This is a genomic window from Arcobacter ellisii (genome assembly GCF_003544915.1).
GTDB lineage: Bacteria > Campylobacterota > Campylobacteria > Campylobacterales > Arcobacteraceae > Aliarcobacter > Aliarcobacter ellisii.
In genome coordinates this window covers 346,027-576,712 of record NZ_CP032097.1, presented here as the reverse complement: position 1 = coordinate 576,712, position 230,686 = coordinate 346,027, and the positions used below count along the sequence as shown (strand labels likewise).

228 protein-coding genes (2 of these 228 running past the window's edge) are annotated in these 230,686 nt (G+C 27.2%); 102 read left to right on the top strand and 126 right to left on the bottom strand.

What is annotated here, in order from left to right:
• Positions 1-92, top strand: the 3' portion of a protein-coding gene (locus tag AELL_RS02905; protein WP_118916505.1) for a hypothetical protein. 130 nt of this gene lie to the left of the window's left edge; the window shows 92 of its 222 coding nt (coding positions 131-222); its start codon lies off the left edge, out of view; it ends in the stop codon at positions 90-92.
• Between the two features lie 29 nt (positions 93-121).
• Here the strand turns inward: AELL_RS02905 and AELL_RS02900 are convergent, their stop codons facing one another.
• Entirely contained in the window at positions 122-2,029 is a 1,908-nt protein-coding gene (locus AELL_RS02900; protein WP_118916504.1) for a sensor domain-containing diguanylate cyclase, read from the bottom strand.
• 460 nt (positions 2,030-2,489) lie between these two features.
• Between AELL_RS02900 and AELL_RS02895 the strand changes: the two genes are divergently transcribed.
• Entirely contained in the window at positions 2,490-2,915 is a 426-nt protein-coding gene (locus tag AELL_RS02895; protein ID WP_118916503.1) for a recombinase family protein, read from the top strand.
• Between the two features lie 69 nt (positions 2,916-2,984).
• Here AELL_RS02895 and istB read toward each other — a convergent pair whose 3' ends face one another.
• From istB to AELL_RS02850, 9 genes are all read right to left on the bottom strand, one after another.
• On the bottom strand, positions 2,985-3,824 hold the full coding sequence (istB, locus tag AELL_RS02890; RefSeq protein ID WP_080950537.1) for an IS21-like element helper ATPase IstB: 840 nt from the start codon (positions 3,822-3,824) through the stop codon (positions 2,985-2,987).
• Complete coding sequence (gene istA / locus AELL_RS02885) at positions 3,821-5,323, bottom strand: IS21 family transposase (RefSeq protein WP_192941207.1); 1,503 nt, start codon at positions 5,321-5,323, stop codon at positions 3,821-3,823. Before istA ends, istB begins: the two co-directional genes overlap by 4 nt.
• An 896-nt stretch (positions 5,324-6,219) precedes the next feature.
• The gene (locus tag AELL_RS02880; protein WP_118916502.1) at positions 6,220-7,311 is read right to left on the bottom strand and encodes a tyrosine-type recombinase/integrase; all 1,092 of its coding nucleotides are present in this window, start codon (positions 7,309-7,311) and stop codon (positions 6,220-6,222) included.
• A 345-nt stretch (positions 7,312-7,656) separates the two neighbouring features.
• Positions 7,657-9,291 (bottom strand): chaperonin GroEL, encoded by a 1,635-nt coding sequence (groL, locus tag AELL_RS02875; protein ID WP_118916501.1) that lies wholly within the window; start codon positions 9,289-9,291, stop codon positions 7,657-7,659.
• Complete coding sequence (groES, locus tag AELL_RS02870; RefSeq protein WP_118916500.1) at positions 9,291-9,548, bottom strand: co-chaperone GroES; 258 nt, start codon at positions 9,546-9,548, stop codon at positions 9,291-9,293. Before groES ends, groL begins: the two co-directional genes overlap by 1 nt.
• Positions 9,549-9,680: 132 nt before the next feature.
• Positions 9,681-10,541, bottom strand: a complete 861-nt coding sequence (locus tag AELL_RS02865; RefSeq protein ID WP_118916499.1) for a polyprenyl synthetase family protein — start codon at positions 10,539-10,541, stop codon at positions 9,681-9,683.
• A 3-nt stretch (positions 10,542-10,544) separates the two neighbouring features.
• Positions 10,545-10,865 carry a YbaB/EbfC family nucleoid-associated protein gene (locus AELL_RS02860; protein WP_118916498.1) on the bottom strand — a complete coding sequence of 107 codons (321 nt, stop codon included), beginning with the start codon at positions 10,863-10,865 and terminating at the stop codon, positions 10,545-10,547.
• Positions 10,858-11,241, bottom strand: coding sequence for an aspartate 1-decarboxylase (gene panD, locus AELL_RS02855; protein WP_118916497.1), 384 nt, complete (start codon positions 11,239-11,241; stop codon positions 10,858-10,860). The genes AELL_RS02860 and panD overlap by 8 nt, the downstream gene beginning before the upstream one ends.
• A gap of 12 nt (positions 11,242-11,253) precedes the next feature.
• On the bottom strand, positions 11,254-11,616 hold the full coding sequence (locus AELL_RS02850) for a (2Fe-2S) ferredoxin domain-containing protein (protein WP_118916496.1): 363 nt from the start codon (positions 11,614-11,616) through the stop codon (positions 11,254-11,256).
• A gap of 150 nt (positions 11,617-11,766) precedes the next feature.
• Here AELL_RS02850 and AELL_RS02845 point away from each other — a divergent pair, with 150 nt between their 5' ends.
• Positions 11,767-12,297 (top strand): peptidylprolyl isomerase, encoded by a 531-nt coding sequence (locus AELL_RS02845; RefSeq protein WP_118916495.1) that lies wholly within the window; start codon positions 11,767-11,769, stop codon positions 12,295-12,297.
• Positions 12,298-12,318: 21 nt separating this feature from the next.
• Here AELL_RS02845 and AELL_RS02840 read toward each other — a convergent pair whose 3' ends face one another.
• The 15 genes from AELL_RS02840 to AELL_RS02770 all read right to left on the bottom strand — a co-directional run bounded on the left by AELL_RS02840 (position 12,319) and on the right by AELL_RS02770 (position 28,207).
• The gene (locus AELL_RS02840; protein WP_118916494.1) at positions 12,319-13,671 is read right to left on the bottom strand and encodes a response regulator; all 1,353 of its coding nucleotides are present in this window, start codon (positions 13,669-13,671) and stop codon (positions 12,319-12,321) included.
• Positions 13,672-13,684: 13 nt separating this feature from the next.
• On the bottom strand, positions 13,685-14,164 hold the full coding sequence (locus AELL_RS02835) for a chemotaxis protein CheW (RefSeq protein ID WP_118916493.1): 480 nt from the start codon (positions 14,162-14,164) through the stop codon (positions 13,685-13,687).
• Between the two features lie 73 nt (positions 14,165-14,237).
• Positions 14,238-15,491, bottom strand: coding sequence for an exodeoxyribonuclease VII large subunit (xseA, locus tag AELL_RS02830; protein ID WP_118916492.1), 1,254 nt, complete (start codon positions 15,489-15,491; stop codon positions 14,238-14,240).
• Positions 15,492-15,510: 19 nt separating this feature from the next.
• Positions 15,511-16,221 carry a bifunctional demethylmenaquinone methyltransferase/2-methoxy-6-polyprenyl-1,4-benzoquinol methylase UbiE gene (gene ubiE / locus AELL_RS02825; protein ID WP_118916491.1) on the bottom strand — a complete coding sequence of 237 codons (711 nt, stop codon included), beginning with the start codon at positions 16,219-16,221 and terminating at the stop codon, positions 15,511-15,513.
• 27 nt (positions 16,222-16,248) lie between these two features.
• Positions 16,249-16,488 (bottom strand): hypothetical protein, encoded by a 240-nt coding sequence (locus AELL_RS02820; RefSeq protein WP_226806010.1) that lies wholly within the window; start codon positions 16,486-16,488, stop codon positions 16,249-16,251.
• Between the two features lie 5 nt (positions 16,489-16,493).
• Positions 16,494-17,285 carry a nucleotide-binding protein gene (locus tag AELL_RS02815; RefSeq protein WP_118916489.1) on the bottom strand — a complete coding sequence of 264 codons (792 nt, stop codon included), beginning with the start codon at positions 17,283-17,285 and terminating at the stop codon, positions 16,494-16,496.
• Between the two features lie 78 nt (positions 17,286-17,363).
• On the bottom strand, positions 17,364-18,188 hold the full coding sequence (locus tag AELL_RS02810) for a TIGR00282 family metallophosphoesterase (RefSeq protein WP_118916488.1): 825 nt from the start codon (positions 18,186-18,188) through the stop codon (positions 17,364-17,366).
• Positions 18,189-18,233: 45 nt separating this feature from the next.
• Positions 18,234-20,654: a PAS domain-containing sensor histidine kinase gene (locus AELL_RS02805; RefSeq protein WP_118916487.1), complete on the bottom strand. Its 2,421-nt coding sequence runs from the start codon at positions 20,652-20,654 to the stop codon at positions 18,234-18,236.
• A gap of 1 nt (position 20,655) precedes the next feature.
• On the bottom strand, positions 20,656-22,692 hold the full coding sequence (locus AELL_RS02800; protein WP_118916486.1) for a PAS domain S-box protein: 2,037 nt from the start codon (positions 22,690-22,692) through the stop codon (positions 20,656-20,658).
• 3 nt (positions 22,693-22,695) lie between these two features.
• Positions 22,696-23,070, bottom strand: coding sequence for a response regulator (locus AELL_RS02795; protein WP_118916485.1), 375 nt, complete (start codon positions 23,068-23,070; stop codon positions 22,696-22,698).
• A 1-nt stretch (position 23,071) separates the two neighbouring features.
• On the bottom strand, positions 23,072-24,481 hold the full coding sequence (locus tag AELL_RS02790) for a methyl-accepting chemotaxis protein (protein WP_118916484.1): 1,410 nt from the start codon (positions 24,479-24,481) through the stop codon (positions 23,072-23,074).
• An 84-nt stretch (positions 24,482-24,565) separates the two neighbouring features.
• A complete protein-coding gene (locus tag AELL_RS02785) occupies positions 24,566-25,672 on the bottom strand; it encodes an aminoacetone oxidase family FAD-binding enzyme (protein ID WP_235659942.1) in 1,107 nt (368 codons plus the stop codon).
• Between the two features lie 29 nt (positions 25,673-25,701).
• Positions 25,702-26,952: an ArsS family sensor histidine kinase gene (locus AELL_RS02780; protein ID WP_118916482.1), complete on the bottom strand. Its 1,251-nt coding sequence runs from the start codon at positions 26,950-26,952 to the stop codon at positions 25,702-25,704.
• Positions 26,949-27,626, bottom strand: a complete 678-nt coding sequence (locus tag AELL_RS02775) for a response regulator transcription factor (protein ID WP_118916481.1) — start codon at positions 27,624-27,626, stop codon at positions 26,949-26,951. The genes AELL_RS02780 and AELL_RS02775 overlap by 4 nt, the downstream gene beginning before the upstream one ends.
• 119 nt (positions 27,627-27,745) lie before the next feature.
• Positions 27,746-28,207, bottom strand: a complete 462-nt coding sequence (locus tag AELL_RS02770; RefSeq protein ID WP_118916480.1) for a Spy/CpxP family protein refolding chaperone — start codon at positions 28,205-28,207, stop codon at positions 27,746-27,748.
• A 147-nt stretch (positions 28,208-28,354) separates the two neighbouring features.
• Between AELL_RS02770 and AELL_RS02765 the strand changes: the two genes are divergently transcribed.
• Together AELL_RS02765 and AELL_RS02760 are read left to right on the top strand one after the other, a co-directional pair.
• Entirely contained in the window at positions 28,355-30,472 is a 2,118-nt protein-coding gene (locus AELL_RS02765; protein ID WP_118916479.1) for a cache domain-containing protein, read from the top strand.
• Positions 30,469-31,470, top strand: a complete 1,002-nt coding sequence (locus tag AELL_RS02760; protein ID WP_118916478.1) for an endonuclease/exonuclease/phosphatase family protein — start codon at positions 30,469-30,471, stop codon at positions 31,468-31,470. Before AELL_RS02765 ends, AELL_RS02760 begins: the two co-directional genes overlap by 4 nt.
• A gap of 162 nt (positions 31,471-31,632) precedes the next feature.
• Here AELL_RS02760 and AELL_RS02755 read toward each other — a convergent pair whose 3' ends face one another.
• The gene (locus AELL_RS02755; protein WP_118916477.1) at positions 31,633-32,625 is read right to left on the bottom strand and encodes an AraC family transcriptional regulator; all 993 of its coding nucleotides are present in this window, start codon (positions 32,623-32,625) and stop codon (positions 31,633-31,635) included.
• A 106-nt stretch (positions 32,626-32,731) separates the two neighbouring features.
• Between AELL_RS02755 and cowN the strand changes: the two genes are divergently transcribed.
• Positions 32,732-33,046 (top strand): N(2)-fixation sustaining protein CowN, encoded by a 315-nt coding sequence (gene cowN / locus AELL_RS02750; protein WP_118916476.1) that lies wholly within the window; start codon positions 32,732-32,734, stop codon positions 33,044-33,046.
• Between the two features lie 15 nt (positions 33,047-33,061).
• Here cowN and mfd read toward each other — a convergent pair whose 3' ends face one another.
• Together mfd and AELL_RS02740 are read right to left on the bottom strand one after the other, a co-directional pair.
• Positions 33,062-36,049, bottom strand: coding sequence for a transcription-repair coupling factor (gene mfd, locus AELL_RS02745; RefSeq protein ID WP_118916475.1), 2,988 nt, complete (start codon positions 36,047-36,049; stop codon positions 33,062-33,064).
• On the bottom strand, positions 36,049-36,354 hold the full coding sequence (locus AELL_RS02740) for a hypothetical protein (protein WP_118916474.1): 306 nt from the start codon (positions 36,352-36,354) through the stop codon (positions 36,049-36,051). Before AELL_RS02740 ends, mfd begins: the two co-directional genes overlap by 1 nt.
• A gap of 161 nt (positions 36,355-36,515) precedes the next feature.
• Between AELL_RS02740 and AELL_RS02735 the strand changes: the two genes are divergently transcribed.
• Positions 36,516-36,752 (top strand): hypothetical protein, encoded by a 237-nt coding sequence (locus AELL_RS02735; protein WP_118916473.1) that lies wholly within the window; start codon positions 36,516-36,518, stop codon positions 36,750-36,752.
• Positions 36,753-36,773: 21 nt separating this feature from the next.
• Here the strand turns inward: AELL_RS02735 and AELL_RS02730 are convergent, their stop codons facing one another.
• Complete coding sequence (locus tag AELL_RS02730) at positions 36,774-37,481, bottom strand: DUF445 domain-containing protein (RefSeq protein WP_118916472.1); 708 nt, start codon at positions 37,479-37,481, stop codon at positions 36,774-36,776.
• A gap of 128 nt (positions 37,482-37,609) precedes the next feature.
• Between AELL_RS02730 and olsF the strand changes: the two genes are divergently transcribed.
• The gene (gene olsF / locus AELL_RS02725) at positions 37,610-39,322 is read left to right on the top strand and encodes a bifunctional ornithine lipid synthase OlsF (RefSeq protein ID WP_118916471.1); all 1,713 of its coding nucleotides are present in this window, start codon (positions 37,610-37,612) and stop codon (positions 39,320-39,322) included.
• A 14-nt stretch (positions 39,323-39,336) separates the two neighbouring features.
• On the opposite strand, the gene AELL_RS02720 is transcribed toward olsF, so the two are convergent.
• The 12 genes from AELL_RS02720 to yajC all read right to left on the bottom strand — a co-directional run bounded on the left by AELL_RS02720 (position 39,337) and on the right by yajC (position 54,360).
• A complete protein-coding gene (locus AELL_RS02720; protein WP_118916470.1) occupies positions 39,337-39,852 on the bottom strand; it encodes a rhodanese-like domain-containing protein in 516 nt (171 codons plus the stop codon).
• 138 nt (positions 39,853-39,990) lie between these two features.
• Positions 39,991-41,622, bottom strand: coding sequence for a cation:proton antiporter (locus tag AELL_RS02715; RefSeq protein WP_118916469.1), 1,632 nt, complete (start codon positions 41,620-41,622; stop codon positions 39,991-39,993).
• Positions 41,623-41,634: 12 nt separating this feature from the next.
• The gene (locus tag AELL_RS02710; RefSeq protein WP_226806009.1) at positions 41,635-43,758 is read right to left on the bottom strand and encodes a DEAD/DEAH box helicase; all 2,124 of its coding nucleotides are present in this window, start codon (positions 43,756-43,758) and stop codon (positions 41,635-41,637) included.
• Positions 43,742-44,914, bottom strand: coding sequence for a Mur ligase family protein (locus tag AELL_RS02705; RefSeq protein WP_118916467.1), 1,173 nt, complete (start codon positions 44,912-44,914; stop codon positions 43,742-43,744). Before AELL_RS02705 ends, AELL_RS02710 begins: the two co-directional genes overlap by 17 nt.
• Positions 44,914-45,438: an LPS assembly lipoprotein LptE gene (lptE, locus tag AELL_RS02700; RefSeq protein ID WP_118916466.1), complete on the bottom strand. Its 525-nt coding sequence runs from the start codon at positions 45,436-45,438 to the stop codon at positions 44,914-44,916. Before lptE ends, AELL_RS02705 begins: the two co-directional genes overlap by 1 nt.
• Before the next feature lie 8 nt (positions 45,439-45,446).
• A complete protein-coding gene (gene leuS, locus AELL_RS02695) occupies positions 45,447-47,912 on the bottom strand; it encodes a leucine--tRNA ligase (RefSeq protein WP_118916465.1) in 2,466 nt (821 codons plus the stop codon).
• On the bottom strand, positions 47,912-48,256 hold the full coding sequence (locus AELL_RS02690; RefSeq protein WP_118916464.1) for a DUF6394 family protein: 345 nt from the start codon (positions 48,254-48,256) through the stop codon (positions 47,912-47,914). Before AELL_RS02690 ends, leuS begins: the two co-directional genes overlap by 1 nt.
• A gap of 85 nt (positions 48,257-48,341) precedes the next feature.
• Entirely contained in the window at positions 48,342-48,809 is a 468-nt protein-coding gene (locus AELL_RS02685; protein ID WP_118916463.1) for a hypothetical protein, read from the bottom strand.
• 24 nt (positions 48,810-48,833) lie between these two features.
• A complete protein-coding gene (locus tag AELL_RS02680) occupies positions 48,834-51,203 on the bottom strand; it encodes a methyl-accepting chemotaxis protein (protein WP_118916462.1) in 2,370 nt (789 codons plus the stop codon).
• 267 nt (positions 51,204-51,470) lie between these two features.
• A complete protein-coding gene (gene secF, locus AELL_RS02675) occupies positions 51,471-52,439 on the bottom strand; it encodes a protein translocase subunit SecF (RefSeq protein WP_118918603.1) in 969 nt (322 codons plus the stop codon).
• Complete coding sequence (gene secD, locus AELL_RS02670; protein WP_118916461.1) at positions 52,439-54,004, bottom strand: protein translocase subunit SecD; 1,566 nt, start codon at positions 54,002-54,004, stop codon at positions 52,439-52,441. The genes secF and secD overlap by 1 nt, the downstream gene beginning before the upstream one ends.
• A gap of 80 nt (positions 54,005-54,084) precedes the next feature.
• Positions 54,085-54,360 (bottom strand): preprotein translocase subunit YajC, encoded by a 276-nt coding sequence (yajC, locus tag AELL_RS02665; RefSeq protein ID WP_118916460.1) that lies wholly within the window; start codon positions 54,358-54,360, stop codon positions 54,085-54,087.
• Positions 54,361-54,388: 28 nt separating this feature from the next.
• Between yajC and AELL_RS02660 the strand changes: the two genes are divergently transcribed.
• On the top strand, positions 54,389-55,621 hold the full coding sequence (locus AELL_RS02660; protein WP_118916459.1) for an apolipoprotein N-acyltransferase: 1,233 nt from the start codon (positions 54,389-54,391) through the stop codon (positions 55,619-55,621).
• Here AELL_RS02660 and AELL_RS02655 read toward each other — a convergent pair.
• The 10 genes from AELL_RS02655 to AELL_RS02610 all read right to left on the bottom strand — a co-directional run bounded on the left by AELL_RS02655 (position 55,618) and on the right by AELL_RS02610 (position 66,204).
• Positions 55,618-57,417 carry an Lnb N-terminal periplasmic domain-containing protein gene (locus AELL_RS02655; protein ID WP_226806008.1) on the bottom strand — a complete coding sequence of 600 codons (1,800 nt, stop codon included), beginning with the start codon at positions 57,415-57,417 and terminating at the stop codon, positions 55,618-55,620. The genes AELL_RS02660 and AELL_RS02655 overlap by 4 nt on opposite strands.
• Positions 57,392-57,829, bottom strand: coding sequence for a DUF3015 family protein (locus AELL_RS02650; protein ID WP_118916457.1), 438 nt, complete (start codon positions 57,827-57,829; stop codon positions 57,392-57,394). Before AELL_RS02650 ends, AELL_RS02655 begins: the two co-directional genes overlap by 26 nt.
• A 68-nt stretch (positions 57,830-57,897) precedes the next feature.
• Positions 57,898-59,295 carry a CCA tRNA nucleotidyltransferase gene (locus AELL_RS02645; RefSeq protein ID WP_192941209.1) on the bottom strand — a complete coding sequence of 466 codons (1,398 nt, stop codon included), beginning with the start codon at positions 59,293-59,295 and terminating at the stop codon, positions 57,898-57,900.
• Positions 59,270-60,130 carry a mechanosensitive ion channel family protein gene (locus AELL_RS02640; RefSeq protein WP_118916456.1) on the bottom strand — a complete coding sequence of 287 codons (861 nt, stop codon included), beginning with the start codon at positions 60,128-60,130 and terminating at the stop codon, positions 59,270-59,272. The genes AELL_RS02645 and AELL_RS02640 overlap by 26 nt, the downstream gene beginning before the upstream one ends.
• A 10-nt stretch (positions 60,131-60,140) precedes the next feature.
• A complete protein-coding gene (locus AELL_RS02635; protein ID WP_118916455.1) occupies positions 60,141-61,862 on the bottom strand; it encodes a proline--tRNA ligase in 1,722 nt (573 codons plus the stop codon).
• Between the two features lie 17 nt (positions 61,863-61,879).
• The gene (gene hemA / locus AELL_RS02630; RefSeq protein ID WP_118916454.1) at positions 61,880-63,178 is read right to left on the bottom strand and encodes a glutamyl-tRNA reductase; all 1,299 of its coding nucleotides are present in this window, start codon (positions 63,176-63,178) and stop codon (positions 61,880-61,882) included.
• A complete protein-coding gene (locus tag AELL_RS02625; RefSeq protein WP_118916453.1) occupies positions 63,178-64,077 on the bottom strand; it encodes a polyprenyl synthetase family protein in 900 nt (299 codons plus the stop codon). Before AELL_RS02625 ends, hemA begins: the two co-directional genes overlap by 1 nt.
• 9 nt (positions 64,078-64,086) lie before the next feature.
• Positions 64,087-64,389: a DUF2018 family protein gene (locus tag AELL_RS02620; protein ID WP_118916452.1), complete on the bottom strand. Its 303-nt coding sequence runs from the start codon at positions 64,387-64,389 to the stop codon at positions 64,087-64,089.
• 9 nt (positions 64,390-64,398) lie between these two features.
• The gene (hisD, locus tag AELL_RS02615; protein ID WP_118916451.1) at positions 64,399-65,694 is read right to left on the bottom strand and encodes a histidinol dehydrogenase; all 1,296 of its coding nucleotides are present in this window, start codon (positions 65,692-65,694) and stop codon (positions 64,399-64,401) included.
• Positions 65,695-66,204 carry a shikimate kinase gene (locus AELL_RS02610; RefSeq protein WP_118916450.1) on the bottom strand — a complete coding sequence of 170 codons (510 nt, stop codon included), beginning with the start codon at positions 66,202-66,204 and terminating at the stop codon, positions 65,695-65,697.
• 117 nt (positions 66,205-66,321) lie between these two features.
• Between AELL_RS02610 and AELL_RS02605 the strand changes: the two genes are divergently transcribed.
• Positions 66,322-69,462 carry an EAL domain-containing protein gene (locus tag AELL_RS02605; RefSeq protein WP_118916449.1) on the top strand — a complete coding sequence of 1,047 codons (3,141 nt, stop codon included), beginning with the start codon at positions 66,322-66,324 and terminating at the stop codon, positions 69,460-69,462.
• Here AELL_RS02605 and AELL_RS02600 read toward each other — a convergent pair.
• Positions 69,455-71,386, bottom strand: a complete 1,932-nt coding sequence (locus AELL_RS02600; protein WP_118916448.1) for a sensor histidine kinase — start codon at positions 71,384-71,386, stop codon at positions 69,455-69,457. The genes AELL_RS02605 and AELL_RS02600 overlap by 8 nt on opposite strands.
• 42 nt (positions 71,387-71,428) lie before the next feature.
• Entirely contained in the window at positions 71,429-72,289 is an 861-nt protein-coding gene (locus tag AELL_RS02595; protein ID WP_118916447.1) for a 1-aminocyclopropane-1-carboxylate deaminase, read from the bottom strand.
• Between the two features lie 37 nt (positions 72,290-72,326).
• Here AELL_RS02595 and AELL_RS02590 point away from each other — a divergent pair, with 37 nt between their 5' ends.
• On the top strand, positions 72,327-72,821 hold the full coding sequence (locus tag AELL_RS02590) for a MotA/TolQ/ExbB proton channel family protein (protein WP_226806007.1): 495 nt from the start codon (positions 72,327-72,329) through the stop codon (positions 72,819-72,821).
• A complete protein-coding gene (locus AELL_RS02585) occupies positions 72,821-73,213 on the top strand; it encodes an ExbD/TolR family protein (protein WP_118916445.1) in 393 nt (130 codons plus the stop codon). The genes AELL_RS02590 and AELL_RS02585 overlap by 1 nt, the downstream gene beginning before the upstream one ends.
• A gap of 10 nt (positions 73,214-73,223) precedes the next feature.
• On the opposite strand, the gene AELL_RS02580 is transcribed toward AELL_RS02585, so the two are convergent.
• The 3 genes from AELL_RS02580 to AELL_RS02570 all read right to left on the bottom strand — a co-directional run bounded on the left by AELL_RS02580 (position 73,224) and on the right by AELL_RS02570 (position 76,031).
• Complete coding sequence (locus AELL_RS02580; protein WP_118916444.1) at positions 73,224-74,027, bottom strand: HDOD domain-containing protein; 804 nt, start codon at positions 74,025-74,027, stop codon at positions 73,224-73,226.
• Between the two features lie 61 nt (positions 74,028-74,088).
• Complete coding sequence (locus AELL_RS02575) at positions 74,089-74,460, bottom strand: DUF779 domain-containing protein (RefSeq protein WP_118916443.1); 372 nt, start codon at positions 74,458-74,460, stop codon at positions 74,089-74,091.
• A gap of 74 nt (positions 74,461-74,534) precedes the next feature.
• The gene (locus AELL_RS02570) at positions 74,535-76,031 is read right to left on the bottom strand and encodes an aldehyde dehydrogenase family protein (protein WP_118918601.1); all 1,497 of its coding nucleotides are present in this window, start codon (positions 76,029-76,031) and stop codon (positions 74,535-74,537) included.
• A gap of 221 nt (positions 76,032-76,252) precedes the next feature.
• Here AELL_RS02570 and AELL_RS02565 point away from each other — a divergent pair, with 221 nt between their 5' ends.
• A complete protein-coding gene (locus tag AELL_RS02565) occupies positions 76,253-78,160 on the top strand; it encodes an FIST N-terminal domain-containing protein (RefSeq protein ID WP_226806006.1) in 1,908 nt (635 codons plus the stop codon).
• The gene (locus AELL_RS02560; protein WP_118916442.1) at positions 78,157-78,816 is read left to right on the top strand and encodes a response regulator transcription factor; all 660 of its coding nucleotides are present in this window, start codon (positions 78,157-78,159) and stop codon (positions 78,814-78,816) included. The genes AELL_RS02565 and AELL_RS02560 overlap by 4 nt, the downstream gene beginning before the upstream one ends.
• A 30-nt stretch (positions 78,817-78,846) precedes the next feature.
• Here the strand turns inward: AELL_RS02560 and fbaA are convergent, their stop codons facing one another.
• Together fbaA and AELL_RS02550 are read right to left on the bottom strand one after the other, a co-directional pair.
• Entirely contained in the window at positions 78,847-79,914 is a 1,068-nt protein-coding gene (fbaA, locus tag AELL_RS02555) for a class II fructose-bisphosphate aldolase (RefSeq protein WP_118916441.1), read from the bottom strand.
• Positions 79,915-79,924: 10 nt separating this feature from the next.
• Positions 79,925-80,734 (bottom strand): peptidylprolyl isomerase, encoded by an 810-nt coding sequence (locus AELL_RS02550; RefSeq protein ID WP_118916440.1) that lies wholly within the window; start codon positions 80,732-80,734, stop codon positions 79,925-79,927.
• 216 nt (positions 80,735-80,950) lie between these two features.
• Between AELL_RS02550 and hsrA the strand changes: the two genes are divergently transcribed.
• Positions 80,951-81,640 carry a homeostatic response regulator transcription factor HsrA gene (gene hsrA / locus AELL_RS02545; RefSeq protein ID WP_118916439.1) on the top strand — a complete coding sequence of 230 codons (690 nt, stop codon included), beginning with the start codon at positions 80,951-80,953 and terminating at the stop codon, positions 81,638-81,640.
• 22 nt (positions 81,641-81,662) lie between these two features.
• Positions 81,663-82,940 (top strand): HAMP domain-containing sensor histidine kinase, encoded by a 1,278-nt coding sequence (locus tag AELL_RS02540; protein ID WP_118916438.1) that lies wholly within the window; start codon positions 81,663-81,665, stop codon positions 82,938-82,940.
• On the opposite strand, the gene AELL_RS02535 is transcribed toward AELL_RS02540, so the two are convergent.
• The 10 genes from AELL_RS02535 to AELL_RS02490 form a co-directional block, all read right to left on the bottom strand.
• Complete coding sequence (locus AELL_RS02535) at positions 82,941-83,369, bottom strand: CoA-binding protein (protein WP_118916437.1); 429 nt, start codon at positions 83,367-83,369, stop codon at positions 82,941-82,943.
• 71 nt (positions 83,370-83,440) lie between these two features.
• Entirely contained in the window at positions 83,441-84,487 is a 1,047-nt protein-coding gene (locus AELL_RS02530; protein ID WP_118916436.1) for a DHH family phosphoesterase, read from the bottom strand.
• Positions 84,487-84,885, bottom strand: a complete 399-nt coding sequence (locus tag AELL_RS02525; protein ID WP_118916435.1) for an RrF2 family transcriptional regulator — start codon at positions 84,883-84,885, stop codon at positions 84,487-84,489. Before AELL_RS02525 ends, AELL_RS02530 begins: the two co-directional genes overlap by 1 nt.
• A gap of 155 nt (positions 84,886-85,040) precedes the next feature.
• Complete coding sequence (rpsO, locus tag AELL_RS02520; RefSeq protein WP_118916434.1) at positions 85,041-85,313, bottom strand: 30S ribosomal protein S15; 273 nt, start codon at positions 85,311-85,313, stop codon at positions 85,041-85,043.
• A gap of 88 nt (positions 85,314-85,401) precedes the next feature.
• The gene (gene purE, locus AELL_RS02515) at positions 85,402-85,926 is read right to left on the bottom strand and encodes a 5-(carboxyamino)imidazole ribonucleotide mutase (RefSeq protein ID WP_118916433.1); all 525 of its coding nucleotides are present in this window, start codon (positions 85,924-85,926) and stop codon (positions 85,402-85,404) included.
• Positions 85,923-87,074 carry a 5-(carboxyamino)imidazole ribonucleotide synthase gene (locus tag AELL_RS02510; protein WP_118916432.1) on the bottom strand — a complete coding sequence of 384 codons (1,152 nt, stop codon included), beginning with the start codon at positions 87,072-87,074 and terminating at the stop codon, positions 85,923-85,925. The genes purE and AELL_RS02510 overlap by 4 nt, the downstream gene beginning before the upstream one ends.
• Before the next feature lie 21 nt (positions 87,075-87,095).
• Positions 87,096-87,386, bottom strand: a complete 291-nt coding sequence (locus AELL_RS02505) for a P-II family nitrogen regulator (RefSeq protein ID WP_118916431.1) — start codon at positions 87,384-87,386, stop codon at positions 87,096-87,098.
• A gap of 3 nt (positions 87,387-87,389) precedes the next feature.
• Positions 87,390-88,364 carry a sodium-dependent bicarbonate transport family permease gene (locus AELL_RS02500; protein WP_118916430.1) on the bottom strand — a complete coding sequence of 325 codons (975 nt, stop codon included), beginning with the start codon at positions 88,362-88,364 and terminating at the stop codon, positions 87,390-87,392.
• Positions 88,365-88,421: 57 nt separating this feature from the next.
• Complete coding sequence (gene moaA / locus AELL_RS02495; protein WP_118916429.1) at positions 88,422-89,393, bottom strand: GTP 3',8-cyclase MoaA; 972 nt, start codon at positions 89,391-89,393, stop codon at positions 88,422-88,424.
• Positions 89,394-89,413: 20 nt separating this feature from the next.
• Positions 89,414-90,331, bottom strand: coding sequence for a glycosyl transferase (locus AELL_RS02490; protein ID WP_118916428.1), 918 nt, complete (start codon positions 90,329-90,331; stop codon positions 89,414-89,416).
• Positions 90,332-90,418: 87 nt separating this feature from the next.
• On the opposite strand from AELL_RS02490, the gene AELL_RS02485 reads away from it, so the two are divergent.
• From AELL_RS02485 to AELL_RS02430, 12 genes are all read left to right on the top strand, one after another.
• Entirely contained in the window at positions 90,419-91,084 is a 666-nt protein-coding gene (locus AELL_RS02485) for a Crp/Fnr family transcriptional regulator (RefSeq protein ID WP_118916427.1), read from the top strand.
• A complete protein-coding gene (locus AELL_RS02480; protein WP_118916426.1) occupies positions 91,081-92,094 on the top strand; it encodes a type IV pili methyl-accepting chemotaxis transducer N-terminal domain-containing protein in 1,014 nt (337 codons plus the stop codon). Before AELL_RS02485 ends, AELL_RS02480 begins: the two co-directional genes overlap by 4 nt.
• 54 nt (positions 92,095-92,148) lie before the next feature.
• Positions 92,149-92,883 (top strand): uroporphyrinogen-III C-methyltransferase, encoded by a 735-nt coding sequence (cobA, locus tag AELL_RS02475; protein ID WP_118916425.1) that lies wholly within the window; start codon positions 92,149-92,151, stop codon positions 92,881-92,883.
• Between the two features lie 49 nt (positions 92,884-92,932).
• On the top strand, positions 92,933-94,555 hold the full coding sequence (locus AELL_RS02470; RefSeq protein ID WP_118916424.1) for a bifunctional diguanylate cyclase/phosphodiesterase: 1,623 nt from the start codon (positions 92,933-92,935) through the stop codon (positions 94,553-94,555).
• Between the two features lie 116 nt (positions 94,556-94,671).
• Positions 94,672-97,482, top strand: coding sequence for a nitrate reductase catalytic subunit NapA (napA, locus tag AELL_RS02465; RefSeq protein WP_118916423.1), 2,811 nt, complete (start codon positions 94,672-94,674; stop codon positions 97,480-97,482).
• 17 nt (positions 97,483-97,499) lie between these two features.
• Entirely contained in the window at positions 97,500-98,312 is an 813-nt protein-coding gene (gene napG, locus AELL_RS02460; protein WP_118916422.1) for a ferredoxin-type protein NapG, read from the top strand.
• A complete protein-coding gene (gene napH, locus AELL_RS02455; RefSeq protein WP_118916421.1) occupies positions 98,309-99,130 on the top strand; it encodes a quinol dehydrogenase ferredoxin subunit NapH in 822 nt (273 codons plus the stop codon). The genes napG and napH overlap by 4 nt, the downstream gene beginning before the upstream one ends.
• Positions 99,117-99,716, top strand: a complete 600-nt coding sequence (locus AELL_RS02450) for a nitrate reductase cytochrome c-type subunit (RefSeq protein WP_118916420.1) — start codon at positions 99,117-99,119, stop codon at positions 99,714-99,716. Before napH ends, AELL_RS02450 begins: the two co-directional genes overlap by 14 nt.
• Entirely contained in the window at positions 99,716-100,204 is a 489-nt protein-coding gene (locus AELL_RS02445) for a ferredoxin-type protein NapF (protein ID WP_118916419.1), read from the top strand. The genes AELL_RS02450 and AELL_RS02445 overlap by 1 nt, the downstream gene beginning before the upstream one ends.
• 11 nt (positions 100,205-100,215) lie before the next feature.
• The gene (locus AELL_RS02440) at positions 100,216-101,172 is read left to right on the top strand and encodes a WD40 repeat domain-containing protein (RefSeq protein WP_118916418.1); all 957 of its coding nucleotides are present in this window, start codon (positions 100,216-100,218) and stop codon (positions 101,170-101,172) included.
• A gap of 11 nt (positions 101,173-101,183) precedes the next feature.
• Positions 101,184-101,570, top strand: a complete 387-nt coding sequence (locus AELL_RS02435) for a chaperone NapD (protein ID WP_118916417.1) — start codon at positions 101,184-101,186, stop codon at positions 101,568-101,570.
• Position 101,571: 1 nt separating this feature from the next.
• Positions 101,572-102,015, top strand: coding sequence for a PAS domain-containing protein (locus AELL_RS02430; RefSeq protein WP_118916416.1), 444 nt, complete (start codon positions 101,572-101,574; stop codon positions 102,013-102,015).
• 11 nt (positions 102,016-102,026) lie between these two features.
• On the opposite strand, the gene AELL_RS02425 is transcribed toward AELL_RS02430, so the two are convergent.
• Positions 102,027-102,353 carry a hypothetical protein gene (locus AELL_RS02425; RefSeq protein ID WP_226806005.1) on the bottom strand — a complete coding sequence of 109 codons (327 nt, stop codon included), beginning with the start codon at positions 102,351-102,353 and terminating at the stop codon, positions 102,027-102,029.
• Positions 102,354-102,430: 77 nt separating this feature from the next.
• Here AELL_RS02425 and AELL_RS02420 point away from each other — a divergent pair, with 77 nt between their 5' ends.
• The 4 genes from AELL_RS02420 (at position 102,431) to AELL_RS02405 (ending at position 108,239) form a co-directional block, all read left to right on the top strand.
• The gene (locus AELL_RS02420) at positions 102,431-102,814 is read left to right on the top strand and encodes a hypothetical protein (protein WP_118916415.1); all 384 of its coding nucleotides are present in this window, start codon (positions 102,431-102,433) and stop codon (positions 102,812-102,814) included.
• A 258-nt stretch (positions 102,815-103,072) separates the two neighbouring features.
• On the top strand, positions 103,073-103,615 hold the full coding sequence (gene nrfH, locus AELL_RS02415) for a cytochrome c nitrite reductase small subunit (protein WP_118916414.1): 543 nt from the start codon (positions 103,073-103,075) through the stop codon (positions 103,613-103,615).
• A gap of 9 nt (positions 103,616-103,624) precedes the next feature.
• Entirely contained in the window at positions 103,625-105,115 is a 1,491-nt protein-coding gene (gene nrfA / locus AELL_RS02410) for an ammonia-forming cytochrome c nitrite reductase (protein WP_118916413.1), read from the top strand.
• Between the two features lie 13 nt (positions 105,116-105,128).
• Positions 105,129-108,239: a cytochrome c biogenesis protein gene (locus AELL_RS02405; RefSeq protein ID WP_118916412.1), complete on the top strand. Its 3,111-nt coding sequence runs from the start codon at positions 105,129-105,131 to the stop codon at positions 108,237-108,239.
• Positions 108,240-108,564: 325 nt separating this feature from the next.
• On the opposite strand, the gene serS is transcribed toward AELL_RS02405, so the two are convergent.
• From serS to AELL_RS02390, 3 genes are all read right to left on the bottom strand, one after another.
• Positions 108,565-109,803: a serine--tRNA ligase gene (serS, locus tag AELL_RS02400; RefSeq protein WP_118916411.1), complete on the bottom strand. Its 1,239-nt coding sequence runs from the start codon at positions 109,801-109,803 to the stop codon at positions 108,565-108,567.
• A 75-nt stretch (positions 109,804-109,878) separates the two neighbouring features.
• On the bottom strand, positions 109,879-110,085 hold the full coding sequence (locus tag AELL_RS02395; RefSeq protein WP_118916410.1) for a hypothetical protein: 207 nt from the start codon (positions 110,083-110,085) through the stop codon (positions 109,879-109,881).
• A 67-nt stretch (positions 110,086-110,152) separates the two neighbouring features.
• Entirely contained in the window at positions 110,153-111,160 is a 1,008-nt protein-coding gene (locus tag AELL_RS02390) for a cation diffusion facilitator family transporter (RefSeq protein WP_118916409.1), read from the bottom strand.
• A 135-nt stretch (positions 111,161-111,295) separates the two neighbouring features.
• Here AELL_RS02390 and trpS point away from each other — a divergent pair, with 135 nt between their 5' ends.
• Positions 111,296-112,261, top strand: a complete 966-nt coding sequence (gene trpS, locus AELL_RS02385; protein WP_118916408.1) for a tryptophan--tRNA ligase — start codon at positions 111,296-111,298, stop codon at positions 112,259-112,261.
• Positions 112,262-112,273: 12 nt separating this feature from the next.
• Positions 112,274-113,611, top strand: coding sequence for a diguanylate cyclase (locus AELL_RS02380; RefSeq protein ID WP_118916407.1), 1,338 nt, complete (start codon positions 112,274-112,276; stop codon positions 113,609-113,611).
• A 2-nt stretch (positions 113,612-113,613) separates the two neighbouring features.
• Here AELL_RS02380 and AELL_RS02375 read toward each other — a convergent pair whose 3' ends face one another.
• The 5 genes from AELL_RS02375 to AELL_RS02355 are packed head-to-tail and all read right to left on the bottom strand — an operon-like array spanning position 113,614 to position 116,501.
• On the bottom strand, positions 113,614-114,216 hold the full coding sequence (locus AELL_RS02375) for an FmdE family protein (protein WP_118916406.1): 603 nt from the start codon (positions 114,214-114,216) through the stop codon (positions 113,614-113,616).
• Positions 114,217-114,274: 58 nt separating this feature from the next.
• Positions 114,275-114,970, bottom strand: coding sequence for a class I SAM-dependent DNA methyltransferase (locus AELL_RS02370; RefSeq protein ID WP_118916405.1), 696 nt, complete (start codon positions 114,968-114,970; stop codon positions 114,275-114,277).
• Complete coding sequence (gene hisG / locus AELL_RS02365) at positions 114,970-115,578, bottom strand: ATP phosphoribosyltransferase (protein WP_118916404.1); 609 nt, start codon at positions 115,576-115,578, stop codon at positions 114,970-114,972. The genes AELL_RS02370 and hisG overlap by 1 nt, the downstream gene beginning before the upstream one ends.
• Positions 115,556-116,182 carry a type III pantothenate kinase gene (locus tag AELL_RS02360; protein WP_118916403.1) on the bottom strand — a complete coding sequence of 209 codons (627 nt, stop codon included), beginning with the start codon at positions 116,180-116,182 and terminating at the stop codon, positions 115,556-115,558. The genes hisG and AELL_RS02360 overlap by 23 nt, the downstream gene beginning before the upstream one ends.
• Positions 116,169-116,501 carry a hypothetical protein gene (locus AELL_RS02355; protein WP_118916402.1) on the bottom strand — a complete coding sequence of 111 codons (333 nt, stop codon included), beginning with the start codon at positions 116,499-116,501 and terminating at the stop codon, positions 116,169-116,171. The genes AELL_RS02360 and AELL_RS02355 overlap by 14 nt, the downstream gene beginning before the upstream one ends.
• A gap of 111 nt (positions 116,502-116,612) precedes the next feature.
• Here AELL_RS02355 and AELL_RS02350 point away from each other — a divergent pair, with 111 nt between their 5' ends.
• Together AELL_RS02350 and AELL_RS02345 are read left to right on the top strand one after the other, a co-directional pair.
• Positions 116,613-117,386, top strand: coding sequence for a threonine/serine exporter family protein (locus AELL_RS02350; RefSeq protein WP_118916401.1), 774 nt, complete (start codon positions 116,613-116,615; stop codon positions 117,384-117,386).
• Between the two features lies 1 nt (position 117,387).
• Positions 117,388-117,858: a threonine/serine exporter family protein gene (locus tag AELL_RS02345; RefSeq protein ID WP_118916400.1), complete on the top strand. Its 471-nt coding sequence runs from the start codon at positions 117,388-117,390 to the stop codon at positions 117,856-117,858.
• A 38-nt stretch (positions 117,859-117,896) separates the two neighbouring features.
• Here the strand turns inward: AELL_RS02345 and AELL_RS02340 are convergent, their stop codons facing one another.
• Positions 117,897-119,708, bottom strand: coding sequence for a menaquinone biosynthesis decarboxylase (locus AELL_RS02340; RefSeq protein ID WP_118916399.1), 1,812 nt, complete (start codon positions 119,706-119,708; stop codon positions 117,897-117,899).
• 90 nt (positions 119,709-119,798) lie between these two features.
• Here AELL_RS02340 and AELL_RS02335 point away from each other — a divergent pair, with 90 nt between their 5' ends.
• The 23 genes from AELL_RS02335 to AELL_RS02225 all read left to right on the top strand — a co-directional run bounded on the left by AELL_RS02335 (position 119,799) and on the right by AELL_RS02225 (position 146,160).
• Complete coding sequence (locus AELL_RS02335) at positions 119,799-120,977, top strand: MalY/PatB family protein (RefSeq protein ID WP_226806004.1); 1,179 nt, start codon at positions 119,799-119,801, stop codon at positions 120,975-120,977.
• Positions 120,978-121,103: 126 nt separating this feature from the next.
• Positions 121,104-121,466 (top strand): NADH-quinone oxidoreductase subunit A, encoded by a 363-nt coding sequence (locus AELL_RS02330; protein WP_118916398.1) that lies wholly within the window; start codon positions 121,104-121,106, stop codon positions 121,464-121,466.
• Positions 121,457-121,972 carry an NADH-quinone oxidoreductase subunit B gene (locus AELL_RS02325; RefSeq protein WP_118916397.1) on the top strand — a complete coding sequence of 172 codons (516 nt, stop codon included), beginning with the start codon at positions 121,457-121,459 and terminating at the stop codon, positions 121,970-121,972. The genes AELL_RS02330 and AELL_RS02325 overlap by 10 nt, the downstream gene beginning before the upstream one ends.
• Positions 121,965-123,599, top strand: a complete 1,635-nt coding sequence (locus AELL_RS02320) for an NADH-quinone oxidoreductase subunit D (RefSeq protein ID WP_118916396.1) — start codon at positions 121,965-121,967, stop codon at positions 123,597-123,599. Before AELL_RS02325 ends, AELL_RS02320 begins: the two co-directional genes overlap by 8 nt.
• On the top strand, positions 123,596-124,081 hold the full coding sequence (nuoE, locus tag AELL_RS02315; protein WP_118916395.1) for an NADH-quinone oxidoreductase subunit NuoE: 486 nt from the start codon (positions 123,596-123,598) through the stop codon (positions 124,079-124,081). Before AELL_RS02320 ends, nuoE begins: the two co-directional genes overlap by 4 nt.
• A complete protein-coding gene (gene nuoF / locus AELL_RS02310) occupies positions 124,071-125,321 on the top strand; it encodes an NADH-quinone oxidoreductase subunit NuoF (RefSeq protein WP_118916394.1) in 1,251 nt (416 codons plus the stop codon). Before nuoE ends, nuoF begins: the two co-directional genes overlap by 11 nt.
• A gap of 31 nt (positions 125,322-125,352) precedes the next feature.
• Positions 125,353-126,639 (top strand): citrate synthase, encoded by a 1,287-nt coding sequence (locus AELL_RS02305; RefSeq protein ID WP_118916393.1) that lies wholly within the window; start codon positions 125,353-125,355, stop codon positions 126,637-126,639.
• Positions 126,640-126,672: 33 nt separating this feature from the next.
• Positions 126,673-128,109: an NADH-quinone oxidoreductase subunit G gene (locus AELL_RS02300; RefSeq protein WP_118916392.1), complete on the top strand. Its 1,437-nt coding sequence runs from the start codon at positions 126,673-126,675 to the stop codon at positions 128,107-128,109.
• Positions 128,106-129,380 carry a complex I subunit 1/NuoH family protein gene (locus AELL_RS02295; RefSeq protein WP_118916391.1) on the top strand — a complete coding sequence of 425 codons (1,275 nt, stop codon included), beginning with the start codon at positions 128,106-128,108 and terminating at the stop codon, positions 129,378-129,380. Before AELL_RS02300 ends, AELL_RS02295 begins: the two co-directional genes overlap by 4 nt.
• Position 129,381: 1 nt before the next feature.
• On the top strand, positions 129,382-129,882 hold the full coding sequence (locus tag AELL_RS02290) for a NuoI/complex I 23 kDa subunit family protein (protein ID WP_118916390.1): 501 nt from the start codon (positions 129,382-129,384) through the stop codon (positions 129,880-129,882).
• The gene (locus tag AELL_RS02285) at positions 129,882-130,403 is read left to right on the top strand and encodes an NADH-quinone oxidoreductase subunit J family protein (RefSeq protein WP_118916389.1); all 522 of its coding nucleotides are present in this window, start codon (positions 129,882-129,884) and stop codon (positions 130,401-130,403) included. Before AELL_RS02290 ends, AELL_RS02285 begins: the two co-directional genes overlap by 1 nt.
• A gap of 2 nt (positions 130,404-130,405) precedes the next feature.
• Positions 130,406-130,720: an NADH-quinone oxidoreductase subunit NuoK gene (gene nuoK, locus AELL_RS02280; RefSeq protein ID WP_118916388.1), complete on the top strand. Its 315-nt coding sequence runs from the start codon at positions 130,406-130,408 to the stop codon at positions 130,718-130,720.
• Complete coding sequence (gene nuoL / locus AELL_RS02275; protein WP_118916387.1) at positions 130,717-132,603, top strand: NADH-quinone oxidoreductase subunit L; 1,887 nt, start codon at positions 130,717-130,719, stop codon at positions 132,601-132,603. Before nuoK ends, nuoL begins: the two co-directional genes overlap by 4 nt.
• Position 132,604: 1 nt before the next feature.
• Entirely contained in the window at positions 132,605-134,092 is a 1,488-nt protein-coding gene (locus tag AELL_RS02270; protein WP_118916386.1) for a complex I subunit 4 family protein, read from the top strand.
• Positions 134,089-135,609, top strand: a complete 1,521-nt coding sequence (locus AELL_RS02265; RefSeq protein ID WP_118916385.1) for an NADH-quinone oxidoreductase subunit N — start codon at positions 134,089-134,091, stop codon at positions 135,607-135,609. The genes AELL_RS02270 and AELL_RS02265 overlap by 4 nt, the downstream gene beginning before the upstream one ends.
• A gap of 210 nt (positions 135,610-135,819) precedes the next feature.
• On the top strand, positions 135,820-136,620 hold the full coding sequence (locus AELL_RS02260) for a fumarate reductase cytochrome b subunit (RefSeq protein WP_118916384.1): 801 nt from the start codon (positions 135,820-135,822) through the stop codon (positions 136,618-136,620).
• On the top strand, positions 136,620-138,605 hold the full coding sequence (locus AELL_RS02255; RefSeq protein ID WP_118916383.1) for a fumarate reductase flavoprotein subunit: 1,986 nt from the start codon (positions 136,620-136,622) through the stop codon (positions 138,603-138,605). Before AELL_RS02260 ends, AELL_RS02255 begins: the two co-directional genes overlap by 1 nt.
• Positions 138,605-139,336: a fumarate reductase iron-sulfur subunit gene (locus AELL_RS02250; protein WP_118916382.1), complete on the top strand. Its 732-nt coding sequence runs from the start codon at positions 138,605-138,607 to the stop codon at positions 139,334-139,336. Before AELL_RS02255 ends, AELL_RS02250 begins: the two co-directional genes overlap by 1 nt.
• Before the next feature lie 97 nt (positions 139,337-139,433).
• Complete coding sequence (locus tag AELL_RS02245) at positions 139,434-141,785, top strand: dynamin family protein (RefSeq protein WP_118916381.1); 2,352 nt, start codon at positions 139,434-139,436, stop codon at positions 141,783-141,785.
• A complete protein-coding gene (locus AELL_RS02240) occupies positions 141,785-143,809 on the top strand; it encodes a dynamin family protein (protein ID WP_118916380.1) in 2,025 nt (674 codons plus the stop codon). The genes AELL_RS02245 and AELL_RS02240 overlap by 1 nt, the downstream gene beginning before the upstream one ends.
• Before the next feature lie 9 nt (positions 143,810-143,818).
• Positions 143,819-144,310, top strand: a complete 492-nt coding sequence (locus AELL_RS02235; RefSeq protein WP_118916379.1) for a YgjP-like metallopeptidase domain-containing protein — start codon at positions 143,819-143,821, stop codon at positions 144,308-144,310.
• Between the two features lie 75 nt (positions 144,311-144,385).
• Positions 144,386-145,498, top strand: coding sequence for a glycosyltransferase (locus AELL_RS02230; RefSeq protein WP_118916378.1), 1,113 nt, complete (start codon positions 144,386-144,388; stop codon positions 145,496-145,498).
• A gap of 98 nt (positions 145,499-145,596) precedes the next feature.
• On the top strand, positions 145,597-146,160 hold the full coding sequence (locus tag AELL_RS02225) for an HPP family protein (protein WP_118916377.1): 564 nt from the start codon (positions 145,597-145,599) through the stop codon (positions 146,158-146,160).
• A gap of 3 nt (positions 146,161-146,163) precedes the next feature.
• Here the strand turns inward: AELL_RS02225 and recQ are convergent, their stop codons facing one another.
• The 3 genes from recQ to AELL_RS02210 form a co-directional block, all read right to left on the bottom strand.
• Positions 146,164-148,269: a DNA helicase RecQ gene (gene recQ / locus AELL_RS02220; protein WP_118916376.1), complete on the bottom strand. Its 2,106-nt coding sequence runs from the start codon at positions 148,267-148,269 to the stop codon at positions 146,164-146,166.
• Positions 148,270-148,348: 79 nt separating this feature from the next.
• Entirely contained in the window at positions 148,349-148,936 is a 588-nt protein-coding gene (locus AELL_RS02215; RefSeq protein ID WP_118916375.1) for an EF-hand domain-containing protein, read from the bottom strand.
• A 69-nt stretch (positions 148,937-149,005) separates the two neighbouring features.
• Positions 149,006-150,298 (bottom strand): L,D-transpeptidase, encoded by a 1,293-nt coding sequence (locus tag AELL_RS02210; RefSeq protein ID WP_118916374.1) that lies wholly within the window; start codon positions 150,296-150,298, stop codon positions 149,006-149,008.
• A gap of 159 nt (positions 150,299-150,457) precedes the next feature.
• On the opposite strand from AELL_RS02210, the gene AELL_RS02205 reads away from it, so the two are divergent.
• The 3 genes from AELL_RS02205 to AELL_RS14400 are packed head-to-tail and all read left to right on the top strand — an operon-like array spanning position 150,458 to position 152,847.
• Entirely contained in the window at positions 150,458-151,678 is a 1,221-nt protein-coding gene (locus tag AELL_RS02205) for a MotA/TolQ/ExbB proton channel family protein (RefSeq protein WP_118916373.1), read from the top strand.
• Positions 151,679-151,684: 6 nt separating this feature from the next.
• On the top strand, positions 151,685-152,716 hold the full coding sequence (locus AELL_RS02200; protein WP_118916372.1) for an OmpA family protein: 1,032 nt from the start codon (positions 151,685-151,687) through the stop codon (positions 152,714-152,716).
• A complete protein-coding gene (locus tag AELL_RS14400; RefSeq protein ID WP_268878299.1) occupies positions 152,716-152,847 on the top strand; it encodes a hypothetical protein in 132 nt (43 codons plus the stop codon). Before AELL_RS02200 ends, AELL_RS14400 begins: the two co-directional genes overlap by 1 nt.
• Here AELL_RS14400 and AELL_RS02195 read toward each other — a convergent pair.
• Both AELL_RS02195 and AELL_RS02190 read right to left on the bottom strand, forming a co-directional pair.
• Positions 152,837-153,763 carry a D-2-hydroxyacid dehydrogenase gene (locus AELL_RS02195; RefSeq protein ID WP_118916371.1) on the bottom strand — a complete coding sequence of 309 codons (927 nt, stop codon included), beginning with the start codon at positions 153,761-153,763 and terminating at the stop codon, positions 152,837-152,839. The two genes, AELL_RS14400 and AELL_RS02195, sit on opposite strands and share 11 nt — an antisense overlap.
• A 9-nt stretch (positions 153,764-153,772) precedes the next feature.
• On the bottom strand, positions 153,773-154,750 hold the full coding sequence (locus AELL_RS02190) for a hypothetical protein (protein WP_118916370.1): 978 nt from the start codon (positions 154,748-154,750) through the stop codon (positions 153,773-153,775).
• Positions 154,751-154,926: 176 nt separating this feature from the next.
• Here AELL_RS02190 and prpB point away from each other — a divergent pair, with 176 nt between their 5' ends.
• From prpB to AELL_RS02165, 5 genes are all read left to right on the top strand, one after another.
• Positions 154,927-155,811: a methylisocitrate lyase gene (gene prpB / locus AELL_RS02185; RefSeq protein ID WP_118916369.1), complete on the top strand. Its 885-nt coding sequence runs from the start codon at positions 154,927-154,929 to the stop codon at positions 155,809-155,811.
• 52 nt (positions 155,812-155,863) lie between these two features.
• Entirely contained in the window at positions 155,864-156,973 is a 1,110-nt protein-coding gene (locus tag AELL_RS02180; protein ID WP_118916368.1) for a citrate/2-methylcitrate synthase, read from the top strand.
• 108 nt (positions 156,974-157,081) lie between these two features.
• Positions 157,082-159,679 carry a Fe/S-dependent 2-methylisocitrate dehydratase AcnD gene (gene acnD, locus AELL_RS02175; RefSeq protein WP_118916367.1) on the top strand — a complete coding sequence of 866 codons (2,598 nt, stop codon included), beginning with the start codon at positions 157,082-157,084 and terminating at the stop codon, positions 159,677-159,679.
• Between the two features lie 105 nt (positions 159,680-159,784).
• Positions 159,785-160,960 (top strand): 2-methylaconitate cis-trans isomerase PrpF, encoded by a 1,176-nt coding sequence (gene prpF, locus AELL_RS02170; RefSeq protein ID WP_118916366.1) that lies wholly within the window; start codon positions 159,785-159,787, stop codon positions 160,958-160,960.
• 110 nt (positions 160,961-161,070) lie between these two features.
• Entirely contained in the window at positions 161,071-162,075 is a 1,005-nt protein-coding gene (locus AELL_RS02165; protein ID WP_164967205.1) for a GGDEF domain-containing protein, read from the top strand.
• A 6-nt stretch (positions 162,076-162,081) separates the two neighbouring features.
• Here the strand turns inward: AELL_RS02165 and AELL_RS02160 are convergent, their stop codons facing one another.
• The 6 genes from AELL_RS02160 to gdhA all read right to left on the bottom strand — a co-directional run bounded on the left by AELL_RS02160 (position 162,082) and on the right by gdhA (position 168,720).
• Positions 162,082-162,624 (bottom strand): hydrolase, encoded by a 543-nt coding sequence (locus tag AELL_RS02160; protein WP_118916364.1) that lies wholly within the window; start codon positions 162,622-162,624, stop codon positions 162,082-162,084.
• A 40-nt stretch (positions 162,625-162,664) separates the two neighbouring features.
• The gene (gene hemC, locus AELL_RS02155) at positions 162,665-163,603 is read right to left on the bottom strand and encodes a hydroxymethylbilane synthase (protein ID WP_118916363.1); all 939 of its coding nucleotides are present in this window, start codon (positions 163,601-163,603) and stop codon (positions 162,665-162,667) included.
• 18 nt (positions 163,604-163,621) lie between these two features.
• Positions 163,622-164,455: a thioredoxin domain-containing protein gene (locus AELL_RS02150; RefSeq protein ID WP_118916362.1), complete on the bottom strand. Its 834-nt coding sequence runs from the start codon at positions 164,453-164,455 to the stop codon at positions 163,622-163,624.
• A 66-nt stretch (positions 164,456-164,521) separates the two neighbouring features.
• Positions 164,522-166,474, bottom strand: a complete 1,953-nt coding sequence (locus AELL_RS02145) for a DNA polymerase III subunit gamma/tau (protein ID WP_118916361.1) — start codon at positions 166,472-166,474, stop codon at positions 164,522-164,524.
• Complete coding sequence (gene murI / locus AELL_RS02140; RefSeq protein WP_118916360.1) at positions 166,471-167,256, bottom strand: glutamate racemase; 786 nt, start codon at positions 167,254-167,256, stop codon at positions 166,471-166,473. Before murI ends, AELL_RS02145 begins: the two co-directional genes overlap by 4 nt.
• A 111-nt stretch (positions 167,257-167,367) precedes the next feature.
• The gene (gene gdhA, locus AELL_RS02135) at positions 167,368-168,720 is read right to left on the bottom strand and encodes an NADP-specific glutamate dehydrogenase (protein WP_118916359.1); all 1,353 of its coding nucleotides are present in this window, start codon (positions 168,718-168,720) and stop codon (positions 167,368-167,370) included.
• A gap of 105 nt (positions 168,721-168,825) precedes the next feature.
• Here gdhA and AELL_RS02130 point away from each other — a divergent pair, with 105 nt between their 5' ends.
• Positions 168,826-169,491, top strand: a complete 666-nt coding sequence (locus AELL_RS02130; RefSeq protein WP_118916358.1) for a uracil-DNA glycosylase family protein — start codon at positions 168,826-168,828, stop codon at positions 169,489-169,491.
• Positions 169,492-169,514: 23 nt separating this feature from the next.
• On the opposite strand, the gene rho is transcribed toward AELL_RS02130, so the two are convergent.
• On the bottom strand, positions 169,515-170,843 hold the full coding sequence (gene rho / locus AELL_RS02125; protein WP_118916357.1) for a transcription termination factor Rho: 1,329 nt from the start codon (positions 170,841-170,843) through the stop codon (positions 169,515-169,517).
• Between the two features lie 175 nt (positions 170,844-171,018).
• Positions 171,019-171,615: a peroxiredoxin gene (locus tag AELL_RS02120; RefSeq protein ID WP_118916356.1), complete on the bottom strand. Its 597-nt coding sequence runs from the start codon at positions 171,613-171,615 to the stop codon at positions 171,019-171,021.
• A gap of 253 nt (positions 171,616-171,868) precedes the next feature.
• Between AELL_RS02120 and AELL_RS02115 the strand changes: the two genes are divergently transcribed.
• From AELL_RS02115 to AELL_RS02090, 6 genes are all read left to right on the top strand, one after another.
• Positions 171,869-172,141: an NADH-quinone oxidoreductase subunit I gene (locus tag AELL_RS02115; RefSeq protein WP_118916355.1), complete on the top strand. Its 273-nt coding sequence runs from the start codon at positions 171,869-171,871 to the stop codon at positions 172,139-172,141.
• A gap of 111 nt (positions 172,142-172,252) precedes the next feature.
• Positions 172,253-172,666 (top strand): nucleoside-diphosphate kinase, encoded by a 414-nt coding sequence (ndk, locus tag AELL_RS02110; protein WP_118916354.1) that lies wholly within the window; start codon positions 172,253-172,255, stop codon positions 172,664-172,666.
• Between the two features lie 26 nt (positions 172,667-172,692).
• Positions 172,693-173,070, top strand: a complete 378-nt coding sequence (locus AELL_RS02105) for a hypothetical protein (RefSeq protein ID WP_118916353.1) — start codon at positions 172,693-172,695, stop codon at positions 173,068-173,070.
• 11 nt (positions 173,071-173,081) lie between these two features.
• A complete protein-coding gene (gene rpmF, locus AELL_RS02100) occupies positions 173,082-173,234 on the top strand; it encodes a 50S ribosomal protein L32 (protein ID WP_004510349.1) in 153 nt (50 codons plus the stop codon).
• Positions 173,234-174,241: a phosphate acyltransferase PlsX gene (gene plsX, locus AELL_RS02095; protein ID WP_118916352.1), complete on the top strand. Its 1,008-nt coding sequence runs from the start codon at positions 173,234-173,236 to the stop codon at positions 174,239-174,241. Before rpmF ends, plsX begins: the two co-directional genes overlap by 1 nt.
• Positions 174,242-174,270: 29 nt before the next feature.
• Complete coding sequence (locus AELL_RS02090) at positions 174,271-175,269, top strand: beta-ketoacyl-ACP synthase III (RefSeq protein WP_118916351.1); 999 nt, start codon at positions 174,271-174,273, stop codon at positions 175,267-175,269.
• 18 nt (positions 175,270-175,287) lie between these two features.
• Here AELL_RS02090 and AELL_RS02085 read toward each other — a convergent pair whose 3' ends face one another.
• From AELL_RS02085 to AELL_RS02075, 3 genes are read right to left on the bottom strand one after another with little or no spacing between them, the layout of a single operon-like run.
• Positions 175,288-175,608 carry a branched-chain amino acid transporter permease gene (locus tag AELL_RS02085; protein ID WP_118916350.1) on the bottom strand — a complete coding sequence of 107 codons (321 nt, stop codon included), beginning with the start codon at positions 175,606-175,608 and terminating at the stop codon, positions 175,288-175,290.
• The gene (locus AELL_RS02080; RefSeq protein ID WP_206731995.1) at positions 175,601-176,287 is read right to left on the bottom strand and encodes an AzlC family ABC transporter permease; all 687 of its coding nucleotides are present in this window, start codon (positions 176,285-176,287) and stop codon (positions 175,601-175,603) included. Before AELL_RS02080 ends, AELL_RS02085 begins: the two co-directional genes overlap by 8 nt.
• 12 nt (positions 176,288-176,299) lie before the next feature.
• Positions 176,300-176,734 carry a hypothetical protein gene (locus AELL_RS02075; RefSeq protein ID WP_118916349.1) on the bottom strand — a complete coding sequence of 145 codons (435 nt, stop codon included), beginning with the start codon at positions 176,732-176,734 and terminating at the stop codon, positions 176,300-176,302.
• Between the two features lie 40 nt (positions 176,735-176,774).
• Between AELL_RS02075 and AELL_RS02070 the strand changes: the two genes are divergently transcribed.
• Positions 176,775-177,416, top strand: a complete 642-nt coding sequence (locus AELL_RS02070; protein WP_118916348.1) for a transglutaminase-like cysteine peptidase — start codon at positions 176,775-176,777, stop codon at positions 177,414-177,416.
• On the opposite strand, the gene AELL_RS02065 is transcribed toward AELL_RS02070, so the two are convergent.
• The 3 genes from AELL_RS02065 to AELL_RS02055 are packed head-to-tail and all read right to left on the bottom strand — an operon-like array spanning position 177,398 to position 179,831.
• Positions 177,398-177,970, bottom strand: coding sequence for an aminotransferase class IV family protein (locus AELL_RS02065; RefSeq protein ID WP_118916347.1), 573 nt, complete (start codon positions 177,968-177,970; stop codon positions 177,398-177,400). The two genes, AELL_RS02070 and AELL_RS02065, sit on opposite strands and share 19 nt — an antisense overlap.
• Positions 177,971-177,980: 10 nt before the next feature.
• On the bottom strand, positions 177,981-178,949 hold the full coding sequence (locus tag AELL_RS02060; RefSeq protein WP_118916346.1) for an aminodeoxychorismate synthase component I: 969 nt from the start codon (positions 178,947-178,949) through the stop codon (positions 177,981-177,983).
• A 3-nt stretch (positions 178,950-178,952) separates the two neighbouring features.
• The gene (locus AELL_RS02055) at positions 178,953-179,831 is read right to left on the bottom strand and encodes an aspartate carbamoyltransferase catalytic subunit (RefSeq protein WP_118916345.1); all 879 of its coding nucleotides are present in this window, start codon (positions 179,829-179,831) and stop codon (positions 178,953-178,955) included.
• A gap of 96 nt (positions 179,832-179,927) precedes the next feature.
• Here AELL_RS02055 and AELL_RS02050 point away from each other — a divergent pair, with 96 nt between their 5' ends.
• The 3 genes from AELL_RS02050 to AELL_RS02040 all read left to right on the top strand — a co-directional run bounded on the left by AELL_RS02050 (position 179,928) and on the right by AELL_RS02040 (position 184,695).
• Positions 179,928-182,258 (top strand): fatty acid cis/trans isomerase, encoded by a 2,331-nt coding sequence (locus AELL_RS02050; protein WP_118916344.1) that lies wholly within the window; start codon positions 179,928-179,930, stop codon positions 182,256-182,258.
• Positions 182,259-182,330: 72 nt separating this feature from the next.
• The gene (locus tag AELL_RS02045) at positions 182,331-183,530 is read left to right on the top strand and encodes an aspartate aminotransferase family protein (protein WP_118916343.1); all 1,200 of its coding nucleotides are present in this window, start codon (positions 182,331-182,333) and stop codon (positions 183,528-183,530) included.
• Entirely contained in the window at positions 183,502-184,695 is a 1,194-nt protein-coding gene (locus AELL_RS02040; protein WP_192941208.1) for a TolC family protein, read from the top strand. Before AELL_RS02045 ends, AELL_RS02040 begins: the two co-directional genes overlap by 29 nt.
• A 16-nt stretch (positions 184,696-184,711) precedes the next feature.
• Here the strand turns inward: AELL_RS02040 and pyk are convergent, their stop codons facing one another.
• Positions 184,712-186,178 carry a pyruvate kinase gene (pyk, locus tag AELL_RS02035; protein WP_118916342.1) on the bottom strand — a complete coding sequence of 489 codons (1,467 nt, stop codon included), beginning with the start codon at positions 186,176-186,178 and terminating at the stop codon, positions 184,712-184,714.
• A gap of 129 nt (positions 186,179-186,307) precedes the next feature.
• Here pyk and AELL_RS02030 point away from each other — a divergent pair, with 129 nt between their 5' ends.
• The 8 genes from AELL_RS02030 (at position 186,308) to mqnE (ending at position 191,929) form a co-directional block, all read left to right on the top strand.
• Positions 186,308-187,033, top strand: a complete 726-nt coding sequence (locus AELL_RS02030) for an OmpA family protein (protein ID WP_118916341.1) — start codon at positions 186,308-186,310, stop codon at positions 187,031-187,033.
• Positions 187,030-188,037 carry an SAM-dependent methyltransferase gene (locus tag AELL_RS02025; RefSeq protein ID WP_118916340.1) on the top strand — a complete coding sequence of 336 codons (1,008 nt, stop codon included), beginning with the start codon at positions 187,030-187,032 and terminating at the stop codon, positions 188,035-188,037. The genes AELL_RS02030 and AELL_RS02025 overlap by 4 nt, the downstream gene beginning before the upstream one ends.
• Positions 188,038-188,089: 52 nt before the next feature.
• Complete coding sequence (thiS, locus tag AELL_RS02020; RefSeq protein WP_118916339.1) at positions 188,090-188,290, top strand: sulfur carrier protein ThiS; 201 nt, start codon at positions 188,090-188,092, stop codon at positions 188,288-188,290.
• Positions 188,291-188,294: 4 nt separating this feature from the next.
• Positions 188,295-188,627: a YraN family protein gene (locus tag AELL_RS02015; RefSeq protein ID WP_118916338.1), complete on the top strand. Its 333-nt coding sequence runs from the start codon at positions 188,295-188,297 to the stop codon at positions 188,625-188,627.
• Positions 188,628-188,808: 181 nt separating this feature from the next.
• On the top strand, positions 188,809-189,912 hold the full coding sequence (locus AELL_RS02010; RefSeq protein WP_118916337.1) for an aminotransferase class I/II-fold pyridoxal phosphate-dependent enzyme: 1,104 nt from the start codon (positions 188,809-188,811) through the stop codon (positions 189,910-189,912).
• Positions 189,899-190,552, top strand: coding sequence for a carbonic anhydrase (locus tag AELL_RS02005; protein WP_118916336.1), 654 nt, complete (start codon positions 189,899-189,901; stop codon positions 190,550-190,552). Before AELL_RS02010 ends, AELL_RS02005 begins: the two co-directional genes overlap by 14 nt.
• Complete coding sequence (locus tag AELL_RS02000) at positions 190,542-190,859, top strand: hypothetical protein (protein ID WP_118916335.1); 318 nt, start codon at positions 190,542-190,544, stop codon at positions 190,857-190,859. Before AELL_RS02005 ends, AELL_RS02000 begins: the two co-directional genes overlap by 11 nt.
• 8 nt (positions 190,860-190,867) lie before the next feature.
• Positions 190,868-191,929 (top strand): aminofutalosine synthase MqnE, encoded by a 1,062-nt coding sequence (gene mqnE / locus AELL_RS01995; RefSeq protein WP_118916334.1) that lies wholly within the window; start codon positions 190,868-190,870, stop codon positions 191,927-191,929.
• A 6-nt stretch (positions 191,930-191,935) separates the two neighbouring features.
• Here the strand turns inward: mqnE and AELL_RS01990 are convergent, their stop codons facing one another.
• From AELL_RS01990 to AELL_RS01975, 4 genes are read right to left on the bottom strand one after another with little or no spacing between them, the layout of a single operon-like run.
• Positions 191,936-193,507: a hypothetical protein gene (locus tag AELL_RS01990; protein ID WP_118916333.1), complete on the bottom strand. Its 1,572-nt coding sequence runs from the start codon at positions 193,505-193,507 to the stop codon at positions 191,936-191,938.
• A gap of 21 nt (positions 193,508-193,528) precedes the next feature.
• A complete protein-coding gene (locus AELL_RS01985; RefSeq protein ID WP_118916332.1) occupies positions 193,529-194,140 on the bottom strand; it encodes a lysophospholipid acyltransferase family protein in 612 nt (203 codons plus the stop codon).
• Positions 194,140-195,450 (bottom strand): tRNA (N6-isopentenyl adenosine(37)-C2)-methylthiotransferase MiaB, encoded by a 1,311-nt coding sequence (gene miaB / locus AELL_RS01980; protein ID WP_118916331.1) that lies wholly within the window; start codon positions 195,448-195,450, stop codon positions 194,140-194,142. Before miaB ends, AELL_RS01985 begins: the two co-directional genes overlap by 1 nt.
• A 20-nt stretch (positions 195,451-195,470) precedes the next feature.
• Positions 195,471-195,713: an HP0268 family nuclease gene (locus AELL_RS01975; RefSeq protein WP_118916330.1), complete on the bottom strand. Its 243-nt coding sequence runs from the start codon at positions 195,711-195,713 to the stop codon at positions 195,471-195,473.
• 152 nt (positions 195,714-195,865) lie between these two features.
• Here AELL_RS01975 and nusA point away from each other — a divergent pair, with 152 nt between their 5' ends.
• The gene (nusA, locus tag AELL_RS01970) at positions 195,866-197,050 is read left to right on the top strand and encodes a transcription termination factor NusA (protein WP_118916329.1); all 1,185 of its coding nucleotides are present in this window, start codon (positions 195,866-195,868) and stop codon (positions 197,048-197,050) included.
• Positions 197,051-197,056: 6 nt separating this feature from the next.
• A complete protein-coding gene (gene cysS / locus AELL_RS01965; RefSeq protein ID WP_118916328.1) occupies positions 197,057-198,460 on the top strand; it encodes a cysteine--tRNA ligase in 1,404 nt (467 codons plus the stop codon).
• Here the strand turns inward: cysS and AELL_RS01960 are convergent.
• The 5 genes from AELL_RS01960 to holA form a co-directional block, all read right to left on the bottom strand.
• Complete coding sequence (locus tag AELL_RS01960) at positions 198,455-198,652, bottom strand: hypothetical protein (protein WP_118916327.1); 198 nt, start codon at positions 198,650-198,652, stop codon at positions 198,455-198,457. The genes cysS and AELL_RS01960 overlap by 6 nt on opposite strands.
• A gap of 72 nt (positions 198,653-198,724) precedes the next feature.
• On the bottom strand, positions 198,725-198,991 hold the full coding sequence (gene rpsR / locus AELL_RS01955) for a 30S ribosomal protein S18 (protein WP_014473094.1): 267 nt from the start codon (positions 198,989-198,991) through the stop codon (positions 198,725-198,727).
• A 14-nt stretch (positions 198,992-199,005) separates the two neighbouring features.
• On the bottom strand, positions 199,006-199,515 hold the full coding sequence (locus AELL_RS01950) for a single-stranded DNA-binding protein (protein WP_118916326.1): 510 nt from the start codon (positions 199,513-199,515) through the stop codon (positions 199,006-199,008).
• 19 nt (positions 199,516-199,534) lie between these two features.
• Positions 199,535-199,891 carry a 30S ribosomal protein S6 gene (gene rpsF, locus AELL_RS01945; protein ID WP_118916325.1) on the bottom strand — a complete coding sequence of 119 codons (357 nt, stop codon included), beginning with the start codon at positions 199,889-199,891 and terminating at the stop codon, positions 199,535-199,537.
• Between the two features lie 82 nt (positions 199,892-199,973).
• A complete protein-coding gene (holA, locus tag AELL_RS01940) occupies positions 199,974-200,954 on the bottom strand; it encodes a DNA polymerase III subunit delta (protein ID WP_118916324.1) in 981 nt (326 codons plus the stop codon).
• Between the two features lie 62 nt (positions 200,955-201,016).
• On the opposite strand from holA, the gene fliW reads away from it, so the two are divergent.
• Entirely contained in the window at positions 201,017-201,391 is a 375-nt protein-coding gene (gene fliW / locus AELL_RS01935) for a flagellar assembly protein FliW (RefSeq protein WP_118916323.1), read from the top strand.
• Here fliW and AELL_RS01930 read toward each other — a convergent pair.
• Entirely contained in the window at positions 201,381-203,231 is a 1,851-nt protein-coding gene (locus tag AELL_RS01930; RefSeq protein WP_118916322.1) for an RNB domain-containing ribonuclease, read from the bottom strand. The two genes, fliW and AELL_RS01930, sit on opposite strands and share 11 nt — an antisense overlap.
• A gap of 134 nt (positions 203,232-203,365) precedes the next feature.
• Here AELL_RS01930 and ilvC point away from each other — a divergent pair, with 134 nt between their 5' ends.
• From ilvC to AELL_RS01915, 3 genes are read left to right on the top strand one after another with little or no spacing between them, the layout of a single operon-like run.
• Positions 203,366-204,388: a ketol-acid reductoisomerase gene (gene ilvC / locus AELL_RS01925; RefSeq protein WP_118916321.1), complete on the top strand. Its 1,023-nt coding sequence runs from the start codon at positions 203,366-203,368 to the stop codon at positions 204,386-204,388.
• Positions 204,389-204,433: 45 nt separating this feature from the next.
• Positions 204,434-205,615, top strand: a complete 1,182-nt coding sequence (locus AELL_RS01920) for a divergent polysaccharide deacetylase family protein (RefSeq protein WP_118916320.1) — start codon at positions 204,434-204,436, stop codon at positions 205,613-205,615.
• A 42-nt stretch (positions 205,616-205,657) separates the two neighbouring features.
• A complete protein-coding gene (locus tag AELL_RS01915; protein WP_118916319.1) occupies positions 205,658-206,431 on the top strand; it encodes a DNA-processing protein DprA in 774 nt (257 codons plus the stop codon).
• Here the strand turns inward: AELL_RS01915 and nhaA are convergent.
• Genes nhaA through AELL_RS01890 form a run of 5 tightly spaced genes read right to left on the bottom strand, consistent with a single transcriptional unit; the run spans position 206,428 to position 212,121 of the window.
• The gene (nhaA, locus tag AELL_RS01910) at positions 206,428-207,609 is read right to left on the bottom strand and encodes a Na+/H+ antiporter NhaA (RefSeq protein WP_118916318.1); all 1,182 of its coding nucleotides are present in this window, start codon (positions 207,607-207,609) and stop codon (positions 206,428-206,430) included. The genes AELL_RS01915 and nhaA overlap by 4 nt on opposite strands.
• Positions 207,610-207,663: 54 nt before the next feature.
• A complete protein-coding gene (gene murC / locus AELL_RS01905; RefSeq protein WP_118916317.1) occupies positions 207,664-208,971 on the bottom strand; it encodes a UDP-N-acetylmuramate--L-alanine ligase in 1,308 nt (435 codons plus the stop codon).
• Entirely contained in the window at positions 208,972-209,553 is a 582-nt protein-coding gene (locus AELL_RS01900; RefSeq protein WP_118916316.1) for a hypothetical protein, read from the bottom strand. It lies immediately after the preceding gene.
• Positions 209,546-210,676, bottom strand: coding sequence for a succinyldiaminopimelate transaminase (locus AELL_RS01895; protein WP_118916315.1), 1,131 nt, complete (start codon positions 210,674-210,676; stop codon positions 209,546-209,548). The genes AELL_RS01900 and AELL_RS01895 overlap by 8 nt, the downstream gene beginning before the upstream one ends.
• Before the next feature lie 17 nt (positions 210,677-210,693).
• On the bottom strand, positions 210,694-212,121 hold the full coding sequence (locus AELL_RS01890; protein WP_118916314.1) for a COG3400 family protein: 1,428 nt from the start codon (positions 212,119-212,121) through the stop codon (positions 210,694-210,696).
• A gap of 105 nt (positions 212,122-212,226) precedes the next feature.
• Here AELL_RS01890 and tgt point away from each other — a divergent pair, with 105 nt between their 5' ends.
• From tgt to AELL_RS01875, 3 genes are read left to right on the top strand one after another with little or no spacing between them, the layout of a single operon-like run.
• Positions 212,227-213,348: a tRNA guanosine(34) transglycosylase Tgt gene (gene tgt / locus AELL_RS01885; protein WP_118916313.1), complete on the top strand. Its 1,122-nt coding sequence runs from the start codon at positions 212,227-212,229 to the stop codon at positions 213,346-213,348.
• Positions 213,349-213,398: 50 nt separating this feature from the next.
• On the top strand, positions 213,399-213,689 hold the full coding sequence (gene gatC / locus AELL_RS01880) for an Asp-tRNA(Asn)/Glu-tRNA(Gln) amidotransferase subunit GatC (protein WP_014473079.1): 291 nt from the start codon (positions 213,399-213,401) through the stop codon (positions 213,687-213,689).
• Between the two features lie 3 nt (positions 213,690-213,692).
• Positions 213,693-214,034: an arsenate reductase family protein gene (locus tag AELL_RS01875; RefSeq protein ID WP_118916312.1), complete on the top strand. Its 342-nt coding sequence runs from the start codon at positions 213,693-213,695 to the stop codon at positions 214,032-214,034.
• Positions 214,035-214,055: 21 nt separating this feature from the next.
• Here the strand turns inward: AELL_RS01875 and AELL_RS01870 are convergent, their stop codons facing one another.
• The 4 genes from AELL_RS01870 to serB all read right to left on the bottom strand — a co-directional run bounded on the left by AELL_RS01870 (position 214,056) and on the right by serB (position 218,022).
• Entirely contained in the window at positions 214,056-214,895 is an 840-nt protein-coding gene (locus AELL_RS01870; RefSeq protein WP_118916311.1) for a nucleoside-specific channel-forming Tsx family protein, read from the bottom strand.
• A gap of 78 nt (positions 214,896-214,973) precedes the next feature.
• Positions 214,974-216,335 (bottom strand): class II 3-deoxy-7-phosphoheptulonate synthase, encoded by a 1,362-nt coding sequence (locus AELL_RS01865; protein WP_118916310.1) that lies wholly within the window; start codon positions 216,333-216,335, stop codon positions 214,974-214,976.
• 65 nt (positions 216,336-216,400) lie between these two features.
• Complete coding sequence (locus AELL_RS01860; RefSeq protein ID WP_118916309.1) at positions 216,401-217,393, bottom strand: transaldolase; 993 nt, start codon at positions 217,391-217,393, stop codon at positions 216,401-216,403.
• Positions 217,394-217,395: 2 nt separating this feature from the next.
• Positions 217,396-218,022: a phosphoserine phosphatase SerB gene (gene serB, locus AELL_RS01855; protein WP_118916308.1), complete on the bottom strand. Its 627-nt coding sequence runs from the start codon at positions 218,020-218,022 to the stop codon at positions 217,396-217,398.
• 81 nt (positions 218,023-218,103) lie between these two features.
• Between serB and AELL_RS01850 the strand changes: the two genes are divergently transcribed.
• Both AELL_RS01850 and ruvX read left to right on the top strand, forming a co-directional pair.
• The gene (locus tag AELL_RS01850) at positions 218,104-219,015 is read left to right on the top strand and encodes a methylenetetrahydrofolate reductase (protein ID WP_118916307.1); all 912 of its coding nucleotides are present in this window, start codon (positions 218,104-218,106) and stop codon (positions 219,013-219,015) included.
• Complete coding sequence (gene ruvX, locus AELL_RS01845; protein WP_118916306.1) at positions 219,012-219,392, top strand: Holliday junction resolvase RuvX; 381 nt, start codon at positions 219,012-219,014, stop codon at positions 219,390-219,392. Before AELL_RS01850 ends, ruvX begins: the two co-directional genes overlap by 4 nt.
• Positions 219,393-219,395: 3 nt before the next feature.
• On the opposite strand, the gene AELL_RS01840 is transcribed toward ruvX, so the two are convergent.
• Entirely contained in the window at positions 219,396-220,004 is a 609-nt protein-coding gene (locus tag AELL_RS01840; protein ID WP_118916305.1) for a class I SAM-dependent methyltransferase, read from the bottom strand.
• Positions 220,005-220,161: 157 nt separating this feature from the next.
• Here AELL_RS01840 and AELL_RS01835 point away from each other — a divergent pair, with 157 nt between their 5' ends.
• Positions 220,162-220,527 (top strand): ArsR/SmtB family transcription factor, encoded by a 366-nt coding sequence (locus AELL_RS01835; RefSeq protein WP_118916304.1) that lies wholly within the window; start codon positions 220,162-220,164, stop codon positions 220,525-220,527.
• Here the strand turns inward: AELL_RS01835 and acpS are convergent.
• The gene (gene acpS, locus AELL_RS01830; RefSeq protein WP_118916303.1) at positions 220,524-220,880 is read right to left on the bottom strand and encodes a holo-ACP synthase; all 357 of its coding nucleotides are present in this window, start codon (positions 220,878-220,880) and stop codon (positions 220,524-220,526) included. The genes AELL_RS01835 and acpS overlap by 4 nt on opposite strands.
• Before the next feature lie 28 nt (positions 220,881-220,908).
• Between acpS and AELL_RS01825 the strand changes: the two genes are divergently transcribed.
• From AELL_RS01825 to tilS, 4 genes are read left to right on the top strand one after another with little or no spacing between them, the layout of a single operon-like run.
• Complete coding sequence (locus tag AELL_RS01825) at positions 220,909-221,868, top strand: ABC transporter permease (protein WP_118916302.1); 960 nt, start codon at positions 220,909-220,911, stop codon at positions 221,866-221,868.
• Between the two features lie 27 nt (positions 221,869-221,895).
• The gene (gene panC / locus AELL_RS01820) at positions 221,896-222,714 is read left to right on the top strand and encodes a pantoate--beta-alanine ligase (protein WP_118916301.1); all 819 of its coding nucleotides are present in this window, start codon (positions 221,896-221,898) and stop codon (positions 222,712-222,714) included.
• A gap of 51 nt (positions 222,715-222,765) precedes the next feature.
• Complete coding sequence (gene rimO / locus AELL_RS01815; RefSeq protein WP_118916300.1) at positions 222,766-224,100, top strand: 30S ribosomal protein S12 methylthiotransferase RimO; 1,335 nt, start codon at positions 222,766-222,768, stop codon at positions 224,098-224,100.
• Between the two features lie 2 nt (positions 224,101-224,102).
• Positions 224,103-225,083 carry a tRNA lysidine(34) synthetase TilS gene (tilS, locus tag AELL_RS01810; protein ID WP_118916299.1) on the top strand — a complete coding sequence of 327 codons (981 nt, stop codon included), beginning with the start codon at positions 224,103-224,105 and terminating at the stop codon, positions 225,081-225,083.
• Here the strand turns inward: tilS and AELL_RS01805 are convergent.
• The 7 genes from AELL_RS01805 to AELL_RS01775 all read right to left on the bottom strand — a co-directional run.
• On the bottom strand, positions 225,072-225,341 hold the full coding sequence (locus AELL_RS01805; protein WP_118916298.1) for a hypothetical protein: 270 nt from the start codon (positions 225,339-225,341) through the stop codon (positions 225,072-225,074). The two genes, tilS and AELL_RS01805, sit on opposite strands and share 12 nt — an antisense overlap.
• Positions 225,317-225,673, bottom strand: a complete 357-nt coding sequence (gene fliS, locus AELL_RS01800) for a flagellar export chaperone FliS (protein WP_118916297.1) — start codon at positions 225,671-225,673, stop codon at positions 225,317-225,319. Before fliS ends, AELL_RS01805 begins: the two co-directional genes overlap by 25 nt.
• Before the next feature lie 102 nt (positions 225,674-225,775).
• Positions 225,776-227,122, bottom strand: a complete 1,347-nt coding sequence (fliD, locus tag AELL_RS01795) for a flagellar filament capping protein FliD (RefSeq protein WP_118916296.1) — start codon at positions 227,120-227,122, stop codon at positions 225,776-225,778.
• 19 nt (positions 227,123-227,141) lie between these two features.
• The gene (gene flgK / locus AELL_RS01790; RefSeq protein WP_118916295.1) at positions 227,142-229,034 is read right to left on the bottom strand and encodes a flagellar hook-associated protein FlgK; all 1,893 of its coding nucleotides are present in this window, start codon (positions 229,032-229,034) and stop codon (positions 227,142-227,144) included.
• A gap of 55 nt (positions 229,035-229,089) precedes the next feature.
• Complete coding sequence (locus tag AELL_RS01785; RefSeq protein ID WP_118916294.1) at positions 229,090-229,797, bottom strand: flagellar basal body L-ring protein FlgH; 708 nt, start codon at positions 229,795-229,797, stop codon at positions 229,090-229,092.
• On the bottom strand, positions 229,784-230,215 hold the full coding sequence (locus AELL_RS01780; protein ID WP_118916293.1) for a hypothetical protein: 432 nt from the start codon (positions 230,213-230,215) through the stop codon (positions 229,784-229,786). The genes AELL_RS01785 and AELL_RS01780 overlap by 14 nt, the downstream gene beginning before the upstream one ends.
• Positions 230,215-230,686: the 3' portion of a flagellar basal body-associated FliL family protein gene (locus AELL_RS01775; protein WP_118916292.1), read on the bottom strand. The gene runs 56 nt beyond the window's last position; 472 of the gene's 528 nt are visible here — the last part of the coding sequence; its start codon lies beyond the right edge, outside the window; the stop codon is at positions 230,215-230,217. The genes AELL_RS01780 and AELL_RS01775 overlap by 1 nt, the downstream gene beginning before the upstream one ends.

Genomic DNA, 230,686 nt, shown 5'->3' with positions numbered 1-230,686 from the left:
TTGACAGAGTATTTGAAAAATATGATATTAAAGTATTTCAACAAGCACTAGAAAACCCAAAAGTTAAAAGTTTTAGGGATTTACTTAAGTAAGATGTCTTACATTACTTAAGTAAACTTGTCTAAATCACATAAGATTGATAATCATAAGTATTAAAACTTTCAAGTTCTCGTTCTTCTAAATCAATTCCCTCAAATAAAATAACTTTATTTCTACCACTGTTTTTTGCTTGATATAAAGCAATATCTGCTTTTTTAACTAAACTTTCTTCTGTGTCATTTTCTTCATATGTAGAGATACCTAAACTTATTGTTTTTGTTCCTATTTGGTCAAAGTTGAAATTTTCAACTGCAGTTCTTATTTTTTCAGCCAACACAAGTGCTTGTTTACAAGTAGTTTGTGGACAAATAACTATAAACTCTTCTCCTCCATATCTTCCTTGAATATCTGATTTTCTGCTATTTTTAGTGATAATTTTTGCAATTTGTGATAAAACTAAATCTCCCATTTGATGCCCATAAGTATCATTTACTTTTTTAAAGTAATCAATATCTATCAAAATCAGTGATAATCCATTTGAATGTCTTTTTTCTATTGCTATCTCTTTTCTTAAAAATTCATCAATCATTCTTCTATTATAGATATTTGTTAGTTTATCTATTGATGCCATTTTTTCAAGTTCTTTTTTAGCTGTTATATCAGTTCCTAAAGAAACAAAAGTTTCAATATTATTCTCTTTATCAAAAGTTGGAATTATATGTTGATGAAGCCAATAATCTTCACCATCTTTATTTTTATTTCTGATTTCACCATCCCAAGCATTACCTGAACTTACAGTATTCCATAACTCTTTAAATTTCTTTTCATCTTCATTTGGATGTCTTATAATATGCATTTTTTGACCAACTAATTCTTCTTTTGAGTAACCAGAAGACTTTATAAAAGCACTACTAACATCAACTATTGTACTATCTTTTTTTGTAGTTGCTGTGATAATATATTTATCTATAATTAATGTAAATTCATTTAATTTTTCGTGAGCTTTTAAAAGAGCCATTTGTAATTTAACTGGATTTTTTGCTGCATAAATTGAAAGTATTAAACTTAGTATTATCGTAATTAATGCTACCCAAAATGCTGTATATATTTTACTTTGAAGGAGTGTTGATTTATATATATTCTTTGGTTTTAAAACTAATGTCGCTTTATCGTCATTTTTTAAAATATTATCAATTGGAAATACAAATATTTCTTTATCATTTAATCCATTTGGGAAATCATCATTTATATTTCTTTTTACATTTGTATATTTATTAAATGAAAATTCATCATTTGGATGTAGTATAAAGTTATTGTCTTTATCAAGAATATAGTGTTCAAAAGTAGAAGATTTACCAATAGCATTAAAAAGAGCTGTTAAATGCATATTTACTATTACCATACCAGCAAACTTATTTTCCTTATCAAAAAGTGGCATAGCTGTTCTAAATGTAGGATTATATGGTATTTCAATTTTTCCATTTTCTATATTTAAATCCATTTTAGAATGCCAAATTGATTGTTCGTTCATAAAAGAGACCATTTTAAAATAATCCCTATCACTTTTATCTTGAAGTTTATCTTTTGGAGTAACAAAAGCATCATCACTATTTTTATTTTTATCAACTCTAATTATCTCTTTTCCATCTTTTGAAATTAGTCTTGCTTGCATAATTTCATTTTGAGAGCCAACTACTGCTAAAAATATCTGTTCAAGTTCTTCTTGTGAATGTGAATTATGAGTAGTTATATATTCTATAACTGTTTTATTTGTAGCTAAAGATTTAACAGTTTTATCAATATCTTTAATAGCAGGTTTTAAAATAGTATCAATTTTTATGTCATATATATCTTTTGCTTTTTTAACTGTATCAAGATTAATTTCGTTTATTTGAAATAAATAGTTAATACTTGTTCCCAAAGTAGAGATAATTATTCCAAAAATTATAAAATATAACATAAAATATTTTTGAAAACTTCTTTGAGACATTATGATTCCTGCTATGATTTAATTTTTTATAATAAAGTGAAATACCAATTATAACTAAATTGGTCATAGATTTTAATTAATTTTAAAGGATTAGTGTTTTATTTTTACTATCTTTACATCAAAAACTTGGTGATGTAATTTATTCTAATGACTCTAATAATTTAGACAGTTTACTAAGAAGGATTGAAGATGCAATCAATGACTTTAACTCTGTAGTTTCTATTAGTGTAGATTCATTATTATCAGAGTAATTAAGTAAATAGTATTCTTTATTCACCTAAGTAGAATTCCAATTAATGGAATTCTATATCATTATTCAGATAAATTCATCATATTTTAACGAACGATAAAAGAGAACATTTTATTCTAAATAACTCTCTCACAAGATGCCTTGACCTTGTTCTGTTTTATTACTATAATTATATTAATACAGAACACATATAAACAAGGTAAAAAACAAATGATTTATTCTTATATTAGAGTTAGTACAAATCAACAATCAGTAAAAGTTCAATTAGATGAAATTCAAAGATACTGTGACTTAAATCACCTAAGTATTGATGAGTCTATAAAAGTTGAAATTAGTTCAAGAAAAGATTTAAGAGAAAGAAAGATTGATGAATTACTATCTAAAGTAAAAGATGGTGATATTTTAATTGTAACAGAACTTTCTAGACTAGGTAGAAACACTGGTGAAGTAATAACTCTCATTGATACTCTAATTAAAATGAATGTTGAAGTAAGAATATTGAAACAGAACTTGTTTATAAAATCAAAAGACCCGATGAACAAGATGTTAATTACAATCTTATCAATGTTTAGTGAATTTGAAAGAGACATTATAAGTCAAAGAACTAAAGAGAGTCTACAGAACTTAAAAGATTGAAAATTTTGATTGAAATTTGACCCACTTTTTTGATTAAAAATGACCCACCTGCAGATTGAAATTATAACATTAAATTTCGTTATTTTTATTCTCTAAATTTTGTTTCTTTTTACTTTTTGGCAATAAATCTTTCATTCTATAACTTGGACCATTTATTAAAAATGGATGTGAATGATGTAAAAGTCTATCTAGTATTGCTGTTGCTATCACATCATCATTAAATATCTGTCCCCATTCTTGAAATTCTTTATTTGATGTAATTATTGTTGAAGATTTTTCATATCTCTTTGAAATAAGTCTAAAAAAAAGTGATGCTACTTCTCTTGAAAGGTCTAAGTATCCAATTTCATCAATTATTAGTAACTCTATTCTACTCATACTTTCAAGATAATCTGTTATAGTATTAGAGTGATTTGCAGCTATTAGTTCATTGGTTAAATCTTCAGCACTTATAAATTTTACTCTTCTTCTTTGTTTGGTGGCTTCAAGTCCTAATGCAATTGAAAGATGAGTTTTTCCAACTCCTGGTGCTCCAACTAAAAGTACATTTGTAGCACTATCTAAAAAGCTTAGAGTTGCTAATTCTCTTATTAATTTTTCATCTATTTGTGGTTGAAAGCTAAAATCAAACTCATCTAAAGTTGCCATATATTTGAATCCTGCTTTTTTAATTCTAGCATTTACACTTCTATCAACTCTATCAACAATTTGTTGTTGCAATAGTTTATACAGATAATCTTGATATGATAGTTTTGCTTTAGCAGCATCGAGTGCTGCACTTTCATAATTATCTGCTACTGATGAAAGAGATAAAAGTTTGCAATAACTCTCTATATTTGCTTTTAGTGAACCATTTTCTAAATTAACTGGTCCAGAATTACGTAAGTTTGTTGTATTTTTAGTTCTCATAATTTGTAATCTCCTAAATCTCTTTTTATATTTGCTTGGGGTAATTTGATATTAAACAGATTTAACTGTTCATTTTTTGGCTTAGTTTGATGTGTAATTGTTCCTTTGATAAAGGAGAAGCTATAAATATTTAAACTAATTGCTTCTTCCATTGCCATAATACAATCAGCTTCATCATAGTATTCAAACAAGTTTGCTATTTTATAAAGGTGATAAGCTGGGCTAATTCTTTTTTGAACTTTGATATTTTCAATGAATTTATGAATATTTATGTAGTTAGCAAATCTTTTTATAAGTCTTGATATTGAAATGGCTATTGAATCAAACTGACTCTCTTTTCTATATCCAAAGAAATGCTCTTTATTAACAAGGACTTCACCTTTTTTAAGGCTAATTGTATGAGTTGCTATTAGTTTATTTTTACTTGAGTATATTTGCAAAGTTGTTCCATATAATACTCTTAACCACACCTCTTTACTTGCAAAGTAATGTGGAACTGAATATTTATTACCTTTGTAAGAGACTAAACATTCAGAATTTGCCTTTCTAAACTCTTCTTTAAATCCAACATATCGTTTTAATTCCCCAGTTATTGGATTTATTGGTAGTGGTTTTAAAAAACTTTGTTCCTCTTTTTCAAAGAGTATTTTTGAAATTTGTTTAGTTGTTCCATGAATTTCAAGATTATGCTCATCTTGGAATTGTTTTAATCGTTCTCTTAGATCTTCAAAGCTTTTAAACTCATTTCCAGATATAAAATGTGTTTCAAGATAACTAAAAGGTGATTCAACTTTACCTTTACTCCATGGATGTGATGGCATACTTCGTGTTGGTTTTATTCCATATAATCCACACAATGACAAGAATCTTGGATTCCAAATTAGATTATCTTTAGAAGCATTTGTTATAAATACTGTTGCATTATCAACTTGTATTCTCTCACAAACTCCACCAAAGAAGATAAAACTCTCTTCTAATGCTGTATATACATCACTTCCTGATACATTTAAACTTACATCATAAAATTTATATCTACTAAATCCTAAGATTGTTTGATGTATATTTATTTTTACAAGATTTTCCCCAATAGTAACTGTATATGGACTCCAATCATATTGCATCTGTTCAGCTGGTTTTGTTTCATATCTCATGTAAGCATGAGGTGAATTTTTACTTACATCGTTTGCTATTGGTTTTAAAATTTCTCTTATGTAAGCATATAAAGCATATTGACTTCCTCTATATCCTTTTGATTTTATATCTTTTAAAATTCTACTAGCTTTTAAATTTTTCTTTAAAAATGACTCTTTGATAAAATCAATAAATGGTTCAACTGCTTCATTTATCTTTTTCTCACCTCTGTTATATAAAGGTAATTCATCACTTGCTAATGCTTTTTTTACAGTATTTCTACTAATACCTAACATTAAAGCAATGGTTCTTGTCCCTAAGTTTGGATCTTTCTTTTTTAGATTACGAATAGTTACCCAATCCTCCATACTAATCATCTCCTTTTACCTTTCTTCATAATTATTATTTTTATGAGAAAAGAGTATGTTTTTTTAGTTTACAGGTGGGTCAAAAGTTTTCAAAATAGTGGGTCAATTTTCAGTCAAAAAATTCAAAAGATAGAGGAATCAAATTAGGTAAGAAGACTGGTACTATACAAACATCAAAGTACGATATAGATAAAGATAGAATAGTTGAATTACTAACACTAGGACTTAGTTTTAGAAAAGTAATAAATCATCTAGGATATGGTGAAGTTAGTTCATTACACACTTATGTTAAGAAGAGAAATTTGATACATAAATTAGATTAAGAGTAAATATTACTATAAAGATGTATATATTATTTAAGTACAAACAACAAGATTACAAATCACACTTCGTGTGAATGTCCTCCATAAACACTTCGTGTTTACGGAGTTCATATCAATTTAATTTAATATTTAATGATGTTCTAAATGAATATACAAATACTATATAGTGTGTAGTTTTTTATTTTTAATAATAACTGTTTAACTTCTAAGAAATAGATTACATATAAGTATTTTGGAGTTATACTTACTCAAAGAAATTGTTGTTTTTTTTATGTCTAGTATGATGTAGAAGATGGGTATGATGTAAGACAACTTACACATTTACTATCTATCTTAGTGAGAGAGAAAGTCGATTTTATCGACAATCTTTCTCATTCCTTACTAACAATTTACTTCACATAAATTTCAAAATTTCTAAGTTTTTTCAATGTTAAAACAAAAAAATTAAGTAAATTTATGTATCAACTTAGAAAAAATATTACAAAATCTTAGAAAACTTTTACCCGATGGAACTACGTTGTAATCGTCTCTGAATAGAATTCCAAGAGTTGGAAATCTATTTTTTCTAAGTCATTACTTCCATAATTCTTCAATTTCTTTTTTTCCTGATTCATCATTTAATTTTACATAACGACTTACAATCTCAGTTGATTTATGATTTGATATTTTTTTTATTAAAAATTCATTGTTTCCTTTAATTCCAAGATGAGAAAGTACAGTATGTCTAAAAGTGTGTATCACAACTCTATTCTTTGTATCATTTTTATCTAAACCCTTATTAAATAAATTATCTAATACAATTTTAAACATTCTAGAAATCCATCTTTCTAAATCGTGAATCTCATACATATAAACTAAATTATCATTAAGATTATCAGTTTGTTCCATTCTAACTTTAATTAATTCTATAGTTCTATCATCTAAAAAACTTTTATAGGAACTACTATTTTTGAAATCATATGAATTAATCATTTTATGTTCAAAGTCTACATCTTTAACTTTATAATTCAATATTGTACTCTTCCTAGCTCCTGTACACAAACACAATGATAAAAAAATAGTCATTGTAAAATTTTCTTTTATTTCATCAAATAATATATCAATTTCTTTTTTTGATAAAAATCTCTGACGTATATTATCTACTCTAGGTTTATCAACTAACATAACTGGGTTGATGAGTTTGATATGATTTTTTCTACTATAATAATTAAATAAAGTTGATAGTAACTCTAAATAAATTAAAGTTGTTTGTTCTGAGACTTCTTGTAGTGTTTTTTCTTTAAATTGTTCTATATGTTTTTCTGTCACATTATAGATACTCATTTTACCGAAGAAATCTTTTAAACGATAGTTATATTGTCGTTGTCTTTTTTTACTAGATTTAGTTTGATGATATTGAAAATAAAATATTGAAATATCATCTACTGTAATATTATATTTATTGTTATTTTTTCTAACAATTTTTGGAGGTAATTCATCATTCTTTATATTTGTAATAGTTGTAATTCTAATATCATTAACATATTGTTCATCTATACCTTGTGACTTATCACCTACTTTTTGATATTTAGTTTTACCCTCATCCTGATATGTAAAATAATATGTGATATCACCATTCTTTTTCTTTCTATAATAGATACCTGTAAACTTTTTTGATTTAATCATTTCTTACTCCTAAAGAGTAAATTTATGATGTGTACTTAGAAAAAAACTTAGAAAAAAATAATGACTTAGAAAAAATAGATTTCCAACTCTTGGAATTCTATTCAGAGACGATTACAACGTAGTTCCATCGGGTAAAAGTTTTCTAAGATTTTGTAATATTTTTTCTAAGTTGATACATAAATTTACTTAATTTTTTTGTTTTAACATTGAAAAAACTTAGAAATTTTGAAATTTATGTGAAGTAAATTGTTAGTAAGGAATGAGAAAGATTGTCGATAAAATCGACTTTCTCTCTCACTAAGATAGATAGTAAATGTGTAAGTTGTCTTACATCATACCCATCTTCTACATCATTCCTGGCATTCCCATTCCACCCATATCAGGCATAGCTGGCATTGATGGTTTATCTTCTTTAATATCAGTAACTGTTGCTTCTGTAGTTAATAAAAGTGATGCAACTGAAACAGCATTTTGCATAGCAACTCTTTCAACTTTAGCTGGATCTACAATTCCAGCTTCAAACATATCTACATACTCACCTGTTGCAGCATTGAATCCTAAATTATCATTTGAAGATTTTTCAACTTCATTTGCAACAACACCAGCATCAAATCCAGCATTAATAGCAATTTGTTTTAAAGGTGCTTTAATAGCTCTTAAAACAATTGCAGCTCCGATTGCTTCATCACCTTCAAGTTCAAGTTTAACTTTAGCAGCAGCTCTAATTAATGCAGCTCCACCACCAATTACAATTCCTTCTTCAACAGCAGCTCTTGTTGCACTTAATGCATCATCAACTCTGTCTTTTTTCTCTTTCATTTCAGTCTCTGTTGCAGCTCCAACTTTAATAACAGCAACTCCACCACTTAGTTTTGCAAGTCTTTCTTGTAATTTTTCTTTATCATACTCAGAAGTTGTATTTGCAATTTCTGCTTTGATTTGGTTTACTCTTGCTTTTACAGCTTCGGCATCACCACTTCCATCAACGATAGTTGTATTATCTTTATCAATTACAACTTTTGAAGCTGTACCTAAAACTTCAATACCACAAGTATCAAGTTTCATTCCCATCTCTTCAGATACAACTGTTCCTTTTGTAAGAACTGCAATATCTTGTAACATTGCTTTTCTTCTATCACCAAATCCTGGAGCTTTAACAGCTGCAATATGTAAAGAACCTCTTAATCTATTTACAACCAATGTTGCTAATGCTTCACCATCAACATCTTCAGCAATAATCACTAAAGGACGTCCAGCTTGATTAACAGCTTCTAAAATTGGTAACATCTCTTTTAAAGAAGAGATTTTTTTCTCATATAATAAAATAAATGGATTGTTAAATTCAACAGTCATTTTTTCTGCATTTGTTACAAAATATGGTGATAAATAACCTCTATCAAATTGCATTCCTTCAACTACTTCTAACTCATCAGAAATACCTTTTGCTTCTTCAACAGTAATTACACCATCTTTTCCAACTTTATCCATAGCTTCAGCAATCATTTTTCCGATTGCACTATCAGAGTTAGCAGAAATAGTTGCAACTTGTTCAATTTCAGTTTTATTAGCAACAACTTTTGAAGCTTTTTTTAATTCAGCTAAAATAGCTTCACAAGCTTTATCCATACCTCTTTTTAAAATAATTGGATTTGCACCAGCTGTAACATTTCTTAATCCTTCTTTGAAGATTGAGTGAGCTAAAACTGTAGCAGTTGTTGTTCCATCTCCTGCTTCATCAGCAGTTTTTGAAGCTACTTCTTTTACAAGTTGTGCTCCCATATTTTCTAAAGTATCTTTTAATTCAATTTCTCTAGCAACTGATACACCATCTTTTGTAATTGTTGGTGCTCCAAAAGATTTTTGTAATAATACATTTCTTCCTCTTGGTCCCATTGTTACTTTAACTGCATCAGCTAATTTCTCAACACCTGCGTATAATTTATTTCTTGCATTATCACTAAATAAAACTTCTTTTGCCATTACATTACTCCTATAACATTTTCAATATTTAAAATTAGATATTCTTGACCGTCAAGTTTGAATTCAGTTCCTCTATATTGTTCAAATACAATTGTATCACCAACTTTAACATCTTCTACTTTATTTCCAATTGCAACAACTTGTGCAGTTTGTGGTTTTTCTTTTGCATTATCTGGAATATAGATTCCACTTACTGTTTTGTTCTCAACTTCTGTTCTTTTTACAAGAACTCTTTCACCTAGTGGTTTAAAATTCATACTATTTCCTTTTATTATGTTTATTTTCATTTAAAACTTAGTATTTAGCACTCTAAATTTCTAAGTGCTAAATTTTAATAGATTTTAGATAATTTGTCAATATATTTGAGTTAAATTGACTAATAGTTTTATTTATTTATGTCTATTTATATATTTAAGAAGTAACTCTTCTAAAGAGTTTTTTAAATTAGATTCAAAAGTATTAAGAGTATTGATACATTTTAAAGATAATTCATCAGCACTTTTTCTTGCTCCTTCTAATCCCAAAAGATTTACAAAAGAGTTTTTAGCACCATCATTTTGAGTTGTTTTACCAGCTTCTAAAGATGTACAAGTTTCATCTATAATATCATCTTGAATTTGAAATAACAAACCTAAATCTATACCAAAATCATATAATCTATTTTGAGTTGAAATATCATATTCACTAATAATTGCCCCCATTTTTAAACTTGCAGCTATTAATTTTGCTGTTTTATGAATATGTAAATACTCTAATTGATTAAGTTCAAGTTTTTGATTTTCAAAAAAACAATCTATCGCTTGACCAATTATCATTCCATTAATTCCACCATTTGTTGCCAAACATTTGATTAATTCAACTTTTATATCATTATGTAATGATGCATTTGCAACTAAATTAAAAGCTTCTGTGTTTAAAGCATCACCAACTAAAATAGCTGTAACTTCATCATATTTTTTATGCAGAGTTTGAAAACCTCGTCTTAAATCTGCATTATCCATTGATGGTAAGTCATCATGAATTAAAGAATAAGTATGTAAAAATTCTAAACCTAAAGCTACAGCCATTGAATTTGAAAGAAGTAAAGATTTATTTGATTTTACAACAGATAATAAAAGCATAGGTCTAAATCTTTTTCCACCAGCTTTTAACATTTCTGATAAAGCCTCTTCAAAATAAGGATGGAAAGATTTAGAATTAGGAAGATTATTTAATAAATACTCTTCAAAAGAGTCCAATAGATTTTTCATTAATTATTTTTGTCCAAAAGAACCAAGACCACCCATAAGGTTCATAGCCATCATTTTTTTGTTTTCATCACTTTGTTTAATTATATCATTCATACATGAAATTAATAAAATTTGTAAAGAATCTTTATCTTCAAGTAAAGAGTCATCAATTTTTAAATCAATAACTTCTGAATTTCCATTGATTGAAATTTCAACCATTCCTCCACCAGCTTTTGATGTAAAAATTTTTGATGCATTCTCATCTTTAGCATTTTTTGCCATATCTTGAAATTGATTTAACATATCACCTAAATTTAAGTTTTTTAAATCAATTCCATCAAACATGGTCACTTCCTACTAATTCATGTGTAATTAATTCTATATTATTTTTTTCATCAACCAATACAACTGTTGGTTTATAATTTTCTAGTTCAGATTCATTGTAAGAAGCATAAGAGATAACTATAATTTTATCTCCAATTTCTACTTTTCTAGCTGCTGCTCCATTAAGACACATATCTTTAGAACCAGCTTTACCTTTTATTACATATGTTTGGAATCTTTCACCATTATTAATATTTACTATATCAACTTTTTGACCAACTCTAAGATTAGCTGCATTCATCAACTCTTCATCTATTGTAATTGATCCAACATAATTCAAGTTAGCATCTGTAACAGTTGCTCTATGAATTTTACTATATAGCATATCAAATGTCATATAACAATCCCTTTATTTTACTAAATTAATGGGGTCACCCCAAAATGTAGAAGGTATCAAATACTCTTCAACTGGTTTCCCACCTAATATGTGTTCATCAATTATTCTATCAATTTTTTCCTTAGTTAAAGAAGAATACATAAAATGCCCCGGTTCAACCAACATTAAAGGACCCATTTGACATCTTCCAAGACATGATGTTCTTACAATTTGTACCGGACCCATTACCCCAGTTTTCATCAAACTTTGAGCAGTATGATTAAATAAATCTCTTGTATTTTCATTCACACACGATGGTTTTGGCATTCCAGGAGGTGAACTTTGCTCACATTTGAATATATAAAACGTTGGTTGAGGGATAGATGGCATTTCCATAATTTTTCCTTTCTAATCGAAAACTCAAGTATAACAATTTCGAGAATTTTAACACTTTTTTTTTAAAGTATTATAAAATAGCTTAATATCTTTTTTTTAAAACTAATTATAATATACTAATTTCCCAAAAACTATAAATAAAGGATTTATATGAAGAAAATATTGTTTTTTTTATGTTCTTTTATGTTACTTTTAGAAGCAAATCCTATTGCTTTATTTGAAACATCAAAAGGTAATATAGAAATTGAATTAAGACCAGATTTAGCACCAAAAGCTGTTGAAAATTTCACAACATTGGCTAAAAAAGGTTATTATAATGGTCAAATATTTCATAGAGTAATTCAAAACTTCATGATTCAAGGTGGAGATCCAACTGGAACAGGTACTGGTGGGGAATCAATCTGGAATCAACCATTTGAAGATGAATTTGCACCAAATGCTGTTTTTGATAAAGCAGGTATTTTAGCAATGGCTAACAAAGGTCCAAATACAAATGGAAGTCAATTCTTTATTACAACTGTTCCAACTTATTGGTTAAATGGAAGACATACAATTTTTGGTTATGTAAAAAATGGATTTGATGTTGTTAGAAAAATTGAAAATGTTCAAACAAATGGTAAATATGAAGGTAATAAACCTTTAGAAGATGTAACTATCAATTCAATTACAATAAAAGAATAAATCAAGATTTTCTTGATTTATTTATCCAAAAATCTTACTCATTAAACTCTTATCTGCATGGGCTATAATTTGTTTCTCTAAATTTTCAATTCTTTGAGTTTCCATTTTAGCTTTTTCTTTCCAATATTCAAGTTTCTGTAATAATACTTCATCAGATTGAACAGAGTCTAATTGTTCAGTTAATTGTGCAATTTTTTCTTCTAACTCTTCAATTTTTTCATCATAATTAACTTTTAATTGGGTAACTTTTTTTTCATCATTTTGCTCAACTTGAACTAATTTATCTTTTAATTTTTTCAATTCAAGTCTCAAATCACTATTCTCTTTTGTCATTTTAAAAGCTAGATGAGAATTTGAATTTTTTTTGTATAAAGCTATTTCAGTTTTAAGATTTTTATTTTCTAATCTATATTTTTCATTACTATAAATATATTTATCTACATTTTTTAAAGCATGTTCTAATTCAAGTTGTACTGATTCAAGTTTATATTTTAGTTCGTTAATAATATTATTTTGTTCTAAATTTCCCTCTTTGCTTCTTATATAAATATCACTTTTATCTCTCATAAGTGCAAGTTGGATTTCTCTTTTTTTATTTAATTCTTCTGTTATATCTTTTTGTATTGAAATTGCACCTACCATCTCTCCTGAATCATCAAGAGTTGGAATTACATAAGCATCTGTATTATAAAAACTTCCATCTTTTTTTAGATTTTTCAACTTACCTTGCCAAGGTTTATTATTTAAAACTCTTGCATACAAATTTGTATAAACTTCATTTGATACATCTGGAAATTTTAAAAATTTTAACTCTTTACCAATCAGTTCATTTTCATTGTATCCTGAAATTTGGCAAAATAGTTCGTTTACGTAGGTAATATTTAAGTGAACATCAGTTTTTATAACAATATTATTTGTATCAATGATTTCTTTGTACTTTGCTAGTTCTTCTTGTTGTTGTTTTAGTAAAAATTCTTGATAAATATTTGAAGCTATATTATTCATCAAATCAAGTAAGTTTCTTACATCAATCGGTTTTACAATATATTCTTGAACTCTTAGTTTAATTGCTTCAGCTAAAAACTCATTATCTGAATAAGCAGTTGCTAAAATAACAGGAACATTGCTATTTACACTTCTAATCTTTTTTATCATCTCTATACCATTTAAAAGTGGCATATTAATATCAGATAAAACGATATCTATTTCATCTTCATTTTCAAGAAAAGTTCGAAGTCCTTCTTTTCCATCTTTTGCAACAAAAACTTTTGAGAAAAAATTACCTAAAAGTTGAGATAATTCTAAACTTATTATGTCATCATCTTCAACATATAATAAAGTTAATCTTTTCAATAAGTTTTTATCTATTCCCATTTTTTAACTTTTATTAGTCTTTTAATTCTTCTTTTGCAACTACTTTTTCAATATCCATAACTACAAGCATTTGATTATTATCAAGTCTTACATAACCTTTTAAATATTTTGAAGGAATTGCAGAACCCATTTCAGAAACTGGAGCTAACATACTTGTATCAAGTTTTTGAACATCATCAACTAAATCTACAATAATTCCTATCATTCTTTTATCTTCAGTGATTACTGCAATAACTGAAGTGTTTTCATCATATGTTCCAGGTCCAGTGTTAAATTTAATTCTAATATCTAAAATTGGAACAACTTCTCCTCTTAAATTAATCAAACCTTTCACCCATTTTGAAGTGTTTGGTAAAGGAGTAATATTATCAGGGTAAGTTAAAATTTCTCTAATTTTTGGTAATTCAATAGCATACTTCATCGCACCCAATTCAAATGTCATAAACTCACTTGTGTTTGCGTAATTTATAACTTTTTTATCATTACTTTCCATAATTATTCCTTTTTAATTTAAGCCAAGCTTATAAACTTGTTTTTTATTATTCTACCTACACTAAACTTAAATTCTATTGTTTAGTTAATCTATTTAAAGTACAGCTAGCTATATATCTAGGTGTTTGAAGTTCTACTTCATCACCCACTTTTAAATCTTCTAAAGAAATTATTTTATTCTCTTTAGAAATTTGTACAAAACCGTTTTTATCTTTTTTATCCGGATGATTTAGTTCATAATTTGATTTTAACAAATCTATTTGATTTTGTGATTTTAACAAAAATGCAGAGAAACTATTTTTTATACTACTTTTAAATAAATTCAATTCATTTTGAGAACTTAGAATTTTTTGAGATAAATCTGTTTTAAAAGATGATTTTAAAAGATTGATTTCTGTTTGAATAAAATTAAATTTTGTCTCAATAGAATTTTGTTCAAATAACTTCTTCATATTAGAAAGTTCTTGTTGTTTGTTAAAAAGTATATTTTTAAATCTATTATTATATTCATTTTCTAAAGAATCTAAATAAATTCTGTGTTCATTTATATCTGGAAGTGCTATTTCAATTGCATTTGATGGAGTTGAGGCTCTTACATCTGCCACAAAATCAGAAATCATATAATCAATCTCATGTCCAACAGCAGAAATAATTGGAGTTTTTGCCTCATAAATCGCATTTGCAACAATCTCTTCATTAAAAGCCCACAAATCCTCAATACTTCCACCACCTCGTCCTACAATCATAATATCACAATCTAATTTATCAGCAAATTTGATTGAATTTACTATATCAAAAGAAGCACCCTCACCTTGAACTAAAGTTGGAACTAAAATGAATTTTGTTAAAGGCCATCTATGTGATGCAACTTTTTTCATATCTTCAATTGCTGCTCCTGTGGGACTTGTCACAAGTGCAATTTTTTTAGGATACTTTGGTAATACTTTTTTATGAACTGAGTCAAAATAACCTTTTGCTTCTAGTTTTGTTTTTAGTTGCTCAAATGCAAAAGCTAAAGCACCTTTTCCTGATGGTTCAATTTTATTACATAAAATTTGGTAATTTCCCCTTGGAGCATAAACAGTTAAACTTCCAGTTATTACAATTTTTAAACCATTTTCAAGTTGGAACTTTAGATATTTTGTATTTCCTTTAAACATTACACAAGAGATTGTTGAACTTTCATCTTTTATAGAAAAATAGATATGTCCAGAATTATGATATGTAAGATTAGAAATCTCTCCTTCTACATAAATTTGAATAAATGTAGTTTCAAGTAAAGATTTTATTTGAACATTTAAAGTTGATACGCTAATTGGTGAATTCATTGTTTTTAAAGCTAGAAAATTAAATTTTTCTAGCGATTATTAAAGTAGAAATATTCATAGAAAAAGCTTTTACATGAATTGGCTCAAGTCCAGCAACTTTTAACTCTTTACATAAATTTTCAGTTGTTAAAAACTCATCAATAGAGTTTGGCAGATATGTGTATGCTTCTTTATTTTTAGAGATTAATCCTCCTAAAGTTGGAAGAATTTTATTCATATAAAAATCTGTAACATGGTCAAGTAGTTTCTCTTTTTTATTTTTTGTAAATTCATTGATTACAACTAAACCATCTTTTTTTAAAACTCTTGCAAACTCGTGAAAAGCCTCTTGTCTTTCAACAACATTTCTAATTCCATAAGAGATAGAAATAATATCTGCACTTTGGTCATCTAAAGGCATTTGTGTAGCAAAAGCTTCTATAAACTCAACATCAGGAAGTTTTTTCTTTCCAACTTCCATCATCCCAACACTTGGGTCAATTCCAATAATATTTTTTAAATCAATTTTATTTTCATTTGCAACTTGTTTCCAAAATAGAATCATATCCCCTGTTCCACAAGCAACATCTACAATCTTTTCAATCTCTTTTTGCCCATAAAGTTCGAAAGTTTTATTACAAGCTTTATTTCTCCATGATTTATCAATTCCCATTGATAAAACCCTATTTGCTATGTCATAAGTTCCTGCTATATCATTGAACATTGATACAATTTTTTCTTGTTTTCCCATTTTTTCTTATTTTCCTAGTTTTATTTTCTATAAAAGATATTTTCCAATTAATAAACCAACTATCAATCCAATATTTGCCGCAACTGCAATATACATATATGAAAGTTTTTTATCAGCGTATGGAAGTTTATTTATAATATCTTCTTGGTGTTTTAATGTTGTTTCAAAATTTTGTGATGATTTTTCCAAATTATCAATTGCTTTTCTTATTGCAATTTCTGAAAATTCCATTTTTTCAACAAGCTCTTTAGCTTGTTTAAAACTCATATCACTCATTTTTTAATTTCAATCCATCTATCTAAATCACAAAAGATTTTATTTAAAGTATTTAAAACATAATCTTTTGCTTCAGTTTGAATTCTTCTAAAAAATAGATATTTTCTTGCACTTTCAATATCTCCAACCTCTTTTGCTTGGATAGCTTTTGCTGCAAAATCTGTATTATTATAAGCCATTTCCCAAACTGTTGAACCTAAATATCTACTCATTGTTATTACTTTATCATTTTTAACAGGAAAATATTTTGGAGATTTTACAAAATCGCAAATTACAGAGTTTGAATCAAGATATTTATGTCCAAAAAAGTTAATAAATTGTTCACTGTAATAATCTTCATCCATTGAAATTGCTCTATTTAAAGCAAAAATTATATTTTCTTCAGGATTTTTTTCAATTTTTCTGATTTTTTTCATAGTTGCAATTGCATTTTTTCCATCAAGTTCACCATCACCTAAAGGAATAATCCATTTTACATTTCCAAAAGAACCAACTTTTTTTATTTCATCAAGAACTAAAGATGATGTTTTATTTCCACCAACATCAACTATAACTTCGTGATTATCATCCATTAAAATCAACTCATCAAGTTCATTTAACCTATTTGTTCCTAACATTTTTTTATTAACAATTTCAGTTCTTGTAAATGATCTTGAGTCATTATTTTCATCATCAATTTCAATATAAGTAACTTTTTTTCCATGTTTTTTATATAAATATGGAGCAATAACTTGCATAGCAACAGTAGATTTACCTACTCCACCTTTTGTTTGCGGAATTATAATCATCAATTAAACCTTTGGATTTATAATTATATAGTTCATTCATTTTATCGTAATATTTATTAATTCCGTATAGTTTAAATGTCAATCAATATAAGCTTCTGTGATAAATAATTTTGGATTATTACAATATTTTTTAATTTTAAAAGTATTTATTGCTTTTCCATCTTCTATATCAATAACCATCATTTGTAAAATTGATTTACAAGAATTTGGAACCTCAAAATGACCACCAATTCCAGTTGTTACCTTTTGAATTGGAATTTTAGCATCCATTCCTATTACATTATCTCTACATCCAGTTAAACCAATATCTGTTAAATAAGCTGTATTTTCAAAAATCTGTAAATCATCAGTTCCCACGTGAGTATGAGTTCCACAAATTCCACTTACTTGATTTTTAAACATCATTAACATAATTCTTTTTTCACTTGTAACTTCTGCATGAAAATCTATAAATATATTTTTTATCTCTTCTTCATGTAATCTTGAAACTAATTTTTTTGCCCAATTAAATGGATTTTCAACCATTGGCATTCCATATTGTCCCATAAGATTAATAACTGCTAATTTTTCAATACCTTTTGAAGTTTCAATTTCACAAATTTTAACTCCACTTCCAATTAATCCTTCTGGATAATTATCTGGTCTTAAAACATTTGAAGTTTCAAGTAAAGCTAACATATCTTTTTTCTTATCAAAACTATGGTTTCCACCTGTTACTAAACCTATTCCTGATTTAAAAAGCTCTTTTGCACTCTCAACAGTTAAACCAAAACCATGACTTGCATTTTCACCATTTGCAATTACAAAATCTATGTTAAATTCTTCTTTGATTTTTGATAAATTTTCTTTTATAATTTTACGCCCAGGACGACCTACAATATCGCCTATAAATCCTATTCTCATCTATCTACTTTGTAAAAATTTTTCTAATTGTATAAAAAAAACCTTTTATTCTTCTTCACATGCTTTTAATCTTATTTCAAATACAGCACCATTATCTTCATTGTAAGCTTTGATATTTCCATCTTGTTCATCAACTATTTTTTTTGCAATATTTAAACCAACACCCATACCACTGTGTTCTTTTGAAGAGACAAAAGGCTCGAAAATATCTTCTAAAATATCTTCTTTTATTCCACCTGCACTATCTTTAAATTTAACAACTATTTCATCTTTTTCTTCAAATAAAAAGATATTTAAAACTCTTTTTTCATAATCATCAATTTTTATTAATTCATCTAAAGCATTATTTATAACTATAATCCAAACTTGCTCGATTCTTTGTTTTTGAACTTTACTACAAAAAATAAATTCATTTTTGTTTAAAGAATCTATATCAAAAAGTTTTTCATTTAGATAGATTTTACAAACTTGACGTGAGCGATTATATGCCATTGTAAGTGAAGTAAGTAATGTTCCATAAATATTTGTTTTTTCTTTTATCTCTTTACTACTTTGTGACATTTCTCTCATAGATTCAACGATATTTGCAATTCTATTTAAGCCCTCTTTCATCTTTTCACTATCGTATGACATTCGCTCTTTTATTTCACTTTGTGGTAAATCCATAATATCATAAGACATAAGTTCAAGATTTCCTTTTATATATGTCAAAGGTGTATTTATTTCATGGGCAATTCCAGCAGCAAGTGAACCAATAGAAGTTAATTTTGCATTTTTTATTTGCTCTTGTTGATGAAGTTTATCTTTTTGAATTGATTTTTCAACCTCTTGATTTATTCTTTGTTCTAAATTTTGATTTAACTCTTGTAATTTTCTTTTATCTTCTAAAGAATTAACAACAAATACCAAATGATTTTTATCTGAAGATAATAGACTCAAAGACAATTCAAGGTGAATAAAAGTTCCATCTTTTTTTACAAAAATTTTTTCAAGATTTGAAATATTTCCTATCTCTTTTACTTCTGTTAAAATTTTCTTTAAAAGTTTTTTTGAATCAGAACTTATAATATCAATACAATTCATTCGTAAAAGTTCTTTAGTTTCATAACCCAAAAGTTTTCTAAAGGTACTATTTAATTTTACAAAATTTCCATCACTATCAATCAATGATATTCCACTATTTACATTTTCAAAAATCGCATTATATTGTTCTACTTGTTTATTCAAATCAACATACAACTCTTCAATTTTTTTCTTATTTGTAATATCCGTACAGATGATGTTGTATCCAACTAGCTGTTTGTTTTCAAAAATTCCCTCAACAAACAAACTAATCCAAAAAACTTCTCCATCTTTCTTATTTCCTTTTATCTCTCCAACAAAAGTCTCACCAACTCTTATTTTTTTCCAAATCTCTCGTTGTTCTTTTATTTTTATATCTTTATGAACTAAAATATTATAGTTATGTCCTATTAATTCACTTTTTGAATAACCAAGAAAATAACAAAATGCAGAACTTGTTTCAAGTATTAGATTATCTTTATTAAGTCTTACAAACATGATATGATTATCCATAATTTTTTGATTTTCATTCAGTTCAAGAAAATTTTGTTTTATACTTAAATCTAATTTTTTATTTTCATCTTCAATTTTTCTATTTAATCTTGCAATTGGTTCTGAAAATAGTAAAGACAAAAATAAAGCTATACAAAAACCAATAACAATTATTGATTCATAATAATCTTTTATATAATCATTATTTACATTTTTTTCATTTTTTATAGCTAATATAAAAAATTGTTTTTCATTTATATATATTTTTTCTATAAAATAGTTCTCTTCATCAAAAATCAAATCTTTATTTGAATTTTCTTTGATATCAGACATAAATGTTTTTTTAGAAAAATCGTTATTAATTTTGTCAAAAATCTCTTTTATATCAATAGTTATCACATAAAAATCATTTTTATTTCTAATTATAAAATCAATAATAAAAGAATTATTTATATCACTTGAATAATGAAGAATTTCATTATATTTTAAAATTCTCATATCTTTAAAATACTCTTTTGTAAAAATACTTTTTAATCTATTATTTTGTGTAATTTCTGTTTCATTAGATTTTTTTTCTATTTTTAATTTTTCTTTTGAATCCAATCCAACTATAACAAAACTTAAAATATTTTTATCATTAAATAGACTTCTAGTTACAAACTCGATTATTTCATCATCTTTTTCTTTTTTAGAGATACTGTTTTGTACTAAAAATAGTTTTTCATCATAATTTTTTATAAAAGAATTAAAAATATCTTTTTGATGATTTAAAATATTTAAACTATGCTCTTTCTCTTTTTTTTCATTATGAAATTCATAAAAATTATTAAAAGCAAAAGAAGAAAAACCAAGTAATAAAATAGCAAATATTACAAAAGCAAAAAATATTTTAATATAAAAAGAGATTCTCATTTTATTCTTCTTTATTCAATTTTATAAAATATGTTGTATTGTAAATTGTATTATTACACCAAAGTAATCCAGAATTTTTTTCAATAAATAATTTTGATAAATGAAGATAAGTATCAAAATATTTTTCTTCATTTGAAGTTAAAATTTCATCAATAATAATTTTTTTGTTTTCACCTTTTATATTATCTTCAATTTTTATTACAACATCGTTATTATCATCTAAATCTTCACAAATTGCACTTATATAAATTGTTACATTTTCTGCTTTATTTAATATAGTTTGTTCTAAACAATTTTTTAAAATATTTAAAAAAATACTTTTTAATTCATTGAAAGAGATTGAAATATTTATTTCAGGTTTTATATCAAACTTAACTTTTATATTTTGTTTTTTAAATTCATCTTCTAAAACAAGGATTGTCTCTTTCATAACTAAAAGAAGATTTGTTTTTTCACTATTTCTTGTATCAAACAAATATTTAATTTCATTTAACATATTTGATAAATTCTTTAATTCAAATTCAATACTCTTTTCAATATTTATCAAATTTGTATCTTTCAATTGTTTTAGTTTTTGTATTTCAAAAGATATTCTTGATATTGGAACTTTCCATTGATGAGCAAAAGAATCTAAGATTTTCGACATTAGTTGAACTTTTGTTGCATCAATCAAAGTTTTATCTTTTATTTTTATATCATTTAATTTATTTGATAAATCTTCTTTTAGTAATCTATTTATTTTTCTAAGTTGTTTAGTATCAGTGATATTTATTCTTATTGAACTATATCCTTCTAATTTCCCTTCAAAATTATATCTTGGGAAAATTATAGCTTTTATCCAATATGAATTTCCATATTTATCCCTATTTTTTATCTCACCTTCCCAGATTTTATTTTCTTTCAAATCTTTCCACATATTTTCAAAAAATACTTTAGAAACATCTGGATGTCTGAGCATATTTGTATTTTTGCCTAACATCTCTTCTTTTGAATAACCTGAAATTTTATAAAATGGTTTAGTTGCAGAAATGATATTCCCTGATAAATCTGTTTCAACTTTTATAATATAATTATCTACTTGTTCATATAACTCTTCATATTTTTTCTTAATTATTTCACTTTTCATTTTAAAATTATTTGTTCGATAAAGTAGATAAACAATAATTAGCATTACTAAAATAGAAATCATAAATAAAGTATCAAAATAACTGTTTATTTTAGTAAATTCATTCTCTTTATTATCATTATAAGCTATTAAATAAAGACCATTTTTATGAAAATCCGAATTATCAATTGGAAAAAAAACAATTGGTATTTTTCTTAATTTTTTATTTAAAACAACAAAAAACTCTTTTTGATTATTTATTGCTTCTATCAACTCATCTTTTTGAGTTTGTTTCATATTAAAAAAAATCTCTTCTTTTAATTGAAAATTATTTGAAATAACTATTCTAAATTTTGAGCTACTATTTTCTTCTAAATTTTTTATTAAATCTTTAGAATTAAACTCTAAATTCATTACTCCTAAAAGATTTAATTTTTCATCAAAAATTGGCTTTGAAAAAAGTAAAGATATTTTTTCATTTTCAATCTTATAAGTAAACAACTCTTTTTTATTTGAAATTACTTTTTCAACTATTTTAGAGGTAAAATTATCTTTATATCTATCTTCCATACTTAAAATAATTTCATTTTTCAAAGAATAAAAAGATGTTTCTTCTAAACCTAAAGTTTTGTAAAATAAAAAACTATTCTCAAAATTTAAAAGAAGTTGTTGTTTTAAAAAATTAGAATCTAAATTGGATTTTAGTATTTCAGTAATTTTATTATCTTTTATAAATTCATTAAAATAGATTAATTCTGAAATATCTTTGTAAGTGTTGAATTTTTTTGCATACTCTTTATTTACATATTTTTTATAAAAAGATAAAGAGTTTTTCATCTCTTTATCTTTTAAAATATTTATAACTAAAACTATAAAAAATAAAGAGATTATAAAATAGAAAAAATACCTAAAATTTAGGTTTTTATCATTCATTTATTATGACTCTAAAACTTCTAAAATCTTTTTTTCTAAAAGTTGTAAAGAATCAAAAGGTTTCATTACATAATTTGTAGCACCCTCTTTATGAGATTTTAAAACTTTATCAAGAGTTGAATAAGCTGTCATCATAATAACTTTTTGGTCTTCATTTTTTGCTTTTATTTTTTCTAAAACATCTAAACCATTCATTTGTGGCATCATAATATCTAAAAAAATTAAATCAAATTTACCACCTTCAATTGAACCTAAAGCAGAAACTGGATTTGAAAAAGTCGATACTGAAAAATTTTGATTTCTTGTTAAAAATCTACTAAGAACATTTAAAATTTCTGTTTCATCATCAACAATTGCTATTGAATATTTTTTGCTCATTTTATTTTCCTTCAAATAGTTTTTTAGCGGCTTCTTTCATCACTAATTCATTTTTTTCTTCAAGAATTTTATCTAAGAAAATAAATACTTGTTCACTTCCTTGTTCTACTAATTCTATTTTATCTTCAATTAATTGTTTAGAACAAGAAACACTATGTCCTGAACACTCTTTTGCTAAAAGATTTGCTTCGTGATGAACAATATGATGATGTTTTTCTAAACCTTTATAAGATGGAACAAAACTAAATTGTTCTCTTCCTAAACCTGTGTCATACCATTTTCCTAATCTACAATTATGGTGGTCAACTGGTTTAAAGTTATGTTCTCCACCAAAAATTAATTGATATAAATTATTTTTATAAATTACGTGGTCAAGTTTTGCAAGATTTATAAAGATTTTATTTGAAATACTTTCAACTTCATAAACTGATCTATTTGAATTTTTTTGGAAAGTATTCATTAGTTTACTTAAAACATCAATTCTTGATTTAGTAACATTTACCACATCAGATACTGTTTCTGAACTTTGTTTTATTTTTTCTGTTTCATTTTGTATTGAAGTTACAACATCTTTTATCTGTTTTGCTGCATCTGCACTTCTTGTTGCAAGATTTCTTACCTCTTGAGCAACAACTGCAAATCCTTTTCCAGCTTCACCAGCTGTTGCTGCTTCTACTGCTGCATTAAGGGATAAAATATTTGTTTGGAATGCAATTTCTTGAATAATATTTATAACTTGTGCTATATCTTTACTTTTAGTAACCAATGAACCTACAACTTCATTTTCAACTTCAATCTCTTTATGAAGATTGTTTGTATCAAGAACTATTTCATTTATTAGATTTAAACCTTGAGTCGAACCCTCTGCTGTCTCTTTTGACTCTTTTGACATCTCTTGTAATTCATCAAGTAATCCTAAATAAGTCTCTTGAGTAGTTGTTAACGATTTTGTCATATTTTTATTATGTCTTGATAATAAACCACCATCTTTATTATCATGAATTGAAGTTTTTCTAAGAGATACAATTTTATAGTTTTCATAACTTTTCACAGCAACATTTGCTTCACAATCTTCTAATATTAAATTGTTGCTTCCACTTAAAACTGCATCTAAAACAACTGAAAAATCTTTTATATTAGAACTTGCTAATTTATTCACGAAAAAAACTTCATTTTTTTCATTAAAAACAACTAATCCCTCTTCTTGAGAAAAAGAGGCTATCTCTTTAAATAGTAAAACAGATTTATCAATCTCATTAGTAAAACTCTCAATTTTTAAACTATTGTGTTTTTCAATTTCACTAATTTTTTCTAATTCTTTCTCTTTTTCAACTAATTGATTTTTTAATTCAAAGTTTTCTTTTTCTAATCGAATAATCTTCTCTTCTAAATTCTTATTTCCAAAAAACATTACAAACCTCAATAAATGGTGAATTAATAAATATAATAACTAAAAATGAATAAAAATTCACTAAAAAATAACTCTAACTACAACTTAATTGCTATTTAATTGCTGCGAACATACATATGCTTCACTAAAAGCAATTTGAAAATTAAAGCCACCTAATTCACCAGTTATATTTAAACATTCCCCAATAAAATAGAGATTTTTTTGTTTTAAACTCTCAAAAGTTTGATGATTTATTTCATCTGTATTTATTCCACCTTTCGTAACTTCTGCTTTTGTATAACCAAAATTTCCAGCTGGACTAAATTCATAATTTTTTAATAATTTTAATTTTTCTAGTTCTAAAGTTGTTAATTTTGAAGTTGCTTTATCTTCAAGTTCAATAGAGTTTAAAAATTCTTGAATAAATCTTTTTGGAAGAGGTAAAGCTGAAGAGATATTTTTATTTCCAACTAAAAAACTCTCTAATCTTTTTTTAGGTAAAAAATCTATAACTATTTTTCCTTTTTTCCAATACAAAGAAGTAGTCAAAATAACAGGACCAGAACAACCTTTGTGGGCAAATAAAAGTGAACCTTCAAAATGTTTTCCTTCAACAGAAGTTATAACATTTGTAGAAATACCTGCAAGATTTTTAAACCAAAATTGCTCTTTTTGTACAGTAAAACCTACAAGTGCAGGTTCAAGTTTTATTATTGAGTGTCCAAATTTTTTTGCAATATCAAAACCAATAGAACTAGCTCCTAAAACAGGATAAGATAATCCTCCACTTGCAACCACAAGTTTTTTTGCTTCTATTGTTTTTGAATCAGTTTTTATTTTATAAACCTCATCAAAATCCACATCTAAAACTGTTGTTCCTAAATATTTTTTTACATGGGTAGTAAGTTTTGTAAACATATCTATAACATCTTGACTAGAGTTGCAAAAATATGTTCCTTTAACTATTTTTGGGTTAATTTTTGGATACACACTATTTTTATTTAAAAAAGCCAATAACTCATCTTTTGAAAACTTTTTTAATAACTCTTTTACAAACTCTTCATCACCTAAATAGTTTTTATATGTTACAAACTCATTTGTAATATTACATTTTGCTCCACCACTTACTTTTACTTTTGGAGCAAGTTTTAAACTTGTATCAATAAGACAGATATTTTTATATTTTTTTTTACTTAAATTTGAAGCAAGCATCAAAGCACTCGCACCTGCTCCAATAATAGCTATATCGTAGATAATTCATCCTTTTTACAAATAAATCTATTTATTCCATCTATGTATTCATATTTTAAAATATATCCATTTGCTTTTAAAATATTATGAACTATATATAAACCTAAACCAAATGAGTCTTTTGACTTATCTTCATTTGAGAAAAATGGTTCAAAATATCTTTCAAAAGGTTCTTCCAAAGCTTTTCCAATATTTTCAAAAATTATATTATCTTCTTCATTTTTTATAATAACTTCTTTATTTGGTGAATATTTAACTGCATTATCAATCAAATTTTTGACAGCAATTGAAAAAAGTTTAAAATTTACTTCTAGTTTTTTATTTTCGTATTTTGTAATAACCTTTTCATCTTCAACCATCAAAATATCTTTTGCATTATCAATAATATCATCTAAAAAGTAAAACTTTTTCTCTATATTTTTTGAAGATGAGATTAACTCTTCTATTGAAGCAAACTCATTTATTAAGGCTTCAAGTCTATTAAAAACAGATTTTAATTTTTCATTATTTTCTTCATTTTGTTCTAATGAAGTTAAAAATTTTCCTTTTGTTATTGGCGTTTTTAACTCATGCATAATATTTCTAATAAAAATATTTCTAGCCTCTTTCAAACTTTTTAATTTTTCTGCTGATTTTTTAAATTCAACTGCTAGTTGAGAAACTTCATCTTTTGCATTTGTATTACAACACTCAAAATCAAAATTTTCATCACCTAAAGTTTTTACCTTATCTTTTAAAATTTTTAAAGGCATTAATTTTCGTAAAGTTATCAAATAAACTAAAACTATTGTAATAAATAAAATTGCAAAAACTAAAATAATATAAATATGGCTATTACTATTTGAAGTATCTTCATCTTTTATTAAAACAACTTCACCCTTTTTTTTCATATAAATATAGTTATTATCATTTAGATTTAATATTCTAAAAATATCATTATTATTTCTTGGATGAATTCGTTCAAATAAAACTTTTGTTTTATGATTGTAGGTAATTGTATTTATTTCAGAGATATTTGTTAAAAGTTTATAATTCATCTCTGACAAATTTCTCATTAACATTTCATCAAAAACAAAATCAACTCTGTTTACCATTTTAGAAACAGGCATATATTTATCTAATAAACGTCCCTCTTTCATCCTATAATCGTGTGTTAGTAAAATTAAAAAACTAATTATCACTAAAAGTATTGATATGATAAAACTTACTGCTATAGTAAAAAATATTGATTGTCTATTCATTGTATAAATTTATATCCCATTCCTCTTATTGTATGCAAATACTGAGTCTCTTTTGAATCATCTTCAATTTTGTGTCTTATTCTATTTATAATAACAGCTAAAGAACCAGAACTTTCATAATCTTGATTTAATATATCAGAATTTTCAAAAATATCTTCCCTACTAATTACAAAACCTTCTCTTTTTATCAATAATGATAAAACTTCAAACTCTGCTGCTGTTAATTTGATATATTTTCCATTTTTTGTAATCTCTTTTTTCTTCTCATCTAAAACAAAAGTTTTATTTTTTGGCTCTTCTTGAGCATTTGAGTGATTAAATCTTCGTAAAATTGTTTTTATTCGCACCTCTAATTCTCTTGGGTCATAAGGTTTTGGCAAATAATCATCAGCACCCATTTTAAGTGCAGTTACTTTATCCGTAATATCACTTCTTGCACTTGAAATTATAATTGGAATATCAAAATCTTTTACAATTGCTTTACAAACATCTAATCCATCCATTCCAGGAAGTGTTAAATCTAAAATAATTAAATCATATTTATTTACTTTTAAAGCCGAAAGAGCCAAATATGGCTCTTCGTAATTGGTAACTTCAATATTAAATTGCTTTAAATACTGACATAGAACACTAGCTAATTCTAAATCATCCTCTATCATTGCAATTTTTATCAAATTTTATCCTTTTAAATAGTTCCTATTCAAAAGGAACCTAATCATCTTTAATTTACTTTTAACGGTATTTATAAAAATACCTAAAGTAAAACAAATTCTAAAGGGCTTTAGAAAAAGCCTTATAATCTTTTATCCATTTTTTCTTTTCTTAAATCCATAAGAACTTTTAATTGTTCTTTTTGTTTATCAGTTAATACAGCATATGATTTTTCAATTACTTCTGCTTTAGATTTTAACATATTATCTCTTTTTTCACTCATAATCTGAATATATTTAGCTTTATCGAAACCATCTTTTGTAAATGCTTCATTTAAAGATTTTTCATTTTTTCTGCTATCTTCAATGATTTTTTTGATTTTTTCATCTTGCTCTGCTGTTAAATTCAACTCTTTAAAAATTCCAAAAATATGAAACTCTCCTCTATGATTTTTATTTTCAAATTTTCCTTTGTGCATCATACAACTTGAGTCATTTTTTCTCATATTCTCTTTTTTATCCATCTCACCATTTGCTGCATATAATCCACCTGAAAGAAGTGAAGCTAAAACTAATCCTGAAACAATTTTATTTTTAATTTTCATTTTAAATCCTTTTTATTTGATATGTGAAATTATGACAAGTTGAATTTAACGATTTTTAAATTTTATCTTAACGATTTTTTAACAAAATAATATAAAGAAATAATCTTTATTTAGTTATAATTTAAGGAAAAAATATAAAGAATCTACGTGAAACTATCTAAATTTATTAAAAGATTTATCTTTATTACTGCTTTTGTATCAAGTTCTTTAGCTTTTTTAGTCTCTATGTTATATCAATACAATAATTTTCAAAATGATATTATTTATATAAAAAATGAGTTTACAGAACAAAAAAAGAAAGAGATAAAAGAAGAAGTTTTAACTATTCATAAATTTATTCAATATAAAGAAGAACTTCTAAATGACTCTATTCATAAAAGATTAGAAGAGAGAGTAAATCAAGCTTATACTATTGCAAAATCAATATATGATGAAAATAAAGATACAAAAAGCGATGATGAAATAAAATATTTAATTGCAAATTCTTTAAAAAATCTTACTTATCCAAACGACAATAGTTATTTTTTTATAAATAGTAATAAAGGACGTGCTGTTCTTTTTAATAAAGAGATAAAACTTGATAATTATACTGATGTATGGAATTTAAAAGATTATAATGGAGATTTTATAATTCAAAAACAAGCAAAAGTTGCTTTAGAAAAAAAAGAGGGTTTATTAGTAAATAATTTTGTTAAACCTGATACAACAGATAAAAAACAATACTCAAAAATATCTTATGTAAAACTTTTTGAACCTTTTGATTGGCATATAGGAATTGGAGAATATGTTGATGAAATCAGAGAAAAAAATAAAGATGATTTATTGGATTGGATTGCAACTATAAGATTTGGAAACAATGGTTATATTTTTGTAAATTCTATGGATGGGAAAAGTTTAGTTTTTGATGGGAAAAGAGTAAAAGAACCAAAAGAGCACCCTTTTCCTGATTTATTCCAAAAACAACTTGACACAATAAAAAATCCTGAAGGTGGTTATTTTAGCTATAAATTCAAAAAACCAAATACTAGTGAAGAGTATGACAAAATCTCTTTTATCAAAAAATATGAAGCTTATAATTGGATTATTGGTACTGGAATTTATTTAGATGATATGCAAATGGAATTAAATAGAAAAGAAGCTATTTTCAAACAAACTGTGATTAATCAAATAAAATCAATATTAGTAATTTTTGTAGTCTTATTAATTGTTATTTATTTCCTTTCTGAAAAGCTTTCTAATTATATTAATTCTAATATAAATAATTTAATTTTATCTTTTAAAAAAGCTTCAAAAAATAATGAAAAAATCAATACAAATGATTTGACATATCAAGAGTTCGTAACTTTAGCAAATAATCTAAATACAACTTTAGAAAATAAAAATCTTGCAGAAAAAAGACTTCAAGATTATATTCAAATAGTTAATGAAAATGTAATTATCTCTTCAACAAATAAAGATGGAGTTATTACAGATGTTAGTGAAGCTTTTTGTGAAATTTCTGGATATTCAAGAAAAGAGTTAATTGGTAAAACTCACAACTTAGTAAGACATCCTGATGTTCCAAATGAATTTTATGAAAATATGTGGAATACTTTATTAAGTGGAAAAAGTTGGAAAGGTGAAATTCATAATATAAATAAAAAAGGTGAAGAGTATTGGGTTTGGGCAATTATAAAACCTGTAATTAAAAATAATGAAATCAAAGGTTTTACTGCAATTAGGTCGAATATTACTGACAAAAAACATATTGAACATTTGTCTATCACTGATGAATTAACACGTTTATACAATAGAAGATTTTTTAATACAAAAATAAATGAAGAGATAAATAGAGCAAAAAGAGAAAATAATTGTATCTCTTTATTGATTTTAGATATTGATTATTTCAAACAATATAATGATACTTACGGTCATCAAAAAGGTGATGTTGCTTTAGAAGATGTTGCTAGGCTTTTAAAAAATAAAACAAATAGAGCAAGTGATTTTGCCTTTAGATTAGGTGGAGAAGAGTTTGCAATAATAACTACTTTGGAAAAAGAAAAAGCTATAGAGTTTGCACAAATTTTAAGAACTGAAGTAGAAAATCTTAAAATTGAACACAAAGCAAGTGATATATCAAAACATCTGACTATTTCTATTGGTTTAGTTTCAAAAAATGCAAATGAAGTTGAAAATAGTGACAAGCTTTACAAAGAGGCTGATGATAATTTATATAAAGCTAAAAAACAGGGAAGAAATACTGTTTTTTTTGATAATAAAATATGAAAATTAGAATAGGTACTTTTAATCTTTTTCAGTTTGCTGAACCACCTTTTTCTTGGTACACAAAAAAAGAAAAATTTATACCTGTTGAATGGGAAGAAAAAACCACTTGGATAAAAAACCAAATAGAAAAAATGAACTGTGATATTATTGGTTTTCAAGAAGTTTTTTCAAAAAATGCACTTAAAGAGCTTTTATTAGAAAAAGGGTTTAAATATTTTAAAACTATTGATAAAGCAAAAGTTGATAAAAAAAATGAATTAATTTATGTAAGTACAACTGTTGCTCTTGCTTCTAAATTTCCAATAAAAAGTCTAAAAAAAGTTGATGTTGATTTTAGTTCTTTAAAAAAACATAATGTTGAAGGCTTTTTTAAATTTGCAAGAGAACCAATAAAAGCTACAATAATTTTACCGAATCAAAAAGAGATAAATTTTTATGTTTGCCATTTAAAATCAAATAGAGAAAATGAATTTGAATATATCTTTACAAAAGCAGATAAATTAGAAGATAAACTAAAAAAGGTAGAAGTTGCTTTAAAAAACAACTACTCTTTATCTTTAAAACAAAGACTTTGTGAAGCTAGTTCTTTATACTCAAATATAAAAGCAAATAAAAAACCTTCTATTTTAGTTTGTGACTTAAATGATAAAGAATTTTCACTAACAATTGATGCATTAACTAATAAAAGATATCACGAAGAAAATCTAGAAAAAGATGATTTTTTACTTTTAGATGCTTATTCTTTACATAAAATAAAAGTTGTTAATCCTCATCCTGAATTTAAAGGAGTAAAAAGAACTCCAACAAGTTATTTTGCTGGAAAAGGAAATGTTTTGGATTATATTTTTGTTTCTAAAGATTTTGATAAAAAAAATGAAAATGCAATTGGGAAAGTTACCTCTTATGAGATTTTTGATGAACATTTACAAAAAAACCAAAATGGCTCACTTTTAAGTAGTGATCACGCACAAGTTGTATGCGAAATTGAAATTTATTAATAAGCGACACTTTTTATACACTTCTATTTAGTATAATTCCATCATAGTAAATTTGAATAATTTATTATGAAGAGTATTTTATAGATTTAACAAATTTTTAACTCATTCAGACTCCTTCCTAAATAAAAAAGAGAAAGTGTGCTTTCTTTCTCTTTTTGACCTTCATTTACTCTGTTTTGGAGTTTTTTTATTCCATTTTTTATATGCTCTAAAAAATGAACTAGGTTCACTATAACCTAATAAAAAAGAGATTGTTCCATAATCCATTTTTGTATTATTTATATAATGTTCTGCTAGTTTTTGTCTAATTTTATTTAAAGCCTCTCTGAAAGTCTTATTTTCTGCTTTTAAATAGTTTTGTAAAGTTCTTGGTGTTGTTCCTAAATTTTTGGAGATTAATTCAATTGTTATCTCTTTTTCTGCTATATTTTTAAAAATCTCTTTTTCAACTTTTGCATACCAAGTTTTTATTTCAAGTTCATCTAAAATTTTTTTTGCTTCATTTTCAAAATACTCTAACATAGATGAATTTGAATTTTTTACAGAAATATCTAAATTATCTTTTTTAAAAAATATTGCATTTTCATCTTTTGAAAAAAAGATATTTTCTCCAAATATTTTTTTATATTCAACTATATTTTCATCTTTTTCTTGACTAAAATATGTAAATTCAGGAGTTACTTTTTGTCCTAAAATTTGAGTTAAGATTGATACTATTGAGGATAGATGAACTTGAGCATGAAAGCTTGGAACTGGAATCATAGGATTTTCATTTATATAAATTGCTAATTTATAATAAATTCCATCATCAAAAAAATGAAATTTAAAATATCCACTTATTAATTTTTGATAATAATTAAATTTTTCAATCATCTGCTTTAAATTATTTGTATTTAAAAGTAAATATCCTAAAAGTCCTAATGATTGGTAAGAAACAGCTTGACCAATATGTAAAGCTAATACTTTATTATTTGACTCTTTCATACAATATCTAAAAATAAAAGAGAGATTTTTACTATCAATTTTACCATCATGTTTCGATAAAATTTCCATAGTTAAATCAACTTGTTCCAACATTTTTTCTATGGAAATATTTGTTGTTTTTTCTAAAGCTTTTAATACATAATGAAATGTAACACTTGATAATTCCGTCATATTTCCCTTTATTTTCGTAAAATGTCACTAATTCTTCACATTATAACATAGGGATTTTTTTTAATAAAAGTAAAATTGTATATAAAATAATGTAGGGGGATTTTTTATGTCAAGCAATGAAATAAGAATTGATGAAAGATACATAAGCTTTAAAAATATAAATTGTTTTGAAAATGCTTGTTGTGTAATTGATAATATGTTAAGGGTTTTAGAAAATCCAAAAAATATGAATATCTATTGGAAAAAAATAGTTCCAATGATTCCAAAAGCATATTACACAAGAAACCAAAAAGATGATGAAAAAGAAGCCGTTTTATATTTAGTTTGTTCAAACTCTTTTTATCTTGATGAACTTTTTGAAAAAGCAAATGATGAACAAGGATTAAAAGCTTTGAGTGTTTGTGAGTTGGAGTGTTGCTAAACTTTAGGTATTTGATTATTTTCTCAAATACCTTAAAGTTGTGTTGATAATGTCATCATCATCTTTTGATGGCGACTTAATTGTCTCTTTTGTATCATCAGCTTTTGTAAAAGTTATATTCATTTCATAAGAACTAATAGTTTGAATTCCTAGTTTTAAAGCTAAGATTTTTATGATAATAAGTTCTATAAACTGTTTTGTAACAACATCAGGTTTTCCAAATCTATCTTCCATTTCCTCTTCGATAGCATAAACTTCTTGAATATCACTAGCCTTACTTAGTCTTCTATAAAGTTCAAGCCTAACTCTATCTTCACTGATATACTCTTCACTTATATATGCGCTAATAGCTAATTTTATATCAACAGATTTCTTTTCAACTCTATCTTCTCCACTTAAACTTGCAAGAGTATCTTCTAACATTTTAAGATATAAACCATATCCTATTTGTTTGATATGTCCACTTTGAGCCTCACCTATGATATTTCCACCACCACGAATCTCTAAATCTTGATGAGCTAAAGCTGTTCCACTTCCTAAATATGAATTTGATTCAAGAGCAACAAGTCTTTTTACTGCATCATCAGTGATTTGTTTTTTATCTTCAACCACATAATAACAATACCCTTCTTTATTACTTCGTCCAACTCGACCTCGAAGCTGATGTAAATCAGCGATTCCAAATCTATCTGCACCATCAATAATAATAGAGTTTGCGTTTGGTAAGTGAATTCCTGATTCAACTATTGAAGTTGCAAGTAAGATATCAAACTCTTTATTTTCAAAAGCTTCAATGATTTTTTCAGCCTGGTCAGGTTTTATTTGAGAGTGAATAATATCTATTTTGATATTTGGAACTATTGCTTCTATATCTGCTTTTTTTGCTTCAATTGAAGCTATATTATTATGAACATAAAAGAGTTGTCCACCTCTTCTTTTTTCCCTTAAAATTATCTCTTTTATTAGTTTTTCACTATACTCTTTTACATAAGTTCGCACTCCTAATCTTTCACTTGGAGGTGTTAAAAGTGAACTCATACCTTTTAGTTTTGATAAGGCTAAGTTTAGAGTTCTTGGAATTGGAGTTGCACTCATAGAGAAAATATGTACATCTTCTCTTAATTGTTTTAGTTTCTCTTTTTGTTTTACTCCAAATTTATGCTCTTCATCGATGATTACTAAAGCTAAATTAGAAGTTTTTATATCAAGTAAAGAGTGAGTTCCAATAACAAGTTTTATATCCCCGTTTTCCAAACCTTTTTTTATACTTGTTTTCTCTTTTGCTGTTGTTTTTCCATCAAGTTTAGCAACTCTTATTCCAAAATTTTCAAGTCTTTTTTGAATACTATGATAGTGTTGAGTTGCAAGAAGTGTAGTTGGACATACAAAAATAGTTTGATAACCATCAAGAATAACAGCAAGTAATGCATTCATAGCAACTTCTGTTTTTCCAAAACCAACATCACCTGAAAGAAGTCTATCCATAACACGACCAGAACTTAAATCATTAAATATCTCTTTGATACTTCTTTTTTGGTCTTTTGTATATTCAAATCCAGCAGTTTTTTGGAAATCTTCAAGGATTTTTTTATCTGTATTAATTTTAATTCCATTTACAAGTTCCCTTGCAGCTGCTAGTTTTATAATATCATTTGCAATAGCAAAAAGTCTATCTTTTACTTTCTCTTTTAGTTTGGCAAAGCTTCCCTTACCTAGCTTATCAACAACTGCATAAGAGTTTCCATCAGCTACATATCTATCAATTAAATCAATATTTTCAACAGGGATTAAAAGTTTATCTTCACCTTGATATTGAACAATAACAAAGTCCCTTTTTGCTCCCATTACAGTAACTGGCTCAATACCTTTATATTGACCAATACCGTGTTTTTCATGAACTACAAAATCATTGTATTGTAACTCATCAAGAACAAGTTTTACTTTTTTCTTTCTTCTTTTTTTTACCTCTTTATTTAAAGAGATAATTACTTCTTCATTACTTACAAGATTTATGATTTGATTATCAAAAACATATTTGATATTTTTATCACTTAAATCTAAATCATAACCTTTTACTTTGGCTTCAGTTCCACTTATAATTGTGATTTTTTTATCTTTATGAAAAGAGATAAACTCTTTTACATTTGCTGGATTTATCTCTTGATAATTTTTACTATTGTAAATTTGAGGTGTTAATAAAAACTTATCTTTGTTTATTCTTTTTTCTTCAAAAACATAAACTTCATCTAACTCTTCTAAAGCTTCTTGAGTAATAAATGAAGATAAATTTTGAGGTAAATATTCCCCTAAATCACCTAAATACCAAAAACCTAAAGAGTGAATATCTTTGATAAAAGCATCACTTGAAACTGTTTGAACTTGTTCGTTTATCTCTTCAAAAGATGATTCATCTAAAGCTAAAAAAGCTGGATTTATAGAAAAACTCTCAATCTCTTCTTTTGATGATTTTTGGTCTTCAATATCAAATTTTCTAATACTTTCAACTTCATCATCAAATAAAGAAACTCTAAATCCAGCCTCACTTCCAAGTGGGCAAATATCAATAATATCCCCACGAATAGAGACTTCACCTTCACTTGTTACAATATCTACAAAATAGTAACCCCAATTATATAGTTTTGATTTTAACTCATCGATTTTTAAAGTATCAGCAAAATTTATAGTAAAACTTTCAAAACATTTTTCTTTTGGAAGTGCAAATGAGATAGTTCGTATTGGAGAGATTAAGATTTTATCTTGTTTTTTATAGGAATAAAAATCCCCTAAAGCTTTTGTAATTTCGTGTAATTCATCACTAAAAGAGAGTAAATCATCCCCAAAATTTGCTCTAAAATCAGCTAAAACAAAAGGTTTAAATCCTAAATATGAAACGATATCAGAAGCTATTTGAGCTTGAGTATCATCATTTACGATTAAAAGTTGACACTCTTTTAATCGTTTTTCATCTTTTAAATTTTTTAAAAATTCGTAAATATTTTTCACTATTTTTCTACTTGTAGTAACTCAAAATCATTTGTTTCTTTATCATAATAATATGTTGGATAAGGTGTTTCATTTAATAAAAAAATTAAATTTGCATCATTGAATTTATTTTTTTGAAGTCCCTTTTTAAATATTTCTAATATATATGCTTTTGTGGAAAAAGTTGTTGTAGTTGAATGAGCTGTATAAACAAAATCTTCACCTTCAACTGGTTTAAAACCCTCTTTTTTTACGTGTTTATCGAACTTTTCTTTATCTTCTAATCCACCAACATCAAGTAAAACTAATACTTCAATTCCATCCATAAATATCCCCAAATTTTTTTGAATTTATTTTAACATATAAAAGTTTTGTTATTGATTGTAATAAAAATTCATAAAACTCTATATTTTTGTGTAGAATAATACTCAAATACTATTTTTTATAATATGATATGTATTATTGATTTTATTTCAAAGGGTTGAATATGAATTATGAGTTACTGAGTAATCTTTACAAAGAAGAAGCTGAAAAAAATAAAAATGATGCTTTAATTTTAAAAACAAGAAATGAAATATTACAAAATGAAATAGAGAATCTTAGACAAAAAATAAAAAAAATAGAAGAGGAAAAAAATTCTTTAGAAAAAGAAGTAGAATCTTTAAAAAGCGCATTGGAATTTAAAGAGGAAAAACAAAAAGAGTCTTTTACTTATTATTCGTAAGGAGTCAAAACTCCTTACACTTTAGGCAACTAATGCACTAACTAATCCAATTAGTCCACCAAAAACAGCTCCCCAAATAACTAACCATCCTAAATGTTCTTTGATTAGATTTTGAACTAACTCTTTTACCATTTTTGGAGTTAACTCTTCAAGTCTTGCATTTACTATTTTGCTTAATTTATCATAGATATCAGCACTTAAATCTTCTGATTTTAAAGCTTCATTTACCACTTCTTGGAAAGCATCAGTTGAAGAGATAGAGATAATTGAAGCTTGAAGTTTTTTTGTAAATGGCTCTCTAAGAGGTTCTAAAGCTGCTTCACCTCCAAACATTCCTAACATTCCACCAAAAGATGATTGCATTACAGATTCTTTCAAAGAATCATAAGCTGGTGTAAAATCAGTTTTATTTAATATTTTCTCAAAGTCTATTGTTTTTTTAGCACTACTCATCTCTTCTTGAAAAAATTTTGTTAAATTTTCACGAGTAAAAAACTGATTCATCAAAAGATTATGAATTGAAGTTTTAAAAGCACCAAATTTACTCTCTATTACTCCACTTCCATATAAAAAAGGAACTTTTTCAAATAACATATGAATTGCCAAAGTATTTGTAACTGCTCCACTTAAAGCAAAAATTCCTATCATATAAATCACATTATTATCATTTGAATAACCATATGCCATGATTAAAACAGTGATAATATTTGTTATATCAGTTCTATTCATAATAAATCTCCCCTATTATAAGTAAGAAAAATTTTATCATAAGTTTTTAAAACAACTTATAAATTATATTTGTCACCTTTTTGTAATCAAAGATTTTTATAATTTTATAAAATGCTTGCGGAGTATAAATGATAGATATTCAAAAAGAAATAGAGAAGAAATTCCCAAAAATAAAAGAAAAAGAGAACTTTCTAAAAAAATCTCTATTTAAAATTGCAAAAAAAATAGTTCATGAAGATTCGATAAATCAATTTTTATCACAAAATTCACACTTAAAAGGATTTGAGTTTGTAGATGCTGTTTTAGATTATTTTGATTTTGATTACACAGCTTCAAGTAATGATTTTCAAAATATTCCAACAAGTGGAAAAGTTGTAATTATTGCAAATCATCCTTTAGGTGGACTTGATGCTTTATGTCTGTTAAGACTTATTTCACAAGTTAGAAAAGATGTAAAAATTGTTGCAAATGATTTTTTAGCTGGATTTGAAGCACTTAATTCACTTTTAATTCCAATTGATAACTATAAAATTAGACAATCAAAAAATGATATAAAGAAAATTTATGAAGCTTTAAACAATGAAGAAGCAGTAATTATTTTTCCAGCAGGTGAAGTAAGCCGTGCTACAACAAAAGGAATAAAAGACCCTGTTTGGAATAAAGGTTTTCTAAGTTTTGCACAAAATACAAACTCGCCAATTTTACCAATATTTTTAGATGCAAAAAACTCTAAAACTTTTTATACAATCTCTGTTATTAATAAAACTTTTTCAACACTTTTACTTTCACATGAAATGTTTAAAAAGAAATCAAAAAGAATAAATATAAAAATCGGTCAAATAATTCCAAATGAAAATATAACTCCAAAAGGAATTGATAAAAAGTTTTTATTAAATCTTTATAGAAAACATTTATACTCTTTAAAAAAAGGAAAAAAATCTTTTTTTGAAACTCAAAGTGCTATTGCTCATCCTGTTAGCAGAATTGATTTATTAAATGAATTAAAAAAATCAAAACTTATTGGTCAAACATCTGATGGAAAAAAAATCTATCTTTATGACTACACTGAAGACTCTATTGTTTTAAAAGAACTAGGAAGATTAAGAGAAATTTCATTTAGAAAAGTTGGTGAAGGTGTAAATAAAAAAAGAGATACAGATAAATATGATATTTATTACCAACATATTATTTTATGGGATGAAAATGAACTTGAAATTGTAGGTTCATATAGAGTTGGGAACTCTGATTTTATATTTAAAAATATTGGAATAAAAGGTTTTTATTCTAATAATCTTTTCAAATACAACGAAGAGTTTGTGCCATATTTACAAAATTCTATTGAACTTGGAAGAAGTTTTGTACAACCAAAATATTGGGGAACTAGAGCTTTAGATTATCTTTGGTATGGAATTGGTGCTTATTTAAAAAATAATCCAAATATCAAATATATGTTTGGTCCAGTTTCAATTAGTGCTAACTTCCCAAGTGTTGCAAAAGATATGATGATTTTTTATTATTCTTATTATTATGGTTCAAAAGAAGTATTGATTGAAGCAAAAACACCTTATCAATATTCAAATAAATTAAATGAAATAAAAGAACTTTTTGATTTGAATGATAAGAAAAAAGATTTTAAATTCCTAAAATCAGCTCTTTCAAATATTGGAGTTTCAGTTCCAACTTTATATAAACAATATAGTGAAATAGCAGAAGAAGGTGGAGTTAAATTTTTAGATTTTAATATTGATAAAGATTTTGGTGATTGTGTTGATGGATTTATTTTAGTTGAAGTTGAAAAAATAAAAAAGAGTGCAAAACAAAGATATATAGAAAAAGAGTAGTAAACTACCCTTTTTTATTTTTTACAATGTTCTGCGTAATAGTTACCGAACTTTGTTTTTGTTCCTTCTTTATTTTCACCTGAAGTATATTTTGTAACAACAGGATTGCACTCATCAATCCATTTGTTAATTTCATAAATTTTTACAGTATTAAATCCCATTTGTCTAAAAGCTTGAGCTTCAAGTGCTGCTCTTGAAGCTGTATTACAAACAACTATTAAATTAGGTTTTACAAATTTTTCATCGTCATCTAAAACAATATTTTCTAATGCTTTTTCAGGTGCTTCACGCCCAACTCTTTGTGAACCTTTAATAGAAGCAGCTGACCACTCTTCCATAGTTCTTACATCAACAACAGCCCAATCTTTTTTTGTTAATGCTTCTTTTACTTCTTCAGTTGTAGCATAATTTCCAGATTTTTTTGCCTCTTCTTTTAATGTTTTTGATAATTTATCATAACTGATAAATTCACTTGCAAATAAAGATGTAGCTAAAAATGAAGCTGTTAATAAAACTTTTCCTAATTTCATATTTCTCCCCTTAATTAAAAACCTCTTACTAATTTTTTAGTAATTGATTAAAAAAGAGTTTATATGAAAAAAGTTTAATTTTTAATAAAAAATTATAACTAATACTTATATTACTAATTCTAATATTTATTATATTTTTTAATAATATTCTTTACTATTATCCAATCTACAATATAAAACTTCATCAACTACAGCTTTTGCTATTTGATTAGTTGCCACAATTATATGCTCTAAATGTAAATTTTGTAAAGATTGTTTTTCTTCTTCAGTCGTAACATTTACAATAGTTTTACTATTTTTTGTCAAATCTCCAACCGCTTCACAAATCAAGTGTAAAATTTCTGGATTGTTAACAGCTACAATAACAGCTGATGATTTTGTAATATTTAAAGAGTTTAAGATATGTTTTTGGGCTGCATTTCCAAAAATTATTGGTTCACCTGCATCTTTTCCCTCTTGATAAAATTTTACATTATGTTCTAAAATTACATAATTTTGACCAAAGTTTTTTAACTCTTTTACAATGGCTTGTCCAAATCTTCCATAACCTAAAACAATAACATGATTTTCTGTGTCTTCTGAAACATTATAAGTGTTTGTAATCATCATTACATCTTCAGGCATTAATTTTGCAGCTGCTTTAGATAGATTTTTTAGAATAATTGGTGTTAAAATCATTGAAATTACAATTGTAACTATTAAAATTTGAGAATATGTTGGGTCAATTAAACTTTGACTTCTTGCTAATTCTAAAATAGCTAAAGAAAATTCTCCGATTTGAATCAATGAAAGTGCTGTTTTAAAAGCAATTCTTTTATTATCTTCATATCTTACAAGAGCATAAATAACAGCAAATTTTAAAGCCATAACAAGAGGTAATAAAACTAAAATAATTAAAATATAATCAGCAATTATTTTAAAATTTATTTGCATTCCAACTGTAATAAAAAATACACCTAAAAGAATATTTCTAAAAGGAATAAGGTCAGCTTCAACTTGATGTTTGAATTTTGTTTCAGCAATCATCATACCTGCAATAAATGCTCCAAGTGAATATGAAAATCCAAAATAATAAGCCAAATATGCTGAACCAACTGCTAAAAGTAAAACAGAAGCTACAAATAATTCATCTGATCTAGTTGCTGATACATATCTTAAAAATGGTTCAAGTAGATATTTTCCACTAAAATATAAAAGTGCTAATAAAACTATCGCTGCTAAAATTGTTTTCCCAATTGTAAAAACCAATGAACCTTCACCAGTCATAGAAAAAAATGAAATCATAAGTAAAATAGGAATTACTGCAATATCTTGCATAATTAGAATACCTAAAACTCTTCTTCCATAAGGTTTATTTATCTCTTTTGTTTCATTAAAGGTTTTTAAAACAATTGCTGTTGAAGATAAAGAAAGAGCTGTTCCTATAATTAAAGAAGTTGATGTATCAAAACCAAGAACAAATCTTGAGATTAAAAAAACAAAAAGAGCTGTTATTATAATTTGTAAACTACCAGTGAAAAAAACTTCTCTTTTCATCTTTTTTAAGTGATTTAAAGAGAACTCTAATCCAATAGTAAACATTAAAAATACAACTCCAAATTCAGCTATCTCTTTTAGTTCATGGTTATTTACAGCTTCATGAAGATTAAAAGCATAAGCGATAATTGTTCCGGTTAAAATATATCCAATAATTGTTGGTAAATGAACTTTTTTAAGTATTAAATTTAAAAATAAAGCAATTGAAGTTGCCGCAACAATAATTCCTAACATAAAACCCCTTTTTTATCTATAATGCATTTGTTTGTAACCTTCTAGCCTTTTTTTATAAGCTGAATTTAACATCGCATTTTTTGAATCTAAAAAATCTATAGCTAAACACTCTTGATTTCCTCGTCCAATTCTTCCTAAATATTGAATTAATCTTCCATAATAAGAGATTGGTGTTGCAAAAAGAATAGTATTTAAGTGTGGGAAATCTATTCCTTCACCAAAATAAGAAGTTGTTGCAAGTATTAGTGACTTAGTTTTTACTAAATTCATATTTTCTACTTGTTCTTTTTTATTTAAACTTCCGTGAACACTTATATAATCAATATTCTCTTTTTGCAACAGATTTTCTAAAATATTTATATGTTCTATTCTATCAGTTAAAACTAAAATTTTTCTTTGAATATTAATTTTTATAGCATTTATTATTAAATTATTTCTATTTTCATCCAAACATAACTCATTTATAATAGTTGCATAATTATCGGCTTGGCTTACAAACTCTGTTCTAATTATTTGTACTCTATTTGTATGTGTTTTTTTCTTTTTATACTCATAAGAGATTTCACCCAATTGTTGAAATAAAATTGGTTGAAGTTCATCTTTTCTATTTGGAGTTGCACTAAGTCCTAAAATATATCTACCTTTAAAACTTTTTATAATTTGCTCAAAAGTAAGTGCTGGAATATGATGACACTCATCAACAATCACAAAAGAGTAGTTTTCTATAATTTTTGGGTCATTTTTCAAACTTTGCATAGTTGCAACATCAATTTGACCATTTAATTTATTATGACCTTTCCCTAAATATCCAATATCTTTTTTGTTATATCCAAAATAATCAACAAATCTTTCAATCCACTGATTTAAAAGCATATTTTTATTTACAACGATTAATGTTGTACAAGCTCTAATTTCAAATATTTTTGCTCCAAGCAGAGTTTTACCAAATCCAGGAGGAGCAACACAAATAGAGTAATCAGATTTTTTAATCTCTTTTATTGCTTCACTTTGTTCTGGTCTTAAGTTAAAAGTTACTTTTTTTGTCTGGATTTTATTAAATACTCTTTTATCAACAAATGAAAATTTTACAGCATTTGCATTAAAAAAATCTATTAAAGTCTCTTTTAAACCTCTTGGAAGCATTAAAAAATTTTCATTCTCCTCAAAAGACCTAATATATTTTGGAGTATTAAAAAGTGGTTTTCTAAGACTCAATAAAACTTTTATTTGAGGATTTTCAAAGGTTGCAAATGATTTTAACTTACTTATTAGTGATTTTGATAAATTTAAAGTTGGAATATAGATATAATCTTCTAAAATAATCTCTATTTTTTCAAGTGGAAATTCAATCTTTTTTAAATCTTTTTGTACATTTGTTGAGTTTGGAACATCAGCAAAATTAGAAATTGTTTGTTTTGAAACCTTTGAAACATTTGCTAAAACACTCCATTGGTCTTCATAAATTTTATTTGTATTCATATCAATAAAAACTGTTCGATTTTTATCTCTATGTTTTAAATGAAGTGGCAGTTCTATACAATTTCCCAAATTCTCTTTTGTTGCAAACTCTTTATTTGGATAAGTTTTTGCACTAATATTTGCTTTTTTCAAAAGATATAAAGCAAAATTAAAAGCTATTTTTGAAGAGATTTCCTCTTCAAAAAATACCCAAACAAAAAGTGAATTATAAGAACTCAGTTCATAATATGCTTTTATATTTAAAGAGTTTAGAGCTATTTGCAGCTTAAATTTATCTTCGTCAGCTATTTCAAAAACTACAAACTTTGACATATTTTTTTGATTAATACAATAACTTGCTAAAAAAAGATTTCCTCTTAAATGCTCTTCTATTTCATAATTTGTCAAAGGAAGATAATCCTCCCCTTGAAAAGTTTTTGTAACTGGAAAAAATCCTTGTTTTAAACCATCACGGCTAACCCATTTTTTTGCATAAATATCAAAACGAGCAATAAACAGAGATTTGAAAAGTTCAATTTTTTCATCTTTTGTAAAAGTTTTTTTTATTTTTAAGGCTTGTTTTTCTTTTATTTGTTCTTTTAGAAATTCTATTTCTTCATCAATTTTATTTTTTTGAATATATAATTCTTCTAATCTTTTTTCAAGAGTTTGCATCATAACCAATCAAAGTTAAAAATTTTTCAACAACTAAAAATGAACCAAATACTAAATACTCTTCATTTTCTTCTATTTTTATTGTCTTATTATTTGCTAATTCTAATTGTTTTATTAGTTTTTCTAACTCTTCTTTTTCTACTATTCTTTTATCTTCAAGTTCTATTATTGTAATAGTTTTAATTATAGGTTTTAATATTTTTAAAACTGTTTCATAATCTTTATCTTTGTAAGAGTTATAAATAAGATTTATTTTTTTGTTTTTAAACTCATTTGCTAAAACCAAAGCAGCAAGTGGATTATGACCCACATCAACAGTTACATTTTTTAAAACTTTTTGGCATCTTCCAAAAAGTGGTGTATCATCAAAAAGTTTTAAATCAAGTGGAATTTTAAGTTCATTCAAACATGCAATTACTAAATGTAAATTTCTTTTTAGAAAAGTTGCAAATTTAGGATTTAATTCATATTTGTCAAACTCTTTAACTTCAATGATTTTAATATCTTTGTTTCTTTGTTGTTTTATTTGCTCTTTTACTTTATATGCTGTTTCTAAAACTTCAGGAAAAACTTGATAACCAATAAGCATTTTATTATCAACTGAGCGCATTTTAGTTGAGGCTATTTCTTCAACTGTGTTTCCTAAAAAACTTTGATGATCTAAACCTATTGTTGTAATTAATGAAAGATTATTTTCTACAACATTTGTTGCATCAAACTCTCCTCCAAGTCCAGCTTCTAAAACTAAATAATCAAAATCTTTTGATAAATAAAAAGCCAAAAGAGTGGTATATTCAAAATATGTTAATTTTTCTAAAAGTTCTATTTCAAATAAATCTTGTAAAAATTGATGAGCAATTTCCAAATTTTCATCACGAACATCACTTCCATTTATCCAAATTCTTTCATTGAATTTTAAAATATGAGGAGAACTATAATGTAAAACTTTGAAATCTTTTTTGTGTAAATAATGAGCTAAAAATCTTCCTGTACTTCCTTTTCCATTTGTTCCCACAATATGAATTACAAAAGGAAGTTTTATTTTTGTTGAGAGTTTATCCCAAGAAGATTTTACAATACTAAAATCTATCTTGTCATAATAAAGAGTTTTATATTTCAAAAACTCTTCTAAATTTACTTTTTTTAAATTAACTAACATTATTTAAAAGATGCAACTGCAATTTTTGATAAAATTTCATCTACAGCTTTAGTTGATGCATTTGAAATGGCATCAAATCTATTTGAATCAGTAAGTGTTGTTCCAATATCAATTGAGAAATCATACTCACCATCAACTATAAATGATTTTTTTATTCCATCATCTTTTCTAAAATACTCAACTTTTATAACTACTTCTGCCTTATAAAGTTTATTATAACCCTCTTCATCATATTGTAAAGTTGTTATACTTACAGAATTAATACCTAAATTCATAATAACATCTGCACGATTTCTATCATTTACTATTTTTGAATCAAGTTTTTGAAGTAAAATTTTATTTACTGCATCTTTTACTAAAACAGAGTTTCTTGGGTCTTCTAAACTAACATCAAGTTTAACAAAAACATTTCCTTCCATCTCTTTTTTAGCATAATAAGTTGAAGGTTTATACCCACAAGCATTAATAAAAAAAGCTATACTGATTGTAAAAACAAAAAATAGTAAAGTCTTAGAAATATGCATAACTGTTTTTATCCTTTTATAACGAAGTTTACCAATTTATTAGGTACAACTATCTCTTTTAATAATTCATTTTCACCTAACCATTTAGCTGCGGCTACTTTTGCTTGGGCTAAAATTTCTTCTTTTGAAGCATTTGGAGTAACTTCAATTTCACATCTTTTTTTACCATTAACTGTAACTGCTAAAATAATAGATTCTAACTTAAATACTTCTTCTTTAACCTCTAATTTACCATCAAAATTTTCAAGATTAAATAGACTATTTGATAATTCCCAACAAGCATGAGGAATAATTGGTTCTAAAATATTTGTTAAAATATAATAACCCTCTGCCCAAACTGACTCATTTTTTTGTACTTGTAAAGCATTTAATGCTTCCATTGATGAAGCAATTAATGTATTAAAAGTATAAGTTTTTGTAAATACTTCATTTGATTTAACCAATGCTTCATATACTTTTTTTCTTGCTTCTTTTTCTTCTTTATTTAATCCTGAATGATTTATAGATTTAAAATTTGCCAATCCATTTGAAGTCACATTTGTTGCTCTTTCAAAGAATTTTTTTATAAATCTATATGCTCCATCAACAGCACTATCATTCCATTCAAGCTCTTTTGTTGGTGGTGCAGCAAATAACATAAACAATCTTGCTGTATCTGCACCATATTTTTCAACTATTAAATCAGGATCTACAACATTTCCTTTAGATTTAGACATTTTTGCACCATCTTTAAGTACCATACCTTGTGTAAGTAATCTTTTAAATGGCTCTCTTGAATTTGTATAACCTAAATCATTTAATACTTTTGTGAAAAATCTTGCATATAATAAGTGTAAAATTGCATGTTCAATTCCACCAATATATTGGTCAACATCCATCCAATAATCACTATCAGCTTTTGAAATTCCTACTTCATTCCAAGATTTTGGATTTGTTGCATATCTTAAAAAATACCATGAAGATTGAACAAATGTATCTAATGTATCTGTTTCTCTAAGAGCTGGTTTTCCACAATTTGGACAAGAACAATGTTTCCATGTTGGATGAGTATCTAAAGGATTTCCTTCTCCTGTTATTTCAACATCTTCAGGTAAAGCAACTGGTAAATTCTCAATTTTTTCAGCTACAAGTCCACAATCATCACAATGAATAAATGGAATTGGTGCCCCCCAATATCTTTGTCTTGAAACTCCCCAGTCTCTTAGTTTAAAATTAATTTGTTTTGAACCTAAAGAGTTTTGTTCAAAGTGATAAATTATCGCTTTTTTTGCTTTTGTATTTGGAAGTCCAGTAAATCCTTCACTATCAATTAGTGTACCTTCAGCAGTGTAAGCTTCAGTTAAATTTTCAATTATTCCTTCACTTCCAACTATTACTTGTTTCATTGGTAAATCATATTTTTTTGCAAACTCAAAATCTCTTTGGTCATGGGCTGGAACTGCCATAACAGCTCCTCCACCATAAGAGCTTAATACAAAATTTGCAACCCAAACAGGAATTTTTTCGCCAGTTAACGGATGCATAACATCAATTTCAAGTGAAACTCCCTCTTTTTCTTGAGTAGCTCTATCTCTTTCTGAAATTTTTTGCATTTCTTTGATAGCTTTAATTTTTTTCTCTGGTAAAAGATTATTTTCAACTATATATTTAACAATTGGATGTTCAGGTGCAAGTGCTGAATATGAAACTCCGTAAATAGTATCAGGACGTGTAGTAAACACAAAATATTTACTAAAAGATCTTTCAAGTTTTGCTTTTGATTCCACTGATAATTCAAATTTAAACTCTAAACCTTCACTTCTTCCAATCCAATTTTCTTGCATTGTTAAAACTTGACTTGGCCAATCATTTTTTAAAACTTGTAAATCATCAAGTAATTCTTGTGCATATTTCGTAATTGCTACATAATATCCTGGCATCTCTTTTTGTACAACTTCAGTTCCACATCTCCAACAACATCCCTCTTCAAGTTGTTCATTTGCTAAAACTGTTTGGTCATGTGGACACCAATTAACAATTGCAGATTTTCTATAAATAATTCCTGCTTCATGCATTTTAATGATGAATTCTTGTTCCCATTTTGTATAAAGTTCATCACTTGTTGCAAACTCTCTTGTTTCAGAAAAAGATAAACCAAGAGATCTTAGCTCTTCTCTCATATAACCAATATTTTCATAAGTCCATTTTTTTGGATGAAGTTTATGTTTTATTGCAGCATTTTCTGCTGGCATTCCAAAACTATCCCATCCAATTGGATGTAAAACATTAAATTTTTCTTTTCTAAAATGACGTGCAAAAGCATCACCCAAACAATAATTTCTTACGTGTCCCATGTGGATTCTACCACTTGGATATGGGAACATACTTAAAATATATTTTTTTTCTTTTGTTAAATCATCACTTGGCTCAAAAGATTGTTTTTCACTCCAAAAATTTTGCCATTTTTTTTCAATATCTTTTGAATTATATTCCATTAAAACTCTTCCTTATCTTGACTTTTTGCACTCTCTATTAAAGCTAAAGCTACAGAGAAAATATTAGCAACGATTGCACCTATTGCTAAAGAAATAGTTAAAGCTACATTATCTGTAAAAGTTAATACCATAAAAGCTGGAATTAGGTGTAAATCAGCAACTAATGAACTTGCTAACAATTCAGCAGCGAGTAAATTTTTTACACCTAGCTTTAGTATTGTTGAAATTACATTTACGCCAGCTGCTATAAATAGTGCAATTGCGTTTGGTTCATAGATGAAACCTGCTGTTGTTGTTAAAGACATTAGTGAGAAGAAAATATAAATTACTTTACCCCAATCCATTTTTATCCTTTTTATAATTTTTGCTTTTTATTAAGGCAAATATATTAACTAAAAAATGATAAAAAAATGCTTTCCAACTAATGATTTAAAGAATCTTATTTCTATTTTTAATTGCAATTATCATCTTATAAATTAAATATAAAATTATAATTTTTAGTGATATTTGAACAATCAAATAAAAACCAAAACCATTTTCAATAAGCTCAAAAATATTAAGATTGTGTAATAAAAGATTAAAAGACAAATCGTGAGTTACAAGAAGATACAAACAAATTGATAAATAAAGTGATAATAAAAGAAATTGTTCTTTTTTCATAAAAATAAAATTATATACAGTATACCAAACAAAAAAAACTACCATAAGAGCTACTAATAACTCTTTGAAAATCCCATCAGGGATATGTTCAATATATTTTTCTGATTTATCTAAAAATTCATATTCAATAATTGAAGATAGAAATTCTAAAACTAAAATCCAATTTAAAGCCAATAACCAATTTTTTCCATTTTCAGATGTAATTAAATCAAACTTAGATTTTATATTTTCTATCATCAAAATTCACCTCATAAAAAGATACTAAAAACTTTCCCAATCATCTTCTTGATGTTTTTTTATAGAATTATATTCAGTTTTATCTTTTAAAATTTTTTCTTCTACTTTTTTCTCGTTAGTTGTAACATTTTTTGCTTTAACATTATCTTTACCTTCAAACTCTTTTTTATTAGCACTACTTACTACAAGTTTTGATATTTCATCTGTAATTATTGCAACATTTTTTGCTTCTGATGCTATCATAGCATTTTGTTGAGTTTGTTGATCTAGTCGATTAATTGCATCATTTATTTGTTCTATTCCTAATAATTGTTCTTTTGAAGCATTTTCTACATCAAAAATTAATTTTGTTGTATTAGAAATATTTTCATTCAATTGTTTATAGCCTTGAATCATATTTGAAGCAATCTCTTTTCCTTGATTTGCTTTTGATGTTGCATTTTCAACTATCGCTTTTATTTCACGAGCAGCTTCTGCACTTCTTGAAGCAAGATTTCTCACTTCTTGAGCAACAACCGCAAATCCTTTTCCAGCTTCTCCTGCAGTTGCTGCTTCAACGGCAGCATTTAAAGATAAAATATTTGTTTGGAATGCAATTTGATCAATTACAGTTATTGCTTCATTTATTGCACTAACTTGTGTATTAATATCTTCCATTGCAGTTGTTGTTTGAGTTGCTAATTTTTCTCCATCAACAGCTGATTTTGTAACTTCATTTGAAAAAGTAGCCATTTTTGCAATATTTTCAGTAGTATTTCTAATGTTACTTGTAATCTCTTCTAACGCAGCAGCTGTTTGTTCTAAACTTGAAGCTGCTTCAGTTGAACTATGATTTAAGTTATCCACATTTTTTAATAAATCATTTGAAGTTTCATCTAAAGTTAATCCCATAGATTTATTTTCAACTAACATTTCTGTTATTGAACCACCTAAAGTATTAACACCATTTGCAAGTTTTAATAAATGTGCTTTTAAATCTTTTGTAGGAATTTTATTTAGATAATTATAATTACTATACTGTTCTAAAATATTTAAAATTATTTCAATATTTGTTTCAAGATTATCTGCCATTTTATTTAAAACTGTTTTTAATTCCATTAGCGCTGGATTATCAACTGAAACATTTAATCTTTGACATAAATCTCCTTGTTCAAACTCATTTAAAACTATTATTGTTTCATCAATTAATTTTCTATCATCTTTAACTGTTTTTTCAATTTTTTCAATATTTTCATTGATTTGTTTAGCCATAACACCAAATTCATCTTCTGAATTAATATCAATTTTATTTATACTGTTTGTTTCTCTATTCAAATATTGAAAAAATGATAATAAACCATTTTTAATATTTGTTAAAGATTTTAATAAAACCTTCATTGAGATAAATATTGATATTGAGATAATCAAAACAGTTATAATTGATAAAATAATTATTAGATACATAATTTTATTTGCCTCTTCAAATATTTCATTTGAACTAACTCCTCCAACTATCAACCAATTCCATTCCTCATATGTTTTAAAGAATACAAATTTATCTAAGCCTTCCCATAAATAATTTAATTGTCCTTCTTTTTTAGTCAACATCTCTTTTACAAATGAAACTCCATTTGTATCAACCAACTCTAAAGCTGATTTATCTTTTAATTTTGGATGAACTAAAAAATATCCATATTTTTTTGATTTTTCATTTGAATCAATAATGTAGTAATAACCTGTTTTTCCAATCTTTTTACTATTAATTGTTTCTGTAAGATGTGCCAAATCTTCACTTATATCTGAACCAATAAATGCAATTGCAATTACTTCACCATCTTGCTTTATTGGAATATATTTTGTCATATAACTTTTTCCAAATAAAACAGCTTTTCCTAAATAAGTCTCTCCTTCTAAAACTTTTTTATAACCTGGATGGCTTATATCTAATTTTGTTCCAATTGCTCTATTTCCATCTTCCTTTTTCAAACTTGTGCTAACTCTTATAAAATCGTCACCTTTTCTCACAAAAATTGTTGCAACAGAACCTTTTGTCATTTTTGTAAATTCATCAACAATTTTGAAATTTAGATTTACAACTTCATTATCTATTAAAAGAGCAGGTGTTTCAAACTCGCCTACTTTTACACTTTGATTTTTATTTATCTTTATGCCATCAACCATATTTAAAAAAATATCGCCATTTACATTAGCACCTGTTTTCGCCACTTTGTTAAAAGTATTTATATTTTCTACTAATAAAGATAACTCTTTACTAATTGACATTTCATTACTATTTTTCATAGCTTTTGAAGTATTACTAACAACTAAATATGTCAATATACTCATTGAGATAATAATTGAAATGATAGAAACAAAAATTACTTTTGCAATAACTGATTTTTTTAGAAAATCCATATAACCATCCTACTATTTATTTTATTTTTTGTTTATATTAAATATAAGAAATATAATTTTTAATTCAAAATAGGGAAATTATATAATAATTATTATGTAATGTTATTAAATTTTTGTATAAAAAGTAAAAAATTATTTACCTTATTTTTATTACTTTGATTTTGATAGTTCTCTATTAATGGCAGTTTATGAATATTTATAGAAAATAAAAAAGGGAAAAGTAAAAAAACTTTTCCCTTAAAAAACAATGATAAAAACTGATTATTTTTAAACTGTACCTTGTTCGTACATAGCTCTTAATTTTTCTTTCTCTTTTTGTCTTTTTATTTTCTCTGATTCTTTAATTCTGAAATCATCTATTGAGAAATTTAATTGTACTAAAAATGATGCTGCAATAAATATTGAAGAGTAAGTTCCTACAATAATTCCTACAAGTAAAGTAAATGAGAATCCATTTATAATCTCTCCACCAAAGAAATAGAGTGTTGCAACAACAAATAAAGTAGTTAATGAAGTTAAAGTTGTTCTTGATAAAGTTTTACTTACAGATTCATTGATAATTTCTTTTAAATCATTTGCTTTTGAAGTTTGAATTTGCTCTCTAATTCTATCAAATACAATAATTGTATCATTTAATGAATATCCCAAAAGTGTAAGAATTGCAGCTAAAATATCTAAATTTACTTCAATACTAAATAAAGAGATAGCTCCCATTGCAATAGTAATATCATGTACCAATGCAAAAACAGAAGCAACTGCAAATCTCCATTCAAATCTAACAGATAAATAAATCAACATTACGATTAAAGATAATGACAATGCCATTAAACCTTTTTCTCTTAATTCTCCACCAACTTTAGCTCCAACCATATCTATTCTTCTAATTTCAAAGTTTCCCGTTGGAACTAAAATTTTGTGCATTTCATCACTGATATCATTTGTTAAATCTGAACTACTTCCTGTAATTCTAATAACAACTTCTTCATCACTTCCAAATTTTGTAATTATAGAATTACCATATTTTGTAGCTTTTAAAGTATCTCTTATTTTATCAATTGGTGCAACTTGTTCATATTTTACTTGAACAATTGTACCTCCTGCAAAATCAATACCAAAATTTAAACCTTTTGTAAAAAGTAAAACTATTGAAGCAATAAATAAAATAGAAGATAGACCTAAAAAGGCAAATCTTTTTCTCATAAAATCATATATTTTTTCTGTGCTAAATACTTCCATTATTTTACTCCAAACCATTTTTTACTATCTTTATCTTTTGATATTTTTGACATTAAAGCTTCATAAATACCATGAGTTCCTAAAATTGCTGTTAACATTGAAGCTAAAATACCAATAGAAATAGTAATCGCAAAACCTTTAATAGGTCCAGTTCCATAAGCATATAAAAGAACAGCAACTAAAAGTGTAGTGATATTTGCATCTAAAATTGCTCTCATTGCATTTGAATACCCATCTTCTATTGCTTTTGGTATTGAAGCACCTTCTCTTATTAGTTCTCTTATTCTTTCAGTAATAATAACATTCGCATCAACTGCCATACCTATAGTAAGAACAATTCCTGCCATTCCAGGAAGTGTTAAAGTTGCTCCAAAAAGAGCCATTATTGCTATGATAATAAATATATTTACAATAAGTGCAATATTTGCAATAATTCCTGCTCGTCTATAATAAAAAACCATAAATACAAAAACTAATGCAAATCCTGAAATTAAAGCTATCATTGAAGCTTGAATAGAATCAGCTCCTAAAGATGGACCAACACTTCTTTTTTCCAACATGGTAACAGTTGCAGGAAGAGCTCCACTTCTTAATGCAATTGCAACATTTCCAGCTTCAGCCATTGTAAATCCACCAGAAATTTGTCCACTTCCACCACCAATTCTCTCTCTAATATTTGGTGCAGAATAAACTTTACCATCTAGAACAACAGCAAGTCTTTTCCCTACATTTTTTCCTGTAAACTCACCAAAAATTCTAGCTCCAGTTGAATTAAGAGTAAAATTAATTATTGGTTGATTTGATTGGTCAAATGCAACTTGTGCATCTACAACTTGACTTCCATTTAAAATAGGAATCTCTTTTACTAGATATTTAATATTTGGATTATTTGTATCCTCTAAAATCACATCTCCATAAGATGCAGCCTGAGATGATGTCATTGTATTAGCTTGGTCAGCTCTTTCTTCATCAACTGCCATTAACTCTAAGTTTGCAGGTTTTGAAATAAGTTCACGTGCAGCTTTTTCATCTTCTGCAGTTTTAATACCTGGAAGTTCAACAACAATATCTGTTTGACCTTGTCTTAATACAGAAGGTTCAGATAAACCAAATTGGTCAAGTCTGTTTCTGATAGTTTCAACAGCTTGTGCAACGGCTAAATCTTTTGTTTTTTCAATATCTTCAGCAGTAAGTTTTAATCTGTATTTTAAATCTTCTTTAGATATTTCTAAACCATTTATTTGTTTTAACATCTCATCCATTTTAGGTATTTCATCTGCATCTAAAACAGAAAATACAACACTATCATTTTCAATAGATAAACCATCAATTAAAAGCTCTTCATCATCTGAAAAATATTTAACTGACGTTGCAACTGATTTGATTTTTGAAGTTACTGCTTCATGTGTATTTACACCTAAAAGCATATGTAATCCGCCTTGTAAATCAAGACCTAAAGAGATTTTTTTACCAGTATCTGTTTGTAATAATGATGGAATTGAAAAAACAACACCAAAAATTATACTAAGTGTGAATATAATAAGTCTATAATTGAAGATTTTCAATTTTTTTCCTTAGTTAGGGTTTTAGAAAATTTGAAAGCATAAGATATGTAAAAATACATATCTTAAAGATTTGAAAATTTTTAGTCTTCTAAAAGTTTTGCTACAAACTCTTTGATTAGCTTCATTTCAGTTCCATCGCTGTTTTTAACTAGAAAATAAGTATCTTCTACTTTTACAACTTCTACGATTAAGCCACCATTTGTTACAATTTTGTCACCTTTTTTTAAATTAGAAACCATCTCTTTATGAGCTTTCGCTTGTTTTTGTTGTGGTCTAATAATTAAAAAGTAAAAAATTGCAAATAATGCAACTAGAGGCAACAATGAGCTTATTAAATCTGTACTTGAACCTTCCATCAAATTTCCTTTTAAAAAGTAGTTTATTATGTTTTTACTAAAACGCGATTATTCTAACAAAAACTTTATAATAAAAGGCTTCATCACCTCTATTTTATTGAGTTCTTTTATATACTTAAGTTATTTTAATATTGAATTAAAAATTTTAAATACATTTTTAGGTCTATTTGGAATATATTTTTTATTAGTTATTCCTAAACGTTCTTTATTAATAACTGGTTTTTTAACTGGGATATTATGGTGTTATTGGATGGCTGTTAGTCTTCAATATTATGATTTAACTTATATAGCTCCTTTTTTATTACTTGGAATTGGTTTAGTTTATGCAATAATTTTTTACTTATTTGCCTTCTATGATAGGCTTACAATTAGAATTGCAATGATTTTCGCCTTTACTTTTTTTGCTCCTTTTGGTTTTAATTGGATGAAGTTTGAATTATTGTTTATTGATTCATATATTGGTATTTCAAAAATTGATTTTGCTTTAATTCTTATCTCTTTTTATTTAATAATAAAACTAAAAAGACATAAAATAATTGGATTGATTCCTCTTTTATTTACACTTACTTTTGCAAAAGGAGAATTTATAGATAATCCAAATGCAAAAATTTATATGCCTCAAATGAATGTAAATCAAGACTTAAAATGGCAAAAAGAGTATAGAACAACTCTACATGAAAATAATTTTGAAGAGATAGCAAAAGCAATAGAGTTAAAAAAAGATTTAATTATATTGCCTGAAACTGCTTTTACAACAGTATTAAATAGAAATGCTGAATTAGAAGAGAGATTGAAAGATTTTTCAAATGATATTGATATTGTAACTGGTGCTTTATATGTTGAAAATGAAGAAATTTTTAATGCTTCATATTTCTTTACTAAAGGGCAAGTTCAAGTTGCAAAAAAAGTTGTATTAGTTCCTTTTGGAGAAGAGATACCTCTTCCTAAGTTTTTTGTTGATTTAATCAATAAAGTTTTTTATAATGGAGCACAAGATTACTCAAAAGCATCAACTCCAACTGATTTTGAAATTAAAGGCGAAAAGTTTAGAAATGCTATTTGTTATGAAGGAACAACAGATAAAATTTTTGAAAATATTGGTGATACTAGATATATGATAATGATTTCAAATAATGCTTGGTTTACACCTTCAATTGAGCCAACTTTACAACATTTGCTTTTAAAATATTACTCTAAAAAATATGGAGTTACGATATTTCACGTAGCAAATGGAAGTCCAAATAGAATTTATAGACCTTAAAAGTAGTAAGAAATTCCTACTTTTAAGTTATCCTCTTTTTCATATAGATTATCGTTTGTATATTTGATATTTAAAGCTAAATTTCTATCTAATTTATAAGTTGAAAAAGCTTCAAACTGATTATTTTTTAAATCTTTATTATATCTATCATAACTATAATTGATTCCTAATTTTAAATTATCAAATCTATTTGTAATAAATCCAATAGTTGAACCAATAGAATATAGTTGTTCACTATTTTTATAATACAAATTTGAACCTGCCATTAGATAAATAAAATCTCTGTTTTGTCCAAAGGTAACACCTATTTCTGGTTTTACTTTTAAATAATCACTTCTTTGTTTAAAATGTTCATAACCCACATCAATTCCCCAAGATATAGGTTTAAAAATCAAATCTTGAGGAGCAAGTGATTTAATTTTTAAAAGAGTAAATCTATCTAATCTTGCATTTTCATCTTTTTCTTTTTTAATATTTACATCAAAAAAATCAATATATGCACCTTGTAAATATCCATCACTTATGTCATACATATCATTATAAACTGGTTTTGCACTAAACTCAAAACTATCATTGTTATTATAAAAAAATGAAACTCTTGCTGAATCATGTGAATCAATAGGATTAAAAGGAGTTTTTATATCATAAGTTGAAGCTTGTTTATATGAACTTCTTTCTTTTAAAAGTTGTAAATATTTTTTTAAATATTCATCTTTATCATACTCGTTATTTGCTCTTTGATATTGTAAATAAGAGATTTTTAAATCCAAATAAGAGATTTTATCCTCTGTACTTAAAGAGTCATTTAGTTCATTATCTTCTTTTATAAAACCTTTAACATACTCTTTATTCTCTATTTTTTCATTTAAAATAAATTTCATTTTTCTCATTGATGAGTATCTAAAGTTTGTGTTTTTAATCAAATTATATTTTTGTAAAACTTTAATAGAATCAAGAGGAACAGTTTTAAAATCAAATTGACTTACTAAATCTAAACTTGGCCTTGCTACTTCCAAAAGCCATAAAACATTGTAAGAACAGTTCTCTTTAAAGAAAAAATAATCTGAATATGAATCTTTTAACTCATAAGTATGCAAAACTAATTTATCTATTTCATCTTGAGTCAAATCTAAATCATATTCCCAAATATCCCTTTGTTCAAGATTGTTATACTCTTTGATTTTTTCATAATAAGGCAAAATAGAATATCTTCCTTCATACTCTCCAAACAAACCTTTATAAGCAAAAATTAATCCATTTGTATCAGTTGTTGCAGCAGCATAATTTACAGCATTTGAAATAAGTGGCGTCTCTTCATTTGAACTAATTCTTATAAAAGTATGTCCATACATAGAAGCTGGAGAGTTTATATGAGCAGTTGGGAAAACCATAGTTACAAATTTTCCATCAACTAAAGAGATAAATTTATCCAACTCTTCACAAGAGTATTGTGTAATATTTAGATTAGGAATATTCTCTTTTAACCATTTTACTCTTAAAGGAAATCTACATAAAACACTGTTTGTTCCTTTTTCTAGAGAATTTATAGTTTCAAATAACTCTTCTTTTAAATTATATTTTCCATTTTTTGATATAAAAAAATTATCTGAATCTATCTCACTTTCACCATTTCGATAATGTAATAATTTCGACCAATAAGGATTTTCATAAAGTTTTGTTTGCTCAACAAAGGTGTTTAATTCAGAAGAATAAGAGAGAGTAGAAAATAGAAAGCTAAGTATTAAATACTTAAACTTTCTATTAAAAAAATTACATATATTTAGCAATTGAGTCAATAACGTTTGCTGAAGTTACATTTTGGCTTGAATAAATGTTTGAAAAGTTTGCTTGTAATTTAGCAGAAAATGCTTCTTTGTTTTCTACGTTCATTAATTTTGCAACTGTTTCTAATGTTTCACCTTTTCCTGCTGAAATATCCATTGCTAATTCATCCATATTTTCAGCAACAAACTTATTTAATTTATCATTAGATACGAAGTTTGAAGGTTTGTCACAATTTGAAGTACCACTTGTAATACCAAAAGTTTGGTTACCAGAAGTTCCATTTGTTGTAGCAGCTAATACTTGTAAAACTACTGTACTTTGATTTTTAATAACTAAAGAACCAAGACCACAACCTGTATTTTCATTTGCATAAACTGAAGCTGTTAATCCAAGTGCAGCCACTAAACCAATTATTTTTTTCATATTGTCTCCTTTTAAATTTGATTGATTTTATACTTTTTAAAGTAAATCTTTTCTTAAAAATAACAATTCTAATATTTATTTGTTATTTTATTTAGAATTTCTTCTTTTGATAAATTTTCATCAATTTGTAAATCAAAAGCAAACTCTAAAATCTCTTTAAACTCTTTTGATGGTTTATAACCTAAAGCTATTAAATCTCGCCCTAAAACAAGTTGTTTTATAGGCTCATTGTGAATTTCCAACTCTTTTGCTTTTTCATTTAACCAATTTATTGCATCATAACATTTACATTTATCATCCAAATCTCTTCCTAAACAATCAGACAAACAAACAAAACATAAATCTTCAATATTAACTTTTAAAGATAATCTTTTTACGGCTTTTTCACTTGAATGTGATAAATATAACTGAAAAGGAATAAGATGATTTTTTACTAAAGAACAAACTATTTCAATAAATTTTTTTTCATTTGTTAATTTTTCTAAAAAAGAGATCGTTGGTTCTATCCCTAAAGATTCATGTTTATAAGAAGTTATTTTTCCATTTATCTCTTTTGTACAAAATGGTTTTCCAAAATCGTGACATAAAACTGCATAAAAAAGATATAGTTTTTTATACTCATCTTCAATTTTTTCTTTTTCTAAAATCTTTGCCAATTCATCTAAGCACATTAAAGTATGAATCCAAACATCACCTTCAGGATGATACTCTGGTTCTTGCTTACAGTTTATCAAAGCTTGCAACTCAGGAAAATATTTTAAAACGCCCAATTCCCTTAAAAGTTCAAATCCAACAGATGGTTTAGAAGATTTTAAAAATAGTTTTTTAAACTCTTCATAAATTCTCTCTTTTGGTAAATATGAAAGTTCATCACTTAAAACTATTTTTTTACATAACTCTTTAGTGTTTTCATCAAGGTTGAATTCAAATCTTGCAGCAAATTGAACTGCTCTATAAACTCTTAAACTATCTTCCACAAAAGTTTTTTCATCTATATGTTTTAAAGTTCTATTTTTTAAATCATCTATTCCATTAAAGGGGTCAATAAATTCATCTTTAAAATAATCATATCCTATTGCATTTATTGTAAAATCTCTTCTAATTGCTGCTTCTTCAAAACTCAGATTTGAATTTGTTATAACTTCAAAATCAGTATGAGAGTTTCCAACTTTTTTTTCAATTCTTGGAAGTGCAAAATCAAAATCATAACCTTCAACTTTTAAAGTCAAAACTCCAAAAGATTTTCCAACAAGTTTAACATTTCCAAATTTTTTTAATGAAATTTCAAGTAATTCTAAAGAGTCAAAATCAAAGATTTCTATATCAAAATCTTTAATCTCTTTATTTAAAAAATAGTCACGAACGCAACCACCTACAAGAATTGGACGAGCTCCTAATTCTTGTAAATTTTTTAAAATATTTTCTAATATTTTAGGTATATTAATCTTTGTTGTGATGGTAAACATCTTGTTGTGGATAAGGAATTGTGATTCCTTCTTTATCAAATGTTGTTTTAATAGATTCAGTTAATCCAAATTTTACATCCCAATAATCAGATGTATTAACCCAAGCACGTACCACAAAATTTACAGAAGAATCAGCAAGTTCTGAAACGGCAACTGTTATACCTTTTTCAATTAAAACTTTTTCATTTGAATTTAAAATATTTGTTAAAATCTCTTTTGCTTTTTTAATATCATCATCATAAGAAATTCCAACAACTAAATCAACTCTTCTTGTATCAAAAGCATTTACATTTGTAATAGAACTACTTGTAATTGCACTATTTGGTACAATAATTTTTTGATTATCTCCTGTTATAAAAACAGAGTTAAAGATTCCTACTTCACTTACACTTCCTGTAACTCCACCAGCAGTTACAAAATCACCAACTTTAAATGGTTTAAATAAAATTATCATAACTCCTGAAGCAAAGTTTCCAAGAGAATCTTTTAGAGCTAAACCAATAGCAAGACCAGCTGCTCCTAAAATAGCTAAAAAAGATGTAGTTTCAACTCCAAGCTTTCCAAGTGCAGTTAAAATAACAACTATCATTAAAGCGTAATAAACAATATTCTCTAAAAATTTTATTAGAGTTTCATCCATTCCTTTTACTTTTCTAAGTACTTTTCCAAGTAATTTAACTATTTTATTTACAGCCCATTTCCCAATAACAAATATTAAAAGAGCCATTAATAATGAAAAAGCATAACTAGCAACTATCTCAACAATATTATCAGGAATATATGATTTTATATCCTTTGTTATTACTTCAATATTTTTTTCTAATTCTTTTTCCAAATTTAACTCCTTACTTAGTTAATTCGATTATTTTTCCTAAAACATCTTCAACTTTTACATCTATTTTTTCTAATGTTTTTCTATCAACGATTTCTACAAAACCTTCAGCTAATTTTTTTCCAATTACAACTGCATAAGGAAAACCTAAAAGTTCAAAATCGCTCATTTTAAAACCAAATCTAGCATTTATTCTATCATCTAAAATTGTACTAATTCCAGCGTGTTTTAGCTTGTTGTAAAGTTCTTCTCCAACTTGTGCTTCATCCTCTTTTTTAGAGTTTGAAACAATAATGTCAACCATAAATGGTGCTGTTGCTTTTGTCCAGATACAACCTTTATCATCATGGTTTTGCTCAATTACAGCAGCAACAAGTCTTGAAACTCCAATTCCATAACATCCCATAACAAATGGTTTTGCTTTTCCATTTTCATCTAAAAAGTTTGCATTCATAGCAGCAGAATATTTAGTCCCTAATTGGAAAATATGCCCTGCTTCAATTCCTTTAGTGTATGTTAATTTTCCACCACAACAAGCACAAATATCTCCCTCTTGAACTGCAACTAAATCAAAATATTTTACATCTTTTAGAGTTGATAAATCTGTATTTACTAAATGGTAATTCTCTTCATTAGCTCCACAAGCAAGTCCAACTTCATCTTTAAGTTCTAAATCAACAACAAAATTTATATTTGAAGGAAGATTAAAAGGTCCACAATAACCTGCAACTAATCCAGCCTCTTTTATATCATCCTCTGTTGCATCAGTTAATTCTAAAGCATTAACAGCGTTACAAGCTTTTGTCTCTTCAAGTTCGTCATCACCTCTTACAAAAAATACAACTATTTGAGTTTTATCTTCAAAAATTGCTCTTTTAATAACTGCTTTGATTGTTTGAGCTTTTGAGATACTTAAAAAGTTTGAAACTTCTTCAATAGTTTTTAAATCTTGTGTTAAAACTTTTTCCATTGAAGCTGGTGTGTTTGTATTTTCAAACCAAGCTGTAAAATGTCTTGGTTTTCTTGTCGCTGCTTCAATATTTGCACCATAATCACAAGAATCACAAATAACTATTGTATCTTCACCTGAATCTGCAATTACGTGAAATTCTTTTGAACCACTTCCACCAATTGCTCCAGAATCTGCTGCAACAACTCTAAAATCTAAACCTAATTTTGTATAAATTTTTTTATAAGTTGCTTCCATAAGATTAAATTCTCGAACCAAATCCTCTTCGTTAGCGTGGAAAGAATATCCATCTTTCATCAAGAATTCTCTTCCTCTCATAAGTCCAAATCGTGGACGTGCTTCATCTCTAAATTTTGTATTTATTTGATAAAGGTGAACTGGTAAATCTTTATATGAAGTAATTCTATTTTTTACCATATTTACAACAGCTTCTTCATTTGTTGGACTTAATACAAACTCACCATTTTTTCTATCTTTAAATCGAAGCATTTCTGCTCCCATAGTTGTAGCTCGCCCTGATTCTTGCCATAATGATAAAGGTGTTACAAAACCAAATTGAACTTCATTTGCACCAGCCTCATCCATCTCTTCTTTTACAATAGCTCTAATTTTTTCTAAAACAATTTTTCCTAAAGGCATAAAATCATAAATTCCAGCTCCAGTTTGAGCTATAAATCCACCTCTTACTAAATATTGATGAGATGGTAATGTTGCATCATTTGGAGTCTCTTTTGTTGTTGGAATAAACATTTTACTAAATTTCATTGATTATCTTTCCTATTTTAATTTTTTGATAAATGGTCACATTTATATTTATTTCTTAAATTTGAATCATTATTAAATCCAAACATATTTTGAACAGTTCCTACAACTAAATCACACTCCATATTTTTTGAAATATCTTTTAATTGTTTTGAAGGTTGATGTAAATATTCAGTAATTACAGTTTGACAAAGTTTTCTGATGTTTTCTTCATCACTTGCACTAATATATCCCTTTTTTATAGCATTTTTTACTTTTTTATCGATAATATCATTACCTTTTACATAAAGATTTTTTACAATTGGTTCTATTTCAAGTGATTTAAGCCATTCAAAAAACTCTAATGACATACGACTTACTATTCCATAAGCTGTTTTTGCTTGTTCTGCTCTTAAACTCATATTTTCATTTACTATATCTTGTAAATCATCAACTGAATAAACTTCTAAATTTGATAATGAAATATTTTCATCAATATCTCTTGGAACTGCGATATCAAACCAATATCTATTTATATTTGAACTTGGTGCATTATCTTTTGTGATGATTGGATAAGGAGCAGAAGTTGCTGTTATCATAACTGGTGTTTTTGCTAGTAAGTTTGATAATTCACTATAAGGTTCAACATTTACGTGAACTTCAAATGTAGTTGCTAAATTTTGAGCTTTTTTCATATCTCTACTAATTATTGTTACATCAAAACCTGATGAAATAAGATGTTTAACAGTTAGTTCACTCATCTCACCTGCACCAATTACTAAAGCTTTTACACCTTTTGTATTTCCAATTATATCTTTTGCTTTTGCAACAGCTGTTGAAGCAACAGAAACTGAACCTGTTCCTAAACTTGTTGCATTTCTTACTTGTGCAGCACATTTAAAGGCATAGTGCATAACTCTTGTTATATTTGAGCTACAATAACCTTTTGCTTGAGAGAATCTAAAAGCATCTTTTAATTGTCCAACTATTTGTGTTTCACCAATTACAAGTGAATCAAGTGCAGATGCTACTGAAAACAGATGATGAACAGCTCCATCATTATCATAAATATCTGCTCTATCATATAAAAGTTCAAAATCAAGTCCAGAATAAGTTGCTAATTTTTCAATGATATTTCTTGCACTTTGTTTTACATTTGAACTTCTTGTAATTATTTCAACCCTATTACAAGTTGATAATAAAACTACTTCTTTTGTAGGCTCATTTTCTAAAATTTGTTTTATAAATCTCTCTTTATCTTCATCACTATTAAAGCTAAGTTTTTCTCTCATTTTAATATCAATATTTTTGTGAGAAAAACTAATTATTAAGTAACTCATTAAAACTCTCTTTCAATCATTGCTTTCATTATCATAACAAGAGTTTGGCTATCTTTTTCATCTATTACAGCACTAATTGCTTCATTTCCAATCTCTTTAGCTTGTAAAATAGAGTCTTCTAAAGCCTTAGTTATTTTCATTTGTTCTTTAATCCAAGCACTCTCTTCAGAACTTAACTCTTTTTTGTATAATGAAGCAAGTTTTGTTTTATCTTCAACTCTTTCATATAAAAATAAATATGGAATAGTTACTTTTCCTTCAACATAATCGTGCATTGCTGGTTTTCCTAAAGTAGCACTATCTTGAGTTATATCTAAAATATCATCTACCATTTGAAAAGCAAGTCCAAGATTTTTACCATAAAGTGCATATTTATTTTCATCAAGTCCAGCTAATATTGCAGCTGCTTTTGCACTTGCTTCTATTAAAGAAGCTGTTTTTTTATAAATCATATCAAGATATAAATCATAAGAAGTATTGAAGCTTTCAGTTAAATCAACATCCATCATCTCACCAATACTTAAAAGTGTTACAGCATTTGAGATTGTATATGCAACTCTTTTATCCATTAAAGAAAGTTCAGTAAATGCTCTTGAATATAAAATATCTCCGAACATTATAGAAGTTTTATTATCGTAAAGTGCATTTACAGAAGGTTGACCTCGTCTAGTATCAGCTTCATCAATAACATCATCATGTAAAAGTGATGCTGCATGAATCATCTCTACAATTGCACAAAGTTTAATACTCTCTTCATTTACTCCTGCAATTTTTAAAATCAGTTTAGAACGCAACATTTTTCCTGTTGCTAATTTATCTAAAAGTTCTAAACTTTTTTGATGATTACAAACTTTTATAAACTCTTTTATTTGACTTTTAACTTGTTCTAACTCTTCCACATCTAACCTTTATGAATCTAATCTACAGATAATTTCACCAGTAAATTCAACATAAAGACCTTTTTTCATAGCTTTTACTTTTTGAGAATTTTCTAAAGTATACTCTTTGATAAATTCATTGATATCAAAATTTTCATCTTTATCTTCACTAATTATCATTTCAAGTACAGCCAATTTTTCTATGATTTTATCAATTTCATCTTCTACTACTTCTTTTGAAGCTTCTCTTGTTACATCAAAAAACTTAGATTTTGGGCTTCCCATAAATATATCATCTTCGTCTTCAGTAAACCATTCACTAAATATTGACATCTATTTTCCTTATTTATTTTCTAATCTAACTCTTACAGATTTAGCGTGAGCTGTAAGACCTTCAGTGTCAGCTAATAATGCACAAGCTTCACCTAATTCATTTATAGCATTTTTTGAAAAATTTATAATTGAACTTTTTTTCATAAAGTTTTCTACATTTAACGGACTATAAAATTTAGCTGTACTTCCTGTTGGAAGAGTATGATTTGGTCCAGCTATATAATCTCCGATTGGTTCAGGAGTGTTTTCACCTAAGAAAATTGCACCTGCATGTTTAATGTAAGGTAATAATTCAAAAGGATTTTGAGTCATAACTTCTAAGTGTTCTGGTGCTATTTCATTCATAAGTTCAATCGCTTCTTCCATATTCGAAGCAACAATTATTGCTCCTCTTTCATCAATTGATTTTCTAGCAATTGCTTCTCTACTTAAAGTTTTTAAGTACTCTTCAACTTCTTTACTTGTTAAGCTAGCAATTTCATCACAAGTTGTAATCATAATCGAACTTGCCATTTCATCATGTTCTGCTTGAGATAATAAATCAATTGCTAAATAGTGAGGTTTTGCTGTTGCATCAGCTAAAATTCCTATTTCAGAAGGACCAGCAATCATATCAATATTAACTTCACCAAAAACAAGTTTTTTAGCAGTTGCAACAAAGATATTTCCAGGACCTGTAATTACATCAACTTTAGGAATAGTTTGTGTTCCATAAGCCATAGCTGCAATTGCACTTGCTCCTCCAACTTTATAAACTTTTGAAACTTTACATAAATGACAAGCAGCAAGTAAAAGTTCATTTACTTCGTTATTTGGAGTTGGAGTACATACAACTATTTCTTTAACACCAGCAACGATTGCAGGAACTGCATTCATTAAAAGTGAACTTGGATATGCAGCTTTCCCACCAGGGATATAAAGTCCAGCTTTATCAACAGGAGTTACTTTTTGTCCTAAAATTGTTCCATTTGATTCAAAATCAAGCCAAGATTTTGGAAGTTGTTTTTCATGATATGCTTTAATTCTATCATATGCTGTATGAAGAGCCTGTCTTAGTTTTACATCAATATTTTCATATGCTTTTTTCATATCATCTTGAGAAATCAATAATTCATCATCTGATTTAACTTCCCATTTATCAAACTTTTCAATATGTCTTTTTAAAGCAACATTTCCTTCAGCTACTATTTCATCAATAATATTCATAACAATTGATGAAACGCCTTTTATATCACTTTTAGCTCTTGCTAAAATAGAATCAAATTCACTTTTAAAGTTTGTATCTTTAGTATTTATTATTTTCATTTATATTTGTCCTAAAATCTCTTTTACGATATCTTTTAAATCTTTATTTTCAACATCAACAACTATTTTTGCAACTTTTTCATAATCTTTAGCTCTTGAATTATAAAGTTTTAAAGCCTCTTCCATATTTTGTAAAAGTGGTCTTTTTTTCAATTTATTTGCAGCATTTGGAGCACTATTTATTCTGTCTAGGATTCCTTGAAATGATGATTTTAAATAAACAACTTTTCCTATTTTGTTTATATTTTCTTGCTTATAAAATCCACCACCAGTTGAAACAATTGTATTATTTACATTTTTTTCAAGCCATAAAGCAGTCTTTTTTTCTAAGTTTCTAAAATATGGTTCACCCTCTTCTTCAAAAATTTTTTTGATTTTTCTGTTTTCCATACTTTCGATTAAATCATCAGTATCAATTGCAAACATGTCAGATTTTTTAACTAAAGCCCTTGCAACTGTACCTTTACCAACACCCATAAAACCAATTAGTATAATATTATTCTTTTTCATAGTGGGGGATTATATCTAATTTATAGTAAATTTATATAGTGTATTAAAGTTTATTATTTCTAATTTTATTTTATTCTGATAAAATAACTTTTTACTACTTCTTTAAATGGAAAAAAGATGTCCTTAATTAAACTAATTTCTAATTCAAATGATTCTATTAATTTTGATGTAACATTACAAGAAATTTTAGACGCAATGATAAAAAATCATACTAAACATTTTGTTTTGTTAGATAATAAAAAAGCCATTGGAATCATTACTGAAAGAGATATTCTTTTTCTTTATACAAAACATATAGACCTTAATCAAAAAGCAATAAATTTTGCAAATAAAACATTAATTACAACAAAAGTAAATAGAAAAACAAACTATATTTTAGGATTAATGTTAAATCATAAAATAAGAAGAATAATTGTAATAGATAATGAAAATAATTATTTAGGTACGATTTTACAAGAAAAACTTATTTATGAATTTGAACAAGATATATTTAAAACATCAATCAAAGCAATAGATATCATAAGAGGTAAAAATAAGGCTCTTAGTATAGAAAAAAACTCAACTATTCAAGATGCACTTGATAGTATGAATGAAAAAAAATTTGGGTCTATTTTAGTATTTGATAAAAATTTACCAATTGGAATTTTAACAGAGAGTGATATTATAAATCTTGCTCAAAGACACATAGATACAACTTTAAATATTGAAGAGTTTGTTCATAAAAATCTTATTACTTTTAATAGCAATGAATCTTTATTTGAAATAGTTAAAACAATGAGAGAAAAAGAGATAAGAAGAGCTATCATTTTTGAAAATCAAACTTCTAGCTATTTTATAATTACTTCTAAAGAGATTTTAAATAACATAAAAGGGAACTACAATCTTTTTTTAGAGTCTAAATTAAAAGATGTAAAAAATACTTTCAACTCATTAAATGAAGCTGTAATTGAACTTTTTGATAATGATGAAGAACAAATAATTTATTGGTTCAATGAAAAAGCAAAAAATTTATTTCCTATTAAAGTTGACGAAAATATTACAAACCTAATCTCAAAAGCAAGATGGGATTTGATTTATAAAAAAATCAAATCTAATAGTTTTAAAGAGCATGAAATTATTGAAATAGGAGATAATATTTTTCAACTTACTGTAATTTATAGTGAGATTATGGAAAATTCAATAATCAAACTTTTATTTACAAATATTTCAGAAATAGCAAATAAAAATAAAGAGATAGAAGAGAGTTTTAAATTTTTATATGAAGAAGTTCCTTATGCTTATCAATCACTAAATCATTATGGAATTATCACAAATGTTAATAAAAAATGGTTAGAGTTAACTGGATATGAAAAAAATGAAGTAATAGGTCAAAAATTTTCTTCATTTGCTAATGAAAGTTTTGAAAAACTTAAAAGTTTATTTGCAACTTTTTTAAAAACTAGACATGTGGAAAATGAAAAAATAAGAATGAGAAAAAAGAATGGTGAAATAATTCTTGCAAGTTTTACTGGAAATATTTCTGAATTTAATGGACAATTAAAAACCCACTGTATTTTTAAAGATATTACAGAAGAAGAAAAAATCCAAAATAAACTCAAACTTTCAGATATTGTTTTTGAAAATACAACAGAAGGAATCATAATTACAAATGAGAAAAAAGAGATTATTTCTATAAATTATGCATTCACTGAAATTACTGGTTACACTTTTGATGAAATAAAAGGTAAAAATCCTAAGATTTTAAAATCAGGTAGACATGAAAAAGATTTTTATACAAATCTTTGGGATACTTTAGAGAAAAAAGGTTCATTTAAAGGTGAAATTTGGAATCGTAAAAAAAATGGAGAAGTCTATCCTGAATGGTTAAATCTTAGTGTTGTAAAAGATAATAATGGAAATATTTTAAATTATGTTGCTCTATTTTCAGATATTACAAAAATAAAAAACTCAAATGCAAAAATTGAATTTTTAGCCCATCATGACCCATTAACAAAACTTCCAAATAGACTTTTATTAAAAGCTAGATTAATAAAATCAATTGAAAAAGCTCACGAATTAAAACAAAGAATTGCAGTATTTTTTATTGATATTGATAATTTTAAATTAATCAATGATACCTATGGTCACTCAATAGGAGATAATATAATCAATCTTGTGGCAAATAGATTACACAAAAATATTAGAAAAAATGACACTATTTCACGAATTGGTGGAGATGAATTTATCGTTGTAATTGAAGATATTATGGAAGATAGAGATATTGAAAAAATAGCTAAAAAAATTGTTAATGATTTCAAAGAACCAATAAAAATGCAAGAGTACATTTTTGATATAACTGTAAGTGTTGGAATTTCTGTTTTCCCAAATAATGGCTTAAATGAAGAGGATTTAATAAAACACGCAGATACTGCGATGTACAGTGCTAAAAATGCAGGAAGAAATCAATATCAATTTTACAAAGAAGAAATGACAAGTGAAATTTTTGAAAAAATTATTATGAAACAAGAATTAACTGAGGCTTTAAAAAATAATGAATTTGAGATATATTATCAACCACAAATTGATTTAAAAACAAACACAATTTTAGGAGCAGAAGCGCTTATTAGATGGAATCATAAAACATTAGGAGTTATTTCACCTGAAAATTTTATTCCTTATGCAGAAGAATCAAAACTAATCATTCCTATTGGTGAATTTGTACTAAAAAAAGCTTGCGAGTTTATAAAAAAATTAAATGACTTAAAACTTTTAGAAAATGGATTAATTGCAGTAAATATTTCAAATATTCAAATAAAATATAGTCAAGTTTTAAAAACTATCGTTAAAGAGTTAGAACATTCAAAATTAAATCCACAAAATTTAGAGATTGAATTAACTGAAAGTTATATCATGGAAGATGTTGAAGATTCTTTATTAATTTTGGAGAATCTAAAAAATCTTGGTATAAAACTTGCTGTTGATGATTTTGGAACTGGTTATTCCTCTTTAAACTATTTAAAACAATTTCCAATTGATAAACTAAAAATTGATAAATCATTTATAGATGGGCTTCCTTCAAATAAAAAAGATGTTGCAATAGCAAGAACAATTATAGCTTTAGGAAATGGTTTAGGAATGAAAACCATTGCTGAGGGTGTAGAAACAGAAGAACAAAAAGAGTTCTTAAGAAAAGAGGGGTGTGATGAAATTCAAGGTTGGTTTTATTCAAAAGCTTTAAAAGAAGATGATTTTATAAACTTTGTAAAAAACTTTAAATAGCTTTTTCATCAACTATAGAAAATAAAATCTCAAATAAAGCTCCTTTTTGAGCTTTTTCTTCATAAACAAACTCTTTATTTGATACTAAAATTTTACCTTTCATATGTTTTTCAATTATCTCTTTTGACATATATAAACCTATTCCTGTCCCTTGAGATTTGAATTTTGTAGTAAAATAGGGTTCAAAAATTTTATTTATGATTTTTTCATCAATTCCACCAGCATTGTCTTTTATTGAAATTTTAACTTGATTATCTTTTTTTTCTATACCTATAAAAATATATCTATCTTCTAACTCTTTTCTATCAAATTCATCTTTTGCATTATTTAAAATATTGATTATTACTTGTAAAAATTCATTTTCAAAACCATAAATATATACTTCATTTAAGTTTTTGATAAATTTAATATTTTTTAGATTGAACTGAACTTCAAGTAAATCTAAAGCCTTATTAAAAATATCTTCTATATTAAAATAAGTAGCCTCTTTATGGGGATTAAAATAATCTCTAAAATCATCAATTGTTTGTGATAGATATTTTGTAGTTGTAGTTATTGAATCCATAGCATGAAGTAACTCTTCTTTTTCTATTCCTCCATATTCATATCTTATTTTTACACCCGTTGAAAGAGTTGAGATTGAACTTAAAGGTTGTCGCCATTGATGTGCAATATTTTCAAGCATTTCACCCATTGCAGCCATTTTTGACTGTTGAGCTAACATACTGTCTTTTTCTCTACTTTTTTTAATATTTGTTAATACTTGTTGTTTATATTTATAAAATCTTAATTCTAATCTTTTTGATATATAAAAAGATAAAAATAAAAAAAGAATTGTCAATAATCCGCTAACTGTAAAAAGAGTCAATAAATTATGCATATAATTCTCTTTATATTCTCTCTCTTTAGATTTTATTTGTTGGTCTAATTCATCTGTATAAAATCCTGTTGCAATTGCCCATTCCCAGTCTTTAAAACCTTTTACAAAAGTTATTTTCTCAGCAGATTGACTATCTTCTGGCTTTACTGTACTTATATATTTTAAAAAACCTTCACCTTTTTTTGCTAATTCAATAATCTCTTTAGTAATCATAAAACCATTTGAATCTTTTAAATCAAGGCGATTAACTCCAACGTAAGATTGATTTATATGAGATAGATAAACTCCATTTTTATTTATTACAAAAACATAACCATTTTTTAAATATTTTATACTTGTTATATATTCTAAAATCTCTTTTTTTATTTTTTCTTCAAAATCTTCTAAATATTCACCAGTTCCAACAAACCAATTATATGGTTCAAATACTTTATTGAAAGTAATCTTTTTATACTGTTTTAATTTTTCATCAGACTCAGGTTTTTTCCAATAATACTCATTGTAAGCCTCTGTTTTATCTTTTAGACCATTTATAGCATTTTCTACAAATCTCAAACCAAAATTATCTTCAAAATCCAAAATTGATTTATTTTCAAATTTCTGACTTAAAGGATATAAAATAGATTCTCCTTCCATACTTGTAATATAAAAATATCCTCTTCCATCATTGAATCTAAGAGCAGTTAAAGCATTTTTTATTCTCTCTTTTATTTTTTCATCAGATTCTTTATTTTTATATTTTTCATAAATAAAAGTCATAACATTATGTGCTTCAATAACTCTTTTTTTAATATCTTCTTTTAACTCTTTTTCACTATTTAATTTTTTATGAACGATAAAATCATAAACTTTTTCTAGTTCATCTTTTATAATATTTTCATTTCGTTTTAGATAATCATTTTGTAGAGTTTTTAAATCTGCTTGTAGTGTAATATTTTTATCAACATACAATAAAAACGTAACCATAACACATACTAAAGCAACAATAAAAACAGGTGTGAATTTTATTAATTTTATAAGTTTTATTTCATTTTTTGATAACATCTCGCAATGTTATCTTTTTTTTCATTAATAAAAAGATTTTATTTATTTGTCAAATTTGTGTTTATATCTCTCTTTCATTGAGATATTTCCAAGCAATCCACCTTGATGAATATATAAAAATTCATATTCATCTTTTTTATCAAAATTTTCTACATATTTTTCAAAACAAAGCCAACCTAAACTATCATAAAGTAAATCAAATTCAATATTTGTTTGTTTTATTAGTTCATTATGAATCTCATAAAACTCTTTATAAAGTTTCCCAAAGTGATATTTTTTCTCTTTTTTTAAAATTGTAGGAAAATTGTTTTTTTCAAGAGCTAAAAACTGCTTTTTTAAATACTCTTCATCTCCAACACAAGCACAAGTCAAAACTTCAAAAGGAAGAAATTTTTGTAAATAAAGGGCTGTTGTTCCTGTGCCACTTGGTAAAAAAACTTTTAGATTTTTTATTTGATGTTTTTCTGCCCAAGATTTTATCTCATTTGCTAAAATCTCTATTCCAAAAGAGGCTTCAAAAATTGCTCCTCCTTCACTAATAAAAAGTTCATCTTCTTTAAAACTTTTTGGAATTTCAGCTTCAACAATATTCATGTCATTTTCAAGTGCATATTTATAATTTCCAACTGGATTTTCTTTTAAAAAAGAGGCGATATGGTCAACATAATAATCAAACTCCCAACCTTTTGTTTTACATAATACAGAGAGCGAATACATTGCATTTGATTGAGCTGAACCAAAAGAGATAACTTTTTTTATTTTTGCAAAATCATTTTTCAAAAAATAATAAAACTTTCTAGCCTTATTTCCTGAAAAATCTTTGTGTAATAAATCATCTCTTTTTACGAAATATTTTTGATTATTAAAGCTTATTTGTTGGGTTAAAGAATTTGTATAGTTCATAAAAAATTGTACCATCTATTAGCAAAATTTTTGTACAATGTCACAAAAAATTATTGGGGTCGTTATGGATTTAATGGGATACATTGATAAAGGTGGAGTTATTGTTTATATTTTAATATTTTTAAATGTAATTGGATTTACAATTATTTTATGGAAATTTTTCACACTTCCGAGAAAAAATACAATTATAAATCATATAAAAAATAAAGTTACAAATAACTCTTCTATCAATTCTCAAATTGAGTATGAAGTTAAAAAACTTGAATCAGGGCTTACAATTATAAAAAATATAGCAACTGTTGCACCTCTTTTAGGACTTCTTGGAACTGTTATTGGAGTTTATAAATCTTTTGAAGCAATCACTCAAAATGGTTTAGGAGACCCAACAATATTTTCAAATGGAATTGGAATAGCACTTATTACAACAATTGCAGGTCTTATCGTTGCAATTCCTCATCAAATAGCTTATAACCATTTTATCTCTTTGATTGATTCAATTGAATTAAAAGCTAAAAAAGAGATAAGCGAATAATGAAAAGACGTGAAGCTTTAGGCTTAGATTTAACTCCTGTTATTGACGTTGTTTTTATTTTACTTATCTTTTTTATTGTTACATCTGTTTTCAAAAAAGAGGAACTTGCTTTAATGTTAGATTTACCTACATCAAATGCAAAAGAGATGGAAATAAAAGAGGAACAAGTCTTTATTGAATTAAATCAAAATAAGTTAGCAATAAAAGGAATTGAAGTCTCTTTTGAATCTTTAGAAGATAATTTAAAAGCAATAAAAAATAAAAATAAACCAGTTATTGTTAGAATTGATAAAAAAGTTGAGTATCAAAGGGTTGTAAAAGTTTTAGATTTACTTCAAAAATATGATTTAACAAATCTTGCTTTAGTTACAAATGAAGAGGGGAAAAAATAGTTTTTCCCCTTTAGTTTTTTATACTTTGAATTGCGTAATTTAAATACTCAATATCAAAATTATACTCTTTTGCTTTTTGTAAAGCTTTTTGTTTATTCTCTTCACTTAAAAAATTTTTCATATCAAAAAGAGTTCTTATAATATCCAAAATTTGGCACTTTTCTCGATTTTTTTCACTACAGCTATTAATATCATCAACAAACTCTATAATTTCAATCAGATTATTATTAAAATTCCAATATCTAAAAATCTCTGCTGTAACTTTGTGTGTTGTTACCTCTAACAACTCTTTTTCAACTTTTGATACCTCTTCTCCTGAATCAATTCTTTGTTTAAACTCATCTAATAATCCTCTATTTACAACTGTTTCTGATAATAAAAATTTACCAGTTTCATGTAATAAACATGCAAGCAAAACCTCATCTTTAAACTCTCTATCTTTTTTTGTTATCCATAAATCTAAAAAACGTAAAGAGATATGTGTTATTTTTGTAAAATCTTCACACTTTATTCCATAAGGATATAAATCTATTTTTAAAACACTATCTATTGCCTCTTTTATAGCAACATAAATTGTAAAATTTATTCCTAAAAGATTTATTACTCTTTTTACAGTTTCTATTTTTGAATTAAAACCAAAAAAAGATGAATTTGAAATTTTTAATAAAGTTGCAACACATAAAGGGTCTTTTTCTGCGATTTTTACTAATTCATCAGGTTCTTGATTATTTTGTTTTCTAAATGTTTCTATTTCTAAAATTGTTTGGGGTAATGGTGGTAAAGTTTCTATTTTTTCTAATATATTTTCTAACATAAGTTACCTTTTTATTTGTTCTTCTGTTAGAATTATATTTTGAGATAATATCAAAGTAGTATCATTTTTCTTCTTCTAAAAGTTGTTTATACTCTTCATCTGTCATAATTCTTGATTTTGTAATAAATTGATATCCTAAATCTATTTCAAGTGAAAAAGAGTTTCCAAAGGCAGCTTTTTCTTCTCTTACATCTATTGTTATAAAAGAGTGTTTAAAGTATTCAAATTGGTCTGGGTCTATGAAAAACTCACATCCACAAATTTCACCCATTTTTACATTTCTACTTGGAACATAAAAATCACCTTTTTCATAACACATAGGAGCAGTTCCATCACAACAACCACCACTTTGATTAAAAACCAATTCACCATGAAGTTCTTTTAATTTTTCAATTACTTTTGAAGCTTTAGGTGTAACATCTACTCTTTGCATAAAATATCCTTTAAAATAAAAAGCCCATAGGAAGAACTCTATGGGCTTTAATGATTTATAATTCGCGCTAAATCCTAGAAGAAACCTAATTTATTTTTATTGTATGAAGTTAAAATATTTTTTGTATGTCTATATGAATTTAACATCATCATATGAGTTTCTCTTCCGATTCCTGATTTTTTATATCCACCAAATGATGCGTGAGAAGGATACATATGGTAGCAGTTAACCCATACTCTTCCTGCTTGAATTCCTCTACTCATTCTATGTAATTGGTGAGCATCTCTTGACCAAACACCTGAACCTAATCCATAGATTGTATCATTTGCAATTTCTAATGCTTCAGCTTCATCTTTAAAAGTTGTAATAGCAAGAACTGGTCCAAAAATCTCTTCTTGGAAAATTCTCATTTTATTATGACCTTTAAATAAAGTAGGTTGAATGTAGAATCCATTTGGATTTACAGAAGATTCATAAACATCTCCACCAATTAATAATTCAGCACCCTCTTCTTTACCTATATTGATATATTCCATAATTTTTTCTTTTTGGTTAAGTGAACATTGAGCACCCATCATATTTTCTGTATCTAAAGGATTTCCTAATTTAATAGCTTTTACTCTTTCAAGAACTCTTGCAATAAATGGCTCATAAATTGACTCTTGAATTAATGCTCTTGATGGACAAGTACAAACTTCACCAGAGTTAAATGCGAATAAAACTAAACCTTCAATTGCTTTATCAAAGAACTCATCATCTGCATCCATAATTGATTCAAAGAATACGTTTGGAGATTTTCCACCTAATTCTAAAGTTGAAGGAATAATATTTTCTGTTGCATATTGCATAATTAATTGACCAGTTGTAGTTTCACCTGTAAATCCAACTTTTTTAACTAATGGATGAGTTGATAAATATTTACCAATTTTTCCACCTGCACCATTAATAATATTTACAACACCTTTTGGTAAAACATCTTGAACTGCTTCCATTAATAATAAAATTGACATAGGAGTAGCACTTGCTGGTTTCATAACAATACAATTTCCAGCAGCAATTGCAGGAGCTAATTTCCAAGCAGCCATTAATAGTGGGAAATTCCAAGGAATAATTTGAGCAACAACACCATATGGCTCATAAATTTCTTGAGAAACAGTGTTTTCATCTAAATCAGAAACTGTTCCTGATTCTGCTCTAATTACAGATGCAAAATATCTGAAATGGTCAACAACTAAAGGAACATCTGCATTTAAAGTTTCTCTAATAGTTTTACCATTATCTAAAGTCTCTGCAATTGCAAGTTTTTCTAAATTTGCTTCAATTGCATCTGCCATTTTATTTAATAAATTACTTCTTTCAACAACTGAAGTACGTTTAAAAGATTGGAATGCTTTATCAGCTGCTATAATTGCTGCTTCAACATCAGCTTCATTTGATCTTGGAATTCTTGTTAATAAAGTTCCATCAACTGGAGATATATTATCAAAGTATTCACCACTTTTTGGAGCAAGCCATTCTCCACCTATAAAATTCTCATATTGAGGTTTGTATGTTGGTTTTGTATAAATCATTTTTTTCATCCTTTTAAATTTAGAAATTGAAGAAAAATATCTTAAAAAAAGAGTAATTTTTTCTTCCATTGATGAAATTTTACACCACATTTATAGCATAAATTTAGCGTTAGTATAGCATGAGTATAGCAATGTAGTTTTTTGTTACAAATAACGATAAATTCGGGCTTTTTTGAAAAAAATTTTCTTTGAAAATCTCAAAATATGTGTTACAATTTTTTATGAAAACTTTTACATATACAATAAATGATAAACCTATAGAAAAGATAATTGATTTTTCTATGTTTGAAAATGAGAAGAATATTTTAATTCAAATTTTTTGTGGACAAACTAAAGAAAAATTAAAAAACATATTAGATGTAATTACAAAAAAATTGCCACAAGCAATTTGTATTGGTTCTTCAACGGATGGAGAAATAAGTAATGATACTATTACAACAAACAGTACAATCTTATCTATTTCAACTTTTGAAAAAACTACAATTAAAGCAGCATACTCAAATAGTGAAAACTGTTTCTCAAATGGTGTAGAACTTGCCAATAAACTTTGTACCCAAACAACAAAAGCTATTATTGCTTTTAGTGATGGAGCTACTACAAATGGAGAAGAGTTTTTAAATGGTATTAACTTTGTAAATAACAAAGTAATTGTAAGTGGTGGAATGGCTGCTGATAATGCAAACTTTACGCAAACATTTATCTCTTGTCAAAATAAGATATTAACAAAAGGTGCTGTTGGGGTATCTTTAAATTCAGAAGAGTTAAGTGTATGTAATGCTTTTAATTTTAATTGGTCACCAATAGGAATAGAGCATGTTATTGAAGAAGTTGTTGGAAATAGAGTTTATAAAATTTCAGGTCTTACTCCTTTGGATTTTTATGAAAAGTATTTAGGAGAGTATGTTGCTCGTTCACTTCCAGCAACAGGAATAGAATTTCCTTTAATCTTACAAAAAAATAAAATCCCAATAGCAAGAGCTGTTATAGCAAAACATGAAGATGGAAGTTTGAGTTTTGCAGGGAATCTTCATAAAGGAGATATTGTAAAACTTGGATTTGGAAATGTTGAACTAATTTTAAATAATCCACTAAAATCTCTTTTAAACAAATGTGCAATAAATGAAACTCAAAGTATCTTTATCTATACATGTATGGCTAGACGTAGATATATGCCTAGTTTAATTGATATAGAGATAAAACCTTTTTCAAAAATAGCACCTACTGTTGGATTTTTTACTTATGGAGAATTTTTTCATAATAGAGAAAATAATGAACTATTAAATCAAACACTAACTGTATTAGCTCTTACAGAAAACCCAAATTCTAATTTGGATTTAAAAATTGAAACTCCTATTCATCAAGAAAAACTTAGTGAACATGCAAGAAGTCTGCAAGCTTTGACAAATCTAATTCAACAATCTTCAAGGGATTATAATGAACAATCAGAGAAATTAGAAAAAGGAAATAAATACGCTCAAAATCTAATTGAATCTCAAAAGCAGTTTTTAAAACACGCAGTTCACGAAACAAATACACCCTTATCAGTTATTATGGGGAATATTGAGATGTTTGAAATGGAAAATGGGAAAAATAAATATCTTTCAAATATTGAAGTTGCAATGAAAAATATCTTTAGTATTTATGATGATTTGAGTTATTTAATCAAAAAAGACCAAGTAAATTCTGCAATTCATAAAATAAATATAGTTGATTTTGTAAGAAGTAGAATTGATTTTTTTACATCTTCTGCTTTAAAGTTTAAATCAAATTTTAAATTTCAATCACTAAAAGATGAAATAATTTTAAATTTCAATGAAATAAAACTTCAAAGAATAGTTGATAACAATCTTACAAATGCAATTAAATACACTCTTCCAAATGAAACAATATTTGTAAGGCTTTCTGAATTTAACTCTGAATGTCACTTTACAATTGAGAGTCGTTCAAAACAGATTTTAGACCCACAACAAATTTTTGAAGAGTATTATAGAGAAGAACTTTCAGCAGAAGGTTTTGGACTTGGATTAAATTTAGTAAAAAGAATTTGTAGTGAAGAAAACGTTGGAATAAGATTAGAATCAGGTGAAAACTTTGCTTCATTTACATATATTTTTAAAGGAGTTTTATGAAAATTTTATTAGTAGAAGATGATGAAATGTTAAACGAAATGATTACTGAATATATAAATTCAACTGGTCATGTAATAATAAGCACAAAAACAGGTCAAGAATCTTTAGAAATCTTAGACTCCCAAAAATTTGATTTACTCATTTTAGATATTTCACTTCCAGATATAGATGGTTTTACTATTTTAGAAAAAATGCATGAACAAAAAAGAATGGTTCCAACTATTTATATTTCTGCATTAATTGATATAGAAGATATTTCAAGAGCTTTTGATTTAGGTTGTTTTGATTATCTAAAAAAACCTTTTCATTTAAAAGAACTGACTCTTAGAATTAATAAAATTCTAAAAACAAGATTAGTTCCTCAAAGACATAAAAGACTTTCAAAACATTATAGTTTTGATGCAGAAACTATGACTTTGTATTTTAATAATGAACCACATATCCTTCCAAGACGACAACTTCAAATTATTGAACTTTTAGCACAAAATAGAAGTTTAGTTGTAAACTATGATATGTTTAGAACTTATGTGTGGAATGACGACTATATAGATAATGCAACTATTAGAGCAGAAGTAAATAGAGTAAAAACTGTATTAAAAGAAGATTTTATTAAAAATATAAGAGGAAGTGGTTATATGGTGGAAAGACCTGAATAAAAAATTCAAGAGGTTGAACCTCTTAAATTTTTAGTTTTTATTTAAAGCACAAAGATCAGAGAAAGCAACTTCAAGTCTAGCTATCATTGTTTCTTGACCAGCTCTTAAGAATTTTCTTGGGTCATAGTAATTTTTATTTGGTTTATCTTCACCTTCTGGGTTTCCGATTTGTCCTTGTAAATAATCATGGTATTTAGCTTCATAAGCTCTTACACCATCCCACATTGCCCATTGAGTATCTGTATCAATGTTCATTTTAATAACACCATAAGAGATAGCTTCTCTAATTTCACTTAAAAGTGAACCTGAACCACCATGGAAAACAAAGTCAACTGGTTTATCAGAAGTTTTTAATTTATCTTGAATATATTTTTGTGAATTATCTAAGATTTTTGGACTTAAAACAACATTTCCTGGTTTATATACACCATGAACATTTCCAAAAGATGCAGCAATTGTAAAATTATCTCCAACTTCTTTTAATTTTTCATAAGCATAACAAACTTCTTCTGGTTGTGTATAAAGTAAAGCATTATCAACATCAGAGTTGTCAACACCATCTTCTTCACCACCAGTAATTCCAAGTTCAATTTCAATCATCATATCAAGTGCATTCATTTTTTTGAAATACTCAACACAAATTTCAATATTTTCTTCAAGACTTTCTTCACTTAAATCAAGCATATGAGAAGTAAATAAAGGTCTTCCTGTTTGTTCAAAATGTTTTTTACCTGCATCTAATAATCCATCAATCCAAGGTAAAAGTTTTTTTGCTGCATGGTCAGTATGTAAAATAACTGGAATACCATAAGCTTTTGCCATTGTATGAACATGGTTTGCACCACTAATTCCACCAAGAACTGCTGCATCACTAGTTTTTAAACCTTTTCCAGCATAAAATCCTGCTCCACCATTTGAAAATTGAATAATAACTGGCGAATTAACTTTTGCAGCTGCTTCTAAAACAGCATTAACAGAATCAGTTCCTACAACATTAACAGCTGGAATTGCAAAATTGTTCTCTTTTGCATAATTAAAAAGTTTTTTTGCTTCACTACCAGTTAAAACACCTGGTTTTACTACATCTAATACACCCAATTTAATCTCCTTACTTAATAACTATTTTTGCGTCTTTTCTTAATTCGTCTGTTAATTCTTTAACTTTTTTATTATATGTATTTCCTAATAAAATTTGAGAAATATTACTTTCAACTTCATTGAAAGTTAAAGATTTTGAAGGAATTTTATCTTTTAAGTAAATAATATGATAACCAAATTGTGTTTTAGTTGGAACTTTTGAATAAGAACCTTTAGTTAAAGCTTTAGCTGCACTTGAAAATTCTGGAACCATTTGGTCTGCTGCAAATTTACCTAAATATCCACCATTTTTTTTACCAGTTGGATCTTCTGTTTTTGCTAATGCTAACTCTTTAAATTTTTCTTCTTTGTTTGTAGCTTTATCTAATTGTTTGATAATATCAAAAGCTTCTTTTTCAGTTTTTACTAAAATGTGACTAGCTTCTAAAGTTTCTGGCATAACAAATTTTTCTTTGTTTTTTTCATAGAAATCTTTTTTTTCTGCATCTGTAAATTTGATTTTTTCAATTTGATTTTTTTGCCATACTTGGAAAGCTAAATCTTCTTTGATTTTTGTAATTGTTTCAATATATTGTGGATCTTTTTCAATTCCATCCTCAATTGCTTTTTTAGCTAATAATTTTCTATTAATTATTTGCTCTAAAACTTGTTTTTTTGCATTCTCTGGTAATTTATCAAAATCGATTCTTGGATCTTGTAAAGCCATTGAGATATCTTGTTTAGTGATTTGTTCACCATCAACTGTAGCATAAAAATCAGCTGCATTTAAAGTTGTAATTAAAGCAACTGATGCAACGAAGCTAGACACTATTTTTTTCATTTTATTCCTTGAAATTATATTTGGCGTATTTTATCTTTTCATAGTTAATAAATAGTTGATTTTTTGTAAATAAATTGCAAGTTTGTAAAATAATTTTTAGAAATTTTTTTTATATTTTAGAAATTTAAAAATTTAGCTTAAAAAAGCTTTAAATTTTCTATTTTTTATGATACAATTCCAGCCAAAATTAAATTTAACTTAAATTTAAGGAATATTATGAGAATTTTGATTATTGAAGACGAAATTACACTAAATAGAACACTACAAGAAGGTCTAACTGACTTTGGATATCAAGTTGATACTGCTGAGAACTACAAAGATGCAGAATATTTCATTGATATTAGAAACTACGATTTAGTATTAACTGATTGGATGTTACCAGATGGTGACGGTATTGAACTTTGCAAAATTGTAAAAAATAGAAGTTCAAGAACAGCTGTTGTTATTATCTCAGCAAGAGATGATAAAGAATCTGAAATTGAAGCACTAAAATCTGGTGCTGATGATTTTATTAAAAAACCATTTGATTTTGATATTTTACTTGCAAGAATTGAAGCAAGATTAAGATTTGGTGGAACAAACGTAATCGAAATTGATGATTTAGTAATTAATCCTGATGAAGAAAAAATCGAATATGCGGGAGAAGAGATTGAATTAAAAGGTAAACCTTTTGAAGTTTTAACTCACTTAGCAAGACATAGAGATCAAATCGTTTCTAAAGAACAATTATTAGATGCAATCTGGGAAGAACCAGAATTAGTTACTCCAAATGTAATTGAAGTTGCGATCAACCAAATTAGACAAAAAATGGATAAACCATTAAATATCTCTACAATTGAAACAATTAGAAGAAGAGGTTATAGATTCTGTTATCCAAATGCAGCGGAAGACACTAAACTTAAATAATTTCTCTGTACGGTATTAAAAAATGGAAAGCAAAAGTATTTATAGACAATTTTACAACAAATTGATTATAGCTACTTCGCTTTTTATTATCACTCTCTCTTTTATCTTTTATGAATATGCTAGAAGTACTGTTTATGATGATATCCAAGAAAATATGCTTGGACAAGCAAAACAAATTCAAAAAAACTATATCTCTTTTGATAAATTCACTTCTGTAAAAACGCAATTTCAAACTATTGATGTTGTTAAAAATAGTGAACTACAAGAGATTAAATTTTTTAATTATCAAATGGGTGGGAAATATTATATAAAACTACTTTATCCATTTAATTTAGAGAATAAAGAATTTTTACAAATCATAAAAAATATCAGTTTAGAGAGAGAACTTTTATACTCTGTTATTTTCAAAAATCTTTTTATTTTGGCAATTCCTGGTTTTATTTTAATGCTTTTATACTCTTTAGTGGTTTCTAAATCACTTTTAAAACCAATTATGCAAATCAATAAAAAACTTGCAAATATGGATGAACACTCTTTATCTCAAATTGATACAAAAGATTTACCTATTGAATTTCACTCTTTAGCCAACTCTATTAACTCTTTAACAAATAGAATAGGTACTTATGTAAAATTCAAAAAAGAGTTGTTTATAGGTGCTGCACATGAGCTTAAAACACCACTTGCAGTTATGAAATTAAAAAATGAAGTTACATTAAAGAAAAAAAGAGAAATTGAACAATATGAAGAGACTTTAAGACTTACAATAAAATCAATTGATGATATGAATATTATGATTTCATCTATTTTAGATATTGGAAGAACAGAAGGTGCTCAATTTGAACAAACGACAGAAATTGATTTAGTTGAATATATTAAGAAAAAAGCAAACGATTATAGAATGTTAAGTGCACAAAAAAATATAATAATTACATTTTTCTCAAATGTAAATCATCTAAATACATCTATTCAATTAACACTATTTAATCAAATATTACAAAATTTTGTTCAAAATGCAATTAAATTTACTCCAAATGAAAAAACAATTGATATTCGTCTTAGAAAAACAAAAAAAGAGATTATCATTACTGTAACTGATGAAGGTATTGGTATTGATGAAAATATTGATTTATTCGCACCATTTAAAAGAGTTGGAAATCAAAGTGGTGTTGGATTAGGACTCTTTTTAGCTAAAAATGCAGCTGACGCATTAAGAGCAAATATAAGTATAAAAAATAGAGAAGATGGAAAATCTGGATGTGTTGCTAAACTTATACTTAACAACACATCAAAAAATGATTAATTAAAATAGATTTCTATGCTCTATCTTTGTACATTTATTTTGTACAACTTTTAAACCCGCCTCTTTTGCTTTTGAAGCTGCTTCATTATTTACAAGTCCAAGTTGAAACCAAACTGTATCAACATCTCCTCTTTTTATTGCTTCATCAACAATTTGAGCAATTGCATCAGGTTTTCTAAAAATATCAACCATATCAATTTTAAAAGGTATTTCACTTATACTTCTATAAACTTTTTCACCTAAAATAGTCTCTTCTTTAGGATAAACTGGAACAATTTTAAATCCTGCATTTTGTAAATAAACTGCAACCATATTCGAAGCTTTGTCAGAATCTGGTGAAAGTCCAGCTATTGCTATAGTTTTTGTATTTTTAAAAATTTCTAATATTTCTTCACTTTTTGAATTTACAGTTGGGAATTCGCACTCCATTTTATATCCTTTATAATAAATTGTTCTATTATAAAGAAAATATATTTAAAAGAATGCTAAAAAGATATAAATTAGAGTTTATCTAATTTATTTTGAATATAGTTTCTTACTTCTTGGAAATCAATTGTTTCTTTGAAATCTTCAAATTTTCCACCACTTGCATTTACGTGTCCACCACCATTTGCAAGTTTTGTAGCTAAAATTGAAACATCAAGTTTTCCATCTGCTCTAAATGAAGCATTTCCTTTTTTATTTATATCAATAAAAAAGTCATAATCAGGATTTTCTTTTAAAAATGCATTTGCAGGAATTGAAATAGAACCTAAACAATAAGTTAATAAACCTTTTTGTCCTTTGTAAAGAACAGTTAATTCCTCTTTTACATCTTCTAAAGTTTTAACTAAAAATTTTGCACTTAAATTATCTAAGGTATCATCTTTATGGCTTAGTTTTAAAAACTCTTTTTTCATAAAATGAATTTCATTGTCAAGTTTTATATGTCCATCAACTTCATCTAAAAATTTTGATGCCTCTTTTAACAGATAAAATTTTAATTCTCTATTTTGGTCTGCAAATAAAATATTATTAATCTCTTTTACTTTTGTTACCATTGACATTAAAACTTTTCCAAATTCGAAATTTTTGATTTCATTTTCTAGCCAAATATCAACTGCATTAATTGCATCAACTAATGGTTTTAACCAAGCACTTGTTGTACAGTCAAAACCTTCAAACTCCTCAAACATATAATCATAAACTATTTTTGTAGCACATCTTTTATCATCTAAAAAATACCAATAGAAATTTTCAGCACTTTTTTTTCCACTTATATGATGGTCTAATAGTTGAAGTTTAATTTTATAACCCTCTGCTATCATTTTATTGATATCAACATCTAAATCAGTTGATTCTTGAAAAGTTAAGTTCAAATCACTAATTAAAAAAAGTATCTCTTCATCTTTAAAATTTTTTATATCTTCCAAAACTTTTTTTATTGTTAATTTTACTTCTATTCCATAATTTGCATTATAGAAATAGCCTTCTTTAAAGAACTCTTTTGTGATTAATTGACATCCATATCCATCTAAATCAGTATGAGAAATATGAAAAAGTTTCATTAAGCAATATCTTTTAAAGTTAATTTAGCTAAAAAATCATTCACTTTAAATTGAAGATTGTTTAATAAAGGCCAAATTGTACAAGACATAGCTTTATGATTTGGGCAACTTTGAGCAGACGGAGCACACTCAAATACCATAGGCATTCTCTCTTCTGCTGCTTCTACAATTTCAAGTATCGTTATCTCTTCCCAAGATTTTTTAAGTGCAAATCCACCATTTACACCTCTGTGTGAAATAACTAATTCATGTTTTGCCAAATTTTGCATAATCTTTGCTAAAAATGATTTTGATATATCTAACTCTTTTGATAAAACATCTACATTCATAGGCTCATCGCTTTTTGCAATGCAGATTAATGATAGTAATGCATATTCACTTTTTTTTGTTAATAACATATTATAATTTTCCAATTTTTTTATATTTTGTATATATTTTACAAGAAGTATTATTAAGATTCGTTATTAAAATCAATTAAATAAAAATTTTTAATTAAAAAAAAAGGGTTGTAGTTATAACTACAACCCTTTAAAACTTAATAATTTAAACAAAATTATTTAGCTCTAATTCCTAAAGAAGCTACTAATTCTACGAATCCAGCATAGTTTGTTCTTCTTAAATAAGCTAATAATCTTTTTCTTTTACCAACCATTTTTAAAAGACCTAATCTTGAAGAGTGATCTTTTTTGAAAACTTTTAAGTGTTCAGTTAAAATTTTAATTTGCTCTGTTAATAAAGCAATTTGAACTTCTGATGAACCTGTATCACCATCTTTTTTTCCGTATTTTGCAATTATAGCTGCTTTTACTTCCTGATCTAAAGCCATGTTGACCTCCTAATAGGTATATGTTAATTTTTCATTTACAATAAAATGAACGCGAATTTTACTTAAAGTTAACTTTATTTTACTTTAATTATTTTCCCATAAGTTTTAAATATTCAGCATACTCTATTTCTTCTAATTTTTCTGCTTTTTTCTCAACTTCTTCTTTCATCTCTTTTTTATAATCTTTAATCTTTTTTCTAATCTCTTTATCTTTAACACCCAATATTTGAGCTGCTAAAATTCCTGCATTTTTTGCATTATTAATAGCAACTGTAGCAACAGGAACTCCTCCTGGCATTTGAACAATTGATAAAAGTGAATCCATTCCCTCTAAAGATGAAGTTTTAACAGGAACACCAATAACTGGAAGTGGCGTAATTGAAGCTACCATTCCTGGTAAATGTGCAGCCCCACCAGCTCCTGCGATTATTACTCTAATTCCTCTTTTATCAGCCTCTTTTGAATACTTAAATAATCTTTGTGGAGTTCTATGAGCAGAAACCACTGAAACTTCATACTCTATTCCAAAATACTCACACATTTTTGCAGCTTCTTTCATAACTGGAAGGTCTGAATCACTTCCCATAATAATTCCAACTAATGGTTTTTTCATATTTTTTTACTCCCTTTAATTTTTAATATATCTTTTGCTTTTAAAGCTTTTTTTAGTGCAACATCAAGATTTTCATCTAAAACTGTAATATGTCCCATTTTTCTAAATGGTTTTGTCTCTTTTTTTCCATAAAAATGAAAAGATAACTCAGGAATTTCTAAAGCATCATGAATTCCTTCAATAAAAGGCTCTCCCTCATATCCTTCTTCACCTAAAAGATTTACCATAACTGATGGGGAAATCAGTTTTGTTGAACCCAATGGAAGATTTGTAACTGCTCTGATTATTTGTTCAAACTGTGAAGTTGCACATGATTCAAAGGTGTAATGTCCTGAATTATGAGGTCTTGGAGCAATTTCATTTAATAAAATTCTACCTTGTTTTGTTAAAAACATCTCCACACCAAAAATTCCAACCCCATCTAAAACTTCAATTGATTTTATTGCTATCTCTTTTGCTTTTTTTTCTATCTCTTCACTAATTCTAGCAGGTGCCATAACAATATCACAGATATTTACTCTCTCATCAAAAAGCATTTCTACTACTGGATAAGCTGCTATTTGACCTTCAATATTTCTTGCAACTATAATTGCTAACTCTTTATCTATATCCACTAACTCTTCAATAAAAGATTCAACTTTAATACAATTTTCTAAATCTTCTTCGGTTTTTAAAAGCATTACACCTTTACCGTCATATCCACCTTTTTTGGCTTTTTGAATAACTGGCAAACCAAAACTTATTAAATCTTCTTTTGTTTGTACACTTTTATATTTTGGAACTGGAATTCCTTTTTCATCAAGAAGTTTTTTTTGTTCATATTTATCTTGAATTAACTCCATAACATAAGGAGATGGAAAAATTCTATAATCTTTATCATACAACTCTTTTAAAACTTGAGTATCAATATGTTCTAACTCAAAAGTTGTAACATCACATTCTTTTACAAGTTGAGTTAATTTTTCTTTATCATAAAAGCCACCAACTATTTGTCTATCTGAAACTTGAGCTGCTGGACAATTTATTGTTGGGTCTAAAATAGTTACATGAAATCCCATCTTTTTTGCTTTTTGAGACATAATTTTACCTAATTGCCCCCCACCAATAATACCTAGTTTTAAACTAGAGTAATTGAAGTTTTTATCCATTAATTAATCTTCTCCTATTTTTTATTGTAATAACATAACATCTGTGATAATACATTTACCACCATATTTTTTTATAAAAGCTCTAATATCTTCTATCATAAATAAAAATTTCTCTTCATTGCAAACTGTAAAAATATAGTTATTACTAAATACATCAGTAACTTCATCAGCCATTTTTAGACCATGTCCTCCACAACCCTCAATATCTCGTATGATTGTGTAACCTGTAATTCCTTTTTGTTTAAATAAATCTAATAATCTACTTAAATAAACCGACTCAACTATAACTTCGATTTTTTTCATATTTTTCATATTTTAGCTCCAAAAAAGATTTATTAAAAAGTAGTATAAAGGAATTCCAATTGAGATATTAAAAGGAAAAGTAATTGCTAAACTCAAAGGAAGATAAATTCCTGGATTTGCTTCAGGAACTGATAATCTCATAGCTGCTGGAACTGCTATATATGAAGCACTTCCACTTAAAAGTGCAAGTAAAAAAGCATCTCCTTTTGATATTTCGAAATAGTATCCTAAGCCCATTGCCACAGTTGCATTAAATATTGGCATTAATATTGCAAAAGCGATTAAGAAATATCCTAGTTTTTTTAGTTCATAAATTCTTTTTGCTGCAACAAGTCCCATATCTAAAAGGAAAAATGCAAGTATTCCTTTAAATAAAGCTCCAAAAAGTGGCTCCATTGAAGTCCAACCTTTTTCACCTGTTAAAATTCCTATAATTAAAGCTCCCATTAGTAAAAAAACAGATGGATTTAAAAAAGCTTCTTTAAATATCTCTTTCCAATTTGTTGAAGATGAGTTGTTATCTTTTTTTGTAAAAAGTGCTGCAAATACAAGACCTATCACAATAGCTGGCGATTCCATTAAAGTCATAGCAGCGACCATAAAACCACCATATTCAACACCAATTGTTTGTAAATATGTAATTCCAGTTATAAAAGTAACTGCACTAATAGAACCATAAGTAGCTGCAAGTGCAACTGAATTATAAGTATCAAGTTTTACTCTTAAAATAAAAAAACTATAAATAGGTACTAAAATAGCCATAAAAATAGCTAAACAAAGAGCTTTTAAAATATATAAATCTAAACCACTTTTTGATAATTCATAACCACCATGTAAACCAATAGCAATCAATAGATACAAAGAGAAGAGTTTAGGAAGAGGTTGGGGAATGGTTAAATCTGATTTTAAAAATACAGCTAACATTCCCAAAAAAAAGAATAAAATCGGCGGATTTAAAATATTCTGGGCTATTAAACTTAAGTCCATTAATCTCCTATTTTTTTTGACAAATTTGGAAATTATATCTTTTTTTTACTTTAATCTTTATCCACCTGTTTGATAAAAAGCTCTTGTTGAAACTTCATTATCATCTTTTACTGACCACTTATTTTTTTCTGGTTTATTTTGTAAAACTTTTTTTAAAATATCAACTGCTTCATCTATTCTATTATTTTGAACAGCATCTTTTATACTCATTGCATCTTCAAAATATAAACAAGGAATTAAATACCCCTCTGCTGTTAATCTAATACGATTACAAGCAGAACAAAAATCATCTTTATGTGGTTCAATTATTCCAAATTCATATCCATCTTCAAATCTATAATATTGAGCAGGAGAACTTGTGTCCCTTGGAACCATTTCAAAATCTGGATATTTTGAAGAGATAATTGCTTTTAATTCATCTGAGTTTAACCCTTTAATACTATCTTTTGCATGATAATTTTCCATAAACTCAATAAATCTAACAACATAACCTTTTTTTCTACAAAACTCTAAAACCTCAAGAACATCTTTATCATTTATTCCTTTTACAGGAACACAATTTATTTTTATTTTAAGTCCTGCATCATCAGCTGCTTGAATTCCTTCTAAAACAGTTTCTAATACATCTTTTTGCGCCATTTTAGCAGCTGTTGCATGATCTAAAGTATCAAGTGAAATATTTATTCTTTTTAATCCTGCATCTTTTAGTTTTTTTGCAACTCTTGGAAGTAAAAATCCATTTGTTGTTAAAGCTAAATCAATATCATTTTTATAATCAAATACCATTTTTATAAAAATATCCAAACCTTCTCTTAAAAGTGGTTCTCCACCTGTTATTCTTACTTTTTTTATTCCTTCATCTATTGAAACTTTTATAAATTTGAATAAATCTTCATACGAAAGAAGGTTCTCTTTTGGAACCCAAGAAAAAGGTTTTTCTGGCATACAGTATTGACATCTAAAATTACATCTTTCAGTTACTGAAACCCTTAGATAATCAACCTTTCTTCCAAATCCATCTATTAACATTTTTTACCTTTTTATCTCTATTAATTTAATCTTTGCCACGCTTCATCTAATGAAGTAACTCTATTTGAAAATAAAAGATATAAAGCCACATTAAATTTTGCAAGTTTTAAAATCTCATCGTCAGGATTTTTTACAATATTTAAAGACTCTTCTAAAGTGATATTTTCAAACTCTTTAGAATAATTAACTCCAAAATCTTTTAAAGAAAAACTCTCTTCAACGATTTGAGTATCTTTCATTTTCCAATATTTTCCATCTTTAAATACTTCAGGACTTCCTTCACTTGCCTTTACAACTACTACTTCTTTAAAATATGGTGCAAAAATCTCTAAATATTTTTGTACATAAGGTTTATGAAATGCTGTTGTCACACCATATTCACTCAAAGCTGGATTTAAAAGTTTTTCAACTGTATTAAATGCAGTTCTTAAACCTAATTCATGTCGTAAAGATGTAATGTCACTTAACTCTTTTAAGTATTCTACCCTATCAAAAAAATGTATGTATTGACCTTTGTCAATATTTTGATAAATCTCTTTTGTTGTAAGTCCAACTTTTGCAGGTTGTAGATAATCTCCTGAAATTACTAAATTCAATCTTCTAACATCTGAATTCTTTTTATAAAACTCTTCTAAAATATTTTCAAATAAAGGGAATAAAAATGGATTTTCACATCTTCCATCAAATGAATATCCAAGTTCAATTGAGTCTTCTACTTTTTTAAATTTTATATATTTTCTTAAAGCTTCAATTGCTCCACTTAACTCTTCATTTGTTTCAAGTTTTGTTCTCCAACCAATTAAAAAAGCTCCTATTTGAGCCTGTGTTGCTCTATTTAATAAAATATTTTCAGTTGCATCAAAAACTTCATCTTTTGATAAATCTCTATTACCTTTTACACCTGTCCCCACAGCTTTTATATATTTTTTAAAATTCATTATTTACCTATTTCTTTTCTTATTTAATTAATCTTTTTACAAGGATAATATACAATTGCTTAAATAAAACCATCAACAAAGGTTAGTGTGAATTTACTTGAAACCATCAGAAAAATAAGTTTTTTTAATAGTTTAGATGAAGAAGAAATAGGATTAATATCTTCAATTTCAACTGTTTCTAAATATGAAAGTAACTCTATATTATTTTATGAGAGTGATACAAAAAACCATCTTCTTTTTTTAGTTGAAGGTTTAATTAAAATATATAAATATGATAAATTTGGAAATGAAATTTTTTTATATCATATTTACAAAAACTCCATGATTAGTGAACTCTCCTCTTTAAAATCTACAGAGATTTATTGTTTTTCAAATGCAGAATTTATAGAAGATTCAGTGATTTTATCTGTAAATTTTGAAAAGCTTCATGAACACTTTTTATCAAAAAATATTTTATTAACTGAATTAATGGAAGTTTTATTAGATAAAACCCATCAATTACAATGTATCGTAAATAGAGAATTAGTATTTGATGCAACTGCAAAAGTGGCGTTTATGCTAAAAAATGATTTAGAAATGTTTAATAAACTAAAAAGACAAGAGGTCTCTTTTATGTTACATATTCAACCTGAGACCCTATCAAGAGTTTTAAAAAGATTATCAAGAGATAACATAATTTCTATAGAAAATGGCGATGTATTAATAAATGATGAAGAGAGTTTAATCTCTATCTTCAAAGGAGTTGGAGTATGAATAAAAATAAAATCAGTACAAAAATAAAATCATTAGGGATTCTATTTTTTGTTTTAATGCTAAGTGTAATAGCAACAACTATTTACCTAAATAACAAAAATAAAAAAGATGCTTTGATTATAAATATTGCAGGGAAGCAAAGAATGTTGACTCAAAATATTTCAAAAAATATTTTTTATTTATCTCAACATAAAAATTCATCTTTTGTAGAACTTGAAAACTCAACAACAGAATTTATTTATAATCTAAACTCTTTAAAAGAGGGAAATGAACTATCAGAAATACAAAAAGCTCCAACAAAAGAGATTGCAAATCAAATTATGAAAATTGAAATTTTATGGAAAAGTTTTTTTCAAAATATTGTTGATTTTAAAGAATTAATAAATAAGAATGATTCCTCTTCAAAAAATTCATTAGAAAATATCATAGATTTGATTTATACAACAAATCCAGTTTTATTAGAAGAAGTTGATAAATTAGTTTATATGTACACAATTTACAGTGAAGAAAAAACTAATGATATAAGATATATGCAATACTTTTTTGCACTTTTAATAGTGATATTAATAATTTATGGCTTTATACAATTAAAATCTATGGAAGAAAATGCTAAAAAATTCCTAGAAGAATCTAAAAAAATTGTTGAACAAAATGTAACTAAACCATTAACTCCTATAAAAATTGAAGGGGAAAATGAGATTGTTGAAGCAACACAAACTATAAATTGTTTTATTGAAAAAATAAATTCTGTTATGAATTATTCAGCAGATGCAATTGAACAATCAAAAAATGCCTCTTTAAAACTTGAAGAGTTAACAGATGAATTTGGTAAAATCATTTATGATTTAACAAATTCAGCAGATATTTCAAAACAATTAAATAGAAGTGAAGATATTGTTATTCAATCTCAAGAGTATCTAATAAATTCAACAAAAAGACTTCAAGAATTAAAAAAAGAGTTAGATAAAATCTTAAAATCTTGTAATAATTCAGTATCTTCTGAAGCTTAAAAATTATTTAGATATAATTTATCTAAATAATATATATAAGGAATAGTGATTATTATGTCAAAAGTTTATCTAACTGGAGCAGGTCCAGGAGATGTGGAATTACTAACACTAAAAGCTGTAAGAGTTATAAAAAATGCAGATGTTTTAATTTATGATAGATTGGTAAACCCAGAAATTTTAGAACTTGCAAAAAAATCTTGCGAATTAATTTATGTAGGGAAAGAGGACAAAAAACATACTCTTCCTCAAGAAGAAATAAACGAACTAATTTATCAAGCTTCCCTTAAATACGAAAATGTTGTAAGACTAAAAGGTGGTGACCCTTTTGTTTTTGGAAGAGGTGGAGAAGAAGCTTTATACTTACATGATAGAAACATCCAATTTGAAATTATCCCTGGAATTACATCTGCTATTGCTGTTCCAGCATATGCAGGAATTCCAGTAACTCATAGGGGAATAACAACTTCTTTTAGAGTAGTAACAGGACATGAAAATCCAAAGAAAAAAATCTCTCAAATAGAGTGGGAAACTTTTTTAAATGATGAAACCATAGTTTTTTTAATGGGTTATCATAATTTAGAATTAATCACTTCAAAACTAATAACTTTGGGAAAAAGAAAAAATTATCCTTGTGCAGTTATTTCAAAAGGGACAACAAAAGAGCAAAAAGTAGTTGTTGGAACTTTAGAAAATATTGTTGAAAAATCCTATGGATTAGAAACACCTGTGATGATTGTAATAGGTGAAGTTGTAAATTTAAAAGAAAAAATCAATTGGTTCAATATTTAGGCAAAATCTTTGATAGAATAATAAAATAATTTTTTAATCAAGGAACGTTATGAATAATTCTCTTCAATCAGAAAATTTTCTTAAATTAATCTCAAAACATCTACCTGATATGTTATGGGCAAAAGATTTAGAAGGGAATTACTTATATGCAAATGATTCTATTTGTAGAAGTCTACTTATGGCAACTCCTAATGAAGTCACTGGAAAAAATGATGTTTATTTCGCAAAAAGAGAGAGGTCTAAACATCCTGAAAATGAACAATGGCACACTTTTGGAGAGTTATGTGCAAATTCTGATTTAATTGTTTTAGAAGAGATGAAACCTATGATATTTGAAGAGTATGGAAATATCAAAGGTGAACTTGTCTATTTAGAAGTTCATAAAGCTCCCTTACATGATGAAACAGGAAAACTAATAGGAACTATTGGAAGTGGAAGAGATATAACTGAACAGATAAAACTTGAAAAAAAAGCTGAAAAACTTGCATACTATGACCAACTAACCTCTTTACCAAATAGACAAAAAATTCTTTTAGATATTTCAAAAAAATCCCCAACAGCCTGTGCTATTTTTAATATAGATGAATTTAAAGAGATAAATGATTTTTTTGGAACAAATAGTGGAGACAAAATTTTACAAGAGATTGCAAATTGGTTTTTAAAACTTGATTTTACAACATATAGAATTGATGGAGATGAATTTGCAATTTTATTTTATGATGACTATCCTGTTGAAATTTTAAAACATAATATTGAAAATATTTTGTCTTTATTTGAAGAAGAACTTTTTCATATTGAAGAAGAACATATTCATATTAGATTTTCAGTTGGTATTGCAAAACAAAAACATAATTTACTAACAAAAGCTGATATTGCAGTTCATTATGCAAAAGAAAATAAAGAAAAAATTGCAATATATGAAGAAAAAGCAAATATTGAACAAACTTACAAAAAAAATATTGCTCTTGCAACTTCTATTAGAGAAGCATTACTAGATAATAGAATTGTTTGTTATTATCAACCAATTATGGATTTAGAGACTAAAGAGATTAAAAAGTATGAAACATTGGTTAGAATGGTTGATAAGAACGACCAACTAATTCTTCCTTTAGATTTTTTAAGTATTGCAAAAAAAACAAAATTATATTCGCACTTAACAAAAGAGATAATTCATCAAGCCTGTAATACTTTTAAAGATAGAAACGAATCTTTTTCTGTGAATTTATCAATTGACGATATAAAAGATTTAACTACTCTTCAAGAGATTATTCAAACAATAATAAAAACAAAAACTTCAAATAAAGTCATTTTTGAGATTTTAGAATCTGAAGGAATTGAAAATTATGATGAGATTACAAATTTTATAACTCAAGTAAAAGCCCTTGGTGCAAAAATTGCAATTGATGACTTTGGAACAGGATACTCAAACTTTGAACATATTTTAAAATTACATGTTGATTACATAAAAATTGATGGTTCACTAATAAAAAATATTGACAAAAATGATAGACATAAAATTATTGTTGAAACAATTGTTGAATTTTCAAAAAAAATAGGTGCTAAAACTATCGCTGAATTCGTTGTTGATGAAGCAGTATTTAATATGGTTCAAAAAATTGGTGTGGATTTTTCTCAAGGTTATTACACAGGTAAACCAACTAAAATTTTATAAATAAGACTCTTTTAGTCTTAATTTAATCTTAAAAGAATTGATATAGGTCAATTCTATTTCTTTTTTTTATCGTTACAATTCAGTGTTAAAGAATTTATTTCATAAAAGGAGAAATTATGTCGCTTTCAAGAAGAGACTTCCTAAAAAGCTCAGCAGCAGCAAGTGCAGCAGCAGCAATTGGTATGACAGTACCTGCTGATTTACAAGCACAAGCAAATGCAGCTGAAGGTGGATGGAGATGGGATAAGGCAGCTTGCCGATTCTGTGGAACTGGTTGTGGGATTATGCTAGCTACTAAAGAGGGAAAAATCGTTGCAGTAAAAGGTGATCCAGCAGCACCAGTTAATAGAGGACTTAATTGTATCAAAGGTTACTTCAATGCAAAAATTATGTATGGAGCAGATAGATTAAAACAACCTTTATTAAGAGTTAATTCAAAAGGTGAATTTGACAAAAAAGGTGATTTTGCACCTGTTTCTTGGCAAAGAGCTTTTGATGAGATGGAAAAACACATAAGAGTTGCACTAAAAGAAAAAGGTCCAGAAGGGATTGGAATTTTTGCTTCAGGTCAATATACAATTATGGAAGGTTATGCTGCATTAAAAATGATGAAAGCAGGATTTAGATCAAATGCTTTTGACCCAAATGCAAGACATTGTATGGCATCAGCAGTAACTGGGTTTTATCAAACTTTTGGAATAGATGAACCATCTGGATGTTATGATGATATCGAATTAACTGATACAGTTGTAACTTGGGGTTCAAATATGGCAGAAATGCACCCTATTTTATGGTCAAGGGTAACTGATAGAAAATTAAGTGACCCAGAAAGAGTAAAAGTTATCAATCTTTCAACATACACTCACAGAACTTCTGATTTAGCTGATATTGAAATTATTTTTACTCCAAATACTGACTTAGCATTATGGAATTATATTGCAAGAGAAATCGTATATAATCACCCAGAATCAATTGATTGGGATTTCGTAAAAGAACATATCGTATTTGCAGCAAGTCCAGTTAATATTGGTTATGGTATGAGAAGAAGTGATGAAAAATCTATCAAAGATGGAAAATATACAGATTTAGAGATGCAAACTATTTCTAAAGAGATGGAAAAAATTGTTTCTGAAACTGAAGCTCCAGCACTTGCTCCATATGGATATAAAGCAGGAGATAAACTTGTAAACAAAAATACTGGTTTAGCACACTGGGAAATCTCTTTTGAAGATTATAAAAAATCTTTAGAGCCTTATACACTTGATTATGTGGCAAAAATTTCAAAAGGAAATCCTGATGAAGATATTGAAGAGTTTAAGAAAAAACTTCAAACTTTAGCTGATTTATATATTGAAAAAAATAGAAAAGTTGTATCTTTCTGGACAATGGGAATGAATCAACATACAAGAGGAACATGGGTAAATACACTTTCATATAATGTTCACTTCTTATTAAATAAACAAGCAAAACCAGGAAGTGGTGCATTCTCACTAACAGGTCAACCTAGTGCTTGTGGAACAGCAAGAGAAGTTGGAACATTTACTCATAGACTTCCAGCTGATATGATGGTTGCAAATCCAAAAGATAGAGCAGTTACTGAAAAAGCGTGGAATATTCCTGCTGGAACTTTAAATCCAAAAGGTGACCAACATATTATGAAAATCCACAGAGATATCGAAGATGGAAATATCAAATTTGCTTGGGTAAATGTTTGTAATCCATATCAAGATACAGCAAGTGCAACACACTGGGTAAAAGCAGCAAGGGAAATGGATAATTTCATCGTAACAAGTGATGGATATCCTGGAATTTCTGCAAAAGTATCTGACTTAATTTTACCATCTGCTATGATTTATGAAAAATGGGGTGGATATGGAAATGCTGAAAGAAGAACTCAACTTTGGAGACAACAAGTAGTTCCAGTTGGAGATGCAATGTCTGATACATGGCAATGGGTTGAACTTTCAAAAAGATTTACAGTAAAAGATTTATGGGGTGAACAATCACTTAATAGTACAAAAGGTGAAACTAAACTTCCAGATGTAATTGCAGCAGCTAAAGCTATGGGATATGATGAAAATACAACTATGTATGAAATCTTATTTGCAAATAAAAAAGCAAAATCTTATAAAATAGATCCAAAAGACCCTGTTCAAGCTGGTTATGATAACACTGATGGATCTGGAGATTCAAGAAATGTTATTGGTAGTGATGGAAAACCTTGGAAAGGATATGGATTCTTTATCCAAAAATATCTATTTGAAGAGTATGCTGATTTTGGTAGAGGTCATGGACACGATTTAGCTGACTTTGATACTTACCATAGAGTAAGAGGACTTAAATGGCCAGTTGTTGATGGTAAAGAGACTCAATGGAGATTTAATACTAAATATGACCCTTATGCTAAAAAAGCAAATCCAGATAGTGATTTTGCATTCTATGGACACTTAGCAAAAGAGTTAGCACAAGGTGATTTAACTGGAATTAAAGACCAAACTAAAAAAGCTTTAACAAATAAAGCTAAAATCTTTGCAAGACCATATATGGATCCACCTGAAGTTCCAGATGCTGAATATCCAGTTTGGTTAAGTACAGGAAGGGTTTTAGAGCATTGGCATAGTGGAACTATGACTATGAGGGTTCCTGAACTATATCGTGCAGTTCCTGAAGCACTTTGTTATATGCACCCAGAAGATGCAAAAACTTATGGTGTAAAACAAGGTTCACTTTGTTGGGTTGAAAGTAGACGTGGAAAAGTAAAAGCAAGGGTTGAAACAAGAGGTAGAAATAGACCATCTCGAGGTTTAGTATTTGTTCCTTGGTTTGACGAAAAAGTATTTATCAACAAAGTTTGTTTAGATGCAACTTGTCCACAATCAGGGCAAACAGATTTTAAAAAGTGTGCAGTAAAAATTTATCAAGCGTAATAAAAAGAGAAAAATAGATGGATACATCAAGAAACCAACCAATTAATGAAAGAAGAAAATTCTTTTTAAGTATTGCAAGAGCTGCGGGTCTTGCAGTGCTTGGGGGATTAACTTGGAGTGCTTATGTTAGTGAAGTAAAAGCTACTTCGTTGATTTTAAGACCACCAGGGGCTCTTGATGAAAATGATTTTTTAGCAACTTGTATTAAATGTGGGATGTGCGTTGAAGCCTGTCCATTTGATACATTAAAATTAGCAAAACCAGGTGATAATAAACCTCTTGGAACACCTTTTTTTGAGCCAAGAAAAGTTCCTTGTTATATGTGTACAGATATTCCATGTGTTCCTGTTTGTCCAACAGATGCACTAAATATCAAATCAGTACAAAATGAAAATGGGAAACTTGATATTTCAAAAGCAAAAATGGGTGTTGCAGTTATTGATGATAGTTCTTGTATAGCTTTTTGGGGGATTCAATGTGATGCTTGTTATAGAGCTTGCCCTCTTTTAGGAGAAGCAATTAGTATTGAATATTCAAAAAATGAAAGAACAGGAAAACACGCATTTTTAAAACCAGTTGTACATACAGATGTTTGTACAGGTTGTGGTTTATGCGAAAAAGCCTGTGTTACTCAAAAAGCAGCAATTTTTGTTCTGCCAAGAAATGTAGCTTTAGGAGTTGCAGGTGATCATTATGTTCAAGGTTGGAATAAAGAAGACGAAAAAAGAGTACAAAATGCTACAAGCAGTACAACAAAAACAAAACTTAGTAAAGATAGTGCAGTTGATTCCTTGAATAGCTCTAAAGATATGGAGGATTTATTAAAATGATAAAAAAATATAGATTCTTAATCGCAAGAAGAGTTACACAAATCGCTATTATGGTTTTGTATGTTATTGCAAATGTATATGGAATAAATATTTTGATGGGGAATTTAAGTTCATCATTGCTTTTAAATACTATTCCATTAAGTGATCCTTATGCTGTTTTACAAATGGCATTTGCAGGTGCAGTGTTATCATTTGATATTCTTTTGGGTGCTTTTTTTATAACAATGTTTTATATGATTGTTGGTGGTCGCGCATTTTGTTCTTGGATTTGTCCAGTTAATATGATTACAGATTTGGCAAATTATTTAAGACGAAAATTTGGATTTAACCAAATTCAAAAAAAACAACCAGCATCAAGAAACATAAGATATTGGGTAATTGCAATAAGTTTTGTTCTATCATTTATAATGGGAATTGCAGCATTTGAACTGATTTCTCCAGTTTCGATGGTTCATAGAGGAATTATTTTTGGTTTAGGTTTTGGTTGGGCAACTATGGTTGTAATTTTTCTTTTTGATTTGTTTGTTTTAAAAAATGGTTGGTGTGGACACATTTGCCCTCTTGGTGGATTTTATTCACTAATTGGAAGATTTAGTTTTATTAGAGTTCATCATAATGCACCTAATTGTACAGCGTGTATGAAATGTAAAGAAGTTTGTCCTGAAAATCAAGTTTTACACATGGTTACAAAAACTTCTATGCCTGTATTAAGTGGTGAATGTACAAACTGCGGAAGATGCGTAGAAGTTTGTGATGATGATGCTCTTAATTTTTCAATAAAAAATTTAATTAAGGAAAGACAAAATGAAGTTAGGTAAATTAACTTTAGCAGTATCATTAGCAGCATCAATTCTAATAGCTGCTAATACAAAAAATGTTATAGATGATGAGTCAATTGGTTTAAGAAAAGTTGATTTATTATCAGAAGAGAAAGCGGCTCCAGATGAGACAAAATATGGAACATCTCAACCTATGAGTGGATATAAAATAGATAGAGCATACCAAAATGCACCACCTATGATTCCACATGATGTTGAAGGAATGTTAAATATTACTCGTGATAATAATGCGTGTATTGGTTGTCACGATGCAGCTGTTGCTGAGTCTATGGGGGCTACTCCTATTCCTAAATCACACTATATTGATTTTAGACCAAAACATAAACTTGAAGGTGAAAAGTTTGTAAAATCTATAGACAATATGAAAAATGAAGTTTCAATTAAACCTATTGATACAATTTCAAATGCAAGATTTAATTGTAATGCTTGTCATGCACCTCAAAGTACGGGAGATTTAGCTGTTGAAAATACATTTAAACCTGATTTCACAAGAGAAGATGGTCAACATAAATCTACTTGGCATGAAGTTTTAACAGACGATTTAGATACCTTAAAGAAAAAATAATGGAACGAAGAGAACTTTTTAGTTCTCTTGCTTCCTCTTTTTCAAAAAAAGAGAAACAAGAGAAAATTTTAAGACCTCCATACTATTCAATAAAAGAAGATGATTCACTTTTTTTGACAAACTGTATAAATTGCGAAGGATTATGTGGTACTGTTTGTGAAGAAAATATTATTATAATTCAAGAAGATTCTACTCCTAAATTGGATTTTTCCATTTCAGGTTGCACTTATTGTGATGAGTGTGCAAAAATTTGTCCAAATGGTGTTTTAAAAGTTGAAAATAAAAGAAATATAAATGCTAAAATTGAAATAGATATTTTATCTTGTTTGTCGTGGAATAAAACAATGTGTTTTTCATGTAAAGACCCTTGTTTTGAAAATGCAATTGAATTTTTAGCAATGTTTAGACCAAGTATAAACAATAACTGTACTTCATGTGGATTTTGTATAAAAACTTGTCCAACAAATGCTATAAAAATAGTTGAATAAAAGGTAAATTTATGAATATTTTAAAAACTCTATTTTTTTGTTTAATACTGTTTTTAAACTTAAACGCAAAAGATTTAGAACCAAATTTTTCATTAATTGCAAGTGGCGCAGTTACTGATTTAGTTTTAAAAGAAGAAAAACTTTATGTTGCTACAACTGCTTCAAGCCTTGATATTTTTGACATAAACACAAAAGAAAAAATAGATTCTATAAAAACTTCTAAAATTAAAGATTTTACAGGAGATATAATAGATTCAAAAATTTATAGTGTTGATGTTTTAGAAGATAATATCTTACTTGTTTCACAAGGTGAAAAGGGAGGAAGAAATTTATCTATTTTTAATAATGGAAAAATTTTTAATCTAATTGAAGATAAAGAGAGATTATTTATAGCACGTGCAAAATTTTTAGATGAAAATCATCTGATTTTTGCTCTGCTTTCAAATCAAATTTATCTTTATGATATTAAAAATAAAAAAATTTTAAAAGAGCTTCAAATATCTCAATCAAAGTTTTCAAATTTTAAACTTACAAGTGATAAAACAAAAGTTGTAGTTTCTGATGAAAGTGGTATTTTAACAATGCTTAATTCTAAAACTTTTGAGATTATCAAAACTTTTAAAAATCAAAATTTAGATAATGTTTTTCAAGTTGATATAAAAAATGATATTATCTTAACTGCTGGACAAGATAGAAGAAGTGCTGTTTATAGCCTTGATGGAAGAATTTCTTATTATAAAGAGTTCAGTTTTTTGATTTATAGTGCAGGATTAAGTCCAAGTGGAACTTTAGCAGCAGTTGCAAGTGATGAAGAGAATAATGTGACGGTTTTTAATGTAAACTCAAAAGAGAACATTTGTAATTTAACTCAAAATAGAAGCACTTTAACAAATATTTTATTTATAAATGAAAATGAAATTATTGTTTCAAGTGATGACAAAAAAATTAATTTCTATAAATTAAACTAAAAGGATTAAAAATGAATATTTCAAGTATTGTTGTACAAACTCTTCCAAAATATCTAGATAAAGTAATAGACTCACTAAAAAAGTCAGAGGTGTGTGATTATCATATGCACGATGAAAAAGGAAGAATTATTATTACGATTGAAGGAAATGGTGTTCAAGAAGAGCTAAAAAAATTAAAAGTAATTGAAGCAATTCCCCATGTAATTAGTGCAGAGATGCAAATGGCATATAGTGAAGAGGAGTTAAGTTCTCATATAGAAGTTTTAGAAAATGCTGATGCTGTGCCAAAAGTTTTAAATGATAATACAGTTAATGTAGCAGATATGGTTTATAATGGGGATTTAAAGAAAAAAGATTTAGAAGGTTTTGCAAGAACATTTGATAATACAGGAAAATAAAATGGAATTCTTAAGCGGAAATTTTTTGTGTGAAACTATTGTTCCAAAAGGTGAACTAATAGTGTCAAGAACTGATTTAAAAGGTAATATCACTTATGCAAATGAAACTTTTGCTTTGATTTCAGGTTATGAAGTAGATGAATTAATAGGTCGTTCACACAATATTGTAAGACATCCAGATATGCCAAAAGTTATTTTCAAAGAACTTTGGGAAGATTTAAAAAGCAAAGGTTCTTGGAGTGGGATTGTAAAAAATCTTAGAAAAGATGAAGGGTTTTACTGGGTTTTCGCAGAAATTTCAGGAGTTTTCAAAGATGGGAAATTAGTTGAATATAAATCAGTTAGAACACCTATCTCTTTTGATGAAAAATTAAAATATCAACTTCTTTATGATGAATTAAAAAAACAAAACAACGAACCAATAAGAAAAGTGGTTTATCAATAAACTATCAAGGTTTACCCTTGACAGTTTGAATCAATATTGTCTAAATTGGTTATTATCTCTTTTTTCTTTGAAAATGTAACTTTTACAAAATCTTCAAACTCTTCAACTTCATAATCAAAAAAAGCCTCTATTTTAGGAAATAATCCCATTGGAATTTTATGATTTATCATTACCAATTTTGAGTTTTCATCAAGAAGTTTAAGTCCAGCAATTGCATTTATCATAGGTTCAGGAACTGCTGTTTGGCTTGTATCAAAATAATAAATATTTTCAAACTTATAAAAAGAAACTGTAGAATCTTTTACTTCTATCTCTTTTGCATCTGTAGGAATAATCAAATCTTTTTCCTTATTTAATATTTTAAATTTTAGACTCTTTATACAAAAATTCCACTAAAAAATTGTATTATTTTTCCATGAAAAAATTTATACTAATCACACTTTTATCTATTTGTAAATTATTCTCTTTTGATTCAAATATTCAAGCTTCTTATGCTATTGGAATTTTCCATGAAAATGGAATGGGTGAAAATATTCAACATAAAAAAATCACAGACCAAGATTATAACGGAACTTGTTTTTCAAAGATTGTTATATTTGGAAATTATGGTAATCACTCAAAAATTGATGTTAAAATTGGGAATTCATTAGGATATTACAAAAGTAAAATACCTATATTTAATGAACGCAAAATAAAAATTGGTGATGAACTAACTTTTGAACATTATAATGTTTCAAAGGGCTATTTTCAAGTCAAAATTAATAACAAACTTTATGATACAAAAGTTTTTGTAAAATAATTTCTAAAAATTTTTATTATTTATTATTTTTTAACATATAAGTCCTTCTTATTTAAAAGCTTTAATAAATCCTACTCCAACACCTATTTTATGGTAAAATTTATTTTACTATAAAATAGGACTTTTTCTATCTTATACCATAAAATCGTTATAATTTAAGATAATACGATATGAATAGTTATTCATTTTTCTTGACTTAAGTCAATTAAATAAAACTTTTAACTACCTATACTTTCATATGTCTTACAAGGATATACAATGGAAAAAAATAAGAAAATAATCATTTACGGGACAATTGTTAGTGTTTTAATTGCTGCGGGATTATTTATTTACACTGTGTATGCATCTCAAATGTTGTCTTATCTTTCTAGTGACCCTAAAGCTTGTATAAACTGCCATGTAATGGATTCAGCTTATTCAACTTGGGAAAAAAGTTCACATAAAAATGTGGCAACATGTATAGAATGTCATCTTCCTGTTGGAGATGAAATCGCCAAATATGAAGCAAAAGCAAGAGATGGCTGGAATCATTCTGTTGCTTTTACTTTAAACACTTATAAAAATAATATTCGGATAAGTGAAGATGCAGCAAATCGTGTTCAAGCAAATTGTATTAGATGTCACACAAGTATAAATGAGACACTAAAAGCAAATGCTGATAAATATCATAATGCCCACAACAATGGGGAGATTGATAATCAACGTAAATGTTGGGAGTGCCACAAATATGTGCCACATGGAAAAGTTAGAAGTTTAACTTCAACCCCTTATAATTTGGGAATAAAAGAAAACTTAAAATAGAGGTTCATCATGGGAAAATATAAATTATTGTTTGCAATTTCAATTATTGCAATAGGATTAATGACTGCGTTATTAGCTTCAATCAATGAAAAAAAAGAGGAAAAAGAACAACTTCAAAAAGTTCCTCAAATTGAAAGATGGGAAACTAAAAATGAAGAGTTTAGAAAATTTTATCCAAGAGAGTATGACTCATGGAAACAAACAAAAGAGTCTGATGCTATAGAAGATATGTTAAAAAAATATCCTGAATTAGTAGTTCTTTGGGCTGGATATGGTTTTGCAAAAGATTATAATGCACCAAGAGGTCACTTCTATGCTGTTGAAGATAATAGAAATACATTAAGAACTGGTGCACCAACTGATGAAAACACAGGTCCTATGCCAACAGCTTGTTGGACATGTAAATCTCCTGATGTTCCAAGAATTATGAAAAAAGATGGAGATGAAGAGTATTATACAGGTAAATGGGCTAAATACGGTTCAGATATTATTAATCCTATTGGTTGTGTAGATTGTCATAATCCAGAAACAATGGAACTTCAAGTTAATAGAAACTATTTAAATGAAGGGCTAAAAGCTGAAGGTCATAGTGTTACACTTGAAAATGCAACTCAACAAGATTTAAGAACAATGGTTTGTGCTCAATGTCACGTTGAATACTATTTCAAAAAAACACCTTTAACAAATGGAAAAACTGCAATGGCTGTTACTCTTCCTTGGGCAGAAGGTACTAAAGTTGAAGATATGGAAAAATATTATGACAATATCAACTTTAGTGATTGGGTACACCCTATATCTAAAACTCCAATGTTAAAAGCTCAACACCCAGGTTATGAAATGTGGAAAACAGGAGCACATGGGAAAAACAATGTATCTTGTGTAGATTGTCATATGCCTTATACTCAAGAAGGTGGAGTAAAATATACTGACCATAAAATTGGGAATCCACTTGATAGTATGGATAAAACTTGTATGAATTGTCATAGAGTGAGTGAAAAATCTCTACTTGATAATATTAAAGAAAAAAGAGATAGAAAAGATGAACTTCAAGCAAAAGCTATCAAACTTTTATCTGATGCACATTTTGAAGCAGGAAAAGCTTGGGAAGTTGGAGCTACTGAAGAAGAGATGAAACCTATTTTAACAAATATAAGACATGCTCAATGGAGATGGGATTTTGCTGTTGCTTCTCACCCTGCATTTTTCCATGCTCCTGAAGAGACTTTAAGAGTTCTAGGAACAGCTATAGAAAAAGCTGGAAATGCAAGAATTGAACTTGCAAGAGTTTTAGCAAAACATGGAGCAGCTGATTATAAAGCTCCTCAAATTACGGATAAAAAACAAGCTCAAGAATTAACAGGTTTATCTCTTGATAAAAGTATTGAAGAGAAAAAGAAATTCCAAAATGGTTTAATGCAAGATTGGAAAAAAGAGGCTCAAGAAAAAGGTGTTTATAACCCTGAATCAACAAAAGGTATTGAGACTAAAACTTCATACTAAATAAAGAAAAGATATGAACAAAATTTTAAAAAATGTTTTCTCACTGGAAGTTATGAGTGTCTTTATGATATTTTTAGCTTTATCTTGTGCAGTTGCTACATTTATCGAAAATGATTTTGGACCACTTGGTTCAAAATCATTTATTTATGGGCAAACTTGGTTTGAATTGATAATGTTAATTTTAACAATCGGAGTTATATTTAACATTATTTGGTTTAAGATGTATAAAAAAGAGAAGTTTTTTATATTTATGATTCATATCTCTTTAGTTTTTATTTTTGTAGGTTCAGCACTTACTAGATATTTAGGTTATGAAGCAATTATGACTATTCCTGAAGGAAGTATGGAAAATAGGATATATTCAACTGATGAATATATTCAAATCAAAATAGAAAATGAAACTTTTGATAAAAAAGTTTTAATGACTCCACTTAATCAAACAGATTTTAAATATGAAACAAAAATCAATAATAAACCACTAATCGTAAAATTTGATACTTTTGTTCAAAATGCTAAAGAAAAAGTTGTTCCAAGTGAAAATGGAAAAACCTTAATGGATATTTTAATTTCTGAAATGATGGGAACAACAAATATAAATTTAGAAGATAAACAAGAAATTAATAGAGATTTTTTAACTTTTACATTAAATAAAAATATAAATACAAATAAACCAACAGTAAATTTCACAACTAATGAAAAAGAGTTTTTTGTTAGTTCAAATATAGAGTTAACAATTTATTCAAATGATTTACAAAAAGAATTAGTTTTAAAACCAAATACAAAAACAAAAATAGAATTAAATAAAATTTACAAAATAGGTCAAACTCAATTTAAAATTTTAGATGCATTTTTAAAAGCAGAATTAAAAATTGTAAGTGAAAACTTAAATGAAATTCCAAAAGAAGAGCGTTTAAATGCAGTTGTTGTTGATTTGATTTATGATAATAAAACTACAAAAATTCCACTTTATGGCAAAGGTGGACAAAACAAAGGAATTATAAAAAAATTGACTATTGAAAATAAAAATATAGAGTTACAATGGGGAAGTAAAGAGTTTGTTTTACCCTTTTCAATTTTATTAAATGATTTTATACTAAAAAGGTATCCTGGTTCAAACTCTCCATCAGAATTTTCAAGTGATATAAAAGTTTATGATAAACAAGAGAATCACTCTTTTGAATATAAAATTTTTATGAACAATGTTTTGGATTATAAAGGTTATAGATTTTTTCAATCTTCATATAAAATGGACGAGAGTGCAACAATTTTATCAGTAAATAAAGACCCTGGAAAAATCCCAACTTATATTGGATATTTTTTACTTTTTGTTGGCCTTTTTTTAACTTTTTTTATAAAAAATAGTAGATTTAAAAAACTTAGTTCTAAAAAATATAGTTTGGAAGATATCAAAAAAAGCTACTATTTAAAAAAAGGTGTAAGTTATCTATTTTTACTCTCTTTTCTTATTTTTACACCACAAAATGCTAATTCAAATGATTTTGTTTTTAATATAGATAAAACACATAGTGAAAAATTAGGAAGTTTGATAATCCAAGATTACCAAGGAAGATTAAAACCACTTAATTCACTTGCTATTGAAATAACAAACAAAATTTCAAAAAAAAATGAGATAAAAAACCTAGATGCAAACCAATTTTTTATAAGTATGATGTTATATCCAGAAATTTGGAAAACAATTCCTATTTATAAAGTTAAAGATGAAAATATAAAAAAATTATTAGGAATAGATAAAGAAACTTCATATTTTGCATTTAATGATATTTTTGAAAAATATGGTTCTTATAAACTTGAAAATGCTTTAGAAATAGCAAATAATAAACCAAGTTCTACAAGGGATAATTTTGATAAAGAGTTGATAAAAATTGATGAAATGTTAAATATCTCGTACTCTTTATTTATAGGTGATTTTTTCAAAGTTTTCCCTTTAAAAGATGATATAAACAACAAATGGCTAAATATAAATGAAGCTATGCAAATAGAAAATGAACAAGCAGATGTTATTAATAAATTAGTAAAAAACTACTACTTTTCACTTTTAGAAGCAACAAAAACTAATAATTGGGAAAAGGCTGATGAGTTTTTATTTGATATAAAAACTTATCAAAAAGAGCTTGCTTCAAATATTTTACCAAATGAGCTAAAAACAAAAGTTGAACTTTTATTTAACAAATTTAATATTTTTGAAAGATTAACTCCCTTTTATTTGATTTTAGGATTTGTGTTGATTATTTTAGTATTTGTAAATATTTTTAATCCAAATATTAAAATAGAAAAAATCACTAAAATAACTTTTTACTTATTGATTATTGGTTTCATTTTTCATACAGTTGGGTTAGCTTTAAGATGGTATATTTCAGGTCATGCTCCTTGGTCAAATGGATATGAATCTATGATTTATATTGCTTGGGCAATAGTTCTTTCTGGAATATATTTTTCAAAACAATCACACTTAGCACTTGCAGCTACTTCAATTTTAAGTGGAATTACACTTTTTGTTGCCCATTTAAGTTGGATGGAGCCACAAATCACAACTTTAGCACCTGTTTTAAAATCATATTGGCTTACAATTCATGTAAGTGTAATTACTGCAAGTTATGGATTTTTAGCACTTAGTTGTTTACTTGGATTTATCTGTTTATGTTTATTTATATTTTTAAACCCAAAAAATGAAAATGATAGATTTTTTAGAATTGTTCTTAGTATAAAAGAGTCAAATAGAATCAATGAAATGGCTATTTTAATAGGTTTAGTTTTTCTTGTAATTGGAAATTTTTTAGGTGGAATTTGGGCAAATGAGTCTTGGGGAAGATATTGGGGTTGGGATCCAAAAGAGACTTGGACACTAATTTCAATCATTATTTATGCAGTTATAATTCATCTAAAATATATAAAAGGTATTTTAAATGACTATTTATTAAGTCTATTATCTGTGATAAGTTATTTTTCTATAATTATGACCTATTTTGGAGTAAACTATTTTTTAAGTGGAAAACACTCTTACGCTGCAGGTGATCCAATACAAATACCAAATTTTGTATATGTCTCTTTAATTGTTCTTGTTTTTGTGATAATTTTTTCTTTTAAAAACAGGAAAGTTATATAAATTTATAAATTTAGTAAAAAAAATTAAGATTTTTTTTATAAACGTAGCATTAAAATAGCATTCTTTAAGTTTAGAGGGTGTATAATTTCATAAATTAAGAGGTTTTATCTATACTTATCTCTCCTTAGTTAAAAAATTGTAGCAATTGTGACTATTTTTTAGGATGAAACTTCTTTATTTTAAATTTGGTTTAACCAATTAAAAGTCGTTCTGTTTAAGTAATTTAAGTTTTATTTTGTATTTAATTTACACTTTTTTAATAAAACTTAAAAAAAAAGGGAAGTCTAACCAACTTCCCTTTTTTTATTTCTCTAATTTTATATATTTATATATATTTTTTTAATACCTCTGGAATTCTAACGCTTCCATCTTCGTTTTGATAATTTTCCATAATTGCAACTAAAGTTCTTCCAACAGCTAAACTTGAACCATTTAAAGTATGAGCTAAGATATTTTTCTTATCTTCTTTATATCTAATTTTTGCCCTTCTTGCTTGGAAATCTCTTGTATTTGAAATAGATGAAATTTCTCTATATTTATTTTGTCCAGGTAACCAAACTTCTAAGTCTATAGTTACAGCTGCACTAAATCCTAAATCTCCCGTACATAATTGTACTTTTTGATGAGCAAGTCCTAAAGAAGTTAATAAATCACTTGCGCAATTTACCATTTTTTGAAAAATTTCATCTGATTGTTCTTGAGTTGTGATTGCAACCATTTCAACTTTATCAAATTGATGTTGTCTAATTAATCCTCTTGTATCTCTTCCTGCACTTCCTGCTTCTTTTCTAAAACAAGGAGTATAAGATGTAAGTAATAATGGTAATTCACTAACATCAATAATTTCATCATTATAAAGGTTTGTTAAACTAACCTCAGCAGTTGGGATTAAATATAAATCTTCACCTTCAATTTTAAATAAATCATCCGCAAATTTTGGAAGTTGCCCAGTTCCTTGAAGAGTATTTGAATTTGCCATAAATGGAACATACCACTCATGAAATCCTCTCTCACGGTTAAAATCAAGCATATAGTTGATTAAAGCTCTCTCTAACCTAGCACCTTCACCTCTAATTGCACTAAATCTAGATTTTGCTAACTTAACACCTCTTTCAAAATCTAACCAACCATTGTTTAAATCCCAATGTTCTTTTGGTTCAAAATTAAAAGTTGGTTTTTCACCAATTACTTCTAAAATCACATTCTCATTTTCATCTGCACCAACTGGAACATTCTCATCTGGAATATTTGGAACACCTAAAATAATTGAAGTTAATTGTTCTTCTAAATCTTTTACTTTTTCTTCTAATTCTTGTTTTTTGATTTTTAGATTGTTAATACTTTCTTGTAAAGAAGCTACATCTAAACCCTCTTTTTTATATCTTCCAAAATCTTTTGAAAGTACATTTTGCTCAGCTGTAACATCTTCCATCTCTTGTCTTTTTTGTTTTGCAGCAGATGCTAAGTTTTTAAGGTCATTTAAAAGTTCGTTATCAACACCTTTTCTTTCTAAAGCTGTTGCAACATATTCAAAATCTTTTTGTAGTAATTTTATATCTATCATCTTTGCTCTTTGTGTTATTTTTTGAGGGCATTATAGCTAAAAAAAACTACAAAGAGATTAGATGATATTTTAAATTTATCCGTTCATTTCCATTTTGATGATTACATTTCCATCAACATATTCACTTCTAAATTTGTGTTTGTGACAGAAATCTTCATTCATAATTATACACATTTCATTTGCTTTTTCTAATGCTTCTTCAATTGTATCAAAATGTGTTTCTTGTTCGAAATCTGAATTTCTAAAACAACCACATGCTTTTTCAACTATAACTGTTGCCATATTTTAATCCTTTATAAAATTTTTGCAATTTTATCATAAAGAGATTAGAAACTTCTTTTACCTTTATTTACCACTCAAACTGAAAAGTTGTATGAACTATTTTAAACTTCTCTTTTAAATCATGATTTATTTGATGTAAAATCTCTTCGTAATGCTCTAAATCTTTTTTGTCTATTTTTACATGTGCAGTCATATTATACATATCTTGTGTAATTTCCCAAATATGAATATCGTGTAACTCTATTACTTTTTCATTTTTTTCTATAAACTCTTTAACCATTGTTATATCTAAAGGAGAACTTTCAAGCAAAGTATTTGTTGAGTTTTTCAAAATATCAACTGCCCATTTCCCAATAACAATTGCAACAATTACAGCTAAGATAACATCTATAAAATACCAAGATGTAAAATGAATTACTATATAACCAATAATAATTGCAACTGAAGATAAAGCATCACTTAACATATGAACAAAAGCTGATTTTAAATTGATATTGTTTTTATCACCTTGCATCAAAATAACACCTGTGATAATATTTACAATAAGTCCAATAATTGCAACTATCATTGCAGTTTTTATATCTATTGTTTGAGGATTTAAAAATCTCATCACAGCTTCATATAAAATCCAAATAATTGATAAAACTATTGTTATTCCATTTATAAAAGCTGCTAGCACTTCTGTTCTATAAAAACCGAAGGTTTTAGCTATTGGTGCTTTTTTACTTGCTATTATTATTGCAATTAATGAAATAATCAATGCAAATGAGTGAGTAAACATATGAATTGCATCTGAAATTAGAGCTAAAGAATTTGACATAAATCCATAAAAAAACTCTAAAAACATCGTAACTAAAGTAATACTCAAAGCCCATTTTAAAACTTTTTTATCTGTTCCTCTATGGTCATGAGAGTGTCCATGTTCATGATGTTCATCATGATGATGACTTGAACAATGGTATTCATCATGATGATGTTCATGTTCTTCATGTTCTTCATGGTCATGATGGTGATGATGATGTTTTTGTTCTAGATATGGTTTATGGTCATTCAGACCAAATCTACAATTTTCCATTTTATTTCCATTAATTCAAAATTTTTTCTTATCTTACAACGAATATGCTATATTTATTCCCCAAAATAAACAACTACTAAAAATTAATTTTAGTAACTTTCGATATAATCTGACCAAAAAAAGAAGGATTTTGATTTGAGAATTTTATCAGGTATTCAACCATCAGGAACAATACATATAGGAAACTATTTTGGTATGATAAAAAAGATGATAGAGTCACAAAATGAAGGTGAACTTTTCGCATTTTTAGCATCATATCATGCTTTAACATCAGTAAAAGATAAAGCAGCTTTAGAAAATAATACTTATGAAGCTGCGATTAACTTTTTAGCACTTGGAATGGACCCAGAAAAATCAACTTTTTGGGTTCAACACGATGTAAAAGAGGTTCTTGAATTATATTGGATACTATCAAATCATACTTCAATGGGACTATTAGAAAGAGCTCACTCTTATAAAGATAAAACTTCAAGAGGTATTCAAGCAAATCATGGACTATTTTCATATCCAGTTTTGATGGCAGCTGATATTTTACTTTTTGATTCAAATATTGTTCCTGTTGGAAAAGACCAAATTCAACATGTTGAAATGACAAGAGATATTGCAACTTCATTTAATCACGCTTATGGGAAAGAAATTTTTGTTTTACCTGAGTCAAAAGTTGATGAAGTAGTAGCAACAGTTCCAGGAACAGATGGAGCTAAAATGTCTAAATCATACAATAATACAATTGATATGTTTACAACACCAAAACAAAGAAAAAAACAAGTTATGGGAATAGTAACAGACTCAAGAGAATTAGATGAACCAAAAGAGTGGGAAAATTGTAATATTTACTCTTTATGTAAACTATTTATGAATGAAGATGAATTAAAAGATTTACAAAAAAGATATGCAACTCCAGGTGAAGGTTATGGGCATTTTAAACTTACTCTTTTAGAAAAAATTGAAGAGTATTTCAAACCTTATGAAGAAAAAAGAGAATATTATTTAAACAACAAAAAAGAAGTTAGAGAGATTTTAGCTTATGGAGCTTCAAAAGCGAAAAAAATTGCATCTGCTAAAATGGAAATTATTAGAGATGCAGTTGGTTTAATCTAATAAAGGCAATTCATGATGCCAACAATTGAAGAAATTGCAGTTAAATCTATTTTATCAATAGAGATAACAAAACCTTTAAAAGAAGCCATAAAAAGAATGGCTTCTTCAAATCTTAGAAATATTGTTGTTATTGAAAACACTCCTGTTAATCACAAAAATTTTTATTTACTTACTATTTCTGATTTAATCAATTATAAACTAGATAATATTGATGAAGAGATTTTATTAAAAGATTTAAAACTTACAAAAGCAAAAATTCTAAAAAAAGATTTAAACATCTTAAATGTTTTAAATGAAGTAGAAACAACTGATAAATATATGGTTATTGTTGAAAATGATGAGTTAATTGGAATATTATCTTATACAGATATTATAAATAATATTGACCCAAAAATTTTGATGAAAAAACAGACCATTGCAACTTTGATTTTACAATACAAAGCAACAACAACTTATGAAAATACTTCAACAATTCAAGCAATAAAAATGATGAAAGATAATAATAGTGATTCTATTATTATAATAAATGATGACCATAAAGCTATTGGAATTTTTACAACAAAAGATTTTATAAATCTAATTCATAAAAATTCAAATTTACATAAACCTATAAATTTATTTATGAGTAATCCTGTTTATACTTTAAATGAAAGTGCAACTATTTCAGAAGCAATTGATTTTATAAGAGATAAACATTTCAAAAGAATTGTTGTTACAAATGATGATGAAGAGATAATTGGTATTCTAACTCAAAAAGAGCTTTTAAGAATCATATATAATAAATGGATTGATTTTATCAAAGAGGAAGCAGATAAAATCTCTAAAATGAATGAAGAGTTACTTTCAAAAACTTCAATTTTAGAGGAGAAAGCCTCTTTTGATTTTTTAACAAAACTTTATAATAGAAGAAAATTTAATACTTTTTTAGAATATGAAATATCAAAAGCAAATAGATATAAAGAGGAATTTTTATCTTTATTACTTATAGATATTGATTATTTTAAAAATGTAAATGACTTTCATGGACATTTAGTTGGAGATAATATTCTTCAAGAAGTTAGCAAAATATTAACTATTTGTTCAAGAGATACAGATATTGTTGCTCGTTGGGGAGGAGAAGAGTTTATTTTAATGCTTCCACAAACAAATGTAGAACAAGCTTTTTTAGTTGCTCAAAAATTAAGAGTTACTATAGAAAAACACAAATTTGATGAAGTAAAACATATAACTTGTTCAATTGGTGTTACACAATTTCAAAGAAATGAAGATAAAGACACTCTATTTAAAAGAGTAGATTCTGCTTTATATAAAGCTAAAAATGCAGGAAGAAATAGAGTTGAGATAGAGTAAAGTTATAAAAGATTTACTTTTATAACTCTATTTACGTTATTTGAAATATCTTCAACTCTTTTTTGCCAAAGTTTTCCAAACTCTATTTTTTCTTCATTTGTTGCATTTCCTTGCATACACTTTTGCATTAAAAAATTCATATCTTCATGTGGTTTTATTTCATTTGGATTATAAAAAACATCTACTGATTTTTGAGTATCAACTCTTGTAAATCTTACATTTGCACCATTTATATCTTGTTCAAATTTCATCAAATAGTTTCTATCAAATTTTCCGTTTATTCCTTTAAAACCATTTGTTGTAGTTGCACCTGTAATATTCATAATTACATTTCCAATTACTCCAGCAACTCCATCATTTTGTTTTTCTTTAAATTCAACAATAATCTCACCACGTTTTGGGATTTCATTTTCAAATAAAGCTTTTAAACCTTCACTTGTTATTAGATATGCACCTAAAACAGTAGGACAAGAATGCCCTGCACTTTTTACAAGGTCTAAATATGAAAATTCAATAATTCCATCTTCAAATGCTCCTAAAAACGAAGCTAAATCATCTTTTAAAATAATAGTTGGTATTTTGTCAAAAAATTGTGGGTAAGTCATCTTGAACCTTTGTGTTGGAATTTTATACTAATACAAAGATTCAAAACTTTGTGTTAGTCTATTTTTTCTTACAAATAAAAATTAGTTTATCGGCTATCTCTTGGGTATGTAAATTAAACTCTTTTATCTCTACTAATTCAAATCCTGTTTCATTAAGAGCTTTTGTTAAAAACTCTTTTGAATGGTATTCTTGTATTATTGAATCTTGTTCTTTTGAAAAAAGACCATTTTCTTGTTTTTCAAATAAAGTTATATCAGTTTGAAGTTTTTCATCTTCAAAGTTTGCATCAATTGCTATAAATTTATCTTCAACATCAATTGTAATACACCCTTGAGCAATCTCATCAAAACCAAAATACGAGTTTACATCAAAAATAAAATAAGCACCTTGATTTAAAACAAGATTAGTCTCTTTTAAAAATGTTTTTAATTCATTTTTAGGAATATAATTTAGAACATCAAATATTGCTGTTGCACAATCAAATTTTTCTTTTACATCTTTTAGAGCAATTGCTTGAGCATTTAAGTTTTTTTCTTGGCAAACTTTGATTTGCTCTACACTTAAATCAATTCCAAAATAGTTCTTTTTATTTACTTTTAGATTTTCTAAAAAATATCCTTGACCACAACCAATATCAATAATATTGTTTAGGTCATTTACCATTACAAATCGTAAAAACTCTTTATGTAAAGTATAAACTTCTTCTTCAAAATCTAAATAAGGTTCAATTTTTGCATATAAATCTAATCCCATTATAAATGCACTTCTATTTTTTCTTTTAAATCTAAAATTAAATCTTTTTTAGCATAAAATGAGTTTTTATTTGCAATTAAGTGGGCACTACTTTCCATAATAGTTGGTCCTACTTCAAGACCATTTTGTTTCATTGTTTCACCTGTTTCAACAATATCAACAATACAATCACAAAGTCCAACTAAAGGTGCTAGTTCAATAGAACCATAAAGTTTGATAATTTCAACTGCCATCGCTTTTTGTTCAAAGAATTTTTTAGCAATTTTTTCATGTTTTGTAGCAATTGTGATTTTACTTTTGTCAAAATTTAGTTTTTCACCACGTCTAAGTCCAAAAGCAACTTTACATTTTCCTAACTCTAAATCCAAAAGTTTGATTAGGTCGTACTCTTTTTCTTCTAAAACATCAAGTCCAACAACCCCTAAATCAGCTGCTCCGTGCATTACATAAGTTGGTACATCTTGATTTCTAACATTTAAAAAAGTAAAACCACTTTTTTTTAGTATTAATTTTCTATCTTCAAAAACAAACTTTTCACCAAAAGCTTTTTCAAATTTATCAAGAGTCTCCTCAGCAATTCTTCCCTTAGGCAATGCAATTGTTAGCATCAATTATCCTTTTCATATTCTCAAATATTAAATCTTTTTTATATGTACTATTTTCAAAATATTTACTTAAAAATTCTCCATCTCCACCAGTAAATATTATATTTTTATTTAAACTTACTTCTTTGATTGGTAAAATGATAGATTTTAGCATAGCATATTGTATAGCATCAAACGTACGAAGCGGTATTTTATCTAAATTTATATTTTTTTCAAAATCAAACTTTAATTTTTTTGAAATTTTTGGATAACTTTTTTTAAATCTTTGTAATCCCAATAGAATAAATCCACCCTTATGAACACCCTCTTCCATAATATCAACTGTGATTGCACTTCCTGCATCAACAATTACACAATTATCTTGAAAGCTACAAGCAACTGCCCTATCTATTCCTAACCCTTGATATGCAGTAGAAAATTTCAAAAATTTATTTATATTTTTTGCATGAGAATTTTTTTTAAGTAACTTTTTTGTAGCTTTTTCATTAACGGAAACAAAATAAATTTCATCATCAAACTTTGGAACTTTTTCATCTAAAAAATATTTTTTATGTTTGCCATTTATCAAAAAATGATAAGTTGTATTTCCTATATCACATAAAATCAACGCTCACACTCCAATCATTTTGTTTTAAATACTCTTTTGCTTTTGAACAAAGTGGACTAGTTATTAGTAACTCTTTTTTCTTAAAATTATGTCCTAAAAAAGTTGCTAACTTTTCACAAAGTTCCATTAAATCATCGGCATTTTTTCTTATAAATCTACTTTTTGAATCCACTATAAATATTGCATAAAATTTTGAATCAATAGTAGTTGCACCATAAATATCTATTTTTTTTCTACTATCTAACTCTTTTGGAAAAATTTGTTTAATCTCTTTAAATAATATATTTTTATTTGTGTAATATGTTGTTAGTTCTTTCAATATCTTTTCCTTTATGGTATAGATTATATCCAATAAACTCTTTTAAATTATCACAATTTTGACATATCAATTAGCTATAATAATAACAAAATCACTAATTAAAAAGGGAATATGGATACTTTAAGTTATCAAGACCAAACAATTATTACAAGAGGAATCATAAAAGCTGCTGTTTTAATGTCAGAATTTGGAGCAGAATCTATTTTGATTGAACAAACAGCTCAAAGATTAGGGAAAGCTTTAGGAGTTGATTCTGTCGAAATTTCTCTGATTCCATCAGCAATTGTTTTAACAACTTTATATAACAATCAATCAGTTACAACAACAAGAAGAGTTCATCATAAACCAATAAATATGTCTATTGTTTGTGAAATCCAAAAAATTGTTATTGATATAGAAAAATATGAACATGATATTGAATATCTTGATGAAATTTTAAAAAATTTAAAACCAAATTACTATGATAGATGGCTTGTAGTTTTTATGGTAGGAATTGCTTGTGCTTCTTTTGCTTATTTACAAGGAAGTGATATAAATGCATTTTTTATAACATTTTTAGCTTCAAGTACCGCAATGTTTGTAAGACAAGAGTTAGCAAAAAGAAAATTTGTTCTTATTATTACTTTTGGAGTTACAGCCTTTGTAGCGACTATGATTGCAAGTATTTCTCAAATAGCAGGAGTTAGTGCAACTCCAAATATAGCTTTAGCATCAAGTGTATTATTACTTGCTCCTGGATTTGCCTTTGTGAACTCATTTTTAGACTCTTTAAAAGGTTATTTGATGATGGGTTGGGGACGTTGGATGGATGGAGTGTTACTTACAATTGCAACTTCAATTGGAATTATTATAGCTATGGCTATTTTAAATATGAAAGGTTGGTAAAATGACAGAATTGATATTTAAAATGCTTATTGAATCTATATTTGCAAGTATTGCATCTGTTGGTTTTGCCATGGTTTTTAATGTTCCAAAACATACACTTATTTATTGTGCATTTGGTGGGGCAATTACATATATAGCTAGAACTATGTTTTTACACGTAGGTTTAGGAATAGAGATATCGACTTTTTTAGCTTCAACTTTTATAGGAATTGTTGCTCTTAAATGGTCAAGAAAATATCTTATTCCAAGACCTGTTTATACTGTTGCTTCAATTATTCCTATGATTCCTGGAACTTATGCTTTTGCAGCTATGATAAGTTTAGTTGATATGAATAGCCATGGGGTAACACCAGAATTAATAAATATTTTTATTCAAAATGGATTAAAAGCAGTCTCTATTTTGGGAGCTATTAGTTTTGGATTAGCATTACCCTCTTTATATTTTATGAGATTAAATAGACCAATTATTTAGTAAAGAGAAAAACTCTCTTTACTTCTTAGCTTTATAATTTATAAGTAGAATTTTTTGATAAATTCATCACTTACATCAATAATTTTTCTTTCTCTTAATGACTCAATAACCTCTTTTGTACAATCAACATCATCAGGCCATCTTCGTTTAAAGTTATCGTGTGCATTTTTATCTGTTGCATCTAAACACATAATATTTTCGTCAATAAATAAATCTCTATTTGAGTCAATATTATTACAAACCCTCCAAACAAGCATATAAGGATTATTCACATCATTTTTTGCACTATCAACAATAATTAATATTTTAATATGTTCAAATAATGGTTTTAATTCTTCAAAAAGATATTTTTGATTTCTTGTTTTTTCTACACTTATCACACAAATTGGATTTTTTGTATCTTTGAAGTATTGTTTTAAAGCTTTTATTTCAGTTGAAATATTTTGCATTTTTTGAAGCAATTCAACATCATCTAAAAGAGTAATTCCAAGTTCAGTAACCTCATCACCAGTACAATCAAGTCCAAGTTTTCCACCAACTGCAAATTTTGGGCTTGAGTGGTCAAGCGCATCAACTACACCTTTTGATACAAGCATATCATCAATATTTATTCTATTTAAAATATATTTTGTAATCTCTTCATGAGAAGTCAGTTCAGGTGCATCCTCATTTACAAAAATAGCGTGTTTAACAAAACTCATTTGCCCTACTCCCCAAAATGCATGCATCATCTGGCTTGCATGTCCTGGATAAAGTGTTTTAATTTTTGCAATAATTAGATTATGAAAAACTCCATTTTCAGGCATATAATAATCAACTAAATCAGGAGCAGTTGTTTTTAAAAGTGGTAAAAAAATTCTCTCCGTTGCATGCCCCATATATTTATCTTCAAGTGGCGGTTTTCCAACAACAGTTGCAAGATAAGTAGGATTTTTCTTACTTGTAATAGCAGTAACTTCCATAAATGGATACTCTTCTTCTAGTGTGTAATAACCTGTATGGTCTCCAAATGGTCCTTCAATTCTTAGTTTTGATGGGTCAACAAAACCTTCAATTATAAAATCATTATCTTTTGGAACATAAATATCATTTGTAATTGACTTTACAAGCTCAGCATTTTTATTTTTTACAAAACCATATAACATAAGCTCAAAAATTCCAATTGGAAGAGGAGCTTGTCCACACCAAATATACATAGGATCTCCACCAATTCCTATACTTACAGGCATCTTTTTACCAGCTTTTTTATACTCATGGAAGAAATGATTTGAGTCTTTATGAATTTGCCAGTGCATTCCTAAAGTTTGGTCATCATAAACTTGAAGTCTATACATTCCAAGGTTTTTTAATTCACCATTTAAAGAAGTTGTGTACACTTGCCCCATTGTAATAAATGGACCTCCATCTTGTTCCCAAGTTGTAAGAATTGGTAAATCAGAAAGTTTTGCATCACTTCCAAGCTTTATTACTTGTTGACACTCACCTTTTCCTTTTAATTTTTTAGGTATAGTATTTTTTAGAGCAAATAATTTTCCAAAAGTAGATAACTTTTCGCTAAAAGTTGTTGGTGGCTTCATTTTTAAAAGCCCTTCAATTTCAGCTCCAATTTTATCCCCATCTCCAATAAAAAGTTTCACTGCTTTTTCATTACAAAAAACATTCATCAATACTGGAATATCAAATTTTTTATTGTTCTTTGTATCTACAACATTTGTGAATAATAGAGCTTTAGAATCCTCTTTTTTTACTTCTATGTAAGCAATATGTGGAATTTCTAAATAAATATCCAATTCATCATCAATAACTCTTAACAAATCATTTCTTTTCAATAATTCAATAGCTTCTTTCATTTTTCCCTCAAATCTAGTTCATCAGTTAATTAAGTTAAAATCTTATATCATTTTATCTATAAAATATAGTTTATAATAGAGGTTTTACATATGCTTGATAATATTGAATACAATTTTGATGAAGAAATAAATAGAAAAAATACAAATTGTGCAAAATACGATGGTTTGAAAAAATATTTTGGATATGAAGACCTAAATCCACTTTGGGTTGCTGATATGGATTTTAAAACTCCCTCTTTTATAAATGATGAGATTATAAAAGCTGCTTCAAACTCATTGTATGGTTATAGTGTTGATACACCTAAACTTTATGCTTCAATTATAAACTGGCAAAAAAATGAACATAATTGGGAGATAAAACAACAAGATATTTTTATGATAAACGGTGTAGTTCCAGCTTATAGCGCTTGTATTGAAGCTTTTAGTGAAATCGGCGATGAAGTTATAGTTCAGACTCCGATTTATCCACCACTTTTTAAATGTGTTACAGCAAATGAAAGAAAAGTAGTTGTAAATGAACTAAAAAAAGATGAGTTTGGTTATTACACTATGGATTTAGAAGATTTAGAATCAAAAATCACCCCAAAAACAAAAATTCTAGCTCTTTGTTCTCCACACAATCCAGTTGGTCGAGTTTGGAGTAAAGAGGAACTTGAAAAATTAGCAAATATTTGTATAAAACACAATATCATAATAGTTTCAGATGAAATTCATAGTGATATCACATTCAAAAAATTCACTCCATTAGCTTCTATTTCAAAAGAGATAGCAAATCAAACAATAACTTTAAATAGTGCTGGAAAAACTTTTAATATTGCTGGACTTAATTGTGCTTATGCCATAAGTAAAAATGAAGAGCTTTTAAATAAATTTAAAAAAATTGCAATTAAAAGAGAGATTCATTCAATCAACTTTTTTGGATATGTTTCAACAAAAGCAGCTTATGAAAAAGGTTCACTTTTTGTAAAAGAGTTAAAAAGTTATATTATGAATAATATCTTATTTACAAAAAATTATTTTGAAAAAAATGAGATTAAAATTGATTTTTTTGTTCCTGAAGCAACCTATTTATTATGGCTTGATTTTTCAAAAGTAGAACTATCTCATAATGAAATAAAAAATATATTATTAACAAAATGCAAAATTGCTTTAAATGATGGTGTATCATTTGGTAGCAATGGAAATAAATATTTTAGATTAAATACTGCATTAAGTCAAAATGCCCTAAAAATAGCCTTAGAACAATTATCAAAAGAGTTTAAATTGTAACTTTTTGACAAAGTATTACATTTTTTCTCACTATTTCTATAATAGTTTGGAAATAGAGAAAAAACTTTATTATGTATAAAAAAAAAGTGTACAATCAATTTATAATATTAATAAATAGGAAATAAAATGTCGACTGAATTAATATTGGCTTCTGTTATTTTTGTTTCTATAGGACTTATTCTTTCTGGTGTATTTGTTTTAACTAGATTTATAGGCCCTAAAAATGAAAATTCAGAAATAAAAAATAGTGTTTACGAAAGTGGTATTACGAATCCTGTTGGAAATACAAATATTAGATTTTCTGTGAAGTTTTATTTAGTTGCCATCTCCTTTTTATTATTTGATGTGGAAATTGTTTTTATGTTTCCATGGGCAGTAAATGTGGCTGAATTAGGATATTATGGTCTTGTTAAAATGTTTATATTTATGGGATTATTGTTTGCTGGATTAATTTATATCTATAAGAAAAAGGCGCTATCATGGGATTAGGAGTTGAATCAAAATTAGGTGATTCTATAGTTACAACTAGACTTGATCACGCTATAAACTGGGGAAGATCATATTCACTTTGGCCAATGGCATTTGGAACTGCTTGTTGTGGTATCGAATTTATGGCTGTTGCTGGTTCAAAATATGATTTATCAAGATTTGGAGCAGAAGTAGTAAGATTTTCTCCAAGACAAGCAGATTTATTAATAGTTGCAGGAACTATTTCATACAAACAAGCACCGATTTTGAAAAAAATATATGAACAAATGTGTGAACCAAAATGGGTTATTTCTATGGGAGCTTGTGCTTGTAGTGGAGGTTTTTATGATAACTATACAACTGTTCAAGGAATTGATCAAATAATTCCTGTTGATGAATACATTGCAGGTTGTCCTCCAAGACCAGAAGCAGTTCTTGATGCAATTTTAAGAATTCAAGAAAAAGCAAATGATGAGTCGATTTTAAAAGATAGAGTAAAAGATTATAAAGGATTTTTAGATGTTTAATTGTGATATGTTAATCGATTCTAAAGATTTAAAATCGACTATTTCTAAACTTAAGAATGATGAAAATTATACAATATTGCTTGATATTACAGCAATTGACTACTCTAAATTTCCAGATATTACTCCTTCAAGATTTGCAGTTGTTTACATATTAAGAGATGAAACTTTTAAAAAACAAATTTCTATTAAATCTTTTATAAATGATGAAACTTTAGAAATCGATTCTCTTTGTGATTTATATGAATCAGCAAATTGGGCGGAAAGAGAAACTTATGACCAATATGGAATAAAATTTATTGGTCATCCTAACTTAAAAAGGGTTTTAAATCATCATCAATTTGTTGGTCATCCTCTAAGAAAAGATTATGAGACAACAAAAGGGCAAATCTGTACTAATACTGAAGATTTGATGGATGAAATGTTACCTTTACTTAAATCTAAAGATTATGATGATGAAGAGATAAAAGATTTAATGCTTTTAAATGTTGGACCTTCTCATCCAGCATCACATGGAACAATTAGAAATTTTGTTGCTATGGAAGGTGAAACTATCACTGCTTGTGTTACTGAGATTGGGTATTTACACAGAGGTTTTGAAAAATCTTGTGAAAATCATACCTATTCTCAAATTATTCCATATACTGATAGATTGAACTATTGTAGTGCTATTTTAAATAATATTGGATATTCAAAAGCTGTTGAAGAGATGCTTGGAATTGATATAACTCCAAGAGCCAAAATGATAAGAGTTATAATTGGAGAGTTAAGCAGAATCATCGATCATCTAGTTTGTAACGCAGCAAATATGGTTGACCTTGGTGGACTTACAAACTTTTGGTATCTATTTGCTCCAAGAGATAAAGCTTATGAATTATTATCAAAATTAACTGGTGCAAGACTTACAAATACATATACTAGAATTGGTGGATTAGAGTTTGATTTGTATGATGGCTTTAATGAAGATTTATTTGATGTTTTAAAAGATGTTGAAATTGCAATTGATGATGCTTTATCATTAATTGCACATAATAAAATCTTCTTAGATAGAACTCAAGATGTGGGGGTTATAAAAGCAGATTTTGCATTAAGAAATGGGATATCTGGACCAAATTTAAGAGCAGCTGGTGTTGCACACGATTTAAGAAAAGATTTGCCTTATTATGGTTACGAAAACTTTGATTTTGATGTAGTAATTGGAAGTCATGGGGATGTATATGACCGAATGATGTGTAGATTTGAAGAGATGAAACAATCTATTAGAATCATTAAACAAGCAATGAAAAATCTTCCAGATGGTGCTATAAATGTTGATGCACCAGGCGTGTTACTTCCTTCAAAAAAAGATGTTTATGGAAATATTGAAGGATTAATGAACCAGTTTAAACTTACTTTTGAAGGAATTAAAGTTCCAAAAGGTGAGTATTATTCTTCAACTGAAGCTGCAAATGGTGAATTAGGATTTTTTATAGTTAGTGATGGAAGTGGAAGACCTTATAAAGTTAAATGTAGACCACCATGTTTTTATTCACTAGCAGCTTATTCGAAAATTGTTGAAGGTGGTATGCTTGCTGATGCTGTTGTTACGATGGCTAGTATGAATTTTATTGCAGGGGAGTTTGATAGATGAGTAAATTTCAATACACACCTGAGAATGAAGCAAAATTCCAAGAGTATGTAAGTAGATATCCAAAAATTGATTCTTGTATGTTACCAGCTCTTTGGCTAGTTCAAGAACAAGAGGGATGGGTAAGTCCTGAGGCTATGGTTTACGTAGCTGAAAAATTAGGAAAAACTCCTATTCAAGTATATGAAGTTGCAACTTTTTATACAATGTTTAATTTAAAACCAATTGGCAAATATCATATTGAACTTTGTAAAACTGTTTCTTGTATGTTATGTGGAAGCCGTGAATTAAAACAACATATAAAAGAAACTATTGGTATTGATGCAGGACAAACAAGTGAAGATGGCTTATTTACATTAAGTGAAGTTGAGTGTCTTGGAGCTTGTGGAGGTGCACCTATGTTTGCATTAAATGGAGAGTATCACGAAAAATTAACTAAAGAAAAAGTTGATGAACTTATAAAGGAGTGCAAAAATGATAACTAAAATTGTAAGTAAAAATTTTGACATTCCAAATTCACATAAGCTTGAAGTTGCTCTAGAAAATGGTAGATACTCTTCAATTGATAAACTTTTTACTATGACTCCTGATGAAGTTACTGCTGAAGTAACTAAATCTGGACTTAGAGGAAAAGGTGGTGGTGGTGCTCCTTGTGGACCAAAATGGGAACTTATGCCACCAGTTGATGAACGTCCTAGATATTTAATAGTAAATGGGGATGAGAGTGAACCAGGAACTTTTAAAGATAGACAAATTTTTCAATATGACCCACATCTTTTAATAGAAGGAATTATCTGCACTTGTTATGCAATAAATGCCCACCATGCTTATATTTATATAAGAGGTGAATACAAATTTTTTATTGATAGAGTAAACGAAGCGATAAAAGAAGCTTACGAAAATAGAATAATTGGTGATAAAATCATGGACAAATATGATTTTAAACTTGATATTACAGTTCACAGAGGTGGTGGAGCTTATATTTGTGGAGAAAAATCTGCACTTATAGAATCACTTGAGGGAAAACGTGGACATCCAAGACTTAAACCACATGGTAAAGAGTGTGAATGGTTCTTTGATAATCCAGCAACTGTAAATAATGTAGAAACAATTGCCTCTGTTCCAAATATTGTAGAAAATGGAGCGCAAGGTTATACAAAATATGGTACAGAAAAATCACCAGGAACTATGCTTTTTGCTATTTCAGGACCTGTTAATAATCCAGGTGTTTATGAAATGGAATATGGAAATAAGATGATAGATTTTCTAAATATTCTTGGTGGTGGAATGAAAGATGGGAAAAAATTAAAAGCAATTATTCCAGGAGGTTCATCTTGTCCAATACTAACCGCTTCTGAAGTAGAAAAGGCCGTATTAGACTATGAATCAATGTGGGATATTGGTTCAACTTTAGGTACAGGAGGAATGATAGTAATTGATGAAGATACATCTATGGTTGATGTAGCAAAAAATATTATAGAATTTTATCACCATGAGTCTTGTGGTCAATGTACACCTTGTAGAGAGGGTACAGGATGGATAGATAAGATTTTAAGAAAAATCTTAAATGGTGATGCTTCAAACGAAGATTTAAAAACTATACTTGATGTTTGTAATACTATGAATGGAAAAACAATTTGTGTTTTTGCACCAGCAGTAAAAGATATCATTTCAAGTATTATTAAAAAATTCCCAGACGAATTTAAAACATATTTAAAAAACTAAAATTTAATTTATTTATAGGAGAAAAGAAATAATGGCAAAAAATACAATGACGTTGACAGACAATAGAAATGGTAAATCATATGAATATAACATTATAGATGGTACAAGAGGACCAAGCGTTGTAGATATATCTACTTTTTATAAAGATTCAGGTATGTTTACTTATGACCCTGGTTATACTTCAACTGCATCTTGTGAATCAAAAATCACATTTATTGATGGTGAAAACTCAGAATTAAGATATAGAGGATATGATATTTCAGAACTTGCTGGAAAACACTCTTTCTTAGACGTTTCTTATTTATTAATGAGAGGAAAACTTCCAACTCCTGAAGCTTCTAAAAACTTCGATTTAGAAATCAGACATAGATCTTTCTTAAATGAAGGAATCATTAGATTATTTGATGCATTACCAGATGGTGCTCACCCAATGGCAACTATGGGAGCTGCTACTATGGCACTTGCAGCATTTTATAAAGATCACTTACATTTAGAAGATGAAGAACAATTTAAAATGATGAGAAGAAGAATCTTAGCTAAAATGCCAGTTATTGCTGCTATGGCTTATAGAAATTCAATTGGTACTCCACTAATTTATCCAGATGTAAATAGATATTTCACTGAAAACTTCTTATATATGTTAAGAGCATATCCAGGTGGAAGAATGAAATATTTAGGTGATGGTAAAAATGATGAAATCAAACAAGTTGAAATCGATGCATTAGATGCTATTTTAACTTTACATGCTGATCACGAACAAAATGCTTCTACAACAACTGTAAGAAACGTTGGTTCAACTGAAGCTCACCCTTATGTTGCTATTGCTTCTGGTATTTCTGCACTTTGGGGATCTGCTCATGGTGGTGCTAATGAAAAAGTTATGGATCAATTAAAATTAATTGGTGATGTTAAAAATGTACCAACATATATTGCAAAAGCAAAAGATAAAAATGATCCATTTAGATTAATGGGATTCGGACACAGAGTTTATAAAAACAGAGACCCAAGAGCTGAAACATTAAAAGGATTACAAGACAAATTAAGAGAAGAGTTAAAACTAGACTCTAAATTACTTGATATTGCAGCAGCTGTAGAAGAAGCAGCATTAAGTGATGATTACTTCAAAGAAAGAGGTTTATATCCAAATATTGACTTCTATTCTGGTGTAATTTTAACTGCTTTAAAAATTCCTGTTGAGATGTTTACTCCAATCTTCGTTATTGGTAGAACGCCAGGATGGTTAGCACAATGGTCTGAATTAAAACAAGATCCAAAACACAAAATTGCAAGACCAAGACAATTATATACAGGTAATTAAAAAACAAAAAAAACTTAAGTCTAAGGGGTGTTTATGGCTGAGATAGTAAGTGTTACAATCAATGGTGTACAGATGCAAGCTACTAAAGGTAGCTTGTTGATTGATAAGTTACTGGATGAGAGCATTCATATCCCTCACTTTTGTTATCATCAAGCATTAGGAAAAGATGGAAACTGTAGAATGTGTATGGTTGAAATTGAAGGTCAAAAAAGACCCCAAATTGCTTGTGATACTCCTATAAAAGATGGGATGATTGTAAGAACTAAAGGCGAGAATATCGAAAAAGTTAGACGAGAAATTCTTGAACTTGAACTTATAAATCATCCAATTGACTGTCCTACTTGCGACCAAGCTGGAGAGTGTAAACTACAAGATTACTACATGGAATCAGGTTTTTATGAATCAAGAATAAATGTTGATTCAAAAAATCATGCAAGAAAAAGAGTTGATATTGGGTCTAATGTTATGTTGGATCAAGAAAGATGTGTACTTTGTACAAGATGTGTAAGATTCTGTTCTGATATTACAAAAACAAATGAATTAGGTGTTATTAGTCGGGCAGACCACTCAGTTATTGGAATTTTTCCAGGACGACCATTAAATAATCCTTATGCCATGAATGTTATTGATTTATGTCCTGTTGGTGCTTTAACAAATAAAGATTTTAGATTTAAACAAAGGGTTTGGTTTTTAGAAACTTTTGATTCAATTTGTAATGGTTGTTCAAAAGGTTGTAATATTTTTGTTGACCATAGAAAAGAAAAATATAAAGATGACCAAATTTTTAGATTTAGACCAAGAGTTAATAAAGCAATAAATGGTTGGTTTATGTGTGATGAAGGACGTCTGTCTTATTCAAAAGAGAATGAAAAAAGATTTGAAACTCCTTTAGTTAATAAAAATATCTCAGATATAAATACAACTATTGCAAATATTTTTAAAGAATTAACAACAAACAAAAATATTTTAATAGTATTAAGTGCAAATCTTTCTTATGAAGAGATGTTAAATGTAAAAAATTTAGCAACAAAATTAAATATTAATTTATCAGGATATTCACCAAACACAATTGATGAAAATTTTGGAGATGATTATTTAAGACAAAAAGATAAAACTTCAAATAGAGCCTCTTTTAAAGAATTAAATATAGATGAAACAAAAGAGTATTTTGAAAATAGTTTAAATAGTGCTTCTTTAGTAGTAATAATTGAAAATGATTTTTTTGAAAACAATACAAAATTATTAGAAAATAAAAAAGTTATCTCTTTTTTCAGTCATCTTTGTCTTACAATTGGTTATTCAAACATTGCTGTTCCTGTTGCTTCATTTTATGAAAAATCTGGAACTTATATCAACTGCGATGGAATTAAACAAAAAGTTATTTCAAAAATGAATAAAAATAATCCAATGCAAACTATAACAACAATTATAGAAAATCTTAAATCTATGATTGAAAAAGGAACTCTATGAGTAGCACAATTATAATTATAGTAAATATTGTAATAGCTGCATTATTAGCAGTTGGATTAACTCCTTTATTTGTTTGGTGGGAGAGAAGAGTATCAGGATTTATGCAAGATAGAAGTGGACCAAATAGATGTAATATTGGACCTTTTAGACTTGGAGGATTAATTCAAAGTTTTGCAGATATGTTAAAACTTGTTTTTAAAGAGGATTTTACTCCTTCTCATATTAGATATAAATTTTTCTTTACAGTTGCTCCTGTAATTGTATTTTTATGTTCTTTTTTAACTTTTGCAGTTATTCCATTTGCTGATGTTTTAGTTATAGATGGAAAAGAAAATATTATGCAAGCTATTCCAAATGAACTAGGAATTATGTGGTTTATAGCATTTGCTGGACTTAGTGTTTATGGAATAATTCTTGGAGGTTACTCTTCTGGGAGCAAATATGGACTTTTAGGATCAATTAGAGCTAGTGCTCAAGTTATTTCATACGAAGCAGCCATGGGACTTGCTATTATTTCTATGATTATCTCTTATGGTTCAATTCATTTAACAGATATGGTAAATGCACAAAGTGGAACTTATCTTGGTTTTATTCCAATGTGGGGAATATTTATTCAACCACTTGCAGCAATTATCTTTATAGTTTGTGCATTTGCAGAAACAAATAGAGCTCCTTTTGACTTAGCAGAAGGTGAATCAGAATTAGTTGCAGGTTATCATACAGAATATAGTGCAATGAAATTTGGTCTTTTTCAAGTTGGTGAATATGCTGCAATGAGTGCTTCAAGTGCTTTAATTGTGACTTTATTTTTCGGAGGTTATCAAATTCCTTGGTTAGATACTCACCAAATTCAAAGTAATATAAATTATGTTATTTTAGCAATTATTATAATACTTCCATTAAAAATTTTCTTTTTTACAAGATGGATGAAAAAAAATAATAAAGCAATTGGTGAAAATAAAAGTAGAGAAAAAGAGACAAAAATTTTAACTATTGCATTTTGGTCAATTTGTTTTGTTGTAGTTGCTCTTTTAATCTCATTTTTACTTACAGGACTTGGGACAAATGGTGTAAATATTACAACTGCAGTAATTCAAGTAGGAACTTTTTTAATTAAATTTTTTATGATGGCATTTGTTTATATTTGGGTTAGATGGACTGTTTTAAGATTTAGATATGATCAATTACAAATGTTGGGTTGGAAAGTTTTAATTCCATTAGCTCTTTTAAATATCGTAGTTACTGCGATTATAGTTGTAGTAGGAAAATAAAATGGCAATAAAAGTAGTACCAAGATATGGAAAATCATTTAAAGATAAGTTATATTTACCTGCAATTGCAGGAGGAATGAAAACAACTTTTAAACATTTCATAAAAAATTTAAGTGATATTGATAATTTAAAAACTATGCAATATCCAGAAGTTCAACCAACTGATTTGAATGAAAGATATAGAGGTGTTCATAGACTTACAAAATTTGATGATGGAAGTGAAAAATGTGTTGCTTGTTTTATGTGTGCAACAGCATGCCCTGCTGAATGTATTTTTATAGAAGCAGAAGAGAGATTTGATGAACACAATGAAAAAAGACCAAAAGAGTTTAAAATTGATTTACTAGAGTGTGTTTTTTGTGGATATTGTGTTGAAGCTTGTCCTTGTGATGCAATTAGAATGGATACTGGAATTTTTTCATTCACAGGTTCAAAAAGAGAAGATTTTGTCTTAGATAAAAAAGCTTTAATGGCTAATGAAAGAGCAAAGGATTTAGAATAATGGCTGATTTAATTTTTATTGCCTTAGCATTTTTTGCTATAACTGGGGCTATTGCTATGATTGTTTACCAAAGTCCAATGTATAGTGCACTTGGTGTTCTAGTTACAATGATGAGTGTTGCTGGAATGTTCGCTCTTTTAAATGCAACTTTTTTATTTTTAGTTCAAATAATAGTTTATGCAGGAGCTATTATGACTTTAATTCTTTTTATTTTGATGTTTTTAAATATCAAAGATGAAGATTTACCAAAAGAACCAAACAAATATAAACTTATTGCTTTAGGTGTTGCTATTATGATACCTTTAAATATTTTAGTTTTAAAAGCTATTTCAAATCTACCTTCAAAAGATTTATCAATAAGTGAAAGTGATTTTGGGGATATAAAACCTGTTGGACTTGAACTATATAATAATTGGATTATCTCTTTTGAGTTAATCTCTATTTTACTTCTAATAGCTCTTGTAGGTTCAGTTGTTCTTGCAAAAAAAAGAAAATCTAAACTAAATAGTAAGGAGGATTAGACATGATTTCACTAACATCCTATGCATTTGTTTCAATGATGTTATTTTCTATTGGGGCAATTGGTGTTATTTCAAGAAAAAATATTTTTGTTATTTATATGTCAATTGAAATGATGCTAAATGGAATCAACTTATTTTTAGTTACATTTGCAAGATATCATTTTAATTTAGATCCTCAAATAATTACAGTTATGGTTATATCTATTGCTGCTGCAGAAGCTGCGATTTTTCTATCTGTAATAATTTTATTATATAGATCAAGAAAATCTCTTGATACTGATATCTTTACAACTCTTTCACAAGGGGAAAAATCATGAATACCTCTTTATTAGTTTGGATTATTTTAGCTCCATTATTAGGAGCAATAGCAAATGCTTTTTTATATTTTTATCATATAAAAAAGCAAAAAGTATCAGAGATATATTTTGCACTAATTGGAACAATTACGCCTTTAATCTCATTTTTAATAACTCTTAATTTATTTCTTCAAATGTTAGAAGAGAAAGTTATATTTAAACAACATATTTTTACATGGTTAAATGTAGAAAAGTTAAATATTGAAATGAATTTTTTAGGAGATAATCTTTCAATATTTATGTCAATGTTTGTAACTTTTGTAGGTTGGTTAATCCATATTTATGCAATTGGTTACATGAAAAATGATGAAGGATTTGGTAAGTTCTTTGCTTATTTTAACCTCTTCTTAGCTTCAATGTTAATATTAGTTTTAGCAGATAATCCAATAATCTTATTTATCGGTTGGGAAGGTGTTGGAGTTTGTTCATATCTTCTAATCAAATTCTATTATGGGAACAAAGAGAATGTTCTTGCAGCTAATAAAGCATTTATAGTAAATAGAGTTGGAGATTTTGGTTTTTTACTAGGAGTTGTAACTCTATTTTTTGCATTAGGTCAAGTTGATTTATCATTTGGAACAATTGAAGCAAATATATCAAATGTTTCAAATGAATTATTGGTAATCTCAGGGTTTTTATTATTTGTTGGAGCAATGGGAAAATCAGCACAAATTCCACTTTATGTTTGGCTTCCTGATGCAATGGCAGGACCAACACCAATTTCAGCTTTAATTCATGCAGCAACAATGGTAACAGCTGGGGTTTACATGGTTGCAAGATTTCACTTTTTATATAGTGGAATTGAAGAAATTGGTTTATTTATTGCTTATATTGGAGCCATTTCAGCTCTACTAGCTGCAATTATAGCTACACGTCAAACGGATATTAAAAAAATACTTGCATATTCAACAATGAGTCAATTAGGTTATATGTTTATTGCTGTTGGTCTTGGATTTTATTCAACTGGGCTTTTCCATGTATTTACTCACGCATTTTTTAAAGCTATGTTATTTATGGGAGCAGGAGGAATTATTATCGCTCTACACCATGAACAAAATATCTTTAAAATTGCAAAACATAGAGCAAATCTTCCAATTATTGGATTTACTTTTTTAGTGGGAGTTATTGCAATTTCAGGAATACCTCCATTTTCTGGATTTTTCTCAAAAGATGCAATTTTAGCAGCAGCATTTCAAGAAGGGCAATATCTAATTTGGGCAATTGCACTATTTACAGCATTTTTGACAGCTTATTATATGTTTAGAATGTATTTTATTGTTTTTGTTGCACCAAATCATCACAATGAAGAGTATGTTTATACATCAAAAACTATTACTATTCCTTTATTAATTTTAGCAATTGGTGCAATTGGAGCAGGTTTTTTAAATCTTCCTGCAATTTTTGGAGGAAATCATTTTGTTGATACTTGGCTTTCTCAATTAAATTCAAAACATATTCATATGGACCATACAACTGAATATGTATTGATGGCGTTATCAATAATTGTTGCAGCAACAGGAATTATGGCAGCTTATGCAAAATATGCAAATTTTGATTTATCAAAACCAGAGAAAGAGATTGGATTTATTGGAAATAAATTTTATATTGATGAAATTTATGATTCATTATTTGTTCAACCAACAAAAGCTTTATCAACTTTTATAGACAAAATTATTGATGATAAAATTATTGATGCATTTATAATGAGTTCATCAACAACATTTATAAATATTGGTAAAAAAGTTGCAATGATACAAAATGCAAATGTTAGATTTTACGCAGCATTTATGTTAGTTGGTATGACTTGCATTTTTGTATATTTATATATTACTTTAGGATTATAATATGAGTGCAGATATTCTTTCATTTATTATATTTTTACCTGCAGTTGTTGCTTTTGGTTTGATGATAACAACAAGAGATGTTAACACAATCAGAAATATAGCTTTTTTGACTACAACTGTTATTCTTGCACTTGTTTTAAAAATTTATATAGAATTTGAACCAACATCAGGTATGCAATTTCTAACAAATGTACCTTGGATTGAGAGTTATGGAATTAATTATTATATTGGATTAGATGGATTTTCTCTTACAATTTTAATGATGATTGCAATTTTAATACCAACTTCATATTTACTTTTATGGGAAGGAAAAACTAAAGGTTATTGGATAAATATGCTTTTAGTTCAAACAGGAGTTACTGGTGCTGTTCTAGCTTTAGATGTTGTTCTGTTTTATTTCTTTTGGGAAGTTATGCTTTTACCAGTTTTTTTATTAATTGGACAATATGGTTTTGGAAATAGAGTTTTTACAACTATTAAAGTAACTGTTTATACAATGGTTGGTTCTCTTTTAATGTTTATTGCAATTTTATATTTAGGAGTTGCATATCACAATGAATTTGGAACTTGGTCTTTTGCATATGATAAATTAATGACAATTACAACGATTGATTACAATACAAAAGTATGGTTATTTTTAGCATTTTTAGCTGCATTTGCAATAAAAATTCCAATTTTCCCTCTTCATACTTGGATTATGGAAACATATAAAAATGCTCCAACTGGTGCAGTATTTTTATTGTCTTCAATTATGGCTAAACTTGGAGTTTATGCAATTGTTAGATTTATGATTCCAATTTTTCCAGATATTTATGTTGAATTTTCAACTTGGTTTGTAGCAATTGGTCTATTTGGGCTTATCTATTTTGGAATTGCTGCACTTATGCAAGATGACATTAAAAGGATGTTTGCTTATTCTTCTGCTTCACATTTAAGTTTTATATCTGCTGGTATTTTTTCTTTAAACTCATATGGAATAAATGGAGCATTATATTTAATAATTGCTCACGCAATCGCAACTGGTGCACTATTTTTACTTGTTGGATTATTACAAGAACAAACAGGATTTAAAACAATTAAAGATTTAGGTGGAATTGCAAAAAAGGCACCAATATTTACTTTTATTTTTGCTGTTATGTTATTTTCAAATGTAGGATTACCTGGAACTAATGGTTTTGTTTCAGAATTACTTATAATTTTTGGAATTTATGAATTTAATACATCTTTAGGATATGTAGCTGCACTTACAGTTATTATTGGAGCTTCTTATATGTTGTGGATGTTTCAAAGAGCAATTTTGCAAGATAGACCTGAAGGCTCTGCTGAACTTACAATGAGAGATTTAAAAATAAAAGAGATAATTGGATTAATTCCTTGGGTTATTCTTGTATTTTTAATGGGTCTTTATCCAGAAATTTTTATTAATAAATTTGAACCAACCGTTACTCATTACTTAAATGACATCTTACATATTGGAGCAGCAAAATGAATCAATTTTTGTATCTAATTCCAAGTTTAATAATCCTACTTGGAGCAATGGTTCTTATGTTTATGAGTATGTATGAAAGATTTAGTGTTAAAAATTTCATCGTTGTTTCATCATTCTTTTTGATTATTGCATTAGGATTTACACTACTGAATATAAATAGTTCATATTCAGTTCAACCTTTTCCACATTTTTTAAATGATGTTTTAACGTTTGATAGTTTTTCAAATTTTTTCAATATATTATTAATTGCTGGAACATTACTAACTTTACTAATTGGTGAACACTATTTTCAACATAGAAGTTATTTTAAAGGGGAATTTTTCTCTTTATTATTATTTGCTCTTTTTGGAATGATGATATTAGCACACTCAAATGAGTTAGTAACAGCTTATATTGCCCTTGAAATTGCCTCTTTTTCTGTTTATATTATGGTTGGATACAACTCTGATGATACAAAAAGAGTTGAAGCAATTTTTAAATATCTAGTTTTAGGTTCATTTATTGGAGCTTTTTATCTTTTAGGTGTAGTTCTAATTTTTGGTGCAACGACAAGTACAAATTTAGCTGATATTTTAATATTTATAAATAATGCTGATTCACAAAATATGGTTTTAGTTTATATTGGATTTACTCTAATTTTATTTACATTCCTATTCAAAATAGCAGCGTTTCCTTTCCAATCTTGGTTATTGGATGTTTATAGGGGCGCACCTATGATTATCACTGCTTATATGGCATCGACATTTAAAATTGCAATTTTTTCATTTTTCTTACGAATAATTTTAGGATATATAGCACCTATTATTGATTTTTGGGATGGTATCATTTCAATAATAATTATTTTTACTTTAGTATTTGGAACTTGGCTTGCAATTACACAACAAATAGTAAAAAGAATGTTAGCAGCTTCATCTATAGTTCATACAGGTTATTTACTTTTAGCTTTTATTGCTCTTGGATATAAAGATAATCAACTAATTAATATTGACTCCGCTTATGCAATTATGTTTTATTTAATTGCCTATTTATTATCTGCTCTTGGTGCATTTGGATTAGCTTCTCATATTATTTCAGAAACAAATGTAAAAGTTACATATGATGATTTTAAAGGTTTAGCAAAACAAAGACCTTTTTTAGCTGCAATGATGACAATATTTTTATTTTCACTTGCAGGAATACCTTCAACAATAGGATTTATTGGTAAATTTTATGTATTTACAGAAGCTATAAATGCAGGTTATACTGTACTTACAATAGTTGCAATTATTGCAACTATTGTATCTGTTTATTACTATTTTAAACTTATTGCAATGATGTATTTTTATCCTTCAGTTCATTATATTGAAACAGAAGAATTTAATGATAAAAGAGTTTCAACTTATGCAATTGCATTTGTTGCAATCTTAACAATTTTGGGTGGAATTGGTTCAGCTATTGTATTTTTTATTCCCGTAATAAACATTGATACAATCATTAATTTATCACAATTATCTGTTCAATCATTATTTATAAAATAGTTTGTGTTAATTAGTAACATCAACACTTTTAATCTAGCAAATAATTTGTCAATCTCTATCTAATCAAAAATCCCTTTAAAAGGGATTTTGTAACCAATTTGTAACCATAAAAGAGCTCAATCAAACAAACAAAATAAAGATATTTGAAGAAGATTTAAGCTATTATTTTGCTATTATTCAAAAAAATCTAAATCGCAGAAAGGATAGCAAATGAGTGACCTAATAGAAGGTTATTTAGGAAAAACAGTTGAAGGGAAGAAAAGTAGATTACCTGCAAAACTTGATTTTATGCAAAGTTTTACTGGTGGTTTCTTAGCTTTATTTATGTGGGCGCATATGTTGTTAGTATCATCGATATTAATTTCGAAAGATTTTATGTACACTGTAACAAAACTTTTAGAGGGAAGTTTTATTTTTGAAGGTGGAAATCCAATATTAGTTACTATAGCTGCTGCAATAATATTTGTAGTTTTTATAGTTCATGCTGCTTTAGGTATGAGAAAATTACCTGGTAACTTTAAACAATACCAAGTAATGAAAGCTCACTCAAATAGTATGGGACATGATGATACAAAACTTTGGTTTATTCAAGCATTCACAGGTTTTGCGATGTTCTTTTTAGGTTCAGTTCACTTATATATCATTATGACTAACTCAGCTGATATCGGACCTTACGAGAGTTCAGATAGAATCTGGTCTGAGTGGATGTGGCCTTTATATATTCTTTTATTATTAGCAGTTGAATTCCATGGAACAATTGGTCTTTATAGATTATGTGTTAAATGGGGATGGTTTGATGGAGAAAATCCAAAAGCAACAAGAAAAGCACTTAAAAAAGTTAAATGGGCTTTAACTGTATTTTTCTTAGTATTAGGTTTTGCATCACTTGCAGCTTATATGAAAATTGGTATGGAAAATGCTAAAAATGGAACAGTTGGACAAAAATATACTCCTACAGCAAAAGTTATGGAGTTAAATATTTCAAATAAAAATGTTGGGAGAATTGCATAATGAAAATTAATTACTGTGATGCACTAGTTATTGGTGGAGGATTAGCAGGTTTAAGAGCTGCTGTTGCTGCACAAAAAAAGGGATTAAGTACTACAGTTTTATCTTTAGTACCTGTTAAAAGATCACACTCTGCTGCTGCACAAGGTGGTATGCAAGCTTCATTAGGTAACTCAAAAATGTCTGATGGTGATAATGAGGATTTACACTTTGCAGATACTGTAAAAGGTTCTGACTGGGGATGTGACCAAATTGTTGCTAGAATGTTTGTTCACACTGCACCAAAAGCTATTAGAGAATTAGCATCTTGGGGGGTACCTTGGTCTAGAGTTAAAGCTGGAACAAGAGAAGCTGTTATTAATGCTAAAAAAACAACAATTACAGAAGATGAAGATAGACATGGATTAATTACATCAAGAGACTTTGGTGGAACTAAAAAATGGAGAACTTGTTATACAGCTGATGCAACTGGACACACAATGTTATTTGGTGTTGCAAATGAAGCTTTAAAACACAATGTAGATATTAGAGATAGAAAAGAAGCTTTATCTATTATTCACGAAGGTGGAAGATGTTATGGAGCAGTTGTAAGAGATTTAATTACAGGTGAATTAGAAGCTTACGTTGCAAAAGGTACATGTATTGCTACAGGTGGATATGGAAGAGTATTTAAACAAACTACTAATGCAGTTATTTGTGAAGGTACAGGAGCTGCTATTGCACTTGAAACTGGAATTGCAACTTTAGGAAATATGGAAGCTGTTCAATTCCACCCAACACCAATCGTACCATCAGGAATTTTATTAACTGAAGGTTGTAGAGGAGATGGTGGAATCTTAAGAGACGTTGATGGTCACAGATTTATGCCAGATTACGAGCCAGAGAAAAAAGAACTTGCTTCAAGAGACGTTGTTTCTAGAAGAATGATTGAGCATATCAGAAATGGTAAAGGGGTTCCTTCTCCTTATGGATACCACGTATGGTTAGATATTTCTATCTTAGGTAGAGAGCATATTGAAAGAAACTTAAGAGACGTTCAAGAAATTTGTATGATTTTTAACGGTATCGATCCAGCTGATGAAGGTAGAAAAGGATGGGCTCCAGTTCTTCCAATGCAACACTACTCAATGGGTGGAATTAGAACTAAACCAACTGGTGAATCACAAAACTTAGCAGGTCTATTTGCTTGTGGTGAAGCTGCTTGTTGGGATATGCATGGATTTAACAGACTTGGAGGAAACTCTGTTTCTGAAACAGTTGTTGCAGGTATGATTATTGGTAACTATTTTGCTGATTATTGTTTAGCAAATGACGTAAATATTCCAACTGCTACTGTTCAAAAATTCTTAGACAAACAAGATAAATATTTAGATGAAATTTTAGCTTATAATGGAAATGAAGATATTTTCAAAATTAAAAACAGAATGCAAAATCTAATGGATGAAAAAGTTGGAATCTTTAGAGATGGTGTTAACTTAGAAGCAGCTGTTAACGAGTTAGAAGATTTATTGAAAAAAACAAAACAAATCAATGTAAAATCTAAAGAAAGAGCTGGTAACCCAGAACTTGAAGAAGCATATAGAGTTCCAAGAATGTTAAAAGTTGCTCTTTGTGTTGCTAAAGGTGCATTACAAAGAACTGAGTCAAGAGGGGCACACTATAGAGAAGATTACTTAAAAAGAGATGATGCTAACTGGTTAAATAGAACATTAACTTCTTGGCCTGATGAAAATCAAACAACTCCAACAGTATCTTATGAGCCATTAGACATTATGACTATGGAATTACCTCCTGCATTTAGAGGATATGGTGCAAAAGGTATGATTATAGAACATCCAGATTCAGAAAAAAGACAAGCAATTGTTGATGAAGTAACAGAAAAAATGCAAGCTGAAGGTAAAGATAGACACGAAATCCAAGATGCATTAATGCCATTTAGCTTACCAATGAATTATAGAGAGAAAAACGAAAGAGCAGGAGATTTATAATGAGTATTGAAAAAGGTAGAGAAATAACTATTTCAGTTCTAAAATTCAATCCAAGAAGTAAGGTTTCTAAACCTCACTTTGTTGAGTACAAATTAGAAGAGACTCCAGGGATGACTCTTTTCATTGCATTAATGAAAATTAGAGAAACAATGGATCCAGATTTATCTTTTGATTTCGTTTGTAGAGCTGGTATTTGTGGTTCTTGTGGTATGGTTGTAAATGGTAAACCATCACTAGCGTGTAGAACATTAATTGCTAACTATCCAACTGGAAAATTACAATTAATGCCTATGCCTGCATTTGAATTAATCAAAGATTTATCTGTAAATACAGGTAAATGGATGGATGCTATGTCTAAAAGAGTTCAATCTTGGATTGTAACAAATGAAGAGACTGATATTACAAAAATGGAAGAAAGAATTGATCCAGATGTTGCAAATGATACATTTGAATTAGATAGATGTATAGAGTGTGGTATTTGTGTTGCTTCTTGTGGAACAATGTTAATGAGACCTAACTTCGTTGGACCTGTTGGATTAAACAGAGTTGCAAGATTTGAAGTTGACCCACATGACAAAAGAACTGCTGAAGATTTCTATGAATTAATCGGTGATGATGATGGAATCTTTGGTTGTATGTCTTTAATGGCTTGTGAAGACCATTGTCCAAAACACTTACCATTACAAAACAAAATTGCTTACTTAAGAAGAAAATTAGTAGCACTTAGATAATTATTACGAAGGATTTCCTCCTTCGTAAATAAAAAAATATAAAAAGTTAAATATCATTAATGATATTTAACTTTTTATATTTTTGGGAGATTAGAAAATGAGTTTAGTAAATGACTACTTTTTATTATATCACGGTATCACATTTGAACAGAATTTAGATGTTGAACCAATAGAAGCAACTATAAATGAGGAAACATTTACTATATTTGCTTTAATTATAAGTGCAACTAGAAAAAATTACGATAAATTTTTACCACTTACATCATTTAAAACATTATGTCAACAAATAAAAGTAAAAAGTCCTTCTAACTTAAATGAATTAAACCATTTACAACACAATATTATAGAGACTATCTTACAAAATAAATCAAAACAAAATATAAATATTTTACACTCTTCTTTTGAATATTTGAAAAATGAAAATATTATAAATAGCGAACACTATAATAAACTATTATCTTTATTTGAATATAAAGAACTTGATTTAGTTGAAGAACAATCTCATAATCAGGTTGAAAAAATTGATGAAGAGAATAAATCTTCATTTAAAGAGTTAAAAACTACTTTAGAAGAATTAATAAATGAATTAAAAAATGATATTTCAAATAAAGAAGTATTAGAAGAACTTGAAAATACAAAAAACTATTTAGATAATCAAAAATTCTCAATTGGAATTACTGGTGTTATGAATGCTGGGAAATCAACAATGTTAAATGCCCTTATGGGAAGAGAAATTCTTGGAAGTGCTGTTGTTCCAGAAACTGCAAACTTAACAATAGTAAAACATAATCCAACAGATACTGCAAAAGTTTATTACTGGAATACTCAAGAGTGGGATAGAATAAAAAAATCTGCTGAACAACTTGAATCTATGAGAGAGTTCGTAAATGAAACAAATAGAATTTTTGGTGAAAATCTAAAAAATTATATAAGACCTGTTTCAAGATTTGATGAAGTTGATATAAAAGATTTATCTTCTTATACATCAGCAGAAGCAAGTGGGAAAAAATGTAATCTTGTAAAATACGTTGAACTTGGTTCAAAACTTGATTTTTTAAGTGATGGAATTGAAATAGTTGACACACCAGGACTTGATGACCCAGTTATTCAAAGAGAAGAGATAACAAAAGAGTATATTTCTCAATGTGATATGATGTTACATCTAATGAATGTATCACAAAGTGCAACTTTAAAAGATGTTGAGTTTATCATTGATGCTGTTTTATACCAAAATATTTCAAAACTTTTAATTGTAATTACACGTGCTGATACAGTTACAAAAGAGCAACTTGATGAAGTTATTAAATATACAAAATCATCAATTGAGCGACAATTAAAAGCTCAAAATAAAGATTCTCAACTTGATTACATTTTAAAAACTATTAAGTTTATTCCTATTTCTGGAAGAATGGCACTTTTACATAGAACTGGTCGAGCTCAAGAGGCATTAGATGCTGGATTTAGACTTGAAGATACAGGAATTTTAGAGATTGAAAAATATTTAACTGAAACACTTTTTGGAACAAATTCACAAAAAGGTGAACTTGTAATTCAATCATCTAAAAATCAACTACAAAAAATTATTGAAAAACAGACATCATTTTACAACTATGAGTTAAAACTTTTATCAAAATCAAAAGATGAATTAGAAAAAGAGTTAGAAGAGTTTAATAAGAAAAAAGCGGTAAATACAAGAATTTTCCAAGCAATGAGTGAAGATATCAATTTTTATAAAAATGACGCAAAATCATATATTGACTCACTTGAAACTTTTTTACAAAGTGAATTAATTGACTTACAAACAGTTATAAAACAAAGAGTTGTAAGTGATGTTAGATACTCTTTTGAAAAAACTAAAAAAAGACCTGAAAATAGTAGAATCAAAGTTATTGTTGAAACAGCAATAAAAGATGGGATTATTGATGTAATTAGAGATTATAGATATAAATTTATTAAAAAATCTCAAACAATTGGTGAACAATGTGAACAAAAATATCATGATATGGGATTTACAATTGGTCACAAAAATGAGAACTTTGATGCAAGAGGATTTTTCCAAGATGATTTCAAATCAGGATTTTTAACTTCAAATAATGAAGTTTTAGTATCTTTAATCACAGAAGCTGTTTCAAAATCAAAAGAGTCAAAAATAAATGAACTAGATAGAGAAATTGAAGGATTTATATCAAATCAATTTACTTCGATTGAAGAAGATATTAAATCAAAAGCTAAAAAAGTTAGTACATTACTGATTGATTCATTCTTCAAAACTTTAAATGCTCCACTAAAATCTTTTGAACAAAAATTAAAAAATGATGAAGAAACACTTCAAAATCAAATCAATACATTTGAAGAAAATGATAAAAACAGAGCACAATTATCGATTGATATACATAAAAACATTAAAAAACTTGAAAATATTTCAACAACTATAAAAGGATTATACTAATGAGTGCAAATCTAAATATCCTAAAAAGTTTTATTAACGAATATAAAGAGACCTATAATATTGAAGAAATTGTTTATGATGAAGGTTTAGTTGGAGATATAAAAAAGGTTCAAGATAAACTTCTTGATGAAAAATTCTTTCCTTCAAATCAATTAAAAGGTATTTTAAATAAACAAATAAGACGTGCAAGATATCCAATGGAAGTTGCAATTACAGGACAGTTTTCTGCTGGTAAATCTACATTTTTAAATGCTTTGCTTTCAAGAAATATTTTACCAACAGGAATTACGCCAGTTACTTCAAAAGTTAACTTTATAAATTATGGTGAAGAGTATAAACTAAAAATCACTTATTATTCAGGTGCACAAGAGTTTGCTCCTATTGAATCAATTGCTGATTTTACAGACCAAAGACAACATGAAATGAAAGATATAAAATATCTAACACTTTATGCACCAATGGATATATTAAAAGATATTTCATTTGTTGATACACCAGGACTTAATTCTCAATCGCAAAGTGATACAGAAACAACTAGAAAAGTTCTAAGAGATGTTGGTGGAATTATTTGGTTAACACTTATTGATAATGCAGGAAAACTATCAGAAGCTGAAGTTTTAGAAGAGTATATGCAACACTTTAAAAATAAATCTTTATGTGTTTTAAATCAAAAGGATAAATTAACTCCTGAACAAGTTGAAACAACTACAAAATATGTAAGTGAAAAATTCTCAAAATATTTTGCTAAAGTTGTTCCTATTTCTGCAAGAATGGCACTTGAATCAAGAGCACAACAAAAAGATATTTTGATTGAAGATGAATATACAAAAATAGTAACTCAATTTAAAAAAGATTTACATGAAAAAAATGTTGATGATTTGGATTTCTTTGAAAATAGTTTTAAAGAGTATAAAAATAAAATCAATTCTATTAAAAATTCTGATGCTACAACAAATACAAAACTTTTAGAAGAATCAAATATACAAGATGTTTTAGATTTCATAAATGAAACGATAAGACCACAAGCAGCAGAAGCTAAAGAGTTTGCTATTAAAAAAGATTTAAGAGGTATTTGTGAAATTTTAGTAAAAGAGTATGAAACGATTACTAAAGTTTACGATGCTTTACTTGAAGTATTAAAATCTTGTGAGCCAAAAGTAATTGAACATTTTGAGAATATTCACAAAAGATACTCAAAAGAGTTATTTAATATTTATAACTCTTTAGAATCAATTATGGAAAAAATTGCTCACGAAACATATAAAAATATCAAAAAGAAAAAAGCTTTTAGATTTGAAGAATCAAAAGGGTTTTTAGGCGAAAAAATAGAAAAATTTGCCTATGAAACTTTCTGGATTGATTCAGATGCAGTTTATAAATCTTTATTTTATGATGACCAAACTGTTGATAAAATGTTTAAACGTTCAATTAAACTTCTTAAAAATATCGAATTAAATACAGATGATGCTTTTAGAGAAACTTACAATATCATAAAAAATGAAGTTACAAAATGGCAAGAGCCTTATGAATTGATTAGAAAACATAGAGAAATTGCCTCTGATTTTGAGTTCTCAAATACAAGACACTTTGCAGCAAAAGTTTATGAAAATGTTTTAAAAGCTTATCATACTGCTATTTTAGAAAATATCTCAGCTTTAAGAAAAAAGTTTGCATATTTTAATGGAGCTTTATCATACTCATATATTCAAACAACACAAGCAACAATTGCTCACTTTGAACAACAAATTCATGAATCAGAAGAGTTATATAAAAAAGAGCCTTCAAGATTCTCAATTTCACACCCAAGAGAAGATGAAATTGTTGCAAAATTAAAAGCAAATTTTGGGTTTGAAAAAATTGAAGATTTTTTAACTTCAAAAAGAAACTATTTATTTAAAATTATCAAATACTCAAAAGAACAATATCTTGAAATAAATGAAGATAGAATAAAATTCGTAACTTCAAAAAAAGAACAATACCTAGATAAAATAAAAGATTTAGAGAAAATAAAAGAGGAAATTTAAACCTCTTTTATGAAATATTTAAGCCACTATCCAAAAGATTTACAAGAAAAAATTCAAGTTTTAATCGATAAAGAAAAACTTTCTTCTTATATAAAAACAAAATATCCAACAGCTCATACATATACAAATGATAAAGCTTTATACTCATATGTTATGGATTTTAAAAATGAATATTTTAAAAAATATCAAGTCTCAAAAGTAATGTATGATGGAAAAATAAATGTTATTAATAATGCTTTAGGAATGCACTCAATAGTTTCTAGAGTTCAAGGTTCAAAACTAAAATCAAAAAATGAAATAAGAGTTGCAAGTGTATTTAAAAATATGCCTGAAGAATTTTTACAAATGATAGTTGTACACGAACTTGCACACTTTAAAGAAAGAGAACATGATAAAGCTTTTTACAACCTTTGTACTTTTGTTATGCCCTCTTATCATCAAGTAGAATTCGATTTAAGAGTCTATTTAACTCACATTGATTTATTAGGAAAACTTTACTAAAAAATTATTTTTTAATGCTTTTTTGTTGCGACACTTTAATGCTAGAATTTTGCAGAAATTTTAAAGGAGTTACAAATGAGTAAGTTTTTGTATATCACAGACCAAGATGAATATGCTGACCATAGTTTCATTGGACCATTATTTCAAAAATATTTAACAAAACATTTTGATATAAATACTACATTTTTTTCAAATACAAAAAATGAGATAGAGTTTGAAGAAAAAGGAAGAATTATTATTCCTAAAAAGTTTCAAAATAATATTTTAGAAGAGTTAGAAAAAGCACAAATCAATCTAAATCAATTTCAATTTGTTGTAATTAGAAATAATATTGAGTTATTAAAAGAGGTTTTAGATAAAAAACAAAATTACAACTTCAAAGTTGGATTTAGACTCTCTTTTCCAAAACGAATTGCAAAACTTCAAACAGATGAAGCAAATAATAAAAAATCGTTATTTGATGCAATTACAAATAAAATAAAAACATATTCAGAAATAAATCTAATAAACAAATGTGATATATTTTTGCCAACTTCTTTTCAAATGAAAAATGATTATTTTAAAGATGTAAAAACTAGAAGTTTTGTAATTCCATCTGCCATTGACCCTGAAAATTTACATGACAATATCCAACATAAAGGAAGTGAAAAAAGATTTTTTTATGCAGGAACTCTTGATAAATTAAGAGAATTTGAAACTATTTTAGAAGCTTTTAGTAATATAAATAGTTCAAATTATAAACTAATGATTTCAACAAAAGACCCAGAATATTTAGATGATTTATTAGTAAAATTTGACAATATAAAAGATAATATTGAAATATACAATGCAAGTAATAGAAATGACCTTTTAGATTTAATAGCAAAAGCAGATATAGGACTTGCAGTTCTTCCAAATATTGCACTATTTAACTCTTCAACACCAATGAAAGTATTAGATTACTACTCAAGTGCAATTCCTTGTATTATGAGTAAAAACGAAAATAACTCTTCAATCTTTGAAGATAATATCAGCGCTTGGTTTACAGATTTTGATAAAGAGTCTATAAAAAACAAACTTGAATATATTATCTCTTTATCAAAAGATGAAATAACACAAGTTGGAATTAATGGTCAAAATAGATTATTAGCTGTTAGAAATTATGAAAGAATAGCAGCTGATTTAGCTCACCAATTAAATATTTTATAAGAAGATTTCTCTTCTTATAAACTCTCTTGATTCAAATCATTCATATAATTTAAACTTTTAGATACCATCACTTTTATTTTAAATTATAAAGTTTGTAAATGAAAAAATTTTTTAAACAATTCAAAAAAATAAACTCTGAACCTTTAGAAAAATCAAATATGCTTTGGTCTTGGATTGGTTCATTTATAGGAATTTTAGCAATCTCATATTTTCATCGTGATATTTTAGAGGATAAAGATTTAACTTTGGTTATTGGTTCATTTGGAGCAAGTGCCGTTTTGGTTTATGGAGCAGTAAATTCTCCTTTAGCACAACCTAGAAATCTAATAGGTGGACATATTTTATCAGCAATAATTGGTGTAATCTCTTTTAAACTTTTTTCACAAAATTTATTATTAGCCTCAGCTTTTGCCGTCGCAACTTCTATTTTAGTTATGCAATTAACTTTAACTTTACATCCTCCAGGTGGAGCAACAGCTTTAATCGCAGTTATAGGAAGTGAACAAATTCATAATTTAGGTTTTTTATATGTTTTATTTCCTGTAACATCAGGGGCTTTTATTTTATTAATAATTGCAGTTGTTGTAAATAACATCCCAAAACATAGATATTATCCAGAATCTTTAAAAGATTTTAATAAAAAATGGTTTAGTGAAGATTAAAAATTACAACTCTTTTTTTAAATATTCATACAAATATAGATGTTGTCTTAACTCTTTAAAACTATCAAGTTTTAAGCCCTCTTCTATCCAAATTTTTATATTTTCTGGAATTTCTAAAGGTTTTAAAAGTTCTTCTTTTTTCTCTTTTGAGATTTTTTTATGTTCAAATAAAACTGTAATATGACCAAGAATTGAAGTTAATCCTAAATCTCTAATTTGAGATATCTCTTCTACACTTTTTCCCTCATTCAAAAGTTCAAAAGTTTCTAAATATGTTTTTGTGAGTTTTTTTAGAGGCTCTTTTTGTTCAAGTTTTTCTTTAAATTCCTCTTTTATCTCTTTACATAAATTTAAAAAACTTTCTCCATATTTTTCATATTTTACAAGACCAACACCATTTATATTTAACATTTCATCTTTTGAAGTTGGCAGTTTATTTGCAAACTCTTTTAAAGTTTTATCCCCAAAAATCACATAAGCTGGAACTTCACTTTCAAGAGCTATTTCTCTTCTTAGATTTCTAAATCTTTCATAAACTAACTCATCAAAACCGAGTTCAGTTTCTTCCTCTTGAATTTTTGAGGCAATTCCTAATTTATCACTATCAATAAAAAGTTTCTCTTTACCTTTTAAAATCTCTAAACCTAAATTTGAAATTTTTAAAACTCTAAACTCCCCTAAAACTAAAGCTTGTATATCGATTAGTTTATCAGCGATTGCAATCCATTCATTTTTACTTTTATCAACTCCTAGATTATAAACACTCAATTTATCATGCCCAAACTCTAAAAGTTTTTGGTTTTTTGAACCTCTTAATATATCAATAATATGATTTAACCCAAATCTTTGTTCACTTCTATAAATTGCACTTAGAAGTTTTTGAGCGTCCACACTCACATCAACCTGCTTTACTTCCCCTTTTGTACAGTTATCACACAAAGTTTTACAAGAGTCAATTTCATCTTCAAAATATCCTGCAATCATTTTATGACGGCAATTATTACTCACACAATATCTATACATAAACTCCAATTTATCAAGGGCAGTTTGTTTGTAGCCATCATCAATAGCTTCTTCGATTTGGATTTTTCTTTTTACCTCATCAGATTTTGAATAAAGCATATAAACATAAGACATTTCGCCATCACGCCCTGCTCGACCTATCTCTTGATAATAGTTTTCAAGGGTTTTAGGCAAAGATGTGTGAATTACAAACCGAATATTTGATTTATCAATTCCCATTCCAAAAGCGATAGTTGCTACCACAATATCTATTTTCTCATATACAAAATCATTAAAAACTTCATTTTTTTTATCATTACTAAGTCCCGCATGATAAGCTTTTGCACTGTAACCACTTTCACTCAAAAACTCTGCTATTGATTCTGCTTCTTTTCTTGTAAAAGTATAGATAATTCCACATAAACCTTTATGTGTTTTTAGGAAGTTTAAAATTTGAGTTTTTCCATTTGCAATTCTTGGTTCTACTTTTATATCAAGATTATCTCGCACAGTTTTTGCTCTGAAATGTCTTGGATTTTGTAAGTTTAGACTTTGAGAAATATCAGCTTCGACTTTTTTTGTAGCCGTTGCTGTAAATGCACAAATTGAAGTATTTGGAAAAAATCTTTTTAATCTATCAAGATTTCTATATTCAGCTCTGAACTCATGTCCCCAAGCCGAAACACAGTGCACTTCATCAATTACAAAATAGTTTATATTTATTCGTTGTAAAACGGCAACAAACTCATTTGAAGTGAACCTTTCAGGTGCAACATAAATAAATTTTAATTCCCCAGTTAAAAGCTTTTGAAGAGTAAAACTATTTTCATCATTTGAAGTAGCAGAACTTATCATCTCTGCACTAATATTCAAATCATTAAGTGCTTTGATTTGGTCTTGCATAAGTGCAATAAGTGGAGAAATTACAACAGTAGTTCCATTCATAAGAAGTGTAGGAAGCTGATAACAAAGTGATTTCCCACCACCCGTTGGCAAAATTGTCAAAACATCTTGTTTAGCAAGAATACAATCAACAACCTCTTCTTGGAAGCTTCTAAATTTATCGTGTCCGAAAATATCTTTTAGTATTTGGTATTTTTTATTCATTTAAGATGGTAACATAGTTTGAGTTAAGTACTTATCTAAAAGTAAAATATTGAGGATGTAAAAACACCCTCAAGTAGAATTATTGTCTTTGTTTCATTTGATGATTTAAAAACTCTTCTTTACTAATATTTCCATCATTATTAGTATCTATATCTGAAAATGGCGGCTGATTACCTACATTTTTCATCATTTTACCCTCTGAGGCTTTTTGTTCCATTCTTTTTTCTCTTGATTCTTCCATCTCTTTAGAACTAATCATTCCATCATTATTCAAATCAAAACTTTCAAAATCTAGCATATTACCTTGTCCCATACCTTGAGTCATCATTCCTTTATTACCTTGCTTGTTTTGCATTTGTTTATTTTGACCTTTTAACAACTCAATCTCTGTTAGTTTTCCATCTTTGTTTGTATCAAATGCACTAAAATCTGCTACATTTCCTGCATTTTTCATAGGCATTCCAGCTTGTGCTTTTTGCTCTAATCTTTTTTCTCTTATATCATTAAACTCTTTTTCACTTACGAAACCATCTTTATTTATATCATAAGTTGAAAACTCTATTGGACCTCGATTTGGTAACTCTTCAGCGATAACACCACTTGCCATAACCGACAAAGAACCAGCAACTACTAAACCTAATTTAATAACTTTTGTTATACTTTGCATAATCTTATCCTTTATATTTGGGTAACTTATTCTACTCTTTATTTAATATAATTTTTATAATATAAGTTACTATTTCAAAACAACTTTTACTTTATCCAAACTATTCATATTTGCAAAATCATTTATTAGAGTTGCAAGTTGTAAAACATCACTATTTTTCATTCTAATACAACCTGCTGATTCATTTGTACCAATTGTTTTTTCATTTAAAGTTCCATGAATTCTATATGTACTTTTCCCATCAACAATATGTGTTAGATTTATTTTAGCAGCTCCCATATAATTGTATTTATGTCCAGGAGGAACAACCGAAGGGAGATTTATTCCTCTTTTTCTAAAAGTTTTTAAAGTATCAGCCGTTGGATACCAAACAGGATTTAAAGAGATTTGAGAGATTTTTCCAACACCAAAAGGTTTTTTTACATCATCTTTTCCAGTTGAAACTCTATAAGTTTTTATCTCTTTTAGATGGTTATCTATCTGAGCTTTTACTGTCATATAATTTGTAACAGAATTTACTTCAATAATAAGTTGTTGATAATCTGCAATATTAGCTTCAATATCTTCTTCAACTTCTTTTACAACAATAGGTTTAATTTCCTCTTTTTTAGGTATCTCTTTTTTGATTACTTTTGGTTTTTCATAACTTTTTGTAATTTTTTGCACTTTTTCTTTTTTTTCAAGTTGCTCATTCGCCCTATCAAATTCATCCATACTAATTTGTCTTAACTCTTCTTCATATGAAGCAATTTTTTCATCATTTTCTTTCTCTTCTATTGAGCTATTTTCTTTTGCTAAAGGTACAACTTCCTCTTTTATTTCAATTTTTTCTTCCACATCTTCATCATCTACAAATCTTTTTCCCTCATCAAATGGATAAGAACTAACTAATTTTAACTCTTGTGTATTTGGAACAGCAGAAACTAAAGGGAACTCTTCTACTTTTTTCAAAGGAACAGTTACTTCATTCTCTTTTGGTATTATTGTTTCAACTATCTCTTCTTGAATTACTGAATCTTCTAAATCTATATAAACTTTTTTATTATTCTCTTTTAATTTTAATATTTTTTCTTCTAACTCTTTTACATAAGGTTTTTGTTGTTTTACATAAGATGAAGAATTTTTTATAGTTTGATTAGCAATTTTTTTATCATCATAAACATTCAAATATGTAAAATATCTATTTTTATTTTTTACAATAAGAACTTCTCCACTCATACTCTCAAGTATTCGTTTTTTACAAAAAAGTGCATTTTCTAAATTTGAAGTTACACAAACTGAAATTGTATATTTTTGTGCATTTGCAAAAACAAAAGAACTATTACAAATAATAAATAATAAAGTTAAAATTTTTCTAATCATAATTATATTTTACTCTTTTCATCGATTTGTTGGTATTTTACCCTTAAATAGTTGTAAATTTATTTATATTCTCAACATAAATATACTAAAATTTATCATTTAATATAATAACTATGTTAAACTTCCACTTTCAAAATAATTAACTATATAAGGATGTTCATGTTCACTGATGATGATTTTATTGAACTTAACTCAAAATTTTACACAACTTGTAAACCTCAATCAAGAATTTTTACACTACTTACTGTACCTGCTGCTTTATTTGCAATTATTCTAGTATGTTATTTAGGATTTTTGCCTTTAAAAGTTGAAATTCACAGTGTTGTATTGATTGGTTTTATATTTTTTATTTACCTATTTTTTGTAAAACACAATGCTTATTATGTTTCTTGTAAATTTAAAACTCAATATTCAGAATTAGTTTTTTATCTAAAAGAATATATCAATAAAAACTTATTAACAATTGGTGAAACAACAAAAGCAAATGGAAGTGTTGATGACTTTTTAAAAGACTATACAAGTAATATAAGAAATACAAACTTCTCTTCAATCGCTTCAGGAATTTTCCCAACTCTAGGGATTTTAGGAACATTTATCTCAATTGCATTTAGTATGCCTGATTTTACTTCTGGAACTACAAGTGCTTTAGAATCTGAAATTTCTAAACTTTTAGGTGGAGTTGGAACAGCTTTTTATGTTTCAATTTATGGTATTTTCTTATCAATTTGGTGGATATTCTTTGAAAAAATTGGAATGAGTAGATTTGACCATGATACATTTATAATCAACGAAAATACTAAACATTTTTTCTGGACAAAAGTTGATATTGAATCAATTCACATAAAAAGTAATTTAGATAATTTTACAAAAATGAGTGAAGTATTTAATCAATTAACTTCAAGCAATATTTTAGAAAATATAAACTCTTCAATCGAACATAGATTTGAAGTTTTAGAAGAGATTTTGAAAAAAGAGTTAATTTTATCTTCTAAAATTGCAGAAAACATTGATAATAATGAAAGATTATCAATCATGTTAAAAGATATGACTTTAAATATGCAAACAACAATAAAAAGCTTTGAAAAACAAAAAGATTTATATGCTTTAAATGCAGAGTTATTAAATGCAAATATTGAAAAATTAAATTCTCACATGGGGAACTTAAGTTCAGATAATTTAAAAGCAATTTATACAAATATTGTAAAAAGTATCGAAACTATGAAAAGTGATATGGAAAAAATTGAATGGAAATTCAAACAAGGTCTTGAAGAGTATGATGAAAATATTACTTTTAGATTGAAAAACTCTCTTGAGTTAATAGATGAAGAGACTACAAAAATCATAAAAGATTTTAAAGAATTTAAAGAAATATCAAAGTAGTAAAAAATGTACAATAAAGAACAAAAAAATGATGAAAACTTTTGGATATCTTATGCCGATTTAATGGCAGGATTACTTTTTGTATTCATCTTAGTAATTGGAGCTATTGTAATAAAATATGTTTATACACAAAGTAATTTAGAAAAAGAAAAAGCAGCTTTAAACTCAAGTGAAGAGGCAAAATCAAAACTTTTTTATGAATTAGCAAAAGCAAAAAATCTATATGAAACTACAAAAAGTGATTTAGATAAAGCAGCATCTGAACTAAAAGATAAAGATAATAAAATCTCTTTAAATCTTGCAGAAATTGAAAAATTAAAAGCTTTACTTTTAGAATATGAATTAAATGTAAAAGATGAAAAAGATAAAAATGAAAAATTATCAGCAGAATTAACTGAAAAAACAAATATGATAAGTTTAAAAGATGAAGAGTTAACTATGCTTGCTGATAAATTATTAGTTCAAACACAAATTCATCAAAAAATGGTTGAAGAGTTTGATATAGCAAAAATCAAAATCAAAAACCTAACAGGTATAAAATTAACTGTTATTGCAAAACTAAAAGAGAAACTTGGAAAATCAATCAATATAGATGAAAAAAGTGGAGCTATTAAATTCTCTTCAAATATTTTATTTGACCAAAACTCTTATATTTTAAAAGAAGATGCAAAAAAAGAGCTAAGTAATACTTTGAAAAAATATTTGAATACTTTACTTGGTGATAAAGAGATGAAAAAATATATTGAAAGTATTACTATTGAAGGGCACACAAATAGTGATGGAACTTATCTTTCAAATCTTTCATTATCTCAACAAAGAGCCCATGCAGTTATGCAATTTTTATATGATTCAAATATCATAGATAAAAATCTTTTATCAACTTATGTAAATTCAAGTGGAAGGTCTTCTTCTGATTTGATTTTAGATAAAAATGGTGTTGAAGATAAAGATGCGTCAAGAAGAATAGAGATTAAATTTACAATTAAAAATGAAGAAGCAATAAGAGAAATTCAAAATTATTTAGGTGAGAAAAAATAATGGAAATTCCAAAAGACCAGCTTTATGAACCTAGAAATTTAGAAGAGTTATCAAAAGAGATAAAAGAAAAGATTGAAAAAAAGAGATTATCTTTTTTTCAAAAACTTTTCAAATTTTTATTTAGAAAATAAAATCTTCTATATTTTGAGCAACCATTTCTACAAGTCTAGTTCTAGCTTCAATACTTGCCCAACCAATATGTGGAGTTAATAAAAGTCTATCTTTATTTTTAACTTTTAAAAGTGGATTTGACTCTTCAATTGGTTCTTTATTTACAACATCAATCCCACAATAAATCTCTTTTTCATCTATAAGTTTTGCTAAATCATTTTCATTTATAATTCCACCTCGACCAAGATTTAGTAAAATTGCACCTTTTTTCATATTTTTCATATTTTCATAATTTAATAAATCTTTAGTATTTTCATTTAAAGGTGCGTGAATAGAGATAATATCACTTGTTTTTAGTAACTCATCAAGACTTACTTGTTTATATTCACTATTTGAATTTTTTCCACTTGTTGAAAAATAAACTACTTCACAATCAAAAGCTTGTGCTTTTTTTGCTAAATTTCGTCCTATTTCTCCAAGTCCAATAACTCCAACTCTTTTTTTATCAAGTTCATAAAATGGTTCATCTATATGTGTAAAAATTTTTGATTTTTGCCATTTTCCTTCATCTACATAAGATTTGTAATAATTTAATTTTTGAACAAAATAAAAAATCATTGAAAATGCAACTTGAACTACACTTGAAGTTGAATATCCTGCAACATTTTTTACTTCAATATCTTTTTCTTTTGCATAAACTAAATCTACATTATTTGTTCCTGTTGCAGTTATACAGATAAGTTTTACACTTGAATCATCCATTTCATCTTTACCAATAACAACTTTATTAGTAAGAACTATATCTGCATCTTTTATTCTTTCTTTTGTTTTTTCTTTTTTTGTTACATCATAAGAAGTAACTTCTCCATATTTTTCAAAAATAGAAACATCAATATCAAAACCTAAAGTTGCCCTATCTAAAATTACTATTTTCATATTTATCCTTTAATTTCTTCTTTGTCCCGGTTTTGGAACACTTACATCTTTTTGTAAATCTACACTCAAATTATTATAGAAAAGTTCACCATAATTTGTCTCACGATTTATAGTTTCATATGCTTGTTTTATGTCATTACTATATTTTAAAGCATCTTGTAAAATTTTTATTATCTTTACAGATTCTAAAAAGTTCACATGAGATGGAGCTTCAATAGGTGAACTATAATATTTATGCATTCTTTCAACTAATGATTTATTTCTAATTTCAATAAAAACTGATTCAATTGGAGATTTAAAAAATAGAATTTTTTGTTTTACATTTATTGAAATATAGGTAGTTTCCATTCCATAAATTTTTCTTGAAAAAGAGTCAAATAAAAATAATTTTTTATTGTAATTATTATTGAATAGTTCATAAATCAATTCAAGAATTTTTATTTTTTCTTCTTTTGTATAAAAGTTTCCAATACTTGCAAAACAAAATGATAAAATTGATTTTATTGAATACCATTCAGTTGTATCATAATCATATCTTAGCATTTGGTCAATTCTTGCTTGCTTTAATTCTTCGATATCTGGACTCGTAGAACTTTTGTACACTTTCTGTACAGCGGAATCTCTATACATAGGTCCTGGAAACTGTGCTTGAATTACAAATCTTCTGTTTTTTTCCATTTCCATTATATATTTTAATCTACCATAATAGTCTTCATCTATAATTCTTACCTCTTTTTGAGGAATTTGAGTAATAGATTTTAAAAACTCTTCACCATAACATCCCTCTTCCCAAATATAATCAGGATATCTAAAAATCTGACAAATTTTATCTTTTATATCTTTATTTGGTTCAATATCAGTTACATTATCAATCCACGATGTAACAGTTCTTCTATCCTTGTTTATCATTGAAGCAAACTTTGAAATACTCAAATTTGATCTTTTAAATATCTCTATAAATTTTTCTATTGAATTTTTATAATTCATAATGCACCTTCAAGTTAATATGTTCAAATATTGTACCATTATTTATCATAAAAAACAAATATTGTACATTTATTATTTTTTGTAAAATAAATTGCAATTTATCTTCCAAAAATCATACAATCCTTGTATGTATAAATCATGTATAATGACATTCAACTTAAATTTAAAGGATGTGTATGAGCGCAGGAAAAAAATTTAGAGAAGCCTTAAAACAAGAGTCTCCTTTACAAATCGTAGGAACAATTAATGCTTACCAAGCATTACAAGCTACAAGAGTAGGACACAAAGCTATCTACTTATCAGGTGGAGGTATTGCAAATGCTTCTTACGGTTTACCAGACTTAGGTATGACAATGATTGAAGACGTATGTATTGATATTAGAAGAATTACTTCTATTTGTGATACTCCATTAATCGTTGATGCTGATACTGGTTGGGGACATGCATTTAATGTTGCTAGAACAGTTAAAGAATTTATTAGATCTGGTGCTGCTGGTATGCATATTGAAGATCAAGTTGCTGCAAAAAGATGTGGACACAGACCAAATAAAGAATTAGTATCTACTGAAGAAATGTGTGACAGAATTAGAGCAGCTGTTGATGCTAAAATGCAATTAGACCCAGAATTCTACATCATTGCTAGAACTGATGCACATGCTAGCGAAGGTCAAGAAGCTGCAATCGCTAGAGCTAAAGCTTACGTTGAAGCTGGAGCAGACGCAATTTTTGCTGAAGCAGTTCACACTTTAAAAGAATATAAAGAATTTACAGAAGCTATCAATGTACCAGTATTAGCAAATATTACTGAATTTGGTGCTACACCATTATTTACAACTGAAGAATTAGCATCTGTTGGTATTGCAATGGTTTTATATCCATTATCAGCATTTAGAGCAATGAACAAAGCTGCTTTAGCTGTATATCAAGAATTAAAAGATAAAGGTACACAAGAAGGTGTTCTTAATACAATGCAAACAAGAATGGAATTATACGATATGTTAAATTACCATGCTTATGAGCAAAAAATGGATGAATTATTTTCAAAAGGTAAAGCTAAATAATTTTAGCTTTACAAATAAACAAAATTTGAATATACAAAACTAAGGAGAAAATATGGGTGGATTAGCAGGTGTTACAGCTGGAAGTTCAGCAATTTGTACATGTGGATTAGGAAATGGTTTAAATTATAGAGGATATGCAATTCAAGATTTAGCTTTAAAAGCAAATTTTGAAGAAGTAGCATATTTATTATTAGTTGGTGAATTACCAAATAAAGCTCAATTAAAAGATTTCACTAGAAAAATCATTGCAGGAAGAGAATTACCAATTTCTGTTAAAAATGTTTTAAAATCAATTCCAGCTTCTTCTCATCCAATGGATGTTATGAAAACAGCTACTTCAGCTTTAGGTTGTGTTGAACCAGAAGCAGAAGATTTTTCTGATCAAATGGCTAAAATCATTAGATTATTAGGTGCTTTCCCATCATTTTTAGTTTACTGGCACCACTGGCACAAAAATGGTAAAGAAATCGAATTAAAATCTGAAGAGACTACAATCGCTGGTTATATCTTAGAAAGATTAAAAGAGACTAAACCATTAGCTGTTGAAGTAAAAGCTATGAACGCTATGTTAACTTTATATGCTGAGCACGAATTTAATGCATCTACTTTTGCAAACAGAATTACAGCTTCAACTTTATCAGATATCTACTCTTGTATGACAACTGGTATTGGTACTTTAAAAGGTCACTTACATGGTGGAGCTAACGAAGTTGCTATCAAATTCGTTCTTCAATTCGACAATGTTGAGCACGCATTAAAATCAGTTGATGAATTATTTGCTAGAAAAGAAAAAATCATGGGATTCGGACACAGAGTATACAGAAATGTAGACCCAAGATCTCCAGTTGGATTTGAATTAGCAAACGAATTAAAAGAGTTAGAAACTTCTGACCCTAAATTATTTGATATTGCAAAAGCTATCAGAGACAAAGTAAAAGCTGAAAAAGGTTTACCAGATAATATCGACTTCTTCGGTGGATTAATTTACCACTACATGGAAATCGAAAGATTATACTATACACCATTATTCATTATGTCAAGAGCTGCTGGATGGGCTGCTCACGCATTTGAACAAAGAGCAAACAACAGAATTATCAGACCAAGTTCAGAGTATACTGGACCAGAGCCAAGAGAATTCGTTCCTATGGAAGATAGAAAATAATTCTATTTTTAAATTCAAACTTTCAAGTTAAGCTTTTAAAGCTTACTTGAAAATTGGTGGGCATTTGCCCAAATTCCCATAAAACTATATTAATACGGATATAAAAATATGACAAACGAAAAATATCTTAAAGACCTTCCAGGTGTTGATGGTGTTAAGTATTATGATGTAAAATCTGCAGTAGAAGATATCACTCCAGGTTCATTTGCAAAACTTAACTATACATCAAGAGTATTAGCAGAAAACTTATTAAGAAAATGTCCTTCTGAAGATTTAAAAGATTCATTAGTACAATTAATTGAAAAAAGAACAGACAAAGATTTCCCTTGGTATCCATCAAGAGTTATTTGTCACGATATCTTAGGTTTAACAGCATTTGTTGACTTAGCAGGATTAAGAGAAGCAGTTGCAAGTAAAGGTGGAGACCCACTAAAAGTAAATCCTGTAGTACCTACTCAATTAATCGTTGACCACTCATTAGCAGTTGAGTGTGGTGGATTTGATCCAGATGCATTCCAAAAAAATAGAGATATCGAAGATAGAAGAAATGCAGATAGATTCCACTTTATTAACTGGACTAAAGAAGCATTTAATAACGTTGATGTTATTCCTCCAGGTAACGGTATTATGCACCAAATCAACCTTGAGAAAATGTCTCCAGTTGTTCACTTAAATGATGGTATTGCATCTCCTGATACATTAGTTGGAACTGACTCACATACTCCTCACGTTGATGCACTAGGTGTTATCGCTGTTGGTGTTGGTGGATTAGAAGCTGAAAACGTAATGCTTGGAAATCCTTCTTATATGAGGGTTCCTGAAATCATTGGTGTTGAAATCGTAGGAACAAGAGCTCCTGGAATTACAGCTACGGATATTGCATTATCATTAACTTCTTTCTTAAGAGAAAACAATGTAATTTCTGCATACTTAGAATTCTATGGTTCAGGAATCAAATACCTTAACTTAGGTGATAGAGCTACTATTGCAAATATGACTCCTGAATATGGTGCAAGTGCAGGTATGTTCGCTATTGATGACCAAACTATTTCTTACTTAAGAGTAACAGGTAGAGAAGAAAAACAATGTCAATTAGTTGAAGCTTATGCTAAAGCTAATGGTTTATGGGCAGATGCATTTGCAGAAGCTACATATGCTAGAACTTTAAAATTTGATTTAACATCAGTTTCAAGATCTTTAGCTGGACCTTCTAAACCACATAAATTAGTACCAACTTCTACTTTAAAAGCTGAAGGTATTGTAAAAGAGTGGAAACAAGATGGTGATAAAATTCCAGATGGTGGTATTTTAATTGCTGCTATTACTTCTTGTACAAATACTTCAAACCCAAGAAACGTTATTGCTGCTGGTTTAGTAGCTAAAAAAGCTAACGAACTTGGATTAACAAGAAAACCATGGGTTAAATCTTCATTAGCACCAGGTTCAAAAGTAATTGAAGTTTATTTAAAAGAAGCTGGATTATTGCCTGAATTAGAAAAATTAGGATTCGGTGTAGTTGGTTTTGCATGTACTACTTGTAACGGTATGTCAGGTGCTTTAGATCCAAAAATCCAACAAGAAGTTATTGATAGAGATATCTATTCAACAGCTGTATTATCTGGAAACAGAAACTTTGATGGAAGAATCCACCCATACGTAAAAGAAGCATTCTTAGCATCTCCTGCATTAGTTGTTGCATACGCATTAGCTGGAACTGTAAGATTTGATATTGAAAATGATTCTTTAGGTAAAGATGCTAATGGTAAAGATATTAAATTAGCTGATTTATGGCCAACAGATGCTGAAATTGATGCAATTGAAAAAGAGTATGTTAGACCAGAGATGTATAAAGCTATTTATGATCCAATGTTTGCAAGAAATGGATTAACTGGAACATCAGCATCTCCATTCTACAAATGGAATACTCAATCAACATATATTAACAAACCTCCTTATTGGGAAGATGAATATATGCAAATGCCAGCATTAAAAAATATGAGACCATTAGGGGTATTCCCAGATAATATCACTACTGACCACTTATCTCCATCTAATGCAATTTTACCAACGTCTGCGTCTGGTGAATATTGTTTAAAAATGGGATTACCAGTAGAAGACTTAAACTCTTATGCAACACATAGAGGGGATCACCATACAGCTTCAAGAGCTACTTTAGCTAACCCTAAATTATTTAACGAAATGGTTAAAAAAGAAGATGGGAGCGTTAAACAAGGTTCTTTAACAAAAATTATGCCTGAAGGTAAAGAATCTAGAATGTGGGAAGCTATAGAAGAGTACACAAATAGAAAACAACCTTTAATCATCATTGCTGGAACTAACTATGGTCAAGGATCTTCTAGGGACTGGGCTGCAAAAGGTGTAAGACTTGCAGGTGTTGAAGTTTTAATTGCTGAGTCAATTGAAAGAATTCACAGAACTAACTTAGTTGGAATGGGTGTATTACCATTACAATTCAAAGATGGTGACACAAGACATACTTATGCAATCGATGGATCTGAAACTTTTGATATCGAAGGTGAAATCACTCCAAGATGTGATTTAACTGTAGTTATGACAAGAGCAAATGGTGAAGTTGTTAAATTCCCTGTAACTTGTAGATTAGATACTTCTGCTGAAGTTGATGTTTACAAAAATGGTGGAATCTTACAAAAATTCGCTAAAGATGTTATTGCATCTTCAAAATAATTAAATATCTAAAAAGCATCTATTGATGCTTTTTAGTTCTAAAGCTTAACTAGAGAAATCAAAGATTTTTTTATTTAATTTTTAAAATTTAAAAAGGAGAAACGAATGGCATATCAACCACAATTTAAAGTTAAAGCTACATATATGAGAGGTGGTACTTCAAAAGGTACTTTCTTTAATATTGCAGATTTACCAAAAGAAGCACAAGAAGATTCAAGAAAAAGAGATAAATTATTACAAAGAATCGTAGGTTCTCCAGACGTTTATAAACAACAAATGGATGGAATGGGAGGAGCAACTTCTTCTACTTCTAAAGCTATTTTAGTTGGAAAATCAACTGTTCCAAATCATGATGTAGATTACTATTTCTGTCAAGTTGCAATTGATAAAGATTTCGTTGATATGAGTGGAAACTGTGGTAACTTAAGTTCTGCAGTTGGACCTTTTGCTATTAAAGAAGGATTAGTTGATAATGTACCTGAAAATGGTGTTTGTTGTGTAAGAATTTGGCAAGCAAATATCAAAAAAACTATTTTATGTTATGTAAAAATGGAAAATGGAATGGTTAAAGAAATGGGAGATTACTATATTGATGGTGTTGCTTTCCCAGCTGAAGAAATCGTTTTAGAATTTGCTGAACCTGTTGACCCAAGTGAAGAATTATTCCCAACTGGAAATTTAGTAGATGATTTAGAAGTTCCAGGAATTGGTACATTTAAAGCAACTATGATTACAGCGGGAATTCCAACTTGTTTTGTTAATGCTGCTGATATTGGATATAAAGGAACTGAGCTTCAAGTTGATATTAACAATGATGCTGAAGCACTTGCAAGATTTGAAGTTATTAGATCTTATGCTGCTTTAAAAATGGGATTAATTTCTGATTTAAAAGAAGCAGAGACAAGACAACACACTCCAAAAATTGCTTTTGTTGCTCCTAAATCTGATTTTACTACTTCAAGTGGTAAAGAAGTTAAAGCAGATGAAATAGATTTACATGTAAGAGCATTATCTATGCAAAAATTACACCACGCTATGATGGGAACTGCTTCAGTTGCTATTGGTGTTGCTGCTTGTATTCCAGGAACTTTAGTAAACTTAGCTGCTGGTGGTGGAGAAAAAACTGCTGTTGAATTTGGTCACCCATCAGGAACTTTAAAAGTTGGTGCAGTTATTAAAGAAGAAAATGGAAAATTTGTTGTTGATAAAGCAACTATGAGTAGAAGTGCAAGAATTATTATGGAAGGTCATGTTCACGTTCCAGCGGGAACTATGGATTAATTCTACAAATCTTCTCATTTCAAAAAAAGCCTAGATTCTTTCTAGGCTTTTTTTATTTCTACTTAAATATTTTATGCTACCATAAGCAAAAAATTTCATGGAGTTAAATATTGGATAAACTATTCAAATTCAATCCATATGAAGCCCTAAAATCTATTCTTGAAATTACTTCTTATCACACTGGTGATGAATTTATAGAACATACTGCAATAGAAATAAAAAAACTTTTTCAAGCAGATTTAGTTTATATAACTAAGGCCATTGATTTTAATCCAACAACAAAAGTTGAAATTATCTATTCTACAAATGAAAAGATTCCAAAAATAATTGACCTAAATGGTATTCCTGGAAAGTTTGTATTTGATAATAAAATTATCAAAATTAAAGAAGATGTAAAATACAATTTTTTAGATTTACTAGAAGAAAAATTTGAAAGCTTTTATGGAATACCAATTAGTGATGAAAAACAAAATTGTATAGGACATATTGCAATTTATTCTAAAAAAATTAGAGATTTACCTATAGAATTAGATGATATTGCTTTAATTTATTCAAGAAAAATTGAAAGAGAATTAAGAAGAATTGCTTTAGAAAAAGAGAATACTATCATAAGAAAACAGCTTGAAGAGTTAACTATTACAGATACCTTAACAAATTTATATAATAGAAGATATTTTACAAAAGTGTGTTTTAATATTTTTGCTCAAGTAAAAAGAGATTTTATTCAAGCAACTTTAGCTTATATTGATATTGATGATTTTAAATGTATAAATGATAAATTTGGTCATGAAGGTGGAGATTTTGTATTAAAACATTTTTCAGAAATTTTACTTGATGAATCAAGAAAAGGTATCGATTTCATCTTTAGATTAGGTGGAGAAGAGTTTTGTATTATTAGTATAAATACACCTTTAAATTTTGCTTCTGATTATTTAAAAAGAATTATGGAAACAACTTCAAATAAATTTTCTAAAACGAAATTTGGTGCAATTACTTTAAGTATTGGATTAGTTGAATTTTCAAAAGATTTTGATTCATGTGATGAAATATTGAGTCTTGCAGATAAAAAAATGTATAAAGCAAAAAAAGAAGGAAAAAATTCTTTAGTAAAATAGAAAATTCTATTTTACTAAATTTGAAATCTCTTTAAAACAAGGATTTTTTGCATTTAAAGTTAATTCAAATAGAAGTGATTCATAAGTTGTTGGAATTACTCCTGCTTGGATTAATCTTTGTAAAGCAATATCTGTATCTTTTTGTTTTCTAGAACTACAACAATCAGTTACTAAAACAACCTCTAATCCAGCTTCTATTAAATCAATACAAGTTTGTAAAACACAAACATGTGTTTCAATTCCTGCAACAATCACAACTTTTTTATTAGCTGCTTTTATTGCCTCCATTGTTGGTTCATTTTGACAACAAGAAAAAGTAGTTTTTTCAAATGATGGATAAGTATCAACTAATTCTTTTAAAGAAGGAATTGTTTCACCTATTCCCTTTTTATATTGTTCATTTACAATAAATGGAACATTTAAAGCTTTTAAACCTTTTACTAAAATTAGTAAATTTTTTTCTAATTCTTCTTTATTTGAAATGTGTGGAAATAATTTTTCTTGAACATCTACCAAACAAAAAAGCGTTTCTTCAACATTTATTCTCATTTTATCTCTCCTTAAAATGGTAAAATATTCTACAACTCTTTTATTTAAAAGCTAATTTCTCAGCTCTTTCTAATAAATCCTTTGCACCTTGGTCTATAAAATTTTGAGCTAATTTTTGACCAACTTTTTCAAAATCCTTAATACTTGCTGTTATATCTTCACTTAAATATTCACTACCATCAGGCATTCCAACTATTGCTTGAACTCTAATTGAATTTTCATCAATAATTGTAGCTTTTACACCTATTGGAACTTGACATCCACCTTGAAGCGTATCAACAAAACTTCGCTCAATTGTTGATTCAATATGTGCATTTTCATCATTTAAAACTTTTACAATTTCTAATACTTTTGGGTCATTTGTAGTTTCAATTCCAAGTGTTGCTTGTCCCATAGAAGGAATCATAACATCAGTTGAAATTGGATTAAAATATTTAACTTCGTTTTCAATTTTTAATTTTTGAATACCTGTTGCTGCTAAGATAATAGCATCATATTCACCAGCATTTAATTTAGCAATTCTAGTATTAATATTACCTCTTAAATCTTTAAGTACAATATCTGGTCTTAAAATTTTTAATGCCATTCTTCTTCTTAAACTTGTAGTTCCTACAACAGCACCTTGTGGTAAATCATCTATTGAAGTATAAATATTGCTTAAAATAGCATCTCTTGGGTCAAATCTTTTTGTAACAGCAGCAAGCATTAAACCGTCTTCAAATTGAGTAGGTACATCTTTTAGAGAGTGAACTGCTAAATGTGCACTTCCTTCAAGCATTGCAACTTCTAGTTCTTTTGTAAAAAGACCTTTTCCTCCAATTTTAGCTAAAGGAACATCTAAAATCTTATCACCTTTTGTTACAAACTCTTGTAATTCAATTTGCATATTTGGATAATGTTCTAAAAGTCTTGCTTTTACATATTCACTTTGCCAAAGGGCTAGTTGACTTCTTCTTGTTGCTATTACTAATTTTTCCATATTACCTTCTTATAAAATTTATTTTTTCCCTAAAGTTTCATACTTTTGTCGTGAAGAGTCTTTTACTCCATTTACAAATATAGTTGGTGTTCCTTGAACCATAACTTCTTCACCCATTGCTATATCTTTTTGAAGTTTTTCATTTAACTCTTTTGTATTTATCTCTTCAAGTTTTATATCTGTTTTAAACTCTTTATTAAATGCATCTAAGATAACTTTTTCATCAGTTGATTTTGAATTAAAATAAGGTTCCCAATCAATTTGATAAGTTCTTAATTCAACATCTTTTATACCTTTATGTTTTGCAACTTCAACTATTTTAGATAAAGGTACTGCTGCTGGATGAAGCCCTGTTAATGGGAAATGGTAATAATATAATGCAATTGAATCACTATTTTTATTAACATACTTGATTACGTCAGGAACATAGTCCATACAAAATGGACAAAGAGGATCAGAAAAAATTACAATTTTATCTTTTGCATTAGCATTTCCAGCTATTAATTTTGATTTATCATAATATTTTTCACTTAAATTAGGTGTTACCATATCTTTTAATGATTTTCCAGTTTTAGCATCAAGTAACTCTAAAGCAACATATTTACCATCACTGAAAATTATATCTTTAACATTTAATTCTTTACCTTGTACATTTGCTTTTACATCTAAAATGTATCCATTCCAACCACTTAAAGGTAACTCTTTTTTAGTATTTATTTTTACATCAATTACTTTTACATTTGGATTTTGAGCTACTCTTGTTTTTTCAAACTCTACAACAACATCATCATTTGCAAATAATGAAGCTGATAATAAAACACTTAAAGATAATATTTTTGAAAGTTTATTCATTTATTTTTTCCTTTTTTAAAGCTATTTGCTAGTCTATCTACTTTATATTAATCAAAAGTTAATATTTTAACTTCTTGTTTTTACCGTTATTTTTTTGATATCAAATAACTCTTTTGCTTTATCCAACATCTTTGAATTTAACAAATCGTTTAGTTCTAACTCTTTTTGAGATGGAGTTACGACTGAACTTTTTGTCATATCAGCAACACAACCTGCGCCCATCTCAATTGATTCCAACATTGAACTTGTTTCTTCAATATCTAAAACATTTTCTTCTAAAATTTCCTCTTCTTGAGGTAATTCTACTTTTTCATTTGTTTCTAGTACGGAGGGTTCTTCCTTTTTAAAATCTAGTTCAACATCATTCCCAAAGATGTCTTGAGCAAAAGTTTTTATAATCCCAAAATGTTTATATAAAAGTTTTCTATCCTCATCTTGGGCATAAGATATTATATGAAGTTTATTATTTTCAAATCCATTAAATATGAAATTCTTTTCAAAACATTCACCTAAAGCATAATCTCTATCATATACTTTTGCAGTTAATTGGTCATATAAATCATTTTTTTCATAAATCTCTTCCTCATCTTCCAAAGGAATTACTTCAACTTCTTGCATTAGATTTATTGAAACTTGTTCTTCAAAAATTGGTTCAATTTCTAACTCTTTTATCTCTTCAATTTTTTCTTCTTTTATTGTTTCTTGGACTAAAACTGGTTTTTCAATTGGTAATTCATCAAATGGTGTAGAATAGTTTATAGTTTCAATTGAGTTTGTAATTCCTAAATCTACAATATTATTTGTTTGAATTAAAACTTCATCAAAAGCAGTTACTTCTTCAATTTTTGTCTCTTCTTCAATAATCAAAGTTTTTTCTTGAATTTTTATCTCTTCAATTTTTTCTTCTTTTTTAACTACAGGTTTTTCAATTATAACTTCTTTTTTAGGCTCAATTTTTTCAACTTGATTTATAATATCATCTATTGATTTTAAATTTGTAGCTTCAATCATTTTCATAAAAGTTAAAATCAATACAAAAGTTCCATCACTATTTATTGCTAATAGATGTTTTGCATCACTTAAAATTCTAAAAAATCTATCAAATAAAAGTAAATCAAATCTTCTATCTTTTGACATCATTTTATCTTTTAAATAAATTGTCATTTCATCACAAATTTGAGAAACTTCATAGATTTCTAACTCTTTTATAATATCGTTTACATCACCTTTATTTAAAATGATTGAAAAAATATTATCCATTAATTTTGGGTCGATTAAACCTAACATATCAACAACACTTGTTGTATTTACTTTTCCTTTTGAAAAAATAATTGCTTGGTCAAGTAAAGTTAAAGTATCTCTTAAACTTCCTTGTCCACTTCTTGCAAGTATTTCTAAAGCCTCTTTTTCAAAATCAATATTCTCTTCATTTAAAATATGTGAAAGATGATGAATTACATCACTAAAAGCTATTTTATTAAATCTAAAATGTTGAGTTCTACTTAAAATTGTTGCAGGTAATTTTAATGGGTCAGTGGTTGCAAGTATAAATTTTACAAAACCAGGAGGTTCTTCTAAAGTTTTTAATAAAGCATTAAAAGCTTGAGTTGTAAGCATATGAACTTCATCGATGATAAATACTTTAAATCGTGCTGAACTTGGTTTATATTTAGTATGTTCAATTAAATCTTTAATATCATCTATTCCACGATTTGATGCAGCATCCATTTCAATAATATCAAGATGTCTATTTGAGTTTGCACTTATACAATTTGGGCATACTTCACAAGGTTTAGAAGTTGGTCCATTTGAGCATAAAAGTGCTTTTGCCATAATTCTTGCTGTTGAAGTTTTTCCACTACCTCTTAATCCTGAAAAAAGGTAAGCATGTGATAATCTATTCAAATCTAAAGCTAAAGATAAAGTTTGAGAAACTGTACTTTGCCCAACTAAATCCTCAAATCTTTGAGGTCTATATTTTAAAGCTAAAACTTTATCTTCTAATTTTTCTTTATTCATATTTCACATTTCCTAATTTCAATATTATCATTTTCTAAAATAGTTTCTACCATATTTATATTTATATTACCTGTATGTAAAATCAAGATTTTCAAATCTCCTTGATTTATATGATTTTTTTCTTTACTTAGAGTTAATAGTCTATTTGCGATTGCATCACCAGTTTCAATTAAAACTATATCTTTTCCCATAATCTTTTTAATAACATCATCAACTAAAGGATAATGAGTACAGCCAAGAACTATAGTATCTACATTTGAAGCTTTCATTGGTTTTAACCAATTTTCTAACATAGAATAAGTCTTTGAACTATCTATTTCGCCTTTTTCTATTTGTTCAACTAAACCAATACAAGCTTGTTCATAAAGTTTTACTTTTTTTATTGATGATAGTTCATTTACTAAAAGTTGATATTTATCACCTTTTAGTGTTGCTGGAGTTGCAAGTATTCCTACATTTGAACTTTTTGTATTTAATATTGCTGGTTTAATTCCAGGTTCTGTTCCAATTACTATTAAAAATGGAAATTTTTCTCTTAAATGTTTTATTGCGGCACTTGTTGCTGTGTTACAAGCAACTATTAGTGCTTCAATTCCATAATTTTCAAGTAAATAAGCTGTGATTTTATCACATCTATCTAAAATTTCTTGAGAACTTTTTTCTCCATAAGGAGCATACTCAGTATCAGCTATATAAAAAATTTCAGCATTTCTAAAAACTTTTAAAATAGATTTTAGAACTGTTAATCCTCCAAGCCCTGAATCAAATACACCAACTTTCAATTTATACCTTTTTTAGTAATAAGGAAGAATTTTAACATAAGTTTTTAAATAATTTTATTAGAAAAAGAAGAAATAACAATACTCTAAAAAAGAGTATTGTTAAAAAAAGAGTTATACTAAACCTTGCTCAATCATTGCATCAGCAACTTTTCTAAATCCAGCAATATTTGCACCTAAAACTAAGTTTGTAGGTTGTCCAAATTCAGCTGCTGTTGAACTAGCTGATTCAAAAATATTTTTCATAATTTGTTCAAGTTTCGCATCAACTTCTTCAAATGTCCAAGATAACATTGAAGCATTTTGTGCCATTTCTAATTGACTTGTTGCAACTCCACCAGCATTTGCAGCTTTTCCTGGTCCATAAGCAATTTTAGTTTCAACAAATAAATCAACAGCTTGAGCAGTTGAAGGCATATTTGCTCCTTCACTTACACATTTACAACCATTAGCTAATAATGCTTTTGCATCTTCTAAATTTAACTCATTTTGTGTAGCACTTGGAAATGCTGCAAAACAAGGAACAGACCATACAGCATTTCTTCCTTGTGGATACTCTTCAACAGGAATATATTTTGCATTTGGTCTATATTTGATATATTCAGATAATCTAGCTCTTTGATTCTCTTTTAAATCTTTTAATAAAAGTAAATCAATTCCCTCTTCATCTAAAATCATACCTTTTGAATCACTACATGTGATTGGTAATGCACCTAAATGATATAATTTTTCAATTGTATAAATAGCAACATTTCCAGAACCAGATACTACACATCTTTTTCCTTCTAAAGACTCCCCTCGTGCAGCTAACATATTTTTTGCAAAATAAACACATCCATAACCTGTTGCTTCAGTTCTTACTAATGAACCACCCCATTTTAAAGATTTTCCTGTTAAAACACCTTCATATTTATTAGCAAGTTTTTTATACATACCAAACATATATCCAATTTCTCTTGCACCAACTCCAATATCTCCAGCAGGAACGTCTGTGTTTGCCCCAATATGTCTATATAATTCACTCATGAAAGCTTGACAAAATCTCATAATTTCATTGTCTGATTTTCCTTTTGGGTCAAAATCACTTCCACCTTTTCCTCCACCAATTTGAAGACCTGTTAATGCATTTTTAAATATTTGTTCAAATCCTAAAAATTTAATAACTCCTGCGTTTACACTTGGATGAAATCTTAATCCACCTTTATATGGTCCAAGAGCTGAATTAAACTCTATTCTATAACCTTTATTTACTTGAATTTCACCATTATCATCTAACCAGTTTACTCTAAACATTATTTGTCTTTCTGGTTCAACAATTCTTTCAATAATTTTGTGCTTTTTGTATTTTGGATATTTTTCTAATAGTGGTTGCAATGAATATAAAACTTCTTCTGCAGCTTGGTAAAACTCTGTTTGAGCTGGACTTGTTCGTTTCAAATAATTAAAAACTTCTTCTAAATATGGCATAATTCTCCCTTTATATAAATATAATAATCTATTTTACCAAAAAATGTATATATTTTATACATATATTGTATTTTTTATTCTATTTTATACATTTAAAGGATTAAATTGTTTTTTCATTTTCATCCATACAAACCAATTTTAAATTCAAAAACAAAAAGTATAATCATGGGAACTCTTCCACCTCCAAGATTTTGCAAAAAAGAGTTAAAAACAAAAGATGTGAATTTTCCTTATGGCTCTCAAGATAATCTTTTTTGGCAAATTATTGATAAAATTTATAAACTTAACTTACTTTTTGATAATTCACAAAAAGCAATCACACAAAGAAAAAAGTTTTTAATAGAAAATCAAATTGGAATCTGCGATATTGTTGAAAGTTGTCAAAGGGAAAAATCTGATGCAAGTGATTCAACTATGAAAGACGTAGTTTTAAGAGATATTTTGTTTTATTTAAAAGAGTATAAAGATATAAATAAAATCCTTTTTACAGGAGGTAGTTCAAAAAATAGTCCAGAATATTTTTTGAAAAAGCTTCTTAAAGAAAATAATATAAAGTTTGTTCTAAAAAACCAAACTAATCCAAAAATTCATCAATTTACTTTTGATAATAGGATTTTTACAACTATTTCTTTGATTTCTCCTTCAAATGCAGCAAATAAAAGTATTGGTGCGAATAATTTATATAAAGAGAAAAAAGAAAAGAATCCTAAATATACAACTTTTGATTTTAGAGTCGAACAGTATAAAAAAATATTTTTTGAAAATAACTAATGAATAAAAAAGAGTTTTCTTTTTTATTCATTCATTGAGTTAAAGAATTCTTCGTTATCTTTAGTTTTTTGCATTTTTGAGTATAAGAATTTAAGAGCTTCTACTTCATCCATTTGTGAAATTGCATTTCTTAAAATCCAAGTTTTTTGTAAAACATCAGGAGTAAGAAGTAACTCTTCTTTTCTAGTTCCAGATTTTGTGATATCAAGAGCAGGATAAACTCTTTTATTTGCAGCATTTCTACTTAAAACTACTTCACTATTTCCAGTACCTTTAAACTCTTCAAAAATAACTTCATCCATTTTTGAACCAGTTTCAATAAGTGCAGTTGAAATAATAGTTAAACTACCACCCTCTTCTATATTTCTTGCAGCCCCAAAAAATCTTTTTGGTTTATGTAAAGCATTTGCATCAACCCCACCTGAAAGAACTTTACCAGATGATGGAGTTACTGTATTATAAGCACGAGCTAATCTTGTAATAGAATCAAGTAAAATTACAACATCTTTTCTCATTTCTACAAGTCTTTTTGCTTTTTCAATTACTATTTCAGCAACTCTAACATGATTTTGCGCCGGTAAATCAAATGTTGAACTATAAACTTCACCTCTTACACTTCTTTGCATATCAGTTACCTCTTCAGGTCTTTCATCAATTAAAAGTACCATTAATGTAACTTCAGGATGATTTCTACTAATTGCGTGTGCTAATTCTTTTAATAATTCAGTTTTACCAGTTTTAGGAGGTGCAACAATAAGTCCTCTTTGACCTTTTCCCATAGGAGCAAATAAGTCAAGCATTCTTCCTGTCATTTTTTGTGAGTCATATTCAAAATTAAATCGTGATGTTGAGTAAAGTGGAGTTAAGTTATCAAATAAAGGTCTATTCTTAGACTCTTTAACTGGTAGATAATTAATTGCTTCTATTTTTAATAAAGCATTATATTTTTCACTCTCCTTATTAGGAGGTCTTACTTGCCCTGTTACGATATCTCCAGTTCTAAGTGCAAATTTTCTAATTTGAGTTGCACTTACATAAGAATCATTTGATGTATCAGAGAAGTTCCCATCAATTGCTCGAAGGAATCCAAATCCACCCTCTTTAATCTCTAAGATACCTGTAAATAAAATAAATCCACCCGCATCAATTTGTGATTTTAAAATCATAAACATCAAATCTTGTCGTTTTAATTCTTGTGGATTTTCAACTTCTAATTCATTTGCTATATTAATCAATTCTTCTAAAGGTAATTCCCTTAGTTGTTCAATTTTATAACCTTCAACAGGAATATGGGTTCTTGTTTTTTTTGAGTTTGTCGTTTTTACTTTCGTTTCTTCTTTAGACTCTTCCATGAGTATGTTTGCCTTTGATTTTACATAATTAGATATGTAGTTTTTGTAGTTTTTTGTAGTTTTTTTAAAGTAATGCCGTAATTGTAGTGTTTATTTGAGAATTTGTCAATAAAATCTATTTTCATAAAAAAAGGTACCAATATTTGGTACCTTTTTTAAATTATAAAAATAAGAATTATAATTTACCTTCATTTTTAGCTAAATACTCAGCAACACCAGCAGTGTTAGCTTTCATACCTTCATCACCTTTTGCCCAACCAGCTGGACAAACTTCACCATGCTCATTTGTAAATAACATAGCATCTACCATTCTAATCATTTCATCAATGTTTCTTCCTAATGGTAAATCATTAACTACTGCATGTCTAATTGTTCCATCTGCATCAATTAAGAATGAACCTCTTAATGCAACTGATTCTCCAAATAATACATCGTAATCTCTTGAAATTGATTTTGATAAGTCTGCAACTAATGGGAATTTAACTCTTCCGATTCCACCATTTTCAACTGGTGTTTCTCTCCATGCAAAGTGTGAGAATTGAGAATCAACTGAACAACCAATTACAGAAATTCCTCTTGAAGTGAACTCGTCAATTCTTTTAGAGAAAGCAATAATTTCAGATGGACAAACAAATGTAAAGTCTAATGGGTAGAAAAATAGAACTGCACCTTTTTCACCAATATTTTCATATAAATTAAAATTTTCTACAATTTGACCATCTGCAAGTACAGCTTTTGCTGTAAAATCTGGAGCTTTTTTTGTAACTAACATTATTAAATCCTTTTTTATTTTTATTAATTTTTTTTTCGTAGTGAAATTATATAACAAAATTTTTAAAAGAAACTGTATTTTAGCTTAAATTTTAAAATTTATGAAAATTATTATTTTCTAATAATATTTATCCTTTATTAAGATTTCGGAAAAGTTACAGTTTAAAAAACAGAAGTTTTTAATTTAGATTTTTTAAAGATACTTTTATATTTACTGTGATAAAGTTTGTTAAAATTTAATAAGGAGATATACAATGGCAGTAAAAATTACTGATATCTGTATTAGTTGTGATGCTTGTTTAGATGAGTGTCCAGTAGAAGCAATCGTAGATAATGATGAAAATCCAACAGGTCAAGATACATATTATGTATACGCTGATAAATGTGTTGAGTGTGTAGGTCATAATGATTCTCCTGCATGTGCTGATGCATGTCCAACTGAAGGGTGTATCGTATGGGATGAAGCTGGTTCTGGTTCAATTGAAAAAGAAGACAGAGGAACTCCTGGTACTCCTGTAGTTGAATAATTAATTCTATTTAATTTACTATATATTTAAAAGGCAAGTAGAAATCTACTTGCCTTTTTTTATTTTTTTAGATATAATCCGCGACTTAAAAAAAATCGAGGAATATAAGCAATGGAACAAACATTATCAATCATCAAACCAGATGCTGTAGCAAAAAATGTAGTTGGAAAAATCTTAGATAGATTTGAATCAGCTGGATTAAGAATAGCAGCAACTAAAAAAATGCAATTAAGCAAAGCTGATGCAGAAGCTTTTTATGCAGTTCATGCAGCTAGACCTTTCTTTAAAGATTTAGTTGAATTTATGATTTCAGGACCAGTTGTAGTTTCAGTTTTAGAAGGTGAAAATGCAATGGCAAAAAACAGAGAATTAATGGGTGCAACTAATCCTAAAGAAGCAGCACCAGGAACAATCAGAGCAGATTTTGCAGAATCAATTGATGCAAATGCAGTTCATGGTTCAGATTCATTAGAAAATGCAGCAATTGAGATTAATTTCTTCTTTGCACAAAAAGAAATTTGTTAATTAACTATTAATAATTTAGTTTTATAATGAAAATTGAATTTAAAAAAGTACCACAAATTCGTAAAGAATTACTAACTGAATTTAATTCAGTTAAAATTGAAGGTACTTTTTGTAGAATATCGCCATCATTAGTGAAAATTGATGCAGTATTAAAAGGTAATACTGAAATTAATTGTTGTAGATGCGGAATTACTGAAGTTATAGAAGTTGATGAAGAACTTAGATTGCTATTAAGTGATGGTATCTATAAAGGTAATGAAGAGGAATACTTAGTAATAGAAGTAGAAGATAGTTTAATTGACTTTGATGAAATAATTGAAAGTGAATTAAATAGTATAAAAAGTGACTATTATATTTGTGAAGAATGTTCACAATATGGTGACAATTTTGAAAAAGAATTTTAAGGAGAATTAAAATGGCAGTACCTAAGAGAAGAGTATCTCATACTAGATCAGCAAAAAGAAGAACACACTATAAAATAACATTAAAAAAACCTGTTAAAGATAGCGATGGTTCTTGGAAAATGCCTCACATGGTTAATCCAAATACTGGTGAATATAAAAACTAATGCTAAAAATTGCAATAGATGCTATGGGTGGGGACTTCGGTCCTGAACCTATAATAGAGGGCTTAATAACAGCACTTAAAAAAAATAATAATTTCACAGCAATTGCTGTTGGAAATAAAGAACAACTTTTACAACTTATTCCTCCAAACTTCCTATCTAGAATTGAAATATTACATACTGATGACGTAATTAGTATGAGTGATTCAGCAACAGATGCACTTAAAAGAAAAGATTCAACAATTTATAAAGCAATAGAATTAGTAAGAGAAGGAAATGCAGATGCTGTAGTTTCTGCTGGACATTCTGGTGCTTCAATGTCTCTTGCAACTTTAAGAATCGGAAGAATAAAAGGTGTAAGTAGACCTGCAATTGCAACACTAATGCCAACAAGCGAAAATCAAAATACTTTAGTATTAGACGTTGGAGCAAATGTTGATAGTGATGCAAAAAACTTATTTGAATTTGCAGTAATGGGACAAGTTTACGCTCAATATGCATTAAGACTTGATGAACCTATTGTTGGACTTTTAAGTAATGGAGAAGAAGATAGTAAAGGGAATGAAGTAACGAAAGAAGCTTATAAACTTATATCTAAAATTCCTAACTTTGCAGGTAATGTAGAGGGGAGTGATATTTTCAAAGGAACTGTTGACGTTGTTGTTTGTGATGGTTTTGTTGGTAATATATTACTTAAAACTGCTGAGGGTGTTGCAGACACAATTGGCAAAATAATTAAAAAGAATTTAAAAAGATCTCTAATTTCAATTGCTGGTGCAGTTCTTATGAGAAAAGTTTTCAAAAACTTAAAAGTAAGAGTTGATTATGCTGAATATGGTGGAGCACCATTATTAGGAGTAAAAGCACCTGTTATTATTGCTCATGGAAAATCAAATCCTAAAGCAATTCAAAATGCAATATTCCAAGCAATTAATGCAGCAAGTTCAAATTTAGATAATATAATTGAACAGAGATTAGCGAAATATAGTAGTACGCAACAAGAAAATTAATACTATTATATAAAATTAAGGATATGTAAATGACATATGCAGCTTTTAGATCTATTGGAGCTTATATTCCTCCAAAGATTATGACAAATGCAGATTTTGAAAAAATTATTGATACTACAGATGAATGGATTACAAAAAGAACTGGTATTAAAGAAAGAAGAATTTCTGAAGTTGATGAAGCTTCATCTGATTTAGGAGCAAGAGCAGCTGAAGTTGCTATACAAAGAGCAGGAATATCTAAAGAAGAAGTTGATTTAGTTATTTGTGCAACAGTTACTCCTGATTATTTATGTATGCCATCAACTGCTTGTTTAATCGCATCAAAAGTTGGTTTACCAAATGTAATGGCATTTGATATTAGTGCTGCATGTACAGGATTTGTTTATGCTGTATCTATTGCAAAAGCATTTATAGAATCTGGGATGAAAAAAAATGTACTAATTATTGGTGCAGAAACTTATTCTTCAATTCTTGATTACACTGATAGAGGAACTTGTTTTATCTTTGGTGATGGTGCAGGTGCAGCAATTATTTCTGCAACAACTAATAAAGATGAAGCAATTATTGATGTAAATTGTTCAAGTGATGGAAATTATGAAGATTTAATTAAAACTCCAGGTGGTGGAAGTAAACATCCATGTTCGGCTGAAGTTTTAGAAAATAAAATGGCATGCATAAAAATGAAAGGGAATGAAACTTTCAAACTTGCTGTTAAAACATTAACTTCTGATGTTCAAGTAATGATGCAAAAACATAATCTTTCAAATGAGGATATAACACATTTTATTCCTCATCAAGCAAACTATAGAATTATAAAAGCTGTAGGTGAAGCTTTAGGATTAAGTGATGAACAAACTGTTGTAACTGTAGACAAATACGGAAATACTTCAGCAGCATCAATTCCTATGGCTATGAACTATGCCTTTGAACAAGGTAGAATAAAAGCTGGTGATACAGTACTTTTTGATGCCTTTGGTGGTGGATTAACTTGGGGTTCTGCTCTATTTAAGTTCGCACCAAAAAAATAAAATAGGTTTTTACCTATTTTATAATAACTGCACTAATCCCATATAAAAAATCGTTCCTACAAAAATTGAAATCAAATAATTTTTAAATACTAAATGTAAAATAGCTGTAAAAAAAATCCCAAAAATCTCTTTTATTCCATAAAACTCTGTTTTAAAATCTATATCTTTTAGGGTGTAAATAATTAGAATACTCATAATAATTGCAGGAAAATATTTTGCTATAAAAATCAAATAACTAGGTAATTCTTTTTTACTAAAAAATAAAAAAGGAAAAGCTCTTGTAAAGTAATTTACTAATACCATTATAAATATAGCTATATAAATCTCAAGATTATTCATTTTCCACTCTTTTTTTTAGTAAAAATATCAATATCAATGAGCAAAAAATAGAGACTAATAACATCTTATCACTTGAAACAAAAATCAAAGAAAATAATGAACAAGAAAATCCCACAAAAAAAGGAATAAAATTTTTTAAACTTTTATATTGTTCAATACAAAGAACAACAAAAAGTGCTGTTAGTGAAAATTCTAATCCTGAAGTATCAAATTTTATATTTAAACCAATAAGAGCTCCAAGTGTTGAACCCAAGAACCAATAAAATTGATTAAATGCAGTCAAATAAAAATAGTACCATTTTTTATTAAGTGTTTTATCATCTTTTATTGTTGTAAGAAGTGCATAAGTTTCATCTGTTAACCCAAAAATCAAATACGATTTAATTTTACCTGTTTCTTCAAATCTTTTTAGTAAAGATAATCCATAAAAAGATTGTCTTATATTTATAAACCAAGAAGCTATTGCAATATCCACAAACCCAGCTTTTGCATTAAAAAAATTAATAGCCATAAATTGTAAAGCACCAGCATATATAAAGATTGACATAATAGGTGCTAAATACCAAGGATATTCAAAAGAGACTAAAAGTAAGCCAAAAGCAAAGCCTAAAACTAAATATCCCATCATAATAGGGATAGAGATTTTAAAGGCTTTTTTTAATTCATTTTCATATTTCAATATTTTATGTCTTTAGTTAAATTTCTTATTATTTGGATTATTTTTAAATACATTAAATGAATTCTTTTTTAAATCTTTATTGAATTTATCAACTGTAGCTACTGAATTTATATATAAAATTGATTCATCTACAATTATTTGAAAGATTGAATGTAAAGGAATTTTTACAACACTTCCAAAATTTTCATTCCCAAAACCTGCTTCAAAACTTAAAAATTCATCATCAACTTGAATAGTTGTATATGTATAATTACTTAAAATAAACAAAGAAAATTTATGCATTTGGTCTTTTATAACTTTTGGCAATTCAGGATTAAAAGTAATTGGTTCGATGTTTGCTGTTATTGAAAATTCTTGATTTTTTTCTAATAAAAATAAAATATTTTCTTTTATCTGTTTTTCTACTAAAATTTTATAATTATCATTTTCTATAATATCTCGAATCATAATTTATTCCTATTTTAAAAATTTGATGTTATTATAACTTATGAAACAACTAATTTTCCTTATTCTTATTATTTCAACGCCATTGTTTGCTTATGAGTTTAAATTAAATCAAAAAGATATTAAATATATAAATAACTCTCCAAAAAAATCTTTTATTTTAAATAGATTAGATAAATTTCAATCATTAAAGACTCAAGTTAAAGATTATGAATTAATTAGAAAATTATCCCATATAAATACATTTATAAATAGAATTTTACCAGCTTATGATATTTCCACTGCTTCTTCACTTGATTATTGGGCAACACCAAAAGAGTTTCTACTTCAAGGTCATGGGGATTGTGAAGATTATGTGATAGCAAAATATTTCACTCTTTTAGAAATAGGAATTCCTAAAGAGAAACTCTATTTTGCAGTTGTAAATGTCAAAGGGCAAAAAGATGCTCATATGGTTTTATTATATGTAGAAGATAAAAACTCTTCTCCTTTAGTTTTAGACAATTTGAGTTCAAGAGTAATTCCATTTACAAAAAGACCAAAACTTATTCCTAAATTTGCTTTTAATGAAATAGACTCTTATTTATTTACTGCAAATAAATTTACCCAAAAAACAAAAGTTAATTGGGGAAAAGATAATAAATGGGAAAAACTTTTAAATAGGGTTTACAACTTAAATGAATAATCTTTTATCTCATCAAAACCTATCATTGCATTCATAAGTGCAAGTTTTGAAGCATTTTTTAACATCTCTAAAGTTATATCTTTTTCAATTAATTTTTTTTCTTCAATAAATCTAGCTTTTGTAGTTCCTTTTAATAAACAATTTTTTGAAGTAATCCAAGTGTTCTCATAAAATATAGCAATATTGGCAATTGAAGTATCTGTTACAATTCCATTTTTTAGAATAATTACCTCATCACAATTTTCTCTTTTTGAAAATAGCTCATCTAATTGTGTTCTATCAAAATATTTTTTTGAATACTCTATTTGGTCATCAAAGATGATTTTAAAACTTTTTATCTCTCTTTTTTTATAAGGAAAATATAAAACATCAACTATTCCCTCTTTATCATAAATAACTTTACATCTTAAAAGTTCATTTGAGATTGGATAAACATACTCTTGTAAATTTAGATTTAATCCTATTGTATTTGCTACTCTTTTATTGTGATATTCTAAATTAAAAATCTCGAAATCTTCACACTTAATTGTTTCAAAATATTTTATTGTTTCCATATTTTCCCTTTTAAAATGGCAAATAAACTTTATCTAAAAGTTCTTCATACTCTAAAAAAACATCACTATCACAAGTGATTCCTCCTCCACTTTTATAAAATTTTTCACCATCTTTTTCTTCAATAAATCTTATCATTACTGAACTATCTAAATTTTTTCCATCATATACTCCAAAAATTCCCGTATAAAAATCTCTTTCATAGTTTTCAACATCTTTTAAAATTTCAACAGTTTTTTTCTTTGGAGTTCCTGTAATTGAACCTGCTGGTAATATTGAAGTTAAAATATCTCCAATCTTTTCAGACCAATTATTTTCTAACTTTGCAGAGATTTTTGAACTAACTTGTAATAACTCTTTATCTCCTGCATTTATGGTTTCAATATATCTAAAATCCTCAACTCTTACATTTGAACCAACAATACCCAAATCATTTCTTAACAAATCAACAACCATTGTATGTTCTGCCATCTCTTTTTGATTTGTCAAAATTTTTTCTTTTGCATTTGGAAATTTGGCATCAATTGTGCCTTTCATAGGATATGTAAAAATATTATTATCTTCAATTTTTATAAATCGCTCAGGAGAGAAACAGACAAAATCATCTTTTTGATTTTTAAATCTTAGTTTAAATCTACTTTTTGTATTTTCATAAATTTCATCTAAAGATAGAGTTGTTTTGATTTTTGTTTTTGCAGTTAGATTTAATAAATAACTATTACCTTTTTTTATCTCTTTTTGTAAAATATCAAATTTTTTTTTGTACTCTTTAAAGGAAATTGGAAATTTTTCTAAACTTATTTTATTTTGGATGTTTTGTTTTGACTCTTCTTTATTATCAAGTTGATATTTTATAGAGTCAGAAAGATTTGATAATTTTTCTATATAAAATTTACTAAAATCATAAGATATCACAAATAAAAATGGCTCTTTTTCAAAGCCAAATTTATTTAATTTTTCTTTTATTAATTCTTTACTCAATTTTTACTTTAAAATTAGTTTTTTTAGCACTGCTGCACGAATAGCCACACCATGAGTAACTTGTTGTAAAACTTTACATCTTGGGTCTTTTAACATCTCATCGCTAATATCTACATTTCTATTTACTGGTCCTGGATGTAAAAGTAAAATATCTCTATTTCCAACTACTTCATTTGTAATACAATAATCTTTTGCATACTCATTTAATGATTCAAAATATACTTGATTGTGTCTTTCAAGTTGAGTTCTTAAACTCATAATTACATCTAATTCATCAATTACATCTGATATTTTAGTGTAAGTTTTAAAATCATTTCCTTCATATCTAAAACATTCAGGACTTACAAAACAAACTTCCATTCCAAAAGTTGGTAATAATCTTTTATTTGACCCAGCAACTCTTGAAGTTCTTACATCTCCTACAATTGCAACTTTTTTACCATCAGTTTTTCCATTAAAATGTTCATACATTGTAAATAAATCTAATAATGCTTGAGTTGGGTGAGCATGTTTTCCATCACCTGCATTTATAATTGGACAATCTACAAATCCAGTTAAACTTTCAGGTAATCCACACTCAGAGTGTCTAATAATAATTGCATCAGGTTTCATAGCATTTATATTTGCAACTGTATCAAAAATTGTTTCACCTTTGCTTGTTGAAGATGTACTTACATCTAATGAAACAACTTCAGCGCCCAATCTTTTAGCTGCAATTTCAAATGAACTTCTTGTTCTTGTTGAATTTTCAAAAAACAAAGTAACAATAATTTTACCTTTTAAAATCTCACAAGGTTCAAATTTTAAAAACTCTCTTGCGTCTTCAAATATACTTAAAATTTCTTCTTTAGAAAAATCAGAAGTTCTAATCAAATGCTGCATTTTTTTCCTTTAATTTTAGTTTGGATTTTAGCAAAAAGGAGTTTAAAAAATAAAACTTTTTGTATAATTCAAAACTTTATTTTATAAGGCTTTTTTATGAAATTGCAATTTATATTTATTTTTTTATTTACTCTTTTATTTACAGCTTGTTCAGTTAAACCACTTGAACCTGTAAGTTTTGAAAAAGTAAACAAAGAAATCTCATTTGTTAAAGATATCAAACCTATTTTAGATAATAGATGTGTCTCTTGTCACTCTTGTTATAATTCACCATGCCAATTAAAACTCTCTTCATTTGAAGGATTAGAAAGAGGAGGAACAAAAGCAGATTTATATGCAAATAGAATGAATGCAGAAAATCCTACTAGATTATTTGTTGATGCAACAAATGAAAAAGCTTGGAGAGGAAAAGGTTTTTTTTCTGTAGTTGATTTTTTAGAAAATTCAAATGAATCTATTATGATGCAATACCTTTTTCAAAAAGATAAAAATCCTTTAAATATTGGAACTTATTCTCCTGAAACTGATAAATTATCTTGTGTAAAAGATAAAGAAGAGTTAGCAATATTTTTTGATGAAAATCCACATAAAGGAATGCCTTATGGATTTCCAGCACTTAAAAAGGAAGAATATAATCTTTTAATGACTTGGTTAAATGAAGGAGCAATAGATGATACAAAAAAAGATGATTTTAATAATTTTGAAAGAACTCAAATAAAAAAATTTGAAGAGTTTTTAAATAATAAAGATATAAAACATCAAGTAACTTCAAGATATATTTATGAACATCTATTTTTAGCACATATTACTTTTGACGAAAAGAGTGGAAACTTTTTTGAATTAATTCGTTCAAGAACTCCAAGTGGATATAAACCTCAAATCATTGCAACTAGATTTCCATATGATGAAGTAGAAGAACCTTTTTATTATAGATTTAGAAAAATTGAATCAACAATTGTTCATAAAACTCATATGGTTTATGGCTTAGATGATAAAAAACTAGAAAGATATAATGAACTGTTTATAAAACCAATTTGGGAACAAAAACCATATTTACCACCTTATGATAGTAAGATTTCTGCAAATGCTTTAAGAACTTTTGAACAAATTCCTGCAAGTAGTAGATATCAATTTTTACTTGATGATATTCACTATATTATTATGACTTTTATTAGAGGTCCAGTTTGTAAAGGACAAATAGCATTAAATGTGATAAATGACCACTTTTGGGTAATGTTTATGGATCCAAAATATGATTTAACTCTACAAGACAAATATTTTTTACATGATAATATTCCAAATCTTTCTATTCCAAATGAGTATGGAGAAGACCCAAGTTTATTTAAAACCTTCAAAGCTTTAGATAATTATGAATTAGCTAAAAAATATGAAACAAATAAAGCTTTAATTTATAAACAATATTATCCAAAAGGATTAAGTTTAGATGCAATTTGGAAGGGAAATCAAAAAGAACAAAATGATGCAATTTTAACAATCTATCGACATTTTGATTCAGCTTCAGTTCATAAAGGAGCGCTTGGAGATATTCCAAAAACTTTATGGGTAATTGATTTCCCACTATTAGAACGAATTTATTATTCACTTGTTGCAGGATTTGATGTATTTGGAAATACAGCACATCAACTATTAGTTAGAACTCATATGGATAGACTTAGAATTGAAGGGGAAAGTAATTTCTTAGAGTTTTTACCAAAAGAGTCAAGACAAGACTATTTTAACTCTTGGTACGAAGGTTGGCTTGCTCAATATTTAGCTGTTTATATTCCTTCAAATAATAGTGTTGATATAAAATATCAAACTAAAGATTTTAAAAAAGAGTTTGCAAATAAAATTTTAGATTATACAAATACAAAAAAAGATTCAATAAATTTTATTGAAGATAATTATAAAAAAAGTGAAATTAAAAAAGCTTACAATACAAAAGAAGAGATAGAAGAGACATTTAAAACTCTAACTTTACCAAATAGTTCTGAAATCATAAAACATTTTACAGATGGGGAAACAAATCTTGCTCATATTAGAATCAAAATGAATTCAGGAGAAAATCTTGTTTATACTTTAGTAATAAATAGATGGCACAAAAACGTTGCTCTACTTTTTGATGAAGAATCAAGACTTGACCCATCAAAGGATAGAATAAACATTGTAAGAGGATTTATTGGTTCTTATCCAAATATTTTTGTTGTAGTTAATCAAAATGATTTAGGTGATTTTTTTAATCTTTTACAAACATATAAAAATACTCCTGCTGATGATAAAAGAATATCAAAATATGCTATAAATCGAGCGAACCCAAATTTTTGGGAACATTTTGATTGGTTTGATAAAGAGTTTAAAAAACAAGATGCTTTACAATACGGTTTATTTGACTTAAATAGATATATAAGTCGTGCTGTAAAACCCTAGTTATTAATGATTAGTTTAAATATTTTAGATATAATTGCCCCTAAAAATAAACTACTTTTTTTAAGGTAAAAAATGAGCGAACAATTAGAACAAATGGATAAAGAGTATGTACTTCATACTTATGCTAGAAATTATGTTAATTTCAAAAAAGGTATAAATGCAACTTTATTTGATGAAAATGATAAAGATTATATTGATTTTACATCAGGAATTGCAGTTTGTAGTGTGGGACATGGTAATAAAAGAGTTGCAGATAAAATTTATGAACAAATTTCAAATATAACTCATATTTCAAATTTATATTGTATTGAACCACAAGCAAAACTTGCTAAAAGATTAAAAGAGTTAAGTGGTTATGATATTAGAACATTTTTCTCAAATAGTGGTGCAGAAGCAAATGAAGGTGCTATTAAAATTGCTAGAAAATATGGTGAAACAAAATTTGAAAATAAAAGATATAAAGTTATCACACTAGAGCACTCTTTTCATGGAAGAACAATAACTACAGTAAAAGCAACTGGACAAAGCTCTATGCATACTCCAAATTTTGCTCCATATCCAGATGGTTTTTCGTATCATAATAAAATAGATGATATTTATAATTCAATTGATAATGAAACAGTTGCAGTTATGATTGAACTTGTTCAAGGGGAAGGTGGAGTTCAACCATTTGATAAAAAAGAGATTCAAGAGTTAGCAAAATTCTTAAAAGAAAATGATATTTTACTAATTATTGATGAAGTTCAAACAGGTGTATTTAGAACTGGTGAATTTTTAGCATCAAATCTTTATGAAATTGAACCAGATATAGTAACACTAGCTAAAGGTTTAGGTGGTGGTGTTCCAATTGGTGCTATTATGACTACTCATAAAGATATTTTTAGCCCAGGTGACCATGGTTCTACTTTTGGTGGAAACTATTTAGTTACAGCTGCTGCACTTGAAGTTTTAGATATCTTAGAGGAAGTAAAAGATAGTGGCGTTTTAGATGAAACTATTATCTATTTTAATGCTAAATTAAATGAAATTTACGAAAAAAATAGAGAAATTTTCACAGATAATGTAGGACTTGGATTAATGAGAGGATTAAGAGTAAAAGATGCTGATACTTTAGCGCTTGTAATTAAAACTGCGTTTGAATATGGTGTTTTAGTTTTAAAAGCTGGTAAAAATACTTTAAGACTTCTTCCTGCCCTTACAATTTCTAAAGAAGAGATAAATGAAGGTTTCAAAAGGTTAGAAAATGCACTTGATAAAATCAAGCAAGGTTAAACTACTTCTTTGTAGTTTAATCTCATTAAATCTTTTTGCTTCAAATGAAGCTTTTGATGAGAAAATAATTTCAGAAAAAAGACTAAAAGATATTGAACTTTCAAGGGAACAAATCAAAGAAGATAGTTCAAAACTTAGAAAAGATTGGATAAATCCAATTCAATATCAATATACAAAAAACTTAGGGGAAGATGAAAAAACAGAACGTTCTGTTATTTCTATAAACCAACCAATTTTTCAAAGTGGTGGAATTTATAAAGCTATAAAATATGCCGATTCAACTTATGATTATGCAACACTTGAATTAGACCAACAACAAAAAGAGTTAGTAAAACAAGCTTTAAACTATCTGTATAATATTGAAAAAACTAATTTCAATATACAAAAAGCAAAATATACCCTAGAAAATGCAAAAATTGACGTAAATAGAAAAAAAGAACAAGTTTTAAATGGTTTTTTAGATGCTTCATATCTTGATGATGCTTTGCTTACTTTAAATACTACAAAACATAATTTAGTTGATTTAAAATACCAAAAACAAAATCTTATAAATAGTTTTAATAATATTTCATCAGCTGATTACACTAAATTTGAACTTCCAGTATTTAAAATATTTAATGAAAAAGAGTTTATTGAAAATAATATAGAACTAAAAAAAGCTCAAGCTGATATTGAAAAAAAAGGAAATTATTCATATATGACAATGGCAAAATACTTGCCAAGTGTAAATGCTTTTTATACTTATTCAAAATATCATGATACAGACAATAGTTTAAAACTAACAAAAGAAAATGACCAAACTTTTGGATTGAGCTTAAATGTTCCTCTTGATACTAGAACTTTTAATGATATAGAGAGCAAAAAAATTGATTACTTAAAATCAAAATTAAATTTTGAAAATAGTTTAGATGATGAAAAAACTTTTTTTAAAACAAAACTTGAAAAAATTTCAATGCTTGATGAAAGATTACAAATTACAAAAGAAGATTTAGAAGTTTATGATTCTATTTTAAAAATTATAAATGAAGAAAAACAAGCTCAAATCAAAACTCAAAGTGATGTTGATACTTTACAAAATTCACAAAAAATCAAATCTTTAGATTTAAAAATCTATGAGATTGATAGACAACTTGAACTTCTTGAACTTTATGCAAAACTTCACTAGAAGTTTTGCATATTAACTACTTAGATTTTTTATCTTTTTCTTTTGTTTCTTTAAAATTTAAATAATATTCCATTTCTGATGGAGTTAAGATTTTAATAGTATTTGTACTTCCTGGCATTCCAACTGGATAACCAACTGTTGCTACATATAAACCTTTTTTATTTAATAAACCTTTTTCATCTAAAGCTTTTAACATTTTTTGAAACATTTTAGATGCTTGTGCTTCTTTTATTGTTCCAACTGGTTCAACTCCCCAAATAGCAGTTAGAGAATTTAAAACTTTTTTCTTATGAGTAAAAGTAAATATAGGAGTTTTTGGTCTATATCTTGACATTTTTGTAGCAGATTTACCTGAACTTGTAAGAGCTAAAATACCATCAGCTTTTAAATCATCTGCAAGTTTTGTAACAGTTGCTTGAATAACATCAAATTCATCTAAATAAGGGAATTTGTATTGTTTATCATAGTTATAAATACCTTCAGTTTTAGCAATAATATTATGCATTGTATCAACTACATTTATTGGGTCTTCTCCAACAGCACTCTCTTCAGAAAGCATAACAACATCTGTTCCATCTAAAACAGCATTTGCAACGTCTGAAATTTCAGCTCTTGTTGCTCTTTCATTTTGTGTCATTGATAAAAGCATTTGAGTTGCTGTGATTACTGGAATTCCTTTTAAATTTGCTTTTTTGATAAGCATTTTTTGAATAGTTGGAACATCATAATATGGAACTTCAATTCCTAAATCTCCCCTAGCAACCATTAATCCATCACTAGCTTCAATAATTTCATCAATATTTTCAACAGCATCAAATTTTTCAATTTTTGCTATTAATTTACCTTTGTATCCATTTAAAAGATTTCTTGCTTTTCTCATATCTTTTGCATTTTGTACAAATGAAATAGCAAAATAATCAACTTCATTTTCAACACCCCAAGCTATATCTTTTTCATCTTTTTTAGTAATTACATCAATATCAATTACAGTATTTGGAAAATTTACACCTTTTCTTGAAGATAAAGTTCCATGATTTTCAATTTTTGCTTTTACTTCTTTTCCTGTTTCAATAACTTTTGCTCTAATTGTTCCATCATATAAATAAATATATTCATCAACTTTTACCTTGTCTAAAATATCTGGATAATTGATTGATACAATATAATCTTTATCACCTTTTTTATATCCAACTATTTCATCTTTTAAAAAAGTAATAACATCATCTCTATATAATTCAAATGGTTCTTTTAAATCCCCTATTCTTACTTTTGGTCCTGAAATATCCTGTAAAATACCTACTGTTCTACCAGTATTTTTCATTGCTGTTCTAATATTATTTAATGTTTCTAAATGATATTCATGGCTTCCATGTGAAAAATTTAATCTAAACATGTTTGCACCAGCTTTAATTAATCCTTCTATCATCTCTATACTATGGCTTGCTGGGCCTAAAGTTGCTAATATTTTTGTTCTTTTTTCCATAGATTCTCCTTTTAAACTTATGAAAATTATAACATAAAATAATTACAATAAAGTAACGAATCTATTTCACAATCTTTACATAATATTTATGTTAAAATCGTTCATAAATTAAATTTAAAAAGGTTTATTATGAAATTTATAAATTTTAAAACTATCTTATCAACAGCTGTAATTGCAAGTTTATTAACAGGTTGTGCACAAAAAACTGGAAATGAAACTTATGATAATAATCAAAATGCGATTATTGGAACAACTATTGGAGCAATAGCTGGTATTGTTTTAGGAAATAATATTGGTGGTGGAAGTAAAAGTAGGAATAAGGTAATTGGAGCAGTTGCAGGTGCAGCAATTGGTGGAGCAATTGGTTATAGTATGGATAAACAAGCTCAAGAAGTTGCTCAAAGTTTAAATACTAATGTAAATAATAATCCGAATGCAGTTTTAGACCCAAATCAAGATTTAATTGTTTCAAATACTGATAACTACGTAAAAATAATGTTTAGAGATAGTATGATGTTTGAAACAAACTCTGCAAATCCAACATATAGTGCTCAAACAAAAATATCAAAAATAAACTCTGTTTTACAAAGATATCCAAATACTTTAGTTCAAGTAGTAGGTCATACAGATAGCCGTGGAACTCATGCTTATAATCAAACTCTATCTGAACAAAGAGCTTCAAATGTAGGAAATATTATTTATAATTCTGGTGTTTCAAATCAAATCTTCTCAAGAGGTTGTTCATTTGATAAACCAGTAGCATTAAATAATAGTGAATCAAATATGGCTTTAAATAGAAGAGTTGAAGTTTATTTATATCCAAATCAACAATCTGTAATTGATGTTTGTAAATGATAGAGTTTAAAAACTATTTTGAAGAGTGGCTTTATGGTGAGAATGGTTATTATTCAAACTACAAACAAATAGGAAAGGATGGTGATTTTTTCACTTCCGTTTCCACTTCTTCATTTTTTGGTGGCTCAATAGCAAAAAAAATTATAAGTTCTATTGAAGAGGGATTTTTACCTTCAAATACAACTATTTTAGAAATTGGTGCTCATCACGGATATTTATTTGCAGATATAATTCAATTTATATATACATTAAAACCAAAACTTCTTGAAACTTTAAATTTTGCAATAATTGAGCGATTTGAAAATCTTCAAATTCAACAAAAAAGATATTTAGAAGAATCTTTTGGAAATATTATCAATCTAAAACATTTTAACGATATTTCAGAAGTTAAACTTGAAAATGCTTATATTATTGCAAATGAAATTTTTGACGCTTTTTCTTGTGATTTAGTCTATACAAATAAAGAGAATATACTTCAACAAGCATACATTTCAAATTATAAAATTGAATTTATTGATTGTGTTGATAAAAAAATTTTAAATCATTGCAAAAAATACTCTATTACAAAAGGTGAAGTTGCATTATCTTACAAAGATTTTGTGGATACTCTTTGTAAAAATATAACTCATTTTGAATTTCTAACTTTTGATTATGGCGATAGATTTCCAAGAAATGATTTTAGTGCAAGAATTTATGAAAAACATGCAGTTTATCCAATTTTTGAAGAGAATTTATCTTTAGAAAAACTCTTTAAAAACTCTGATATTACCTATGATGTTCATTTTAATTATTTAATTGATTGTTTTAAAGAAAACAAAGTAAAAGAAGTAATTTTTAATACCCAATTAAAATCTTTAGTTGAATTTGGTATTTTGGATTTACTTGAAATTCTAAAAGCAAATGTTGATGAAAAAACTTACTTAAAAGAGACACAAAAAATAAAAGTTTTACTAGAACCAACTGGAATGGGTGATAGATTTAAAACATTGAATATAAGAAAATAAGTTAAGTGTTTGTATAATCAAACTTTATAAAAAATATAAAAAGGTTTAAAATATGACACTGATTGTAAATGGTGAAACAAAAGAGTTTGATAACTCATCAACACTACAAGATATAATAACAAATTTACAAATTGAAAATAAAGTAATGGCTGCTGCAGTTAATATGAATATTGTAAAAAAAGATGATTGGAAAAATTTTATTCCAAAAGATAATGATAAAATCGAACTTCTTCAATTTGTTGGTGGTGGTTGATTTTATGAGTAGAGAAAAAGGAGAAGTTGCTGAAAAAAAAGCAATCTCTTTTTTAGAAAAGTTAAATTTTATAATTATTGAAAAAAATTTCTACGCAAAAAAATTAGGAGAAATAGATATAATTGCAAAAAAAGATGATGTTTATCATTTTTGTGAAGTTAAATCTGCACCTGATTATGAAACTGCAATTAATAATATTACTTATTCAAAACTTTCAAAAATAAAAAGAAGCATAAATTACTATTTACAAATAAAAAAATTAGATGTTATTTATTCTATTGATGCAATTATTATAAATGATGAGAATATTGAATTGATTGAAAATATAACTATGTGATAAAGTAAGGGGTGAAGGTCGCAAAAACACCCCTTACTAGGATTTACTCGTACTTAAAATTAGTAGAAAAGAATTATAACAATTCATAATAGCAATAAACTAGCAATAAAAACAAATTTTAAAATTTAACTTTTTCTTAGTAATAATTGGTTACTATTCAAAAATACTTACGGAGAATTTTTTGTACTTTAAAGAACTTGAATCTATTAAAAAGTCTAACCGTTTTAGAACAAGAGATTTATTTGATGAAAATCTTATAGACCTTGCATCAAACGATTATTTAGGCCTTTCTACAAATAAAAATCTTTTTCAAAAAGCTTACGAAAATATTTTAAATCAAAATTTCCATTCCCCACGTGCTTCAATGTTAGTAAATGGTTATAATCAAATCCATAAAAATTTTGAAGATAAATTATGTGAGGTAAATAAATTTGAAGCTGGAATCACAGTTGGTTCTGGTTTTTTAGCAAATATCTCAATGATTGAAGCACTTGTTAGAAAAAATGACACTTTGTTTATAGATGAAGAGTACCATGCAAGTGGAATATTAGCTACAAAACTACTAAAACCTGAACAAGTAATAATTTTTAAACATAATGATTATGAAAATTTAGAAAAAAAGATTTTAGAAAATAAAAGAGTAGGAAGAAAAATAATAGCTATCGAAGGTGTTTATTCAATGGGTGGGGATATTGCACCAATTGAAATATTTAAAATAGCAGACAATTATAAATCAATTTTAATTGTTGATGAAGCACATAGTTCTGGAGTTATTGGTAAAAATCTTTTAGGTATTTTTGATTATTATGAAATTAAACCAAATAAATATCATATAAAAATGGGAACTTTAGGAAAAGCATATGGTTCTTATGGAGCTTATATCTTAGCTTCTAAAGAGATTATAGAGTTTTTAACAAATAGAGCTAAACCTATTATTTATTCTACTGCTCCTTCTTTATTTGATACAGCCCTTGCACTTGAATCTTTGAATTATATAATAGATAATAAAAAAGATTTAAAGGAACAAATAGAAAAAAATTTGAACATTATTTATGAAATTTTAGGAATAAAATCTCAAAGTTTGATTATTCCAATTGATGTTGGTGATAATAAAAAAGTAAAAGAGATTCAAGAAATTTTAAAACAAAAAGGTTTTCTAGTTGGTGCGATTAGGCAACCTACCGTTAAAAGTGCAATTATAAGATTAATTGCAAAAATTGATATAGATACAAACAATTTAATTAGTGTATGTAATTTATTAAAGGACTTAAATGCTAATAAATGATTTAATAAAAGGTAATAAAAAGTTTAGAGAAGCTAGTTTCCCTAAATATGAGTGTGATTTAAAACAATTAGTTGAAACTGGTCAAAAACCAGAAGTACTTTTTATAGGTTGTAGTGATAGTAGAGTAACACCTGATTTAATGCTTGATACAAAACCTGGCGATATGTTTATTTTAAGAAATGTAGGAAATTTTATTCCACCATATAATCCAGATAACGATTACCATGGAAGTTCTGCTGTTATTGAATATGCTGTAAATGTTTTAGGTGTAAAACATATTATAGTTTGTGGTCATTCACATTGTGGAGCTTGTAAAAGTTTATATCAAGATTTAGGGGATTCACCTGATTTGATAAATGTAAAAAAATGGTTAGAATTAGGAAAAAGAGCAAAAGAGTACACACTTTTAGCAATTCAAGATAAAACTGATAAAGAGAAATTATATAGAGCAACAGAAAGAATATCAATTGTTCATCAAATGGAAAATCTTTTAACTTTTCCATATATTGAGAAAAAAGTAAAAGATAAAGATTTACAAATTCATGGATGGTATTATAAAATAGAAGATGGAACTATTGAATATTATGACGGTGAAGAGTGTTCATTTAAACCATTAAAAGAGTCTTCAAATGAACAATGAAATACGAAAACTTCCTAAAAAAACAATTATTATTATTGGAGTAATGATTGTTATTGCTCTTATTGGTTTTTTATTTTTAAAAGATTTAAAAGAACAAAAATTAATAGAAATTCTTCAATCAATTGGTTATAAAAATATAAAAGATGTAACTGTAATTAATAAGTTAAGTGTTGAAGATGCAGAAACTAGATATAGAAGTACTGTTTATAAAGTTAAGTTTTATAACCAAGATTCTAATCAAACTTGTATAGGTTTTGTTCATAAAGAAAAAGATAACCACTATACAAAAGATATTGATTGTAAATAGGAAAAAATATGAGTATTATTGAAAAATTAGAAAAAAATGAAAGATTAGAGTATGAAGATGCAATTAAATTATACGATTTAGATTTATTCACTCTAGCAACTTACGCAAATAAAATTAGAATTAATAGACATGGTAAAAAAACATATTTTAATATAAATAGGCATATAAACCCAACAAACATCTGTAAAGATGTCTGTCAATTCTGTGCATATAGTGCAAGTAGAAAAAATCCACATCAATATACAATGAGCCATGAAGAGATTCTTGATATTGTAAAAAACTCTTCAAAAAACAATATAAAAGAGGTTCATATTGTTTCAGCACACAATCCACATACAGGATTACAATGGTATATGGATGTATTTAAAAAAATAAAAGAAAACTTCCCAAATATTCATGTTAAGGCTTTAACAGCTGCAGAAATTCATTTTTTAAGTACAGAATATAAGCTTTCATATGAACAAATCATAAATATGATGATTGAACATGGAATTGACTCAATGCCAGGTGGTGGAGCAGAAATTTTTGATGAAACGGTAAGAAAAAGAATTTGTGGCGGAAAAGTTACATCAGAACAATGGTTAAATATCCACAAACTTTGGCATGAAAAAGGTAGAAAATCTAATGCAACTATGCTTTTTGGTCATGTTGAAGATAGAAATCATAGAATTGACCATATGTTAAGACTTAGAAAATTACAAGATGAAACTGGTGGATTTAATGCTTTTATTCCTTTAGTTTATCAAACTGAAAATAACTACTTAAAAGTAAAAGAAGCATTAACAGGTCAAGAAATTTTAAAAACATATGCAATTGCTAGAATTTTACTTGATAACATTCCAAATATTAAAGCTTATTGGGCAACTTCAACTGTAAAATTAGCATTAATTGCTCAAGAATTTGGAGCAAATGATGTTGATGGAACTATTGAAAAAGAGGCAATTCAAAGTGCTGCTGGAGCTTCTAGTGCAAATGGAATAGCTCAAATGGAGTTTGTTGATTTGATTAAAAATTCTGGATTTATTCCAGTTGAAAGAGACTCAATTTATAATGAACTAAAAACTTGGTAAAAGTTTTTAGTTTTTTAATTGATTAAATTCTAAAGTAAATTCTACTTCTATTCCTGCTTCAGTTTTCATCATAATTATTGGATAACTTATATTTATTGAATACAATTCATTATTTATTGTATCAAGCAAATTAAAAAACTCTTTTGGCTCTTTTACTAAAATATTTACTACATAAGTAAATTTATTTATATTGTTATTTGTATTTGAAGAGAATCTAATAATTGCATTTTCAGGCATTAGAATTTTTAACTGTTCTGTTACTCTTTCTACTGCAATTGTTTCATCTGTTATATACTCTTTTTCAAATTTTTTATAATTTGTATTTATTTCTATACTATCTTTCGCAATAATATCTGTAAAAAAGTCTGTTTTTTTCTCAGGATCAACTAAATTAAATTGTGAAGTTTTATATAAAGTATCAAGTGAAGGTTTTAATAAAACTAAATTTTCCTCTTTTAAAGAAAATACTTTTAATTCCAAATCATTTGCATTTATTTTAATATATTCAATCATTACACCATTTGGAATAGAATTAAATACGGCTTTAATTCTTTGCTCAATTTTATCATTGATACTTACATGATCAGGTAATGATGTTAGATTTTCTTCTACTTTTTCACTTTTTTCTATTTTTTTTGTTGTAAAAAATTTATTAAAATCAATCATTGTATAAATTTTATATCCACCAAATGCTAAAACAGCTATAAGTAAAAATAAATAAAGATATTTAAAATCTCTTTTTTTCTTTTTCTTTCTAGGTTTTGTAAAACTTTTTTTAAGATGTTTATCCCTTGATAATTCAAAAATCTCTTCATCTATATTTATTGGATGATAATCAACTTTTAACATAAACTCTTGAGATAAGTGTTCTATTTCTTCATTTGTTAATTGTTTTAAAACATATAAGATTGTGATTTTTTCAATAAATACACCATTTTTTTTAGCATAAAAATCATTTAATGTATTTTGAATTATTTCATGAAATTCTAAATAATAAATTTCATCAAATAATTTTTGACCTTCTAAATCATTTTCATAAAAATGTGTTTTTTTAACAGATTCAAAAGTTGGTAAATCAACTATTTCATTATAAACTACAATTCCTGCTTGGTTTAATATTAAAATAAATGCTTTGTTATTATATAAAAGTAAAAGAAGTTCATTTCTACAAACATTTTTTTCAATATGTAAACTTAATATATGAAAAGCTGAATAGATATAATCTATTCCTGTTTTTACAAAATAGTTTTTAGTTTCAAAAAGTGTAGTTTTTAATACAGCAATATCATATTCATTATTGAATTTTGCAATTTCACAATCTGTTAATTTTGAAGATAATGATTTTGGAACAAGTTTTGTAGTATCACTAATAAGTAATGTAGAGATATATGTAAAATCTGTTTCTTCTTGTGATGTATTAATTTTTTGTGCAATATCTGGAGGTAAAATATCATTATCAATTAAAAAAACTGAATTATTTGTATCAATTATATCTTCATTATTTAACTTTTTATACTCAAGTTTTAATTGAGTATCGTATTTAATTGCATTGATATATAAAGATTCTTTATTAAACATTTATCCCTACTTACTTGTATTTTAAGGCATTGAGTGTATCAACATTTTTTCTTTGATAAATTCCCTTGCTTGTTCAAATTCCATATTTTTAATATCAAACGGCTCACTAATATAAAAATCTATTCTACCAAAAGGTTTAGGTAAAACAAATTTATCCCATGAGTTAAATTGCCAATATTTTGAAGGAATAGTATTAAAACATACAATTTTAGATTCACTCTTTTGAGCTAAAGCAATTACTCCATCTGCAACTGAGTATCTAGGTCCTCTTGGTCCATCAGGTGTAATAGCTAAATCATTTCCTGATTTTAACTCTTTTATCGCACTAATTAAAACTTTTGCTGCACCTTTTGATGACGAACCACGAACTGCCCCAATTTTAAACATAGAAGCTAAGTTTGTGATGATTTCACCATCTTTGTTGTGGCTTATCATTGCTTTAACTGTTCCATTTTTTCTAAATGCAAAATAATTATATATTTGTGAGATCAAATCTCCATGCCACATACATATAATAATTGGTTTTCCATCATCTTTTGGATGATGATAAACCTTTTTATTTGTTGCATATATTATTTTAACTAAATAGTACAACAAATAAGGAAGTATATTTAATTTAAAATATTTAAACATTAACTTATTATTTCACCCTTTAGAGATGTTCTTGTTGCTTCAGTAATTTTCACATCTACGAATTTACCTAGTAATTCATCACTACCTTTTGTAAACACTTGTAAATAACTATCTGTAAATCCACAAACTTCACCATTTGGTTTTAAACTCTCAACTAATACATTTAAAGTTTTCCCAACATAAGTAGGCATTGTATCTTCAAGATGTCTTTTGTGAAGTTCAATTAATTCAATTAATCTTGCACTTCCGATTTCATCTGGAATCTCTTTGTCAGCCAAATTTAATGCTTCTGTTCCAGGTCTTGGAGAATATTTAAAGTTAAATATTTGATCAAATTTAACTTGATTTACAACATCTAAAGTATCTTCAAAATCTTTTTGTGTTTCTCCTGGAAAGGCAACAATAATATCTGTAGTAATTCTTAAATTTGGAATTAATTCTCTCATTTTAGAAGCTCTATTTAAAAACCACTCTTTTGTATATCCTCTTTTCATAGCTTTTAAAATTTCAGTTGAACCACTTTGTAAAGGCATATGAATACATTTTGAAATTTTTTCATTTCTTGCAAACTCTTCAATAAAATCATCATCCATATGTAAAGGGTGAGGAGAAGTGAATCTAATTCTTTTTAAACCTTCAACTTTTGATACATCTTGTAAAAGTTTTGTAAATGTATATTTTTCTCTGTTATCACTAAATCTTCTACCATAAGAGTTTACATTTTGTCCAAGTAACATAACTTCAACTGCACCTAAAGCAACTGATTTTCGTACCTGTTCAACAATCATTTCAGGTGGAATAGAAATCTCTTCACCTCTTGTACTTGGAACTATACAATAAGTACATTTTTTGTCACAACCAACAGAGATATTTACACTTGCTCTATATTGATTTGTTTTTGCTGTTGAAAATTCGTAAGTTGATTCATCGTTATCAATAGATACTTCAACAGAACCTTTAACATCAACCACATCTTTTATTTTTGAAATATTTCTAGCCCCTACAACAAAATCTACATAAGGTGCTCTTTTTATGATGTCATGCCCTAAGTGAGAAGCTGTGCAACCACAAACACCAATTTTAGCACCCTCTTTTTTCTTTTTATTAAATTGACCAATTTCTGAAAAAAGTTTTTGAACTGGTTTTTCTCTCACTGAACAAGTATTTATGATGATTAAATCTGCATCTTCAATTTTATCAGTTGCAGTATATCCCTTATGTTTTTCTAGTTCTGCTTGGATATGTTGACTATCGGTGTCATTCATTTGACACCCTAATGTTTGTATAAATAATTTTTTGTTTGAACTCATATTTTTTATAACACTATAGATTAAAGTGCATGAACCTCATACATATACTCTTCATCAGCTAAACCATATTTTATCTCTCTAAAATATACATTGTAACCATCTGCTTCTAAAGCATCAACTAAAGACATCATATCTTTGTGAGAATTATCTCTATCAAAATAGAATATTTTTTGACCATCTTTACTTAAATCTTCTTTTATTTTATCTAATTGCACTTTCTTTGGTTTTTCATTTAACTCATTTCTTGCAAATAATAATTCCATTTATTAAGCCTTTTTTCTTTGTTTATTAGTTGTATATTTTATCTCAAAATTACTTTAATTTCTATAAAAGGCTATTTTAGATATACTATTCCTCTATACTACATTGAAAATCATCCTAATCATTTCAATGTCAACAAACAAGAGGTTATTTAATGGATAAAATAATAGATATTTTAGATTCAATCGCATATGAGAAAGGTCTCAAAATTGATGATGTTGAAAATGCACTAAAAGAAGCTTTAATAAAAACTGCGCAAAAAATGGTAGATGCTACTTTAACTTTTGATGCAAATATTGATAGAACTAACAAAAGACTTGAACTATTTCAAAAAATTGAAGTTGTTTCTGAAGATGATGAAAGATTACTTGCTAATGCTGTAAACAAATATGGTGAAGCAATTAATTATGAAAATTTTATCACATTAGAAGAAGCTAAAGAGATTGACCCAGATTTAGAAATTGGCGATTTTATGAACTATGATTTAGAGTTCGAAAATATGGGAAGAAATGCTGCAACTATCTTGCATAGTAATTTTGAATTTAGACTTCAAAGATTTATTGAAGAAAATATCGTTAGTAAATATAAAGATAAAATTGGAAAAACAATTTCTGGAACTGTAACTAGAGTTGATAAACAAGATAATACTTTTATTGAAATTGGTGAAGTTAAAGGAATTTTACAAAGAAAAAGTAGAATAAAAGGTGAAACTTTTAAAGTTGGAGATACTGTTAAAGCAGTTGTAAAAGGTGTTAATATCGATAAATCAAATGGTTTGCTTATTGATATTTCAAGAACAAGTCCAAAATTTTTAGAAAATCTTTTAACTTTAGAAGTACCTGAACTAAAAGACAAAAAAGTAATTATTGAATCAAGTGCAAGAATTCCTGGAACTAGATCTAAAATTGCACTTTCTACAATCGACCCACAAATTGACCCAATTGGTGCTGTTGTTGGAGTAAAAGGTGTTAGAATTGGTTCTGTTTCTAAACAACTTCATGGAGAAAATATTGATTGTGTTGAATTTTCATCAATCCCTGAAATGTTTATTTCAAGAGCTTTATCACCTGCAATTGTACATAGTGTAAAAATTGAAAAAGCTCCATCTCATGGAGAAAAAGGAAAAGCTGTTGTTACAATTCCAAGTGATCAAAAATCAAAAGCAATTGGAAAAGCAGGTTTAAATATTAGATTGGCATCAATGTTGACAAAATATGATATTGAATTAGTTGAAATTACTTCAACAAACACAAACTCAACTAATAATGAAACACAAAATGGTTCAACAACAGAAGAAAAAACAACAGATACTGCATCATTAGAAGCATTATTTAAGTAAAAAAAGATGAATAAACTACATATTTTTGATTCAGTAAAAAAAGAAAAAGTAGAATTTAACCCTATTGTTGAAGGTAAGGTTAAAATCTACGTATGTGGACCAACTGTTTATGATGATTCACATTTAGGTCATGCAAGAAGTGCAATTGCCTTTGATTTACTTCATAGAGTTTTAAAAGCAAATGATTATGAAGTAATCATGACAAAAAATTTTACAGATATTGATGATAAAATCATCAAAAAAATGTATGAATCAAATAAATCTTTAGAAGAGATTACCAATCAATATATAAATGCTTATAAAGCTGATATGAAAGCTTTAAATATCTTAGATAATACAATCGAACCAAAAGCTACTGAAAATCTTGAAATTATGAAAGAGATGATTTCAAATCTAATTTCAAAAGATGTAGCGTATAAAACAAGTGATAGCGTATATTTTGATACTTCAAAAGATAATTTGTATGGAACTCTCTCTCATAAAATCAATGATGAAAACTCACAAGCAAGAGTTGAAGAAAATATTGAAAAAAGAAATCCTGCTGATTTTGCATTGTGGAAATTTGAAAAGACAAACGATGTAAGTTTTGATGCTCCTTTTGGAAAAGGTCGTCCAGGTTGGCATATTGAGTGTAGTGCTATGATTGAAAAACATTTAGCATATAAAGATTCACCTTTTCAAATCGATATTCATGCAGGAGGCGCAGATTTACTTTTTCCACACCATGAAAATGAAGCTGCACAAACAAGATGTTCTTCAGGACAAAACCTAGCTAAATATTGGATGCATAATGGTTTTGTAAATATAAATGGTGAAAAAATGTCTAAATCTTTAGGTAACTCCTTTTTCCTAAAAGATGTTTTAAAATCATATAGTGGAGAAGTTATTAGATTTTATTTAATGTCAACTCACTATCGTGCAAATTTAGGATTTAATGAAGAAGATTTAATTGCTTCTAAAAAAAGACTTGATAAGCTTTATAGAGTTAAAAAAAGAGTTTATGGCACTGAAAGTTCAACTATAAATGAAAACTTCAAAGAAGAGATTTTAAATGCTTTAAATGATGATATAAATACTTCAATAGCACTTTCAATTATTGATGAAATGATAAATTCTGCAAATGATAAATTAGATGCAAATCCAAAAGATAAAAATCTAAAAAAAGAGTTAATATCAAATATAAATTTCATTGAAGAAGTTTTAGGTGTTGGAGGAAACGATGCTTATGCTTATTTTCAATTTGGAATTGATGAATCAACAAAACAAAAAATTGAAGATTTAATTAATCAAAGAAACGAAGCTAAAAAAATCAAAGATTTTGAAACAGCTGATAAAATAAGAGATGAATTAACTTCTATGGAAATATCTTTAATGGATACACCAAATGGAACGGTTTGGGAAAAATTATAAATTTTCCTCATTCTGTTTTAATAATTTTGGCATCATTTCACCTATTTCTTTAAAATCATAATCAAAACTTTTTACTACAATAGCATATAAACTATGTTGATTATATTTTTCATGCCACTTTTCTTCTTTTTTTTCATACAAATTATAGTATTCAAAACGTAATCGTAAAGCTGTTTTTAGTCTTTTATCCATTTTTCTCTTTATATAAATAAAAAAAGGGAAGAAGTAAAAACTTCTTCCCTTTTAAATTACTAAAAATAATTCTTAGTAGAATGATCTTGCATAAGCAGAATCTGTAATGTTTTTAGTATCAACAATATATGGTACTAAAGCCATGTGTCTTGCTCTTTTGATTGCTTTTTCAACCATTTCTTGAGCATTTTTAGAGTTACCTGTAAGTCTTCTAGGCATAATTTTACCTCTTTCACTCATAGATAATTTTAATAAATCTGTATTTTTATAATCAATGAAATCAACTTTCATTTCAGTATATTTACAATATTTTTTTCCGTATTTTCTTCTTTCAGCCATTTGATTTTCCTTTTCTAAAACGGTATTTCGTCTTCGTCTATATCAATTTCAGGTATTCTTTGTTCAATCTTTGGTTTAGCAGATTGACCCATACCACCATAGCTATCATAAGAAGGCTCATCATATTGAACATTAGCTGGTTGATTATAACTTCCTTGCGGACTATAACCTTGGTTATCCCCAGCCATTTCAGGAGCACCTTTTGAATCTAACATTTTCATCGCATCAACTCTTAAAGAGTGTCTACTTCTTGTTGATCCATCTTGTGCAGTCCATTGTTCAAAAACAAGTCTTCCTTCTAATAAAACTTTAGAACCCTTTTTTAAGTATTGATTAGCAACTTCAGCAGATCTTCCAAAAATATTAAAATCTAAAAAACAAACTTCATCTTTTTGTTCTCCAGTTGAAGATTTGTATTTATAAGATGTTGCAATTGCAGATTTAGCTATTGCAGAACCAGAAGGTAAATATCTTAATTCAATATCTCTTGTTAAATTTCCTACCATTATTACTTTATTATACATGTAAGGTTCCTAATTATATTTATTTAGCAGCTTTTTTAGCAGCCTCATCACTCATTTTTGTCCAAGAAACAATCTCTTTTTTGCTCTCGTATTTAATGAAGATAAATCTAATAACATTTTCGTTATTTCTATAATTTCTTTCAATTTCTGCAATTCCAGATGGATTACCTTTGAAGTAAATTACATAGTAATAACCTCTTTTACATTTTTCGATTTCGTAAGCTAATTCTCTGATTCCTACGTTCTCAACTGCTGCAATTTCTGCACCATTTTTTTCAAGAATTGCTTTAATTCCATCGATTTGAGCTACAGTTTCTTCTTCAGTTAATGTAGGTTTTAAGATAAACATTGTTTCATAATGTTTGATTTTTGACATTAATTCTCCTTATAGATTGTGCCGGTATTCTTTACATTTCCTAATATCAGCAAGGATTTCTTTTTTTGTAAAGTTTGTGATTTTATCTAAATAAAACTGTAAACTTTCTTAGAGCAGCCTGAAGATATAAACTTTGGTCATCTATTTTTGAAGATTTAAAATCTAATTCAATATTTAATAAATACTCTAAAATTTTTTGGAAAACTTCTGGTTTAATATTTATTGCAAGTTTTGATTTTTTTTCCCAAATATTTTTTGGAGGAATAAATCCTAAAATCTCTTTTGGATTTGGTTGACCTAATGTTCTTGCATATGAACTTATCATAAATAGTTGTTGTACAAATGATGTTACTTGATTTAGTAAAAAAATCTCATTCATTCCTTCTTCTAAAATCAAAGCTAAATCATCACTAATATCTTTTCCACTTAATAAATCATGTAAAAAATCTTCAAAATTAACTGTTCCTATTCCAAAGCAGTAAGTATCAATAACATTTATTGTGATAAGTTCATTTAATATTGCTAATTTTTTTAAATCATTTACACTTAATGCCAAATCATTTTTATGCATAAAATAAAGATGATTTAATGCACTAACTTCATATTGCATTTGAAGCATTTTTGCTTCGTATTCTAAAAATTTTGTAGCTTCTAAATCCGTTGGTTGAAAAAATCTAACACAAACAGAATTAGTATTTAAAGAAAAACTACTCTCCATAGTTTTAAAATCACTATCTCCCATACATGCAATTATTAATGTACTATCTGGATTTGTATTACAAGCTTCAATTAAAGCATCTAACTCTTTTTTAGGTATTTTTTTTTCTATTTTTATTAACAATATATTATTTGAAGAAAAAAGAGAAGATTGAAGTAATTTATCTTTAGCATATTTAAAATCATAATCATCAAAATAGAGTTTTTCAATCTCATCATTTTGACCAAACATTTGAGCAATTGCTAAAGAATATTGTTCAATCAAAAAAGTTGATTGTCCATAAAACATATATGCTTTAAATTTTTTATTTTGTTTTAAATAGTTATCAAATTCATTTTTATACATATTAAAATAATATCCTAAGTTTTCTTTCAATATAATTTTTTTATTTCACAAAGGGGTTTAACATGTATAGAATTGCTCTTCCTATTTTAGGTTTCGAAAATTTTGAAAATGTAAAAATTGAAAAAATTGACGATTTCTTTTCTTTTTTAGTTTTTGATGAAAAAACTAAAATTATGGTTGTGAATATTAATGTTTTAGATAAAGTTTCATTTGATTTTACAATTGATCAAAATACTTTAGATAAGTTAAAAATAAAATCAAAAGATGATTTTTCTACATATTTTACAGTAGTTTCTCAAAATCCTATTGAATTTTCAATTGTAAATCTTATTTCACCTATATTTATAAATGAAAAAGAAAAAATAGTTGGTCAATATATAATTACTGAAAAAGTTGAACCTTTCTTTGCTTCAATAGATAAGTGTTCTACACTATAGTAGCAACAATTATCTTTGTAGCAATATCGGCAGATTTTATTTTCACTTTCATTTTTGAAAATAATTTCTGTCCCTTATAATTTTCTAAAATCACTTTCATTCCAATAATTTTTTCATAACAAACTGCTTTTGCCTTTTCTGTATCAACAACTTTTACTTTAATATCTTCACCAATATGTGATAATGCCCATCTTGCATATTTTCTATCTTCAAAATCCCAAACTAACTGGTCTACTTTTCTTTCATTTAAAGAGATATGTTCACAAATATCATCAATATTTTTTGGTGTTTGTTTTGTTTTTAGAATTCTATGTAATACTAAATCAGAATATCTTCTAATTGGACTTGTAAAATGAGAATATGAAGAAAAACCTAAACCAAAATGCCCTAAATTTTTTGAACTATATTTAGCTTGAGTTTGAGCTTGAATAATTAGTTCATCAATTTCTGCACTCATCATAGAAGTTTTTGCTTTTTCTTGAATATGTGTAATTGTTTCATGAACATCACTTTGAAGTTTTACATTTACACCTAAAATATTTACATCGTCTACAAGTTTCGATATTGCTTTAAATGGTGGTTCTTCATGAATCCTATAAATTCCAACATTGTTTACTTTTTTACTAGCTTCAATGTTCGCCATTAACATACACTCTTCAACTAATTGATGAGAGGCTGTTGAAGTTTCAACATCAATTGATTCTAAATTATCATTTTTTAATTTTAATCTATTTTCAGTAGTTCTAAAATCGTAACCTTTTTCAAGTCTTTTTTTTCTAAACTTTTTAGTGATTTTATATAAAGGTATCAAATAATCAAATATCTCTTTTTCAATTTTTGAATATTGATCAAGATGTCCTTCTATAACCCTATCAATTCTTCCATAAGAGAAGTTTTTATGAGAATTTATAATTGCTTCAAAAAGTTCAGCTTTTTTCACACTAAAATTTTCCAAATCTAAATACATTTTAAAAACATAAGAATATCTATCAACTCCTTCTTTAAGTGAACACATCTCTTCACTTAAAATTGGAGGAAGCATTGGTAAAACTTTTGTAGGAAGATAAATAGAGGTAGATTTTTTAAATGCTAAAATATCAAGTTCACTACCCTCTTTTACAAAATAAGAAACATCTGCAATTGCTACATATAAAATATTTTCTTTTTTATCAAAATAAATTGCATCATCATGGTCTTTTGCACTATTTGGGTCAATTGTACAAAAAGGTAATTCTCTTAAATCAACTCTCTCTTTTTTATCATCCATTAAAGCTTTTACATCTAAATGTTTTTCTAATCTATAAAGTTCTTCGTATAAATATAAAGAGATGAATTCATCAATTTTTGCATCACTTAAATTTCCAACATTTTTAATCAAATCAAACGATTTATTATCAACTATTAAAACATCTAATTCTTTATATTTTAAAGCATTTTTATTATCAAGTCTAATATTCTCTTTTAATGTAAAAAAGGCCTTATCTTTTACATAAACTAAAAGTTCAGCTTTTTTACTTTCAAGTATTTTTACTATTTTTGCTTTTGTTTTACTTCTTGGATTAAAGACTCTTTTTGCAATTACTAAATCACCATTGTAAGCGCCATTTAAATCTTCTAATTCAATTTTTATATTTTTTAATTCACTTACTAAATCTTCTAAAATTACAAAATTTTTTCCGATATTTACAATGGCTACTTTATATTTAGAGTTTAATTCAAAATTGCCATTTTGATTTTTTATTATAATTTCATCTTTTAAAAACTTCTCTATTTCTACTAACTCTTCATTTGAATAATCTTTACATTCTGTTTGAATTTTTGTAAATAGTTCTTTTAGCAAAATAAATCCTTTTTAAATAATCATATAATAGTACCTAAACTATCTCTACACTTGCCTTTAATTTTCAAGTTATCTAATATTTAGATAGTTTTTTGTATAATCAGCGAAAATTTTTTTAATTAGAGGAAAGAGTAATGGCATTAAACGTTTACTATGATAAAGATTGTAATATCGAGTTAATTAAATCTAAAAAAGTTGCAATGATTGGATTTGGTTCTCAAGGACACGCTCACGCTGAAAACTTAAGAGATTCAGGTGTTGAAGTTATCGTTGGATTAAGAAAAGATGGTTCATCTTGGAAAAAAGCTGAAGCTAAAGGTTTCAAAGTTTTAACAGTTGCAGAGGCTACTGCTGAATGTGACGTAATTATGATTTTATTACCAGATGAAAATCAAGCTGATATCTATAAAAATGAAATCGCTCCAAACTTAAAAGATGGTGCAACTGTTGCATTTGGACATGGATTTAATATTCATTATGGAAGAATTGTTCCAGCTAAAAACATCAATGTAATGATGGTTGCTCCAAAAGCTCCAGGTCACACTGTAAGATCTGAGTTTACAAAAGGTGGAGGAATTCCTGACCTAATTGCAATTCACCAAGATGCAACTGGAAACACTAAAGAATTAGCATTATCTTATGCTTCAGCTATTGGTGGAGGAAGAACTGGAATTATTGAAACTACTTTCAAAGATGAAACAGAAACTGACCTTTTTGGTGAGCAAGCTGTATTATGTGGAGGAGCAACTGCATTAGTTCAAGCTGGATTTGAAACTTTAACTGAAGCTGGTTATGATCCAATGATGGCATACTTTGAGTGTTTACATGAGTTAAAATTAATCGTTGACTTAATGTACGAAGGTGGAATCGCTGATATGAGATATTCTATTTCTAATACTGCTGAATATGGTGATTATATAGCTGGTAAAAGAGTTATCAATGATGAATCTAAAGCTGCTATGAGAGAATTATTAAAAGAGATTCAAGATGGTAGATTTGCAAAAGATTTCATCTTAGAAGGTCAAGCTGGATACCCAAGAATGAATGCAGAAAGAAGAAACTCTAAAGCTTCTTTAATTGAGCAAACAGGTGCACAATTAAGATCTATGATGCCTTGGATTGCTGCTAAAAAAATCGTTAACCAAGAAACTAACTAAAAATTATTTTAAGGAAGATTTTTCTTCCTTAAATGAAACTACCTAATGAATCAGAAAAAAAACAAATCAAAAAAAAGACGTATCAAAGCAACTTTACGTTCAAAGAAAAAATTAATACAAGTTTTTCTTTTAATCTTGCTATTCACATCACTAATATCTATTAGTAGCTATTTCTTATTTAATTCAGATAAATCTGAACCAATTGAAAAAACACCAGTTTTAACACAAAAAGATGAAGTCCAAAAGGAAAATAAAACTTTTGATGAAGTAAAACTTTTCGACGAAAAAAAACCTGAACAAACTTTTGATGAAATAATTCCAAAATATGATACATATGACAAATTTGAAGAATACACTCAAGCATTAGAAAAAGATTTTTTAGAAAAAACTTTAGAAGATGAACAACAAATAAATGAAAAAATTGTAAAAAAAATTGAAGAAATAAAAGAAGATAAGAAAAAAATTAAAGAAGAAAAAGCAAAAGAAGAGAAAAAAGAGATTGAAAAACAACCAAGTAAAATTGATGAAAAATCAATTATTACTAAAAAAGATACTTTTGTTTATGATAAAAAAAATAAACCAAAACTTGCAATTATTATTGATGATGTAAGTACAAGTGCCGAAAAAGAAAAAATATTAAATATTGGTTATCCAATTACAATGGCCTTTTTACCACCAACATCAAGTCATAAAGATTCTGCAAAAATTGCACAAAATCTCTCTTTTTATATGATACATTTCCCTATGCAAGCTTCAAGTGCTTTTAAAAGCCCAGAAGTTGATACATTAAAAATTACAGATTCTTATGAGAAAATAGAGAATAGAGTTAAACAATTAAGAGCTTGGTATCCAAACGCAATTTATACAAATAATCATACAGGTTCAGTATTTACAGAAAATGAAGAAGCTATGGACAAATTATTTAAAGCACTGAAAAAATATAATTTTATTTTTGTAGATAGTAGAACAAGTTCAAAATCTGTTGCAAAACAATTTGCAAATAAATACAATATGCCTTATATTGTAAGAAATACTTTTATTGATAATGATAGAAATTTTTCTGCCATTCAAAATCAATTAAAAAAAGCTGTTGAAATTGCAAAAAAACAAGGATATGCGATAGCAATTGGTCATCCTCATGATATTACTTTAAAAGTTTTAAAAGAGTCTAAACACTTACTAAAAGATGTTGAACCTATATTTGTAAACAAGCTTCCTTATTTATAAAAAAACAGTTATAATAATTTTATTTATTATAACTGGATTACTATGATTAAAAAAATTGAATTCAAAATTGAAGAGTTATCTTCAATGAAGAAATACCCAAATGAAATTTTTTATATTGGAAATACAGAACTTTTAAAAAGAAAAAAAATCTCTATAATAGGCACAAGAAGACCAAATTCTTATACAAAAGAGTTCACTTATAAATTATCTTCAAAACTCTCTTTAAATGATATTTGTATTGTAAGTGGAGCAGCTATGGGAGTTGACTCAATTGCTCACCAAGGAGCAAAATCAAATAACACTATTGCAGTTGTTGCAAATGGTTTAGATATTAGATATCCAAGTGTAAATAAAAATCTAATTATTGATATTGAAAAAAATGGTCTGATGCTATCAACTTACAAAGAGAAAGAAAAGGCAAAAAACTATACTTTTATTTTAAGAAATGAATTGGTTGTAGCTTTGGGAGATATTTTAATTGTAACAGAAGCTGATATAAATTCTGGAAGTTTAAGCTCAATTGATTTTGCTTTAAAAATGAAAAAAGAGATTTATACAATTCCTCATAGATTAAATGAGAGTTTAGGAACTCAAGAATTAGTAAAAAGAAATTTAATAAAAGTTATATACGATATTGATGAGTTTGTAGAAAAAATTACAAATAAAAAATTATCTAAAACTGATGATGAAATTCTACTTTTTTGTAAAACTAATCCAACTTATGAAAGTGCTATTTCAAAATTTCCAAATGAAATTTTAGAATATGAACTCGATGGGAAAATAAATATAAAAAATGGAAAAATATTTTTAAATTAAGAGATATTTTTATTTGCTGTTTTTAATAAAATAAAATACCCCATAAGTGCAGAGACTAAAGAACCCAATAAAATCGCTAATTTATCAGTATAAAAAAAGATATTTGAATCTTCATATGCCAATGAATTTATAAATAGACTCATTGTAAATCCAACTCCTGTTAAGATTGCAACTCCATAAAATTGTCTCCAATTAACACCAACTGGTAATTTTATTAGACCTAATTTTACTGTTATAAAAACAAATAAAAATACACCTATTTGTTTACCTAAAAAAAGTCCAAAAAATATTCCTAAAAATACACTATTATCAATTTGAGATAATGATATATTTCTCAAATCTATTCCTGCATTTACAAATGCAAATAGGGGTAAAATAAAAAATGCTACCCAACTATGAATATAATGTTCTAAAGTTCTAACAGGAGAGATATGTCTTCTTTTTTCATTTATTAAACTTATTGGAATTGTAAAAGCAAGAATAATTCCCGTTAATGTTGCATGAACACCTGTTTTTAAAACACAAATCCATAATAAAACTCCAACAAAAATATAAAGACTTAAATATGAAATTTTTAAACGATTAAATAATATTAAAATTCCAATACAAAGAGTTGCCAATAAAAAAGAATTTATTGATAATTGTGCTGTATAAAAAAATGCAATTATTAAAATTGCACCTACATCATCAAAAATAGCTAATGCCATCAAAAATATTTTAAGTGAAGTTGGAACTCTTTTGCCAAGAAGTGACAATATTCCTAAAGCAAAGGCAATATCAGTTGCAGTTGGAATCGCCCAACCACGAAGTGCAAAATTATCATTTATATTAAAAAAGAAAAAAATCAATGCAGGAACTGCCATTCCACCAATTGCACCAATTAAAGGTAAAGTTATATTAGAAAAATTTGATAAATGACCTAAAATCAACTCTCTTTTTATTTCTAATCCTATCATTAAAAAGAAAATTGCCATAAGTCCATCATTAACCCAAAGTATTAAAGGTTTTGATATTTCAAGAATAGTTCCAACTTTTAATTCAATTTTAGTATGCAAAAAGTCAGTGTAAAAAGGCGATAAAAAACTATTACTAAATAATAAAGCTATTAAAGTAACAAATATTAAGATTATTCCAGAAGATGATTCATTTTCTAAAAACTTTCTCACTAATACTTTCATAAAAAATCCTTTATGAATATATTTTAGTAAAGAAAGCTTTAGTTATTGTTAAATTTATTTATATCTTAGTTGGTAAGTAATATCACCAGCACCAACACCTAAAAAAATTCCTTCATCATATGATTTAATAATTTTTTCATCTTTGATAAGTTCAATTTTTCCATTTGTTGTGATAATTTTATCAGCAAAAATTGGATTATATTGTGCAAACTCTTTTTGGAAATCTATATCAATTTTTTTCTCACCAGGAATTGTCCAAATTGGTAAAATAATTAATTCATCACATCTTCTAAAACACTTTTTAAAACCTTCAAGATTATCACTTGTTCTTGAATATTTATGTGGTTGCCAAAGAACTATTCTTTTATTTAGATTTGTAAGATTATCATATAACTCAATTGATTTCATAGTTGCTTCAATTTCTGTTGGATGATGTGCATAATCATCAATCACAACAAATTTTTCATTTGCTTGAACAATATCAAATCTCTTTTTAATACCTTTGTAGTTTAAAAGATTTTTTCTAATAGTTTCAATATCAAGCTCATTTAAAGCTGCTAATATTGCTAAAGAAGCATTTGTTGCCATATGAAAACCAAATCCCCAAACCTCAAATGTTCCTAAATCTTTTAAATCAAATTTTGTACAAGGTTGATTGTTTTTTAGTGTATAACAAAGATTTTTTATATCTTTTGATGGATAAAGATAAACTGCATTTTCAATTTTTAGTTTAGCAATATCTTTATCTTCTGCATTTACAACTCTTTTTTTTGCAAGACTCAAAAACTTCTCATAAGATTCATAAAATTTATCATAATCATAATGATAATATTCCATATGTTCAGGCTCAGCGTTTGTAACTATTGCACAATAAGGATTTGAAAGCAAAAAAGAGGCATCTGATTCATCTGCTTCAAAAGCAACTAAATCATTTACATATCTAAAATTTGAACCAAAATCTTTAGAAATTGCACCAATTAAAGCAGAACTTCCTAAAATCGAAGCTAACATTGCCGTTGTTGTTGATTTTCCATGAGCTCCTGCAACACAATAGTTTTTCTTATCACCTAAAATAATTGGTAAGGCTTCTTTTCTTGAAAGTGTTCTAATTTGTTTAAGTCTTGCTTCAATTAATTCTGGATTTTCATCAGTAACTGCAGCTGAGTATATAACTAAATCTAAATCATCTTTTATATTTGAAGCGTCTTGTGGACAAAAAACTTTGATTCCTTCTTCTTCTAAAGCTTTCGTTATTGGAGAACTTTTCATATCAGAACCACAAACTTCATGTCCATCAAAATTTAAAAATCTAGCTAAGGCAGAAAGACCAATTCCACCAATTCCAATAAAATGTACTTTCAATTAATTTCCTAATAAATGTTTTAAATTTTTATACTCTTTTTCTAAAATATCTCTATTTTCATCTAAAAACTCTTGATTATCAAATCTAAATTTTATTATAAAATATCCATATTTTTCATCATCAATATCTGCTTCTAAATCAACTTTTGTATCATAGAAATCATCTAATTGAATATCTGATACTAAAAAAACTATCAAGATATTTAAAGCTTTTTCAAGCACTTCATCTTCGATAATATTTGCAATTACAAAAAATAACTCTTTTGCACCTTTAAAATTTTCATTTGACCATTTTTCTATAGCATGTTCATATAAAGCTCTTACATAAAGAAGATTATCCCCTTCAAGTTTTAATTTTTCATGTTTTGTTAAAATTTTTTCAACATTTGAAAATGATGTTTTTAAAATCTGTTCATAAAGCTTATTTATATCTTCTTCATCAAGCCCTAAAACTAACATAGAATCTAATGTTTCATACATCAACCCTATATCTTGGGCTTTCATAGAATTAACTCTTGTCTCTTCTAAATATTTCAAAAAGTCAGGATTTGTTCTTGCTTGAAATAATGCTTCTTTATCCATCTATAAAATCCTTTAATCTTTTTAAACTCTCTCTTGTTTTTTCTTCATTTTCTACAAGAGCAATTCTCACATATCCTTTTCCTAAACCATTTCTTCCTAAAAAACTTCCTGGTAGTACTTTGATATTCTTTTCTTTATATAAATTTTTTGTAAATTCAATTTCATCATCTACTTTTAACCAAATATAAAAAGTTGATTCAGGAATTGTTATTCCTAAAAGTTCATGTGCAATTTCAAAATTCTTTTTATAAATTTTTCTAAATTCCATTACATGTTCTTGGTCATTCCAAGCAACAGCTGCTGCTTCTTGAAGTGGAACTGGACTTGCGCATCCAACATAAGTTCTATATTGTAAATACTCTTTTAAAATTTTTGCATCACCTGCTATAAATCCACTTCTTAATCCTGGTGCTGAACTTCTTTTTGAGATAGAATTCATTACTAAAACATTTTTAAAATCTGTATTTCCAACAAAAATTGATGCTTCTAAAAGTGAGGCTGGTTTATTTTCCTCATCAAAATAGATTTCACTATAACACTCATCATTTACAAGTATAAAATCAAATTCTAAAGCTTTTTTAACCCATAAACCTAACTCTTCTTTACTCATTGAAGCTGAAGTTGGATTATTTGGGAAATTTAAAATTACTAAATCACATCTTTTTAACTCTTCATCACTAAGTATTGCTTTAAAATGGTTTTCTTTAGTTAAATCTATGTGAATTACTTCTGCCCTACTTGCAATCGCTGCACCTTCATAAATTTGATAAAAAGGATTTGTAAATGCCATAACTGGATTTTTTTTATCAAATAAAGCAAATTGAGGAAAGTTAAATAAAACTTCTCTTGTTCCAAATGTTGGAACAATCTGGTTCATTTCTAAAGAAACATTAAATCTATTTTGTACAAAATTAATCATAGATTCTCTTAAAAATGGTTCACCTATTGTTGAGGGATATTTTCTCAAACTTGAACTTGTCTCTTTTAATTTTTCTTGTATAAAATGTGGTGTTTCAAATTTTGGCTCACCTATTGTTAAAACAGATAATTCATAATTATCATTAGGAAGTATATCTGTTAATAACTCATTCAATTTTTCAAAGGGATATTTTTCAAAATTCATAATATTTATTTCCTTGTTTATTCTTCTGATATTGGGATTAATAGTTGATTAAATTTATTCATATCAAATGCTATAAAATCGCTATTTGTGTAAAAAAACTTAAATGAAAATCTTTTTTTAAACATATCTTGTTTTAAAGGTAAAATTTGTAACATATTTCTTTGTTTTTTTAGCTCTCTTATTGGATTTTCTCCACTTGTAACTACTTCTAGTTTTTCATTAAATATTTTGGCAAGATTTTCAAAGTGATCAATTAAAGTTGATTTTCCTTCTTTTTCACCAATTGGGTCTAAATCAAATATTTTTGTTTTAATTTTTAATTGACTTGAAATATCAAAAACAATTGGAGATATTTGCTCATAAGAATTAGTGTCATTTAAAATAATTACTGTTCTTTTTACAGATTTTAACTTCTCTTTTCCAAACTTAAATACAGGGATTTTAAGCTCCATTACACTTTTAACTCTATCTTTGTCTTTAAACATTTCATGGGTTAAAATAATCATACCAATATTATATTTTCTATAATCTTCTTTGATAATTTTTGTAAAACCTTTATTCGCATAATCTATTTGTAAAATAATTGTTGGGAAATGTTTTAACTCATTTTTGATTAAATTCATAATTTCAACAGTTGTAGGTCTTGTAACTCTAACTATCAATAAATTATTTTTTAATTTTTGGTTTAAATATTTTGTTTCATCTAAAGCTTTTTTTACACTATTTTCATCTTCTAGATATAAGTCTAAATATAGATAAATATTACTTCCAAATGGCATTGGAAATTGCCCTTGTGTTTTTCCAATTACATTGTAAACTTGCATTAAAACATCAGGTTTTCCAATAACTAAAATCACATCATTTGGTTTTAGAACTAAAGATGGTTTTATATTTATCATTTTTTGATTTCTATAAAGTCCAAAAATTCTCCACTCTTTTTGCTCAATTGAACCAATATATCTATAAGCATAAGAACTTCCAAAAGGAATTCTTATCTCCATAATTTCACCCTGTTTTAATCCAATATTTTGAGCAAGAACTGGAACATTTGGAAGTTTTTCAACCATTCCATTTGCTAAAACTTCTATTCCTCTATAAATATTAACTAAAGGGTCATTTACTTTAATTCCCCAATAATCCAATACTGTCATTTGAAGATTTTTTGTATGTTCTCTTATATTTTTGATTACATTTAACATCTCATCTTTTGAGTTAAGTGCGATTAAAACTTCTGTATGAATATTTTTATCTAAAACCATTGAAAGTTTTGATTTTGAAGTTGGATCGAACTTATAAAATGTAAAGTTTGAAGGCTTTTGTACTGGTAAAATTGCATCACTCATGTATATTACATCATAACTGTTATCGCCTGTATTTGCTTCAACAATTCTTTGCATTAACTTCTTAGCAACAATACCATCTAATATAATTAATATTTTTTTCATGGCTAAAATTATATCCTAAAAAAATTAATTGTAGATTTGAATTACTAGATATAAATCTAACTTTAGATACAATAATGATTATCTAAAAAAAGGTTTTTAAAATTTATGGAATTTAAAATAGACGCAACTTCAAATGGTGCTAGAGCTTGTACAATAAAAACTGCTCATAGCACTATTTTAACTCCTGTTTTTATGCCTGTTGGTACACAAGGAACAGTAAAAGCTCTTGATGCAAATGATATGCTAGAACTTGGAGCAAAAATTATACTTGGAAATACTTATCACTTATATTTAAGACCAGGAAGTAAATTAGTTAAAAAATTTGGTGGACTTCACGGTTTTTCAAAATTCCCAAACTCATTTTTAACAGATTCAGGTGGTTTTCAAGCATTTTCTTTAAGTGACAATAGTAAACCTGATGAAAATGGAATTATGTTCAAATCTCATATTGATGGCAGTCGTCACTACTTTACACCGCAAAGTGTTTTAGATACTCAATATGATTTAGGGTCTGATATTATGATGATTTTAGATGATTTAGTAGCTCTTCCAAATACAAAAGAGAGAATTCAAAAATCAATTGAAAGAACTACAAAATGGGCTAAAGAAGCTATTGAATACCATATGGAACAAAAGTCTAAAGGTATTGGAGTAAATCAAAATATCTTTGCAATTATTCAAGGTGGAACTGATAAAGAGTTTAGAAAAATGAGTGCAGAACAACTTTGTAGTTTAACAGATTTTGATGGTTTTGCAATTGGTGGATTAAGTGTTGGTGAACCAAATGCTGATATGTACGAAACTGTTGAGTGGACTACACAATTTATGCCAAAAGATAAACCTAGATATCTTATGGGTGTTGGAACTCCAGAAGATTTAATAGAAAATATCGAACGTGGTGTTGATATGTTTGATTGTGTAATGCCTACAAGAAATGCAAGAAATGGAACTTTATTTACAACTTTTGGAAGATTAAATATCAAAAAAGCTGAATTTAAAGAAGATGTTAATCCAATTGATAACGCATGTGAATGTTACACTTGTAAAAATTTTAGTAGAGCTTATCTAAATCATCTATTTAGAGCTGCTGAAATAACATATTTTAGACTTGCTTCAATTCATAATATTCATTACTATTTACAATTAATGAGAGAATCAAGAGAAGCAATTTTAGCAAACAATTGGACTGAATTTAAAAAAGAGTTTTACGCTAAAAGAAGCAAATAAACTCTTTTTAGCTAAAATTAAAAATATTAAAAAATAAGGAAAAAACAACAATGACTGTTGATGATAAATTAATTGCAAAATTAGAAAAGTTATCAAGTTTACAAGTTGATGATTCAAGAAAAGAGAAATTAAAATCAGAATTAGCTGATATTATTAACTTCGTTGAAAACTTAAATGATATAGATGTAAGTCATATAGAAGCAACATTTACAACTATTGAGGGCGGAACACCTTTAAGAGAAGATGTATCAGTTCAAAACTTAGAATTATCTAATCAAATTTTAAAAAATGCTCCAAAATCTGAAGATGGATACTTTATAGTTCCAAAAATTATTGAGTAAAAAATGATAACTGTTTATGGTATAAAAACTTGTGGAAGTGTTAGAAGCGCTTTGAAATTTTTCAAAGATAATAACATAGAAGTTGAATTCTTTGATTTCAAAAAAGAGACTCCAAGTGCAGATAAAATCAAAACTTGGACTACAAAAGCTGATATAAATATCCTTTTTAACAACAAAGGTACAAAATATAAAACATTAAATCTAAAAGAGTTAAATCTTGATGATAATGGAAAATATGAATGGCTTTGTAAAGAACCATTACTTTTCAAAAGACCAGTTATTGAATTTGATGATAAATTAGTTGTAGCTTGGGATGAAGAGCTTTATAAAAAAACTTTTTTATAATAGAGTAGAAAATTTTCTACTCTAAAACTTATAACCTACATTAAAATAGTGTGCATATCCAGAAGTTTTTGTCTCTTTATTATTTAAAACTTCACCATCTTTCCATTGTGTCATATCTTTATAAACTTTTAAACCATATCCAGCTGTCCATTTTTTATCGTGTACCCAAAGTCCTAAATATGATTGTAATGAATCACTTGTTCTGTATTGTCTTTCAAAACTATTATTATCTAAATCACTTCCAAACTCATAATCTAAATAACCTTGAAAAGATAAAAATCTTGAATCCGTAAAATTATATAAAGGTTTAAACCAATTTATATGTGCAACATATCCATCAAAACTATTTTCATTACTTGCACCATAATTTTCTTCTACATATCTAGTATAAAAATTCACACCACTTTTTCCAAGCCAAGGAATGTCTATATCACTTCCTAAACCCATCCAAACTATCTTTAAACCATTTCCATTTGGCTCATCTGCATAATAGATATCAAAAGCTATAAATAACTCTTGTAAAGCACCATAAGATAAATCAGTATTCGTTAAATAGTCTATTGAAATTCTAGGTTCTATATCAACAAAAAAGTTGTTTTGTCCATGTTTATCACTTGTTGAACTATTTAAAGCATCTATAAAATCTATATATCCATATAAATCTAACCATTCATATCTTCCACCAAACTCAAACTCAACATAATTATCATCAAATGCAAAAGGACCAGCTTTTTGGTTTTCACCATGATATAGATGTAAAGTTTCCCAATGTGAATTAGTAATTGAATCAATATTTTTCGCAGAAATATTGATAACTAAAACAACAAATAGAAAAAATATTTTTAAAATAAGAGACTTCATAATTTTCCTTGTTTTTTAAATCAAAAAAAAAAGAGAAAGTAAAAAACTTCCTCTTTTTTTAATAGATAAATTTATAGTTTATGCAAGATTCTTTCTTGCTTCTTTTAATGTATCAGCAATCATAAATGATAACTCTAAAGCTTGGTCAGCATTTAATCTTGGGTCACATTGAGTGTGATATCTACTTGATAAACTCTCTTGAGTTACAGCAGATGAGCAAGAACCTGTACATTCAGTTACATTTTGCCCTGTCATCTCAAGATGAATCCCACCAGCATAAGTACCTTCTGCTTTATGGATTTGGAAAAACTGTTTAACTTCACTTAAAATAGCTTCAAAATCTCTAGTTTTATAACCATTGTCAGCTTTTATTGTATTTCCATGCATTGGGTCACTTGACCATAATACATTTTTACCTTCAGCTTTTACTCTTTGTAAAAGTTTTGGGAAGAAATCACCAACTTTATTTGCACCCATTCTAACAATTAAATTTAATCTTCCTGCTTCATTATTTGGATTTAAAGTATCAATTAATTGGATTAATTCATCCTCTTTCATTGTTGGACCAACTTTACATCCTATTGGATTATTAATTCCTCTAAAATATTCAATATGAGCATCTTTTAAATCTCTTGTTCTGTCCCCAATCCATAACATATGAGCAGCACAGTTAAACCAATCTCCAGTAATTGAATCACGTCTAGTTAAAGCTTGTTCATAATTTAATAAAAGTGCTTCATGAGAAGTAAATAGAGTTGTTTGATTTAATTGTGGAGTATTTTCACTTGTAATTCCACAAGCTTTCATAAATGTTAAACTCTCACTTATTTTATTTGCAAGTTCTTCATATTTTGCACCTAAATAGTTATCTTTAACAAAATCTAAATTCCATAAATGAACTTGATTCAAATCAGCCATCCCGCCTCTTGAGAATGCTCTTAAAAGGTTCATTGTTGCTGCACTTTGGTTATATGCTTTTAATAACTTTTTAGCTCTTGGATTTCTTGCTTTTTCTGTAAAATCTATATCATTTACAATATCACCTCTATATGAAGGTAATGTTACACCATCTATCTCTTCAAAATCTGCACTTCTTGGTTTTGCAAATTGACCAGCAACTCGTCCAACTTTTACAACAGGACAACCACCTGAGAAAGTTAAAACAACTGCCATTTGCATCATTACTTTAAATAAATCTTTAATATTTGTAGCATTAAATGCATTAAATGATTCAGCACAATCTCCACCTTGAAGTAAAAATGCTTTACCATTTACAACATCAGCCAACTGTTTTTTTAAATTTAAAGCTTCTCCTGCAAAAATCAAAGGAGGATATGATGCTAACTCTGACTCAACTTTTGCAAGTTTTTCTAAATCATTATATGTTGGTTGTTGTTTTATAGGAAAATCTCTCCAGCTACTTGGAGTCCAAATATTCATCTTTTCTACCTTTTTATATATTTTTATCATTGGAAAAATTTTATCCAATGAAACTTAAATAGTTTTTAATTTATTAGTTTTGAAAGTAAATCTCTAAATGAAATTTTAAATGCTTCTAAACCATCACTTAATAGCTTATCATAAATTGATTCCATTTTGATTCCTTTATTTTTTAAAAGTTCAAAATATTTATCACAATCAGCTTCACTCATTATTGGTGTTGGCTCTTTTGAACCATCAGTTAACCAATCTTCAATTGTTGCAAGTGGTGCAGTGTTTACTGAATTTGGATAAATTAAATTATCAATATAATAACTAGGACTTAACTCATTTCCTTTTACACCTGTGCTTGCAAATAGAGTTCTGATATTTGAGTTTTTGAATTTATTTACTTCATGATAACATTTAGTTGCATTGATAATTCCCAGTTTTGATGGTTGTAAACCTTTTAAAACAAACTCAGTATCCATCATTCTGTCAAATCTTGAAACAAAAACAGAAATAACTGCTTTGATGTCTTTATTTGAATCTCTAATTCCTTCGTCTAAAGCTTGTGCACACTTAATAGCTTGAAGAGGTGAAAAAATTAATGTTGCGTTTACATTTATACCTTTTGATGTAAGTTCTCTCATAGCAATATAACCAGCTTCTGTTGCAGGAACTTTAATCATTACATTTTCAGCATTTATTGAATTAAAAAGTCTTATTCCTTCATCAATAGTTCCAGCTGCATCATCACATAAAAGTGGGTCAACTTCAATAGAGATAAATCCATCATCAGCATCATCTTTATGTAGTTTATCAAGTAAAAAAGCTGCTCTTTTTATATCTGTTAAAGCTAACTCTTCATAAATTGTTTTTGCATTGTTTGCTTGTAACATATCAAGTTGTTGTTTATAAGCAACAGAGTTTGTGATTGATGATTCAAAAATTGCAGGATTTGAAGTTGCACCTTGAATAATTTGTTTTTTGATAATCTCTTTAAATCTATTTTCTAAAAAATCTCTTTCTATAAAATCACACCATAAAGAGTAGTTGATATCTTCTTTTAAACTCATAATTAAGCCTTTATATAATCTAAGATTTTTGTTAAATCTTTTGTATCAATAATAACATTTGCCTCTTTTTTTAATACATCTCTTGCACAAAAGGCAACTCTTGTATCAGCATGTGCAAACATACTTAAATCATTTGCTCCATCTCCACAAACTAAAGTTTGTGCTCTTGTTATTCCCATTAGTGATTGAATTCTTTGTAACATATCACCTTTTGAATAACCAAACATCATATCTCCACCGATTAATCCAGTTAATACTCCATTTTTTTCATGTAGTACATTTGAAAAATCAGCATCTAAACCTAATTTTTCTCTAGCAGGAGATGTTCCAATTCTAAATCCACCAGAAAAACATACTACTTTATATCCCATTTTTTGAAGTTCTGGAACTAACTCTTTTGCACCTGGCATTAAAGGAAGATTTGCACAAATATCAACAACTTTTTTATAATCCATACCTTTTAAAAGTGCAACTCTTGTAGTTAAAGATTCAAAAAAATCAAGTCTTCCACTCATCGCTTCTTCTGTAATCTTTTTTACTTGTTCACCTATTCCTAACTCATCTGCAAGAAAGTCTATAGTCTCTCCATCCATCAAAGTTGAATCAAAATCAAAAACAGCTAATTTCATTAATTTTCCCTAGTTTTATTCTTTAAAGGGTATAATATTATCTAAATTTAACTAAATATATAAAAAGGAATATTTTTTATAATGTTTGAAACACTTATACAAAAACTTCAAGAGGATAAATACCTAACACTTGAAACAACACCTCAACACGAACCTTCTATGCACAATATTATAGAAAGAATTAAAAAATTTAAACTGCAAGATAGAGTTGATGGTTTTTCTTGTACAGATAATCCTCTTGCAAAATTAAAATACAATGCTTTATTTGCTGCATTAAAACTTCAAATGGAATTTAATAAACCTGTAATTGCAACTATGAGTATGAGAGATAGAAATAAAATTGCATTACAATCAGATTTAATGGGAGCAAATGATTTTGATGTAAGAGCTATTTTAGCTCTAACAGGAGATCCAGCTAAAATGAGTGACCAACCTCATGCAAAAGGAGTTTTTGAAGCGAACTCATTAATGCTATTAAAAATTATTAAATCATTTAATTATGGTATGGATATGTCAGGTCATCCTTTTAAAATCGAACCAAAACAGATTTTTCCTTTTGCTGTTACAAACTCTTATGCAAAAAATTTCTCAAGTTTAGAGAAAAAAATGCATTTAAAAATTCAAAATGGAGCGATGGGAATTATTTCTCAACCAGTTTTTGACATTGAAAATGCTAAAAAACTTTTAGAATCATTTAATATTGCAAAAGAAGGTGTTGAAGGAGATAAACAAAAAGCTCAACTAATTTTTGGGATTTTCCCTGTTACAAAACTTAGAACTGCTCTATTTTTATCTGCACAAGTTCCAGGAATTCATGTACCACAATTTTGGATTGATGCCCTTGAAGCTGCACATAATATTTCTGAAGAGGAAGAGTACAAAGTTGGAATGCAATTAAGTCAAAATTTATTTAAAGAATTAAATAAACTACATCCAAAAATCCACCTAATGACAGCAAATAGATTTGATGTTGCAAATGAGATTATCTCTTGAAATTAGCTTCAATTGATATTGGACTTAAAAGAATAGGAGTTGCAATTTGTTTAACTTCAAATATTGTAACTCCTCAAACTGCCATTTTGCGAAAAAATAGAGACCAAGCTGCCTTGGATGTAAACTCTTTTTTAAAAGAGTGGGAAATTGAAAAACTAATTGTTGGATTTCCAAGTGCAAGCGAAGATATGCAAAAAAGAATAAAACATTTTGTTACACTTTTAGAACTTCAAATTCCTTATGAATTTTGTGAAGAGAATATGAGTTCAATTGAAGCAGAAGAATTAATCAAAGGTGAAATAAAATACAAAAGAGATGGACGAGTTGACTCACTTGCTGCTAAAATCATTTTAGAGCGATATTTAGCTAAAAAATAGAGACTATTTTATTTTTTTATAAAGTACATAAATATACTCTTTTTTATTTCCAAATGGATTTATATAATCATACTCTTCATTTTTGATAAGTTCAAAATCATCTTTTAATCTCTTAGAAAACTCTTCTAAATCATACTGTTTTATATCCAAACTTGCGCAAGTTGTTGCACCACCTTTTCTAAATTGTGCAAATAAAACATATCCACCTTTTTTTAGATTTATTTTTAAATTTTCAAAATAGTTTTCTATATCTTTTTCATCTAACAAAAAGTGTAAAACTGCTCTATCTATCCAAATATCTATATCTTTTGTTTTAAAATTTTTTGATAAATCTTGCTGAAAGAACTCTATATTTTCGAAATTTTTTAATCTGTTTTTTAATTTTTCAAGAGCTACATCACTTATATCATTTAAGATTAAATTAGAACTCATTTTTATAATTTCATCAACTAAAATAGATGTTCCAGCACCAGCTAAAAATATATTTTTATTAGAGTAGATATCTAAATCTTTTAAAAATTTTAGTGTTTGTGAAGTATCATTTTCCCAGCAACCTAATTTTTTATCTTCTGTTTTTTCAAAAATATTATTCCAATGTGTTTCTAAATTCATAATTTTATCTCTTTTATTAAATAGCTATTTAGCTAATATGCTAAATAGCTAAAATATTAGCAAATTTATTTTTTCTTGTCAATAAAGATTTAACTTGTAAATTAGTATTTATTTAATAGAATAATTTAAAATTAATAATTTAAGGTTTTATATTAGTATGTTAGGAATGGAAGAGAAAATCAAAATATTTAAAGCTTTGGGAAATGAAACTAGGTTTTTGATATTTAAAAATGTTTTTACAGGTGGATATGCTTGTTCTATTGATGAGAGTAAACCAAAAGATGATATTATTGCTCAGGCTACTTGTGTTACAACTATTGCAGAACATTTTAACTTTTCACTTCCAACTATTTCAAGACATCTAAAAGAATTAAAAGATGCAAATATAATTATTATGACAAAAAAAAGTAATAAAATTTATATTGAGCCAAATCCTGAAATTATTAAAGAATTATCATCTTGTTTTACAGATTTAGTAAATAATTATAATCAAGCTTTTCAGTTTGATAATACAAAAAATTAATCTTTTTTCAAAACATTTACAACAACAGCTATTGCAAAACCTGCATCATGTGTTATTGAAAGATGAGATTTTTTTATACCAAATCTTTTTCTTACTTCTTTTTTGTATTTAATCTTTGGATTTCCAAGCTTTCCTTTTGATATTTTAATATCATGAAAACCACAATGTTCACCAATCCCAGTTCCAAGAGCTTTTGAAGCAGCCTCTTTTGCTGCCCAAAATCCAGCAGCAGTTTCTGGCTTTTTTATAAGCTCAATTTCATTTGTATTTAAAAACTTCTCATAAGCCTTTATTCCAAACTTTTCATACATTTTTTTTATTCTATCTATTGAAGTTATATCTATACCTATCATTTAAACCTATCTTTTGTATAATCCCAAAATGAAACTATTTTTTAAAAAATTATTATACCTTATCACAATGCTTTTTATAATTAGCCTTATCTCTTTTATAGCAATAAATGCTGCTCCAAACTCTTTTTTTGCAAGTGGAGAGTTAAATCCAAATATTACTCCTGAATCAATTGAACAATTAAAAGCAATTTATGGGCTTGATAAACCTTTATATGTACAATTTTTTTCTTGGATTTATTCTATTTTACAACTTGATTTTGGAATTTCTTTTGCAAGCGGAGAGATGGTAAAAGATGAAATTCTAAGTAGAATTCCAATAACACTTACAATTAATATTATTTCTATGGTTTTAATATTTATAATCTCTTTATATTTTGGGATAAAATCAGCTTTAAATAAAAACTCTTTTTTTGATAAATTTAGTGAACAACTTTCACTTTTAAGTTTTGCCATGCCTTCATTTTATTTAGCACTTATTTTAGTTTTAGTTTTTTCAATAAAATTTGAAATTTTTCCAATAGCAGGACTTCATAGTGTTCCAAATGATGGAAGTCTAAATTACTATTTAGATTATGCTTGGCATTTAGTTTTACCTATTTTTATTATAGTTTTTGGTGGAATTGGAAGTTTGATTTTATATATAAGAAGTTTAACTATTGAGATTTTAAAATCTGATTACATCTTTTTTGCAAAATCAAGAGGATTAACTAAAAAACAAATTTTAAGATATTACATCTTACCAAATTTATATCCACCAGTTATCACTCTACTTGGACTTTCACTTCCTGGAATTATTGGAGGTTCAGTGATTTTAGAGACAATTTTTTCAATTGATGGAATGGGATTACTATTTTATCAAAGTGCATTAAGCCATGATTATCCCGTAATTATGGGGATACTTATAATTGGTGCCTTTTTGACACTAATTGGTAATATGATTGCTGATTTAGTTTTATTAAAATTAAATCCAAATTATGAAGAAAAATAAAAAATTAAATTTTTAAAAGGATAAATATTGCAAGTTTTAAAAACAATAGAAGAGTTGCAAGAGATTAGAAAAAATATTTCTGGTACAGTTGGTTTTGTTCCAACAATGGGAGCATTACACAATGGTCATATTTCACTTATCAAACAAGCAAGAAATGAAAATGATGTAGTAATAGTTTCAATTTTTGTAAATCCAACTCAATTTTTACCAGGTGAAGATTTAGATGCATATCCAAGAAAAGATGAAGCTGATAAAAAGATTTGTCAAATGTGTAAAGTTGATTATGTTTTTATGCCTGAAATTTCAACTATGTACACAAAAGAAGAGGTTTTAGTAAAAGCCCCTAACAAAAGTTATATTTTAGAAGGGAAAACTAGACCTGGACATTTTGATGGTGTTTTACAAGTTGTTTTAAAACTATTTAATTTAACACAACCAACAAATGCTTATTTTGGTAAAAAAGATGCTCAACAGTTATCACTTATTCAACAAATGGTAAAAAATTTCTTTTTGCCAATAAATATTGTTCCATGTGACATTGTAAGAGAAGAAGATGGATTGGCACTTAGTTCTAGAAATGTTTATTTAGATGCAACTCAAAGAAAAGATGCACTACTAATTTCAAAATCACTTTATATGGCTGGGTCATTAATTTCAAGTGGAGTAAGAAGTGTAAAAGCTGTAAAAGATAAAATCTATGAAATTATGAAAACTTTAGATGTTGAATATGTAGCAATTGTAGATAGGGAGTTTAATGAACTTGAAATTATTGAACCTAAAAATACAATCATTTTAGTTGTTGCTAGATTTGGAAATACTAGACTACTTGATAATATTTGGCTTTAACAAAAGATTATGTTAAAATCACGAAAAAATTTAAGGTAAATAATAATATATATGAAATTTTCAACACAAAAACCTAAAAAAACTCTGCATATGGTAAGTCTTGGTTGTACAAAAAACTTAGTTGATTCTGAAGTAATGCTAGGACGATTAAGTGAATATCAACTAACTGATGATGCACAAAATGCAGATGTTATTATTGTAAATACATGTGGATTTATTGATAGTGCAAAACAAGAGAGTATTAATACAATTTTAAATCTACATGAAGATAGAAAAAAAGAATCAGTTTTAGTTATGGCTGGTTGTTTAAGTGAAAGATATAAAGAGGATTTACAAAAAGAGCTTCCTGAAATTGACGTTTTCACAGGAGTTGGTGATTATGATAAAATTGATGAGCTTGTAAATGAAAAAAGAAGTAATTTTACTTCTGAAGTATTTCTTGCAAGTGAGACAAACGAAAGAGTAATCACAGGTTCATCTTATCATGCTTATGTAAAACTAAGTGAAGGATGTAATCAAGCTTGTTCATTTTGTGCAATTCCTTCATTTAAAGGAAAACTTCACTCAAGAACTTTAGAATCTTTAGTTAAAGAAGTAAAATCATTAGTAGCAAAAGGATATGTAGATTTCTCTTTTGTATCTCAAGACTCTTCTTCATTTTTAAGAGATTTAGATATAAAAAATGGACTTGAACTTCTAATAGAAGAAGTTGAAAAAATAGAGGGTATTAAAACAGCAAGAATTTTATATCTATATCCATCAACTACAACTTTATCTTTAATAGATAAAATTGCTGATTCAAAAGTTTTTGTAAATTATTTTGATATGCCGTTACAGCATATAACTCCTTCAATGCTAAAAATCATGAAAAGAGGAAAAGGTGTTGAACAATTAACTGAACTTATGAATCATATGAAAAGTAAACCTAACTCTTTTGTAAGAACAACATTTATTGCTGGACATCCAGGAGAAACTGAAGAGGATTTTGAAGCACTTTGTAATTATGTAGAAAACTTCAAATTTGATAGAGCAAATGTATTTTCATATTCAGATGAAGAGGGAACAACAGCAGCAACTAGAGAAGATAAAGTTGAGCAAGAATTAATAGATGAAAGAGCTGAAGTTTTAGGAGAAATTATCTCTTTAACAACACAAGAATCACTTGAAAATGAAGTTGGAAAAACTTTTGAAGTTTATATTGATGGAGAAAGTGATGAACATGAATATCTATTAAGTGCTAGAAAAACTATTTGGGCACCAAATATTGATGGTGAAATTTATATAAATGATAATGAATTAGATGAACAAATTAAATTTGGACAAATCTATACTGTAAAAGTAACTGAACTTGTTGGAGATAAATTACTTGCAACAGTAATCAAATAGTTATGAACTTAAATTTTAGTGCAATTAAAGAATCAAAAAATCTTCTAGCGTTTTCTGCGGGAGTTGATTCTTCTGCACTATTTTTCCTACTTTTAAAACAAAATATTCCCTTTGATATTATAATCGTAAATTATAATGTAAGAGTTCAATCAAAAAATGAAGTTTTATATGCAAAAGAATTAGCTTTAAAATACAATAAACAAATCTACATAAAAGATATAAAACTAGAATCCACTTCAAATTTTGAAAAAACTGCAAGAGATATAAGATATAAGTTTTTTGAAGAAATAATAGATAAAAACTCTTATGAAGTTCTAATCACAGCTCATCAATTAAATGATAAATTAGAGTGGTTTTTAATGCAATTAACCAAAGGTGCAGGATTAATTGAATTAATTGGCTTTAATGAATTTGAACAAAAAGAAAACTATAAAATTTATAAACCACTTTTAGATATTACAAAAAAAGAGTTAGAAGAGTTTTTACAAAAAGAGGATATTAAATATTTTATTGATAATTCAAATTTTGATGAAAAATATAAAAGAAACTACTTTAGACATAATTTTTCAGATAAATTATTGAGTGAATATAGCAATGGAATAAAAAAATCGTTTAAGTATCTCCAAAATGATATAAATTCTCTAAATCTTTCAATTAAACCTATAAAAGTCTTTAATAAATTAGAAATTTATCAAAATCAAAATGATAATAATCTAAATATTAGAATTATAGATAATAATTTAAAAAAAAGAGGTTTTTTATTAAGTTCAGCACAAAGAAATGAAATCATTAAACAAAAAGAGATAACTATTTCACATAAAATTAATATAACATTGAATGAAGATTTTATTTGGATTTGTCCTAAAATAGAGATAAATATGGATAAAAAATTTAAAGAGTTTTGCAGAATAAATAAAATCCCTAAAAATATGAGAGCTTATATTTACTCTTTAAATTTAGATTTAAATGAATTAATTTTTTAAAAATTTTTTCATTTTTTGAATTTTAATTAACTCTTGTCTTGTCTCTTCTTTATGTTTTTTTAAAAAATTTATGTTTTTAAAAAAAAGTTCTTCAAGTTTTTTTAAATCAACTAATTCTAAATCAAAATTCTCAATAGAATCATCTGTTAGATAATTTTTATGCCACTTTACTAAAGCATCAGCTTTTTCAAATGACTCAAGTGAATCAATATAAATTAATTCACTTAATGCTTTTAAAGACCAGTCTCTTCTTTCCATGCGTCAATCAATCCTTGAGTAACTTTCATAACTTGATTAACTGCATTGATATTGTCATCAATTCCAGCAGCAAATAGTGTTTCAATTTGATATAAGTATAAACCATCTAAATAATAAGCAACTTCACCACCATCAAAATCTAATACATTTCTTAATTCATCAAAAATTGCAATAGTTTTATTGATGTAAGTAAATTTTTGCTCAACTTCACCATCTTGCATTGCACTTTTTACAAAAGATAAATATTTAATTATTCCTTCATATAGTTTTAAAACTAAAACATAAGGATCATCAGATATTGCATTTTGTTGATTATATACTTCAATTCCCATAAATAAACACTCCAAAATAAATCATTTTTTCTTCTATCAGTATATAATAGATTTACTTAAATAAGAAGAGAAAATAACTATTTTCAACTTCTTATTTTAATACTAATTGCCAGAAGTCGATTGTTGTATTAACATTTTTAAACCAGAAAATGATGCTTCCATTTGATTAATTATTGCCCCGTAAGAACTAAATTGTAATGCTAAAAGTTCATATTTTTTATTTAATGCTTCTTCTGCTTTATCTTTTTCATCATTTAATGTTTTTTCTCTACTTGTCATAGAAGTTTCATAAGTATTTAAAAGTCCACCTGAAAACTTCATTTCATCGAGTGTTTCTTTAAGTAAAGTACCTAAACCTTTATTTTCAGCACTACCTAAAAATAAATCTTTTAATCCTGTTATATCATTTTGAACTGCCTCATTAAACTTCTTACTATCTAATGACAATCCTCCATCTTTAGCTAACTCTATACCAAAATTAAAAACTGATTTATCACCATTTTCTCCATAAGAACCAAATAATTTTGTTTTTACCTGATTTACTATATCTCTAATTGCTGATTTATCTGCAATTTTAGAATCTGCATTATATGCTTCACTATCAACTAAAGCTACTAATTCGTTATACTTAGTTATAAAGTTTTGCATTTGTGTTTCAACTTGAGTCGTATCTTCTACAACATTTATTGTTGAAGTACCTTCTTTATTTGCAGTAATTTTTAAACCATCTACTGTAATACTATTTGAAGCAACATCATATGTTACTCCATCAACTTTTGCAATCAAATTTTTTGCTTCTAATATATGATTTGCACTATTTATAACTGTTCCATCAGTTGTATAACCTAAAGCTTGACTTGCTGCTCCACTAATAGTAAGTTTATTATCAATCCCTGTATCTTCACTTTTAATTACAAGTCTATAAGAATCACTTCCAACTTGATCAACAGCTGCATTCATACCTGTTTTTGCAGTAATTTCAGTTGCTAATTGTTCATAAGTTTTATTTGTTGTATCAAATGTTTGTCCATTTATTACCAAATCACCCTGATTTATAGCTGTATCTTTTGTAGCTGCATTAAACGTATTAGATTGATAAACATCTTTTTGAGCTAATTGAGTTACTTCAACACTTGTAAAACCTTTATTTAACGATTTAACATCTGCTGCATCAAAAGTTACAGAATCACCTGATGTTGTAGCTGATTTCTGTTCAAAAGCTGTTACACCACCTGAAACAAATAAATCAAAAGGTTTAATTGTTTCTAATAATTCAGAAACTTTTGTTTGAATATTTGCAAAAACTTCTTTTTCTGTCGTTATATTTTCTATTTTTGTTTCATAAGGCTCTACAGTAGATTTTCTTTCTGCTGTTTTTAATTTTTCTATTAAATCACTATTTAAAGCAGAAGCTTGACCTGAACCTAATCCTAATATACCTTCAGCCATGATTTATCCTTTTAAATTTTTATCTTTTAAGTCCTAATAATGTTTGTAACATTTCATCTATTGCTGTCACAATCTTTGCATTTGCTGTATAAGCTGATTGGAACTTCATCAAATCCAACATCTCATCATCTTTATCTACTTTTACTAAATTGTCATAAGAACTTTTAACAGATTGTGTAATACTATCTTGTGTCTCTAATAAAAAATTTGAATTTTCTTTATCTGCTGAAACACTTACTCTTAACTCTCTATAAAACTCAAGTAAAGAGGTATCATTACTAGAATTAACTCCTTGTCCTTTACCTTCAAATGACAAATCTGTTTTCCATTGAATAGTTGCTAAATAATCTAATTCCAACTGCTTTAAATCATTTACAGCATTTTTGTTAAACTTTAATGTCATTACACTAGAACCACTAAATAATCCTAAAGAATTTATTACTCCAGAATCCTCATCATCAGAAGCAGCTTCACCATAAATATAACTATCTGTTCCTGTTTTAATATATTTATCAGTTATATCAGCTAATGTTTGAGCAAAAGCATCTAACTTATCAAAATATGTTTGGAATTTATTATTTGCAGAACTTGTTGATAAATTATCAACTTGAGCTTTTACTATTCCTGTTTTTAAGCTTACTTCTCTTCCATAAATTCCTATTGAAACGTCACTTATGGCTGTTTTACTTTCATCTTCATTTTTATATAATGATTCTCTACTATCAATAATTGTTGAATCAGTATTATCTCTTTTTACGATACTAACTCTTGCATCAAATGAATTATCGATTCCTGGAAATTTTGATTCAACTCTTAAAAAATTATCTTTAATATCATTAGTAATTTTATTTCCATTTGAATCTATAGAATAATCACCATTATAAGCGACCACTAAATCATTAAAATCTGGATTACTATTAATTTTATGAACAATTGCTCTAGTTAAATTTGTATCATCTACAATTTCAGTTGTTTCTGTTCCATCTCCATCCCAGTCCATTGTAATTGACTCACCAATTGTGACAGAAACTTCAAACTCATTATTTAACTTATAAGTTACTACATCATTCAAATCAAGATTTTTAGAAGTTAAATCTTCATTATATTTTAATGAATCATAAGTTGTAAACGTATTCGTTACACTATCATAATTAATATGATTAAATTTATCAATTTGTGAACTATCATTATTAATTACATCCACTGTTCTTACAATTGTATTATTACTTATAGCAACAGAATCACCTATTTTTAATTCATAAAAATCTTCATCTCTATTTACAGTTATATCAACATAATTTGATAATTCTAATTCTAATTGATCTCTCTTATCATATAAATCATTTGTTGCTGTTGCATATTTAACTATTTTATCATTTACATCACCAATCTCTTTTAAAAGAGAATTGATTTTTTCAACATTTGCATTTAATTCAGTTTTTTCTGCATCTTGTTGTTTTTGAATTGTTGAATAGATATTTTGTAAAGTTTCAACTAAAATCCCACCTTCATTTTTTAATGCACTTTTGTAAATTTCAGAATTAGGATTTGTTCTTAAATTCTCAATTGATTGAAAATATCTATTCAAATCAACAGAAAAACCACTCTCTTCTGTCTCTTTAAAAACTGATTCAACATTACCTAACATACCTGATAATTTATCGTAATAATTTGACTTACTATTTTCACTTATTACTTTATCATACATATATTGTGAAGTTACTCGATAAATACCATCAACACTTACACCACGACCTGCAAACAATGAGTCCATTTGTCCAAGTTCACTAAGTCCAACTACTCTTTTTTTATAACCAGGAGTATTTTCATTAGCTATGTTGTTTGATACATTTTCAACTGCAGTTTTTGCAGCACTAAGCCCAGTATATGATACATTTAATGTACTCAACATAGCGACTCCTTTGTATAATTTATAAAATTATTGCATTACATTTCTTAAAATTAGATTAAAATGGCCAGATTGCTCTCATAAATCTTAATCCCCACGGTGTTTCAAGTATTTCTGATTCTACTCCATCTTTTTCATATAAAAGTTTCAAATTTGCAATTTGAGAAGAATTAATTGAATTATCAGAAGTTATATCATATGGTCTTATTACACCACTAATAATAATATTCTGTTTTTGCCCTTCAATCAACATCTCTTTTTTACCTTTTATATAATAATTCCCATTTTGGTAAGTCTCTTCAATTATTGCAGAAATTGTTGTTTCAAAAGTTTCATCTACTTGAGTTTTTACAGAACCTTTATCAGAAGAAGAACTATTAGTTCCAAAATCAACACCAAGATTTCTATTTAGTTTATTAGCTATTCCACCAGCTGTTGCACCTAAAGTATTTGTTCCTGTGGCAGCTAAAACACCTCCACCTAAACTATTATCTCTTGTACTTGATAATTCTCTTTTATTATTACTTTTTGATGTTAAATCTTCACTAATTACAATTTGAATAATATCTCCAACTTGTAAATCTTTTTTATCTGCGAATAAAGAAGTCCCTTGCATTGAATACAAAGAACCTTTGTTTTTTCTAGCTTCGGGTAATTTTTTTGGAATCTGAATTTCTGGTTTTTCAAACTCTAATTCAGGTTCTGATGTACTACAACCATAAAAAAAAGCAATTATCAAAATTATAAAAATACTATTTTTTTTCATTTAATTTACTTTTTAAAATAAAATTTACATCAACTGCTATAACTATTTCATTTAGTGTTCTTTTAATCAAAGCCATAACTCCATATCTTACAATTAATGCATCTAAATTTGTATCAGGTTCACATACTATTACTATTTTATTCTCAATTAATTTAACATGTTTAATATGTTCTTGTCCTACCAAATCAACAGCTTTTTCTACTTCTGAAAGTATCGCTCTTTCTACATCTTTTTTTGCTTTTTCTTTTTTTTCTTCTTCTATTTTTTGGGCTTGTTTTTCTGCTAACTCAATTTTTTGTTTTTCTTCAAATGTTTTATTCATATGATAATAATAGCCACCAAACATAGCTATTAATACCACTAATGATATAAATTTAATAAATTTAGATTTTCTATTTCTTTTTACTGCAACTATCATTATTTAATTACAAATGTTGTAAATAGTATAGTTTGTACACTATTTCTTGCGATTTTACTATCTGATGATGTAACACTATTTATTACATTATTTATATCTTGAATTAATTCATCTTTCAATAAATTTTTACCACCAACTGTTAACAATTCTTCAGAACTTCTCGCACTTATTTGAGAAATTACAACATCAATAATTTCTGCTTTATATTGTTCTACAATTGCTGCAATTGTAGGTTCTGTACTTTTGATTGAAAAAGACAATTTCATTAATTTCTCTTTTCCTCTTGAATCAGTTAAATTTAATACTAAATCATTAATATCAGCTTTGAAAGAATCTCCTTTATCAGATGCTTCTGGTTTAACTTCTTCTTGTGTTGTTTGATTATTACCATTTAAAACACCTTGTGAGTATAGGAAATATCCTCCACCAACAACAGCTAATAATAAAACTACAACTAAAGCAATTAGAACA

Coding starts and splice junctions, on each gene's coding strand:
- AELL_RS02900 (WP_118916504.1), bottom strand. CDS start 2,029: ATGTCTCAAAGAAGTTTTCAAAAATATTTTATGTTATATTTTATAATT.
- AELL_RS02895 (WP_118916503.1), top strand. CDS start 2,490: ATGATTTATTCTTATATTAGAGTTAGTACAAATCAACAATCAGTAAAA.
- istB (WP_080950537.1), bottom strand. CDS start 3,824: ATGAGAACTAAAAATACAACAAACTTACGTAATTCTGGACCAGTTAAT.
- istA (WP_192941207.1), bottom strand. CDS start 5,323: ATGGAGGATTGGGTAACTATTCGTAATCTAAAAAAGAAAGATCCAAAC.
- AELL_RS02880 (WP_118916502.1), bottom strand. CDS start 7,311: ATGATTAAATCAAAAAAGTTTACAGGTATCTATTATAGAAAGAAAAAG.
- groL (WP_118916501.1), bottom strand. CDS start 9,291: ATGGCAAAAGAAGTTTTATTTAGTGATAATGCAAGAAATAAATTATAC.
- groES (WP_118916500.1), bottom strand. CDS start 9,548: ATGAATTTTAAACCACTAGGTGAAAGAGTTCTTGTAAAAAGAACAGAA.
- AELL_RS02865 (WP_118916499.1), bottom strand. CDS start 10,541: ATGAAAAATCTATTGGACTCTTTTGAAGAGTATTTATTAAATAATCTT.
- AELL_RS02860 (WP_118916498.1), bottom strand. CDS start 10,865: ATGTTTGATGGAATTGATTTAAAAAACTTAAATTTAGGTGATATGTTA.
- panD (WP_118916497.1), bottom strand. CDS start 11,241: ATGACATTTGATATGCTATATAGTAAAATTCATAGAGCAACTGTTACA.
- AELL_RS02850 (WP_118916496.1), bottom strand. CDS start 11,616: ATGGAAATGCCATCTATCCCTCAACCAACGTTTTATATATTCAAATGT.
- AELL_RS02845 (WP_118916495.1), top strand. CDS start 11,767: ATGAAGAAAATATTGTTTTTTTTATGTTCTTTTATGTTACTTTTAGAA.
- AELL_RS02840 (WP_118916494.1), bottom strand. CDS start 13,671: ATGGGAATAGATAAAAACTTATTGAAAAGATTAACTTTATTATATGTT.
- AELL_RS02835 (WP_118916493.1), bottom strand. CDS start 14,164: ATGGAAAGTAATGATAAAAAAGTTATAAATTACGCAAACACAAGTGAG.
- xseA (WP_118916492.1), bottom strand. CDS start 15,491: ATGAATTCACCAATTAGCGTATCAACTTTAAATGTTCAAATAAAATCT.
- ubiE (WP_118916491.1), bottom strand. CDS start 16,221: ATGGGAAAACAAGAAAAAATTGTATCAATGTTCAATGATATAGCAGGA.
- AELL_RS02820 (WP_226806010.1), bottom strand. CDS start 16,488: ATGAGTTTTAAACAAGCTAAAGAGCTTGTTGAAAAAATGGAATTTTCA.
- AELL_RS02815 (WP_118916489.1), bottom strand. CDS start 17,285: ATGATTATAATTCCGCAAACAAAAGGTGGAGTAGGTAAATCTACTGTT.
- AELL_RS02810 (WP_118916488.1), bottom strand. CDS start 18,188: ATGAGAATAGGATTTATAGGCGATATTGTAGGTCGTCCTGGGCGTAAA.
- AELL_RS02805 (WP_118916487.1), bottom strand. CDS start 20,654: ATGAGAATCTCTTTTTATATTAAAATATTTTTTGCTTTTGTAATATTT.
- AELL_RS02800 (WP_118916486.1), bottom strand. CDS start 22,692: ATGAATGATAAAAACCTAAATTTTAGGTATTTTTTCTATTTTATAATC.
- AELL_RS02795 (WP_118916485.1), bottom strand. CDS start 23,070: ATGAGCAAAAAATATTCAATAGCAATTGTTGATGATGAAACAGAAATT.
- AELL_RS02790 (WP_118916484.1), bottom strand. CDS start 24,481: ATGTTTTTTGGAAATAAGAATTTAGAAGAGAAGATTATTCGATTAGAA.
- AELL_RS02785 (WP_235659942.1), bottom strand. CDS start 25,672: ATGCTTGCTTCAAATTTAAGTAAAAAAAAATATAAAAATATCTGTCTT.
- AELL_RS02780 (WP_118916482.1), bottom strand. CDS start 26,952: ATGAATAGACAATCAATATTTTTTACTATAGCAGTAAGTTTTATCATA.
- AELL_RS02770 (WP_118916480.1), bottom strand. CDS start 28,207: ATGAAAATTAAAAATAAAATTGTTTCAGGATTAGTTTTAGCTTCACTT.
- AELL_RS02760 (WP_118916478.1), top strand. CDS start 30,469: ATGAAAATTAGAATAGGTACTTTTAATCTTTTTCAGTTTGCTGAACCA.
- AELL_RS02755 (WP_118916477.1), bottom strand. CDS start 32,625: ATGACGGAATTATCAAGTGTTACATTTCATTATGTATTAAAAGCTTTA.
- cowN (WP_118916476.1), top strand. CDS start 32,732: ATGTCAAGCAATGAAATAAGAATTGATGAAAGATACATAAGCTTTAAA.
- AELL_RS02740 (WP_118916474.1), bottom strand. CDS start 36,354: ATGGATGGAATTGAAGTATTAGTTTTACTTGATGTTGGTGGATTAGAA.
- AELL_RS02735 (WP_118916473.1), top strand. CDS start 36,516: ATGAATTATGAGTTACTGAGTAATCTTTACAAAGAAGAAGCTGAAAAA.
- AELL_RS02730 (WP_118916472.1), bottom strand. CDS start 37,481: ATGAATAGAACTGATATAACAAATATTATCACTGTTTTAATCATGGCA.
- olsF (WP_118916471.1), top strand. CDS start 37,610: ATGATAGATATTCAAAAAGAAATAGAGAAGAAATTCCCAAAAATAAAA.
- AELL_RS02720 (WP_118916470.1), bottom strand. CDS start 39,852: ATGAAATTAGGAAAAGTTTTATTAACAGCTTCATTTTTAGCTACATCT.
- AELL_RS02715 (WP_118916469.1), bottom strand. CDS start 41,622: ATGTTAGGAATTATTGTTGCGGCAACTTCAATTGCTTTATTTTTAAAT.
- AELL_RS02710 (WP_226806009.1), bottom strand. CDS start 43,758: ATGATGCAAACTCTTGAAAAAAGATTAGAAGAATTATATATTCAAAAA.
- AELL_RS02705 (WP_118916467.1), bottom strand. CDS start 44,914: ATGTTAGTTAATTTAAAAAAAGTAAATTTAGAAGAGTTTTTGAAATAT.
- lptE (WP_118916466.1), bottom strand. CDS start 45,438: ATGCATATTTCTAAGACTTTACTATTTTTTGTTTTTACAATCAGTATA.
- leuS (WP_118916465.1), bottom strand. CDS start 47,912: ATGGAATATAATTCAAAAGATATTGAAAAAAAATGGCAAAATTTTTGG.
- AELL_RS02690 (WP_118916464.1), bottom strand. CDS start 48,256: ATGGATTGGGGTAAAGTAATTTATATTTTCTTCTCACTAATGTCTTTA.
- AELL_RS02685 (WP_118916463.1), bottom strand. CDS start 48,809: ATGATAGAAAATATAAAATCTAAGTTTGATTTAATTACATCTGAAAAT.
- AELL_RS02680 (WP_118916462.1), bottom strand. CDS start 51,203: ATGGATTTTCTAAAAAAATCAGTTATTGCAAAAGTAATTTTTGTTTCT.
- secF (WP_118918603.1), bottom strand. CDS start 52,439: ATGGAAGTATTTAGCACAGAAAAAATATATGATTTTATGAGAAAAAGA.
- yajC (WP_118916460.1), bottom strand. CDS start 54,360: ATGGAAGGTTCAAGTACAGATTTAATAAGCTCATTGTTGCCTCTAGTT.
- AELL_RS02660 (WP_118916459.1), top strand. CDS start 54,389: ATGTTTTTACTAAAACGCGATTATTCTAACAAAAACTTTATAATAAAA.
- AELL_RS02650 (WP_118916457.1), bottom strand. CDS start 57,829: ATGAAAAAAATAATTGGTTTAGTGGCTGCACTTGGATTAACAGCTTCA.
- AELL_RS02645 (WP_192941209.1), bottom strand. CDS start 59,295: ATGTTTACCATCACAACAAAGATTAATATACCTAAAATATTAGAAAAT.
- AELL_RS02635 (WP_118916455.1), bottom strand. CDS start 61,862: ATGAAATTTAGTAAAATGTTTATTCCAACAACAAAAGAGACTCCAAAT.
- hemA (WP_118916454.1), bottom strand. CDS start 63,178: ATGAGTTACTTAATAATTAGTTTTTCTCACAAAAATATTGATATTAAA.
- AELL_RS02620 (WP_118916452.1), bottom strand. CDS start 64,389: ATGTCAATATTTAGTGAATGGTTTACTGAAGACGAAGATGATATATTT.
- hisD (WP_118916451.1), bottom strand. CDS start 65,694: ATGAAAATAATAAATACTAAAGATACAAACTTTAAAAGTGAATTTGAT.
- AELL_RS02610 (WP_118916450.1), bottom strand. CDS start 66,204: ATGAAAAAGAATAATATTATACTAATTGGTTTTATGGGTGTTGGTAAA.
- AELL_RS02605 (WP_118916449.1), top strand. CDS start 66,322: ATGTCCTTAATTAAACTAATTTCTAATTCAAATGATTCTATTAATTTT.
- AELL_RS02600 (WP_118916448.1), bottom strand. CDS start 71,386: ATGTTATCAAAAAATGAAATAAAACTTATAAAATTAATAAAATTCACA.
- AELL_RS02595 (WP_118916447.1), bottom strand. CDS start 72,289: ATGAACTATACAAATTCTTTAACCCAACAAATAAGCTTTAATAATCAA.
- AELL_RS02590 (WP_226806007.1), top strand. CDS start 72,327: ATGTCACAAAAAATTATTGGGGTCGTTATGGATTTAATGGGATACATT.
- AELL_RS02585 (WP_118916445.1), top strand. CDS start 72,821: ATGAAAAGACGTGAAGCTTTAGGCTTAGATTTAACTCCTGTTATTGAC.
- AELL_RS02580 (WP_118916444.1), bottom strand. CDS start 74,027: ATGTTAGAAAATATATTAGAAAAAATAGAAACTTTACCACCATTACCC.
- AELL_RS02575 (WP_118916443.1), bottom strand. CDS start 74,460: ATGCAAAGAGTAGATGTTACACCTAAAGCTTCAAAAGTAATTGAAAAA.
- AELL_RS02570 (WP_118918601.1), bottom strand. CDS start 76,031: ATGATTTATACAAAACCAACATACAAACCTCAATATGAGAATTTTATA.
- AELL_RS02565 (WP_226806006.1), top strand. CDS start 76,253: ATGAAAACTTTTACATATACAATAAATGATAAACCTATAGAAAAGATA.
- AELL_RS02560 (WP_118916442.1), top strand. CDS start 78,157: ATGAAAATTTTATTAGTAGAAGATGATGAAATGTTAAACGAAATGATT.
- AELL_RS02550 (WP_118916440.1), bottom strand. CDS start 80,734: ATGAAAAAAATAGTGTCTAGCTTCGTTGCATCAGTTGCTTTAATTACA.
- hsrA (WP_118916439.1), top strand. CDS start 80,951: ATGAGAATTTTGATTATTGAAGACGAAATTACACTAAATAGAACACTA.
- AELL_RS02540 (WP_118916438.1), top strand. CDS start 81,663: ATGGAAAGCAAAAGTATTTATAGACAATTTTACAACAAATTGATTATA.
- AELL_RS02535 (WP_118916437.1), bottom strand. CDS start 83,369: ATGGAGTGCGAATTCCCAACTGTAAATTCAAAAAGTGAAGAAATATTA.
- AELL_RS02530 (WP_118916436.1), bottom strand. CDS start 84,487: ATGAAACTTTTTCATATTTCTCATACTGATTTAGATGGATATGGATGT.
- AELL_RS02525 (WP_118916435.1), bottom strand. CDS start 84,885: ATGTTATTAACAAAAAAAAGTGAATATGCATTACTATCATTAATCTGC.
- rpsO (WP_118916434.1), bottom strand. CDS start 85,313: ATGGCTTTAGATCAGGAAGTAAAAGCAGCTATAATTGCAAAATACGGA.
- purE (WP_118916433.1), bottom strand. CDS start 85,926: ATGAAAAAACCATTAGTTGGAATTATTATGGGAAGTGATTCAGACCTT.
- AELL_RS02510 (WP_118916432.1), bottom strand. CDS start 87,074: ATGGATAAAAACTTCAATTACTCTAGTTTAAAACTAGGTATTATTGGT.
- AELL_RS02505 (WP_118916431.1), bottom strand. CDS start 87,386: ATGAAAAATATGAAAAAAATCGAAGTTATAGTTGAGTCGGTTTATTTA.
- AELL_RS02500 (WP_118916430.1), bottom strand. CDS start 88,364: ATGGACTTAAGTTTAATAGCCCAGAATATTTTAAATCCGCCGATTTTA.
- moaA (WP_118916429.1), bottom strand. CDS start 89,393: ATGTTAATAGATGGATTTGGAAGAAAGGTTGATTATCTAAGGGTTTCA.
- AELL_RS02490 (WP_118916428.1), bottom strand. CDS start 90,331: ATGAATTTTAAAAAATATATAAAAGCTGTGGGGACAGGTGTAAAAGGT.
- AELL_RS02480 (WP_118916426.1), top strand. CDS start 91,081: ATGAATAAAAATAAAATCAGTACAAAAATAAAATCATTAGGGATTCTA.
- cobA (WP_118916425.1), top strand. CDS start 92,149: ATGTCAAAAGTTTATCTAACTGGAGCAGGTCCAGGAGATGTGGAATTA.
- AELL_RS02470 (WP_118916424.1), top strand. CDS start 92,933: ATGAATAATTCTCTTCAATCAGAAAATTTTCTTAAATTAATCTCAAAA.
- napA (WP_118916423.1), top strand. CDS start 94,672: ATGTCGCTTTCAAGAAGAGACTTCCTAAAAAGCTCAGCAGCAGCAAGT.
- napG (WP_118916422.1), top strand. CDS start 97,500: ATGGATACATCAAGAAACCAACCAATTAATGAAAGAAGAAAATTCTTT.
- napH (WP_118916421.1), top strand. CDS start 98,309: ATGATAAAAAAATATAGATTCTTAATCGCAAGAAGAGTTACACAAATC.
- AELL_RS02450 (WP_118916420.1), top strand. CDS start 99,117: ATGAAGTTAGGTAAATTAACTTTAGCAGTATCATTAGCAGCATCAATT.
- AELL_RS02445 (WP_118916419.1), top strand. CDS start 99,716: ATGGAACGAAGAGAACTTTTTAGTTCTCTTGCTTCCTCTTTTTCAAAA.
- AELL_RS02440 (WP_118916418.1), top strand. CDS start 100,216: ATGAATATTTTAAAAACTCTATTTTTTTGTTTAATACTGTTTTTAAAC.
- AELL_RS02435 (WP_118916417.1), top strand. CDS start 101,184: ATGAATATTTCAAGTATTGTTGTACAAACTCTTCCAAAATATCTAGAT.
- AELL_RS02430 (WP_118916416.1), top strand. CDS start 101,572: ATGGAATTCTTAAGCGGAAATTTTTTGTGTGAAACTATTGTTCCAAAA.
- AELL_RS02420 (WP_118916415.1), top strand. CDS start 102,431: ATGAAAAAATTTATACTAATCACACTTTTATCTATTTGTAAATTATTC.
- nrfH (WP_118916414.1), top strand. CDS start 103,073: ATGGAAAAAAATAAGAAAATAATCATTTACGGGACAATTGTTAGTGTT.
- nrfA (WP_118916413.1), top strand. CDS start 103,625: ATGGGAAAATATAAATTATTGTTTGCAATTTCAATTATTGCAATAGGA.
- AELL_RS02405 (WP_118916412.1), top strand. CDS start 105,129: ATGAACAAAATTTTAAAAAATGTTTTCTCACTGGAAGTTATGAGTGTC.
- serS (WP_118916411.1), bottom strand. CDS start 109,803: ATGATAGATATAAAATTACTACAAAAAGATTTTGAATATGTTGCAACA.
- AELL_RS02395 (WP_118916410.1), bottom strand. CDS start 110,085: ATGGCAACAGTTATAGTTGAAAAAGCATGTGGTTGTTTTAGAAATTCA.
- AELL_RS02390 (WP_118916409.1), bottom strand. CDS start 111,160: ATGGAAAATTGTAGATTTGGTCTGAATGACCATAAACCATATCTAGAA.
- AELL_RS02380 (WP_118916407.1), top strand. CDS start 112,274: ATGATGCCAACAATTGAAGAAATTGCAGTTAAATCTATTTTATCAATA.
- AELL_RS02375 (WP_118916406.1), bottom strand. CDS start 114,216: ATGACTTACCCACAATTTTTTGACAAAATACCAACTATTATTTTAAAA.
- AELL_RS02370 (WP_118916405.1), bottom strand. CDS start 114,970: ATGGGATTAGATTTATATGCAAAAATTGAACCTTATTTAGATTTTGAA.
- hisG (WP_118916404.1), bottom strand. CDS start 115,578: ATGCTAACAATTGCATTGCCTAAGGGAAGAATTGCTGAGGAGACTCTT.
- AELL_RS02350 (WP_118916401.1), top strand. CDS start 116,613: ATGGATACTTTAAGTTATCAAGACCAAACAATTATTACAAGAGGAATC.
- AELL_RS02345 (WP_118916400.1), top strand. CDS start 117,388: ATGACAGAATTGATATTTAAAATGCTTATTGAATCTATATTTGCAAGT.
- AELL_RS02340 (WP_118916399.1), bottom strand. CDS start 119,708: ATGAAAGAAGCTATTGAATTATTGAAAAGAAATGATTTGTTAAGAGTT.
- AELL_RS02335 (WP_226806004.1), top strand. CDS start 119,799: ATGCTTGATAATATTGAATACAATTTTGATGAAGAAATAAATAGAAAA.
- AELL_RS02330 (WP_118916398.1), top strand. CDS start 121,104: ATGTCGACTGAATTAATATTGGCTTCTGTTATTTTTGTTTCTATAGGA.
- AELL_RS02325 (WP_118916397.1), top strand. CDS start 121,457: ATGGGATTAGGAGTTGAATCAAAATTAGGTGATTCTATAGTTACAACT.
- AELL_RS02320 (WP_118916396.1), top strand. CDS start 121,965: ATGTTTAATTGTGATATGTTAATCGATTCTAAAGATTTAAAATCGACT.
- nuoE (WP_118916395.1), top strand. CDS start 123,596: ATGAGTAAATTTCAATACACACCTGAGAATGAAGCAAAATTCCAAGAG.
- nuoF (WP_118916394.1), top strand. CDS start 124,071: ATGATAACTAAAATTGTAAGTAAAAATTTTGACATTCCAAATTCACAT.
- AELL_RS02305 (WP_118916393.1), top strand. CDS start 125,353: ATGGCAAAAAATACAATGACGTTGACAGACAATAGAAATGGTAAATCA.
- AELL_RS02300 (WP_118916392.1), top strand. CDS start 126,673: ATGGCTGAGATAGTAAGTGTTACAATCAATGGTGTACAGATGCAAGCT.
- AELL_RS02295 (WP_118916391.1), top strand. CDS start 128,106: ATGAGTAGCACAATTATAATTATAGTAAATATTGTAATAGCTGCATTA.
- AELL_RS02290 (WP_118916390.1), top strand. CDS start 129,382: ATGGCAATAAAAGTAGTACCAAGATATGGAAAATCATTTAAAGATAAG.
- AELL_RS02285 (WP_118916389.1), top strand. CDS start 129,882: ATGGCTGATTTAATTTTTATTGCCTTAGCATTTTTTGCTATAACTGGG.
- nuoK (WP_118916388.1), top strand. CDS start 130,406: ATGATTTCACTAACATCCTATGCATTTGTTTCAATGATGTTATTTTCT.
- nuoL (WP_118916387.1), top strand. CDS start 130,717: ATGAATACCTCTTTATTAGTTTGGATTATTTTAGCTCCATTATTAGGA.
- AELL_RS02270 (WP_118916386.1), top strand. CDS start 132,605: ATGAGTGCAGATATTCTTTCATTTATTATATTTTTACCTGCAGTTGTT.
- AELL_RS02265 (WP_118916385.1), top strand. CDS start 134,089: ATGAATCAATTTTTGTATCTAATTCCAAGTTTAATAATCCTACTTGGA.
- AELL_RS02260 (WP_118916384.1), top strand. CDS start 135,820: ATGAGTGACCTAATAGAAGGTTATTTAGGAAAAACAGTTGAAGGGAAG.
- AELL_RS02255 (WP_118916383.1), top strand. CDS start 136,620: ATGAAAATTAATTACTGTGATGCACTAGTTATTGGTGGAGGATTAGCA.
- AELL_RS02250 (WP_118916382.1), top strand. CDS start 138,605: ATGAGTATTGAAAAAGGTAGAGAAATAACTATTTCAGTTCTAAAATTC.
- AELL_RS02245 (WP_118916381.1), top strand. CDS start 139,434: ATGAGTTTAGTAAATGACTACTTTTTATTATATCACGGTATCACATTT.
- AELL_RS02240 (WP_118916380.1), top strand. CDS start 141,785: ATGAGTGCAAATCTAAATATCCTAAAAAGTTTTATTAACGAATATAAA.
- AELL_RS02235 (WP_118916379.1), top strand. CDS start 143,819: ATGAAATATTTAAGCCACTATCCAAAAGATTTACAAGAAAAAATTCAA.
- AELL_RS02230 (WP_118916378.1), top strand. CDS start 144,386: ATGAGTAAGTTTTTGTATATCACAGACCAAGATGAATATGCTGACCAT.
- AELL_RS02225 (WP_118916377.1), top strand. CDS start 145,597: ATGAAAAAATTTTTTAAACAATTCAAAAAAATAAACTCTGAACCTTTA.
- recQ (WP_118916376.1), bottom strand. CDS start 148,269: ATGAATAAAAAATACCAAATACTAAAAGATATTTTCGGACACGATAAA.
- AELL_RS02215 (WP_118916375.1), bottom strand. CDS start 148,936: ATGCAAAGTATAACAAAAGTTATTAAATTAGGTTTAGTAGTTGCTGGT.
- AELL_RS02210 (WP_118916374.1), bottom strand. CDS start 150,298: ATGATTAGAAAAATTTTAACTTTATTATTTATTATTTGTAATAGTTCT.
- AELL_RS02205 (WP_118916373.1), top strand. CDS start 150,458: ATGTTCACTGATGATGATTTTATTGAACTTAACTCAAAATTTTACACA.
- AELL_RS02200 (WP_118916372.1), top strand. CDS start 151,685: ATGTACAATAAAGAACAAAAAAATGATGAAAACTTTTGGATATCTTAT.
- AELL_RS14400 (WP_268878299.1), top strand. CDS start 152,716: ATGGAAATTCCAAAAGACCAGCTTTATGAACCTAGAAATTTAGAAGAG.
- AELL_RS02195 (WP_118916371.1), bottom strand. CDS start 153,763: ATGAAAATAGTAATTTTAGATAGGGCAACTTTAGGTTTTGATATTGAT.
- AELL_RS02190 (WP_118916370.1), bottom strand. CDS start 154,750: ATGAATTATAAAAATTCAATAGAAAAATTTATAGAGATATTTAAAAGA.
- prpB (WP_118916369.1), top strand. CDS start 154,927: ATGAGCGCAGGAAAAAAATTTAGAGAAGCCTTAAAACAAGAGTCTCCT.
- AELL_RS02180 (WP_118916368.1), top strand. CDS start 155,864: ATGGGTGGATTAGCAGGTGTTACAGCTGGAAGTTCAGCAATTTGTACA.
- acnD (WP_118916367.1), top strand. CDS start 157,082: ATGACAAACGAAAAATATCTTAAAGACCTTCCAGGTGTTGATGGTGTT.
- prpF (WP_118916366.1), top strand. CDS start 159,785: ATGGCATATCAACCACAATTTAAAGTTAAAGCTACATATATGAGAGGT.
- AELL_RS02160 (WP_118916364.1), bottom strand. CDS start 162,624: ATGAGAATAAATGTTGAAGAAACGCTTTTTTGTTTGGTAGATGTTCAA.
- hemC (WP_118916363.1), bottom strand. CDS start 163,603: ATGGAAAAATTAGTAATAGCAACAAGAAGAAGTCAACTAGCCCTTTGG.
- AELL_RS02150 (WP_118916362.1), bottom strand. CDS start 164,455: ATGAATAAACTTTCAAAAATATTATCTTTAAGTGTTTTATTATCAGCT.
- AELL_RS02145 (WP_118916361.1), bottom strand. CDS start 166,474: ATGAATAAAGAAAAATTAGAAGATAAAGTTTTAGCTTTAAAATATAGA.
- gdhA (WP_118916359.1), bottom strand. CDS start 168,720: ATGCCATATTTAGAAGAAGTTTTTAATTATTTGAAACGAACAAGTCCA.
- rho (WP_118916357.1), bottom strand. CDS start 170,843: ATGGAAGAGTCTAAAGAAGAAACGAAAGTAAAAACGACAAACTCAAAA.
- AELL_RS02120 (WP_118916356.1), bottom strand. CDS start 171,615: ATGTTAGTTACAAAAAAAGCTCCAGATTTTACAGCAAAAGCTGTACTT.
- AELL_RS02115 (WP_118916355.1), top strand. CDS start 171,869: ATGGCAGTAAAAATTACTGATATCTGTATTAGTTGTGATGCTTGTTTA.
- ndk (WP_118916354.1), top strand. CDS start 172,253: ATGGAACAAACATTATCAATCATCAAACCAGATGCTGTAGCAAAAAAT.
- AELL_RS02105 (WP_118916353.1), top strand. CDS start 172,693: ATGAAAATTGAATTTAAAAAAGTACCACAAATTCGTAAAGAATTACTA.
- rpmF (WP_004510349.1), top strand. CDS start 173,082: ATGGCAGTACCTAAGAGAAGAGTATCTCATACTAGATCAGCAAAAAGA.
- plsX (WP_118916352.1), top strand. CDS start 173,234: ATGCTAAAAATTGCAATAGATGCTATGGGTGGGGACTTCGGTCCTGAA.
- AELL_RS02090 (WP_118916351.1), top strand. CDS start 174,271: ATGACATATGCAGCTTTTAGATCTATTGGAGCTTATATTCCTCCAAAG.
- AELL_RS02085 (WP_118916350.1), bottom strand. CDS start 175,608: ATGAATAATCTTGAGATTTATATAGCTATATTTATAATGGTATTAGTA.
- AELL_RS02075 (WP_118916349.1), bottom strand. CDS start 176,734: ATGATTCGAGATATTATAGAAAATGATAATTATAAAATTTTAGTAGAA.
- AELL_RS02070 (WP_118916348.1), top strand. CDS start 176,775: ATGAAACAACTAATTTTCCTTATTCTTATTATTTCAACGCCATTGTTT.
- AELL_RS02065 (WP_118916347.1), bottom strand. CDS start 177,970: ATGGAAACAATAAAATATTTTGAAACAATTAAGTGTGAAGATTTCGAG.
- AELL_RS02055 (WP_118916345.1), bottom strand. CDS start 179,831: ATGCAGCATTTGATTAGAACTTCTGATTTTTCTAAAGAAGAAATTTTA.
- AELL_RS02050 (WP_118916344.1), top strand. CDS start 179,928: ATGAAATTGCAATTTATATTTATTTTTTTATTTACTCTTTTATTTACA.
- AELL_RS02045 (WP_118916343.1), top strand. CDS start 182,331: ATGAGCGAACAATTAGAACAAATGGATAAAGAGTATGTACTTCATACT.
- AELL_RS02040 (WP_192941208.1), top strand. CDS start 183,502: ATGCACTTGATAAAATCAAGCAAGGTTAAACTACTTCTTTGTAGTTTA.
- pyk (WP_118916342.1), bottom strand. CDS start 186,178: ATGGAAAAAAGAACAAAAATATTAGCAACTTTAGGCCCAGCAAGCCAT.
- AELL_RS02030 (WP_118916341.1), top strand. CDS start 186,308: ATGAAATTTATAAATTTTAAAACTATCTTATCAACAGCTGTAATTGCA.
- AELL_RS02025 (WP_118916340.1), top strand. CDS start 187,030: ATGATAGAGTTTAAAAACTATTTTGAAGAGTGGCTTTATGGTGAGAAT.
- thiS (WP_118916339.1), top strand. CDS start 188,090: ATGACACTGATTGTAAATGGTGAAACAAAAGAGTTTGATAACTCATCA.
- AELL_RS02015 (WP_118916338.1), top strand. CDS start 188,295: ATGAGTAGAGAAAAAGGAGAAGTTGCTGAAAAAAAAGCAATCTCTTTT.
- AELL_RS02005 (WP_118916336.1), top strand. CDS start 189,899: ATGCTAATAAATGATTTAATAAAAGGTAATAAAAAGTTTAGAGAAGCT.
- AELL_RS02000 (WP_118916335.1), top strand. CDS start 190,542: ATGAACAATGAAATACGAAAACTTCCTAAAAAAACAATTATTATTATT.
- mqnE (WP_118916334.1), top strand. CDS start 190,868: ATGAGTATTATTGAAAAATTAGAAAAAAATGAAAGATTAGAGTATGAA.
- AELL_RS01990 (WP_118916333.1), bottom strand. CDS start 193,507: ATGTTTAATAAAGAATCTTTATATATCAATGCAATTAAATACGATACT.
- AELL_RS01985 (WP_118916332.1), bottom strand. CDS start 194,140: ATGTTTAAATATTTTAAATTAAATATACTTCCTTATTTGTTGTACTAT.
- miaB (WP_118916331.1), bottom strand. CDS start 195,450: ATGAGTTCAAACAAAAAATTATTTATACAAACATTAGGGTGTCAAATG.
- AELL_RS01975 (WP_118916330.1), bottom strand. CDS start 195,713: ATGGAATTATTATTTGCAAGAAATGAGTTAAATGAAAAACCAAAGAAA.
- nusA (WP_118916329.1), top strand. CDS start 195,866: ATGGATAAAATAATAGATATTTTAGATTCAATCGCATATGAGAAAGGT.
- cysS (WP_118916328.1), top strand. CDS start 197,057: ATGAATAAACTACATATTTTTGATTCAGTAAAAAAAGAAAAAGTAGAA.
- AELL_RS01960 (WP_118916327.1), bottom strand. CDS start 198,652: ATGGATAAAAGACTAAAAACAGCTTTACGATTACGTTTTGAATACTAT.
- rpsR (WP_014473094.1), bottom strand. CDS start 198,991: ATGGCTGAAAGAAGAAAATACGGAAAAAAATATTGTAAATATACTGAA.
- AELL_RS01950 (WP_118916326.1), bottom strand. CDS start 199,515: ATGTATAATAAAGTAATAATGGTAGGAAATTTAACAAGAGATATTGAA.
- rpsF (WP_118916325.1), bottom strand. CDS start 199,891: ATGTCAAAAATCAAACATTATGAAACAATGTTTATCTTAAAACCTACA.
- holA (WP_118916324.1), bottom strand. CDS start 200,954: ATGTATAAAAATGAATTTGATAACTATTTAAAACAAAATAAAAAATTT.
- fliW (WP_118916323.1), top strand. CDS start 201,017: ATGTATAGAATTGCTCTTCCTATTTTAGGTTTCGAAAATTTTGAAAAT.
- ilvC (WP_118916321.1), top strand. CDS start 203,366: ATGGCATTAAACGTTTACTATGATAAAGATTGTAATATCGAGTTAATT.
- AELL_RS01920 (WP_118916320.1), top strand. CDS start 204,434: ATGAATCAGAAAAAAAACAAATCAAAAAAAAGACGTATCAAAGCAACT.
- AELL_RS01915 (WP_118916319.1), top strand. CDS start 205,658: ATGATTAAAAAAATTGAATTCAAAATTGAAGAGTTATCTTCAATGAAG.
- nhaA (WP_118916318.1), bottom strand. CDS start 207,609: ATGAAAGTATTAGTGAGAAAGTTTTTAGAAAATGAATCATCTTCTGGA.
- AELL_RS01900 (WP_118916316.1), bottom strand. CDS start 209,553: ATGGATAAAGAAGCATTATTTCAAGCAAGAACAAATCCTGACTTTTTG.
- AELL_RS01895 (WP_118916315.1), bottom strand. CDS start 210,676: ATGAATTTTGAAAAATATCCCTTTGAAAAATTGAATGAGTTATTAACA.
- AELL_RS01890 (WP_118916314.1), bottom strand. CDS start 212,121: ATGAAAAAAATATTAATTATATTAGATGGTATTGTTGCTAAGAAGTTA.
- tgt (WP_118916313.1), top strand. CDS start 212,227: ATGGAATTTAAAATAGACGCAACTTCAAATGGTGCTAGAGCTTGTACA.
- gatC (WP_014473079.1), top strand. CDS start 213,399: ATGACTGTTGATGATAAATTAATTGCAAAATTAGAAAAGTTATCAAGT.
- AELL_RS01875 (WP_118916312.1), top strand. CDS start 213,693: ATGATAACTGTTTATGGTATAAAAACTTGTGGAAGTGTTAGAAGCGCT.
- AELL_RS01870 (WP_118916311.1), bottom strand. CDS start 214,895: ATGAAGTCTCTTATTTTAAAAATATTTTTTCTATTTGTTGTTTTAGTT.
- AELL_RS01865 (WP_118916310.1), bottom strand. CDS start 216,335: ATGAATATTTGGACTCCAAGTAGCTGGAGAGATTTTCCTATAAAACAA.
- AELL_RS01860 (WP_118916309.1), bottom strand. CDS start 217,393: ATGAGTTTAAAAGAAGATATCAACTACTCTTTATGGTGTGATTTTATA.
- serB (WP_118916308.1), bottom strand. CDS start 218,022: ATGAAATTAGCTGTTTTTGATTTTGATTCAACTTTGATGGATGGAGAG.
- AELL_RS01850 (WP_118916307.1), top strand. CDS start 218,104: ATGTTTGAAACACTTATACAAAAACTTCAAGAGGATAAATACCTAACA.
- AELL_RS01840 (WP_118916305.1), bottom strand. CDS start 220,004: ATGAATTTAGAAACACATTGGAATAATATTTTTGAAAAAACAGAAGAT.
- AELL_RS01835 (WP_118916304.1), top strand. CDS start 220,162: ATGTTAGGAATGGAAGAGAAAATCAAAATATTTAAAGCTTTGGGAAAT.
- acpS (WP_118916303.1), bottom strand. CDS start 220,880: ATGATAGGTATAGATATAACTTCAATAGATAGAATAAAAAAAATGTAT.
- AELL_RS01825 (WP_118916302.1), top strand. CDS start 220,909: ATGAAACTATTTTTTAAAAAATTATTATACCTTATCACAATGCTTTTT.
- rimO (WP_118916300.1), top strand. CDS start 222,766: ATGAAATTTTCAACACAAAAACCTAAAAAAACTCTGCATATGGTAAGT.
- tilS (WP_118916299.1), top strand. CDS start 224,103: ATGAACTTAAATTTTAGTGCAATTAAAGAATCAAAAAATCTTCTAGCG.
- AELL_RS01805 (WP_118916298.1), bottom strand. CDS start 225,341: ATGGAAAGAAGAGACTGGTCTTTAAAAGCATTAAGTGAATTAATTTAT.
- fliS (WP_118916297.1), bottom strand. CDS start 225,673: ATGGGAATTGAAGTATATAATCAACAAAATGCAATATCTGATGATCCT.
- fliD (WP_118916296.1), bottom strand. CDS start 227,122: ATGGCTGAAGGTATATTAGGATTAGGTTCAGGTCAAGCTTCTGCTTTA.
- flgK (WP_118916295.1), bottom strand. CDS start 229,034: ATGTTGAGTACATTAAATGTATCATATACTGGGCTTAGTGCTGCAAAA.
- AELL_RS01785 (WP_118916294.1), bottom strand. CDS start 229,797: ATGAAAAAAAATAGTATTTTTATAATTTTGATAATTGCTTTTTTTTAT.
- AELL_RS01780 (WP_118916293.1), bottom strand. CDS start 230,215: ATGATAGTTGCAGTAAAAAGAAATAGAAAATCTAAATTTATTAAATTT.